This is a genomic window from Microbacterium oxydans (genome assembly GCF_000956405.1).
Classification (GTDB): Bacteria; Actinomycetota; Actinomycetes; order Actinomycetales; family Microbacteriaceae; genus Microbacterium; species Microbacterium oxydans_C.
This window is the reverse complement of the sequence record NZ_JYIV01000023.1, coordinates 1-161,843: the sequence shown is the minus strand read 5'-3', so window position 1 is coordinate 161,843 and position 161,843 is coordinate 1. Positions and strand designations below refer to the sequence as shown.

Annotated in this window: 159 protein-coding genes, 3 tRNA genes and 3 pseudogenes; 84 read left to right on the top strand and 81 right to left on the bottom strand. The window is 66.5% G+C overall.

The window, feature by feature from the left end; translation table 11 throughout:
• Positions 1-372: 372 nt before the first annotated feature.
• The gene (locus RN51_RS07820) at positions 373-1,314 is read left to right on the top strand and encodes a hypothetical protein (protein WP_045263478.1); all 942 of its coding nucleotides are present in this window, start codon (positions 373-375) and stop codon (positions 1,312-1,314) included.
• 87 nt (positions 1,315-1,401) lie between these two features.
• Here the strand turns inward: RN51_RS07820 and RN51_RS07815 are convergent, their stop codons facing one another.
• From RN51_RS07815 to RN51_RS07800, 4 genes are all read right to left on the bottom strand, one after another.
• A complete protein-coding gene (locus RN51_RS07815; protein ID WP_082066516.1) occupies positions 1,402-2,442 on the bottom strand; it encodes a PDDEXK nuclease domain-containing protein in 1,041 nt (346 codons plus the stop codon).
• Positions 2,443-2,545: 103 nt separating this feature from the next.
• Positions 2,546-2,863 carry a hypothetical protein gene (locus RN51_RS07810; RefSeq protein WP_045263477.1) on the bottom strand — a complete coding sequence of 106 codons (318 nt, stop codon included), beginning with the start codon at positions 2,861-2,863 and terminating at the stop codon, positions 2,546-2,548.
• A complete protein-coding gene (locus RN51_RS07805; protein ID WP_045263476.1) occupies positions 2,860-5,667 on the bottom strand; it encodes a DNA methyltransferase in 2,808 nt (935 codons plus the stop codon). Before RN51_RS07805 ends, RN51_RS07810 begins: the two co-directional genes overlap by 4 nt.
• Before the next feature lie 183 nt (positions 5,668-5,850).
• Positions 5,851-6,105, bottom strand: a complete 255-nt coding sequence (locus tag RN51_RS07800; protein WP_045263475.1) for a DUF3892 domain-containing protein — start codon at positions 6,103-6,105, stop codon at positions 5,851-5,853.
• 456 nt (positions 6,106-6,561) lie between these two features.
• Between RN51_RS07800 and RN51_RS07795 the strand changes: the two genes are divergently transcribed.
• Together RN51_RS07795 and RN51_RS07790 are read left to right on the top strand one after the other, a co-directional pair.
• Complete coding sequence (locus tag RN51_RS07795) at positions 6,562-6,927, top strand: helix-turn-helix domain-containing protein (protein WP_045263474.1); 366 nt, start codon at positions 6,562-6,564, stop codon at positions 6,925-6,927.
• A 5-nt stretch (positions 6,928-6,932) separates the two neighbouring features.
• Positions 6,933-7,841: an ImmA/IrrE family metallo-endopeptidase gene (locus RN51_RS07790; protein WP_045263473.1), complete on the top strand. Its 909-nt coding sequence runs from the start codon at positions 6,933-6,935 to the stop codon at positions 7,839-7,841.
• A gap of 42 nt (positions 7,842-7,883) precedes the next feature.
• Here RN51_RS07790 and RN51_RS07785 read toward each other — a convergent pair whose 3' ends face one another.
• Positions 7,884-8,441 carry a recombinase family protein gene (locus tag RN51_RS07785; RefSeq protein ID WP_045263472.1) on the bottom strand — a complete coding sequence of 186 codons (558 nt, stop codon included), beginning with the start codon at positions 8,439-8,441 and terminating at the stop codon, positions 7,884-7,886.
• A 365-nt stretch (positions 8,442-8,806) separates the two neighbouring features.
• Between RN51_RS07785 and RN51_RS07780 the strand changes: the two genes are divergently transcribed.
• The 4 genes from RN51_RS07780 (at position 8,807) to RN51_RS07765 (ending at position 12,499) form a co-directional block, all read left to right on the top strand.
• A complete protein-coding gene (locus tag RN51_RS07780; protein WP_045263471.1) occupies positions 8,807-9,352 on the top strand; it encodes a pyridoxamine 5'-phosphate oxidase family protein in 546 nt (181 codons plus the stop codon).
• Positions 9,353-10,352: 1,000 nt separating this feature from the next.
• Positions 10,353-10,682, top strand: a complete 330-nt coding sequence (locus tag RN51_RS07775; RefSeq protein WP_082066513.1) for a TraR/DksA family transcriptional regulator — start codon at positions 10,353-10,355, stop codon at positions 10,680-10,682.
• 258 nt (positions 10,683-10,940) lie between these two features.
• A complete protein-coding gene (locus tag RN51_RS07770; protein ID WP_045263470.1) occupies positions 10,941-11,429 on the top strand; it encodes a transporter substrate-binding domain-containing protein in 489 nt (162 codons plus the stop codon).
• The gene (locus RN51_RS07765; protein WP_082066512.1) at positions 11,426-12,499 is read left to right on the top strand and encodes a cation transporter; all 1,074 of its coding nucleotides are present in this window, start codon (positions 11,426-11,428) and stop codon (positions 12,497-12,499) included. The genes RN51_RS07770 and RN51_RS07765 overlap by 4 nt, the downstream gene beginning before the upstream one ends.
• A gap of 267 nt (positions 12,500-12,766) precedes the next feature.
• Here RN51_RS07765 and RN51_RS07760 read toward each other — a convergent pair whose 3' ends face one another.
• From RN51_RS07760 to mobF, 6 genes and pseudogenes are all read right to left on the bottom strand, one after another.
• Positions 12,767-13,045: a TetR-like C-terminal domain-containing protein gene (locus tag RN51_RS07760; protein ID WP_052674632.1), complete on the bottom strand. Its 279-nt coding sequence runs from the start codon at positions 13,043-13,045 to the stop codon at positions 12,767-12,769.
• A gap of 161 nt (positions 13,046-13,206) precedes the next feature.
• Positions 13,207-13,971: a Rieske (2Fe-2S) protein gene (locus RN51_RS18675; protein WP_231579251.1), complete on the bottom strand. Its 765-nt coding sequence runs from the start codon at positions 13,969-13,971 to the stop codon at positions 13,207-13,209.
• 363 nt (positions 13,972-14,334) lie between these two features.
• Positions 14,335-14,787: pseudogene (locus RN51_RS18865) on the bottom strand (DNA cytosine methyltransferase); the annotation flags it as partial.
• A 119-nt stretch (positions 14,788-14,906) separates the two neighbouring features.
• Positions 14,907-15,107 carry a helix-turn-helix domain-containing protein gene (locus RN51_RS07750; protein ID WP_045263469.1) on the bottom strand — a complete coding sequence of 67 codons (201 nt, stop codon included), beginning with the start codon at positions 15,105-15,107 and terminating at the stop codon, positions 14,907-14,909.
• 442 nt (positions 15,108-15,549) lie between these two features.
• Positions 15,550-17,754 carry a CHAT domain-containing protein gene (locus RN51_RS07745; RefSeq protein WP_045263468.1) on the bottom strand — a complete coding sequence of 735 codons (2,205 nt, stop codon included), beginning with the start codon at positions 17,752-17,754 and terminating at the stop codon, positions 15,550-15,552.
• 747 nt (positions 17,755-18,501) lie between these two features.
• Positions 18,502-22,053 carry a MobF family relaxase gene (gene mobF, locus RN51_RS07735; RefSeq protein WP_045263467.1) on the bottom strand — a complete coding sequence of 1,184 codons (3,552 nt, stop codon included), beginning with the start codon at positions 22,051-22,053 and terminating at the stop codon, positions 18,502-18,504.
• Between the two features lie 73 nt (positions 22,054-22,126).
• Here mobF and RN51_RS07730 point away from each other — a divergent pair, with 73 nt between their 5' ends.
• Positions 22,127-23,005 (top strand): hypothetical protein, encoded by an 879-nt coding sequence (locus tag RN51_RS07730; protein ID WP_045263466.1) that lies wholly within the window; start codon positions 22,127-22,129, stop codon positions 23,003-23,005.
• A 127-nt stretch (positions 23,006-23,132) separates the two neighbouring features.
• Here the strand turns inward: RN51_RS07730 and RN51_RS07725 are convergent, their stop codons facing one another.
• The 5 genes from RN51_RS07725 to RN51_RS07705 all read right to left on the bottom strand — a co-directional run bounded on the left by RN51_RS07725 (position 23,133) and on the right by RN51_RS07705 (position 27,304).
• The gene (locus RN51_RS07725) at positions 23,133-23,981 is read right to left on the bottom strand and encodes a hypothetical protein (protein WP_156149131.1); all 849 of its coding nucleotides are present in this window, start codon (positions 23,979-23,981) and stop codon (positions 23,133-23,135) included.
• A gap of 206 nt (positions 23,982-24,187) precedes the next feature.
• Positions 24,188-25,330 carry an alpha/beta hydrolase family protein gene (locus tag RN51_RS07720; RefSeq protein ID WP_156149130.1) on the bottom strand — a complete coding sequence of 381 codons (1,143 nt, stop codon included), beginning with the start codon at positions 25,328-25,330 and terminating at the stop codon, positions 24,188-24,190.
• The gene (locus tag RN51_RS07715) at positions 25,327-26,352 is read right to left on the bottom strand and encodes a DUF6545 domain-containing protein (protein ID WP_045263464.1); all 1,026 of its coding nucleotides are present in this window, start codon (positions 26,350-26,352) and stop codon (positions 25,327-25,329) included. The genes RN51_RS07720 and RN51_RS07715 overlap by 4 nt, the downstream gene beginning before the upstream one ends.
• Positions 26,349-26,876: a hypothetical protein gene (locus RN51_RS07710; RefSeq protein ID WP_231579249.1), complete on the bottom strand. Its 528-nt coding sequence runs from the start codon at positions 26,874-26,876 to the stop codon at positions 26,349-26,351. Before RN51_RS07710 ends, RN51_RS07715 begins: the two co-directional genes overlap by 4 nt.
• On the bottom strand, positions 26,876-27,304 hold the full coding sequence (locus RN51_RS07705) for a hypothetical protein (protein ID WP_045263463.1): 429 nt from the start codon (positions 27,302-27,304) through the stop codon (positions 26,876-26,878). The genes RN51_RS07710 and RN51_RS07705 overlap by 1 nt, the downstream gene beginning before the upstream one ends.
• Before the next feature lie 340 nt (positions 27,305-27,644).
• Here RN51_RS07705 and RN51_RS07700 point away from each other — a divergent pair, with 340 nt between their 5' ends.
• The 12 genes and pseudogenes from RN51_RS07700 to RN51_RS07645 all read left to right on the top strand — a co-directional run bounded on the left by RN51_RS07700 (position 27,645) and on the right by RN51_RS07645 (position 38,081).
• Positions 27,645-28,730: an ArdC-like ssDNA-binding domain-containing protein gene (locus RN51_RS07700; RefSeq protein WP_045263462.1), complete on the top strand. Its 1,086-nt coding sequence runs from the start codon at positions 27,645-27,647 to the stop codon at positions 28,728-28,730.
• Positions 28,727-29,644 carry a bifunctional DNA primase/polymerase gene (locus RN51_RS07695; protein WP_045263461.1) on the top strand — a complete coding sequence of 306 codons (918 nt, stop codon included), beginning with the start codon at positions 28,727-28,729 and terminating at the stop codon, positions 29,642-29,644. The genes RN51_RS07700 and RN51_RS07695 overlap by 4 nt, the downstream gene beginning before the upstream one ends.
• A gap of 29 nt (positions 29,645-29,673) precedes the next feature.
• Positions 29,674-30,249: a helix-turn-helix domain-containing protein gene (locus RN51_RS07690; RefSeq protein ID WP_156149129.1), complete on the top strand. Its 576-nt coding sequence runs from the start codon at positions 29,674-29,676 to the stop codon at positions 30,247-30,249.
• Positions 30,246-30,614, top strand: a complete 369-nt coding sequence (locus tag RN51_RS07685) for a hypothetical protein (protein ID WP_045263459.1) — start codon at positions 30,246-30,248, stop codon at positions 30,612-30,614. Before RN51_RS07690 ends, RN51_RS07685 begins: the two co-directional genes overlap by 4 nt.
• 101 nt (positions 30,615-30,715) lie before the next feature.
• A complete protein-coding gene (locus RN51_RS07680) occupies positions 30,716-31,567 on the top strand; it encodes a hypothetical protein (RefSeq protein WP_045263490.1) in 852 nt (283 codons plus the stop codon).
• Positions 31,564-32,571, top strand: a complete 1,008-nt coding sequence (locus tag RN51_RS07675; RefSeq protein WP_045263458.1) for a ParB N-terminal domain-containing protein — start codon at positions 31,564-31,566, stop codon at positions 32,569-32,571. Before RN51_RS07680 ends, RN51_RS07675 begins: the two co-directional genes overlap by 4 nt.
• Positions 32,572-32,601: 30 nt before the next feature.
• Positions 32,602-33,285, top strand: coding sequence for a hypothetical protein (locus tag RN51_RS07670; protein ID WP_045263457.1), 684 nt, complete (start codon positions 32,602-32,604; stop codon positions 33,283-33,285).
• Positions 33,286-33,297: 12 nt separating this feature from the next.
• A pseudogene (locus tag RN51_RS07665) lies at positions 33,298-34,470 on the top strand (M23 family metallopeptidase); the annotation flags it as partial.
• A gap of 8 nt (positions 34,471-34,478) precedes the next feature.
• Positions 34,479-34,745: a DUF6112 family protein gene (locus tag RN51_RS07660; RefSeq protein WP_045263455.1), complete on the top strand. Its 267-nt coding sequence runs from the start codon at positions 34,479-34,481 to the stop codon at positions 34,743-34,745.
• A 188-nt stretch (positions 34,746-34,933) separates the two neighbouring features.
• Positions 34,934-35,206: a DUF6112 family protein gene (locus tag RN51_RS07655; RefSeq protein ID WP_378821424.1), complete on the top strand. Its 273-nt coding sequence runs from the start codon at positions 34,934-34,936 to the stop codon at positions 35,204-35,206.
• Between the two features lie 34 nt (positions 35,207-35,240).
• The gene (locus RN51_RS07650; protein WP_045263453.1) at positions 35,241-36,608 is read left to right on the top strand and encodes a conjugal transfer protein TrbL; all 1,368 of its coding nucleotides are present in this window, start codon (positions 35,241-35,243) and stop codon (positions 36,606-36,608) included.
• A 6-nt stretch (positions 36,609-36,614) separates the two neighbouring features.
• Positions 36,615-38,081, top strand: coding sequence for an SCO6880 family protein (locus RN51_RS07645; protein ID WP_045263452.1), 1,467 nt, complete (start codon positions 36,615-36,617; stop codon positions 38,079-38,081).
• Here RN51_RS07645 and RN51_RS07640 read toward each other — a convergent pair.
• A complete protein-coding gene (locus RN51_RS07640; protein WP_156149128.1) occupies positions 38,044-39,804 on the bottom strand; it encodes a hypothetical protein in 1,761 nt (586 codons plus the stop codon). The genes RN51_RS07645 and RN51_RS07640 overlap by 38 nt on opposite strands.
• A gap of 142 nt (positions 39,805-39,946) precedes the next feature.
• Between RN51_RS07640 and RN51_RS07635 the strand changes: the two genes are divergently transcribed.
• Together RN51_RS07635 and RN51_RS07630 are read left to right on the top strand one after the other, a co-directional pair.
• Positions 39,947-40,717 carry a hypothetical protein gene (locus RN51_RS07635; protein WP_045263451.1) on the top strand — a complete coding sequence of 257 codons (771 nt, stop codon included), beginning with the start codon at positions 39,947-39,949 and terminating at the stop codon, positions 40,715-40,717.
• On the top strand, positions 40,714-42,198 hold the full coding sequence (locus RN51_RS07630) for an ATP-binding protein (protein WP_045263450.1): 1,485 nt from the start codon (positions 40,714-40,716) through the stop codon (positions 42,196-42,198). Before RN51_RS07635 ends, RN51_RS07630 begins: the two co-directional genes overlap by 4 nt.
• 200 nt (positions 42,199-42,398) lie before the next feature.
• Here RN51_RS07630 and RN51_RS18395 read toward each other — a convergent pair whose 3' ends face one another.
• The gene (locus RN51_RS18395) at positions 42,399-42,701 is read right to left on the bottom strand and encodes a hypothetical protein (protein ID WP_156149127.1); all 303 of its coding nucleotides are present in this window, start codon (positions 42,699-42,701) and stop codon (positions 42,399-42,401) included.
• A gap of 62 nt (positions 42,702-42,763) precedes the next feature.
• On the opposite strand from RN51_RS18395, the gene RN51_RS07620 reads away from it, so the two are divergent.
• From RN51_RS07620 to RN51_RS07610, 3 genes are read left to right on the top strand one after another with little or no spacing between them, the layout of a single operon-like run.
• Positions 42,764-44,623: a type IV secretory system conjugative DNA transfer family protein gene (locus RN51_RS07620; RefSeq protein WP_045263448.1), complete on the top strand. Its 1,860-nt coding sequence runs from the start codon at positions 42,764-42,766 to the stop codon at positions 44,621-44,623.
• A 2-nt stretch (positions 44,624-44,625) separates the two neighbouring features.
• The gene (locus RN51_RS07615) at positions 44,626-45,081 is read left to right on the top strand and encodes a single-stranded DNA-binding protein (RefSeq protein WP_045263447.1); all 456 of its coding nucleotides are present in this window, start codon (positions 44,626-44,628) and stop codon (positions 45,079-45,081) included.
• A gap of 57 nt (positions 45,082-45,138) precedes the next feature.
• Positions 45,139-45,666 carry a hypothetical protein gene (locus RN51_RS07610; protein WP_045263488.1) on the top strand — a complete coding sequence of 176 codons (528 nt, stop codon included), beginning with the start codon at positions 45,139-45,141 and terminating at the stop codon, positions 45,664-45,666.
• Between the two features lie 14 nt (positions 45,667-45,680).
• Here RN51_RS07610 and RN51_RS07605 read toward each other — a convergent pair whose 3' ends face one another.
• Positions 45,681-46,037, bottom strand: coding sequence for a hypothetical protein (locus RN51_RS07605; RefSeq protein WP_045263446.1), 357 nt, complete (start codon positions 46,035-46,037; stop codon positions 45,681-45,683).
• Between the two features lie 193 nt (positions 46,038-46,230).
• Here RN51_RS07605 and RN51_RS07600 point away from each other — a divergent pair, with 193 nt between their 5' ends.
• Positions 46,231-47,214, top strand: a complete 984-nt coding sequence (locus RN51_RS07600) for a DNA-processing protein DprA (protein ID WP_045263445.1) — start codon at positions 46,231-46,233, stop codon at positions 47,212-47,214.
• Positions 47,215-47,217: 3 nt separating this feature from the next.
• On the opposite strand, the gene RN51_RS07595 is transcribed toward RN51_RS07600, so the two are convergent.
• The 6 genes from RN51_RS07595 to nrdH all read right to left on the bottom strand — a co-directional run bounded on the left by RN51_RS07595 (position 47,218) and on the right by nrdH (position 52,955).
• Positions 47,218-47,424: an excisionase family DNA-binding protein gene (locus tag RN51_RS07595; protein WP_045263444.1), complete on the bottom strand. Its 207-nt coding sequence runs from the start codon at positions 47,422-47,424 to the stop codon at positions 47,218-47,220.
• A 58-nt stretch (positions 47,425-47,482) separates the two neighbouring features.
• Positions 47,483-48,748, bottom strand: coding sequence for a tyrosine-type recombinase/integrase (locus RN51_RS07590; RefSeq protein WP_045263443.1), 1,266 nt, complete (start codon positions 48,746-48,748; stop codon positions 47,483-47,485).
• 363 nt (positions 48,749-49,111) lie between these two features.
• On the bottom strand, positions 49,112-50,089 hold the full coding sequence (gene nrdF, locus RN51_RS07585) for a class 1b ribonucleoside-diphosphate reductase subunit beta (RefSeq protein ID WP_045263442.1): 978 nt from the start codon (positions 50,087-50,089) through the stop codon (positions 49,112-49,114).
• 50 nt (positions 50,090-50,139) lie between these two features.
• On the bottom strand, positions 50,140-52,284 hold the full coding sequence (gene nrdE, locus RN51_RS07580; protein ID WP_045263441.1) for a class 1b ribonucleoside-diphosphate reductase subunit alpha: 2,145 nt from the start codon (positions 52,282-52,284) through the stop codon (positions 50,140-50,142).
• A complete protein-coding gene (gene nrdI / locus RN51_RS07575; RefSeq protein ID WP_045263440.1) occupies positions 52,281-52,715 on the bottom strand; it encodes a class Ib ribonucleoside-diphosphate reductase assembly flavoprotein NrdI in 435 nt (144 codons plus the stop codon). The genes nrdE and nrdI overlap by 4 nt, the downstream gene beginning before the upstream one ends.
• Positions 52,716-52,721: 6 nt before the next feature.
• Complete coding sequence (nrdH, locus tag RN51_RS07570; protein WP_045263439.1) at positions 52,722-52,955, bottom strand: glutaredoxin-like protein NrdH; 234 nt, start codon at positions 52,953-52,955, stop codon at positions 52,722-52,724.
• Positions 52,956-53,346: 391 nt separating this feature from the next.
• Between nrdH and RN51_RS07565 the strand changes: the two genes are divergently transcribed.
• From RN51_RS07565 to RN51_RS07540, 6 genes are all read left to right on the top strand, one after another.
• Positions 53,347-54,555 (top strand): MFS transporter, encoded by a 1,209-nt coding sequence (locus RN51_RS07565; RefSeq protein WP_197073204.1) that lies wholly within the window; start codon positions 53,347-53,349, stop codon positions 54,553-54,555.
• A complete protein-coding gene (locus RN51_RS07560; protein WP_045263437.1) occupies positions 54,552-55,472 on the top strand; it encodes a sugar kinase in 921 nt (306 codons plus the stop codon). The genes RN51_RS07565 and RN51_RS07560 overlap by 4 nt, the downstream gene beginning before the upstream one ends.
• 58 nt (positions 55,473-55,530) lie before the next feature.
• The gene (locus RN51_RS07555; RefSeq protein ID WP_045263436.1) at positions 55,531-56,289 is read left to right on the top strand and encodes an alpha/beta fold hydrolase; all 759 of its coding nucleotides are present in this window, start codon (positions 55,531-55,533) and stop codon (positions 56,287-56,289) included.
• Positions 56,286-57,446, top strand: a complete 1,161-nt coding sequence (locus RN51_RS07550; protein ID WP_045263435.1) for an acyl-CoA dehydrogenase family protein — start codon at positions 56,286-56,288, stop codon at positions 57,444-57,446. The genes RN51_RS07555 and RN51_RS07550 overlap by 4 nt, the downstream gene beginning before the upstream one ends.
• Before the next feature lie 83 nt (positions 57,447-57,529).
• Positions 57,530-57,997: an Lrp/AsnC family transcriptional regulator gene (locus RN51_RS07545; RefSeq protein ID WP_045263434.1), complete on the top strand. Its 468-nt coding sequence runs from the start codon at positions 57,530-57,532 to the stop codon at positions 57,995-57,997.
• Positions 57,994-59,388 (top strand): aspartate aminotransferase family protein, encoded by a 1,395-nt coding sequence (locus tag RN51_RS07540; protein ID WP_045263433.1) that lies wholly within the window; start codon positions 57,994-57,996, stop codon positions 59,386-59,388. Before RN51_RS07545 ends, RN51_RS07540 begins: the two co-directional genes overlap by 4 nt.
• Positions 59,389-59,413: 25 nt before the next feature.
• On the opposite strand, the gene RN51_RS07535 is transcribed toward RN51_RS07540, so the two are convergent.
• Positions 59,414-61,006, bottom strand: a complete 1,593-nt coding sequence (locus RN51_RS07535; RefSeq protein WP_231579248.1) for a PucR family transcriptional regulator — start codon at positions 61,004-61,006, stop codon at positions 59,414-59,416.
• Positions 61,007-61,054: 48 nt separating this feature from the next.
• Here RN51_RS07535 and RN51_RS07530 point away from each other — a divergent pair, with 48 nt between their 5' ends.
• Positions 61,055-62,539 carry a CoA-acylating methylmalonate-semialdehyde dehydrogenase gene (locus tag RN51_RS07530; RefSeq protein WP_045263432.1) on the top strand — a complete coding sequence of 495 codons (1,485 nt, stop codon included), beginning with the start codon at positions 61,055-61,057 and terminating at the stop codon, positions 62,537-62,539.
• 16 nt (positions 62,540-62,555) lie between these two features.
• Positions 62,556-63,947, top strand: a complete 1,392-nt coding sequence (locus tag RN51_RS07525; RefSeq protein ID WP_045263431.1) for an aspartate aminotransferase family protein — start codon at positions 62,556-62,558, stop codon at positions 63,945-63,947.
• A 58-nt stretch (positions 63,948-64,005) separates the two neighbouring features.
• Here the strand turns inward: RN51_RS07525 and RN51_RS07520 are convergent, their stop codons facing one another.
• From RN51_RS07520 to RN51_RS07475, 10 genes are all read right to left on the bottom strand, one after another.
• Positions 64,006-65,664 carry an amidohydrolase gene (locus RN51_RS07520; RefSeq protein ID WP_231579252.1) on the bottom strand — a complete coding sequence of 553 codons (1,659 nt, stop codon included), beginning with the start codon at positions 65,662-65,664 and terminating at the stop codon, positions 64,006-64,008.
• Between the two features lie 5 nt (positions 65,665-65,669).
• Positions 65,670-66,551, bottom strand: coding sequence for an ABC transporter permease (locus RN51_RS07515; RefSeq protein ID WP_231579247.1), 882 nt, complete (start codon positions 66,549-66,551; stop codon positions 65,670-65,672).
• Positions 66,548-67,432 (bottom strand): ABC transporter permease, encoded by an 885-nt coding sequence (locus RN51_RS07510; RefSeq protein ID WP_045263429.1) that lies wholly within the window; start codon positions 67,430-67,432, stop codon positions 66,548-66,550. The genes RN51_RS07515 and RN51_RS07510 overlap by 4 nt, the downstream gene beginning before the upstream one ends.
• Complete coding sequence (locus RN51_RS07505; protein ID WP_045263428.1) at positions 67,425-68,603, bottom strand: polyamine ABC transporter substrate-binding protein; 1,179 nt, start codon at positions 68,601-68,603, stop codon at positions 67,425-67,427. The genes RN51_RS07510 and RN51_RS07505 overlap by 8 nt, the downstream gene beginning before the upstream one ends.
• Entirely contained in the window at positions 68,600-69,760 is a 1,161-nt protein-coding gene (locus tag RN51_RS07500) for an ABC transporter ATP-binding protein (protein ID WP_082066507.1), read from the bottom strand. The genes RN51_RS07505 and RN51_RS07500 overlap by 4 nt, the downstream gene beginning before the upstream one ends.
• Positions 69,761-69,897: 137 nt before the next feature.
• Positions 69,898-70,626: a FadR/GntR family transcriptional regulator gene (locus tag RN51_RS07495; RefSeq protein ID WP_045263427.1), complete on the bottom strand. Its 729-nt coding sequence runs from the start codon at positions 70,624-70,626 to the stop codon at positions 69,898-69,900.
• 33 nt (positions 70,627-70,659) lie between these two features.
• A complete protein-coding gene (locus RN51_RS07490; protein ID WP_045263426.1) occupies positions 70,660-71,439 on the bottom strand; it encodes a 3-oxoacyl-ACP reductase in 780 nt (259 codons plus the stop codon).
• A gap of 39 nt (positions 71,440-71,478) precedes the next feature.
• Entirely contained in the window at positions 71,479-72,840 is a 1,362-nt protein-coding gene (locus RN51_RS07485; protein ID WP_045263425.1) for an aldehyde dehydrogenase family protein, read from the bottom strand.
• Positions 72,837-73,589, bottom strand: coding sequence for a gamma-glutamyl-gamma-aminobutyrate hydrolase family protein (locus RN51_RS07480; RefSeq protein ID WP_045263424.1), 753 nt, complete (start codon positions 73,587-73,589; stop codon positions 72,837-72,839). The genes RN51_RS07485 and RN51_RS07480 overlap by 4 nt, the downstream gene beginning before the upstream one ends.
• On the bottom strand, positions 73,570-74,976 hold the full coding sequence (locus tag RN51_RS07475) for a glutamine synthetase family protein (protein WP_045263423.1): 1,407 nt from the start codon (positions 74,974-74,976) through the stop codon (positions 73,570-73,572). The genes RN51_RS07480 and RN51_RS07475 overlap by 20 nt, the downstream gene beginning before the upstream one ends.
• A gap of 107 nt (positions 74,977-75,083) precedes the next feature.
• On the opposite strand from RN51_RS07475, the gene RN51_RS07470 reads away from it, so the two are divergent.
• The gene (locus RN51_RS07470; RefSeq protein ID WP_045263422.1) at positions 75,084-76,634 is read left to right on the top strand and encodes an amino acid permease; all 1,551 of its coding nucleotides are present in this window, start codon (positions 75,084-75,086) and stop codon (positions 76,632-76,634) included.
• A 60-nt stretch (positions 76,635-76,694) separates the two neighbouring features.
• Here RN51_RS07470 and RN51_RS07465 read toward each other — a convergent pair whose 3' ends face one another.
• Entirely contained in the window at positions 76,695-76,967 is a 273-nt protein-coding gene (locus tag RN51_RS07465) for a metal-sensitive transcriptional regulator (RefSeq protein ID WP_045263421.1), read from the bottom strand.
• A 105-nt stretch (positions 76,968-77,072) separates the two neighbouring features.
• Here RN51_RS07465 and RN51_RS07460 point away from each other — a divergent pair, with 105 nt between their 5' ends.
• The 3 genes from RN51_RS07460 to RN51_RS07450 are packed head-to-tail and all read left to right on the top strand — an operon-like array spanning position 77,073 to position 79,815.
• On the top strand, positions 77,073-78,350 hold the full coding sequence (locus tag RN51_RS07460; RefSeq protein WP_045263420.1) for a DUF445 domain-containing protein: 1,278 nt from the start codon (positions 77,073-77,075) through the stop codon (positions 78,348-78,350).
• 2 nt (positions 78,351-78,352) lie between these two features.
• Entirely contained in the window at positions 78,353-79,285 is a 933-nt protein-coding gene (locus RN51_RS07455) for an arginase family protein (protein WP_045263419.1), read from the top strand.
• Positions 79,282-79,815 carry an AAA family ATPase gene (locus RN51_RS07450; protein WP_045263418.1) on the top strand — a complete coding sequence of 178 codons (534 nt, stop codon included), beginning with the start codon at positions 79,282-79,284 and terminating at the stop codon, positions 79,813-79,815. The genes RN51_RS07455 and RN51_RS07450 overlap by 4 nt, the downstream gene beginning before the upstream one ends.
• Before the next feature lie 30 nt (positions 79,816-79,845).
• Here RN51_RS07450 and RN51_RS07445 read toward each other — a convergent pair whose 3' ends face one another.
• From RN51_RS07445 to RN51_RS07435, 3 genes are all read right to left on the bottom strand, one after another.
• Positions 79,846-80,061: a hypothetical protein gene (locus RN51_RS07445; RefSeq protein WP_045263417.1), complete on the bottom strand. Its 216-nt coding sequence runs from the start codon at positions 80,059-80,061 to the stop codon at positions 79,846-79,848.
• Positions 80,040-80,570 (bottom strand): DUF4062 domain-containing protein, encoded by a 531-nt coding sequence (locus RN51_RS18190; protein WP_197073203.1) that lies wholly within the window; start codon positions 80,568-80,570, stop codon positions 80,040-80,042. Before RN51_RS18190 ends, RN51_RS07445 begins: the two co-directional genes overlap by 22 nt.
• A gap of 200 nt (positions 80,571-80,770) precedes the next feature.
• On the bottom strand, positions 80,771-83,365 hold the full coding sequence (locus tag RN51_RS07435; RefSeq protein ID WP_231579246.1) for an AAA family ATPase: 2,595 nt from the start codon (positions 83,363-83,365) through the stop codon (positions 80,771-80,773).
• Positions 83,366-83,689: 324 nt separating this feature from the next.
• On the opposite strand from RN51_RS07435, the gene RN51_RS07430 reads away from it, so the two are divergent.
• Positions 83,690-84,766 carry a hypothetical protein gene (locus tag RN51_RS07430; RefSeq protein WP_045263414.1) on the top strand — a complete coding sequence of 359 codons (1,077 nt, stop codon included), beginning with the start codon at positions 83,690-83,692 and terminating at the stop codon, positions 84,764-84,766.
• Positions 84,767-85,237: 471 nt separating this feature from the next.
• Here the strand turns inward: RN51_RS07430 and RN51_RS18390 are convergent, their stop codons facing one another.
• From RN51_RS18390 to galU, 5 genes are all read right to left on the bottom strand, one after another.
• Positions 85,238-85,402, bottom strand: coding sequence for a hypothetical protein (locus tag RN51_RS18390; protein WP_156149126.1), 165 nt, complete (start codon positions 85,400-85,402; stop codon positions 85,238-85,240).
• Positions 85,403-85,430: 28 nt separating this feature from the next.
• Positions 85,431-85,503: transfer RNA gene (locus tag RN51_RS07425), tRNA-Ala, on the bottom strand.
• Positions 85,504-85,555: 52 nt separating this feature from the next.
• The gene (locus tag RN51_RS07420; RefSeq protein WP_045263413.1) at positions 85,556-86,401 is read right to left on the bottom strand and encodes a hypothetical protein; all 846 of its coding nucleotides are present in this window, start codon (positions 86,399-86,401) and stop codon (positions 85,556-85,558) included.
• Between the two features lie 93 nt (positions 86,402-86,494).
• Positions 86,495-87,124, bottom strand: a complete 630-nt coding sequence (locus tag RN51_RS07415; protein WP_197073202.1) for a GNAT family N-acetyltransferase — start codon at positions 87,122-87,124, stop codon at positions 86,495-86,497.
• Positions 87,125-87,149: 25 nt separating this feature from the next.
• Positions 87,150-88,037, bottom strand: coding sequence for a UTP--glucose-1-phosphate uridylyltransferase GalU (gene galU / locus RN51_RS07410; RefSeq protein WP_045263411.1), 888 nt, complete (start codon positions 88,035-88,037; stop codon positions 87,150-87,152).
• A 41-nt stretch (positions 88,038-88,078) separates the two neighbouring features.
• On the opposite strand from galU, the gene RN51_RS07405 reads away from it, so the two are divergent.
• The 3 genes from RN51_RS07405 to mscL are packed head-to-tail and all read left to right on the top strand — an operon-like array spanning position 88,079 to position 89,409.
• The gene (locus RN51_RS07405; RefSeq protein WP_045263410.1) at positions 88,079-88,675 is read left to right on the top strand and encodes a 5-formyltetrahydrofolate cyclo-ligase; all 597 of its coding nucleotides are present in this window, start codon (positions 88,079-88,081) and stop codon (positions 88,673-88,675) included.
• 14 nt (positions 88,676-88,689) lie between these two features.
• Positions 88,690-88,962, top strand: coding sequence for an FmdB family zinc ribbon protein (locus tag RN51_RS07400; RefSeq protein ID WP_045263409.1), 273 nt, complete (start codon positions 88,690-88,692; stop codon positions 88,960-88,962).
• Between the two features lie 24 nt (positions 88,963-88,986).
• Positions 88,987-89,409, top strand: a complete 423-nt coding sequence (gene mscL / locus RN51_RS07395; protein WP_045263408.1) for a large conductance mechanosensitive channel protein MscL — start codon at positions 88,987-88,989, stop codon at positions 89,407-89,409.
• 302 nt (positions 89,410-89,711) lie between these two features.
• Here mscL and RN51_RS07390 read toward each other — a convergent pair whose 3' ends face one another.
• Entirely contained in the window at positions 89,712-93,392 is a 3,681-nt protein-coding gene (locus RN51_RS07390; RefSeq protein WP_231579245.1) for an AAA family ATPase, read from the bottom strand.
• A gap of 216 nt (positions 93,393-93,608) precedes the next feature.
• Between RN51_RS07390 and RN51_RS07385 the strand changes: the two genes are divergently transcribed.
• A complete protein-coding gene (locus RN51_RS07385; RefSeq protein WP_045263406.1) occupies positions 93,609-94,121 on the top strand; it encodes a methylated-DNA--[protein]-cysteine S-methyltransferase in 513 nt (170 codons plus the stop codon).
• Between the two features lie 66 nt (positions 94,122-94,187).
• Here RN51_RS07385 and RN51_RS07380 read toward each other — a convergent pair whose 3' ends face one another.
• Both RN51_RS07380 and RN51_RS07375 read right to left on the bottom strand, forming a co-directional pair.
• Complete coding sequence (locus tag RN51_RS07380) at positions 94,188-95,822, bottom strand: cation acetate symporter (RefSeq protein WP_045263405.1); 1,635 nt, start codon at positions 95,820-95,822, stop codon at positions 94,188-94,190.
• Positions 95,819-96,166: a DUF485 domain-containing protein gene (locus RN51_RS07375; RefSeq protein ID WP_045263404.1), complete on the bottom strand. Its 348-nt coding sequence runs from the start codon at positions 96,164-96,166 to the stop codon at positions 95,819-95,821. The genes RN51_RS07380 and RN51_RS07375 overlap by 4 nt, the downstream gene beginning before the upstream one ends.
• A 108-nt stretch (positions 96,167-96,274) precedes the next feature.
• On the opposite strand from RN51_RS07375, the gene RN51_RS07370 reads away from it, so the two are divergent.
• Together RN51_RS07370 and RN51_RS07365 are read left to right on the top strand one after the other, a co-directional pair.
• A complete protein-coding gene (locus tag RN51_RS07370; protein ID WP_045263403.1) occupies positions 96,275-97,132 on the top strand; it encodes a LuxR C-terminal-related transcriptional regulator in 858 nt (285 codons plus the stop codon).
• Between the two features lie 96 nt (positions 97,133-97,228).
• On the top strand, positions 97,229-97,576 hold the full coding sequence (locus RN51_RS07365; RefSeq protein WP_045263402.1) for a histone-like nucleoid-structuring protein Lsr2: 348 nt from the start codon (positions 97,229-97,231) through the stop codon (positions 97,574-97,576).
• Between the two features lie 48 nt (positions 97,577-97,624).
• Here RN51_RS07365 and RN51_RS07360 read toward each other — a convergent pair whose 3' ends face one another.
• Entirely contained in the window at positions 97,625-98,272 is a 648-nt protein-coding gene (locus RN51_RS07360; protein WP_082066499.1) for a MarR family winged helix-turn-helix transcriptional regulator, read from the bottom strand.
• A gap of 89 nt (positions 98,273-98,361) precedes the next feature.
• Between RN51_RS07360 and idi the strand changes: the two genes are divergently transcribed.
• The 9 genes from idi to RN51_RS07315 all read left to right on the top strand — a co-directional run bounded on the left by idi (position 98,362) and on the right by RN51_RS07315 (position 106,384).
• Positions 98,362-98,883 (top strand): isopentenyl-diphosphate Delta-isomerase, encoded by a 522-nt coding sequence (gene idi / locus RN51_RS07355; RefSeq protein WP_045263401.1) that lies wholly within the window; start codon positions 98,362-98,364, stop codon positions 98,881-98,883.
• Positions 98,884-98,886: 3 nt separating this feature from the next.
• Positions 98,887-99,969 (top strand): polyprenyl synthetase family protein, encoded by a 1,083-nt coding sequence (locus RN51_RS07350; RefSeq protein WP_045263400.1) that lies wholly within the window; start codon positions 98,887-98,889, stop codon positions 99,967-99,969.
• Complete coding sequence (locus tag RN51_RS07345; RefSeq protein ID WP_045263399.1) at positions 99,966-100,874, top strand: phytoene/squalene synthase family protein; 909 nt, start codon at positions 99,966-99,968, stop codon at positions 100,872-100,874. Before RN51_RS07350 ends, RN51_RS07345 begins: the two co-directional genes overlap by 4 nt.
• On the top strand, positions 100,871-102,472 hold the full coding sequence (gene crtI, locus RN51_RS07340) for a phytoene desaturase family protein (RefSeq protein WP_045263398.1): 1,602 nt from the start codon (positions 100,871-100,873) through the stop codon (positions 102,470-102,472). The genes RN51_RS07345 and crtI overlap by 4 nt, the downstream gene beginning before the upstream one ends.
• Complete coding sequence (locus RN51_RS07335; protein WP_045263397.1) at positions 102,472-102,819, top strand: lycopene cyclase domain-containing protein; 348 nt, start codon at positions 102,472-102,474, stop codon at positions 102,817-102,819. The genes crtI and RN51_RS07335 overlap by 1 nt, the downstream gene beginning before the upstream one ends.
• Positions 102,816-103,160 (top strand): lycopene cyclase domain-containing protein, encoded by a 345-nt coding sequence (locus RN51_RS07330; protein ID WP_045263396.1) that lies wholly within the window; start codon positions 102,816-102,818, stop codon positions 103,158-103,160. Before RN51_RS07335 ends, RN51_RS07330 begins: the two co-directional genes overlap by 4 nt.
• A complete protein-coding gene (locus tag RN51_RS07325) occupies positions 103,157-104,050 on the top strand; it encodes a prenyltransferase (protein WP_045263395.1) in 894 nt (297 codons plus the stop codon). Before RN51_RS07330 ends, RN51_RS07325 begins: the two co-directional genes overlap by 4 nt.
• Positions 104,051-104,084: 34 nt before the next feature.
• Positions 104,085-106,271 carry an MMPL family transporter gene (locus RN51_RS07320; RefSeq protein WP_045263394.1) on the top strand — a complete coding sequence of 729 codons (2,187 nt, stop codon included), beginning with the start codon at positions 104,085-104,087 and terminating at the stop codon, positions 106,269-106,271.
• A gap of 40 nt (positions 106,272-106,311) precedes the next feature.
• Positions 106,312-106,384, top strand: a tRNA-Arg gene (locus RN51_RS07315).
• Between the two features lie 61 nt (positions 106,385-106,445).
• On the opposite strand, the gene RN51_RS07310 is transcribed toward RN51_RS07315, so the two are convergent.
• The 3 genes from RN51_RS07310 to RN51_RS07300 all read right to left on the bottom strand — a co-directional run bounded on the left by RN51_RS07310 (position 106,446) and on the right by RN51_RS07300 (position 109,070).
• Positions 106,446-106,943: an HNH endonuclease gene (locus tag RN51_RS07310; RefSeq protein WP_045263393.1), complete on the bottom strand. Its 498-nt coding sequence runs from the start codon at positions 106,941-106,943 to the stop codon at positions 106,446-106,448.
• A gap of 309 nt (positions 106,944-107,252) precedes the next feature.
• Complete coding sequence (locus RN51_RS07305) at positions 107,253-108,008, bottom strand: M23 family metallopeptidase (RefSeq protein WP_045263483.1); 756 nt, start codon at positions 108,006-108,008, stop codon at positions 107,253-107,255.
• A gap of 360 nt (positions 108,009-108,368) precedes the next feature.
• Entirely contained in the window at positions 108,369-109,070 is a 702-nt protein-coding gene (locus RN51_RS07300; RefSeq protein ID WP_045263392.1) for a metal-dependent transcriptional regulator, read from the bottom strand.
• A gap of 101 nt (positions 109,071-109,171) precedes the next feature.
• On the opposite strand from RN51_RS07300, the gene serC reads away from it, so the two are divergent.
• On the top strand, positions 109,172-110,284 hold the full coding sequence (serC, locus tag RN51_RS07295) for a phosphoserine transaminase (protein ID WP_045263391.1): 1,113 nt from the start codon (positions 109,172-109,174) through the stop codon (positions 110,282-110,284).
• Between the two features lie 10 nt (positions 110,285-110,294).
• Here serC and RN51_RS07290 read toward each other — a convergent pair whose 3' ends face one another.
• Both RN51_RS07290 and RN51_RS07285 read right to left on the bottom strand, forming a co-directional pair.
• A complete protein-coding gene (locus RN51_RS07290; protein WP_045263390.1) occupies positions 110,295-110,906 on the bottom strand; it encodes a DUF3027 domain-containing protein in 612 nt (203 codons plus the stop codon).
• The gene (locus RN51_RS07285) at positions 110,890-111,270 is read right to left on the bottom strand and encodes a cold-shock protein (protein WP_045263389.1); all 381 of its coding nucleotides are present in this window, start codon (positions 111,268-111,270) and stop codon (positions 110,890-110,892) included. The genes RN51_RS07290 and RN51_RS07285 overlap by 17 nt, the downstream gene beginning before the upstream one ends.
• Positions 111,271-111,388: 118 nt before the next feature.
• On the opposite strand from RN51_RS07285, the gene RN51_RS07280 reads away from it, so the two are divergent.
• The 3 genes from RN51_RS07280 to RN51_RS07270 are packed head-to-tail and all read left to right on the top strand — an operon-like array spanning position 111,389 to position 115,062.
• Positions 111,389-111,664, top strand: a complete 276-nt coding sequence (locus tag RN51_RS07280; protein WP_045263388.1) for a hypothetical protein — start codon at positions 111,389-111,391, stop codon at positions 111,662-111,664.
• Between the two features lie 10 nt (positions 111,665-111,674).
• Positions 111,675-113,384 carry a helicase-associated domain-containing protein gene (locus RN51_RS07275; protein WP_045263387.1) on the top strand — a complete coding sequence of 570 codons (1,710 nt, stop codon included), beginning with the start codon at positions 111,675-111,677 and terminating at the stop codon, positions 113,382-113,384.
• Between the two features lie 37 nt (positions 113,385-113,421).
• Positions 113,422-115,062 carry a DNA repair helicase XPB gene (locus tag RN51_RS07270; protein WP_045263386.1) on the top strand — a complete coding sequence of 547 codons (1,641 nt, stop codon included), beginning with the start codon at positions 113,422-113,424 and terminating at the stop codon, positions 115,060-115,062.
• Between the two features lie 10 nt (positions 115,063-115,072).
• Here the strand turns inward: RN51_RS07270 and RN51_RS07265 are convergent, their stop codons facing one another.
• A complete protein-coding gene (locus RN51_RS07265; RefSeq protein WP_045263385.1) occupies positions 115,073-116,104 on the bottom strand; it encodes a CPBP family intramembrane glutamic endopeptidase in 1,032 nt (343 codons plus the stop codon).
• A gap of 164 nt (positions 116,105-116,268) precedes the next feature.
• Between RN51_RS07265 and RN51_RS07260 the strand changes: the two genes are divergently transcribed.
• The 3 genes from RN51_RS07260 to RN51_RS07250 all read left to right on the top strand — a co-directional run bounded on the left by RN51_RS07260 (position 116,269) and on the right by RN51_RS07250 (position 119,126).
• Positions 116,269-116,961 (top strand): response regulator transcription factor, encoded by a 693-nt coding sequence (locus RN51_RS07260; RefSeq protein WP_017828926.1) that lies wholly within the window; start codon positions 116,269-116,271, stop codon positions 116,959-116,961.
• Between the two features lie 61 nt (positions 116,962-117,022).
• Positions 117,023-118,717, top strand: a complete 1,695-nt coding sequence (locus tag RN51_RS07255; RefSeq protein WP_045263384.1) for a sensor histidine kinase — start codon at positions 117,023-117,025, stop codon at positions 118,715-118,717.
• A gap of 121 nt (positions 118,718-118,838) precedes the next feature.
• Positions 118,839-119,126 carry a WXG100 family type VII secretion target gene (locus tag RN51_RS07250; protein ID WP_045263383.1) on the top strand — a complete coding sequence of 96 codons (288 nt, stop codon included), beginning with the start codon at positions 118,839-118,841 and terminating at the stop codon, positions 119,124-119,126.
• A gap of 63 nt (positions 119,127-119,189) precedes the next feature.
• Here the strand turns inward: RN51_RS07250 and groL are convergent, their stop codons facing one another.
• From groL to RN51_RS07230, 4 genes are all read right to left on the bottom strand, one after another.
• On the bottom strand, positions 119,190-120,809 hold the full coding sequence (gene groL, locus RN51_RS07245) for a chaperonin GroEL (RefSeq protein ID WP_045263382.1): 1,620 nt from the start codon (positions 120,807-120,809) through the stop codon (positions 119,190-119,192).
• Between the two features lie 127 nt (positions 120,810-120,936).
• Complete coding sequence (locus RN51_RS07240) at positions 120,937-121,503, bottom strand: LytR C-terminal domain-containing protein (RefSeq protein ID WP_331454207.1); 567 nt, start codon at positions 121,501-121,503, stop codon at positions 120,937-120,939.
• Positions 121,504-121,584: 81 nt separating this feature from the next.
• Complete coding sequence (locus tag RN51_RS07235; protein WP_045263380.1) at positions 121,585-121,842, bottom strand: DUF3263 domain-containing protein; 258 nt, start codon at positions 121,840-121,842, stop codon at positions 121,585-121,587.
• A gap of 9 nt (positions 121,843-121,851) precedes the next feature.
• On the bottom strand, positions 121,852-122,844 hold the full coding sequence (locus RN51_RS07230) for a DUF2332 domain-containing protein (RefSeq protein ID WP_045263379.1): 993 nt from the start codon (positions 122,842-122,844) through the stop codon (positions 121,852-121,854).
• Between the two features lie 71 nt (positions 122,845-122,915).
• Between RN51_RS07230 and msrB the strand changes: the two genes are divergently transcribed.
• The gene (msrB, locus tag RN51_RS07225) at positions 122,916-123,320 is read left to right on the top strand and encodes a peptide-methionine (R)-S-oxide reductase MsrB (protein WP_045263378.1); all 405 of its coding nucleotides are present in this window, start codon (positions 122,916-122,918) and stop codon (positions 123,318-123,320) included.
• On the top strand, positions 123,317-123,880 hold the full coding sequence (locus tag RN51_RS07220) for a nitroreductase family protein (protein WP_045263377.1): 564 nt from the start codon (positions 123,317-123,319) through the stop codon (positions 123,878-123,880). The genes msrB and RN51_RS07220 overlap by 4 nt, the downstream gene beginning before the upstream one ends.
• Before the next feature lies 1 nt (position 123,881).
• Here the strand turns inward: RN51_RS07220 and RN51_RS07215 are convergent, their stop codons facing one another.
• Positions 123,882-124,823: a DMT family transporter gene (locus tag RN51_RS07215; protein WP_082066497.1), complete on the bottom strand. Its 942-nt coding sequence runs from the start codon at positions 124,821-124,823 to the stop codon at positions 123,882-123,884.
• 72 nt (positions 124,824-124,895) lie between these two features.
• Here RN51_RS07215 and RN51_RS07210 point away from each other — a divergent pair, with 72 nt between their 5' ends.
• The 5 genes from RN51_RS07210 to RN51_RS07190 all read left to right on the top strand — a co-directional run bounded on the left by RN51_RS07210 (position 124,896) and on the right by RN51_RS07190 (position 129,343).
• Entirely contained in the window at positions 124,896-125,522 is a 627-nt protein-coding gene (locus tag RN51_RS07210; RefSeq protein ID WP_045263375.1) for an SOS response-associated peptidase family protein, read from the top strand.
• 94 nt (positions 125,523-125,616) lie between these two features.
• Positions 125,617-126,528 carry an ABC transporter ATP-binding protein gene (locus tag RN51_RS07205; protein ID WP_045263374.1) on the top strand — a complete coding sequence of 304 codons (912 nt, stop codon included), beginning with the start codon at positions 125,617-125,619 and terminating at the stop codon, positions 126,526-126,528.
• Complete coding sequence (locus tag RN51_RS07200) at positions 126,525-127,340, top strand: transporter (protein WP_045263373.1); 816 nt, start codon at positions 126,525-126,527, stop codon at positions 127,338-127,340. Before RN51_RS07205 ends, RN51_RS07200 begins: the two co-directional genes overlap by 4 nt.
• 9 nt (positions 127,341-127,349) lie before the next feature.
• Complete coding sequence (locus tag RN51_RS07195; protein WP_052674630.1) at positions 127,350-128,624, top strand: sensor histidine kinase; 1,275 nt, start codon at positions 127,350-127,352, stop codon at positions 128,622-128,624.
• Complete coding sequence (locus tag RN51_RS07190) at positions 128,621-129,343, top strand: response regulator transcription factor (protein ID WP_045263372.1); 723 nt, start codon at positions 128,621-128,623, stop codon at positions 129,341-129,343. The genes RN51_RS07195 and RN51_RS07190 overlap by 4 nt, the downstream gene beginning before the upstream one ends.
• On the opposite strand, the gene RN51_RS07185 is transcribed toward RN51_RS07190, so the two are convergent.
• Positions 129,306-130,259 carry an aldo/keto reductase gene (locus RN51_RS07185; protein WP_045263481.1) on the bottom strand — a complete coding sequence of 318 codons (954 nt, stop codon included), beginning with the start codon at positions 130,257-130,259 and terminating at the stop codon, positions 129,306-129,308. The two genes, RN51_RS07190 and RN51_RS07185, sit on opposite strands and share 38 nt — an antisense overlap.
• 57 nt (positions 130,260-130,316) lie before the next feature.
• Positions 130,317-131,147, bottom strand: a complete 831-nt coding sequence (gene ppk2 / locus RN51_RS07180) for a polyphosphate kinase 2 (RefSeq protein WP_045263371.1) — start codon at positions 131,145-131,147, stop codon at positions 130,317-130,319.
• A gap of 222 nt (positions 131,148-131,369) precedes the next feature.
• On the opposite strand from ppk2, the gene RN51_RS07175 reads away from it, so the two are divergent.
• Positions 131,370-131,693: a hypothetical protein gene (locus RN51_RS07175; protein ID WP_045263370.1), complete on the top strand. Its 324-nt coding sequence runs from the start codon at positions 131,370-131,372 to the stop codon at positions 131,691-131,693.
• 31 nt (positions 131,694-131,724) lie between these two features.
• Here RN51_RS07175 and RN51_RS07170 read toward each other — a convergent pair whose 3' ends face one another.
• From RN51_RS07170 to RN51_RS07155, 4 genes are all read right to left on the bottom strand, one after another.
• On the bottom strand, positions 131,725-132,003 hold the full coding sequence (locus RN51_RS07170) for a hypothetical protein (protein ID WP_045263480.1): 279 nt from the start codon (positions 132,001-132,003) through the stop codon (positions 131,725-131,727).
• A 47-nt stretch (positions 132,004-132,050) separates the two neighbouring features.
• Positions 132,051-132,449 carry a VOC family protein gene (locus RN51_RS07165; RefSeq protein ID WP_045263369.1) on the bottom strand — a complete coding sequence of 133 codons (399 nt, stop codon included), beginning with the start codon at positions 132,447-132,449 and terminating at the stop codon, positions 132,051-132,053.
• 163 nt (positions 132,450-132,612) lie between these two features.
• Positions 132,613-132,685 (bottom strand) — tRNA-Thr (locus tag RN51_RS07160).
• 45 nt (positions 132,686-132,730) lie between these two features.
• The gene (locus RN51_RS07155; RefSeq protein WP_045263368.1) at positions 132,731-133,669 is read right to left on the bottom strand and encodes a DsbA family protein; all 939 of its coding nucleotides are present in this window, start codon (positions 133,667-133,669) and stop codon (positions 132,731-132,733) included.
• Between the two features lie 229 nt (positions 133,670-133,898).
• Here RN51_RS07155 and RN51_RS07150 point away from each other — a divergent pair, with 229 nt between their 5' ends.
• On the top strand, positions 133,899-135,002 hold the full coding sequence (locus tag RN51_RS07150; RefSeq protein WP_045263367.1) for an ABC transporter ATP-binding protein: 1,104 nt from the start codon (positions 133,899-133,901) through the stop codon (positions 135,000-135,002).
• A gap of 83 nt (positions 135,003-135,085) precedes the next feature.
• Positions 135,086-136,393, top strand: coding sequence for a DUF4032 domain-containing protein (locus RN51_RS07145; protein WP_045263366.1), 1,308 nt, complete (start codon positions 135,086-135,088; stop codon positions 136,391-136,393).
• Positions 136,394-136,419: 26 nt separating this feature from the next.
• Here RN51_RS07145 and RN51_RS07140 read toward each other — a convergent pair whose 3' ends face one another.
• From RN51_RS07140 to RN51_RS07115, 6 genes are all read right to left on the bottom strand, one after another.
• Complete coding sequence (locus RN51_RS07140; protein ID WP_045263365.1) at positions 136,420-137,061, bottom strand: NAD(P)-dependent oxidoreductase; 642 nt, start codon at positions 137,059-137,061, stop codon at positions 136,420-136,422.
• A gap of 37 nt (positions 137,062-137,098) precedes the next feature.
• Entirely contained in the window at positions 137,099-138,103 is a 1,005-nt protein-coding gene (gene rlmB / locus RN51_RS07135; RefSeq protein ID WP_045263364.1) for a 23S rRNA (guanosine(2251)-2'-O)-methyltransferase RlmB, read from the bottom strand.
• Positions 138,096-139,499 carry a cysteine--tRNA ligase gene (gene cysS, locus RN51_RS07130; protein WP_045263363.1) on the bottom strand — a complete coding sequence of 468 codons (1,404 nt, stop codon included), beginning with the start codon at positions 139,497-139,499 and terminating at the stop codon, positions 138,096-138,098. Before cysS ends, rlmB begins: the two co-directional genes overlap by 8 nt.
• A gap of 71 nt (positions 139,500-139,570) precedes the next feature.
• On the bottom strand, positions 139,571-140,161 hold the full coding sequence (locus RN51_RS07125) for a short chain dehydrogenase (protein ID WP_045263362.1): 591 nt from the start codon (positions 140,159-140,161) through the stop codon (positions 139,571-139,573).
• Positions 140,162-140,243: 82 nt separating this feature from the next.
• Positions 140,244-141,425 carry a 2-C-methyl-D-erythritol 4-phosphate cytidylyltransferase gene (gene ispD / locus RN51_RS07120; protein WP_045263361.1) on the bottom strand — a complete coding sequence of 394 codons (1,182 nt, stop codon included), beginning with the start codon at positions 141,423-141,425 and terminating at the stop codon, positions 140,244-140,246.
• Positions 141,426-141,494: 69 nt separating this feature from the next.
• Positions 141,495-141,977, bottom strand: a complete 483-nt coding sequence (locus tag RN51_RS07115; protein ID WP_017201416.1) for a CarD family transcriptional regulator — start codon at positions 141,975-141,977, stop codon at positions 141,495-141,497.
• Between the two features lie 137 nt (positions 141,978-142,114).
• On the opposite strand from RN51_RS07115, the gene RN51_RS07110 reads away from it, so the two are divergent.
• Positions 142,115-142,648 carry a restriction endonuclease subunit M gene (locus tag RN51_RS07110; RefSeq protein ID WP_045263360.1) on the top strand — a complete coding sequence of 178 codons (534 nt, stop codon included), beginning with the start codon at positions 142,115-142,117 and terminating at the stop codon, positions 142,646-142,648.
• A gap of 57 nt (positions 142,649-142,705) precedes the next feature.
• Here RN51_RS07110 and RN51_RS07105 read toward each other — a convergent pair whose 3' ends face one another.
• Both RN51_RS07105 and RN51_RS07100 read right to left on the bottom strand, forming a co-directional pair.
• A complete protein-coding gene (locus RN51_RS07105) occupies positions 142,706-143,389 on the bottom strand; it encodes a response regulator transcription factor (protein WP_045263359.1) in 684 nt (227 codons plus the stop codon).
• Positions 143,386-144,609 carry a sensor histidine kinase gene (locus RN51_RS07100; protein ID WP_045263358.1) on the bottom strand — a complete coding sequence of 408 codons (1,224 nt, stop codon included), beginning with the start codon at positions 144,607-144,609 and terminating at the stop codon, positions 143,386-143,388. The genes RN51_RS07105 and RN51_RS07100 overlap by 4 nt, the downstream gene beginning before the upstream one ends.
• A 216-nt stretch (positions 144,610-144,825) precedes the next feature.
• On the opposite strand from RN51_RS07100, the gene phoU reads away from it, so the two are divergent.
• On the top strand, positions 144,826-145,536 hold the full coding sequence (gene phoU, locus RN51_RS07095) for a phosphate signaling complex protein PhoU (protein WP_045263357.1): 711 nt from the start codon (positions 144,826-144,828) through the stop codon (positions 145,534-145,536).
• A gap of 22 nt (positions 145,537-145,558) precedes the next feature.
• Here phoU and RN51_RS07090 read toward each other — a convergent pair whose 3' ends face one another.
• Complete coding sequence (locus RN51_RS07090; protein ID WP_045263356.1) at positions 145,559-146,308, bottom strand: phosphoglyceromutase; 750 nt, start codon at positions 146,306-146,308, stop codon at positions 145,559-145,561.
• 59 nt (positions 146,309-146,367) lie between these two features.
• Between RN51_RS07090 and RN51_RS07085 the strand changes: the two genes are divergently transcribed.
• Positions 146,368-147,195 (top strand): class I SAM-dependent methyltransferase, encoded by an 828-nt coding sequence (locus tag RN51_RS07085; RefSeq protein WP_045263355.1) that lies wholly within the window; start codon positions 146,368-146,370, stop codon positions 147,193-147,195.
• 20 nt (positions 147,196-147,215) lie between these two features.
• Here RN51_RS07085 and RN51_RS07080 read toward each other — a convergent pair whose 3' ends face one another.
• From RN51_RS07080 to RN51_RS07065, 3 genes are all read right to left on the bottom strand, one after another.
• On the bottom strand, positions 147,216-148,346 hold the full coding sequence (locus tag RN51_RS07080) for a YgfZ/GcvT domain-containing protein (protein WP_156149125.1): 1,131 nt from the start codon (positions 148,344-148,346) through the stop codon (positions 147,216-147,218).
• A gap of 1 nt (position 148,347) precedes the next feature.
• On the bottom strand, positions 148,348-148,950 hold the full coding sequence (locus RN51_RS07075) for an FABP family protein (RefSeq protein ID WP_045263352.1): 603 nt from the start codon (positions 148,948-148,950) through the stop codon (positions 148,348-148,350).
• Between the two features lie 183 nt (positions 148,951-149,133).
• Positions 149,134-149,424 carry a hypothetical protein gene (locus tag RN51_RS07065; protein WP_045263351.1) on the bottom strand — a complete coding sequence of 97 codons (291 nt, stop codon included), beginning with the start codon at positions 149,422-149,424 and terminating at the stop codon, positions 149,134-149,136.
• Between the two features lie 71 nt (positions 149,425-149,495).
• Here RN51_RS07065 and RN51_RS07060 point away from each other — a divergent pair, with 71 nt between their 5' ends.
• Positions 149,496-150,179 (top strand): winged helix-turn-helix transcriptional regulator, encoded by a 684-nt coding sequence (locus tag RN51_RS07060; RefSeq protein WP_045263350.1) that lies wholly within the window; start codon positions 149,496-149,498, stop codon positions 150,177-150,179.
• A gap of 49 nt (positions 150,180-150,228) precedes the next feature.
• A pseudogene (locus tag RN51_RS07055) lies at positions 150,229-150,612 on the top strand (RNA degradosome polyphosphate kinase); the annotation flags it as partial.
• On the opposite strand, the gene RN51_RS07050 reads toward RN51_RS07055, so the two are convergent.
• The 3 genes from RN51_RS07050 to RN51_RS07035 all read right to left on the bottom strand — a co-directional run bounded on the left by RN51_RS07050 (position 150,585) and on the right by RN51_RS07035 (position 152,463).
• The gene (locus RN51_RS07050) at positions 150,585-151,415 is read right to left on the bottom strand and encodes a YgfZ/GcvT domain-containing protein (protein WP_269430489.1); all 831 of its coding nucleotides are present in this window, start codon (positions 151,413-151,415) and stop codon (positions 150,585-150,587) included. The pseudogene RN51_RS07055 and the gene RN51_RS07050 sit on opposite strands and share 28 nt — an antisense overlap.
• The gene (locus tag RN51_RS07045) at positions 151,387-151,989 is read right to left on the bottom strand and encodes an FABP family protein (RefSeq protein WP_045263352.1); all 603 of its coding nucleotides are present in this window, start codon (positions 151,987-151,989) and stop codon (positions 151,387-151,389) included. The genes RN51_RS07050 and RN51_RS07045 overlap by 29 nt, the downstream gene beginning before the upstream one ends.
• Before the next feature lie 183 nt (positions 151,990-152,172).
• Positions 152,173-152,463, bottom strand: a complete 291-nt coding sequence (locus RN51_RS07035; RefSeq protein WP_045263351.1) for a hypothetical protein — start codon at positions 152,461-152,463, stop codon at positions 152,173-152,175.
• Positions 152,464-152,534: 71 nt separating this feature from the next.
• Here RN51_RS07035 and RN51_RS07030 point away from each other — a divergent pair, with 71 nt between their 5' ends.
• The 8 genes from RN51_RS07030 (at position 152,535) to RN51_RS06995 (ending at position 161,747) form a co-directional block, all read left to right on the top strand.
• Positions 152,535-153,218 carry a winged helix-turn-helix transcriptional regulator gene (locus RN51_RS07030; RefSeq protein WP_045263350.1) on the top strand — a complete coding sequence of 228 codons (684 nt, stop codon included), beginning with the start codon at positions 152,535-152,537 and terminating at the stop codon, positions 153,216-153,218.
• Positions 153,219-153,267: 49 nt separating this feature from the next.
• Complete coding sequence (locus RN51_RS07025) at positions 153,268-155,433, top strand: RNA degradosome polyphosphate kinase (RefSeq protein WP_045263349.1); 2,166 nt, start codon at positions 153,268-153,270, stop codon at positions 155,431-155,433.
• Positions 155,430-156,419: an NUDIX hydrolase gene (locus RN51_RS07020; RefSeq protein ID WP_045263348.1), complete on the top strand. Its 990-nt coding sequence runs from the start codon at positions 155,430-155,432 to the stop codon at positions 156,417-156,419. The genes RN51_RS07025 and RN51_RS07020 overlap by 4 nt, the downstream gene beginning before the upstream one ends.
• A 170-nt stretch (positions 156,420-156,589) precedes the next feature.
• Positions 156,590-157,696 (top strand): phosphate ABC transporter substrate-binding protein PstS, encoded by a 1,107-nt coding sequence (pstS, locus tag RN51_RS07015; RefSeq protein WP_045263347.1) that lies wholly within the window; start codon positions 156,590-156,592, stop codon positions 157,694-157,696.
• Between the two features lie 92 nt (positions 157,697-157,788).
• Positions 157,789-158,739 (top strand): phosphate ABC transporter permease subunit PstC, encoded by a 951-nt coding sequence (pstC, locus tag RN51_RS07010; protein ID WP_045263346.1) that lies wholly within the window; start codon positions 157,789-157,791, stop codon positions 158,737-158,739.
• 1 nt (position 158,740) lies between these two features.
• A complete protein-coding gene (pstA, locus tag RN51_RS07005) occupies positions 158,741-159,844 on the top strand; it encodes a phosphate ABC transporter permease PstA (protein ID WP_045263345.1) in 1,104 nt (367 codons plus the stop codon).
• A gap of 28 nt (positions 159,845-159,872) precedes the next feature.
• Entirely contained in the window at positions 159,873-160,652 is a 780-nt protein-coding gene (gene pstB / locus RN51_RS07000) for a phosphate ABC transporter ATP-binding protein PstB (RefSeq protein WP_017828973.1), read from the top strand.
• Positions 160,653-161,258: 606 nt separating this feature from the next.
• Positions 161,259-161,747, top strand: coding sequence for an endonuclease domain-containing protein (locus RN51_RS06995; protein ID WP_197073200.1), 489 nt, complete (start codon positions 161,259-161,261; stop codon positions 161,745-161,747).
• Positions 161,748-161,843: the final 96 nt, after the last annotated feature.

The window sequence follows — 161,843 nt, the reverse complement described above, 5'->3', positions numbered from 1 at the left end:
CGATTCACAGCGACGCGCACAACGTCGTCACGAAACTCACGCGGATAGGGCTTGGGCATGATGACATCCTCTCAGCAGCACCTCACGGCACCACAGATCAGGTGTCACCTATCCGTGCAGCAGACCCTTGACCTTCCGCTGCACTTCCAGGCGCGCGGCGTGCACATGCTTCTTAAGGTCTTTGAGTGTGGCAGCGTAGGTGTCGGGCACCAGAACACTCATCATGTTGTCCACCGTAGGGGTGAGCGCCAAGAGTCCAACGGACCGTTGGACAATTGATCCGCACCGCTCCCCCGCCACCAGCCGACGCCGCCACTGATATTCGTAATTATGTCAGTATGACCGAGGATTGCCGAAGGATACGCTTCACTCATGACCCCCAGTGAGGCCCGATCCCGTCTGTTCGAGGATTCCTGGGACAGGCTGGCATGGGTCGAGCGACAGATCGAGGAAGTTCGTGTTCTATGCGAACCCTGGTTGCAGTTGCCCCGCAAGGCAACGATGACCGTGTACATCGATGAGGCTGCCGCTCTCGCCGACCACCTCGAGTTCATAGTTGATGTGAAGCGACCGCCGCCCTCTCCGCCAGAGGTGAATTTCCTCATCGGCAACATCGTCACGGATGCCCGCTCCTGCCTGGACATGGCGATCCAGGCAGTCTGGAACGCGTACGAGCTGGGACGCGGCGGCAGGAATCTAGTTCAGTTCCCTCTCGAGGATGACTTCGCTCAGAAGGCGCGAGGCAACAGGCAACTCAGCAGTTTCATGGAGCGGTTGGACAGCCGTTTCGCGGAGGTCATCGAACGAGCGCAACCCAACTACCACGGCGGCATGGTCGATATCCCGTCAAACCTGGCTGCGATCTTCATCAACAAGCTGTCGAACGCGAACAAGCACCGGAACATCACACCTGCTGTGGTGCAGCATGTCCTCTCATCGACAGGCACGAGTTTGGATGGGATTGCTCTGTCGCTCGTGGACGGCGATGAGCGACCGGGCATCCCGCCTTTGCGATTCGCGCTGGATTTCGACGGCGGGCAGCATTCGGAGCACGACGCACGGACCTACATCCAAGAGCTCGAGCATGGTCGCTCTCGAGCATTGAGTGTTCACATCAGTCAGCGTCTTGTAGTCGATCGGCAGGAGATTCCGCTTTACCCACCCCGCTTCGGCAACCAGCCAGTTCCGTGGCGCACGGAACTGGTAGAGCTGCTGCAGGGCGTCCCCCGCTACGTGCGAAGCACGCTGCGCAATCTGGATCTCGTGCACGCCGTCATCCAATCAGGCGAGGATGACTTCTATTTCCTCGAGTAGCGGTGTGACCGCATCGGGAGAGCGCGCTGTCGGGCCCTATACCCGGACCCGAGTTGAGACTACTAGAACTTATTAGCTCCAATAGGTCTAACTGTCGGGTGAGGTGTCAAGCGCGAGCTCTTCCTCGAACGCCCGGGCGATCGTCTCTTCGTCCGGTAGCGCCTTCTGTGCTTCCGCCGTGAGCTCGTACCTACTCACTGCGACCGGCTGGGCGGCACCAGCGAGCGCATAACGAACGACGGTGTCGTTCTTGTCGGCGACGAGCAGTATTCCGATGGTTGGCTGGTGCTTCTCGGTGATCCGGAGGCGGTCGTCAACGAGTGCAACGTAGAACCCGATCTGCCCGGCATCTCGTGGCTCGAACTTGGTGACCTTGAGCTCGATTACGACGTACCTCAGCTGCTCGACATGGAAGAACAGCAGGTCGACGAAGAAGTCGTCGCCGTCGACATCAAAATGCACCTGGCGGCCGACGAACGCCAGGCCCGGTCCGAGCTCGCGCATGGTGTCGAGGATTCGGTCGAGCATGCGTTGCTCGAGTTCCCGTTCGGACGCGCTGCTGTTGATCGCGAGGAACTGCAGTGCGTACGGGTCCTTGGTAATCTCCTGAGCCTGCTCAGAGTCGAGTTGGTCGAGCGCGCCGGCGAAATTGTTCGGGGCGGCTGCCTCCCGTTCATGTAAGCGAGTAGTGATCTGGTGCTGGAGTACAGGTCTGCTCCATCCGTGGTGAGCGTCTTTCGCGGCGTACCAGTCGCGTAACTCCTGGTCGTCCAGCTTGTCGAGCAGCTCGATCACGTGCCCCCACGGCAATTGTCCAACGGGCCGTTGGACGATTGAGTCTTCGTCGGACCAAGCCTCCGCGAAGCTGCGCATGTAGAAGAGGTTCGCCCGAGAGAACCCCTTCATCGACGGGAACTCGTTCCGCAGATCGGAGGCCAGGCGGGTGAGGACCTTCGACCCCCAGCCCTCCTCGGCCTGTCGTTCCAGGATTGTGCGTCCGATACGCCACCAGAGATGCAGAAGCTCGTTGTTGACCTTCCGCTGCACTTCAAGGCGTGCAGAGTGCACGTGCTTCTTGACGTCGTCGAGCGTGGCGGCGTATGAGTCGGGCACCAGATCACTCATCATGTTCTCCACCGTAGGGCTGAGCACCAAGAGTCCAACGAACCATTGGACAAATGATTCGCGCCGCTGCTCTGCACGAAGCTCGCGGCCTCTGAAGCGTCGAGGTCTACCGCGCGGCTGGAGAGCCCGCGTCGCTTGCCTGCTTTGCGATCCATTCAGCAACGTCGGCGGGGTCGGCGTTAGGACCGAAGGGCGAACTGAGCGTCTTGCGGCCTCCCTCGATGTCGAAGGTCCAGATTACGGGTTCGACTTCCCCGTCTATGGATGCGGTGTCCGGCGGATCGTCGGCTCCTCCCCTCCGGCCGAGGTTGATGAAAAGTGCGCCCGTATAACCCATGTCCGCGTCTAGCTCGACGGGAAACGGTAACCGCTCGGCGACGGCTCGCACCACATCGTCAAGATTGTGATCGCGCTCTGGCGTCATGATGCCGCTCGGCTCCGCGATCGGCGGGCGCTTGTGGACGGCTGAGAAAGTTGTCCAGCGCTCGTCAGTTCCCGGTAGCGGGAGAATAGCGCTCGGAGGCGGTCTGCGTCTGTCGTCGTTCGTGCACGCCCAGCAATCAGCTTGTCGACGACGCGGTCTAGTCGCCGATGTGCGTCAAGGAGGGGTGTTGGGATTCCGTGCCTCTCGTACAACCTCGCGAGTGAGGTGTTGGGGTACTGCGCCCTCGCCGCGAGTACGTCTTGGCCTGCGGCGATCAGGTCCGAGCGTTGCGTAGCGGTGAGAGCGGGTAGCGGGAAGGTGTTCCAGGTGAGCAGCTTGTTGAATCTCAAGCGGGATTCCAAGCGCCCTCCCACGACACGCTGCCAAGTGATGAACATGGAGGAGGAGATCACGGCGAACGCCACCCCTTGCGGGTCCGGGGCGATGAAGTTGGCATTCGAGGCAATCACTTCAGGGTCGAAATACCCCGAAGGGAAGTACTCGCGGTCCTCACTGACATGAATAGGAATACCGAGGTAGCGGGTCGTCGGTTGCGACAGCTGACGGAAGAGCGTCGGGCGGCCGTACTCGCGGGTAGCAGCGGCTCGGCTGTTCGAACGGAAGGTCTCGACCGCTTCTACCCGAGCCGTCAGAAGTGGACTGCGTCGGAGATCACCGGGCTCGAGGTCGGTCAGCCAGAGACACCAGCGGTCCTCATTGTGGATGAGTTCGCGGGCGCCGATATAGCGGCGTACGTACTTCGCCGCTATCGGGTCTGCGAGGAAGGCCGCAATGGCGTCGGGTTCTATGAGAAGGTTTCCGTCATCCGTGGGCTTGTTTCCGTAGGCAACGGGCGGAAGTTCAGGGGCAAGCGGTGCTGTGCGCCCGTGCACAGGCCCTGTCTCCACCTCAACAAGGTAAGGGTTGATGTTCGCAACTGTCCGTGAGACAGGTTCCCCGGCAACGGTCGCGTACTCGAACAGGGTGTGCGTTCGGGGTTGCTTAGCTATCCCGATCACAACGACGTGCACCTGTGCTGCGCCTCTGGCCTCCGACTGCCACGCAAACGTCTTGTGCGCGAACGCGATCTTGTAGCCAGCGGCGAGCACATAGTCCCAAAGCGGAGCGACCTGCTCTCCCTGGGTGATGGAGTTCGTTGACACGAGAGCGATCGGCACGTCATGCTCGACGCCGTAGTCGACAGCTTTGCGATACCAGCCTGAGACGTAGTCGAGAGTGCCGTGATAGCCCCTCCCCCAAACCGTCTGCAGCTCGGCAGTCTGTGTCGTAGTCCGCAGAGAGATGCCGATGAAAGGCGGGTTACCGAGAATGTAGCTGCACCGTTCGGGAGATAGCACACTCCCCCAGTCCATGGTCATCGCGTTGCCGACGGCGATCGTCGCAGTCGCGCCAATCGGGAGCCGGACGAAATAGCGGCCGAACGCTGCGCCCACTGCCACGTTGGCAATGTGGTCGACAAGGTGCATGGCGGTCTCACCGATTCGAGCCGGGAACTCCTCGATCTCAATGCCAAAGAACTGCCCCGGGGTGACCTTGATCATCGTCTCGATGTCGGTCACCTGCGCGGTGGGGTGCCAGCGCGGGTCGGCGTCTCGGAGCGCCAAAAGTGTTTCCAGCTCGAGGCGACGCAACTCTCTGAAAGTGAGAAGTAGGAAGTTGCCGACGCCGGCTGCCGGATCCAGAAACGTAAGCGAGGCGAGCTTGTCGTGAAACTCGCGCAGGCGGTTCATCCTGCCGACGCTGGCCGTTCGGGCTCGTTGGAGGTCCGCTTCCAGCTCATCGAGGAATAGTGGCCGGATGACGCGCATGATGTCGCGTTCGCTGGTAAAGTGCGCACCCAGCGACCGCCGCTCGGGCGCGGTCATGACGTTCTGGAACAACGAACCGAAGATAACAGGGCTGATGCGGGACCACTCAAACCCGCAAGCGTCCAGCAGAGCACGCCGGATCGCTGTGTTGCCAGACCATGAGCGAAGGCGCTCAGAGAAGAGGGAGCCGTTCACGTAGGGAAACTCGACAAGTGTGGCGTCGAGGTTGGCCAGCCGGCTGTGCTCGTTTGTGTCAAGCAGCTCGAAAAGCTGGTTGATGCGAAGGCCTAGGTCAGAACCGTCCTCGGCGGTCTTCACATCAATGAAGTCCTCGAAGAGGCGGTGTGCCCATACCCCGGTGTCGTCGGCAAAGAGGCAGTAGAGCAAACGCACAAGAAGGACACGCGTGTCGTGCGCCGGGTAACGAAACGTGAGGAGCTCGTCGTGGATCGTGGCAAGCAGCGCTGTGGCCCGAAGGTTCGCCTCTTCCTCCGCTTCGAATACCGTCGAACGGGTATGGCCGGCGAGGAACGCGAACATCTCGACGCGCGCCGGAAGCTCCTCGAGCGAGAACCGAGTTTCCGACCCAGTCTCCGTGTCCCGCACTACGAAATGTTCGAAGTCACACACCACGAGCAGGCGGGGCAAATCGAGGTCGCTGACCGACGGGAGATAGTCCACCAGCTGATCCATTGCCTCGTCGAGGTCGAGACCGGCTGACTTGTGCTCCACCCCGATGTGCCGAGGCCACAGCAGGTCCACGAAGCCATGATTACCGGTGCTGTACCGACGAGCAACGTACTCGAACACCGCCCCCACCCGCCGGCGGCTGATGCCGAAGATCTGAAAGAACTCGTTCCAGAACGTGTCCTTCTCCGCGCGCTCTCGCCGCTCCCCTGCCCAGTCCGTTGCAAAGGCCGCCGCGTTCGCTCGGATGTCCTGCAGGGTTGCCGTCAACGCCGCTTCACGAGTCATACCTAGATCATGGCTTACCTCGACGACCGCGCGTGGTCGCTGAGGTGTCCGCAGGATCGCTTGCGTACTGAAATTTGATCCTCGAGCTCAACGGTTTTGGCTGAGCAACGCGATCTCAACGACGAACGCTGCATCCGGCCTCGGACACAGCGTTCGCGCAGCGCCCGCAGCGCGGCGGCGGGCTTAGAGCGGCGGGAGGCTGTCCAGGTTGTTCTTCGTGGTTGTGTCAGCCGTCGTCTTGAGGAACTTGTACCCTCTCGCGGTCTTTGCGACGATGACGTTCGCCCGCCGCGGGCACATCACGTAGAACGTGTTGCTCCCGGCCTCGACCGATGACACGACCTGGGCCACGGTCCAGACCCAGCGCCCGGTCACGCCCACGTGGGTGATGTCGCCCTCTCGGTTCTTCCGAACGTTCTTGATCTCTGCATCTGCCATGTTGCTTCTCGCTTTCACTATTTCGAACCGGATCTGGTTCGCTGTTGACTCTCAAATCGCTGTGTAGCAGCTCGCTCCGTCAGCAGCGGCGGGGAATGGCCGGACGGCACACATCCCCGCCGCTGCTGCAGCGACTAGCCCCGCTCGGTGAGGCTCGTGTTTGGGTGTCGACGCGCAGCCGCCCGAGAAATGAACTGTCCCGAGACAGCGCTGCGGTAGTGCGTTCCGCTGGACCGGTTCGCTCCTCCTTCCGTCACGCTCGTGCGCGGGTGCCGCGCTGCCGCGGCGTTGGAGATGTACCGACCACTGATGGAGCTGCGATTTGCCATGATGTTGGCCCTTCGTGTTGAGACGTCTGCAGGTCTTTACCTGCATTGCTTAGCAGTCTAAGCAGACATGAGGCCCGGATGCAACTTGTTCAATGCAAAGCTTGGCGAACTGCGCAAGAATAGAACCATGACCCCTCGAGCCGCTCAGACCACGAATGACCTCGGCCCCTATCTCAAGAGCGCACGACGCTCCGTTGGACTCACGCTCCGAGACGTCGAGGCGAAGACCGACATCACGAACGGCTACCTCTCTCAGATAGAGAACCAGCTCATCGCGAAACCATCGCCAAACGTCCTCTTCCAACTTGCAGAGCTCTACGGAGTCGAGTACTCCGACTTGCTCGTAAGAGCCGGCCATCGGGTGCCCACCGCGGTGTCCGGTCAACGAGCGGAGCTACTCAATGGCATCCCGCTACGCGCCCTCGAGGACCTCACCGAGACAGAGAAGAACGACCTAATGGACTACTTGAAGTACCTCAAGAGCAAGAGGTAAGTGCGATGGTTGATGGCGCCGCTCCCAAGGCGAAGATCCGACAGTATGCGAAAGGCGCGCTCAACGCGGCCGGCATTGAGGATGTCTCGCGTGTTCCCGTGGATCAGGTCGCGGCCGCGGTCGGGCTGCATCGAAGAGACCTGTTCGAACTTGGCGAGGAGATGCCTCGACGTTTCCGGGATGTCATGAGCAAGCTGAAGGGTAAGGTTCTTGGCCTGCTCGCGATCGAGAAGAGAGAGTACTTCGTCGACAGGACCGTCCCGATCGCTCGGCAACGGTTCACAGAGGCCCATGAGATCGGCCACGACGCACTGCCGTGGCACGAGGCGGCATTCTGGGGCGACGACCACACCACGTTGGATCCTTCTACGAAGAATGTCTTGGAGAGCGAGGCGAACCAGTTCTCAGCAGAGCTGTTGTTTGGCGCAGGCCGCTTCACCAAGCAAGCCGATCAGTATGCGCCAGGTCTTGAGGTCGCCTTGTACCTAGCCGCGGAGTACGGTGTTTCCGCGCACGCAGCTATACGAAAGTATGTCGAGGACAGCGAGCACGCCATCGCAGTGCTCGCGCTTGGGCAGTACCCAAGTCAAGCGAGGGCTGTCAGACATATCGACGCCCAGAGCTTCGAGTCTCTCCGATTCGTCAAGCGTTACGGACGATTGAGCGCCATGCTCCGACCCTTTGTTGGGGCCGCCACGTATCCCGAGCTCGAAGCATTGCTCGCACTACCGACCGGAAGCGCACCGCCGTGCGAGATTGTCCTCGACACAGCGCGCGGGTCTACTCGATTTACCGCAGAGGGGTTCACCAACGGTCGCCTAAACTTCGTCGTTCTACACAAAAAGAGTCGACTGGACGGTCAGAAGCTACGTCTGATGTCAGTCGATGGATTCGAACTTCTGCCCGCCGGCTGAGTCCAGATTGCGTGAGGCACCGCGGCTGGCGCGTTGGCAGTGTCATTGGTTGAGTGCTCGGCGCACGCTCGACGCGCCGACACCCAGCACCCTCCCAATGCTGTCCCAGCTCTGCTGCTCGGCGCGCATGCGTTCGGCAGTCGCGATCCGTTCGGGCGTCATCACGCTCGGGCGGCCTCTGACGCGCCCCTGGCTGCGTGCGTAGTCGAGGCCGCGCTGCGTGTTCTCTCGAATGGTGTTGACGCGGAGTTGCGCGAAGACGGCGACGATGCCGTAGAGCGCTCGGCCCATCGGGGTGGTCGTGTCGATTAGGGGTTCGGTGAGGCTGACGATGTTGACCTGGCGGGCGTCGAGGTCCTGGAGCGTTTCGATCAGGATGCGCTCACTGCCGGCAAGGCGGTCGAGCCGACGGACTTTGAGGGTGTCCCCCGGTCGCAGGTAGTCGAGACAGGCGTGCCACTGGGGGCGGTCTGTGACGCGGCTGGATTCGCCATGGTCGACGAACACCCGATCGCAGCCGGCGGCGCGCAGCTCGGCTTCTTGCGCGTCGGGGTTCTGTTCCCGTTTCGAGACGCGGGCGTATCCGACTTCGTGTGCCATGCCGAAAACGGTACCGCCTAGGTTCCGGCGCGTTTAGGTTTCGGCAGGGGGTTTCGGCAGATGGTTCCTCGGCGTGTCGAGCGCCTGATTGTCGATGTTGCCTAGTCCACCGAAAACGATCGTTTGCGGCGGATGGGCACCGAGCAGGTCCTGTTCGTGAGGGATACTGCTCTCGAGCGAGGCGACGCCACTTAGAGAGTTGGTTTTTCCGCCTGTCCCGAAGAAGCGGGAGTCGGATTGCGCGTCCCAGAACTGGGATTTGCTCTCAGACGCGCGGGCCTCGAGCGCTCCTCGGCCTGGTGGGATCATCGGGATAGGGGCACTATCGAGATCGACACAGTGTTCCGGCTCATAGGAGGTTCGTGATGACTGCACGATCGGAAGACTCTCAGCCTGGTCTTCGCCCTGTTGAGCTTGGCGAGGCGGACTGCTGGGAGCTATTCCGGACGACGCAACTCTGCAGGCTCGCCTTCACCGGAGCGGACGGATTTCCCGACATCCGACCGGTGAATCATCTCGCCGTCGACCGAAGCATCTATATCCGGTCAGCGGTGGACTCGAAGTTCCTTGCGGTCGCTTCTCAGTCCCGAGTCGCGGTCGAAGTCGACGGTGTCAACGACGCGGATTTCTGGAGTGTGGTGGTCCGAGGAGTTGTGGAGCAGGTCACCAGCGAGACCGAGCTGCACCGTGTGGGAGTCGAGCACTTCAAGTCGTGGACAGCGATGCCGAAGCTGTTCGTGCTGAAAGTCACCGCCAGCGAGATCACCGGCCGCCGGTTCCCGAAGATCACGCGCCCCACTCCCCCGGTCTACGCCGTACCGGTCACGGAGACAGCGCGATCGCGACACCAAGAGCTCCGGGGTGAGCGGCCTGCCCCCATCCCTCACTTTCAGCCCCCGCCGCAATCGTGAGGGCATCGTCAAAAGTCACCCTGGCGCGTATGGACTTTTGGCCATAGTGCATTAGCTACAAGTCCATATCGGCGTGTTTGGCGCGTCTTTGTATCTGCACCCCAGAGGAGGTGCTGCGGCGATGCCGATCTGACAGAGTGATGACGTCTCCCGACGGTGGGTTGCGCTTTCTCGCACTACCTCTGGGGAGTCGGTGAGCCGGGATCTGGGGATACCGGAAGCAGTCAGCGCGTGCCCTCCGCTTCGCGGAGTGAGATGTCGGGTCCCCCTCATACGCCCCACGCATGAGGGGGATCGACTTTTCCGCAAACCCCTCCCGAAAGGGACCGGCGACCTCCGCGAGCGCTGTGGTCCGTGCAGGGTCTCCGGTAGTGCCCGAGGATGCTGGGACACCCCCAGTAGGCCGAGATAGTTCCGAGCGCAGAGCGCCGGAAGAGGGGTTGATCCCTCGCGGGGCATCCGCTATCGCCACCCAGGAGCGCACTCGTCGTCGCGGAGCTGGTTCTGACCATTAGCGCGCAGCCGCTATCCCGCGTGCTACTCGAATAGCTCCCCTGAAGACCCTGTCACATCTTCACCGCGCCACTCCTGGCCGAGAATGGTCTTGCGGGACCTCGGTGATGGTGGGAGCCTGGCTTCGCGTCTACGGCATCGATGGGTGGGGGCACCCTTCTGGGGACCGGAATCTTCGACGCGGTCGGGCGGTTGCTCTCTCCCCCCTAGAGTCTTCACAACCGCCCGATCACCCTACCGTGTCGCATCACGGCTTCTCTGGCCGCGAGACGCGTCTGCGCGCACTGGTTTCACGGCAAACCGGCGTGCGGCGTCGGTTTAATGTGCCGCTATGGTGAGCCTACGGCGACTCTGCACTATGGGCCCTCCGACGACCCGATTCACCTCGAGGACCGCGCTCTCGCGCATTTGAAGACCTGTTCTCGGGCTACCCGGTCACCTAGCGCGTCGCGGAAGCGGCGCTTTTTTTGTACCCAAAGGAGCAGTCATGACCAATGTCCCCCTCTCTGCCGCAGCGGTCGAGACCCCCCAAAGTCTCGATGTGAGGGCGCAGCTCGAGCAGCGCCTCCAGGAGCGTCAGACTCTTCTGGTCGAATTGGAGCCTCACGCGATTCCGACCATCGACCTTGTCGCGTACCAGACAGCAGCGGCGCATCGCGTCGCGATCAGGCAGATCAGCGCGGCTCTGGATCGGCTGGACGCGGGCACGTACGGTCAGTGCGTGCGGTGCGGGAGACAGATCGCGCCGGCACGCCTCGAAGTGGTCCCCCATGCATTTGCCTGTATCGAGTGTCAGAACCATGCCGAAGCCGCGTAGTTGTAAACCGATCGAGATCCCTTCGTGTCCGCCTGACCCGAGAGGAATCCGTGCGTTCGTCGTTCGTCGAGGATTCTGGCACTCGGGACCGTCGTCGGAACAAGGTGATGCCCGGTTCCGTGATCAGAAGCCGCCTGGAGGGGCTCAATCCCTTAGGCGGGATAACGACCTCAGCCGGGCGATCGCTGCCTGATTCGCCTGCAGGGTGGGCGTCGATCACGCCGCGCACATCTCTAGAGCAACCAGATGGGAAATCAGATGTCAATCAAGCGCCGGTGCAGCGCGGCCGCAATCGGCGGAGTTGTCGGGACCGCAATGATGCTCGTCGGGTGCGCGGGGATACCCGTGGACGTCGATGGCACTCTCCACGATGCTCAGGGTGGCGACCTGAGTGTAGGAATCACTCACAACCCACCGTGGACAGACACCACCGACCCCGACAAACCATCCGGGGAAGATGTGCGACTGGTCGAAAAGTTCGCCGAGTCGATTGACGCGACCGTTGTGTGGACAGAGGGAAGTGAAGCCATCCTCACCGATCAGCTCCACTCGGGTTCCCTCGATCTTGTTATCGGCGGGTTCACCGATGACACTCCGTGGACCGACAAGGCGGCGATCACTGCTCCCTATGACGACGAACACGTCGCCGGAGCAACGAAGAAGCATGTGATGTTGACCGTCCTCGGTGAGAACCAGTTCCTGACGACACTGGAAACCTTCCTTCTCGAACACGGAGACGACAAATGAACACGGCGCACCCAGCCCTGCCCCCCGCGCAACAGAAGACGCTGCGTCGCGCGATCCGGATCGAATGGTTCACAACCGGCTTCCTCGCCGTCGCCATCACTGGAGTGAACCTCGTCATGGGCAGCTCGCAAGCCATGAAGGCCGCATGGATCGAAGACCTGCTGTCTTTGGCACCCCCGATCGCTTTCCTCCTAGCGGTCCGCATCATCACCAAACCCCCGTCCGCCAAGTACCCCTACGGGTTCTTCCGCTCGGTCGGGGTCGCGCACCTCGTCGCCGGCGTGGCCCTCTGCGCTATGGGCGCCTTCTTGCTGTTCGATTCCGTGATCGGGCTGATCAGCGGCGACCGGCCACCGATCGGTTCCGTTCAGCTGTTCGGCACCGTGATCTGGTCCGGGTGGGTGATGATGGGCGTGATGGCACTGACCATCCCCCTGCCGATCTACTTCGGCCACGTCAAGATGCGCCTGGCGAAAGACCTCCACAACAAGGTCCTCTACGCCGACGCCGACATGAATAAAGCCGACTGGATGACCGCGGCCGGCTCCATCGTCGGCGTCGGAGGCATCGGCCTAGGGTACTGGTGGGCAGACTCGGCCGCAGCAACATTCATCGCCGGCAGCATCCTCTGGGATGGGCTACGCAACACCCGCGCGGCGATCACCGGCCTCATGGACACCCGCGCCACTACGTTCGATGATCACAAACCACACCCCGCATCCCACGCCGCTCGCGAGTACCTCGAGACACTGCCGTGGGTCCGGGAGGTGGCCGTGCGCGTGCGGGACCAGGGTCAGTTCTTCCACCTCGAAGCGTTCATCGTCCCCGTTGACGCCGCGATGCCCTCGTTGGTCGATCTGCGCGCGGCGCAGCAGCGATGCGAAGAGTTGGACTGGAAACTCATCGACGTCGTCCTTATCCTCACCACGGAACTGCCCCAGCACCTGAGCAGCACGAGCGCCGATGACCACGAACGGAAGACTGTTTCCGACGTCACGTCCGATGATACGGTTCGATCCTCGGGTAACGCACTCAAGGGCGCCGCGGCTCGCTGGCTAGCCCTCGGATAGCGGCGAAGCACTGCTTTCTCACGTCACACAGGTGCGAGCAATCGGAGTGCCAAGCTCCGCCGTCGGCGAGTTCTGACGAACGTTATCGGTGGGGTTCCCAGGTAGGTCTCAAGACCTGCCGATGACAATCGATCTCGGCCGGACGGGTCCTGGTGCACTAGGACGGTTTCCCGGGCGAGCACATTCCACAGACTGCGACCAGCACCTATCCTGTGCGTCGTTGTTCATGAGCAACATCCGAAAATGGCGAGCGGTTGTAGCAAGTTCTCACCCGACCGATGCCCACCCCTCTTTGGCGATGACGGGCCACAACGTGGCGACGATCCGTTCGGCGAAGTCGGCCTCCACGTCGCGACCGTACCGATTGAAGTCGGCGAAGTAGCTTCCGAAAGCCAGGCTCACGACCGTGTCTATGTCGGCATCCTCCCGCACGGCGCCCCGCCGTTGGAGCTCGATAAGCACGTCGGAGAGTTCCTGGCATCGCGGCTGGTTGCCCAGCTCCCTCATTTGCGCGATCAGCCCGGGTTCGCGCTCGGCCTCGGCCATGAAATTACCGCGTGTTGTGGTCCCGAGAGCTCGGGGAACCTTCGGGGACCGCCCCTGGTGTTGCTGGGGATTTCACCGGTCGTAGATACGCGGTGAGAGTCGCCCACTACAGTTGCGGGTTTCAGCCACCCGCACCTCGCGCGTCGATTGATGGATAGCGTCTAGATCTGGACGGGCCCTTGATTTACGGCGTACTCTGCTTCCGGAGCGGCGGTGTCGCTGAGCTGGGGAAGATCCGCGCCGCGTTCTGAGCCTTCCGCCGAGCGAGAACTGGGGCGAATCGCGGAGCGGAAGGCCCCAAACTCCTGCTGCACGGGGTCGGTGGCCTCGTCGATCTTCGTGGACCGGATCGGGTGACCGCTCGTCGACAGGCACCGGCCGGTCTTCAGGTCCCACTTCCAGTCGTGCATGCTGCAGGTGAGGACGCCGTCTTCGTCGACCTTGCCGGTCTTCGTGAGGTCGGCGCGCAGGTGCGGGCATCGGCGCTGCACGAGCCAGTCGCCGATCTCGGCATCCTCCGTCTGGTCCGTCTGCTCCTGGTACCAGTTCTCGACGTACTCGATGCGGTCGACCGACAGGCACTTCAGGAACGTGGTGAGGAACTCGTTGAACTTGCCGCTGCGGCCCACTTGGAACTGCATCGACAGGAAGATCGAGTTCGACCAGTCGATCTCGCGGTCGCGGATGTTCGTGGACACGAGATCAGCGGGGATCGTGTACCAGTAGATGCACTCCTCCCCCGCGTACTCGCGGACCTTCGCGCGCGGGAAGTCGACGACCATGTCGAGGTCGCCGATCTTGAAGCGCACGCAGCCGCCGACGCCGAGGCGGATCGTGCGCGACTTCTTGAGCAGCGGCTCCCACCAGGCCTTCAGCGTCTCCAGCATCTCGGCCGGCGGGATGACACGCGTTCGCAGCAAGAGCATGCACACGTCCGGCCTTGAGTTACATACCCCCAGGGGGTATGTTATAACTATGAACGGGCACACCGACGCAAGACGAATCTGCGCAAGCGGGTGATACTTCATGCGGCCATACGAATCTTGGTGTCCTTTGGACCTGCGGTGGCAATCAAGCCATAGCTCGTCTGGCCACTCAGACCTACTTCCTCCGTCTGAGAGAGCCATTATCCGGCGGAGATTCATCTCTCCCAAAGCGCCAGAACGATGAATCGGGTCTTCTGGATGAGTTTCCCCTGCTTGTATGTGAGGAAGATCGCCTATCCAGTCGCGCACGGTCGCGTACGGAAGACGATCAGGCCCGTGAGTTGCCTCCGGCAAGTCAATCTGTCCATGTCGAGATGCCAGCAGAACAAGCCTTTTGCGGCGTTGCGGAACACCATAGTCTCTGCAGTCAATCACTTCCCAGCGTGTCGAATACCCCGCTCGATCCAGGTAGCGCAAGAACCGGTTCCAGGTGGATCCGCCGGGTATCTTCTGCAGCCCAGGGACGTTCTCCACGATCAACACATCGGGTTTGAGTCGGTCTAGGAATGGAATGAGAGTGAGAAGTAGGGATCGTTCTTGAGGCCGGGCCTTAGAACCGGATGGACGCATCGAACTGTACGGCTGGCATGGAGCACAGGCTGAAAAAACAAGCGGGACACCCGGCTCGGGGAGATGGTCGAAAGCATTAGGAGCAAGCTTTCGAATATCAGTCTCGTGAAACTCCGCGTCCGGAAAGTTGGCGCGGTAGGTGGCTGCAGCAGCCGCGTCAAAATCGACCGCGGCGGCTATGCGCATCCCCGCGTCCGCAGGCCGGCACTTGTCCCACCGCACCCGGAGAAGAAGTCGATCACAGTGGGCGTCGCGACTAGATCTTCCATGGGATCAGGAATAGAGGAATGAATTGCTGTAGTCACTCAGTTGTCCTCTCTCCGCGCGCGAGTCGCTTCCGATCCGCGCACGTATCCGAGCACATCGCTTCGCAGGAACCGCCATGCTCGCCCGACTTTCTCGCCCGGCAGAGAACCAGCGTTCGCGAGTGACAAGACGGTCTTCGTGCTGACTCTGAGAAGAGCCGCCGCCTCCTCAGTCGTGAGCACCTCATGGTCTTCCGTCATCTTCCTGCACACTCTCCTTGATGGCCGCAAGTTCAGTTGCGTTGGCTACCAGAGTCTGGCTTCGTCCGAACACGCTGACCAGGTAGAACCAAGTCAAGCGGCCCAAGATCCGGGATATCGCCCTCGCACGCGAAACCTGCCTCGTTCCCGCCAGATGGAGCGCTAGCGCGTCAGGAGCGATACAAGAACCACAGACCAATCTAGATTTTCGTGGAGATGCCCCATGGGTCGGGAGGTCTTCGAACCTCCTCATCCGTCCATCCTGTTTGAATGCAAAGCGACGCGACGACGTGCGGCGTCGCGTGTGAGTGACAAGAACCCGACAATCGGCTCTTCAGAAGGCGCGGGCTCAGGAGTTTCGTCGACAAGGAGTCGCGACTACGCGGTTCAAAGCATGCCGGCCGCATGCTTGACTGTGGCCCCGCGATGAGTCACGCGTGAATCAGTGCTCGGCGCCCGTCCCCTGACGTTGCGCAGACGTGAGTTGGGACGCTTGGAATCGAACACTCGATGGGTCGCCGACGATGGTGTACATCATGGATTCGGGGACGTATCCCGGAGCCCGGAGCCACCCTTGGACCGCTTCCTTCTCTCCTCGTTCTGCCGCAATGTCGAGGAGGACTGCTTCTGCATCCTGGTATAGGTGCCAGGGGCGGAGTCGTCCGGCTGATCGACCGCTCATAAACTCCACTATCGGTGGCGTACCTTTGCTGTCCGAGTGGCCCCACTCCAGTAGTCGCGGGTTCCCGTAGAGGATGTCCATGATCACGGTGTTGGTCTGGACGCGGTGCCACAGATCCAACAGCGTTTTATGAGTCTCCGAGCCACCGATTGACTCGCTCATGTAGACGAGAAGTCGTGTCATGAACGTGGAGTTGTGGAGCACTCCGACGGGCACGAGAGTGCTGAGTACGGCGCGTGCTCCCGCTCGCAGGAGCAAGTCGGCGACGGCTACCGGGCCCGCTCCACGCGGTCCGGAGTGGCATGAACTGAGGAGCACGACCGGGGGCATCGGGCCAAGGTCGTCTCCCAGACTCACCTCGTCACCGATGGCCAGCCCGGCCATGTTGGCGTCGGCGTCGTACACGCCATGAGCGCTGAGTATCAGGACATCCGGTCGATTGGTTGCGAGAGCGTCCGCGACGCCTGCTTTGTCGGAGACCTCCACGATGTCGACGTACACGGCACGAGTGGGGTCAGTGAGCTCTTGAGAGGCAAACGTCCATGCTCCTCGAGAGATGACACCGACAGGGTCCGTGTCGGGGATGCATTCGATGACCAGCACGCGCATGCCGTTGCTGAAGTCGACGCTGTGATCGGGGGTGAACTCGAGCTGGAATGCTCGTGTGAGGGGGTTGATCGGGTGGTAGGCGATCGGGACGAGCGCAGCGAGCGGCGCCGTGTGTTCCGGTAGACGCAGGAGCCCGATTGGGAAGTTGGTGAACGCGTCGATCTGAGAGGCGGTGCGAATGACGGAGATCATCCGGTCTGACCAGAATGGCCGCATCGCCTCGTCGAGCCGGGCCCGTAATCGCGCTTCCGTGGCCGGCTTGATACCGGTGCGCGTCCGGGTGCTGTCTACCCAGTAGCGTTCGAGGTCGGCCAGCGCAACGAATGCCGCGTCGGGGACGGGGTCAGCAGACACGATCCCCACGGAGTTATCGCCCGCCGCGTTGTGGGCCACCATCAGGCGGAGTACGTCGGGCGGATCCCCCGGTTCGGTCGACGTCGGGTTCGATTGTGCCTGGGGTTGCTCGTCTGGGCTCGTCGCGGTTGCTTCTTGTGCGAGGCGTCCGACGAGTCGACGGTACCGTGGAGCGACACCCGGGAGCCCCAGTGTCAACGGCACCTTGAGTCGACGCCCCGCTTCGGATACCGCGGTGTCTGCCACAAGCTCCGCTTCTGCCATGGAGAGGCCTCGCTCCTCCATGCCGGACAGTGCGTCGAGATATGCACGCCATTGCAACAGGTCAACGGCTCCGGCGTACGGCTCTTGGTCATGGGTCCGCACGGTGGCGTCGAGCCGTCCGATGCTTTTCAGGAGGCGCCGGAGTGGCACGGCTGAACCATTCGAGGCGATAGTGGGCGACCATGACGGCGGCATCGGATCGAGCTCGACCCCTTCCGGCCAGTCGGCGCTCCAGCGATCGCTGATCATCTGCCAGTGCTGCCGAAGCGATCCCTTATTCAGGTCACTCACCCGCACCGGAGGCAGCACGAATCTGCCGTCGCGTGAAGCTGCTGTTGCGGCCTCGAAACCGTCATCGGCGCTGATGATCAGCATGGGTTCACCGTGTTGAGTGAGCGCTGCGAGCATGAGCGGGTGCTGGAGGGCACTTGCCGACACCGGAAGAATCAAATGCCGGCGCTTCTCCCGCAGTTGTTCTCGGATACCGACCATTACTGGAATATCGACGGCATCGGTGCGGGTCGACGGAAGGTGAAGTGCGTACCAGATGGCCGGCAGGATCGGCACAAGCTCCGAATCGAAGGTCGTTGCGGGATCATCCGTCCCAGGGGTGAACTCGTGAGAAATGGGCTCATAGTCATCATCGATGTCGCTGCTGACGGGACAAACGACCAAGTAGATAGGCCTGGGGAAGCTAAATCTCGCAGAGTTCTCCCCTGTCCGCGCGTCGCCGTTCACTGAGAACGCCCGACGATGTGCTCGAATGAAGACAGGGTGTACTCGGCGATGGACGGCGGCGCGAGCCTGCCTTCGATCCGGAGCCCCTCGACGGCTGATCTCATGTCGCCATCCCTACGTTCTTGGTCACATCGCGGTTGTCACAGTGCCCTTCGAGACTAACGGGCACTGCTCTCACGCCGTGGCTTGAGATGTTGAGCCACCTAATCGTCAACCGCAGTCCGACGAGACGTGGGCAGATTCACCCCGCTGCCTCTGGCGGTGTTCGCCAACCTGGGCTCTGGTCAGAAGCACGAGGCTGGTGGGACCAATCGCAAGGAACTTGAGAGCGTTCCAACAGAGCAAGAAAACCAGTAGGTTGAGCCAGCCAGGGCCGCCGTCCGCGAGCGAGTTGGTACAGATGCCCGCGAGAAGCAGGTACGGGCCCGCAAGGAGCATCGCGGGCACGCCCCACTTGAGTCCTCGCCTTGTGCGGATCGCATCGAGGAGGATGTTGGTGGGCATGTAGCGGCGGAGGAACCCCCGGGCATAGATGCTGGCGTTTCAGAGTGGACGGATCATGACAGCAGTCCTCTCCAAAGGATCTGACGACAAAGAACCTTGAAGGACTGCCCGAATTGGGCGATCATGCCGTCACGCTCGGGGAGACGGCGACACATATTTGAAAGCCGCCTTGCTTACACAGTCCACTGTAAATCGGACTCCGGACATTGGGAAGTGGCAGCCGGATCAGCATCTTGGACGAGTTCACAGCACGCGTCCGGTGCCCGTACGCCTCGGTGAGGGTGGCGTTGTCTCCTCTGTGGGCTGCGTATTGCTCTTGATCCTCACCAGCGCGGCGCTGGCTCGTGCGGCGTCGATCTTTTGCGCGTCGCTGTCCGGTGCCGCACCGAGTGGTTCGTTCCCGGTGATGTCGTAGCGGTCGCGGTACGCTGCGATGGTTCGCGCCTGCTGCCGCCAGCTCACTGCCACCTCCGCTACGCCAGGTTCCTTGCCGATCGCTACCACCCACTCCTCTCCCTCCCGGAGGGCTTGGTCCAGGACTGCATCGGCGCGCTGTCGGATCAGTTCTCGTCGCTCAGTGAGTGCCTTCTGCATCTCGGCTGTCATAGGACCGACGGCTTCGGGGATCAGGCCTGCGATCAAACGGGGAGCCCTACGACCACGACCTGATCCTGCAGGGCGGTCGGTGGCGCGCGCGAGGCGGTGGTGAAGTACGGCGGCAATGTCGTCCGCGTCTCCGAATCCTCTTGCTTTGGCGAGGCGCGGAAGTAGCGCGTCGACATCGTGGTGGTTGGCTTGCGCGCGGCGGAGTTCTGCGGTGAGTGCTCCGAATGTGTCGGAGCGGATCGTGTCTTCGGCTTCGTCCGGGGTGAGACCGGAGCTTCGGATCAGGGATGCCCAACGGTCGTGCTGGGCGGCTTGCGCGATGGTCTCGTACTCGGCCGCGAGCTGCGCCACCGATCCCCACGTTTCTTGCTCGGCGGTGATCGTCTCGTGCGCGGAGAGTTCGGCGCCGACGTGCTGCAGCACCCCGTAGAGCACACTCCGCGCTGTCGCGTCGGGGTTGTCAGCAGGGTGCGGCCCGTCGTGGGAACCATCAGGCAGGTCGGTAGCGACATAGACGAGGTTCGCTTGGCGTCCGCGGGTCATCGCGACATACAAGTTCTCCCTTATAGTGCTCGCATCGGCGAGTACGTGGGCGGTGTTGGTGGTGATGCCCTGTGCGCGGTGCGCGGTCACCGCGTATCCGAGATCGACATCGTCAGCCACATACCCGACCGGCAACACCACTGACCCACCAGGACGCATGCCTGCCCGGCGAACAGTGAGGGAGCCGTCATCGCGAACGCCGGTGACCACCCATCGGTCGCCGTTGCGCACCCAACCGCGGCCAGAGTTCAGGCGCCGATCGTTGCGACGGGTGATGATCGTGTCGCCGATGGAGGCTCGGGAGGTGTCGTGGAGTTCGACTTCGCGGAGTGCATTCACGGTGCCGTCGAGGATGAGGTCTGCGCGGGCGCGCTGGTTCAAGGCGTGCACGGATTCGTTGGAGTCGGCGATCAGGACGGTCGCGATCCCGGCGAGGGTGTCGGTGCGCCAGGCGGCGTAAGCGGCGTCAATCATCGCCTCAGTGTCACCCCCGGTGATGCGGTCGTGGTCGGCGTAGATGTCGATCGCTGCAGTGCGGCCGTGACGGAGATCAAGCGAGGCGGTCTTCTCCCACTCGTTCACGAACCGGTGCACGTCGACCAGTTCGGGAGCGTCGTCGCGGTCGTGGACGAGGAGGGAGAACGCGCCACCTGCGGTGACGGATTGGAGTTGCGCCGAATCCCCCACCAACAGCACCTTCGCTCCTGCCTGGTCGGCCAGAGCGGTGATCCGGTCGAGGGAGAGCGTGCCTGCCAGGGAGGCTTCGTCGATGATGACCAGCTGACCCTTCCGGAAAGTCGCGCCGGTGCGCTGATGGGTGTCCCACCATTTCGCGGTGTTCTCCGTCGTGATACCGAGGTCGTCCGCGAGGACCTGCGCTGCGACCGCCGACGGGGCGAGACCGACAACGCTGCCGCGGCCGTGCTCTCGCTCCCACGCGGTGCGAAGTGCACGCATGGCCGTTGTCTTCCCGGCCCCAGCGGGCCCGACCAGCACATCGACTACTCGCCCCGACACAGCCACCGCCGCAAGCGCCGCGGCCTGATCCTCACCAAGCATTCGCCCTTCACGGACGGGGCGGTCGGTCACCTTCTGCACGACATCAATGGGCACGGTCGGCGCGGTGGCACTTCGCGCGCGCTCGAGGAGCCGGTCTTCTGCGGCGAGGAGTTCTTCTGAGGTGTACACCGTGGATGCCTTCGGATGGAAGGCGCTCGTACCATCAGGCCGGCGGAACACCGCGGGACTGGTCGCAAGCTCAGGCGGGGTCAGTCGCAGCGAGGCGGCTTCGGCGGCATCCACGACCATCCCGACGATGGCTTCACGATCCCTCGTGGTGGCGAAACGGTAGGGCATGGTCTGGCGGGCGGCTTCGGCGGTGAGGTTCCACCGACGCCAGGTCGACCGTTTCTCCCCCACCGCCTCAACGACGCTGCGCCCGAGCTCCGCGACAACATCCAGCGGCACATCGTCGGCACGTAGCACTAGAGGCGCGTCGTTCGCAGTGACGGTGCGGGCCCAGGTGGTGGCGTCTTCACCGAGAAGGTGGGTCGCTCGTGCGCGCCACTCTGCGGTGAGATCGGCCAGCGAGCGGACTTGCTTCTCGGGACGAGTGGCGAGCGTTGCCTGTGCGCGTAGCTTGATCACGGTGGTCGGCGAGGGTTGCCGTCCGTGGCGCTCGACGTACTCGGCGATCAGCCGGTTCTTCTCTTGCTCGATCTGCCGCGAGCGCGACGAGAAATCGACCACGAGCTTCTCTGGCACCGCCGAGATCGCCCACGCAGGGTTTCGGTCACGCCCCATCTCGCGAGCCTCCCATCCGACGCCGAAGGCACGGGTGAGGTGGTCGGCGAACACAGCCTCATGCAGTTCCGACAGGGCAACCGTTGCAGCGTGCAGAGGACGGCCGTCGAGGGACCGCCACTTTCCGTCGTGAGCGGTCTGCACCTTGTTCGAGATCACGACATGTGTGTGAAGGTGGGGGTCGCCGGCTCTGCTGTCGTAGTGATCGAACGCGGTCGCGATCATTCCAGTCACGTCGACCTGCGCAACAGCCCCGTTGCGGCCGACCGCGCCGACACGGGTTGCGGCAACCTCCCGCTCCATGAACGCAACCATCTCCGCAACCGCTGCGTGGTGCGCGCCCGCAATCAGCGATTGCGTGCCCGAATCCGACACCGCCCACAACACCGACGCGGACTTCGGAATCGAGAACGTGAAGTCAAAGCCTGCAACCGCCTTCCGCGACCCCTTCGCCAGCTCCTCGGCCTCGATTGCAGCGACCGCTTCTGCTCGTTCGGTCACGCCGAGGTCTCCGTCGAGCTTGGCGGTACGCTTCTGGATACGCTCGATTGCTGTCGGATAGTTCCGGTACGCGGACCCGAGTGGGTCGCCGGTCACGGGGTCACGGCCCATGCCGACCAGGAGCTGGAGTTGAGTCTCGGTGACTTGATCGCCCACCGTGATCGCACCGCTACCAAGCGCGGTCACAGCCGAGCCGAGCCAGCGGCCGGGCGGGCTGCCCTTCTCCGCGTAGTAGCGAGTCAGAGGTGTTGAAAGGGAACGGTCCCCGTCACCGGAGGCGACGGTGCGTAGCAGGTACTTGTAACCGTCCCCCGCGCTCATCACGCGCATCGAAACCGTCATGCTCGTAGGTGTTCGAGGACTACCCCGCGAAGGTATCGCAAGGCCCGCATCACGCCGTCGATAAAGTTGGACTATGAAGACCCCGGCCGCGCGCATCGTCCTGACAGTTGCTGCTGTCGTGGTCGCGGCGTTCGGGCTGTTCTCTGCAAGCGTCGCCATCTGGGGATCGTGGTGGAGGTTCCCCGATATGCCGACCGCCGAAGAATGGCAGGCCGCATTTGGGGCATCGGCTCTCGTTGCATTGGGATTCGCGTGGTACCAGATTCGACAGGTCGATCAGTCGAACAAGGCATTGATCGCCTCGAACGAGTTGGCCCGCCAAGTCAACATTGAGGCCGTCAGGCCCAGGGTGCAGGTTGCCCTGGAAGCTAGTCGCTTCGTTCAGAAGGATCGTGGTGCAGCGGCGACGGGCACGCTCTACATCGCCGTGCGAAATATCGGAGTGAGTCCTGCAAGCGATGTTCGGCTAAACGTGAGTCCGCCATTCACGTCGCTAGAGTCGTTCTTCAAGCCCGGAATGATGAGCGAGCACTTCGCCGATGTAAACGAGACCTTCAACGGTGAGGTGCACTTCGCGACGCTCAACTCGGGCAACTCCTACATATGGTTTCTCGGACGCGTGCCGGAGCTGTTCCAAGACGACTCTGGAATCCCGCGTCGCTGGGAGGTCGAAACCGAGTACACGGGAACTGCATCTCCAGGACCGTTCCGCGAGACGTTCGTTCTTGACCTCGATGTCGAGAAGCGCATCGAGTTGCCCGTCGACCCACTCGTGCGAATCGGCAAAGACATCGAGGTCGTCGGAAGCCACCTCAAAGCGATCAAGGGCGTTGCACCAAGAGAACTCACACTGAGCGATGACTCCGTCAAGGCCCTTAGTCGCAATCTGCGGATACGGTCCTCGGCAGTTCGCGCTCGGCGAGCGCCTGCTTGGCTGCTAAGACGTCGTTGACACCCCAGTAGTGCGGCGAGCGCAACCCGTCAGCGATCTGCTCAGGTTGCAGACATGCGCTTTGTCTGTGTCGACATAGATCCCGGTTGCGGCTGCAATTCGCAGGTCGACACGATCACTCCCGGACTCAGCGACGAGCGTGTACTACGCGCCGGAGATCGTATAGCCGGAATGCTTCGCTCAAGGTCATGGTTGCGGCTGCGATGGCGGGGCCGACATCGTTGTCGAGGTCACCGCGGAGGCGCACGATCGAACCGCCCGATTCCTCGCGTACGAGCTCGTTTCGGTCAAGCCGCGTGATGCCGAAGTGGTACTGCGCGTGGGCAGCCGCACTGCCTGATCGCCAGATCGCCTGCGTTGCACCGACTAGGAGGTCGTCATCTACGCCGTGCATGTGCTGCGCCACCCAGTCGATCGCTCCAGTCTGATGGAATCGCATTTTCGTGACGTCCTCTTGCACTCCGAGTGCAGTAGCGACCTTCTGTAAGTCGGCTTGCCGCTCGCGCAGCTGCTCCAGAAGTCCGGTGCGAGCCTCCTCGGGTTTGCCCTCGGGGATCTGCATGTCGCGGAACGATGTGAGCTGAACACGGAGGTCGTCGGCACGAAGCCTCAGCGCCCTCCCGCGACGTTCTTGCCGTGTTGGCGGCGCGAGGACCCACACAGCGTTCACGGCCGCGACGAATGCGGTCCGCGCAACGGTCATGTAGGCGGTCGGGTACATCGTGCTCGTTGATCGCATGGCGTTGATCGCGAAATCCAGGTGCTCGGAGGAGATGCACATCGAGTACCAGACGGGGTTCTCGACACTTAATCCGTCGACTGAATCGGCTGCGAGCGAGCTTCCCGGCTCAGAGGACATTGGATCCTCCGCACGCCTACGCCAAGCAGCGACCGCTTCCGAGATGCGGTCCAGACGCCTGAGCCATTCGTTGCCTTCGGTCGGTTGAGGCTGCTGTGTGGGTCGCCGCTTCGTCATGGCCGCACTTTATCTCCGACGTCTGACGAGTCAGGCGGCGCGCCTCGCTTGCAAGACGCGTGACAGCTGATCAGTGCGCCAGCTCAAGGCGCCTGAAGATGCACGCGGGCTCATCTCATATGCTCCGCGCTGAGGGGGTGATGCTAGGTAACGCGCACGCGCTGAATGATCAAACGCCAAACTGCAGGCACGGAGATCGCTCTGCTTCAGTCAAAGACCGCTGTTGATAGCCAGGCGCTGACACTCGAACGCCAACGCTCAGGGTCAGAATTCCATGCCAGCGAATGGCCCGCCTCGAACGCAACTAGTTCGACGAAGCCAGGACGGCGATCCCGGAGGGCTTGAGACACCGCAGGGGGGACCGAATCGTCCCGATCGCCGTGCAGGATCAAAGTCGGCACGGTGAGTTCTCGGGCTCGCTCGATCCAGTCCATCTCCCGAAGCGAAACGGCCCCCGGCAGCCCGGCTATACGAGCGAGCGGATCAAGCGTCAACCAGGGCAACGAGAGACGGCCCGCCACAGCAGGCAGTCCGCTTCGTACACAATTGGCCTCGATCACCTCGATCCAACTGAGCACTGGAGAGTCCAGTACCAGCGCGGTTATCACCCCCGCAGACCGCATCCGATCGGCAACGCGCAGAGCAATGGCAGCGCCCAACGACCATCCAAAGAGAACGATCCGCTCAGCGCCCTGTTTGACGGCATAGTCGACAGCAGCCTCGACATCGTCGGCCTCCGAGTAGCCCAGCGTTGAGCGACCCTTCTCAACGCTCGGCCCCTCACCGTCATTGCGGAAGCTGACGACGAGCGACGTCCAGCCAAGCTCAGCAGTCACCTGCACACCGCGCAGCGTTCCTCGTCGGCGCCCGCCCATGCCATGGACGTGAATCGCCCATGTCGCCGCGCGGTGCTCGCCGTCGGCGAGCCATGCCGGGGCCGGACCCGCGGGCGTAGTGACGAAGACCTCCCGCACGCTGAGGCCCGCTGCCGCGGGGCTATCGAAGTAGATCCCGCTCCACGAAAAGGATGCCCCCAGAGATGGGAGTCGGTCGGACGCGGCGTGCGTCACAACCCGAGCGATCTGGCCAGGCCCTCGATCGATCACTTCGTCGGAGACTCGTACCCACTCCCCCGTTTCGAACCACAGGCTGAATATGCCTGGCGCGGCCGTGGAGCGAGTGCGGTCGAGAATCAGCAAACGCCGATCCCCGTCAGTCTCGATATCTCGAAGCCTCAAGTCGAAGGTTCGAGACCCGACCGCCGACGTTAACTTCCGAGCGAGGACCCAGCCGAGGCTCATCGCACCCGCACCGAGGAGCACCATGCTCGCTACAACGATGCGCCTCATGTTCGATCTCGTTCGTCGGGAGAGCGCGGCGCAACGACCGCGGGTTTTCCGTTGGCATCTGCGCCGCTGCTTCCGAGGAGGTGACGTTCCGCCTGCTCAAGTAGCGTCACTTCCGCTTTAGTGAGCTCGAACGCAGTACGCGGGTCGATCATCGCGTCTCTGATCTCGACGATCTCACGGTGGAGGCGGCTTTCTTCGTCTTCGATTTGCGATGTCGAAGACTGCGCCGTACTGAGACCTGGCCGCACTCGCACAGCCTGATGCCACAGTGAGTCGAGTCGCTGCAACATCTCGGCCGTTCGCGCGCGACGAGCCCGCTCCTGCAAGTTGCGGACCATCGGCTGCATGGCGAAGCCCGCACACAGGAAAAGAAAGGCGAGGAGAGACAGCGGCCCGTACGCGGCGCTGACGGAGCGCATGAATTGAAGATTACCGGTAACGTGCGCCAGATCCATGGTGATCACGGCGACGCTGAGCGCGATACCTGAGCTCGAGCCGATGAGAAGCAGCAAAGCGGGAATCAGCTGCGCCCCTTTACCGATGCGGAACTGCCTCATCGCCAGTGTGAGCATCGCACCCAAGATGATCCCGCAGTAGGTGAACATAATGATCGAGTACGCCGCGACCCACGGCTGCGCACCGAGGTCGCGCATGAAGGTCACAGTCGTCGCCCCGCGATCGATGAGGAAGAACGCCATTGTTGTGCCGACGAGTGCGGTGAACAATGCGGGGCGACCGACCGCTGCGCGCACCAGCCGCGGACGGTACTCGCCAGCCTTCATCGCCGCTCGTCCGAGGAAGAAGAGCCCGATGATCAGAAGGCCATCCGAAAACAGCATTCCGTAATTCGTCGATCCCAGCAAACCATCGACGGCGACGTAGACGGCGTCGACGTTGAGTGTCATGGCGACAGCGATCGTGAGGGCAGCGTGGGTAATACTGCGGTCCGTCCGCCGGCGGCGAAAAATGAGCAGGCTCGCCACGAGCACCCACAAGAGCGTCGCGATGAGCGTCTGGATCATCCGAAGATTTCCGAATAACGAGACTCCGCGAAGACAGACCCCCGAATACCCGCCGCGAGCCGGTCTGCCAGTGACTCGGCTGCAATCTCGGTGTCGGTGTCGAAATCCTGGCGTCTGAGTAGACGCGCTCTGGTGTGCGGTGGGATGTCTGGCAGCAGAGCGTCCACGACGGAACATTCGTCGCCGTCGCAGTGTCCGAGCAGTATGTGAGCGAACTCGTGGAGCACGAACTGTTGTTGATGCAGGACCGAGTCGCTGTGCGCATGAAGGATCACGTCCTCTGCTCCGGTCGTCAGCCAAATCGCGCAGACGCCATCATGGTCGCCCAACGCACTCAGCTCGACGACACGGAGCCGCCGTCGTCTGCGCCGTCTCACAGCGCTAAGCAAGTCATCAAACGTGAAGACGCTACCCAGGGCGAGATCCGTGATGGCCGTCGTCACGACCTCATCCATATTCACGGTGTGCTCACTCTCTTCGAGGGCATCTACCGGCGCCCACTCCGCTTCGCGGGACGTCGTCACTACTCGACTGCGTGCGCCATTTCCTCATCTAGGAACTTACTGATGGCTTGGAGTGCTCTCGGCGAGATATCTCCAAGGGTGCGAGCCGCGTAGGTCTTGACCTTCGCAGCGCGCATCGAGCGCACAAGGTCTAGCTGCGCGCTAACTTTTGCTGGGACCGCGGCCCCGTCCGCGCCCAACAGGAAGTCGGCGTCGACGTCAAAGAATGCCGCCAGCCCCTCAAACACCTCTGGGTCTTGCACGTACCGGTGGCCGTTCACCATGTAGGTCCAGCGCGATCTCGACAGGTTGGTGCCGCGGTCACCCAAGTAGGCGGCAATCTGCGAGTACGTCGGTTCAGCACCAGACTCCGCGATCGCGACGTCAAGCAGTAGCCGCAGGCGTTTCGCGAGATCCGCTGCCGCATCCTTGCTCTCGTCTTCGGCCATGCTCGCTGACCTCCTTTGTGCATGCTCAATCTACCCGTTGAGCATGACCAAATCAACAGTTGCGCATGCTCAACGTCGATGTTAGAACTAAGACCCCAGGCCGTTTGAGCATGCTCAACGCTCGTGACGTGGCGTGATCGCACTCCTGCTCAAAGGGAGGTGAACGATGCCCAGAATCAGGACGATGACGATTGCGCGCTCTGCCAAGCTCGCGCGCAACGAGCGTGCACGAGCCGTGCGGCCGCATCTCTCATCGTTCTCTCGCGGGCGCCCGCGCCCACCTCTCTGGTGTGTCGCCGCGCCCCTCCCGGTTGCGGCGTCCCAGAGAGGAGGCCATCCGATGGTCGCGACCGAAGATCGTCGCGCAGCGCGCGAAGCCAAGCTTGACGAGGTCCACGAGAAGCTGGCGGATGCCGTCGATCGGCTTGTGTCTGGGGACGATTGGGCGAAAGTCCTCACCTTCGCGGCCCGATTCCGCAGCCGCTCCTTCAACAACACCTTGCTGATCTGGATACAGCACTCCATGGCGTACGAGGCAGGACTCGTATCGGAGCCGATGCCGTCATGCGTCGCCGGGTACAAGCAGTGGCAGAAGCTGGGGCGCCAAGTAGAGAAGGGCCAGCCCGGCTATCAGATCCTCGCCCCCGTCACCGGTCGCTTTGCTTCATCAAGTCCATCTGATCCGGCGTCGTGGCGACGACTCAATCGGTTCGAGAAGCCGCGTCCCGGCGAGATTGTGCGCTCGAAGATAATCGGTGTTCGCCCCGCGTACGTGTGGGATGCCTCCCAGACTTCCGGCGACGCGTTTCCGACGCCGCCGACGCCGACTCTGCTGAAGGGCGAGGCTCCATCCCGACTCTGGGAAGGCCTCGCTCAGCAAATCACCTCTGCCGGGTTTGCTGTACTCGATGTGGAGCACGAGGACATGATCTTTGGCGCGAACGGCGTCACGGACTACACCGAGAAGACGGTCAAGGTCCGCAAGAACATGGATCCCGCAGCGCGTGTGAAGACGCTCGCCCACGAACTCGCTCACGTGCTCATGCACGGCCCGGATCAGGATGTGGTGAGACGGCATCGTGGTATCGGCGAGGTGGAGGCCGAGTCGGTCGCGCTCATGATCGGTGCCACCCACGGCATAGATACCAGTGACTACACGATTCCGTACGTGTCGACCTGGGCAGCGCAGGTGGACGGGCAGGAGCCAGCCGAGATCGTCCGCGCAACGGGCGAACGGGTCCGCGCCGCTGCCATGAGAATTCTGGACCAGCTCGACACCGAGATGCTCGGCGACGGTACCCCGCCAGGACTTGAACGTGCGTCGACGCGGACCGGTGCGCCCATCTCGAACCGCGCGAGCCATGCACCGGTGACCTCGACGGACGCGCAGCGTGCGGCTCTGACCGAATCGCGGACGCTGCGATGAACGCCGCCGCGTTCGCTCAGACACTCGATGGCTCGGGCCGCGGGCTCTCGACAGCTGAGAGCGCGCTCGCTTACGCGGCTCACGGCATCCCCGTGTTCCCGTGCGCTGCGCGCGGGAAGCGCCCCGCGGTGGCTGGAGGATTTCACGCCGCCAGCACGAACTCTGTGCTGGTGCGGCGATGGTGGACGGCGGTACCCAGCGCGAACATCGGAATCCCGACCGGCGCCGCATCGGGCCTCGTCGTGGTTGACGTTGATGTGCACGGCCCCGTCGATGGCTACGAAGCGTTGGATCGCGCGCGAGCCGAAGGTCTCGTGGACGGCTGGACTGCTGCGGTGCGAACCCCGTCTGACGGTTTGCATCTGTACTTCCCCGCGGCGAGCGGGTCGGAGCAGCGGTCCTGGCAATGCGCACGAGCGGGCATCGACTTCCGCGGCGACGGCGGTTACATCATCGTTCCGCCGTCAAGTCGAGTGATCGACGGGCGTCGGCGGTGGTATGAGGTCCTTCGGCTCGCCAGTGAAAACGTGCATGGGTTCAACGCGGAGCGACTTCGCGACTTCCTCGATCCTCCCCACAGGCTGGATCAGGCCCGTAGCGGCGAGTCGGCGATACGATCGGGCGATGTGCAGCGTCTCGCCGAGTGGGTTACTCGGAGGCAGGAAGGCGAACGTAACCACGGGGTCTTCTGGGCCGCTTGCCGGATGGCGGAGCAGAGTGTTCCCCCGTTCGAAGCGCTCGATGCGCTGACGGCGGCCGGTGCGCAGGCCGGGCTCACTGAGCGCGAGGTGACGACGACCGTCCGCTCTGCCTACCGAAGTGTTCAGGGCGCACCGGCCAGGCAGCTAGCTCCTGCGTCGTCGGCGACACCACACAGGCCATCAAGTGGCACAGAGTCACGGGCACTGGCATGAGGAATATCGGGGGGCGACGGGTGGCCGTCATGACAGCCGTCGCGGGCACGGTATTCATCGCCGCCGGAGCGTTCTGGCTGTCATTCACCTCGCTTGCGGACCTTGCCGCGCGCTCAGGAATCGGCGACGGGCAGGCGTGGGCATGGCCGCTCATCGTCGACGGGGTCATCGTCGTCTCGACTGTCGCCGTCGTCGCCCTCGCCGATGCACGAGCCGCCTGGTATCCATGGACGCTCCTCGCGGGCGCTGCGTCAGTATCCGTGACCGCGAACTCGCTTCATGCCGTCGTCGCCGCCGATTCAGACGTGCCCGGCTTCCTCGCCGCGGCCGTCGCAGCCGTGCCACCGGTGGTCTTGCTTGCGATCACTCATCTGACGGTGCTCCTGATCCGCGCGCCAGAAACCGTAGGTCCGAGCGAGTCGGTGACGTCGGTCTCGCCGCAGGAGCGCGCAGCGGCATTTCGGGCGGAGGGATGGTCGAACAAGCGGATCGCCCGCGAACTTGACGTTCACCCGTCGACGGTGGGCCGCTGGTTCGCCAGCGCACCTATCGAGCAGGAACGGATGGACGCCGCATCCGCCACATCCGAGGAGGGACCGCCATGAGCGAGATCGAGAACGAAACGACGCGCATCGCTGATCGAGATGGCGACAGCGTCGCGACCGTGCCCGAGACCGTCGAAGCAACAAGCGTCCGTCGTCACCATCGCGCCGCGACACTGGATCCTGCGTCATACCGCGGCCGCGGCGTCGAGTGGGTGCGCCCGACAGATCTGATCGCACACGGCGGTTCCCGCATGGCAGGAGCGGGCATCACCTTCCAAGCTGAGCTACATCGACGCACCCGTGCGGCGACGACGACCAGCATCCGCGGCATTGCGGAGCGGGCGCGCCGGCTCCCGCCCGTGTCCGCGTTCGGACACGGTTCCTCGCGACGCGGAGCAGAGCGCGGCGCGGTCGGCGCAGCCTGAACAACAAAGCGTGAAACGACCTGATGGGCACTTCACCGGCATCCAAGACCTCCGCAGCTGCGGAGCGCGTGCGCACCTGCGTGTCAGGAGGTGCCTTCGACATGACCCATCACAGCTCACCGGCGCGCGAGGATTACAGAACGAGCGAAGGGCTGCGCGCCCTGCTCAATCGCCTGCATCACGCGGGTGCTCGCGCCTGGGCGCACGACCGCGTTGCCGCTGATCTCGCCGTGTTCTCGGCCGAAAAGTACGGCGCCTTGGCACGTAAGCACGGCCTCGACCCCTGGGAGGCAGCGTCGGCAGCATTCGATGTCATGCGCACCCGCTCCGCACGAGAAGCAGACGATCCGTGGGCCGTCGTCACTCGCGGTGTTCAAATCACCTGCATCGCCGAGGAGCGCGGGCAAGGCTTGCTGTGCGCGACTCACCAAGCTCGCCGCCCGCACGTCTCCGCGTTTCACGACCCCGAACGGTTCGCCGATCGAGAGACTCCGCTGGCCGATTACCATCCGGCTTTCCACGTCCGAGACGACTATCCGAGCACTCAAGACGACGACGCCTCCGATGCACCCGAGGACGTGGACACTGCCCAGCGTGCGATCGAACTGTCGATCGTCCTGTTCACGACATTGGGATGGCCGGAGAGCACTGCGCGCGCAGCGATCGAGTACGTCTGCGCCGCGGTCGCGCGGGCCGGGTCTCGACAGAGCGCCTGCGAGCTGCTGCGCCGCGACAAGCACGCCCGAGCGCTGCTCGATCTGCCTGCCGACTCGTGGGCGGCACTGCTGCGTGTGCTGCTCGGGCATCCACATCCTGCATACCGGTCGACCAGCACCGGTCGCGGCATCCTGTTCCGTCTGATCGTCGGCGACTCGCTGCCCGCATTGCTCAGTGACGACGACTTGGTGATGACGATCGCGATGTCCACGCCCACGCACGGGGGCAGGCGATGAGCACGGACCACGGGCATATCGAACTGGAACGGTCGGTCGACTCCATTCGCGTCGGGCGACGCCACCGGACGGAACTCGGCGACCTCGCCTCGCTTGCCGCGTCAATCGAGCGGGACGGCCTGCTGCAACCGATAACCGTCACGCCAGAAGGGATCCTCGTCTGCGGTGCACGGCGACTGGCCGCGATCAAGCAACTCGGGTGGCTGCACGTCAAAGTGTGGGTGCGTTCGGGCATCTCGGGAGACCTTGGGTACCTGCTTGCCGAGCAAGACGACAATGTGCTCCACAAGCCGCTCACTCAATTGGAGAACGCGACTCTGTACCGAGAGATCAAGACGCTGATGGCAGAGGATGCCGCTCGCCGCCAGGAAGCGTCGCGCTTCAGCAGGGAGAACCAGCCCGGAGATGACGGTGCCGCAAATTTTGCTGCACCGTCAGAGGCTGTGGGCGACGCACGCGAACAGGCCGCTGCGATGATCCCAGATGGCCCCTCCCACACCACGCTCGAGAAGATCAATTACCTCCAGCGCCTCGTCGACGATGAGACCCAGCCCCAGTCCGTGCGCGAGGGCGTCGCAGCCGAGCTGGAGCTCATCGGATCCGGGTCAGCCGTGCACCCGAGCTACGAGCGGGCACGCCAACTCGTCGCTGCGGCGCAGCCCGGCGCGAGCGGGGCGAACGTGGCGAAACTCGCCGAGGAAGCCCTGGCTCGCATCAAAGGCAAGCGGATGCCCAAGCGACGCCCGTCGCCAAGCCCCGCTGCACGTACGGACGGTGATGATCCGTGGCCCGTGCGCGCGTTCGTCGTGACGTGGACGGAGCTCGACGGCTGGTGGCGGCACTTCACCGTCGACGACCTGGCTCAACAGCTCAGCGACGCCGAGGTCGACCTCTTCCTCCACGTCGTTGATGCCACGGTCGACGTCGCTGCGCAGCTCCGAGCATTTCGAAACGACGCCGGCTCAGACACCGAGACGACAGCGCGGAGCCTTCGCGCGATCTGACCAGGGGTCAGGGCTGCGCACCTACCCGGCATGAAGCACCTGAAGGCTCCCCGTTCACGCCGCACCCTGGTCGCACAGATCGCCGTCGCGGTGATGGCCGTTCTCGTCGTCGCTGTCGGCACCTACGGACTCATCACCGGATCACCCGAGCCGGAGGACTCGCCGGAGCCGACCTCGGCGAGCGCCGCGCCGACCACCGAGCAGTCTCGTCGACCTGCCACCACGGCACCGCGACTTCCGACGATCCTGCCCTCTCGAGATGCAGAGACGTTCGCAGGCAGCGTCGCGACGGCGCTGTTCACGTGGGACACCGGCATCGGTTTCGTTCCCCTCAACTACACTGACGTCATCCTCGACGTCGCCGATCCGACCGGTGCCGAGCAGCCGGGGCTCGCGGCCGACATCGCCACCTACCTGCCGACGCAGAACGCATGGGTGCAGCTGCGTCAGTACGCGACGACGCAACGTCTGGAGATCACGTCGATGTACGTGGCGGATGCCTGGCCTGAGGCGCGCTCGCAGGCACGGCCCGGACAACTCCCCGAAGGCGCGACTGCGTACACGATCGAGGGCATCCGTCACCGCGCTGGCACCTGGAACGGCGATCCGATCACAGCTCAGCAAGAGGTGGCGCTCACCGTTTTCATCGCTTGCCCGACCGATGACAATTGCTACGTTCTGCGGCTGTCCGAGCTGAACAACCCGCTCCGATAGGACGGCCGACTCATGCTGAAGAAGCTTGCGATCGCACTCATCGCACTCGTGTTCCTCGCGCCGACACTCGGACTCGTCGCGGTCGGTCTGGTCACAAACCCCGCCGTCATTGCGTGCCTCGCCTCGACGGGTCTCACCGTCGGCCCCATTCCGGATTCGCTTGTGGTGACGACGGCGAACGGAGGGACCTTCACACTCAATCGGCAGCAGCTCACTCACGCGGCTACGATAATCTCTGTTGGGTCGCGGATCGATGGCGTCACCCCCGATGGCGTCCAGATCGCGCTCATGGCTGCGCTCACCGAGTCAACGCTGCGGCAGCTGGCGAACACGAGCACCTACCCAGAGTCCGGCGACTATCCGAACGATGGAAACGGATCCGATCACGATTCGCTCGGTCTGTTCCAAATGCGCCCGCAATCCGGATGGGGATCGGTCGCCGAGTTGATGGATCCGGCGTATCAAGCTGCGGCGTTCTTCGGCGGACCGACGGGACCGAACTATCCCTCCCCGCGTGGCCTGCTCGATATCCCCGACTGGCAGAACTTGAGCAAGGGCGAAGCCGCGCAAGCGGTTGAGGTATCCGGATTCCCCGACCGGTACAACAACTACGAGCCGGTCGCCGAAAAGATCCTCGCGACTCTCACTAGCGTCACCTCGCAACTTGCCGGGAGCACTCCTGCGCCGACCGCGAGCGCTGCGGAGTCGGCCCGCGTCGTGTTTCCATTGCCGGAGGACACCTGGGTACTCACCGGCAACTTCGGCCCGCGAGTCGACCCGTTTACCGGAGAGAGCGCCTTCCACTCCGGCACCGACCTCGCTGCGCCGGATGGAACGCCGATCCTCGCGGCCGCGGACGGAGTCGTCACAGTCGCCGAGTTCTCCGGCGGGTACGGCGGGCTCATTGTGATCGAGCACCGCATCGACGGCGTCACCGTTGCGACCGCGTATGCGCACATGTGGCAGAGCGGCATCCATGTCACCGTCGGCGAGCACGTCATCGCCGGTCAACACATCGGCGACGTCGGCTCCTCCGGGCGCTCGACCGGCGCACACCTGCACTTCGAAGTCCGTCCAGGTGGCACGAACGCCGAAGCGGTCGACGCCGCAAAGTGGCTCAACGACCACGGCGCCGCAGACCTCCCAGAGCCCACCGCAGGCGCCGGGTGCTCGGCACTGGGAGGGGGCCAGTGATGAACGTGTTCCCCGACTTCGGGGGTCTCGGCGGTATCGATGACCTCAAAGTCGCCATCGGTGCTGCACTCACGATCATCCTGATCGTTGCCGTGCTCATGATCATCATCTCCGCGATCGTCTGGGCGATCGCTACTTGCACCGGCAACCCCGCTCTTGCGGCGAAAGCGCGCAGCGGGGTCTTCGTCGCGCTTGGTGCAGCGGTGCTCGTTGGCGGGTGCGTGTCCTGGATGAACTGGCTCATCAGCGTCGGCGAACAGCTCTGACCTCATCGCCCCGTGTGCGAATCGGCATGCGACTGGTTACGAGACCCAGGAGCGAAGCCTCAAGGATTCCGGTGGTGAGGCGCTGCACACCTGGCTCTCGACCATCTTTCGCCTACCGCCCGTGGCGGTGTTCATGCCAAGGAGCCACCGTGTTCGAACTCATCGCGACCGTCGCCACCGCCCTGCCGATGGACATCGACATCACTCCGAACGACTCCGGTCTACCCGGGATCGCGCAGCTACGCACGATCGTCGGCGCCGTCATGACGGTCGGGCTCGTCCTGTCCGTGCTCGCGCTGATCGTGGCCGCGATCGTCTGGGGATTCGGGTCGAACTCGTCGAACCCGCACCTTGCCTCACGAGGCAAGCTCGGCGTGCTCGTCTCCTGTGGTGCTGCGGTCATCTGTGGCGCGTCCGTGACGTTGATCAACTTCTTCTGGAACGTCGGACAGCAGGTCTGAGGCCACTGGGTCGTAACCCGTTGGGAACCCCGCGATGAGTGTCTGCGATATCCCCGTCATCTCCACCGTGTGCGATGCCGTCGGCGAAGGCGCGGCTTCGCTGGTGTCTGCCCCGTTCGATTGGCTCGCCGCCACAATGGGACAAGCTGCCGGATGGCTCATCGAAGCCATGTGGGCGGTCTTCGACAGCACCACTCTCGTCGACGTCCAATCCTCCGGATACCTCGACGTCTACAACCTGCTCTTCGGCATCGGCGTCTTCATCGTCCTGCTGTTCTTCTGCTTCCAGTTGGTCCTAGGACTCATCCGGCGCGAACCCGCTGTGCTTTCCCGCGCCGCGCTCGGAGCTGCCAAAGCAGTACTCGGTTCCTTCGTTGTCGTCACGCTCACCGCGACCGCGCTGGAGATCGTCGACCAACTCTGCGTCGGCATCGTCCAGGCCGCAGGGGAAACGACCGTGACCATGGGCGACAAGATCGCGCTCCTGACCGCAGGTCTCACCACCATCAACATCGCGGCCCCCGGCGTCGGCGCGATCATCACGATCTTCCTCGCAGGACTCATGATCTGCGCGGTCGCGATCGTGTGGTTCTCGCTCCTGATTCGCAAAGCCCTGCTGTTGGTGGCCATCGTGCTCGCGCCCATCGCGTTCGCGGGCGCGGCGTGGGATGTCACCCGCGGATGGATAGGGAAATGGGCGGCGTTCGTCCTCGCGCTGATCATCTCCAAGCTCGTACTCGTCGTCGTTTTCCTCATCGCGATCACCCAGATGTCCACCCCGATCGAGGCAGACCTCGCGTCCGTAACCGAGCCGATCGCGGGCATCGTGCTGCTGTTCATCGCAGCCTTCGCGCCATACATGGTCTACCGGTTCATCTCGTTCCTCGGCTTTGACCTCTACCACGCGATGGGAAGCGAGCAGGAAGCCAAGAACGCCATCAACCGGCCCGTCCCGGTGCCGTCGAAGCCGCAGGGCGATGGGGTGAAGAAGGTTCTCGACGGGTCCGGCGGCGGTCCGAGCACCATTCCCCCCGCGAGCACTGCACCGAGCACGACGGCGTCGGCTGGCGCCACTCCCAGCGGCACTGCGGCTGGCACGAGTGCGGGCACTGGAGCCGGAGCTGGCGCAGGTGCCGGAGCTGGTGCTGCTGCGGCGGCCGGGCCCGCTGCAGCTCTAGTCATTGGCGCCGAAGTCGTCAAAGGCGCCGCGACTACTGGACCGAAGATCGGCCAGTCCATCGGTGGCACCGCCGAGACAGCTGCGGTGAGCGCGGGAGACCCGGGGACTCCGGCACCTGAAGCATCCGCGACCCTGTCGCCTTCCACACCGCAGCCGTCGGCCCCGCGCGCAGATCCCGCTCCGCCCAGTCGGTCGCGACCGCAGCCTTCCGGGAAGGAATGACGCATCATGCCAAATGATCTCGAGGACCGACGAGCCGGAGACCTCGTCCCGGTGAAGTTCTCTCGATTGACGCGACGGGGTGTCCTCTTGGGCCTGTCGCTCTCGCAGCTGATCGCGCTCGGAATCGGCATCGGCACACTCGTGTGGGCGTTCTACGCAGGAGGTGGCATCCTCATTGCCTTCTCCGCTCCGGTCTGGGTCGCCGCTGCCTCGGTGGCATGGATCCGTATCGCTGGGCGCGCGATCGTCGAGTGGATCCCCGTCGTCTTCTGGTGGTTGTGGAAGACCACGGGCGGGCAGTTGCTCTATCGTCGACGCGTCGTGAAGCCGCGCCCTGCCGGATCGCTCACGCTTCCTGGCGACATGGCGCGGTTGCGTGAGTACGATGATCCCGCCACCGGTGCCGGGATGGTGCATGACCCGACCGCCGCAACGCTCACGGCGATCGTTTCGGTCTCGCATCCTGCTTTCGTGCTCCTCGACCCCGGTGAGCAGGAACGTCGAGTCAGTTCTTGGGGACGTGTGCTCGCGACGATGTGCCGGTCCGGTCGAATCGCGATGCTGCAGGTGCTGGAGCGCACCCTGCCCGACTCCGGGACGGGCCTCGCCGAATGGTGGGCCTCGCATGGCACAGCGGATGCATCGTGGGCCTCGACCGCGTATGCCGAGCTGATCGAACGGGCAGGGCCAGCCGGAGAACGCCACGCCACCACGCTGTCTCTGTCGCTCGACATGCAAGCGGCGTCGCGGCAGATCCGCACGGCCGGCGGCGGCATCCGCGGTGCCGCTGCCGTGCTTCGCCAAGAGATGTCCACGCTGGCGGCCGCGCTGCGCTCCGCCGACCTTTCGCCGTCTTCATGGCTCTCGTGCGGGGAGATCGCGGTGATCCTGCGCTCCGCATACGACCCCGCCGTCGCAGCGACACTCGAACGCCACGGTGAGCTCGGGCAATCGCTCGCGACCGCGGGACCGGTGGCGGTGAACGAGTCGTGGTCGAGGCTTCGCACTGACTCGGCGTTCCACGCGGTGTTGTGGATCTCGGAATGGCCGCGGTCGATGGTCTACCCGGGCTTCCTCGCGCCGCTGATGCTGTCGACGGGGATCCAACGGTCGTTCTCGCTGCTGTGCACGCCGATGCGCTCTGATCAGGCGGCACGCGACATCCGGAAGAAGAAGACCGAGTACATCTCGGACGCAGCCCAACGCCAGCGGATCGGCCAGATCGAGGATGCATCGCAAACGGCGGAGTTCCAGGACGTATTGCAACAGGAAGCCGATCTCACCGCCGGACACGGCGTGCTCCGCTACACGGGGCTCATCTCGGTCTCAGCGCGCACCGCGGACGACCTCGATGCCGCGGTTGCCGCGATCGAGCAGGCCGCGATTCAGTCTTCATGCGAGACGCGGCTCCTCGTCGGACAGCAGGCCCAGGCGTTCACCGCGGCGGCGCTGCCACTCTGCCGAGTCGTCTAGCTTCAACTTCAGGGCGGTTTGCCTCCGCCTCAAGGCTGGGGCCTTCTTCGCGCCCGTTCGGCGATGCAGCCTCAACCTGGAGAGGTTCGCCGGAGCCGAGCTTCAGCTTGACCCCGAGCGATGTTGATAGCTGATCAATGTGTGCCGAGTCCGCGGCTGCGGGAAACATCCACCGGATGTCGCTTTGCTCGGTCGCGACGTTGATTGCGGGCCGGACACTGTCCTTTTGGTTTTGGCGCGGACGCACGTACCGGATCTCACCCAAAGAGATCACGTCTCGAAGCTCGCCCTCCCTGAGCAGGGATCGAGGTGTCGCGGTCAGCACGCGCTGGTCCGTGACAGCTACGAACGTACTGGATGCGAAGACCTCTACGACAGCGCTCAACTTGCCCGTCCCGAGCGCATCCCAGGACGCGTCCACGCTCTTCGCGAGGATCGGTGGCATCGCGGCCGCGACGCCACGCGCCTCGTACGGAAACGCTATGCCGTGCAAGATCTCGTCGCGGTTCAAGTACCACCGCAGCACACGCAGATATGGCTCGAGGTCGAGATCTTCCGGCACGCAGAGAATCCCTGGTACGTCCGGCATATCGACGGGGATCTGGATGCTGTTCGCGAGCGGCTCGACGGCGCCCAGGAGCTTTTCGCAAGTCAGCCGCGCGGCCTTGGCGTCTTTACGCTTCTTCGTGAGCGGTACTGTCGCACGTCCTGGAAGCTCCGCGATGATCCGCAGTTCGCGCACGAGAGCCTCGGTGAGGTTACCGATCTCCTCACGTGCCTTATGGATCTCAATGGGCGTGCTTTGAGTAATCCGCTCGAAAAGCTGTGCTTCGCTTACATCGGTGGCGCTGCGAGCCCGCGCCCGCATGGCCTTGACCGCCTGGTACTCCCCATAAGCCTTCAACGATCCAAGCAGCGCGTACGTATCGAAGACCATCGCCTCGGCATTTGATTCGAGGTACTCGCGACGAGATCGCCCCTGGAGCACACCGAGCTCCTTGACGTAGCCCGACACGTTCCGCCGATAGAGCTTCATCTGCTTACGGAGAGCCGGGTAGCTCGCAGCGATCGACTCCCACACCGAGTCCGGGACCGACTCAATGCTTCGTACGTGATCGGCCGCTTCGTCGACCGCCTCGATCAGTGCTTCCAGCTCGGACCACTGCTCGTTCCGAATGGTCTTCAGAGTCTCCGTTGTCAGCGCGATGTTCGTACGCACCAAACCAGATATCTCGCCGAGCTGCATCTGAAGCGCGAGCATGGCGACCGCCGGGCCGATTGCCGCTATTGCGGTTGCCGCCGTCATCGACGCTGGAATGAAGCGCGCCTGAGCGACAACCTGTCCATTCTTGAAGATGGCGCCGAGCTTCGCGCCCTCCTTTGCCGCAAGCTGCCCCCCACTCTGGAGAATCGACAGCGTCGCTTCGTTCACACGGTACAGCCCTTGGGCGCCCGCGATGGCTTCACCAACGTTGCCGACGATGGTCCCGACGTTGCCCAGCGCTCCGAGCGCGGAGTTGAGCTGGGTCCTGTCGAAGGAGGGGATAAAGTCCATCTCGAGAAGTTCTAGACCTTCTGGAACGTCTCCGAACACGACGGCCATACCGGGGCTGATCTCGACAAGCGTTGTGGAGGTCGCGATGTCCAACTCGGTTCCGTCATCCGAAGACGACTCATCGACATCGCCAGAGGTGTCGTCCGGATCTTCTCGTGCCTCATCCATCGCTGGCTGCTTTCTCTCCATTGGACGGATCAGTGGTCACTATCGTCATCCGTTTCCGCAAGTATCGCAGGAGCGTACGACATCGCATGGCGAACGCAGCGCACCTTCTGGGCATCCACAGCGAGCGACTTGGAGGCCCCTGATGTCTACGTTCTACGATCCCGGCGCCGGCGCCGGCGAGGTATCCGAGGCGTTGCGCAGGCTCGCGCATGCGACGCGCACGTTCGAGAACCCGCAAGACATCTACGGCGTCCTCGGCGACCTCCTATCGGGCGTGCGGTCACTGCGGCAGGTTCTCGATCAACTAGCTGCCGTACATGGCGACAACCGCTTTCGCGCGTTCGATGACCACGGCGACCACGCGGCCGGGTCGAGGAACGCACTGGCGGCTGCTGATGAACTGCACCAGGCCGCGAGCTTCATCGACCAAGCCGAAGACCGACTAAACGTCGCAGTATCCGCGGCAAGTCGTGTCGCCTGGCTCGATTCTCCTGCGCCAGCCAACGCCCCAGCGCAGCGTTGGCTCAGTGTCGTCTTCCTGCAAGGCGAAGAAGCTGTCGAGGTGCTCGATATGATCGACGCCGACGGTGCCGCCGCGGGACTGAATCTATTGAAGAGCTGGGACTATGGCGACGAAACCACGAGCGCCGCGATGGAGAACGGCTACGTCTACGACGTACCCCCGAGCGGCCCGCTGGAGAACGAGGCCCGCGAGGGCGACTACCACCTTGCGTACAGTCACAGCTTCGAGCACGTCGCCCTCTATCGGCTCCACCACGTCGAGCCGATAGACGCGCTGCAGGACGATTCCCGCCGCCTCGGCGGACGTTCAGCGACCCAGCAGCAGCCAGCGTCGTGGTTCGAACCCGCGAACATCGCGGCTCTCAAGCAGCAGCGGAGTTTGGGACTGTGAATCGGGATGACGCCGAGCGACTCCATACCTCGGTGCTCGTCGCTCCGGAGTTTGAGACGCGTCGACTGCGCAAGCAGCGCCAACGAGCCGCCGTGAAACTGCGGACTGACCAGCAGCACTCTCAACGACACGAAGCCCACGCGAAGCACCTCGCAGAGCTGGCCGAACGCCGGGCCACCACGTACCTTCCTGCCGCCGGTGAGCCCGGCCCAGCGCAGCTCCGATCATCCGGGAAGTTCCGCTTGCGCCGGCATCAAGACACGTCAGCGACCCTCGCTCGTGCGTATCCATTTCTTGCTGAAGGTGGGCTCGGACCCGACGGAGTGTTCGTCGGCCAGGATGTGTACTCCGGTGGATCCTTCGTCTACGACCCGTGGGTGCTGTACGCCCGCGGCATCATCACCGCTCCGAACGTCGTGCTCGCGGGCATCGTCGGATCTGGCAAGTCCAGCCTGGCCAAAAGCCTCTACACGAGATCAATTCCGTTCGGGCGCCGCGTCTACGTGCCCGGCGATCCGAAGGGCGAACACACTGCTGTCGCCGAGGCCGTGGGCGGACAGGCCATCGTGCTCGGGCACGGGCTCACGACGCGGCTGAATCCACTTGACGAGGGATACCGGCCAGTCGGCATGAGCGACGTGAGCTGGGCGTCCACGGTTGCTTCCCGTCGCCGGGATTTGATCGGCGCGCTCGCGGAGACGGTGCTCGCCCGCCCACTCACGCCGCTGGAACACACCGCGATCGATACCGCGCTGACCGAGGTCGTGCGGAGTAACGACATCCCGATCCTGCCGATGGTCGTCGAACACATCCTCAGCCCGACCGCACGCACTGACCTTGACGGAAGGCTCGCCGAGGACGGGCGCCTCGTCGGTCATGCTCTCCGGCGCTTGGTGGCTGGAGACCTCGCCGGGCTGTTCGATGGCCCCTCGACAGTGGCCTTCGATCCGACCCTGCCAATGATCTCGCTCGATCTATCGCGAGTGACGGAAAATTCGACACTGGTCTCGGTCCTCATGACCTGCTCCTCGGCGTGGATGGAGTCTGCGCTGCTTGACCCCAACGGTGGCCAGCGCTGGTGCATCTACGACGAAGCATGGCGCCTCATGTCCCACCCGGCACTACTGCGACGAATGGACGCGCACTGGCGACTTGCACGCCACTACGGGATCGCGAACATGCTGATCTTCCACAAGCTGACCGACCTGGAAAACGTCGGCGATCAAGGCTCGGCGATGCGCGCCCTCGCGAACAGCTTGTTGGCCAATGCCGAGACGAGGATCATTTACCGGCAGGAATCCGACCAGCTCGGCAGCACTGCGAGAACACTCGGGCTCACGGGCACCGAGCAGAAGCTGCTTCCGGGCCTCGGGGTGGGCCAGGGGCTGTGGCGCATCAAGGACCGATCTTTCGTGTGCCAGCACCAGCTCCATCCAGCCGAGTTGGAACTCTTCGATACTACCGGGCGCATGACCGGCTGACCCGACGCGAGGAGCCGCTCGCGCACCTGCGTGGCATGAGCAAACGCAGCGCAGGAGGCTTCCCGTTCAACGCGTCCGTCAACTTCCCACTCGCCAGCATCCGCGTTGACGAGGGAGGCCTGATGCGCGTCACCCATAACGGACGCAACTTTCCGCCTCCGAGCGCAGGCACCGAATGGAGTCGGGCGCGGTTCGGTGAACTACTCGATGCGCTTTCTGACCATCGCACTCGCACCATCCGCGTCGAGGTAAGAGAGCACGACGGTTCCCTCTTCACCGACATCATCCACGCCACAAGACGCGAGCACACAGACGTCGATTCCCCGGCGCCTGGTGTAGCGCGGCGAGCGCGGCATCGGCCGACCCACCTGTTCTTCGACGTCCGAGGGCCCGGGTTTATCCCCGGTGAAGACATCACCGTTGCTCTCTCGATCTCCGGCGCGGAAGCCTCGGCCGAAGGGACCGCTCGTGCCGTCATCGATCTGAGCGAGCTGGGTGACCACCGGTCCGAGATCCTCCTCATCGGCCGCGTCTCGGGAGTCGTCATCTCGGAGTTCGTCCAGTCATGAGTACCTCGCATGCGCCGGGCCGGGGCCGCGGAGACGAACTCACCAGTGCACTGACAATCGGGCTCGTCGCGTTGTTCGGCGTCGCCGCGGTCCTTCGTGGCGCGGGGTCCGTGGCTGCTGCGCTCGCTGGAATCGAGCAACCGCGAGTCGAGATCAGTGGCGGTGTCCGTGTTTTGTTCGACCCTGCCGATCCCGCCGCGGCGCTCGAAGCGCCGGGGCTGACTGCGGTCCTCTACTGGACGGTAGCAGCGCTCATGCTCGGTCTACTCGGCGCAGTGATCGGGTGGGCCTGGGTGGTGCTACGACGCCACTCGATCGACATCAACGCTGACCCGCGTCGACTCCAGGGCACGGCCAGCGCGCACGAGATCGCGTCCCGCGCATCCATGAAGGCACTCCTCCGCCGCGCTGTCACGCTGCGCCCGTCCCTTGACCATCCCAGGCCCGAGGATGTCGGCTATCTGCTCGGGCGATCGCATGGCAAGCAGATCTGGGCGAGCGTTGAGGACTCTATCCTGCTGATCGGGCCGCCTCGATCTGGCAAGGGTCTGCACATCGTGATCCCGGCGATCCTCGATGCCCCCGGAGCGGTCGTCACGACTTCAACCAGACCCGACAACCTCACCGTGACTCTCAAGGCCCGCCAGCGGATCGGTCCTGTCGCGGTCTTCGACCCCCAGCACTTGGCCGCAGGCATCCCCGCAGGTCTGAGATGGTCACCTATCCGCGGGTGTGAGAATCCGCTCACCGCGATGATCCGTGCCACTGGTCTCGCTGCCGCCACCGAGCTGTCGTCTGGCGGCGTTGAGGGTGGAGGGTTTTGGGAGGGCAAGACCCGCATTGCGCTCCAGACCCTCCTGCACGCCGCGGCAATCGATCATCGAAGCCCGACGGAGCTGTTCCGGTGGACACTCGACCCCGCCGCAGCGGCCGAAGCTGTCGCGATCCTGACCGGCTCACCGCTGGCTGCGACCGGGTGGGCCGAATCACTGGAGGCCATGCTTGATGCCGACCCACGCACGCGTGACAGCATCTGGCAGGGCGTGTCCCTTGCGCTTGCCGCACTCGCCGATCCCCGAGTGCTGGATGCCGTCAGCCCATCCGAAGACGAACACTTCGACCCCGAGCAGTTCATTCTCCGCCGAGGCACGCTCTACTTGCTCGCGACCGGAGCTGGCGCCGGAAACAGCGCTGCGCTCGTCGCTGCATTCATCGAAGACATCGTCGAAACCGCACGTCGCATGGCTGCGCCATCACCCGGCGCACGGCTTGATCCACCCCTGTTTCTCGCACTCGACGAGATCGGGAACCTCGCACCCCTGCCGTCACTTCCCACGCTCATGGCTGAAGGCGGCGGCACGGGCAGCACAACGATGCCCGTGCTTCAGTCGCTCGCTCAAGCGAGAGACAAGTGGTCGGACAACCAAGCTGCCGCGATCTGGGACGCCAGTATCGCGAAGATCATCCTCGGTGGCGCGTCCAATTCACGCGACCTCCAGGACCTCTCCACGTTGATCGGCGAGCGGGACGAGTTCACCGACTCCGTGACCCTCGGCGACTACGGCTCACGCTCCAACCAGCGCTCCGTCCGCCGTGTCCCGATCTTGCCGCCCGACCGCGTCCGCGCCCTCCCGTTCGGCACCGGCGTCATCTTGCTCCGGTCGGCTCCACCGATCATCACAGACCTGCGTCCGTGGCCGAAGCGCGCTGACGGCGACAAGCTCCGACTCGATCGCGCGGCCGTGGAAGCACTCATGGAGAGCCCCACGACGAATCAGACCGCTCCGGGGAGGAACGCGCACCTACCTGATGCAGTGGCCGAACAAACCCGGCCACCTGACCAGATAGGGAGTTGATCATGTCGATCCACACGCAAGAGTCCGTCTCGGGCTTCGTCGCCTCAGAGCCGCAGCTGACGAACTCCACCAGCGGGAACCCGCGCCTCTACTTCCGCTTCGGACAGGAGCACTTTCGTCGCGAAGAGGACGGTACCTTCACACAGTTGGAGACGAGCTACCACCACCTCGTCATGTTCGGACGCTCGGCCGAACGCACATCCGCAAAGTTCGCGAAGGGCGACAACTTTCTCGCCGAGGGATACCAGCGGCCTGTGAGCTACGAGCGCGAAGGCCAGACAGTCGAAAGCGAAGAGTTCGTCGCGAAGCGCATTGGTCACGACACCGCACGCACCCGGTACGACGTCGACCGGTCACCTCGAGGTGCCGACCGGAACCGCGCGGCCAGCGAGCCTAGTCGTGCGTTTGACCCCCGAGCGCAGCCAGCCGTGAGCAACGCCCCGTCCCTCGGTCGCTAATCCAACGGGAACGTAACCATGGACGACGACAACGCCCTCAGCGAGGCCCCCGAGAGCATGCACGCTGAACCGCTTGAGCCCGATCTCGTTGCGGAGCCACCGCACCCGATCAACTGGAACTTGCTCACCTCGCACGACCTTGAGCAAGAACTCCTCGAGCTCAACCGCTGGGTGAACTGGCTCCGGCTGGAGTACGGCATCCCGGCGGCAGTGATTCCGCCGCTTTGGCACCGCCATCCAGAGCTGGTCTGGGAGCTGTCAGCGCTCCACCTGCACTGGCTCTGCGCATACGACGCCGAACAAGACGGATCGGCACCGCTGGGCTGGCATCGCGACTTCGCGGATGCTCGCCAGCGTTTGCGCGATTGGGTCGCGGTCAGTGGCACCCGCCTCGATCGGGACCGGCCGACGCGGCAGACTGTCTGGCCGGGGGAAGACCGCACCGTCGACATCGTCGAGCATGTCATCGCTGACCGAGACGCCGACTTCGTCGAGTTCGTCATCGAACAGGTCCAAGCGCGCCAGGCCGCAGAGGATGCGTTCTTCGCCACTATCGACGAACGCACCGGTGAGATCCCTGACTGAGATCGGTCGGGCGTTCAGGCCGCGACAAGCTCGACGGCTGCGTTCGCCCGCTCGGACACGCGCCTCGCGACAGCCTCGCGACGCCGAGCACGGAGCAGGAGCACCACGGCGACGGGTCCCGCCACGATGAACTTCATCGCGTTCCACAGGCACAGCAGGATGATGAGGTTCAGCCACCCCGGGGCGCCGTCACTGATCGCCGCGGAACACAGGCTGGCCGCGATCAAGTAAGGCACTGCGAGGAGCATCGCAGGAACGCCCCACTTCAGTCCGCGGCGACGTCGGATGCGGCGAAGAACGATGTTCGTAGGTGCGCACCGCTGCAGGACAGCATGGATGAAGATGCTGACCGTCCAGGTCGAACGAATCATGATGGGCCTCTCGTCACACGTCGTTCTCCGTCGAGGAAGCAGCATGTGTGTCGAGTGCCCGTGGAGGGCCGCCCCGAAGGGCCTGCAGAGTTGTGAACCTGCTTCACCTTCCAGGGTACGCCTGCTCTTCAGGAACCAAAAGGGCTGATCCTGCTCACCTTCTTATCGAGATCTCAACGCCCGGGAGGCTGTCATGCCCACGCTCTCGCACCTCGCCAAGGATGAGCGGAGTGCCCGGATGGTGCTCGCGCTGATCGGCGCTCCCAACGACACCGTGACCGGTGGTCTCCTCATGAGAGTCGGCGCGGTCGACCTGATCTCCCTCATCGAGCGTGACTCGTCGATCCCGGGTCTGGATCGTGTGGAAGCCGCGGTATGGCGACATCGCTTGCGATTGACTGCGAACCCTGATCACGTCGCATCGGGCATGGGCTCAGGAGGCGACTACCGGGTGCTGATCCCCGAGGATTCCGAATGGCCAACGGCCCTCAACGATCTCGGGGCACGGACCCCGTACGCGCTTTGGACGCGGGGACGTACTGAACTCCTCACCGCACCGCTCGCCCAGCGCATTACTGTGACGGGTGCACGGGCGGCAACTGGCTATGGTGTTCACGTCGCCGAGGAACTCTCCAGAGACCTCGCCGAGAGCGACAGAGTCCTCGTCGCCGGGGGTGCTTACGGAATCGAGGGATCCGCACACCGCGCGGCACTCATGCACGGAGACAACACAATCGCGGTTCTCGCTTCTGGCCTCGACCGCGCGTACCCCGTCGGTCACGCAGACCTGATCGAGAGCATCGCACACCGAGGGCTTGTGCTCACTGAGGCGCCACCTGCATCCGCTCCCACACGGCAGCGGTTTCTCGATCGTTCACGCACCCTCGCCGCGATGTCGGGAGCGACCGTCATCGTTGAAGCGGGATTCCGCTCGGGCACATTGCAGACGGCGAGAGAGGCTTCATTCCTCGGACGGTTCGTCGGCGCCGTTCCGGGACCGGTGACGAGCGCTGCCAGCGCCGGTACGAACCGTCTCCTTCAAAACGGTCGTGCCCGTGTCGTCACCTGCGGACCCGATGTCGTGCAAATGCTCGGGGACAACACGAGCGCCCCAGAGCGGAATGCGATCCGCCCGGGGGCACCTCATGTCGTCTCGCCGAACACTCGAGTGTTGTAGCGGTCACCCCGCCGTCGGGATCTCTACGACGAGACTCCGCCGCAGCTCGTCAATGTCGACGCGGATGAGTCGTCCGACCCGGTATCCCCGGACAGTGCCGTCGGAGATTCGACGTCGGATCGTCTTGACCGAGACGCCCAAGCTCTCAGCCGCGATCGCCAGGGAGACCAATCCGGTGTCGTGCTCCTCGGAGCGAGTTCGAACAGTCATGGCGCTACCTCCCCGTGAGTGGACTCGTGTCACTTCACAGGTGTCCGCGCCTGTCCGCTTAGGTCTCCTCATCCTCCTTCAGCGCGCGGGCGATGTTCTCGGCAACTCGGTCGCTCATTCGATTCGCCAGCTCGCGATCACGGTCCATCGTGGCGTGCTGGTACCGCAGCACGATTCGAATATCCGCGTGCCCGCCCCGACGCATCAGCTCAGCGAGCGTCGCACCTTCCTGAGCGAAGATTGTCAGGCCCGTGTGTCGCAGGTCGTGAAAGCGGAAGCGATGCGGCAAGCCGTCGACGCCGTCTCGCGCGTCGGCCCAGACGTACCCCCAGCGAGTGTTCGAGAGCGGCATACTGCCCCTGACGCTCGCCGGAACGACCGGCGCTTTGGCTTCGGCGTCGACGTTGTCGGCCAGGTGTTGCTTGAGTCGAACGGTCATGAGCTTCGGGATACTGAGCGACCGTTTGCCTGCATCGCTCTTGGTGTCGGTGTAGTCACCAGTGTTGGCGTTCAGCTGACGACGCACATGCAGGGTTGCGCTGCCGTCATCGTGCCACTCGATGTCGCGCCGTTGGAGTCCCAGGCACTCCCCGCGACGCAGCTGGCACCAGGCGGCAAGCGGCACCATGATCGCCCACTGCTCGGGAACCGCCGCGGATGCGCTCGGCCTCGGCTCCACGACATCCTCACCTTCGTCGTGGTCAGAATCGTGACGCACCGACTCCTGACGCGGAATGGAGATGCTCGGTGCCGCAGGGATGATCCCGTCGCGGGCCGCCTGGCGCAAGATCATCATGAGCACGATCAACACCGGCCGCGTGATCCCGTTGAACTTCGACTTCGGATTCAACGGCGCAGGGATCTGGTCGAGTCGCTGCGTCATCACTCGGATGCGGTCCACGTCGATCTCCCTCACCGGAGTGTCACCGAACTCCGGAATGAGGTAACCGCTGACCTTGCTCTGATACGAGCGGACGGTTGCGATTGCCCGAATCTTGCCGCTGCGATTGCGCTCTGTCTTGATCATCTGTACCCATCGCTCCGAGTACTCCTCGAACCCGATCGACCGCGCATTCTCCGCAGCGGCTTCGGCGCGGTTCTGTGCCGCTACGGCCGCTGGCGGTATCCACTGGCCGAGCGAGATCTTCGTGTGCACGGCGGCAAGCCATGTCCGCGCGTCCGTCTTCGTGAGGAACGTCAGCGCTTTGTCATCGTCGGTCCGGGCTGTGTGCGTCTCTCCATCTGGCCCCGAGTACCGAACTTGCCAACGCCCCGACGGAAGCTTGCGCAACCGTCCCCAGGCTTCGCGCTTTGCTGTGCTCATCGTGCTCTCCCGTGGACTCGAACGGACGGGCGTGGACCGTCGTGCCCCTCCGTGCCCCTCGATTCGCACGGACGCCGAGTTCCCGGGGATTCCGCGGGACTTGAGCCTTTCCATACGACACAAGGGGCACGATGGGGCACGACCTCTGAGGTACGTCGGACCCGGTTTCTGTCCGGTGGACACCTCCTCGTACAGCTCGAAGGTGCGCTTGTGCCCTCCGCGTGCCCCACCGAATGGGTATGCCTGGTCATCTCTGTCCTCCTTTGTCATTTCGAAGAGGGCACGAACAAGGCCCGGAACCGCGAGATCTCGCGGTTCCGGGCCTCTGACCAGCTGTTTCGCTGGGATGTCAGAGAGTAACTCTCAGAAGTCCCAGTCGTCGTCTTCCGTGGCCTCGGCCTTGCCGATGACGTACGACGAGCCCGACCCACTGAAGAAGTCATGGTTCTCGTCGGCGTTCGGCGAGAGCGCCGACAGGATGGCCGGGTTCACGTTCGTGACACTCGAGGGGAACATCGCCTCGTAGCCCAGGTTCATCAAGGCCTTGTTGGCGTTGTAGTGCAGGAACTTCTTGACGTCTTCGGTCAGACCGACACCGTCGTAGAGGTCCTGCGTGTACTGCACCTCGTTGTCGTAGAGCTCGTACATGAGCGAGAACGTGTAGTCCTTGAGCTCATCGCGACGCGCCTGGGTCTCGTTCTCGAGGCCCTTCTGGAACTTGTAGCCGATGTAGTACCCGTGCACGGCCTCGTCCCGGATGATGAGGCGGATCAGGTCGGCCGTGTTCGTCAGCTTCGCCTTCGACGACCAGTAGATCGGCAGGTAGAACCCCGAGTAGAACAGGAACGACTCCAGCAGGGTGGAGGCCACCTTGCGCTTGAGCGGGTCATCGCCCTGGTAGTAGTCCATGATGATCTGAGCCTTCTTCTGAAGGTTCGGGTTCTCCGTGGACCAGCGGAACGCCTCGTCGATCTCCTTCGTCGACGCGAGGGTCGAGAAGATCGAGGAGTAGCTCTTCGCGTGCACCGACTCCATGAACGCGATGTTCGTGTAGACGGCCTCTTCGTGAGGCGTGATCGCGTCGGGGATCAGCGACACCGCACCGACGGTGCCCTGGATCGTGTCGAGGAGCGTGAGCCCCGTGAACACCCGCATGGTGAGCAGCTGCTCGTCGGGGGTGAGCGTGTTCCACGACTGCACGTCGTTCGACAGCGGCACCTTCTCCGGCAGCCAGAAATTGTTCACCAGACGGTTCCAGACCTCGAGGTCCTTGTCGTCTTGGATGCGGTTCCAGTTGATCGCCTGCACGCTGGAGACCAGCTTGAGTCTTTCGGGAGTCATTTTCTTCGTCGTTCCTCGGGGTTCGGCCGCGTTCTCAGGTCAGCAACAGGTCAGAGCATGCACGAGACGCACTCGGCCATGTCGGTGCCCTCGAGCGCCAGCTGACGCAGACGGATGTAGTAGATCGTCTTGATGCCCTTGCGCCATGCGTAGATCTGCGCCTTGTTGATGTCACGCGTGGTGGCGGTGTCCTTGAAGAACAGCGTCAGCGACAGACCCTGGTCGACGTGCTGCGTGGCCGCGGCGTACGTGTCGATGACCTTCTCGTAGCCGATCTCGTACGCGTCCTGGTAGTACTCCAGGTTGTCGTTCGTCATGAACGCCGCCGGGTAGTAGACGCGGCCGAGCTTGCCTTCCTTGCGGATCTCGATCTTCGACGCGATCGGGTGGATCGACGACGTGGAGTTGTTGATGTACGAGATCGAGCCGGTCGGCGGCACCGCCTGCAGGTTCTGGTTGTAGATGCCGTGCTTCTGGATCGACGCCTTCAGCTCGGCCCAGTCGTCCTGCGTCGGGATGTGCTTGCCGGCGAAGAGCTCCTTGACCTTCTCGGTCTCGGGAACCCAGGCGCGGTCGATGTACTTGTCGAAGAACTCCCCCGACGCGTAGGTCGAGTCCGCGAACCCGTCGAACGCCGTCCCGCGCTCGATCGCGAGCTTGTTCGATGCGCGCAGAGCGTGGAACAGCACCGTGTAGAAGTAGATGTTCGTGAAGTCGATGCCCTCTTCGGAGCCGTAGTACACGTGCTCGCGAGCGAGGTAGCCATGCAGGTTCATCTGACCGAGGCCGATCGCGTGCGACCGGTCGTTGCCGTCCTCGATCGAACGCACCGAGCCGATGTGGCTCTGGTCGCTCACCGCGGTGAGCGCACGGATCGCGGTCTCGACCGTCTGGCCGAGGTCGTCGGCGTCCATCGACAGCGCGATGTTCATCGATCCGAGGTTGCAGGAGATGTCCTTGCCGATCTCCTTGTACGACAGGTCGTCGTTGTAGGTGGTCGGCGTGTTCACCTGCAGGATCTCGCTGCAGAGGTTGGACATGTTGATCCGACCCTTGATCGGGTTGGCCTTATTGACCGTGTCCTCGAACATGACGTACGGGTAGCCCGACTCGAACTGGATCTCGGCGACGGTCTGGAAGAACTCACGCGCGTTGATCTTGGTCTTCTTGATGCGCGGGTCGTCGACCATCTCGCGGTACTTCTCGGTGACCGAGATGTCGCCGAACGGGACGCCGTAGACCTTCTCGACGTCGTACGGCGAGAACAGGTACATGTCCTCGTCGTTCTTGGCGAGCTCGAACGTGATGTCCGGCACCACGACGCCGAGCGACAGCGTCTTGATGCGGATCTTCTCGTCGGCGTTCTCGCGCTTGGTGTCGAGGAAGCGCATGATGTCGGGGTGGTGGGCGTTGAGGTACACCGCACCGGCACCCTGACGTGCGCCGAGCTGGTTGGCGTAGCTGAAGCTGTCTTCGAGGAGCTTCATGACCGGGATGATGCCCGAGGACTGGTTCTCGATCTGCTTGATCGGCGCACCCGACTCGCGGATGTTCGACAGCAGCAGGGCCACGCCGCCGCCGCGCTTGGAGAGCTGCAGCGCGGAGTTGATGCCGCGGGCGATCGACTCCATGTTGTCCTCGATGCGCAGCAGGAAGCAGCTGACGAGTTCGCCGCGCTGCGCCTTGCCGGCGTTGAGGAAGGTCGGGGTGGCCGGCTGGAAGCGGCCGGAGATGATCTCCTCGACCAGGGCGACGGCGAGCTTCTCGTCGCCGTCGGCCAGACCGAGGGCGGTCATGACGACGCGGTCTTCGAAGCGCTCGAGGTAGCGCTTGCCGTCGAACGTCTTCAGCGTGTAGCTCGTGTAGTACTTGAACGCGCCGAGGAACGTCTCGAAGCGGAACTTCTTGCCGTAGGCGAGGTCGTTGAGCTTCTGGATGAACTCCATCGAGTACTTCTCGATGACGGCACCCTCGTAGTACTCCTTCTCCACGAGGTAGTCCAGGCGCTCCTTGAGCGAGTGGAAGAACACCGTGTTCTGGTTCACGTGCTGCAGGAAGTACTCCCGCGCGGCGCGCTTGTCGGCGTCGAACTGGATCTTGCCGTTCGCGTCGTACAGGTTGAGCATCGCGTTGAGGGCGTGATAGTCGAGACCCTCGTAGGAGGGGTTCGCCTTGAATGCCACTGTCTCGGTCACTGAAGCTGCCACCGTCGTTCCAATCCGTCGCTCACGCGATCCACATCGTCTTGTGTGCCGAAGATCTCGAGCCGATACAAGTGAGGCACGTGGCACTTGCGGCTGATGATGTCGCCGGCGAGGCAGAAGGCATCGCCGAAGTTGGTGTTCCCTGCGGAGATCACTCCGCGGATGTGGCGTCGGTTGCGCTCGTCGTTGAGAAACCGGATCACCTGTTTCGGAACGGCGCCCTTCTCGACGCCGCGCCCCGCTCCCCCTCCGTAGGTGGGGGTGACCAGCACGAAGGGCTCGTCGATGACGAGGTCTTCTTCGTTCCGGTGGAGGGGGATGCGTCGGGACGGGAACCCGAGCTTCTCGATGAACCGCGCGGTGTTACCCGAGACGCTCGAGAAGTAGACCAGGAGCGGCGCTGCGGTCGCGACGGCGCTCATGGTTCGTCACGCCAGACGGGACGCGAGCTCGTCGATCTTGTCGGGACGGAAGCCCGACCAGTGGCCCTCGTCGGTGACGACGACGGGTGCCTGCATGTAGCCGAGCGCCTTGACCTGCTCGAGCGCCGTCGGGTCTTCCGACAGGTCGAGGACCTCGTACTCGATTCCCTTGGCATCCAGGGCACGGTAGGTGGCGTTGCACTGAACGCAGGAAGGCTTGGTGTAGACCGTGATCGACATCTTTTTCGTAACCCCTCAAATCTCTGGCCTGCTTCTCATCAGGCTGTTTCCCGGTAGACCCCCTGCCGGGACTTCAATACTACATATGGGGACCGACATTGGGGGCGACCACAAGGGGTAGTAGTTACATCCGTGTAGTTATCCACCGTTCTCAACAGATACAACACAGGTTCTCCACCGTTTCTTCCACAGGCGGAGCCCCCTTCCGGAGGCACGCGAACCGCGTGAAATCGCGGCTGGGAAGCCCCTGTGAGCGATCCATCCACAGGGGGCACGCTACGACGCCCCACCGACATTCGGATTCCTGTGGAAATCGGCCTCCGGCGTGTCGCGGGCGTGTCGCGGACGACCCCCTTCCGCACACGTCCGTGCGTGCCGGTACCGTTGTCTGGTGGCGGGATATCGGGATCTTCTTCGCACGCCGGGAGTGGCGCGCATGATCGCTGCTCAGCTGACCGCGCGCTTCCCCAACGGGATGATGTCGCTGGCGATCCTGCTGCATGTCGAGCAGCAGACCGGATCCTACGGTTCCGCCGGCCTGGTCCTCGCCGCGACCAGCGTCGGCCAGGCGATCGCCGGCCCCATCACCAGCCGTTGGATGGGCGCGTGGGGCATGCGTCGCGTGCTCACCCTCACCCTGTCGGTGTGCGTGGTGGCCGTGCTGTGCCTGGCTCTGCTTCCGCTCCAGGTGCCGGGGTACATGGCGCTCGGGATGATCGCGGGGCTCTCGACGCCGCCGGTGCAGGCCGCGGTGCGCACGATCTACCCCAAGCTCGTGAACTCCTCGAACCTCACTCCGCTGTTCTCGCTCGACGCCTCGCTGCAGGAGATCATCTGGGTGCTCGCTCCCGTCGTGATCACCCTCGTCTCGACCCAGATCGGCACCGCCGAGGGTCTGCTGCTGGTCGCGGTCATCCTCGTCGGCGGCGGTGCGTGGTTCATCCTCTCCCCCGAGGTCGGGCGGGTGCGCATCCCGCGCAGCCGGAACGCCCTGGGAAAGGTCGTGCTCAAACCACCCGTGCTGCTGGCGACCGTGATCGGCTTCCTTCTGATCGGGGCCTGCTCCGCCGTCGAGGTCGGCGTCGTCGCGACGTTCGAGCACGGAAGCCTCGCCGCCGGCCTCGTACTCGCCGTGTTCTCGGCGGGAAGCCTCGCCGGCGGGCTCGCGTTCGGCCACATCCCCATCGGCCCGTGGGCCATGGCGCGCCGCCTGCTGATCGTCACGATCGGCCTCGGGCTGACGATGGTCATGCTCAACGTGTTCTGGCTCGGCGGCACCCTCATCCTCGCCGGCATCGGCATCGCGCCCGCCCTGGCGGTGCTCTTCGCGATCACCTCTGCCAGTGTGAAGTTCAGCGAGACCGCTGAGGCCTTCGGATGGGCCGGCACCGGACAGCTGATCGGCGCCGCCGCCGGTTCCGCCGTCGCCGGCTTCCTCGTGGATGTGGGCGACTGGCGCGGCGCCTACCTCGCCGCCACCCTCTTCGCCGCGGTCGGACTGATCGTGGCCGTCGTCTTCGTCCGTTCCTTCCCCGACCTGCGTCACCGCGACGCGAGCCCGCATCCCGACACCGAACCCCTGGCGGTCACCCCCTCATGAGCTCTCCCTCCTCCTCGACGCCCGTCCCCGAGATCGTCTGCATCGGCGAGACCATGGCGCTGATCACTCCGACGGATTCCCGGCTCGCCGATGCCGCCCAGGCGTCGGTCGGACTCGCCGGCGCGGAGTCCAACGTGGCCGCCGGTGTCGCCTCGACCGGGCACCGCGTCGCCTGGGCGTCGCGCCTCGGGGCAGATCCCCTCGGAGACCGCATCGCCACCGAGCTCGAACGCCGCGGAGTAGAGCTGTGGGTCGAGCGCGACGACGCCGCTCCGACCGGGGTCATGTTCAAGGACCCGGGGGCCGAGTCCTCCTCGGTCTACTACTACCGCAGCGGATCGGCGGCTTCGCGCATGGAGCAGGGGATCCTGGACCCCGCTCGCCTCGACGGCGTGCGCATCGTGCACACGACCGGGATCACGCCGGCACTGTCGGCCTCGTGCCGGCAGATGGTCGACCGGCTCTTCGCCGATGCGCGCACGGCCGGCGCCCTCGTGTCGTTCGACGTGAACGACCGTCGCCCGCTGTGGAGCAGAGAAGACGCCGCCGAGACCCTCGCCCGTCTCGCGGACGCCGCGGACATCACCTTCGTCGGCCGCGATGAGGCCGAGCGCATCTGGGGCACGGTCACCCCCGCAGAGATCCGCGCGTTCCTGCCGAACTGCGCCCTGCTCGTCGTCAAGGACGGCGATGTCGGCGCCACAGCGTTCGACGGCGACGCCGAACCGGTCTTCGTCCCTGCTCCCGTGGTCGACGTCGTCGAGCCGGTCGGCGCCGGAGATGCCTTCGCCTCCGGTTTCCTCGCGGCGACCCTCGACGGAGAAGACCTCGCCGCTCGCCTGTCCGCCGGCCACGCGGCCGCCGAGCGCGTGCTGACCATCGCCGCCGACCTCCCCCCGCTGGTGTCGCTGCGCTGACCGCGCGCGAGACCGGGCTCCGGAGACCCCGGTAGGTCCCCGGTCGTAGGCTGGTGGCATGGCCGCACCGCTCACTCTCCCCCGCCTCGCGTGGGGGTCGCCGTCGTCCTCGCGTCGCGCCCTTCTGGTCCACGGCCTCGGGTCCTCGGGTGCGCTGATGTGGCGTCTCGGCGACGCCCTCGCCGACGCGGGCTGGCACGCGACCGCCATCGACCTCCGCGGTCATGGCGACGCTCCGCGATCCCTCGATTACTCGGTCGCCGCCTATGGCGCCGACCTCGCCGAGACCCTCCCCGCGGGAACAGGCGCCTGGGATGCCGTCATCGGCCACTCGCTCGGCGGCGCGGCGAGCACGGTCGCCGCGGCTGCGAACCCGGAATGGACCCGGCGCCTCGTGCTCATCGACCCGGCGATACACGTGGACGGCCGGGACGCGGCGATCGTCCGCCGGAGCCAGGAGCGCGCGTTCGCCGACACCCGGCTCGAGGTCGTGCAGCAGGAGCACCCCCACTGGCACCCGCAGGATCAGGAGCTCAAGGTCGACGCGGTCCGGCGCGCGAGCGCCTGGGCGGTGGAGCAGACGAGCGCGCAGAACCAGCCGTGGGACGTGCGTGCCGACGCCGCGCGTCTGACCGTTCCCACGCATGTGATCGGCGCCGACCCCGCGGTCTACAGCATCTTCACGGGACCACTCGCCGAAGAGGTGCTCGCCGCGAACCCCCTCATCTCCGTCTCTGTGGTGGAGGGGGCAGGGCACTCCCTGCACCGCGACCGCCCCGAGGAATCCGTCCGTCAGCTTCTGGAGGCACTGGCATGAGCACGTTCGATCCCGCAGCGTTCCTTCCCCACGACCTTCTCGAGCGCATCCGCGAGCGGGCTCCGATCCACGACCGCGAGAACACCTTCCCCCAGGACGACCTCGACGAACTGCGGGCGGCGGGGTACCTGTCGATCCTGGTGCCGCGCGAGCGCGGGGGCGCGGGACTCGGGCTCCCCGAAGCCGCGATTCTGCAGCAGCGACTCGCGGGCGCGGCACCGGCCACAGCTCTGGCCATCAACATGCACCTCGTGTGGACGGGCGTCGCGAAGGTCTTCTCCGATCGCGGAGTCCCCGGCCTCGAGTTCGTGCAGGACGGAGCCGCCGCCGGCGAGGTCTTCGCGTTCGGCATCAGCGAGGGCGGCAACGACCTCGTGCTGTTCGGCAGCGACACCTCAGCCGTGCCCGACGGCGACGGCGGCTACTCCTTCACCGGGACGAAGATCTTCACCTCTCTCGCGCCGGTCTGGACGCGTCTGGGCCTGCACGGTCTCGACACCACCAGCTCCGATGCCCCGAAGCTCGTCTTCGCCTTCGTGGAGCGGACCGACGCGGTCACCACCTCCGACGACTGGGACACCCTCGGCATGCGAGGCACGCAGAGCAGGACGACGCGGTTGAACGGCGCGGTGGCCGACGCCGCCCACGTCGTGCGGCGCATCGACCCCGGCCCCAGCCCGGACCCGATCGTGTTCGGGATCTTCTCGGTGTTCGAGATCCTGCTCGCCTCCGTCTACACGGGCATCGCCCGCCGAGCGCTCGAGCTCGCGGTGACCACGGCGCAGAAGCGGCACTCGAAGAAGACCGGGCTCGCCTACAGCCAGGACCCCGACATCCGCTGGCGCATCGCGGACATGGCCATCGCCTACGACGCGCTGCCCCCGCAGATCGCCGCGCTCGCACGCGATGTGGATGAGCGCGTGGACCACGGTGCGCGCTGGTTCCCGCAGCTCTCCGGGGTCAAGCACCGGGCGATCACGATGGCGAAGAACGTCGTCGACGAGGCGATGCTCGTCGCCGGAGGTGGCTCGTACTTCTCAGCCAATGAGCTCTCGCGCCTCTACCGCGATGTCTTGGCCGGAGCGTTCCACCCATCCGACCCCGAATCCGCGCACTCGACGGCCGCGAGCGCCTGGCTGGGGCCGCTCGAGAACTGATTTTCTTGCCGATTCCGCTGGACGAATGGCCAGATTCCACGAAATCGGTTGCTCAGGGCATCGTGGGGTGCGAGGATCGCACCATGAGTCCGGCGAAGAAGCACCCTTCCCTCGACGCGGTCTCGAAGACGATCGTCGAGCTGCTCCAGGAGGACGGACGACGTTCGTACTCCGAGATCGGCCGCACCGTCGGGATGAGCGAAGCCGCCGTGCGCCAGCGCGTGCAGCGGCTCACCGAGTCCGGCGTGATGCAGATCGTCGCCGTCACCGACCCGATGCAGTTGGGCTTCCACCGCCAGGCCATGATCGGCGTGCGCGTGTCCGGTGACGCGCGCCGCGTCGCCGAGGCCATCGCCGCGATCGACGCCGTCGACTACGTGGTCATCACGGTCGGGTCCTTCGATGTCCTCGCCGAGGTGGTCTGCGAGGACGACGACGACCTGCTCGCGCTGATCAACGATGTCATCCGCCCGATCGACGGCGTCCTCTCCACCGAAACCTTCATCTACGCCAAGCTGCAGAAGCAGCTCTACAACTGGGGGACCAGATGAGCACCGCACGCACCATCCCTTCCGAGTCCGCACTGCAGACGATGGCCAAGGACCATCTCTGGATGCACTTCACCCGGCAGTCCACGATGGCCGAGTCGGGCGTGCCCATCATCGTCAAGGGCGACGGCCACCGCATCTGGGACGCCAAGGGCAAGGAGTACTTCGACGGACTGGCCGGCCTCTTCGTCGTGAACGCAGGGCACGGTCGACGTCGACTGGCCGAGGCTGCCGCGGCGCAGGCATCCGAACTCGCGTTCTTCCCCCTCTGGTCGTACGCGCACCCGGCCGCGATCGAGCTGGCGGATCGGCTCGCCGACGAGGCACCGGGCGACCTCAACAAGGTCTTCTTCTCGACGGGCGGCGGTGAGGCTGTCGAGACCGCGTTCAAGCTCGCCAAGCACTACTGGAAGCTGCAGGGCAAGCCCGCCAAGCACAAGGTCATCTCGCGGTCGGTGGCCTATCACGGCACGCCGCAGGGCGCCCTGGCGATCACCGGCATCCCCGCGATGAAGTCGATGTTCGAGCCGATCACCCCCGGTGGCTTCCGCGTGCCCAACACGAACTTCTACCGCGCGGCCGAGATGGGCGGGCCCGCCGACGACCTCGAGGCGTTCGGACGGTGGGCGGCCGACCGCATCGAGGAGATGATCCTCTTCGAAGGCGCCGACACGGTCGCCGCGGTCTTCCTGGAGCCGGTGCAGAACTCCGGCGGATGCTTCCCGCCCCCTCCCGGTTACTTCGCCAGGGTGCGCGAGATCTGCGACCGCCACGACGTGCTGCTCGTCTCGGACGAGGTCATCTGCGCCTTCGGCCGTCTCGGCCACACGTTCGCCTGCACGGGGCTCGGCTTTGTGCCCGACATGATCACGTGCGCCAAGGGTATGACCAGCGGCTACTCCCCCATCGGCGCGACGATCGTCAGCGACCGCATCTACGAGCCGTTCTCGAAGGGCGACCTGTCCTTCCCGCACGGCTACACGTTCGGTGGACACCCGGTATCGGCCGCGGTGGCGCTGGAGAACCTCGCGATCTTCGACGAAGAGGGACTGAACGCCCACGTGCGGGAGAACTCCCCGCTGTTCCGTGCAGAGCTCGAGAAGCTGCTCGACCTGCCGCTGGTCGGCGACGTGCGCGGCGACGGCTACTTCTTCGGCATCGAGCTCGTGAAGGACAAGGGCACGAAGGAGACGTTCGACGACGCCGAGTCGGAGCGGCTGCTGCGCGGCTTCCTCTCCCCCGCGCTGTTCGAGGCCGGGCTCTACTGCCGCGCCGACGACCGTGGCGACCCCGTGATCCAGCTCGCTCCGCCGCTCACGGTCGGGCCATCCGAGTTCCGCGAGATCGAGCAGATCCTGCGGGATGTGCTGACGCGCGCACAGTCTGTCCTCTGACCGTCGCGGCCACGACGGCGAGGACTCACACGGGCGTCGCGCTCCGTCTCGCCAGCAATGCGAGATGGAGCGAGGCGAGCGTCTCCCCGTCGTCGAGGTCGACGTCCAGCAGATCGCCGATCACCGTGAGGCGCTGATAGAAGACCGACCGCGAGAGGTGACTGGCGTTCGCCGCCGCTGATCGATTCCCGGGGTGCGCGACGAGCGCCGACAGCACATCGATCAGGTCTCCTCGGCGCTCCCGGTCGAACGCCACGACCGGTGCCAGCATCCGCTCGCTGTGCGCGAGAAGGCGATGGTCGTCGCGCAACGAGGCGACGAACCGCTCCAGCGGACGGTCGTCCACGCGCCGCACACGGGGACCGCTGTCCGAACGGTCGCTCGCCGCCAGATCGCGGGCGGCCCGAAGCGAGGCGAGCAGTGCCAGCACGTCGTCCGCAGATGGTCCGACGAACACCGTGCGGTCGGTGCCGACGAGGCTCGTGACGAGCGCATCCGTGAGCGGAGCCGATGCCGGCAGCGAGAGCAGTGCGACATCGTCGTCGCCCACCCGCGCAGCGACGACCGCGACCCCAGCCTTGGCCGCGCGGTGCGCGAGATGCACCGCAGGTTCCGTGCCGCGTGCCACGATGCCGTGGCAGTGCCGCCCCGCGAGCACGAAGCCGCTGGTCGCGAGTCGGGCCTGGATGTCATCCGGACTCGCGAAGCGGGCGCCGAGCAGGTCGTCGATGAGGCCGCGCTGCGCGAGCAGCGACCACTCGGAATCACCGCCGTCCGCGAGGCATCCGAAGGCGAGGGCCGTGGCCCCCTGCTCGAGCACGGTGAGCCGGCCGGCAGGATGCGCAGGTCCGGGGAGTGCGAGCAGCGTCCCCCACCGCACGCCGCGCGCCTGCACGGGCACACGGTCGGCCGAGCGCAGCTTCCCCAGCGCCTCCGCCACCGGCATCCGCAGGGTCTCGTGCGCGATCACCTCGCGCGCCAGGTTCTCCAGCACGACGGGTGCCCCGAGCGCCCTCGCCGTCTCCGCGACGACGACGTCGGCCGGAGCCCCCCGCAGGCTGAGCGCCGTGAAGAGCTCGTGCAGGTGCTGTCGCTCCCGCAGGGCCATGGTCTGCGCCGCGATCAACGCGCGGTGCACTGTCTCCGTGACCGCGACGAACTTGATCTCGCTGGTCAGTGCGATCAATGCGAGCCCACGCTCCGTGCACACCTCCACGACGGCCTCGGGGATGCGCGCCTGGCCAGAGCCGAGCTCGACGACGATACCCGCGACTCCGGCCTGGTGCAGTCCGACCGCGAAAGCACGCAGCTCTGCCGGAGCAGTCGGCCAACCGGCCCCGGTGCTGAGCAGGAGCTCTCCGCCGTCGAGCAGACGGGCGACACCGGCGCTGTCGGACACGTGCACCCAGCGCACGGCGGCATCGAGCGCCCCGCCGCCGACGATCACCTCCGGAGCGCCCGCCTGCAGCACGGGCTCCGCGAGGACGTCGGCGACCGTGAGGAGGGCGTCGCCACGAACCGGACGATCTGTCCGGATGGAGCGGAAGTCCTGACGTTCTGACATCACGACCAGCTCCTCTGCTCTGTGATCATTGAGGAGCACAAGCTTATCGGACACCGGTCAGAGTGTTCGAACGGCGCATTCTTCAGCCCTCGGAGGAACATCGTGGACATCGTCCGTCACGTCATCAACGGAGCGGAGACCGCCGACGCGGCCCGCACCGGCCAGGTCTTCGATCCCGCCACCGGCCAGGTGTCGAAGCAGGTGGCCTTCGCCTCCGCCGCCGAGGTGGACTCCGCGATCGCCGCCGCTGCGGCCGCACTTCCCGCCTGGCGCGAGACGAGCCTGATCAAGCGCGCCGATGTGTTCTTCCGCCTGCGCCAGCTGCTCAAGGAGCGCACGCCGGAGCTCGCCGCGATCGTGACGAGCGAGCACGGAAAGGTGCTCTCGGATGCGGCGGGCGAGGTGTCGCGCGGCATCGAGAACGTCGAGTTCGCCGCAGGCCTCGTGCACCTGCTCAAGGGCGAGCGCAGCGAGCAGGTGGCCCGCGGCGTCGATGTGCACTCGGTCAAGCAGCCGGTCGGCGTCGTCGCGGCGATCACCCCGTTCAACTTCCCGGTCATGGTGCCGCTGTGGATGGTAGCCTCGGCCATCGCCTGCGGCAACACGGTCGTCCTCAAGCCCAGCGAGAAGGACCCGTCCGCCTCCGTCTGGCTCGCGAAGCTCTTCAGCGAGGCGGGCCTGCCCGACGGCGTGCTCAACGTCGTCAACGGCGACAAGGAGGCCGTGGACGCGATCCTGGACTCCCCGCGCGTCAACGCGGTGAGCTTCGTCGGCTCCACTCCCATCGCCCGCTCGATCTACCAGCGCGCCTCGGCGGCCGGCAAGCGTGTGCAGGCCCTCGGCGGCGCGAAGAACCACATGGTCGTGATGCCCGACGCCGACATCGACGCGGCCGCCGACGCCGCGGTCTCCGCTGCCTACGGCTCCGCCGGCGAGCGCTGCATGGCCGTCTCCGTGCTCGTCGCGGTGGGCGACGTCGCCGACGACCTCGTCACCGCGATCGCCGACCGCATCGGTGGTCTCACGATCGGTGCGGGAACGGATGCCGCAAGCGAGATGGGTCCGCTCATCACCCGCGAGCACCGCGACAAGGTCGCCTCCTACGTGACGGGTGCTGAGGCCGAGGGCGCGAAGGTCGTGGTCGACGGCACGCAGAAGGAGTTCGACTCGGAGGGCTTCTTCCTCGGAGTCAGCCTGATCGATCAGGTCGCTCCCGGCATGAAGGTCTACGACGACGAGATCTTCGGCCCGGTGCTGTCGGTCGTGCGCGTCGACACCTACGCCGACGCGGTCGCGCTCGTGAACGCCAACGCCTACGGCAACGGCACCGCGATCTTCACGCGCGACGGTGGCACGGCCCGCCAGTACGAGTTCGACATCGAGGTCGGAATGGTCGGCGTCAACGTGCCGATCCCCGTTCCGATCGGTGCGTACTCCTTCGGCGGATGGAAGGACTCGCTGTTCGGCGACTCGCACATCTACGGCCCCGAGTCGGTGCACTTCTACACGCGCTCCAAGGTGGTCACCACCCGCTGGCCCGACCACACCCCCTCCCAGATCGACCTGGGCTTCCCGAGCAACCACTGATCCGAGGAGCGACGACATGACGAACTACACCGACCGACACGGGGTCGCGCACCCGCTGCCCGCCCCCGAAGCCGAAGCGCAGGTGCGTGCGGACGACCGCGGTCACGTGTTCCACTCCTGGAGCGCGCAGGGCCTGATCGACCCGCTGCCCGTCGCCGCGGGCGAGGGATCGACCTTCTGGGACTACCAGGGCAACGCCTACCTCGACTTCTCTAGCCAGCTCGTGAACCTCAACCTCGGGCACCAGCATCCCGACCTGGTCGCCGCGATCCAGCAGCAGGCCGGACGCCTCGCGACGATCCAGCCCGCCATCGCCAACGACGTGCGCGGCGAGCTCGCACGCCTGATCGCGGAGGTCGCGCCCGAGGGGCTCGAGAAGGTGTTCTTCACCAACGGCGGCGCCGAGGCCAACGAGTACGCGGTGCGCATGGCCCGACAGTTCACGGGGCGCCGCAAGGTGCTGTCGATGTACCGCAGCTACCACGGCTCCACGTCGACCGCGATCTCGCTCACCGGCGACCCGCGGCGCTGGGCGAACGACACGGTCGACTCCGGTGCCGTGCGCTTCTTCGGACCGTACCTCTACCGCTCGCCGTTCCACTCCGAGACCCCGGAGCAGGAGGCGGAGCGGGCGCTCGCGCACCTCGAGCAGACGATCCAGCTCGAGGGACCGCAGACCATCGCGGCGATCATCATCGAGACGGTCGTGGGCACCAACGGCGTGCTCGTCCCACCGCCGGGCTACCTGCAGGGTGTCCGGGAGCTGTGCGACCGATACGGCATCGTGTACATCGCCGACGAGGTCATGGTGGGCTTCGGCCGACTCGGCGAGTGGTTCGGCATCGACGCGTTCGACGCCAGCCCCGACCTGATCACCTTCGCGAAGGGCGTGAACTCGGGCTACGTGCCGCTGGGCGGGGTGGTGATCTCGGACCGCATCGCGAGCGCTTTCGACACGATGCCGTTCGCGGGCGGACTGACCTACTCGGGGCACCCCCTGGCCTGTGCGGCCGGTGTCGCGACGTTCGAGGTGTTCCGTCGGGACGGCATCCTGGAGCGCGTACGCGATCTCGGCACCCGTATCGTCGAGCCGACGGTGCGCGCCTGGGCCGAGAAGCACCCGAGCGTCGGTGACGTGCGCGGCCTCGGGCTGTTCTGGGCCATCGAGCTGGTGCGCGATCAGGAGACGCGCGAGCCCCTCGTGCCGTTCAACGCCTCGGGTGCGGATGCCGCGCCGATGGGCGCCTTCGCCGCGGCAGCCAAGAAGGGCGGGGTCTGGCCGTTCACGCACTTCAACCGCATGCACATCGCTCCGCCGCTGGTGATCAGCGAGGAGGATCTGGTGCGCGGACTCGGCGTGCTCGACGACGCGCTCTCCGTGGCCGACGAGGCCGCTGCCGGACGCTGACTCCGACGCAAGAGGGCCCGGTGACCGTATGGTCGCCGGGCCCTCTTCCGTCGACGACTCACTCCGCCGAGTCGTACACCCGCTCCCCCTCGACCCACGTGCCGCGCACCTCGGTCAGGCCGATCTCTTCGACCGGATGCTCGAACGGGTCGCGGTCGAGCAGCGCGAGGTCGGCGCGCATCCCCACCGCGATCGTGCCGGTGTCGTCGAGGTGGTTCACCCTGGCCGATCCCGCCGTGTACGCGACGAGCGCGGTCGCGAGATCGATCGCCTGCTCGGGCAGGAACGCGGGGTAGTCGCCCTCCCACTCGGTCGGAGCGGAGCGGCGGTTGACCGCGACGTGGATCGCCGCCATCGGATTCGGCGTGCTCACCGACCAGTCGCTTCCCGCGGCGAGCGCAGCCCCCGAGCGCAGCAGGTCACCGAACGGATACTGCCACGCCGATCTCTGTTCCCCGAGGAAGGGGATGGTGAGGTCGACCATCTGCGGCTCCAGCGTCGCCCACAGCATCTGCATGTTGGCGGTGACGTCGAGCGCCCGGAACCGCGGGATGTCGTCGGGGTGCACGACCTGGATGTGGGAGATGTGGTGCGTGTTCCCTCGCGGCCCGTTGCGCACGAGGGCAGCCTCGACCGCATCCAGGCACTCCCGCACCGCGCGGTCGCCGATCGCGTGGAAGTGCAGCGTGAAGCCGAGGGCATCGAGCCGGGTCGCCGCTTCCTTGATCAGCTCCGGTTCGACGAATGAGATCCCGGAGTCCTCGCGCGGATGCCCGTGGCCGTCGCAATACGGCTCCAGCATCGCGGCGGTGAAGTTCTCCGCGACGCCGTCCTGCATGATCTTGACGCTGCGTGCGCGGAAACGCCCGACCGTGCTGTCGTCGCGACGCCGCACGATGTCGTCGATCTGCTCCAGGCCGCGCGAGCGGTCCCACCAGAGCGAGCCCACGACGCGTCCGGTGAGCGCACCCGATGCGGCGGCGGTCAAGTAGGCCGGCAGGGGGTCGCCGGCATCTCCGTACTCGGTGCCGACGATCGCGTCCTGCCACGCCGTCACGCCGTAGGAGTGCAGATGACGTTGCCCCTGCAGGAGTGCCTCCACGAGGCGTTCGGGCGCCTCCGTCGGCAGCAGCCGGTTGACCAGCCCCATCGCGCCCTCGTGCAGCGTACCGCTCGGTGCGCCGCTCGCGTCGCGCTCGATCCGTCCGTCGGGCGGATCGGCCGTCTCCCGGGTGATGCCGGCGAGCTCGAGCGCACGGGAATTGACCCAGGCCCCGTGGCCGTCGCGGTTGGGCAGGAATGCCGGGCGATCGGGCACGACGGAGTCGAGGTCTTCCGCGGTCGGTACACCACCGGGGAACGCCGACATCTGCCAGCCGCCGCCCAGGATCCACTCGTCGTCCGGGTGCTCCTGCGCATATTCGGCGATCCGGGAGAGGTACTCCTCCCGCGTCGACAGCTCGGCGAGGTCGCAGCGGAGCATGTCCAACCCACCCCACACCGGGTGCACATGCGCATCCTGGAAGCCGGGGACCAGGAGCCCGCCATCGAGGTCGACGACCTGGGTGTGCGGGCCGACGAGCGCCGAGACGTCGTGTCCCACCGCGCTGATGCGGCCGTTCGTGACGGCGACGGCGTGTGCGGTCGATCGAGCAGCGTCCGCGAGGAACACCCGTCCTCCTCGCGTGCCGGCCCTGAACACCAGATCTGCGAACATCACGCTCATCCTCCGGCCATCGTGCGGGCGATCTCGGTCGCGGAGTCCCCGGCACGCTTGAGGACGACTGCGACCAGGGCGAGTGCCAGCAGCGTGAGCACCAGCATGATCGTCGACACCGCGGCGATCTCCGGGCGCAGACCACTGCGCAGGGCGCTGAGCACATAGACGGGCCACGGCGTCGTGCCGGAGACCTGCACGAACGCGGAGACGACCGTGTTGTCGAGGCTCAGCGTGAACGAGAGCAGGAACCCCGCGAGCACGGCAGGCATCGCCAGGGGCAGCGTGATCTTGAAGAACGTGCGGACGGGCGGCGCGTAGAGGTCGGCCGAGGCCTCTTCGAGCCGGGCGTCGAGCCCCACGAGCCGCGCCCGCACGATGTACGACACGATCGCGATCGAGAACAGCGACTGTCCCACCACGAGTCTCATGGTGCCGTCGTTGAAGATGCCGATCCCGGCGTCCTGCCCGAGGAAGACCAACCACGGCAGGAGCGCGACGGCATCCACGATCTCCGGCGTCACCGACACGAGCAGCAGGAGTCCGAGGAACCACCACACCCACTTGCCGGGGTTGCGGGCCATCGCGATACCGGCGAGGGTTCCCAGCGCGGTGGCGAGCAGAGCAGCCAGCAGGCCGGTACGCACCGAGACGAGCACCGCATCGCGGATCGCCGGCTTGTTCACGATCGCGAGGAACGAGTCGAAGCCGAAGTGATCCCACGACACCAGGAGCCGGCCGACGTTGAACGAGTACGCGATGATCACGAGGATCGGCAGGAACAGGAACAGGAACACCAGCGCCGCCCAGATCGGCAGCACGAAGCGACCGACCCCTCGGCGCACGCGTGGTGTGGTCTTCTGCGGTCCATCGGTCAAGGCGGTCATGATCCCTCCCCCAGGACGAGTCGGTTGCGTTGCCGGAGCGGCAGGGTCACGAGCCAGAGGATTCCGGCAGCGACGGCGATCGAGAGCATGATGACGATGATGAGCAGCACCGCCATCGCCGAGCCGAGCGCCCAGTTCTGCGCCGTCTGGAACTGGCTCGCCACGACCTGCCCGATCATGTTGCCCTTCGCCCCTCCCAGCACGGTCGCGGTGATGTAGTCGCCCATGAGCGGGATGTACACCAGCAGCACCCCCGCGATGATGCCGGGCCTGGCCAGGGGAACGGTCACCCGCAGGAAGGTCGTGACGCTGTTCGCCCCGAGGTCCTTGCTCGCCTCGCGCAGCGGTCCCGACACCCGGTCGAACGCCACGAACAGCGGCAGGATCATCAGCGGCAGGTAGTTGTAGACGACCCCGAGCAGCACGGCACCGCGTGAGTACAGCAGATCCAGCGGACCCGGGACGATGCCGATCCCCTGCAGCAGCTGCGACAACCACCCCTCGGGGGCGAGGATCACCTGCCAGCCGATCGTGCGCACCAGGAAGTTGGTCCAGAACGGCACCATCACGAGCGCGAGCAGGAGTCCGCGCTTCGAGGGCGGAGCCTTCACCGCGATCCAGTACGCGACCGGACCGCCGATCACCAGGCACAGCGCCGTGCCGAGGATGCCGATCCACAGCGTGTTCACGAACGTGCTGAAGAACGTCGGGGAGAGAGCTTCGACGTAGCGGTCGAACGAGAGGTGATCGAGCGCGTGCGTGGCGAAGATGCTCGGCTTGTAGCCGAAGCTGAACACCACGACCATGAAGATCGGGGCCACGAAGAAGACGAGCAGCCAGACCCAGGCGGGGATCGCGAGACCGAATCTGAGCTTAGGCACCGGCGGCCGCCTTCATCGAGTTCCAGATCGAGACGACACGGTCCTGCGCCTCGGTCAGCTTGCCCTCGTGCATCGTGGCCACCTGCTCCTCGTCGAAGAACACCATGTCGAGCCGCTCCAGACCCGCCGCCTCCGCTTCCTCTCGGATTCCGGAGATCCCGGTGTCGTAGCCGATGTAGTCGACCTGTGCGAGCTGCACGTCCGGTTGCAGCACGAAGTCGATGAACGCGTGCGCGGCCTCGGGGTGCGGGGCTCCGGCGGCGATGGCCCAGTTGTCCATCCACAGTTCCGTCGCAGGACTCCCGAGCACCCATTGCCAGCGGTCAGGGTCGTCCGACTCGAAGATGCCGAGCCGCGCGTCGCCGTTGTACGACTGCAGCAGCGCGTGCGACGCCTGCGGGATCGACGACCCACCGGGGTAGGAGTCGAACGCCGAGACGTGCGGAGCCAGATCTTTCACGAGGAACTTCTCCACCGCGTCGAGGTCGTCGGGATCGGTGGTGGTCCAGTCGATGCCGTTCGCCCAGAAGTAGATGCCCAGAAGCGGTGCCGGGTCGTCGAGCACCGAGGTCGAGCCGGATGCCTCGTTCTGCGCGGCGTCGATGAAGTCGTTCCAGGTGGTGAGCTCGCGCGAGATCACGCGCTTGTCGTACACGAACCCGGTCGTGCCCCAGGCCTTGCACACCGAGTATTCGTTGCCCGGATCCCACGAGCGTCCGCGGAACTCGGGCGCCACGTGCTTCATGTTCGGCAGCAGGTCGAGGTTGAACTTCTGCAGGAGCCCGTTCTCCGCCATGGGACCGACGAAGACCCCGGTCGGCACCACGATGTCGTAGCCGGACGTGCCGCGGGCGGCGACCAGCTTCGCGATCAGCTCCTCGTTCGAGTTGAAGGCATCGAGCACGATCCTCGGGCCGTTCTCCGCGGTGAACTGCTCGAGCACCTCCGGAGCGTCGTAGTCGCCCCAGCTGTAGATCGAGAGTCTGTCCTCGAGCGGGCCGCCCTTCGCGTGCACCGCCGCGGCGTTCTGTCCCGGGGCGCACGCGCTGAGCACGACTGCACCGCCGGCCATGATCGCGGTGGCGAGGAAGCCACGGCGGGTCAGCTCGGTGCGGATCACCCGCGCCGCGCTCCGGTGCGCCAGCACGCGCACCGGAGGTACGCCCGTCACAGCCCGCCGTCCTTGGGCAGCGTGATCACGTGCGTCGCGGTGGTGGGGATGCCTTCGGCCGCGAACAGTCGCGCATCCGCGGGGTCCCAGACGCAGCGGACCGCATCGTCCACTCCCACCCGCGGGGCGGTGGGTGCCGGCATGCGGGAGAGGAACGTGGCATCCTCACCCACCCGGACCGCGACCTGCAGGGTCTCCCCCAGGTGCGAGACGCCGAGCACGCGTCCGGGAACACCGCCGCCCTCGCCCTGTTCCAGACGGATGTACTCGGGCCGGATGGCGGCGACGGCCGGCTGCCCCGCCGTCACACGCTCCCCGCCCCAGCGACCCGCGATCACACCGATGGCTGTGTCGACCGCGTCCCCGGCCGCCCGCACCGTGCCGTGCACGAAGTTCTGCTGCCCGATGAACGACGCCACGTACGCAGAGGCCGGCTCCGCGTAGATGGCGTCCGGTGCGTCGAGCTGCTCGATCCGACCGGCGCGCATCACGGCGATCCGATCACTCATCGACAGCGCCTCGGCCTGATCGTGGGTGACGAACACGAAGGTCGTGCCCAGCCGCGCCTGCAGCAGCTTGAGCTCGAGCTGCATCTCCTCGCGCAGCTGACGGTCCAGCGCCGCCAAGGGCTCGTCGAGCAGGAGCACGCTCGGCCGGTTGATGAGCGCCCGCGAGAGGGCGATGCGCTGCTGCTGGCCGCCCGACAGCTGTGTGGGCTTGCGGTCGGCGAAGGCCCGCAGCTGCACCATGTCGAGGGCTTCACTCACCCGTTCGCGCTGCTCTGCCTTGGGCACGCGCCGCTGCTGCAGCCCGTAGGCGACGTTCTCGGCGACCGTGAGATGAGGGAAGAGGGCGTATGCCTGGAAGACGGTGTTCACCTCGCGCCGGTACGGAGGGAGGTTCAGCACGCTGCGGCCGGAGATGAGGATGTCTCCCCCGTCCGGGTACTCGAAGCCCGCGATCATGCGCAGGGTGGTCGTCTTTCCGCAGCCGGACGGGCCGAGCAGAGAGAGGAACTCCCCCGGCTGCACGTCGAGGCTCAGATCGTCGACCGCCGTGGCGGTGCCGTAGCGCTTGGTGACACGGTCGATGCGCACCGCGCCGGTGGCAGCAGGTGCGTCGAGTGTGGCCGTCGACATTCGGGTGTTGTCGGGCATGGAGCCTCCCCATTGAGATTCGCTTGTCGCGAGTCTGTCACAGGAAGGACGCCAGGTATAGCGAAATCGGAAGCCTCTTGATCAATCCGCAACGATATCCGTTGCAGATTCGAGAAATGGCGACCGATTAGCGCCGCTCAGAGAAGGAAGCCGCGCAGCAGGGATTCGGACCCGGCGAGATGGTCGCGCATCGCCGCCTCGGCGGCATCCGGACGTCCGGCGAGGATCGCGGAGACGATGCTCTCGTGCTGCTCCCCCGAGTGCTGGATGTTGCGCGGCATCAGCGGGAAGGTATCGAGCCAGGCGTTGACGTCGGCCCTGTTCTCGGCGACGAGCGCGACCAGCGAAGGGATTCCGGCGGCCTCGGCGATGGCCAGGTGCAACAGGGTGTCCAGGCGCCGATACTCGTCCGGACCCGCCGGCAGTGCAGCCTCGTGCCGCGCCCAGAGGTCGGCCCGGGTCGCGGCGTCCAAGGAGCGGCTCGCTGCCGCCCGTACGGCTCCCGTCTCGAGCACGCGGCGCAGTCCGAGCACGTCGTCGATCTCGTCCGGCGTCACCGCCCCCGGCACGGTCGGGTGGGGCAGCGGGTCGGCCACGAACGTCCCCCCGTAACGGCCACGCCGCGGCAGCAGGTAACCGGTGTCGGCCAGCTCGCGGATCGCCTCGCGCACGGTGTCGCGACTCACCCCGAACGACGCTGCGAGCTCTCGCTCCGGCGGCAGCGACTCACCGGGGGCGACCACACCGAGCCGGATCGTCTGCACGAGTCTGGCCACCGTGTCCTCGAGCGCATTGCCGCGCCGCAGCGGCCGGTAGACGGCCCTTCGCACTTCGACGAGGTCGCCGTCGTGGGAGTGCTCGCTCATGCCTTCACCCTGTCACAGCGAGGTGAGGGTGGCTCACAGCGGGGTGACGTAGGCGTTGGTGATCCCGCCGTCCACGACGAAGGCACTCGCGGTGATGAACGACGCATCGTCCGAGGCGAGGAAGGCCACTGCCGCCGCGAGCTCGGCGGGCTCGGCGAAGCGCCCCATCGGCACGTGCACGAGGCGTCGCTGTGCTCGCTCCGGGTCTTTCGCGAACAGCTCCTGCAGCAGCGGGGTGTTCACCGGCCCAGGGCACAGCGCGTTCACCCGCACCCCCTGTCGCGCGAACTGCACACCGAGCTCGCGGGACATGGCCAGCACGCCGCCCTTCGACGCGGTGTAGCTGATCTGCGAGGTGGCCGAGCCCAGCAGCGCCACGAAGGATGCGGTGTTGATGATCGATCCGCGGCCCGCCGGGACCATGTGCCGCAGTGCCGCACGGCTGCACAGGTACACGCTCTTCAGGTTCACATCCTGCACGCGGTCCCAGGCCGGGAGCTCCGTGGTCTCGATCGAGTCGTCGTCGGCCGGAGAGATGCCCGCGTTGTTGAAGGCGATGTCGATCCGCCCGAACTCCTCCGCGACGCCGTCGAACAGCGCGTTCACCTTCGCCTCGTCGGCGACGTCGACCGGGCGGAAAACACCGCCGACCTCGGCAGCCGCCGACTGTCCGGTCGCCGGGTCGACGTCGGCGATCACGACGAAGGCCCCCTCTGCGGCGAACCGCTGGGCGGTGGCGAAGCCGATGCCGCTCGCTCCGCCGGTGATGATGGCGACGCGGTCCTTGAGGCGCTGGGTCAGATCGATGCTCATGTGGATTCTCCGTTCCGGATGGGTGAGAGGACGACGCGATCAGGCTTCATCGGTCGCGAAGAAGACGTTCTTGGTCTCGGCGAAGTGCTCGGCGGCGTCGGGGCCGAGTTCGCGCCCCAGGCCTGACGCCTTCATGCCGCCGAACGGCGTGGAGTACCGCACCGAGGAGTGCGAGTTCACGGACAGCACCCCGCTGCGCACACCCCGCGCCACGCGCACGCCCCGTCCGAGGTTCTCGGTCCAGAGCGAGCCGGCGAGACCGTACGCGGTGTCGTTGGCCAGACGGATGGCGTCGGCCTCGTCCTCGAACGGCATCACCGCGACGACGGGCCCGAACACCTCCTGCTGGGCGATGCGGTCGGAGGGGTCGGCGAGCACGACTGCCGGGGCGAACCAGAACCCGTCCCCGTCGGGGGCGCTCCCCCGGAAGGCGATGTCCGCACCATCGAGGAACGATGCGACGGTCTCGCGGTGTCCCGCAGAGATGAGCGGTCCCATGTCGGTGTCCTCATGCGCGGGGTCGCCCACGCGCCACGCGGCGACGGCCGGTTCGAGCAGCTCGAGGAACCGGTCGTAGACCGAGCGCTGCACCAGCAGCCGGCTGCGGGCACAGCAGTCCTGTCCGGCGTTGTCGAACACGGATCCGGGAACTCCGGCTGCGGCACGTTCGAGATCGGCATCCTCGAACACGATGTTCGCGCTCTTGCCGCCGAGTTCGAGCGTGACCGGCTTCAACGCCCGTGCGCATCCCGCCGCGACCTCGACACCCACCTCGGTCGAGCCCGTGAAGACCACCTTGCGCACGTCCGGGTGCTCGACGAGCCGCTGCCCGACCACCGAGCCCGATCCCGTCACCACCTCGAACAGTCCCTCAGGGAGCCCGGCTTCGCGCGCGAGCTCGGCGAGGCGGAGCGCGGTGAGCGGTGTCAGCTCCGCCGGCTTCAACACGACGGCGTTACCTGCGGCGAGCGCCGGTGCGAAAGCCCACGACGCGATCGTCATCGGGAAGTTCCAGGGAACGATGACGCCGACCACGCCGTAGGGGTCGTGGAACGTGACGTCGAGGCCACCGGCCACCGGGATCTGCCTCCCCGACAGGCGCTCCGGGTCGGCGGAGTAGTAGTTGAGCACCTGGGCGACGTGACCCGCCTCCCAGCGGGCGGAGCCGATCGGATGCCCGGAGTTGAGCACTTCGAGCTGTGCGAGCTCCTCGGCCGCGCCTTCCACCGCGCGGGCGAAGGAACGAAGAGCATCGGCTCGTGCCACCGGGGCGAGGGCCGCCCATCGACGCTGCGCCGCGACGGCGCGGGCGATCGCCGCGTCGGTCTCGGCGACGTCGGCCCTGGCGACCTCCCGGATCGCGGCCCCGGTCGACGGGTTGATGACAGTGAACGCGCTCATCGGGCGTCCTCCTTCCGCTCCGCGGCGTACGCACGAGCCTGTGAGACGAGATCTTCGAAGAGACGTCGGTCTTCGGCGTTCTCCTCAGGATGCCATTGGATGCCGACGACGTGACCGGCCGAGGTGTCGACGAACGCCTGCACGAGCCCATCGTCCGAGTGGGCAGCGGCGACCAGTCCTTCTCCGAGCCGGTCGATGCCCTGATGGTGATAGCTGTGCACGCGCACGTCTCCGGCGCCGAGGACTCCGGCGAGCGCGGTGTCGTCCGCGACCTCGATGTCGTTCTCGGCGAACACGCCTCCGCCCAGGCGGTAGCGCTCGGTGCCGAGCGTCTCGGGCAGGTGCTGCTGCAGAGTGCCCCCTCGAGCCACGTTGACGAGTTGAAGCCCACGACAGATCGCGAGCACCGGGATCCGCCGTCGTTCGGCCGCCCGGAACAGCGCGAGCTCCCAGGCGTCGCGGTCGACCCGGGCGGGGTCGGTCAGCGGATGCCGCTCCTCCCCGTAGAGCTCGGGGGCCACGTCGGCACCTCCGGACAGGATCAGGCCGTCCAGCCCGGCGATGGCCGCGTCCGCCGAATCCGGGTCCTGCGGCGGCAGGAGCAGTGCGATTCCGCCCGACGCCGTCACCCCGGTCAGATACTGCTCGGGCAGGAACGCCGCCCGCACATCCCACACCCCCTGCTGCGCCCGCTCGAGGTAGGTGGTGACACCGATCAGCGGTGCCGATTCAGAGCCGCTCGAAACCACGGATCCGCTCCCAGTCGGTGACGGCGGCGTCGTAGGCCTCGACCTCGATGCGCGCCTGGTTCAGGTAGTGATCCACGACATCGTCACCGAACGCCTCGCGCGCGATGGTCGACTCGCTGAACAGCTGTGCTGCTTCGCGCAGTGTCGTCGGCAGGTGTTCGACCCCGGCCTCATAGGCGTTGCCGGTGAAGCGATCGGGCAGGGGCAGTTCGTTCTCGATGCCGTACAGGCCGCCCGCGATGATGGCCGAGATCCCGAGGTAGGGATTCACGTCTCCGCCCGGCACCCGGTTCTCGACCCGGAGCCCTGATCCCGCGCCGATCACACGCAGCGCGCACGTGCGGTTGTCGATGCCCCAGGCCACGCCCGTCGGGGCGAAGCTGCCCTTCGCGAAGCGCTTGTACGAGTTGATGTTGGGCGCATAGAGCAGCGTGAACTCCCGAAGCGTGGCGAGGATGCCGGCGATCCAGTGCTCCATGATCGGACTGAACCCGTGCTCGCCGTCACCGGCCATGACCGGAGTGCCGTCGTCGGCGCGCAACGAGAGGTGGATGTGGCAGCTGTTGCCCTCGCGCTCGTTGAACTTAGCCATGAAGGTGAGCGCCTGGCCGTGCTGCTCCGCGATCTCCTTCGCACCGTTCTTGTAGAGCGCGTGCTGGTCGGCGGTCTCGCGCACCTCCGCATAGCGGAAGGCGATCTCCTGCTGCCCGAGGTTGCACTCCCCCTTCACGCCCTCGCAGTAGAGGCCCGCGCCGTCCATGCTGTTGCGGATGTCGCGCAGCAGCGGCTCGAGCCGCGTGGAGGCGAGCAGGTTGTAGTCGACGTTGTAGTCGGTCGACGGCGTCAAGCCTTCGTATCTGCGGGCCCAGGCGTCGCGGTAGGTGTTGTCGAAGACGATGAACTCGAGCTCGGTGCCCGAGAACGCGGTCCAGCCGCGCTCGGCGAGTCGATCTCGCTGACGGTCGAGGATCGCCCGCGGCGACGGGCCGACCGGCTCGCCGTTCCCCCACACCAGATCGGCGATCACGAGGGCCGTGCCCTCCAACCAGGGGATCCGCCGCAGCGTGGCGACGTCGGGCCGCAGCACCATGTCTCCGTAGCCGCGATCCCACCCCGACATCGCGTAGCCGTCGACCGTGTTCATGTCGACATCGACCGACAGCAGGTAGTCGCAGGCCTCGGCACCGTGATGCAGGATGTCCTCCTGGAACAGCCGGGCGGACACCCGCTTGCCGACCAGGCGACCCTGCGCGTCGGCGAAGGCCACGATCACCGTGTCGATCTCGCCGGCGGCGATGCCGGCATCCAGTTGCTCGATGCTCAGGTTTCCCGCCATCGTCTCGCTCCCGTCGTCGTGGTGAAGCGATCGGCCGACCGGCTTCGCCATCAGAGTAGATCACCAAGACGTTTAAAGGTAGACGAAACCACCATTGACTGCCACAATCATCCGCAAGGTGCACCCGGCGCCTGTGTGTGCATGCGAACGGAGAGCGGATGTCTGAGCAGAGCAATGAATCCCGCAAGGTCGCTGGGGCGACCTATACACGTGCCGGGAACGAGTACTTCGAGAAACGCACCCTGAAGAGGTCGGCAGGCGTCTGGGGCCTGTGGGGCCTCGCGGTCGCCGCCGTCATCTCCGGAGACTTCTCGGGCTGGAACTTCGGCATCGACTTCGCGGGCTTCGGCGGGATGCTGATCGCCTTCGCGATCCTCGTTCTCATGTACTACGGCATGATCTTCGCGATCGGCGAGATGGCCGCGATGATGCCGCACACCGGGGGCGCCTACTCCTTCGCGCGATCGGCGATGGGCCCGTGGGGCGGCCTGGTCACGGGCGCCGCCGAGACGATCGAATACGTCGCGACCACGGCGGTGATCGTCTACTTCTCGGCGTCGTATGCGAACGGCATCACGAGCGAGCTGCTGGGGCTCCAGTTGCCGGGGTGGCTCTGGTACCTCATCCTCTACGTCGTGTTCATCGCTCTCAACTCCGCGGGGGCCGCGATCTCGTTCCGGTTCGCGATCGTCGTCTCGATCATCTCGATCGGCATCATCCTGGTGTTCTCCCTGATGGCGATCTTCTCCGGCGCCTTCAGCTGGGCCGCACTGTGGGACATCGCCCCCGACCCGGGCCAGACCGAGTTCCTGCCGCACGGCGTGCTGCCGATCCTCTTCGCGCTGCCGTTCGCGATGTGGTTCTTCCTCGGCATCGAAGAGCTGCCCCTGGCCGCCGAGGAGTCGCACAATCCGACGCGTGACATCCCCAAGGCCGGTTTCTGGGCGCGCGGAACGCTCATCGTCACGGGCCTGCTCGTCCTCTTCCTGAACACCGGCGTGATCGGTGCCGAGGCCACCGGCACTGCGGGCGAGCCGCTGCTCGACGGCTTCCGCGCGATCGTGGGCGATCAGCTCGCCGCTGTGCTCGCCCTCTTCGCCCTCATCGGGCTGCTGGCCTCACTGCAGGGCATCATGTTCGCCTACGGCCGCAACATGTACTCCCTGTCCCGCGCGGGCTACTACCCGCGCTTCCTCTCCCTCACCGGCAAGCAGCAGACACCCTGGGTGGCGCTCGTGGTGGGTGCGGCGATCGGCTTCATCGCCCTCATCGTGCTCGACGTGCTCGCGGCCGTCGATGCCAAGGGTGCAGGGTCGGTGGCCGGCGCGATCGTGCTGAACATCGCGGTCTGGGGCGCGGTGCTCGCCTACGGACTCCAGCTGGTGTCGTTCATGATCCTGCGCAAGAAGTACCCCGACGTCGCGCGCCCGTACCGGAGCCCGTGGGGGATCCCCGGTGCGGCTGTCGCGCTCGTGATCGCCGCGCTGATCTTCGTCGGCTTCCTGTTGAATCCGACGTTCGGTCCCGCCATCGTGGCGATCGCCATCGTCTACGTCGTGATCCTGCTCGGGTTCGGACTCTTCTTCCGGCACCGCCTGGTGCTGTCACCCGAAGAGGAGTACGCGATCTCGGGCGGCTCCCACGGCGACCCGCAGGCCGAGGGGTACGACGCCATGGAGGGCGAGGTGTTCGACGGCACCGGCAGGTGACCCACCGCACAGCGCCTCGACGACTTCGTCGGGGCGCTGTGTCGCGCGGACCTCGGGCCGCTACTTGCGGTCGAAGTCGAAAGCCTTGAGCAGCTCGACGACGGCCTTCTCGCGCTCTTCGCCGCCCTCTTCGAACATATGCGTGACGTGAGTCTGCAGGTGGTTCTCCAGAAGCAGGCGGTTGAGTGATTCGAGGGAGCGCTGGATGGCGCGTGACTGCGTGATGATGTCCATGCAGTAGTCCTCGTTCTCGATCATCCGCGCGACTCCGCGCATCTGTCCTTCGAGGATGCTGGTGCGGTGCAGAGCACGTTTCTTGATGTCTTCGATCACCCCTCGAGGGTACTCCCCCCAGGGGGTATTCGGCTGTCTGAGCGCCGAGACAGCCGCCGGCCGACAGGCGGGGCCGCCGGAGCACTGGCGTGAAAGGATGACGTCATGCCGCGAACACCGATGACGCAGCTCTCTCCTGCCGACCAGGAGCGCCTCCGCGCGCTCCGACGCATGAAGGCCGTCGCCCTCGGCGCGCTGGTGTTCATGGCCGTGGTGTTCGTGTTCGCCTTCGCGTTCCAGCAGCGCATCGAGGGGCTCGCCTACGTGCGTGCGGCGGCCGAAGGCGGCATGGTGGGTGCGCTCGCGGACTGGTTCGCGGTGACCGCGCTCTTCCGCCGCCCGCTCGGGCTCCCCATCCCGCACACCGCGATCATCCCCAACCGCAAGGACGAGATCGGCCGCTCCCTCGGCGAGTTCGTGGAGACGAACTTCCTCGAAGCCAGCGTGGTGCGCACCAAGCTGTCGACCACGAAGATCGCTCTGCGCGCCGGGGAGTGGCTGCGCGAGGCTCCGCATGCGGAGCGGGTCGGCGCCGAAGGAGCGACGATCGCCACGGCCGTGCTCAACGCGCTGAGCGACGACGATGTGCGAGACCTCATCACAGACCTCGCCCGCGAGCATCTGGTCGATCCAGAGTGGGGCCCGCCCGCCGGAGCGTGGCTCGAGAAGATCGTGGAGGCCGACGCCCACCACGGCGCCGTCGACCTCGCCGCCGACAGCATCTCACGCTGGCTCGACTCCAACGCCGAGTCGTTCAGCGGCCTGGTCTCCCGACGCTTGCCGGGGTGGGTGCCGAAGCTGGCCCATCGATTCGTGGACGACACGGTGTATCACGAGGCGGTCAAGTTCGTGCATGCCGTGCAGGCCGACCCCCGCCACCCGGCACGCCTCGCGGTCGACGGCTATCTGGCGCGGCTGGCGGACAGCCTGCAGAACGACCCGGCGACGCGGGCGAAGCTCGAGAACGCCAAGGCATCGCTGTTCGACAGCCCTCGGGTCGGTGCCCTGGCCGCCGAGGCATGGAACACCGCGAAGAACGGCCTGCTCGCTGCCCTCGCCGATCCCGAGAGCGGCCTCCGACGCCGCGCCGTGCAGGCCCTGCAGGAGGTCGGCGAGCGCCTCACGACCGACACCGCGCTGCAGAACCGCGTCGACACCTGGGTGTCGGACGCCGCCGTCTTCCTCGTCGATCGCTACCGGCACGACATCGCCTCGATCATCACCGACACCGTCGAACGCTGGGATCCGGCCGAGACGACGGAGAAGATCGAACTGATGGTCGGCCGCGACCTGCAGTACATCCGCCTGAACGGTACGTTCGTCGGCGCCTTGGCCGGCCTCGTGATCTTCTCGATCGCCCACGCCCTCATCCCCGGAGTGTGATCATGCCCTCGTCCTCTCGGCCACTGAGCCACGATCCCCTCTGGCCCCGGGCCGGTTCCTGGGCCGCGTTCAACGACACCGCCGATGCCGTGCTCGTCGGAGTGCCGACCTGGCGCACCTCGCTCTCCCCAACCGGTGCACACGCGACGCCCTCGGCGATCCGTGAGGCGCTCCCCCGCTATGGGACCGCGCTGATGGGACCGCCGGTGATCGAGCTCGACGAGGTGCTGCGCATCGCCGACGCCGGTGACATCGCCGACCCGGACGGCTCCGCGGGCGAGGCCAGGGTCATCTCCCGCGTGCGAGAGCTCAGCTCCACCGCGGGGCTCGTGATCGCTCTCGGCGGCGATAACTCGCTGACCTGTCCCGTCGCTCTGGGGGCGCAGGCCACAGGGCTGATCACGTTCGACGCCCATTTCGACCTGCGCGACGGCATCTCGAACGGCACCCCCGTGCGGCGGCTCGTCGAGGACGCCCCCGCCGCATCGCCGCTGGATACCACGCGCATCGACCCGACCAAGATCGTGCAGATCGGCATCGCCGACTTCGCGAACTCCGCCGCCTACGCTCGGCGCGCGGCGGAGTGGGGCATCCGGGTCATCACCCTCGATGAGCTCCGCCGCCGCGGCATCGACGACGTGGTCGCCGAGGCCGTCGACATCGCGGGCGCAGGAATCGATGCGCGCATCCATCTCGACATCGACGTCGACGTCTGCGACCGCTCGGTCGCCCCCGGCTGCCCTGCCAGTGTGCCCGGCGGTCTGCAGGCGTGGGAGCTGCGGGCCCTCACCCGCGGCGTCGCAGCGGATCCACGCGTCGTGAGCGCGGATCTGGCCGAAGTCGACGCGACCGCCGACGCGGACGACGCCCGCACCGTCCGCCTGGCGGCACTCTGCGTGCTGGAGCTGCTCGCCGGACTCGCCTCACGCGCATGAGGATCGTGGTGTCGGGGACGCACGCCAGCGGCAAGAGCACGCTGATCTCCGACTTCCATGCGGTCCGTCCCGAATACGTCGTACTCCCCGACCCCTTCGAGGACCTCGATCTCGACGATCCCGCGGGCGCGCACAGCTTCGCCGTGCAGCTGCGCGTCACCGCAGCGCGACTCCAGGAGTCGGCCGCCGCCTCCGCGGTGATCTGCGAGCGGGGGCCGCTCGACTTCCTCGCCTACCTGACCGCTCTGGAGGAGCTGGGCCGCAGTGACGGCGCACTCCTCGCCCGCGCCACAGAGATCGTGGAGGCGTCGATGGCCGCGATCGACCTCATCGCGATCGTGCCCCTGGACGAAAGCCGGCCGATCCCCGTCACCGGCGACGAGGAGCCGGCTCTGCGCGTCGCGATGGACGAAGCGCTGGTGGGACTCGTCGATGACCTCGAGCGCGCCGGCTCCGTCCCGCGCGTGGTCACGATCGTCGGCAGCCTCGAGGAGCGGCTCCGGCTGCTGGTCGAGGCGAGCCGGGGCTGACCAGCACCTGCCCCCGCGACGTGACGGCGCTCACTCGGATACCGGAACGAAGAACAGGCCTCCGAGCTTGCCGTCGGCGCTCCACGAGCTCCGACATGTCACAGCCCCGGCCTCGAACTCCAGTCGGGTCTCGGCGACGACGTACTCTCCGGCCACCACGGCGGTCTCAGCGCCGAAATCCTCCCACTGACCGAACGAGGTCGTGAGGTCCGCCCATGCCTTGGTCAGCTTCTCTTCGATGAGCAACGCTGCGGCTTCGTTCCCGAAGTACGCATCGATGATGGCCTGCGCACGAGGTTATCCGCGCCGCTGAACGTCTTATGCATCACCAGTCGCTCGGCCTCCACTCGCTCCTTGAAAGCGAGTACGGCCTCGAGTTGTGGCCCCTCGTCTCGCAGTCGTTCCGGATCGATGTCGCGAAAGTACATCCCAATCGCCGGAGTGGTGCCGCTTTCTTGCCTACGCTTCAGGGCGATATTGAACTCTTCAGAAAACCCGGAGGAGCCATTGTCAGTGGGTGTTCCCCAGCGCACGTTCAGAAGGCCAACGAACACATCGCAGCCATGCACCAAAGGGTTTACGAGCTCCTGCGGAGCCCCGGCGTCAGGCTGCACCTCTTCCCAGCCCTCAATCGAGATGCGGACTCCTCGCCCACGAAACAAGCGGCGTTCGAGGTTGCGAAGTGCCTCACGCTCGTCGGTCAGGTCACCCGGAGATGCCATGAAGACGCGCAACTCGCGCATATCCTTCTCCATCACCACTCCTGACGTCTGGCTCCCGCCCCTCATGTTCGCCTACGCCTCAGGATAGTGGTGCCCCGCGACCGAGACCGTCCTAGCTGGCGCACCTAGCCCCGTTCCAAACGCCAGACGCCACACGTCTTTCAGACGACGGACGCGCCGATCAAGCCGTCCTGGTACGAACTGGCCGATCGTGTCGATGTCGCGAGCAAGGCTCACGACGCTGCCTTACCCTCGTTGAGCTTCCTAAGGTCCTGAAGCTCCGCCCAGTGCTGTTCGAGTCCGGCAAGAGTCGGGCTGACACCTTGAGTTATGAGCGCCTGGGAGTGGCCGTCGATGTATCGGCAGGCTTCCTCGAACACCTCGCTGACCTTGGGGATGATCTCACCGAGCTTGTCGACGTTGATGTTGATGAGCGTCGTCATCTGGACGTTGGCCTGGTAGCGCCGGGTCACGCCCTTGAGTAGTTCGTCCTCGGTGAAGACTTCACACCAGGAGCGAAGGTGGCTATACCCAGTGTGCACCAGCGCGTCCCTCGCTTCGCCATCCAGCTGCTTAGCAGCCTGAATCGTGCTGTTGATCCGCCCCTTGATGGCGCTCAAGGAGTCGATCCGCGGTCCAGTGGCTCGGGACACCTTGCCCTTGCCGCTCTCGTCGGTGATCTGGAAGTACGCGCACCGCTTCGACTTCTCGAACAACGCGAGCAGTGTCGTGGCGAACAGGATGTCGTGGGTGAAGACAATGACCTGATTGTCGTCGGCGAGCCGAGCGATGCGCTGGGCGACCTCCTTGATCCGGCGGTGGTCGAGACTCGAGACCGGGTCGTCGAAGATGACTGGTGCTGTGATGCCCGCCAGTCGCGCCTCAGCGAGGAAGTCGGCAAGCGCCAGCACTTTCTGCTCGCCCTCGGACAGCACCTTGGACGGCTTGTGCTTGCCACTGAGCACCTTGCGACGCTGAGCCTTCCCTTCTCGCCCGACGAACTGCACCTTGAGCATGGGCGTGTGGAGCGCTTCGCACTCTTCAAGGAACAAGGCGTCAAAGCTCTGGTTGATCAGCTGGTCACTGGCAGTCTTGGCCAGCGCGGTCACCGAGCGACCCAACGCAGGCAACGGACGCTTGAGCGTCTTGAGCCGATCGGCCTCCTTGTCGCTCTTGACCTGCGTCTCGATCAGCGACCAGGACTTGCCCAGCTCGACCGCGTCCTTGAGCTCCAGCAACTGGGCCTGCTTCTCGGCCAGCGCCTCAGTCCTGCCCTTCTGCAGGGTTTCCAGCTCCGAGACGTTGGTGCCTACGGTTGTGAGCGCCGTGTCTGCATCGGTGCGGGGTTTGGTCACGACGTCGGATATCTGGATGTCGACCATGTGACCGGCGACGACGGCAGTGACGACGACGCTTCGTGCGCCTTCGATCGCTTCCACCTCAGCGAAGTACGCTGGCCGCTCGCTCCCCTCGGTGTCCTTGTGCTGCTCGATGAACGCGGCCATCTCGTTGCCTTGGAGCGCAGCGACCTGCCGCTTGTAGCCTCCGAGCGCAGTGTCGGTCGTGCGGATGTCGGCCGAAATCTTGTCTTCGAGATAGGTCGAGTAGCGCGTAAGCAGATCCCGCGCGGGGTCGAGCAAGGGCTGGCGGCAGTACAGACAGCGATCGGCATCGTGAGCTTCGACTTCAATAAGGTGCTGGCGGTATGTCTCGCCTGCTTCGATGAAGTCGTTCCATGTGTCGTCGGGGTCGGCAGGTAGGTCCGCGGCGGCGAAGATCTCGCGGCGGAAGGTCTCGTAGTCGGTCGTGAGTTGTGCGCGCTTGGTCAGTGCCTCGTTGTACTTCGCCAGCTCGAATGCGAGCAGCGCGTCAGCGACAGACACCGCCTGCGAGAGAACCCGTTGCTCGCTCTTGAGGCCAGCGATCTGCGCACCCATCGTGTTCGCGCGCAGCGCCGCGACGGCCTGGGTGAGCACGTCGACCTGCTGGTCGACGTCGTCTCCGCTCTTGACCTTCGATCTGAGGTCGGCGAGGTCAGTGGACGCCCCGAGAGTCTCAATCAACGGGTAGACGGTCGATCCGCGTTGGAACCTGGAGAGCAATCCCGAACCGCTCGAACCAAGCTCGGAAATGGCCGAGTCGATCTCGGCGGTCACCGCCTGGATCGCGGTCGTGACGTCGTTGAACAAGGCCAGCGAGGCCGGGGTGTAGACGTAGTCGAGATCCTCATCGACGTGGGTTCGCACGGCGGGGCTGTCGAAGATCGACATGCGAGTGAAGGGCGATACGCCCAGCTCACCCGTCCAGGTCAGAGCCTGATAGTCGTCGCCGAGCTTGAAGTCCAGCTTCGCCGTCTGCCCCTCAGAGCTGTCGACGTCGATGTTGCCGAGGATCGTATCGGCGGTGCGACTGTTGGCCAGCGCCTTGAAGATGCGCGAGTAGCCCGTCTTGCCAGTACCGTTCTCGCCGTAAAGGATCGTCAAGCCCTCGTGCGGCTCGATCACCGCGCCAGGTACCAGCGCATTGACACCCCAAACCTCGGAGAGCCGGATCAGTGACAGCGGTGGTGCCGACTCGTCCTGACGAGCCTCGATGTCTAGCAACGGGACGGCCGGAAGCTCGCGCTTGTCAAGCGCCTTCTCCTGGCGGAACAACTGGTAGGCCTTCTCAATCGTGGCCGGTCCAACCGGGCGTCCGGTAGCGACCACTTCGGCGACGAGCAGGCGCACCCACTCGTCGCTGGCATTCGCCCACTCGGCGAGCTGCGCCCGAGGATCTACCAGCTCGGTCGAGTCAGCAACTTCAGCTTCGGCTTTCGTGGCCATCATGCATCCACCCCCTGCGTCGCATCGGTGCTAATCCGCGATATCGGCCGGCGCCGATGGTGTGCCCTCATGACGTGCTCGCTGTCTCCTCTGCGCCGTTGCAGACGCTCATCCGTCGTCGTTGACCGACCTCCACTTCAAGCCTAGCCGTGAGGTCCGACACGACCGACGACGCCGAGCCAGAACTACAGAAGCGAAGCCAGGCGGATGGCGCTTGCCAGCGTTCGCGCTGAAGCTCGCCTTTGAGCCGTCACGCCTCTTGCAGATCGTGGCCTCGGAGCTCGGTTGTCTCCTCGGAACGCGTGCTCTGATCGATACGCTCGGACTATGCCCTTCGACCTAGACCTCGACGACATCGCGCTGATTCGTGCTCGTCTGGGGAGCCAGTCTGATGAGCTTCATGGCGTGATGCTCGACGTCGATGCTCATCCGGTGTTCTTGTTCCAGGACGACCGTCCCCGCCTGGTTGAGGCGCGCAAGCGAGCGGTCGAGTTACTTGACGAATGGGTAGGCACGGAGCCGACGACGACCGATGAGATCTACGCGCGGCTCCCCGACCTCGTCCAACATCGTTCAGTCTCCGACTCTCTCCTTGAAGCCGCGATGTGGCCGGACTTCGCTGATCCCCTGATCGATCTCTTCGACCACCCCGCAACCGATTCGCGCGTGCTCGCGGCAGCTCCTCACCTGGTTCCGCTCCTCGACGAGAGCGGCCTCGTCACCGTGGCGGAACTTGATGCACGTCCCTGGGGCCTGCACACCAGCAAGTACGCGTTCCACTACCACCAGCTCATGAGGAGGGGCTTCGACTCCAGCATTCACTACGGCCTCATCGGAACAATCCTGCGGCTCTCTGAGGAGCACGACCTCACGGCACGGCTTGCCCTCGACGAACGCCGCGTCCAGTTCAAGGACGAGTACCGCGAGATCTACGAGTACGACTACTGGTATGGCCCCTCGCTCGCGGATGCTGATCTCGACGACCTCACGGCCGTCGGTGAGACGTTCCACGGCGACCCCGAAGGCGGCACGTCCCTACTCAGCCCGTATGCAGGGCTTTCAGTTCGATGGACCGCCGATGGCAATCTCAAGACCGTTGAGATCGAAGAGTTCATGCCAGCACCAGAATCCAAAGCCGACTGGGTGTTCGCGCGCTACCTCCACGCCATCCGAGACACCACCAAGCACGCCTTCATCCACTGCGACGGAGCCGTGAAAGCATTCGCCGCCGACAGATACCCGCGAGCTCAGCACGATTTCAAGCACCGTGGCAAAGGCGATCGTTACAGAAAACTGTTCCGAATAGACGGAGAGTTCCCCACCGCTGCGTGGTCCGAAGTCGCCGCCTCGTGGTTCCGAGGAAACCGTCTCATCAACGAGTATCTCGGCGGCTCCAACGAGTGACCCTGACAAGCACACCGTCTCAGAAGTGAGCTCGACGATAGATCGTGTCCTGCCGACGAACAAAAGGGCATCCAATACGCCTACTACTCGTGCAGCGGAAGACGCACCCGCAAGACCAAGTGCACCCGCTGCACAATCCCCGTTGCGACCGCCGAACAGCTCGTCGCTGACTGCTACGCCCGCATCAGCATCAACGAGGCCCAATACCTCGACCTCGCTAAGAAGGTCTAGCAAGCCTTCGATGAGAGATTCGCAGCCCGCTCCGACGAACTCGCCGAACTGGCAGCGAACCGCAGACGCCTGGAAGACGAGTCCGACAAGCTCCTCGCCGCCCACTTCGCTGATGCCATCGACCTACCCACGCTGAAGCGCCACCAAGACCGCATCCGCGCAGGCCTCGCAGACATCGACCTCCGCATCGAGAACGAACACGACCAAGACCAAGGCCCGAGACGCCAGATCAACAAGGCCCTACGGCTCCTGATCGACTGCCAACGCCTCTACAAGACCACCGACGCCCACGGGAAACGCCTGGCCAAGCAGACCTTCACCAACGGGATCGACATCGACGAAGACGAGCAAGCCAGCCTCCGCCTCGCGGAACGCTTCGCCGTCACGACAGACGAAAACACCCATGTCAGGGGTTCGACTATGTCTGAAATTGTGGACCTAAGGGGATTCGAACCCCTGACCTCCTCGATGCGAACGAGGCGCGCTACCAACTGCGCCATAGGCCCGTGAACAGGTTCTACGCTATCACGACGAGAGGCGTGCTCGCGTCGCGGATCGTCACCCTGCGGCGCGACGGGAGAGCAGTTCGCGAACGTGGGCCTCGATCTCAGCGTCGTCGACGAATCCCATCCGCGCGTACGGCGACGACGCGGCAGGCAAGGCCACCGGCGGCTCGGGCGCCATCTGCTCCGCGCGCTCGCGCAACGCAGCCACACGCGCGGCCTTGCGTCGCGCCTCCTGGGCGTCGAGCTGTGCCTGTGCGGCCTGCGCGCGAGACCCTGCGACGGATGCCATCGGCTCGGGCAGCGGACGCGGAGTCCAGGTCGCTCGACCCTGGTCGTGCAGCTCGGGAGCCACACGCGGAGCGACCGGAGCAGCGACGACATGTGCGGCACGCGCGGCACGACCGGCGACGGCAGCCATGCGCTGCAGAGCGATACCGGCGACGACGACGAGCGTCCCTCCGGTCCAGAGCAGCAGCGAACCACCTGCGGCCAGCAACTGCCACACACCCAGACCGGAGATGACGAGTCCGACGACCAGCGTGCTTGTGGCGGCGATACGCACCCGTCGACGAGCGCGGGCCCGACGGATCACGGGGTCGGCTCTGGTCGCTGCCAGCTCTTGCCGAAGAGCCTCGAGCTCAGCGGCCTCCCGCTCCGACTGCACACGCTTGGCCAGCTTCTGCTGTGCGAGCGCGGTGCGTGCGTTCAACTCGAAGCGCACCTCACCCGGGGTCTCGCTCGTCTCGGCGAGCACCCGCAGGGCCTGGTTCAGCCTCACGGCGTTGCGTTCGGCGGCGTTGTACTGGAATCGCCCTCGCCATGACGGCAGCAGATACAGCATCCAGAGGAGCACGGCGACGAGCACGATCACTCCTCCGCTCAGCACCGGCCCGTCCATATCGACAACGCTAAGGGCTGGGGGCGGGCAGCGCCGTGCAGACGGGCGCGTGTCGCGGCGAGTTCGTCGGAATCCGCCCTCATGCGGGGAATCTCAGGACGAGATTCGATCGGCCGGCGGCACCGTCGCAGCCTCGGGAGGCACCTGTCCGCTGAGCCACCGTGCGAGCACACCCTGCGGCACGTCTTCTTTGGTGAGGGCGAAAGCGTAGTGGTCGCGCCAGTCCCCATCGATGTGGATGTAGCGACGCCGCAGCCCCTCGTACCGGAACCCGAGCTTCTGCACGATGCGCAGGCTCGCAGCGTTTTCCGGACGGATGCAGATCTCCATGCGGTGCAGTCCGTACTCCGTGAAGCACGCATCGGTGGCCAAGGCGACCGCGGTCGGCGTGATCCCCCGACCGGCGAACCGCTCGCTCACCCAGTAGCCGATCGTGGCAGAGCACAATGACCCCCGGGAGACACCCCACACATTGAGCTGACCGGCGATCTCGCCGTCGTACTCCATGACGAAGGGATAGCCGGAGCCGTCACGGTACTGCTGCAGCAGACGTCGGATGCCGAGCCTCATATCGAAGGACACCGATCCGTACGGAACGGTCGCCTCCCACGGCTGAAGCCACGACCTGTTGGCGAGGAGCTCATGCTGCAGCAGCCGCGCGTCCTTCGTCCGGACGAGCCGCAGTTCTATCGGGCCGTGTCGCATCCCCGCCGCCAGATCCATGCCGCACCGACGCCCGCAGAGCCGCCTAGAGGCGTCCCGCGAACTCCTTGAGCCAGGGACGCAGCTCGGGCCCGAGGTCGTCGCGGTCTGCAGCCAGCTGCACGATCGCCTTGATGTAATCGACGCGGTCGCCCGTATCGTAGCGGCGACCGCTGAAGATGACGCCGACGACGCCGGGTCCGTCGGAGTCGGTCGCGAGCACCTGCAGAGCGTCGGTGAGCTGGATCTCGCCGCCCTTGCCCGGCTCGGTGTGCTCGAGGATGTCGAACACCGAAGCCGGCAGCACGTAACGGCCGATGATGGCCAGGTTGGACGGCGCGTCCTCCTTGGCCGGCTTCTCGACGAGCCCGGTGACGCGCACGGCGTCGGACCCCTCGATCTGCTCGACCGCGGCCGCGCCGTACATGTGGATGCTGTCGGGGTCGACCTCCATGAGGGCGATCACCGCGGCGCCGGAGCGCTCATGCTCGGCGATCATCTCGGTGAGCAGCGGGTCGCGCTCGTCGATCAGGTCATCACCGAGCAGCACCGCGAACGAGCTGTCGCCGACGTGGGTGCGCGAACGCAGGACCGCGTGGCCGAGGCCCTTCGGCTCTCCCTGGCGGACGAAGTGGATGTCGGCGAGATCGCTCGACTTCATGACCCGCTCGAGTCGGCCGGTGTCGCCCTTCTCCATGAGCTTCACCTCGAGCTCGGGGACCGAGTCGAAGTGGTTGGAGATCGCGTTCTTGTTGCGTCCGATGATGACGAGGATGTCGTCGATACCGGCGTTCGCCGCCTCTTCGACGACGTACTGGATCGCCGGCTTGTCGACGACGGGGAGCATCTCTTTCGGCATCGCCTTCGTCGCGGGGAGGAACCGAGTTCCCAAGCCTGCTGCGGGAATGACGGCTTTGATCTTGTGGTCAGCCATCTTGCCAGCCTAGTGGTGAGCGCCGACGTAGACTCGGAGCCATGTCGAACGACGTCGAACACGCCAAGCGCGCACTCCGCGCCGAGCTCCGGGAACGACGCCAGCTCCTCTCCGACACGCAGCGGGAGACTGCGGCGACGGCCATCGGCGAGCGGCTGGATGCTCTCGTCGACGAACTCGGCGCCCGGTCCGTCTCCTGCTTCCTCTCCACCACGACCGAGCCGGGCACTCGAGACTTCGTGACGAGAGCCGTACGCCGAGGTATCCGCGTGCTCCTCCCCGTCACCCGCGCCGACGGGCTGCTGGACTGGGCTGTCGCCACCGACGACGATGAGGTCGCCGAGGGACTCTTCGGCCTCCCGGAGCCCACGGGCGAGGTGTTGGGCCCGATCGCCGTGAACGACGTCGATCTGATGATCGTCCCCGCCGCTGCGGTCGACCGCTCCGGCATGCGCATGGGTTGGGGCCGCGGTTACTTCGACAAGACGATCGGCTCGATGGAGAAGTGCCCTCCCGTCTATGCGGTCATCTATGATTCCGAGGTACTCGACGAACTTCCGCGAGAGGTCCACGACCAGCCGGTGAACGGCATCGTGACCCCGTCGCAGACCCTCATCCTGTCGCCGCGGCGACGCTGATCCCAAGGACCCCCATGCCCACCTACGCCTATGCCTGCACCGCGTGCGGTCACACCTTCGACGCCGTGCAGAGCTTCGCCGACGACGCCCTCACCGTGTGCCCCGAGTGCGGTGGCGCCCTGCGCAAGCAGTACGGGTCGATCGGTGTGACCTTCAACGGCTCCGGCTTCTATCGCACGGACTCGCGCGCCAAATCCGGTGGATCGAAGGATGGTTCGGCATCATCGAAGTCGGAATCGACGACGAGCGCCAAACCGGCGGCTGCGTCGACTCCAGCCTCTTCCTGAGGTATCGATCTGTTGGGGGATCCCATGCTCAAAGGTTTCAAGGACTTCCTGCTGCGCGGCAACGTCATCGATCTCGCGGTCGCCGTCGTCATCGGCACGGCGTTCACCGCGATCGTCACTGCCGTCGTCAACAGCATCATCAATCCCCTCATCGCCCTCTTCCTGAAGGCCGACGCGGCCGGACAGTTCGGGATCCCGGTGACCAACATCTACGGCGAGACGGTGACGTTCCCGATCGGGGAACTGATCTCGGCGATCATCAGCTTCCTCGCCGTCGCCGCCGTCGTGTACTTCGTCTTCGTGCTGCCGATGAACACCTTCAAGGCTCACGTCGAAGCTCGTAAGGGCACACCCGCCGAGGAGCCGGAGGAGGAGCCGGCCGCCGCGACGGAGGCGGAGCTGCTCGTCGAGATCCGCGACCTGCTCAAGACACAGCGCGGAGCCTGACAGCCCCCGTTCGCACTCGAGACGCACGGTCTTCCTCTTCGGAGGAGCCGTGCGTCTCTTTTTCTGCGGTGCCGTGGAGAAGCGCATCTCGGACGAGCGCACCTCAGTAATGGGGCGGGATGTCCTGGAGCAGCTGATCGTCGTTCGGCCCCTTGGCCCCTCTCGGACGGTTCCGGGCCGGGGGTGCCTCCGCGGGTCCTGACTCCGGTTCCGGATCGCTTCCAGGGACCGGAGTGAGACGCGCACGACGAGACCCGGCGACCCGCTCCACGTGCTGACGCGGAGTCGCGGGGTCGGACTCGTCAGTCATTCTGCGTGTCGACCGTGTCGATCGGCTGCGTGTCGTTCTCCGCGCGCGGGGCGGACTCCGAGATGCCGAGCACAGCCGCGATCCGGGTGGCGGCGGTCACGGGGTCGCTGTAGAGATCGAAGGCGTGCACGCGCACGTAGTGCCAGCCCAGGCGACGCAGCACGTGGGGGCGCAGACGCAGGGTCTCGCGCAGGGACTCGCCACGCGTCTCCGGGTCGGATTCGATCACGACGGCCTTGCCGCCGTGCTGCGCGACGAGAGGGAGCAGTCCGCGGTAGTCCACGTCCACCGAAGCGCCGAGGCGCCGCAGCTCCCGGGCGAGGGCGAGGGTCAGCGGGTCGGCCAGGTCTTCCAGCCGTGCATCCCGGCTCCGGGTGGCCAGGCCGCCGAGGATCGACATCAGGGTGGCCGCTCCGTGCTCCAGGCGTCCGTCGTCGAACGAGGAGGGACGGATCGAGGAGACGAGGACCATCGATCGGCGTGCTCTCGTCATGCCGACCGTGAGCAGTCGCTCGCCATCCGGGGTGGAGAGGTCGCCGAAGTCGCTCAGGACGCGGCCATGCTTGGTGAGACCGAAGCCGAGCGAGAAGATCACGCGATCGCGGCTCTCCGCGACCGACTCCTCGAGAGTCAGCACCGCGAAGGGCTCGACGGTGTCGCGACCGACGAAGTCCGCGACATCGGACCGCCCGGCGAACGCCGCGGTGACCGCGGCACGCACACGCTCGGCGTGGCGGGCGCTCGCGGTGACCACCATGAGGGACTCCGCCGGACGATGCACCGCGTGCTCGACCACGAGGGTCACGACCCTGGCGACCTCGGCGTCCGGACTCTCGACCGCGCCGGAGATGGGGTCCGGCGTGCCGGTTCCGCCCTCCACGTAGTCCACCGTGAGGCTGCCGCGGCCGAGGTACGAACCCGCCCAAGGCAGGGAGACGATCTCGCCACCGTAGAAGGCGTCGTTGATCAGTTCGGCGAGATCCTCCCCGCCCGCACGATAGCTGCGGGTCAGGGTCATCACGGGCAGGAGCTCGGACAAGCGCTCGAACGCCGAGACGTCGTCGAAGGGCACCTCGGGCTCCCACGACTCCTCCGGATCCACCGCGATCCGGAACGGGGTGGGACGCTGCGTGACCGGATCACCGAACGCGACGATCTGGCGTGCGCGACGGATCGCCGGTGCCGCCTCTGCGAGGTTGATCGCCGCGGCGTCGACCAGGATCACGGTGTCGAACTCGACGGAGTCCGGGATCTCGGGCACCAGGTACGGAGACGAGATCCAGGCCGGCGCGAGCACGTCGACGAGAGTGGGTGCGGCACTCACGACCTGGGCGGTCGTGGTGCTGGACTGCGTCAGCGCGCGACGCAGGTGCTGCGACTGCTGGGGCTCGTCGACGATCGCGATCCGCCATTGGTTCGCCAGCTGCCAGGCGAGCAACGGCCCGGCCATGGCGGCATGCGCCTCGTCGACCAGACGGAAGTCGCGCTCGAGCCGATCGACGACCGCCGTGTTCGCGCCGAGAAGGGCACGATTGTCCTGCAGGGCGCGCTCGAGGAGGGACTGCCACCAGGCGAACTCGAGCTCCTCCCCCACCTGGGACTCCGAGACATGGCGGACGGAGAGCTCGGTGAGAAGCGGCTCCAGGCCGAGGAGTGCGAGCCGGTCACGCAGCTGGGCACGCTCGACGAGGTTCTCGAAGACATCGGACTTGGCTGCCAGCCCGGCAAGCGTGCGAACGAGCCGCGCGACGGGAAGCGAGGCCAGCGGCTCGCGGCGCCCGAGAGCGGCGTCGAGCTCGGCGAGCTCGGCCTCCACCCGCTGCCAGGCCGCGTGCACGTCGGCGAGGCCGAGCGGGATCTCCGGCGCGACGCCGGCATCGACGAAGCGCTGCCACTGTGTGCGCTGCGCCTGGATGCGCAGGAGAGCTTCGTGCATCTCGGTGACGTGCACACCGGGGCGGACGTACTCCTTGGCGAGGCGACGGAGCCTCCGCCTGTTCGCCCCGGAGAGGCCGGGTGCGTCACGGCGTGAACCGTGAGCCTGGATGAGTTCGCCCAGAGGTCGCTCGAACACCGTGGGGCTGAACCGATCGAGAGAATCACGGATCCCCTGCAGCAGCCGCAGGTACTCGCCGAGCTCGTCGATGGTCGCGAACGGGCGCATATGCGTCTGCGCGATCAGCTCGTAGCCGTGCTCGAGAAGGGCAGGCACGCTCTGCGAGTGCAGTCGTCCGGCCAGTTCGTGGGCCGCACGCGCCGCTTCGGTGCTGGAGAAAGTGACTCCGTACCAGGGGGAGTCATTCGGACCGAAGCGGAACTCGCCGAGGCGGGCGGCCTGTGCGAGAGCCTCTGCCGCCTCGCTGCGGTCGGCCGCCAACCGGCGCAGTGCATCGGGTCCGAGCCGTGCGGTCGTCGACGGCGGAACAGGGAGCGAGGCCAGGCGCGTCAGCTGGCGAGTGGCGTCGAGGACCGAAGCCCCCAGCCCGGACACCGGCGCACTGAGCGCCTGGCGGTAGTCACGCAGGACCGTTCGCAGACGCACGAGAGCGTCGTCGACCTCACCGACCTTCGGAGCCGTGGCCTTCTCGTTCCGCCCGATGGCCCTGACCAGATCGCGCCGCACGTCCGCCGGCGAGATCGCGAGACTGTCCAGTCCGATCCCGGCGAGGCGATGACGGACGCCGTCGAGGGTGGAACGACGCGCGGACACGACGAGGACGCGCTTGCCCCCACGCACCAGCTCGCCGAGCGCGTTGATCACCGTCTGCGTCCCCCCGGTACCGGGGAGCGTGGCGACGGTCAGCGAGTGTCCGGCGGCGATGCGGGCGAGCACCGCCTCCTGCTCGGCATCGGCGTCGAGGAGGAGGTTGTCGGATGCGGGGGCGCGGTCGTCGGGACCGATGTGATGAGGGATCGCCCGAGGAGCGGTCACACGCTCGCGGTCACCCACGTGGCCGGCGAGAGCGTTCAGCACCTGGTGGTCGAGGCTGCCGCCATCACGGGACATCGCCCCTGAGATGTCGGCGAACGTCGAGACGACGAGGCGCGGTTCGACCGAGAAGGTGTCGATCGACCGCGTGATCGCGCGCAGACTGTCGATCACGGGCTGCGGCTTGAAGATCCCGCCGTCATAGGCCAAGGCGGCGAGAGCTGCGGCATCGATCGTGAGACCGAAATGATCGCGGGCGATCCGCTCGAGCTCCGGGTTCACCTCGAAGGTGCCCTGCAGCTTCAGCTCGAAGTCGGAATGGTGGCGCCGGATCGCCAGGGGACGCAACAGCACGGGAGCGGCGAACCCCGCTCCCCCGATGCGCCACCGAGCGACGCCGACGGCGAGGTGCACGGCCTCGATGCCACGCACAGTGCGCAACTCGGTGTTCTTCGCGGTGATGCGCTCCGCAGCGAGTCGCGCCGTGCGCAGGCCGACCTCATCGCGGAAGAGGTTCGAGAGCAGCGTCGACTTGCCGGTGATGAACTGCGGCAGACTGCCGGGGTGGGCCTTGGAGATGTCGATGCCCGACTCGGGGCTGTCGCGGAAACTCACCAACGGGGAGGGCCCACCGAGATCCGCGGCCTCCGCCCTGAGTCGCGTGCGCTCCGACTCCGCTGCGTGCGCGATCTCGAAGCCGGTCACGGCCCCGTGCAGGTCACCGATCGACACAGCAGGGTTCACCGCTGTGTCGTCCGTAGACTTTCCTTCACGTCGCCACACAATGACACCCTAGGCGCGTGACATGCCGAGGCGGGGTATCCCGGGCGGGTTTCCGCCGAATTTCCGCCATACGAAGAGGCCTTCACTCTTCCTACCCGACTTCCGGGCCGTCGGTGTTCTCCACTCAGTGCGGTGTCCGCGACTCCCCTCGTGCGTCGGGACAGTCAGGATGGGCTCATGACCTTCCGCTACGACTTCGCACCGACTCCCTTCGGCGATGCTCTCGCGGTGTTCTCCGACGAGGGCATCGTGCGGTTCGACCTGTCCGAATCCGAAGACCCGCGCGTGCCCTGGCTGCTCGAAGGCGTGTCGCGCCAGCTGAGAGCCGTGCCGGAGCCCGACCCCGGCGCCGCCGACGAGCTCGCCCATCTGCTCGCCGACTACTTCGACGGCGAGCAGGTGCGCTTCGACGAGCACATCCGCCTCGACTGGGGACTCGTCGACGGGTTCGCTCTGACCGCTCTGCGGACGATCTGCGAGATCGAGTGGGGCGAGACGATGAGCTACGGAGAGGTCGCAGTCCTCGCCGGCCATCCCGGCGCCGCGCGCGCCGTCGGCACAGCGTGCCGCATCACCCCGTTCTCGATCATCGTGCCGGTGCACCGCGTCGTGCGATCGGACGGAAGCGCCGGCCAATACGGAGCGCACCCGGAGCGCAAGACGTTCCTGCTCGACCTCGAAGCGAGCTGAGCCGTCGGCAGGCGATGTCGTGGACTCGGCGAGTAGGCCGCCGGGTCCACGATCTCGGGTGCGGGCTCAGTGCTCCGTGGCCTTCTCCGCACCGAACCCGGTGAGCGATCGCACCTCCATCTCGGCGGCCAGCTGAGGAGACTCCTTGCGGCTGCTGGAGATCGTGCCCAGCCAGCCGAGCAGGAAGCCCAACGGGATCGAGACGATGCCCGGGTTGTTCAGCGGCCACACGGCGATGTCGATCCCCGGGATCATCGACGTGGGAGTTCCCGAGAACACCGGCGAGAGGACGATGAGGAGGATCGCCGAGCCCAGTCCGCCGTACATGCTCCACACGGCACCGCGGGTGGTGAATCGGCGCCAGAACAGCGAGTAGAGGATGGTGGGCAGGTTCGCCGACGCCGCCACGGCGAAAGCCAGGGCCACCAGGAACGCGATGTTCTGTCCCTGCGCACCGATCCCGCCGACGATGGCCAGGATGCCGATCACGATGACGGTGCGGCGGGCGACGCGCACCTCTCCGTTGGGGTCGGCGTCGATGGGCTTGCCCTCGGAGTCCTTGCGGCCCTTCTGGATGACGTTCGCGTAGATGTCATGCGCGAACGACGCGGCCGCGGTGATCGTGAGACCTGCGACCACGGCGAGGATCGTCGCGAACGCCACCGCCGAGATGAAGCCGAGCAGCACCGGGCCGCCGAGCTGGAGCGCCAGCAACGGGGCAGCGGAGTTCACGCCCCCTGGGGCCGCCGCGATGACATCCGCTCCGACCAGTGCTCCTGCGCCGTACCCGAGCACGAGCGTGAGCAGGTAGAACCCGCCGATGAGCCAGATCGCCCAGACGACCGAGCGACGGGCCTCCTTCGCCGTCGGAACCGTGTAGAAGCGCATCAGCACATGCGGCAGCCCTGCCGTGCCCAGCACGAGCGCCATGCCGAGGGAGAGGAAGTCCCACGGGTTGGCGCCGTACTGCAGGCCCGGCGCCAGGATCGCGTCGCCCTTGTCGGAGTTGGCCACCGCTGCCTCGAGCAGGGTGTTCAGGCTGAACCCGTTGATGGCGAGCACCCACACGGTCATCCCGAGCGCACCACCGATGAGGAGGAACGCCTTGACGATCTGCACCCAGGTCGTCCCCTTCATGCCGCCGATCAGCACGTACACGATCATCAGGATGCCGACGACCGCGATCACGACCGACTGACCGACCCGACCGTCGATGCCGAGTAGCAGCGACACGAGACCTCCGGCACCCGCCATCTGCGCGAGCAGGTAGAAGAAGCACACGGCGAGTGTCGTGATGGCGGCCGCCATCCGCACAGGTCGCTGCTGCAGGCGGAACGAGAGCACGTCCGCCATGGTGAACTTGCCGGTGTTCCGCATCAGCTCCGCGACCAGGAGCAGGGCAACGAGCCACGCCACGAGGAAGCCGATTGAGTAGAGGAAGCCGTCGTATCCGTTGATCGCGATCGCACCGCAGATCCCGAGGAAAGATGCCGCAGACAGGTAGTCACCGGCGATCGCGAATCCGTTCTGAGGACCGGTGAACGAGCGACCGGCGGCGTAGTAGTCGGCAGCCGTCTTGTTGTTGCGACTCGCTCTGATCACGATGAACAGCGTCACTGCCACGAAGGCGAGGAAGATCGAGATGTTGAAGACCGGGTTGATCTCGAGGGCCGCGGGGGCTGCCGCGCGCACGCCGCTCATGCCGCGCCCTGCGCTTCCTCGAGTTCCTCGCGGATCTGCGCCGCGAGGGGATCGAGCTTGCGGTTCGCGAAGGAGACGTACGTCATCGTGATGGCGAAGGTCGTCACGAACTGGCCGAGGCCGAGGAGGAGCCCGATCGTGATGTCGCCCCACACCCGCTGTCCCATGAAGTCCGGGGCGAAAGCCGCGAGGAGCACGTAGCCGAAATACCAGAGGAGGAAGAAGGCCGCCATCGGGAAGATGAACGATCTCTGCGTGCGTTTCAAGGTGAGGAATCTCGGAGATCGTTCGACCGCGGTGTAGTCGATCTCGCCGTTCGGATCCGCGTGCGTCTGGTCGCTCATGGGGCCTCCTTGCCACATGTCCGGTGCTCGCACGAGCCGCTCGTGCGAATGGTAGGGTCGACGCTACGAAACGGGGCATTGCGTCGTCACCCCCGAAAGTAGGTAGTCGTGAACTCACCCGTCATCCGCGAATCCGAGGCGGATCTCGTCGCGAATGCGGTGCGGGAGCTCGCGCGGCGCACACGATTCCCCGTGGCCTTCGGAGGCCTCATCGAAGAGGGCGTGGTGAGCGTCACCAGCATCGTCGGAGCTCGCACGCGGTCACTCGACGGTCTCCGTGTGCGTCCGGAACGCGGCCTCGGCGGTCGGGCGATGATGGAACTCCGCCCGCGCATGACGAGCGACTACGGATCGTCCCAGCAGATCACCCACGACTACGACGTCTTCGTGCTCGGCGAGGGGCTGCGCACGCTCCTCGCTCTCCCGATCGTCGTCCAAGGACGATCGCGTGGCGTGCTCTACGCCGGTGGATGGGATGAGGAGCGGGTCGGCGGAGTGACCACGGCGCCCGCCATGCAGGTCGCCCAGTCGGTCGCGGATGAGCTGCGCATCCGCGACGAGGTGCAGAAACGGCTTCAGGAGAGCGCGCCCGGCGACGATGTGGTGGCCCCGGCGCAACGCGAGGAGCTGCGTCAGAGCTTCGCCGAGCTCCGCAGCATCGCAGCCTCCGTCGAGGACGAGGAGATCCGCACCAGGATCGCGCATGTCGAGCGGCGGCTCCTGACCCTGGCGGGTGATGTGGCGGCACCGCCCACCGGACCGATCCCCGCGGTCCACCTCTCCCCCCGGGAGACCGACGTGCTCGCCTGTGCCGCACTCGGCGCGACCAACGCCGAGATCGCGTCTCAGCTCGGGTTGCGGGAGGGGACGATCAAGGCGTACCTCGGAACGGCGATGTCGAAATTGGATGCGTCCACACGTCACGCCGCTGTCGCGAGAGCGCGTCGAATCGGACTCCTCCCGTGACTAAAGGGAATGGAGTAATTGCGCCGCGTTTGCGGGCCGAATACGGTTGACGACTTCGAGTTGTCGCATTTCCCGCGGCGGAGTAAAGTCGCCTCCATGGCGAGACGAATTGTGCATCAGCTGGTCGACGACATCGATGGCAGCGTCCTGGAGGTGGGCGAAGGCGAGACTGTGCATTTCTCGCTGAACGGCACCGCATACGAGATCGATTTGAATTCCGCGCATGCCGATGAATTGCGTAAGGCGCTCGAGCCCTACGTGGCGGCCGGACGCAAAGCAGGGTCGTCCTCGAGCGCCTCGCGCTCATCGTCCTCCCGCAAGCGTCCTGCGCGGAACCCCGAGGTCGCGGCGATCCGCGCGTGGGCGAATGACAATGGCCACAAGCTCTCCGAGCGTGGCCGCATTCCCGCGCAGGTCGTGGACGCATACAACGCCGCGCACTGACCTTTCGCAAGAACTGCGTAGTGAACACCCCTCACCGAGGGGCGTTCACTACGCGCCTTCCTGCAACCAGGGCTCGTCGCGCAGAGTGATCTCTTCGGTCATATCCGTGAGGAACCGGATAACGACCTCCCTCTCTGCCGGCGTCAGGCGCGCCGCGGAATAGAACCGTTTCGCCTGTTGCCGCCCCACCGTCTCCATCGCGGCATGCCGGGTCTCCGCGGTGATGGATATCTGCAATGCCCTGCGGTCGGTCGGGTGCGGGGCGCGGGTGATGTGCCCTCCCTGCTCGAGCCGGTCGAGGAGCTTCGTCGTCGCCGCAGTCGACACCCCGAGGTGATGGGCGATGCCGCCCGGAGTCGCCACGAGACTGCGGTTCGCGCACACGATCAGGTAGTGCAGAGCGCGCATGTCGGTCTCATTGAGACGCATGTATCGACGTGACGCCTGAGAGAGGGTCTGCTCCGCTTCGCGAAGACCGGCCAGCGACTCCATGACTCGAGCGATCTGCTTCAGCTCCTCCGGCGGCACACCCGTGCGATCGATCAGGACGCTGCGCGGGTCGCTCGCTTCGACGTCGTAGATCGCGGTGTGGATGAGACCGTCCGGGGCCTCTCCCGTCGGCCTCGATACCGCTTCCGCCACGGGGAGCGAATCCTGCGCGCCCGCGTTCGGGGTGGTGCCGGGCTCCGAGTCCATGCGATCATGTTACACACCAACAGTTTCATGCTAAGTTGACTACTCACCAAGTTAGCTAAATCGGAAACGCTCGAGGCCAAGGAGATGCCGTGGACGACGTGACCCTCCTCGCCGAAGACGGAACAGCCGTCGGAACGCTCCCCAAGAGCGAAGTCCACACGAGCGACACTCCCCTGCATCTGGCCTTCTCCTGCTACGTCTTCGACCGCGACGGGCGTCTGCTCCTCACCCGCCGGGCGCTGACGAAGAAGACGTGGCCAGGTGTCTGGACCAACAGCTTCTGCGGCCACCCCCGCCCGGACGAGGCCATGGAGGATGCGGTGCGTCGCCACGGCCGCGGCGAGCTCGGCATCCAGGTGTCCGAACTCCGTACAGCTCTCCCCGACTACCGCTACCGCGCGGTGGACGCGAGTGGGATCGTCGAGAACGAGATCTGCCCCGTGCACATCGCCGTACTCGATGGTGACCCCGTAGCCAACCCCGACGAAGTGTCCGAGTGGACGTGGGTCGAGGTGCACCCGCTGATCGAGGCCGTCGCGCACGCGCCCTTCGCGTTCAGCCCCTGGCTGGTCGAGCAGCTGCCCCTGTTGCGTCAACGCGGCGAGGTGTGACCGATGAGCGCGACGACGACCGAGGAATCACTCGGCACACGGATCGAGGACGCGCTGCGACAACGGTTCTCCGAGAGAAGGACCGCGGCCGAGGGCTACGGCAGCGAGTTCGTCGCACTGTGGCACGCGGCGGAGGAACACGCTCTCGGGGGCAAGCTGATCCGCCCCCGTCTGCTCCTCGACCTCACACACGCGTTGGCGCCGGCACCCCTGACGGTGGAAGAGACGCACTGCGCGATCGACGTCGCCGCACACGTCGAGCTCCTCCACTTCGCCTTTCTCCTGCACGACGATGTGATCGACGGAGATCTCATGCGGCGCAGAAGACCGAATCTGATCGGGGCGCTCGTGGCGGCGCGCCCCGCAGGACCGACCGAACCCGCGCTGCACTGGGCGCGTTCGAGCGCGATCCTCCTCGGAGACCTGCTCCTGTCGTCGGCCGTGCTGGGATTCGCGCGAGCCGAGGTCTCGGCAGAGGCCCGCGAGCGTCTGCTCGGCCTGCTGGAGCAGACGATCTTCGAAACCGTGGCGGGAGAGCACGCCGATGTCGCACTCAGCGACGGCATCATCGCTCCCGATCTGCGGACGATCCTCTCCACGAGCGCGTACAAGACCTCGACATACTCCTTCGTCCTGCCCCTGCGCGCCGCTGCCGTGCTCGCCGGCGCATCGGCCGCTGCCGAGGAGCATCTCACCGCGATCGGGTGGAACCTCGGACTGGCCTATCAGCTGCAGGACGATCTGCTGTCGGTGTTCGGCGATCCCGAGGAGCACGGCAAGGACCCCTTCTCCGATCTGAGAGAAGGCAAGGAGACGGCGATCATCGCGTACGCGCGCATGACGAGCCAGTGGGAAGGGATCGAGCTGCACTTCGGACGTCCCGACCTCAACTCGACGGACGGCGCGGATGCTCGCGACCGACTGCGCGCCTGCGGCTCGGAGGCCTTCGTCCGAGGCCTCGTGCAAGAGCATCTGGATGCCGCGGACAGCGCGCTCCTCGAAGCGGAGTCCGCCGGCCTTCTCCCCGCGTCCGCGGTGGAGACCGTCCGGGCGCTCGCCACCCGCGTCGGGAGCCGCCGCCGATGACGACGAACCCCTCCGGCCACGGCGACAGCACAGCGCTGCGGCGTTTCAACCGCACGGCGGAGATCGCCACGACCGACGTCATCCGCACCTACTCGACCTCGTTCGGACTGGCCACCCGCCTGCTCGGGAAACGTCATCGCCAGCACGTGCGCAACATCTACGCGATGGTGCGCATCGCAGATGAGATCGTCGACGGCGTCGCCGCGGAAGCCGGCCTGGACGTCACGGCACAATCCGCCGCGCTCGACTCCTACATCGCGGAGACCCATCGATCCATGCGCAGCGGCTACAGCAGCGATCTGATCCTGCACGCGTTCGCACGCACAGCACGCGAGTGCAGCATCGGAGAGGACCTGACCCAGCCGTTCTTCGACTCGATGCGTGCGGACATCGATGCGGACTCCGGCTTCGCCGCGTACGACGTCGACGCGCATGCGGCCTACGTCTACGGCTCCGCCGAGGTCGTCGGACTCATGTGCCTGCAGGTGTTCCTGCGAGATGCCGAACGCACGCCGGAGGAACTGGATATCCTGCGGCACGGCGCACGCCAGCTCGGCGCCGCCTTCCAGAACGTGAACTTCCTGCGCGATCTCGCGGACGATACCGACCGTCTGCACCGCGGCTACCTCGGAGGGACAGCGCGTCTCACCGATGCCGATCGCGACGCGTGGGTCGAGACCGTGTTCCGTCAGCTGGCCGACGCACGTGACGCGATCCCGCTGCTGCCGAAGGACGCTCGCGCGGCAGTGCGCAGCGCTCTGGCACTGTTCGCCGCGCTCACCCGACGGGTCTCCGCGACTCCCGCCGACGTCCTCTACCAGCGCAGGGTTCGGGTGCCCGATCCGGTCAAGGCCGCTCTCGCCGCGCGATGCGTGCTCGTCACCGCGATGGAGCGCGACCGATGAGCCGGGTGGTGGTCATCGGCGCCGGCGTGGCGGGTCTCGCCACAGCAGGATTGCTCGCACGGGACGGCCACGAGGTCGTGGTGCTCGAGAAGAACGACCGAGTCGGGGGCCGAGCAGGGACCATCGAACGCGATGGCTTCCGCTTCGACTCCGGCCCATCGTGGTATCTGATGCCCGAGGTGTTCGATCACTTCTTCGAGATGATGGGCACCACCACGGCGGAGCAGCTCGACCTGGTCAGGCTCGACCCCGGCTACCGCGTGTTCCGGCCCCCTGTCACGGCTGATGCCTCCCCGACGTCGGTGACCGTGCCCGCAGGGCGGGAGGAGGTCACGCGGCTGTTCGAGGAGCTCGAGCCCGGCTCCACGGCGACGCTCGACTCGTACCTCGACTCCGCACAGGACGCCGGAGAGATGGCGCGGAAGTACTTCCTCTACAACCCGTTCACACGCATGCGTTCACTCCTCGCCCCCGAGGTGGTCCGCGCTCTGCCCCGCTTGGGCGCGCTGCTCGGGACGCGACTGCAGTCCTTCGCAGCCCGACGCTTCGATCACCCGGTCGTACGCCAGATCCTCGGCTACCCCGCGGTGTTCCTCGGGACCGATCCGCGCAGCGCTCCGGCGATGTACCACCTCATGAGCGCGCTCGACCTCGATCAAGGCGTCAGCTACCCGCAGGGCGGATTCTGGCGTGTGGTCGAGCGGATCGAAGTGCTGGCACGAGACGCGGGAGCACGGATCGTCACCGGGGCGCAGGTCACCGGGATCCGCACGCAGGACGGCGTCGACAGCACCCGCGTGACCGGAGTCGGCTGGGTCGACGACTCGGGGTCCTCACACGTCGAGAGCGCCGACGTGGTGGTGTCCGCAGCCGACCTGCACCACACCGAGACCGCGCTGCTTCCCCCCTCGCTGCAGACCTATCCGGAGTCGTGGTGGGCTCGACGCACCAGTGGTCCGGGCGGGATCCTCGTGATGCTCGGTGTGCGCGGCGCTCTGCCCGAGCTTCCGCACCACTCGCTGTTCTTCACCGACGACTGGGATGCGAACTTCGACGCGATCTTCGGCTCCACGCCCACGGTGCCCGACCCTGCGTCGATCTACGTATGCCGGCCGAGCGCGACCGACCCCGACGTCGCCCCCGTCGACCACGAGAACCTCTTCGTCCTGATCCCGGTACCCGCCGACGTCGACCTCGGCCACGGCGGAGCGGACGGACACGGATCTCCCGCCATCGAGCGCGCAGCCGATGCCGCGATCGATCAGGTGGCGACCTGGGCGGGGATCCCCGACCTGCGCGAACGCATCGTCGTGCGCGAGACGACCGGCCCCGCGGACTTCCGCGATGACTACCACTCCTGGCGTGGGGGGATGCTGGGCCCGGCCCACATCCTCTCGCAGAGCGCGATGTTCCGTGCGCAGAACGCGTCCAAGCGCGTGCAGGGCCTGTTCTACGCCGGCGCCACCACAGCGCCGGGCGTCGGTGTCCCGATGTGCCTGATCAGCGCGGAGGTCGTCCTCAAGCGCATCCGCGGCGACCACTCGCCGGGACCTCTTCCCGTTCCCGCCCCCTCCCCCGTCGGGACGGAGGCGCCCTGATGGGTGTGGTGTATCTGGCGGCCCTCCTGGTGTCGCTGGGCTGCATGCTGCTGCTGGACTGGCGGTTCCGGCTCTTCTTCTGGCGCGACGCGGTCTCCGCTGCCGTCGTGACGATCCTCGGCTTCGTGTTCTTCCTCGTCTGGGACGTGGCCGGGATCGCGAACGGGATCTTCTTCCGCGGGGACGGAGCGATAGCGACGGGGCTGGTGATCGCTCCCGAACTGCCCATCGAGGAACCTGTCTTCCTGCTGTTCCTCGTCGTCTGCACCATGATCATCTACACCGGGGCGACACGCGTGCTCTCCCGGTTCCGCGCACGGACACGGACGAAGAGGGAGGGAGCATGACGTACCTCCAGCTCTCCGCCTGGTTCGTCGCCGGCGCTGCCGCGGCCGGGGTGGGGCTCGCACTCGCGTCACGCGGTCGCGGACCACGCCCCGCATCCGTGCTGCTGACCGTCCTCGTGCTGTTCCTGCTCACTGCGGCATTCGACACGGCGATGATCGCGAGCGGACTGTTCCACTACGCGCAGGATCCGCTGCTCGGCGTGCACATCGGACTCGCACCGATCGAGGACTTCGCCTACCCGTTCGCCGGCGCGCTTCTCCTTCCCGCGGCGTGGACGGCGATGCGTGCACTTCGGCGATCCCGCGGACGGACGCCGATCGACGAGGAGGAACGACGATGAGCGGAGCCACCGCGCCGTCGAACGGCATCGCGCGGGACATCGCCCAGATCGTGCTGTCGTCGCGCCCGATCAGCTGGATCAACACCGCGTTCCCGTTCGCGGCCGCCTACCTCCTCAGCACACGGGAGATCGACCTCACACTCGTGTTGGGCACGCTGTACTTCCTCATCCCCTACAACCTCGCGATGTACGGGATCAACGATGTGTTCGACTACGCCTCCGATCTGGCGAATCCTCGAAAGGGCGGCATCGAAGGAGCACTGCTCGCGCCCCGCATCCATCGGGCGACCCTCTGGGCGGCTGCGGCGACCAACCTCCCCTTCCTCGTCTACCTCGCGATCGTCGGGACCCCGGCCTCGACTGCGTGGCTCGCGGTGAGCGTGTTCGCGGTGATCGCCTACTCCGCCCCCGTGCTCCGGTTCAAGGAGCGTCCGTTCCTCGACTCCGTCACCTCCAGCACGCATTTCGTGAGTCCGGCTGTCGTCGGCCTCACCCTGGCCGGAGCGTCGGCGACGACCGGAACCGTGATCACGCTCGGCGCATTCTTCCTCTGGGGCATGGCAGCGCACGCGTTCGGCGCGGTGCAGGACATCGGTCCCGACCGGGAGGGCGGCATCTCGTCGATCGCCACAGTGATCGGTGCACGGGCGACCGTACGGCTGTCGCTCGCGCTGTGGGTGATCGCGGGCGCCGCCATGCTGTGGACGCCGTGGCCCGGTCCACTCGCCGCGGTCCTCGCTCTGCCCTACGTCGTGAACGCAGCGCCGTGGTGGAACGTGACGGACGAGAGCTCCGCCTCCACGAACCGAGCCTGGCGACGGTTCATCGCCCTCAACTACTTCGCCGGCTTCCTCACGACGATGATCCTCATCCTTGCCTGGATCTCCTGACCGCCCGTTCCGAAGCACCCCGAAAGGACCCCCGATGTCCCGCCCCGACACCGCGCTGACCCCGCCGCCGAGAGAGCGCACTCGACGGCACTCCTGGGTGCGCGTCTTCCTCCCCGTCGCCCTGATCCTCGTGTGGCTGGTGGGCGCGTCACTGGGCGGACCGCTGTTCGGCAAGGTCGACGAGGTGTCTTCCAACGAGCAGACGACGTATCTCCCGGAATCGGCGGATGCGACGCAGGTGCAGAAGCTTCTCGGAGAGTTCAGCGACAGCGACTCGATTCCGGCGATCGCGGTTTTCACGGCCGACGACGAGCTCACCCCTTCCGAGTTCGATGCCATCTCCGCCGCCGTCGCGGATGCGCCGACGGTCGAGGGCGTCGGCGACGAGGTCTCCCCCGCTCTCCCCTCGGACGATGGGCGCGCGGTGCAGGCTTTCATCCCGATCGAGGCCGATGCTGAGCTCGCCGACGCCACTGCAGCGCTGGGCGACGAACTGCGTGCCGCCGTCCCCGAGGGGATCACGGTCTACATCACCGGCCCCGCCGGGTTCAGCGCCGACCTCGTCGCAGGGTTCGCCGGCATCGACGGGCTCCTGCTCGGGGTCGCACTCCTCGCCGTTCTCGTGATCCTGGTGCTGGTCTATCGATCGTTCCTCCTCCCTCTCGTCGTGCTCTCGACCAGCCTCTTCGCCCTCTGCGTCGCGCTGCTGGTGGTCTGGTGGCTCGCGAAGTTCGAGATCCTGCTCCTCAGCGGCCAGACCCAGGGCATCCTGTTCATCCTCGTGATCGGTGCCGCCACCGACTACGCCCTGTTGTTCGTGGCGCGCTTCCGAGAAGAGCTGCGCGTCGCCCAGGACAAGGGCACGGCGGTCATGGCGGCGTGGAAGGGCTCGGTCGAGCCGATCGTCGCCTCAGGCGGCACCGTGATCGCCGGCCTCCTGTGCCTGCTGCTCAGCGACCTCAAATCCAACAGCACCCTGGGGCCGGTCGCGGCGATCGGCATCGTGTTCGCGATGCTCTCGGCACTGACGCTGCTCCCCTCGCTGCTGCTGCTCTTCGGACGCGCCGTGTTCTGGCCGCGGCGTCCTCGCTTCGAACCCGAGGTGGTCGCCGCCGAGCACGGCATGCGCACGACGGGCCTGTGGGCGCGACTGGCGGGACTCATCAAGCGTCGCCCGCGGGTGATCTGGATCGTGACGACTCTCGTGCTGCTCGCGGGGGCGGCGGGAATCACCCAGCTCGACGCCGACGGGGTGCCGCAATCGGATCTGGTGCTCGGCGCCTCCGAGGCACGCGACGGCCAGGTGGCGCTGGGCGAGCACTTCCCCGGCGGATCCGGCAGCCCGGTGTATGTCGTCGTGCCGGAAGGCCGGCTTCAGGACGCCGCGGACGTGCTGCTCGCGAACGACGGAGTGGATGGCGTCACGGTGTCCGCGGCCGATTCCCCGAGTGGTTCGGCGCCGGTGACGGAAGACGGCATCACCGCGGTCGGCGCTCCCGGCACGCCCGCCCCGGAACCGACAACCGTGAAGGGCGACGTCCTCCTGCAGGGCACCCTGACCGATGCGGCGGATTCCGAAGCCGCGGCTGCCACCGTGCGCGAGCTCCGCAGCGACCTCGATGACATGGGTGCGCTGGTCGGCGGCGTCACGGCCACCTCGATCGACACCAACGACGCATCGATCCACGACAGGAACCTCATCATTCCGGTCATCCTCGTCGTGATCATGCTGATCCTGATGCTGCTGCTGCGATCCATCGTCGCCCCGGTGCTGCTGATCCTCACCACGGTGCTGTCCTTCGGCACGGCGATGGGCGTCTCAGCACTCGTCTTCAACGGGATCTTCCAGTTCCCCGGCGCCGATCCCGCCGTCCCGCTGTTCGGATTCGTCTTCCTGGTGGCGCTCGGCATCGACTACAACATCTTCCTGATGACGCGAGTGCGTGAGGAGTCGAAGGCCCATGGGACGCGGGAGGGCATCCTGCGCGGACTCTCGATCACGGGTGGCGTGATCACCTCGGCCGGCCTGGTGCTCGCCGCGACCTTCGCCGCGCTGTCTGTGATTCCGATCCTGTTCCTCGTACAGCTCGCCTTCATCGTGGCGTTCGGCGTGCTCCTCGACACGTTCGTGGTGCGTTCCCTGCTGGTCCCAGCGCTGACCTACGACATCGGCAAGGCGATCTGGTGGCCGTCCAAGCTGTGGCGGCGCGGAGAAGACTGAGACGCGGCGGCGTGCATCCGGTCGCTTAGACTGGATGCACGCCCTCGTAGCTCAGGGGATAGAGCAGCCCTCTCCTAAAGGGCAGGTCGCAGGTTCGAATCCTGTCGCGGGCACGCTATGCAGAAGGGGAGCCGTCCTGGAGACGGCTCCCCTTCTGCGCAGCGTGGGGCCCGGTCAGGCGGCCAGTGCGAGGTACGGCTCCCATCGCGGGTCGCTGCGCTCCGTTCCGCGCACCGTCCATGCGGTGCCGTGCGGGGGCCGCGGGGTGAATCGCAGCTGCCAGCGCATCTCCTGGGGCGTACGGTCGCTCTTCACGTTGTTGCACCGCAGGCAGCACGCGACGAGGTTCTCCCAGGAATCCGCTCCTCCGCGCGAACGCGGCAGGATGTGGTCGATCGTGGAGGCGGACTTCCCGCAGTAACCGCACCGGTGATCGTCACGACGGAGGACACCGCGCCGGGTCACGGGCACCCGTCTGCTGGTGGGGACGCGCACGTAGCGCGCCAGGATGATGACCGCGGGGCGGTCGTAGACGCCGTGCGAGCCCCAGACGGGGTCTTCCTCGACGCGTTCGATCACGGTGGCTTTGTCGTTCATCACGAGCACCAGGGCTCTCTTGAACGACACGATCGCCAGCGGCTCGTATCCGGCATTCAGGACCAGTGTGCGCATTCGTCATCCTCTCGATCCGCCGGGACGGCTTCCCGGCACTCTCGACTCACACGAGGTCGTGCAGGAGACAGATCGATCGCGGGGACGAAAAAAGGCGCCGTCTAGAGACAGCGCCTTTCGCGCACGGCAACGCCGTGGCATCCCTGCGGGCTATGCAGAAGGACGTGACGACCGAGGGCATCCATGGTTCGGATGCTCGGTATTCGCTCCATCAGCCTCTCCCACCTGTACGACAACGGGATCAGGCTAACCCATCTCCCTGAGTGCAGGGCGAAACGGGAGGTGAATGGAGGGAAGCGTGTCTGGAAATCAGCCGGCGTTGACCGACAGCCAGGACATCGGCTCGACGAGCCCGCCGTTGATCCAGACCTCGAAGTGGAGGTGGTTCGCGGTGGAACGGCCCGTGCTGCCGACATAGCCGATCAGCTGTCCCGCCGACACAGACTGCCCGACCTGAACCTGACGCGAGCCGTAGAGCATGTGCCCGTAGGTGGTCTGCAGACGCTGTCCACCGACGACGCTGTCGAGCATGACCGCGACACCGTAGCCGCCGATGCTCTCCGCCGATGCGCGGACGACCCCGGCAGCGGCGGCGTAGATCGGCGTGCCGGCCGGAGCGAGCATGTCCGCGCCGTTGTGGCCGCCACCGACCGTGCGGCTGACGTTCCAGGAGCCCATCGGGAGCGGGTACCGCACCTCACCCGAGCCGGGCGAGGTGAGCGCGTAGCCCGCGGTGTTGAAACGCGAGGAGGAGGTGCCGGCCGTGGAGGCGGTCGCGGCAGCAGCGGCCGCACGGGCGGCTGCTGCCTCCTCGGCCTTCTTCTTCTCGATCTCCTCCGGCGTGGTCGCGCTGAATGTGCCGCGCGCCAGCGGAGCAGCAGTCGCCTGCGAGGCGACGACGAGCGACTGCGCGTCGACGGCGGCGAGCTGCTGGAGAGTGGTGGGCGCTGCCTCACTCGGCTTCGACGAGGCGAAGGCGGGCAGAGCGATTCCGGTGACCAGTGCACCGACCGCACCGAAGATGGCGATGGATCGGAGTGGCTTCACAGCCTTTCGAGCACTCATCCGCGCACCGGTGCGGCGGGCGGGTACTCGGTCTTCAGATGTCTTCTTCGCGGGCGATTCGATGTCTGCGGCCAAAACTTGGTCCTCCTGGGCCCTCACGCTGTTCGGGTCAGCGCTGGCTCGTCGGCACTCTGCTCTCGTGGCACGAATGTAGCTCGGGTACTTTGTGCGTTCTTACCGTGAAGACGACGAGCCTGGAAGGCGATCTTCGCGGGTTCATCTCCAGCGGGCTTCTTCGCTGGCGACCTGACTGAGGTTACCGGAAGATAACGATCATGTCACCCTGGGAAACTGGCAATTCTCGGAGAGGGCGGTGAGGCTCTCGTTCCACGCCGCTTCCTGCCGCGAATTCTCGCGGGATCAGGCCGGTTCCCCGACCAGGAAGATGTGCGATGCCAACTCGACGGGGAGCTCGAGTCCATCGTCCTTGCCGTCCATCTGGATGAGGACGTATCCCTCACTGAACCGGAAGTCGCCGTGAGCGCCCGGGACGACTCCGGCGTCGCGCAGCTGCTCGAGCAGTTCGGGGTCGACCTGAGCAGGCTCGGCGAGACGACGAACCGTGCCCTCGACGGGTTCGCCCGCAGCGTTCAGACGCTGCACGAGTCCGATGACTCCTTCGTCGAACGTGCGCGCCGGGAGGTCACCGAGCTGATCGAGTCCGGGGATCGGGTTGCCGTACGGCGACTCCGTCGGATGCCCGAGCAGCTCGACGAGCCGACGCTCGACCTGCTCGCTCATCACGTGCTCCCAGCGGCACGCCTCTTCGTGCACGAAGGCCCAGTCGAGCCCGATCACATCCGAGAGCAGACGCTCGGCGAGACGGTGCTTGCGCATCACGTCGACGGCCTTGCGCCGACCCGCGTCGGTGAGCTCGAGCGTGCGGTCCTCCGACACGATGACGAGGCCATCGCGTTCCATGCGACCGACCGTCTGCGAGACCGTCGGGCCGGAGTGGCCGAGACGCTCGGAGATGCGCGCGCGCAGCGGAACGATGTTCTCCTCCTCAAGTTCGAGGATGGTGCGGAGATACATCTCCGTGGTGTCGATCAGATCGGTCATGTGCGGGCCCTCCGGGGTTCTTAGGCAAGCCTACATTCCCGCGGCGACATCGGACTCGCGAGCAGTCCAGTGGCACGTCGCACGCCCCCTAGAATCGACGCATGGCGATCGAGATTCCCCGTGACCTCCTGCCCGTCGACGGCCGCTTCGGCTGCGGTCCCTCCAAGGTGCGCCCCGCGCAGCTCGAGGCGCTGTTCTCGTCGGGAGCCTCGATCCTGGGGACGTCCCACCGTCAGGCGCCGGTGAAGAACCTCGTCGGCAGCGTCCGCGAGCAGCTCGCGGCTCTGTTCCGCCTGCCGGAGGGATACGAGATCATCCTGGGCAACGGCGGCTCGACGGCGTTCTGGGATGCAGCCGCCTTCGGACTCATCGAGAAGCGCAGCCAGAACCTCGTCTTCGGCGAGTTCGGCGGAAAGTTCGCCGCCTCCGCCGGAGCACCGTGGCTCGACGCACCCGATGTGCGCAAGGCCGAGCCCGGTTCGCTGACGGTCGCCGAGGCCGTGGAGGGTGTCGACGTCTACGCCTGGCCCCACAACGAGACCTCGACCGGCGTCGCGGCTCCGATCCGGCGCGTCGTCGCTGACGGCGCACTGACCGTGATCGACGCCACGAGCGCCGCCGGTGGCATCGACTTCGACGCCGCTCAGGCCGACGTCTACTACTTCGCGCCGCAGAAGAACCTCGGCTCCGACGGCGGCCTGTGGTTCGCCGCGGTCTCGCCCGCTGCCGTCGAGCGCATCGAGCGCATCGCCGCTTCGGGACGCTACATCCCCGAGTTCCTGAGCCTGAAGAACGCGGTCGACAACTCGCGCCTGAACCAGACACTGAACACTCCGGCGCTCACGACCCTGCACCTGCTCGACAGCCAGCTCCGCTGGATCCTCGACAACGGGGGCCTCGCATGGGCTGCGGCGCGCACATCCGAGTCTTCGTCCGTGCTGTACGACTGGGCCGAGGCCTCTTCCGTCGCGACGCCCTTCGTCGCGGAGGTCGCGCACCGCTCCCCCGTGGTCGCGACCATCGACTTCGACGACAGCATCGACGCGGCAGCCATCGCGAAGACCCTGCGGGCCAACGGCATCGTCGACACGGAGCCGTACCGCAAGCTCGGGCGCAACCAGCTGCGCGTGGCGACCTTCGTCTCGATCGAGCCCGACGACGTGCGTCAGCTGACCCGATCGATCGAGTTCGTGCTGGAGAACCTGGGCGACTGAGCGCCCGGGGTCACTCCTCCTCGTCGACCTCGCCGGCGTCCTCATCGAGGGCGTCGGCGTCGTCGTCTTCCGACTCCTCGTCGTCCGAGTCGTCGTCCTCGTCCGTGCCCTCACCGGCGAGGCTCTCATCGAGCTCGTCGATGTCGACGCCGTCCACATCTCCGGCATGAAGAATGTCCGCTTCGACGTCGTCGTCGTCGAGCTCGTCGTCCTCGTCGATGACGTCGTCATCGACGTCTTCGAGCTCATCGTCGTCGGCGACCGTCTCGTCCCCCGCAGCCGTGGCGGCTTCGGCGAGTTCGGCCTGGTGCGCGCGGTACTCGGCGAGACGCTCGGCCCACGGCACCCACTCCGGCGCCAGCAGCGCACCGTCACCGGGAAGGAGTTCGACCTCCAGCACCGTCGGCTCCTCGTCGTCGACACGGGCGACGGTCACCGTCCAGTACCACCCGGGGTAACCGGCGAGCCTGTTCTCGAAGCGCAGCGAGACCGACCCGTCCTCCTCGGCGATGTACCCGGCGGCAGGGCCGACCGTGGACGCCGGGGTGATCTCGGCGAGCGCGGCGAGCGCGAGATCGTGGGCGTCCAGGAGACGCGAGTCGGCGTCAGGCTTCGAGGTCATCAGCGACCTTGCGCAGGACGGCCGCGATCTTGCGGCCCTGACCGGAGGAGGGGTAACGGCCGCGGCGAAGGTCTCCGCCGATGCCGTCGAGGAGCTTCACGAGGTCTTCGACGATGATCGCCATGTCGTCGGCCGGCTTGCGCTTGGCCTTGGAGAGGCTCGGGGGCGCCTCGAGCACACGCACCGACAGGGCTTGCAGTCCGCGCTTGCCGTCGGCGACGCCGAACTCCACGCGTGCACCGGCCTTCACGGCGGTGCCGGCTGGCATCGCGGAGGCGTGCAGGAAGACGTCCTGGCCGTCATCGCTGGCGATGAAGCCGAAACCCTTGTCTTCGTCGTAGAACCTGACCTTGCCGGTGGGCATGGGAGAACCTCGCTGAGATCGTCGTGCAGAACAGTGGGCGCGCTCGTGCGCGTGACCCCAGCCTACCGGTCGCGACGCGCGCGGAGCCGAAGCGCTCCGTGCGAGTAGGCTGGTGCGGATGAGCACGAAGAATTCCGAACCGGAGGTTCCCATCCGGCGGCTGGATCGCATCCTGGCGTTCACCGCGCTCGGAATCGCGGCCGCATCGGTGGTCTGCTTCTTCGCGATCATCATCGGCACCGCCGTCGGCATGGACCAGGCCGCCTTCGGCGAGGGCGTCTGGCCCGTCGTCGCAGCGATCCCGTATTGGGGGCTGCCCGTGGCTTTCCTCATGATCATCGTGCTCCTCACGATGAGCTTCATCCGGAAGGGCCGCGCGTCTTCGCGTTCATGAGGCATCGGCCATGAGCACTCACGCACGACCGCTGGCGGATTGGCTGGCAGCGGCGAGCGACGATGAGCTCTGCAGACTCCTCGCCGCGCGCGGCGTGCGCCCGGATGCAGCATGGCAGGACTTCTTCGATGCGGCGGAGGCACTCCTCGATCCCGCATCGATCTCGCGCGTCCTCCCCACGCTGACGGCCGCCGAGGCCGACGCACTCCTCACGGCAGCCTCTGGCGGAGACGCCGGCACCGAGCGGGACCAGCTCACCGCGCTCGCGCTGCTGCGTCCCGAAGGCACGCCGTACCCACCGGTCGTCACCGCCCTCACCGGCCGGTCCGCCCCGCGCGCGGCCGCAACCCCGACTGTCCCTCCTGCATCGGACGCTGCAGCAGCGCATGCCGCCGAGCGTGCCTTCACGACGGTGGCGGTGCTGGCCGACATGCTTCTGATCGCGCGCGAGAGCCCCTTCGCACTCCTCACCGGTGGCGGGGTCAGCGCCGGTGAGAAACGCCAGCTCGCCGAGGCAGGAGTGCCCGCGGAGATCGTGGACGCACTCGCCGTGATCGCGCTCCAGTCCGGGCTCGCGGTGTCGGCTGATCGACGGCTGCGGACGAGTCAGGACGCCGAGAGCTGGCTGCGATCATCCGCGGCGGACCGCTGGATCGTTCTCGCCACAGCGTTCCGCGACGCTCTCCCGCGTGGCGTCCGGTCCGCGACGGGCGGATGGGTCCCTCCCCAGCTGTGGCCCCTCGCCCACCCCTGGGACCCCGCATGGCCCGATCGTTCTCGACGCCTGCAGGATGCCGCCGTGCTCCTCGGACTGATCGCGGAGGACGGGACCGAGCCGGAATGGTCGGTCGGCCTGCGCGGCGGGGGTTCCGCCGACGCTGACGCGCTCGTGGCCCTGCTGCCCACCGAGGTCGATCGCATCTTCCTGCAGAACGACCTGACGGCGATCGCGCCGGGCCCGCTGGAGCCTGCCCTCGACGTACGACTGCGCACCATCGCCGTCCGGGAATCGGCCGCGCAGGCATCGTCGTACCGTTTCACCTCCGAGTCCGTGGCGCACGCGTTCGTCGCGGGAGAGACCGAGGAATCGATCCTCGAGTTCCTGTCCTCCGTCTCGCTCACGGGCATCCCGCAGCCTCTCGGCTACCTCCTCGCACAGACCGCGCAACGGCACGGCCTGGTCCGCGTCTCGACCGACGAGGAGACGGGCCGCACGCGCATCGAGAGCGCCGACCCCCATCTCATCCAGGCGATGGCCGTCGATCAGACGCTGCGCCCGCTCGGCCTCGTCGCGCACCTCGATTCGTTGACGACCCGGGTCGGCCGCGACACGGTGTACTGGGCACTCACCGACGCGCGCTACCCGGCGACGCTCGTCGGCTCCGACGGCGCCCTGCTCGTCAGAGAGCGGCACCCCGCACCCCCCGCGCCGGCATCGACCGACGACTCCACGGACCTGGCTCCCCTCATCGCGCGTCTGCGCTCGCACCAGGGACCCGACGCGGATGCCGCGTGGCTCGACCGCGAACTCGAAGCGGCGGTTCGAGCGAAGTCCGTGCTCCAGGTGACCGTCGGGATGCCGGACGGCTCGACGAGGGAGCTCCTGCTGGAAGCGACCGGCCTCGGCGGGGGCAGACTCCGCGGACGTGACCGAGCAGCCGACGTCGAACGCACGCTGCCGGTGTCGAGCATCCTCACAGCGACGATCGTCGGTCCGTGAGGCCCCGCACATCGGGCGACCGCTAAACTGGTCAGCTATGTCTGATGGCCCCTTGATCGTCCAGAGCGATCGCACCGTGCTGCTCGAAGTCGCCCACGCCGATGCCGAGAGCGCCCGCCATGAGCTGGCGATCTTCGCCGAGCTGGAACGCGCCCCGGAGCACATCCACACCTACCGCATCACCCGCCTCGGTCTGTGGAACGCCCGCGCGGCCGGGCACACCGCCGAGGACATGCTCGAGACTCTCGACCGCTGGTCCCGCTTCCCGGTCCCGCCGTCCGTCGCAGTCGACCTGCGGGAGACCGTGAACCGCTACGGCCGCCTCGTGATCGAACGCGACGACGAGGGCACCCTGATCCTCCGCTCCTCCGACCCCGCGGTGCTGGCACAGGTCGCGAACAACAAGCGCATCCAGCCCCTGCTCGTCGGGCACCCGACGCCGGAGACCTTCGTCGTCGATGCGTGGGCGCGCGGTCAGATCAAGCAGGAGCTGCTGAAGATCGGCTGGCCGGCGGAAGACCTGGCGGGATACACCCCGGGAACCCCCCACGAGATCGACCTCGCGGAAGACGGCTGGACGATCCGCCCGTACCAGCAGGATGCCGTCGACGCGTTCTCGAAGGACGGTTCCGGCGTGGTCGTGCTCCCGTGCGGTGCCGGCAAGACGATCGTGGGCGCCGGCGCGATGGCGGCGACCAAGACGACAACCCTCATCCTCGTGACGAACACCGTGTCGGCGCGGCAGTGGCGGGACGAGCTGCTCAAGCGCACCAGCCTCACCCCCGAGGAGATCGGCGAGTACTCCGGGCAGGCCAAGGAGGTCAAGCCCGTCACGATCGCCACCTATCAGATCCTCACGGCGAAGCGGAAGGGCGAGTACGCGCACCTGGCGCTGCTCGACGCTCTCGACTGGGGCCTCATCGTGTACGACGAGGTCCACCTGCTTCCCGCGCCCGTGTTCAAGCTCACCGCCGACCTGCAGGCGCGGCGACGGATCGGCCTCACCGCCACCCTCGTGCGTGAAGACGGTCGGGAGGGCGACGTGTTCAGCCTGATCGGCCCCAAGCGCTTCGACGCCCCCTGGAAGCAGATCGAGGCGCAGGGCTTCATCTCCCCCGCCGCCTGCTACGAGGTACGGGTCGACCTGCCGCCGAGCGACCGCCTGGAGTACGCCGCCGCGACCGACGACGAGCGCTATCGTCTCGCCGCGTCCGCACCGGCGAAGGTCGACGCCGTGCGTGAGCTGATCGCGAAGCACGAGGGTGAGCGCATCCTGGTGATCGGACAGTACCTCGACCAGCTCGAATCGCTGTCCGAGGCGCTGAACGCTCCGCAGATCACCGGTGCGACCCCGGTCGACGAGCGCGAAGAGCTGTACCGCGCGTTCCGGGAGGGCGACATCTCGCTGCTCGTGGTCTCCAAGGTCGCGAACTTCTCGATCGACCTCCCCGAGGCGTCCGTCGCCATCCAGGTGTCGGGATCGTTCGGGTCGCGCCAGGAGGAGGCCCAGCGCCTGGGCCGCTTGCTGCGGCCGAAGCAGTCGGGACACACCGCGAGCTTCTACACCCTCGTCGCCCGCGACACGATCGACCAGGACTACGCCCAGAACCGTCAGCGCTTCCTCGCCGAGCAGGGGTACAGCTACACGATCATGGACTCGGACGCGATCGCCGCCTGAGCCTGCGCAGTCACCCTTGTGCTGCGCGCCCGTGCAGCACCGTACCCAGGTGATGGGTCCCGGTCGCGGGCACCGGGTCCAGAGTGCCCCGCGCCGTACGTGCGATCTTGAGACGAGCAGCCCACCGGTCCGCGAGCAGGGCGTAGACCACCATCGCGAGCGCCGAGGCGAGCAGATCGACGGCTGTCCCTGAAGTGGCGTTGGCATCGACGAGCGTGACGGAGCCGAGCAGGAAGATGAGCACGTTGTTCACGATGTGCAGCGAGATCGCCGCTTCGAGTCCACCCGTGCGCCAGGTCAGCCATGCGGCGACGATCGCGAACATCCCGACGCTGGCCGCACCCCACACGTCGTATCCGTGGCCCAGCACGAAGATCGGGACGGGCAGGAGGATGGCGAACACGGGGTTCCGCAGCCAGCCGCCGACCAGCTGCATCAGATAGCCGCGGAAGACGTACTCCTCCGCGGCGGCCTGGAGCGGGATCAGCAGCAGCACCAACAGCACCATGGTCCACAGTCCGGGGTGGGAGAAGTCGGCGGTCACCGCTTCGCCGCTCAGCGCTGACCAGCCCAAGACCACCGCGAAGTAGACGAGGAACACCGCCAGCGCCAGCACCAGGGTCTTTCCGAGCCATGCCATCCGCAGTCGACCGGTCACGGAGGACAGCAGGCCCACTCCGCGACCCTCGATCAGGCGGGAAGCCAGCAGCAGCGCCGGGATCATCAGGATCAGCGGAAGGACCAGCGCGACGAGCAGCCAGGGCCGATCCAGATCGAAGAACTGCGAGGTGTCGAGCAGCACCTGCGATTCGATGCGCCATCCGGGGACGAACATCGACATGATCGCGAGAGGCACGATCACGAGCAGCAGGATCACGACGTAGAGAGCGATGCCGACGAGCCCCGTGAGCGGCATGCGCCACCACCGGTACCGCGGCCGCAGGCGCGCCAGCCGATGGTAGGCGAGCTGCTCCGCTTCCGGGCGATCGGCTCGTGCGGCGGGGGTTCCGGGGGCGGCGACGGCGTCCTCGTGAATGCTCATACCTCGATCCTCCCCGGTGCGGCTATGCGGCGCATCCGACCGCGGGACGATCCCGTCCGACGGCCCCGGTGCACGGCCGGCGACGGCACTCCGGGAAGGCGCGAGTCCACGCCGTTCCGCACAATAGTCAGCATCCACATGGTCGGAGTCACCATAATGGGGTCATGACTGCTCCGCGCATCCTGGTCGTCGACGACGAACCCAACATCCGCGACCTGCTCTCCACAGGTCTCAGCTTCGCCGGATTCCAGGTGAAGACGGTCGCCAACGGCGCCGCGACGATCTCGGCCGTCCTCGAAGAGGAGCCGGACCTGATCATCCTGGACGTCATGCTGCCGGACATGAACGGCTTCAGCGTGACCAAGCGTCTTCGGGGGGCCGGTTTCACCGCGCCGATCCTGTTCCTGACCGCCAAGGACGGCACCGACGACAAGATCGAGGGACTCAACGCCGGCGGCGACGACTACGTCACGAAGCCCTTCAGCCTCGACGAGATCGTGGCCAGGGCACAGGCGATCCTCCGCCGCACGATGCAGGCCGACGAGGAGTCGATCATCCGGGCGGGCGAGCTGTCCATGGACCAGGACACGCACGACGTCCACGTCGGCAAGGAGCCGATCGAGTTGAGCCCGACCGAGTTCAAGCTGCTCCGCTACCTCATGCTCAACCCGAACCGCGTGCTGTCGAAGGCCCAGATCCTCGACCACGTGTGGGAGTACGACTTCAACGGCGATGCCGGCATCGTGGAGAGCTACATCTCGTACCTCCGCCGCAAGATCGATCCGCACACCGAAGAGTCGCTGATCCAGACCAAGCGCGGCTTCGGGTACATGCTCAAGGTCGGCAAGACGGTCTGACGACCACCGCACCATCATCGCCACCATCCCACGGTGGTGTCGCCGCACCGAGGAGGACCGCATGGCGCACAAGCCCGATGCGGTCACCACCTGGTGGCGGCGCATCAGTCTTCGCGCGAAGGTCACGGGCGTCACGGTTGCGGTGCTCGCGCTCGGACTGCTCATCGCGGGGATCGGAACCGTGCCGATCCTGCGCAACGCTCTGGTCGCGAACATCGATGCGCAACTGCCTGCTCTGGTGTCGAGCGACCTGGTCGAGCGCTACTTCGACTCGGTCACGGTCGACGGCGTCACGACCTACAGTCCGCGAGACGAGCAACCTCGCGACTTCTCCTTCGCGATCTACGACGCGACGGGCGAGTTGCGCGCGACAGCCCGTGGAACCTCGGGGCAGGCACCCCTCTTCCCTTCCGAGTACTCGCTCGCGAAGGCGACGGCCAACACCGACCAGATCCCACTCGAGATGACCGGAGCCGACGGAGAGCTGTTCCACGCGGCGGTCGCCGTCGTCCCCTCGGAGGGCGGGGTCCTGCGCATCCAGCTGGTGGCCCTTCCCCTCGCGCCCGCCGATCGCATCATCAGCCAGTACTTCGGCATCTACATCACGATCGCCCTGATCACCATCCTGATCGCCGCCCTCCTCACGCGCGGACTCGTCACGCTCACGTTCCGCAGGCTCGGTCAGGTCGAGGCCACGGCCATGTCGATCGCCGCGGGTGACTTCCGTCAACGGCTGACCGATCTCGAGCCGACGACGGAGGTCGGTCGCCTCAACACCGCCATCAACACGATGCTCGATCGGGTCGATGCCTCCCTCGCGCAACGGGACCGCACCGTCCAGCACATGCGGAGATTCATCGGCGATGCGAGCCACGAGCTGCGCACACCGCTCGTGAGCGTGCGGGGTTACGCGGAGCTCTACCGGATGGGCGCCATCAAGGGCGAGGAAGACACCGCCCGCGCCATGGAGCGCATCGAGAAGGAAGCCATCAGGATGGGCGTCCTGGTGGAAGACCTCCTTGCCCTCGCGCGCCTGGACGAGGAGCGCGAGCCCGAGATCGTGCCGCTCGACCTCCGACCGATCGCCCGAGATGCGGCACTCGACCTGCGAGCCGCGGCCCCCGGCCGGACGGTCACCGTGATCGACCGCACTGCCGACAGCAAGACCACGATCCCTCTGCACGAGATCCCGCCCCTTCAGCCTCCGCAGCAGCCGACGCCCCGAGGGCTCTCGCGTGCCACGCTCTCCCGCCTTCGCCGACGGCCTCGGCCGCAGGAGAAGGCTCCCGTGATCGACTTCACCGAGGTCCCCGACCTCCCGGTGCGCACCCCTCCGATCGTGCTCGGCGAGGAGAACAAGGTCCGTCAGGTGGTGACGAACCTGTTGGGCAACGCACGCCGCTTCTCCCCCGAGGACGGCCCCATCGAGATCGTGGTCGACTCCGACCGCGCCGCTGGTGCCGCCAGCATCGCGATCGTGGATCACGGCGAGGGCATTCCTCCGCAGATCCGGGAGCAGATCTTCGAACGCTTCTGGCGGGCCGACACGTCACGGGCACGCGAGACGGGCGGCTCCGGCCTCGGACTCGCGATCGTCGCATCCATCCTGAAGGCACTCCACGGCGATGTCTCCGTGTCGGAGACGCCGGGCGGCGGCGCGACGTTCACCGTCAGGCTTCCACTCGCTCCGGCACAGGCGACGCCTGCGCACCTCCTCGAGGACACTCAGCCGCTCGATCGGGTCGATCTCCCCTGACGTCTCTGCACGGAAGGTCGCTTCCCCCGGTTGCGCACAGGATGCGGGGCCCTGCCCCCGGGTGGATCTTGATCAGGCCGACGCCCGCCTAGCCTCGGAACCCCTACGAGAAGGAGTGCCCATGTCTGTCTTCACCGTCGACACCGAAGCCGTCCACGCCGCCCACAGCGCGACGCGCGCCACCATCGAGCGCCTTCAGAGCGAATCCGCCACTCTGATGTCCCAGCTCCGACAGCTGCAGTCGACCTGGTCTGGCACCGCGTCCAACGCCTTCCAGAACTGCGCTGAGCAATGGCAGGGTGCACAGGTGCACGTGGAACAGGTGCTCGAATCGATCGGCACGTCGCTCGGATCCGTCGCCACCCAGTACGCAGACGCGGATCAGTACTCCGCCAGCCTGTTCCGCTGACATCCGCCGCAAACGCAGAACGCCCCCGGCCGAAGCCGGGGGCGTTCTGTCATGAGTGCAGGATCAGAAGTCCATGCCACCCGACGGGTCACCCATCGGAGCAGGAGTCTTCTCCGGCTTGTCGGCGACGACGGCCTCGGTGGTGAGGAACAGAGCCGCGATGGACGCTGCGTTCTGCAGCGCCGAGCGGGTCACCTTGGCCGGGTCGATGATGCCGGCACCGAACATGTCGACGTACTCGCCCGAAGCGGCGTTGAGGCCCTGGCCCGCGGGGAGCTCGGACACCTTGTTCGCGACGACGCCCGGCTCGAGACCGGCGTTCGTGGCGATCTGCTTCAGCGGAGCCTCGATCGCGACGCGGACGATGTTCGCACCCGTCGCCTCGTCGCCCGAGAGCGAGAGAGCGTCGAGGGCCTTCGTGCCCGACTGGATGAGCGCGACGCCACCACCGGGGACGATGCCCTCCTCGACGGCTGCCTTCGCGTTGCGGACGGCGTCCTCGATGCGGTGCTTGCGCTCCTTGAGCTCGACCTCGGTCGCAGCACCGGCCTTGATGACCGCCACGCCACCGGCGAGCTTCGCCAGGCGCTCCTGGAGCTTCTCGCGGTCGTAGTCGCTGTCGGTGTTCTCGATCTCACGACGGATCTGCGTGACGCGACCCTCGATCTGCTCGGCCTCGCCTGCACCCTCGACGATCGTGGTCTCGTCCTTGGTGACGATGACCTTGCGTGCACGACCCAGCAGGTCGAGCGTGGCGTTCTCCAGCTTGAGGCCCACCTCTTCGGTGATGACCTGGCCGCCCGTGAGGATCGCGATGTCCTGCAGCTGCGCCTTGCGGCGGTCGCCGAAGCCGGGAGCCTTGACGGCGACCGACTTGAAGATGCCCTTGAGCTTGTTCAGCACGAGCGTCGCGAGAGCCTCGCCCTCGACGTCCTCGGCGATGATGACGAGCTCCTTGCCGTCCTGGATCACCTTGTCGACGATCGGCAGCAGGTCCTTGATGTTGGAGACCTTCTGGTTCGCGATGAGGATGTACGGGTCCTCGAAGACCGCTTCCTGGCGCTCCGGGTCCGTGACGAAGTAGGGGTTCAGGTAGCCCTTGTCGAAGCGCATGCCCTCGGTGAGCTCGAGCTCGGTGCCGAACGTCTGCGACTCCTCGACGGTGACGACGCCCTCCTTGCCGACCTTGTCGATCGCCTCGGCGATCAGCTCGCCGATGGCGGGGTCAGCAGCGGAGATCGAAGCCGTGGCAGCGATCTGCTCCTTCGAGTCGATCTCCTTGGCGCTGGCGAGCAGCTCCTCGGTGATCGCGGCGACGGCCTTCTCGATGCCGCGCTTGAGCGAGATGGGGTCGGCGCCGGCTGCGACGTTGCGCAGGCCTTCGCGGACCAGCGCCTGGGCGAGGACCGTTGCGGTCGTGGTGCCGTCACCAGCGACGTCGTCGGTCTTCTTGGCGACCTCCTTGACGAGCTCCGCACCGATCTTCTCGTACGGGTCGTCCAGCTCGATCTCCTTGGCGATGGAGACGCCGTCGTTCGTGATGGTGGGGGCGCCCCACTTCTTCTCGAGAACGACGTTGCGGCCGCGCGGGCCGAGGGTGACCTTGACCGCGTCGGCGAGGATGTTCAGGCCGCGCTCGAGGCCACGGCGGGCCTCCTCATCGAAAGCAATGATCTTTGCCATGAGTTTTTTCGTCCCTCCTGGACGTAGACGTTGGGTTTAGCACTCAGAGTGAGAGAGTGCTAACGCCATTCTGGCACTCGACACCTTCGAGTGCAAGCCGCCGAACGGGGCGAGGCGGTCCCCGAGATCAGGGGGCCGGCGTCTCGGGCGGGGAGCTCGAACGGTCGAGACCGATCACGACCGTGAACTGCTTCAGACCGTCCTCGGTCTGACCCGAGTAGTAGTCGCTCTGCTGCACGGCTGCCCCACCGAGGAGGTTCGCCAGTCCGATCGCGGCGAGTTCGTCTTCGTCGTTGACGTAGAAGACGGTCGTGGTCGCGAAGTCCTGACTGGAGCTGTCGCCGGCGAAGACGATGTCCGACGCCCACCCGTTGTTGATGAGCAGGTCGCGCGTCTGCGTGTCGAGCCCCTCCTCCGGCGTGCCGTTGAGCACCATCACCGAGATCGACGTGTCCACGATGCCGGTCTCCTCCGGAGTCGGCACGACGGTCGGAACGGCCTCGGGAAAGAGCGAGATGCGCCCCATCACCACGAGCGAGCCGAAGATCCCGGCGATGATGAGCACGAGGGCGGCGACGAAGGACCACAGCAGGACGATCCAGCCGTTCATCCCCGGAGCTTCGGCGCGATGCGCTCCTACGCGTCCGGAGGAACGGGGGACGTCATCGAAGCGATCGCGGGAGGGCTTGGACACCCCTCGATGCTAGCGGCACCTTCCTGGCAATCCGTTCCACCGCTCGGCACAGTCCGCTCGGCGGGCCTTCGTCGGCTCGGTTCAGCCGACGAAACCCGGCGTTCTGGCGGACCGCTGCCTGGCGCGGGAGTCCCGGATCCGGCGCAGCCTTCGCACCAGCATGGGGTCATACTCGACCGCGGCGTCCGACTCGATCAGGCGTCCGAGGAGCTGGTAGTAGCGGGCGGCGCTCATGCCGAGCTGAGCGCGGATGACCTCTTCCTTGGCCGATCCATGGCGCGGCCACGCGACCTCCAAGGCGAGGATCGCGCGGTCGCGCTCCGTGAGATCTCCGAGCATGGCTCCAGGTTAGGACGCATCCCCGGGTCGGGCCGTTCGCCACTCCCACCAGCCGCCGAGTGGATCCGCCGCCGCGCGCACCCGCCCATCGATCGCGACCACGAAACCCGGCCACTCGTGGGTATCGACCGCCGGCTCCCAGACGTCGAGCGCCCCCGGCGGATCTATCGTGATCCACCGTGCGTCCAGTGCGGATATCCGGGAGACCAGCGCTTCCCTCCGTGCACGCGGGATGTGCACCAGCACGCCGGGCGTGGTGACGACGAGCGTCGCATCGGTGGGCGCCAGTGCGGCGACTTCATCGATCTTCGCGAGGGCGTCGCCCGCGACGAGGATCGCGGGATCCGACGCCGCGACGTCGAGCGCGGCATCGATCCGCTCCTCTCGCCCCTCCTCGCCCGGCCACACGAGTCCGCGCAGCCAACGCCGGTCCCGCTCGTCCGTCGGCTCGAGGGGATCGAGGTCGATGCCCGCCCGCCAGACGATGTCCGGCATCCGCATCGGAGGCAGCGGGCCCGAGACCCTGCTCTCCAGCACGACCGTCGACGGCCCGTCGGCAGGATCGAGGGCGAACCGGATCGCCCCGTCCTCCGCGAGTAAGCGATACGAGTAGCGGTCGGGATAGAGGCACAGCCCCGCAGATGCTCCGACCTCGAGCAGCGCGATCGGGCCCGATACCTCGGACAGCACAGGCAGCAATGCGGCGAGTCGCAGCGGTTCGTTGGTCTGCAGGCTGCGCGTCGTGCACTCCTCGACCACGAGGTCGGCATTGCGGATCAGGAATCCGCGCCACTGCGCATACCCGGCGAGCTCCGCGCCGAGCAGACGGGTCACCGCGAACACGAGAGGCGGCTGTCGACGGGTCTCCGGGATCCGCTGCAGGATGCGCCGAACCTCGTCGTCGGAGGCGATGCCCTCGGCCCACTCGGCATACAGCGCGCTGCGTCCGGGCGCCTCGTCGCGGGCGAAACGCGCGTAACGCTCCTGCACAGCATCGGTCATCCTTCCATTCTGACCCGGAGCACCCGAGAGCCCGTCCTACGAGGGAGAATGGAACGGACTCAGGAGGACACATGTCGTACAGCGTGGACAAGACCGAAGACGAATGGCGCCAGGAGCTCGGCGAGGAGCAGTACGCGGTGCTGCGTCAGGCCGCGACCGAGCGGGCCTGGACCGGCGAGCTGCTCGACGAGGAGCGCGCGGGCCTCTACACCTGCGGCGCCTGCAACGCCGAGCTCTTCAAGAGCGGAACGAAGTTCGATTCCGGATGCGGGTGGCCGAGCTTCTATGAGTCGATCCGCCCCGACGCGGTCGAACTCATCGAGGACGACAGCCTCGGAATGGTGCGCACCGAGGTGCGCTGCGCCAACTGCGGATCGCACCTCGGTCACGTCTTCCCCGACGGATTCGGCACGCCGACCGGCGACCGCTACTGCATGAACTCCATCGCGCTGAACTTCACCCCCGACGCGTCGTGAGTGCGCTCGACGCGGTCCGCGCACGGCAGTCCTGGTCGAAGGTCGACGACACCGCGCCCTCCCGCGACGAGCTGCTCACACTGGTCGCGGCCGCCGGTCGCGTCGCCGATCATTCGTCGTTGCGCCCGTGGCGGTTGATCGAGCTGCGCGGTGCGGATCGGGAAGCCCTCGGTGCGGCGATCGCGAAGGCACAGGGCGATTCCTCCCCCTCGTCGAAGCCGCTGCGCGCCCCACTGCTCATCGCCGTCGTGGCGAGCTACCAGAAGAGCGAGAAGGTGCCGCGGTGGGAGCAGGAGGCCGTCGCGTCGGGGGTCGCCCACACGTTGAGCCTGCTCCTCGACGAGGCCGGTTGGGGCGTGATCTGGCGCACGGGCCATTACACCCGGGCAAAGGCGGTGGCCAAGGCCCACGGTCTCGGGAAGAACGAAGAGCTTCTGGGCTGGCTGTATGTCGGCGGCAAGCCGGAACACAAGAAGCCGGGACGACGCAAGGCCGTCGACGCTCGCAAGCTCGTCACGCGCATGCCGAAGCCGTCAGCCGAGAAGGTGAAGAAGAAGTAGTTCAGCGACGGCGGGGCCACGGCACGGCGACCACGACCGACGCGACGGCGACCACGACCATCGCGAGCACCTGCCAGAGCGCCGGGCCCGCTGCGGGCGGCCACACCAGGTCGATCACCACCGACGTGGTCAGCTGACCGAGCACCGAACCCAGGCCCATCAGCAGCACGCCCGTCTGCGCCACGATGAACGTGCCGAGGAGGATGTAGGCGGCGCCGAGGAAGCCCCCGAGGTACAGCCACGGCTCGGCGGGGAGGACGGCCGGTGCGCCGCGGAAAGCGATGCTCACGCCGGACGCCAGCGCGAGGACCACGGTTCCGGCGACGAAGCTCATCAGGGTCGCGGCCAGGGGTGAGCGCGCGCGCTGAGCCAGACGTCCGTTGGTCGCTGCCTGCCACGCGATGCCGACCCCGGCGGCGAACGGCAGGAGCAGCATCCACAGCGGCGCGGACGCCAGCACGTCCCCGGAGAGGGAGATGCCGACGGCGGCGAGTGCGAGCGCACCGCCGAGGACTCTTCCCGGCGTGACCGCGACGACGCCGGCCGGCCCGAACCCGATGCGGTCGAGCACTAGCCCGTGCACTGTCTGTCCCGCGACGACGCCGACGGTGAACAGCGAGACCCCGAGCACTCCGGCCGTGAGCCCTTGAGTGGAGACCGTGAGCGCACCGCACGCGCCTCCGAGGAGCATCCAGAAGGGGATCGTGCGCTGCCGGACACCGCTCCAGAGCCGCCCCACTCCCCTTCGAGCCGACGGGAGACAGGAGATCACGACCGCGAGCGCGAGTAGACCGACGGAGAAGGAGAGGAACCCGGCGACGATGCCATCCTCGACACGCACTCCCAGCACGCCGTTGATCCGCGCCTGGATCGCCGTCATCACCCCGATGGCGACCGCCCCTCCGAGTGCTACCGGGGCGGGAAGACGACGGGGCTCTGGCACCTGTCGACCCTACCCGAGCTCGTGCGCTCACCCCACCGTGCGGATGTCGGAGCCCCCGGCTACGCTGGCGGCATGTGCGCGAGCTACGGTCTCGATCCCCGGTTCACCGATGCAGAGCTCCTCGCCGCGGCCGATGACGCGGTGCTCGAGGGCCTGCGCGTCTGGGCGCGCGAGAACGCGGGAGAGACCGTCCGCCCGACGGGCAAGAACCTGCGCAACCTCAATCCGCTGATCACGCAGCTCGACGCCGCGCCGACGCTGGAACCCGCATGGTGGGGCTACCTCGTGAACGGCGAGCCGGCCAAGTTCCCCTCCATCAACACCCGCTCCGAGCGGCTGCAGGAGCGCCCGGGCGGCGCGAAGTCCCGGGGCCTCGTCCCGGCGACGAGCTGGTACGAGATGCAGAAGCCATCGCGGCAGTGGAACGAGTTCATCGTCGACGACGGCACGCTCTTCGGCATGGCGGCCGTCACTCAACGCGGCCGCACCGCCGATGACCAGTGGTACACGTGCTATTCGATCGTGATGCGCCCTGCACCCCCGCACCTCATTCATCTGCACGATCGGATGCCGCTGCTCATCCCCGCGTGGTTGAGCCACGACTGGCTGACCGCTCCGGTCACGAGAGAGATCATCGACGAGGCGATCGCCGCGTCCGACGAGATGGTCGATCGGGTGCAGGCCCGTCCGCGCAGCTGACGGACGGATGTCCGTCGTCGGTCGGAGGCCCCTGCACCAGATGTGTACCTGAGGGGGACGCGCGCTCACGGAGTCGCTCCGTAACGTGGTCTGCATGATCACAGCAGAAGGCCTCACCAAGAGGTTCGGAGACAAGACCGCCGTCGACGATGTGTCGTTCACCGTCCAGCCGGGCAGCGTCACCGGCTTCCTGGGTCCGAACGGTGCCGGCAAGTCCACCACCATGCGGATGATCGTCGGACTCGACCGCCCCACGTCAGGGCGCGCCGCCGTGGCAGGCCGCGAGTACCGCAAGCTCCGCGCCCCGCTGACGGAGGTGGGCGTGCTGCTCGACGCGAAGGCCGTGCACACCGGTCGCACAGCCCGCAACCACCTCCGCGCGATGGCAGCGACCCATGGCATCCCCTCTTCGCGCGTCGACGAGGTCATCGACCTCGCGGGCATCGGCTCCGTGGCCCGCAAGCGCGCCGGCGGGTTCTCGCTCGGTATGGGCCAGCGGCTGGGCATCGCGTCTGCGCTGCTCGGCGATCCGCACACGCTCATCCTCGACGAGCCGGTCAACGGGCTCGACCCGGAGGGCGTCCGCTGGGTTCGTCAGTTCGTCCGCCATGCCGCGTCCGAGGGGCGCACCGTGCTCCTCTCGAGCCATCTGATGAGCGAGATGGCACAGACCGCAGATCATGTCATCGTCATGGGACGCGGCCGGGTCCTCGCGGATGCTCCCCTCTCCGAGCTGGTGCGGGCCTGGACCAGGAACACGGTGCGGGTGCGTACACCGCGACCCGCCGACCTGGTGGCAGCCGTCGGCGGACCCGATGTGGAGATCGCGAGCTCTGCCCCCGATCTCCTCGACATCGTGGGACTGCCCGCTGCGCGGATCGGTGACCTCGCCGCCGACCGCGGCATTCCGCTGCACGAGCTCACCCCGACCACCGGTTCGCTGGAAGACGCCTACCTCGCCCTCACCGGCGACTCCGTCGAGTACCGCACCAAGGAGATCTCATGACCACGACACAAGCCCCCGCGCCCACGCGGCCGCGCGTCGACACCGGTCGGAAGCTGACGTTCGTGCGCGCACTGCGCGGCGAGTGGATCAAGCTCGCCACACTGCGTTCGACCTGGTGGTCCATCGGCATCGCCGCGGCCTTGACCGTAGGGATCGCGGTGCTCATCGCCCAGGCCCTCGACATGCCCGACTTCGAACCGATCCAGGCCGTCGTGATGCCGATCCAGTTCACCATGCTGCTCGCCGGCATCATCGGTGCGATCTCCGTGACCGGCGAGTACTCGACGGGCATGATCCGCTCCACGCTCACGGCGAATCCGGTCCGTGGCTCGGTGCTGGCGGCGAAGTCGACGGTGCTGGCCGCGTTCATGTTCGTCTCATCGCTGGTGATCTTCGCCGTCGCAGCGCTCGCCGTGACGCTCATCGTCGCACCGCGCAATCAGAGCATCGAATGGTCGGACCCGTCGGCTTCGCTCCTGCCGATCGTCGTCGCCTCCCTCGCGATGGCCGTCTTCGCGCTGATCGGGGTCTCGTTCGGCTTCATCCTGCGCTCGGGTGCCGGAGCCATCGCAGCGACCGTCGGCGTGCTGTTCGTGCTGCCGATCGTGGCGAACTTCTTCTCCTTCGCCGGCGAGGCCTGGGCATGGGTCATCGAGGCTTCGGCGTATCTGCCGGTGGCAGCGGCACAGTCCGCGATCATGCCCGGTGAGTCGGCAGCTCTCGACGCTCCGGTCGCGTTCCTGACGCTGGGCTGCTGGGTCGTTGGTGGCGCCCTGGTCGCGTGGGGCGTGCTGCGCACGCGCGACGCGTAAAGTCGGCCTGTGAGCAGAACGCGAAGCCGCAGCGACTCGGTCCGTGAGGACGAGGAGCTGCGGCTTCCGCGTGCCCCTGGGCTGTTCAGACGGTTCTGGGCTCGCCACCCGCTCTTCGCCGATATCCTGCTCGCGCTGATCTGCCTGTTCCTGACGCTCGCCCCGGCTGCGCCCTACCCGCGAAGCGCGCTTCCCGAGGCCACGTATGTCGCGGTGAACATCGCCACGCTGATCATGGTCGCGATCGGATGCAGCACCCTGCTCTGGCGCCGCCGAGCACCGCTGGGTCCCTTCATCGCCGCGGTGATCCTGGGGACCGTCGGGCTCTTCACCGGGATGTCGGGCGGCATCGTGCTCCTGCTCGTCGCCTGCTACGGCCTCGCGGTCTACAGCTCGGCTCGCCTCGCCTGGATCTGTTACGGGATCGGCGCCGCGTGGTTCCTCGTGCTGACCACGGTGCTCATGCTGAGCGGGGCCACCGTGCTCCAGGTCGGGATCGACACCGCCCTCGGCTATGCGGCGCTCGGCCTCATCGGCACGCTGGTCGGCGTCAACGTGGGCGGACGCAAGCGCTATCTGCTCGCCATCATCGATCGCTCACGCCAGCTGCTGATCGAGCGCGATCAACAGGCGCAGCTCGCGGCAGCATCGGAACGGGCCCGCATCGCACGGGAGATGCACGACATCGTCTCCCACTCGCTCACCGTCATCGTCGCGCTGTCCGAGGGAGCGGCGGCGACCCCCGACCGCGAACAGGCGCAGAAGGCCGCAGCGCACGTCGCGGATACCGCCAGGGGCGCGCTGACCGAGATGCGGGCGATGCTCGGGGTGCTACGCGACGACGAGTCGCCGCTGCCGTTGGCCCCGATGCAGCCCGTGCCCGCGCGGGACACCGTGGAGGCGGCTCAGCGCGCAGGCTACCCGGCGACGCTGACCGTGGTCGGCCAGACGGAAGTATCCCCCGCTGTCGCGCATGCGATCGGCAGGATCGTCCAGGAGGGCGTGACGAATGCCATGCGTCACGCCCCGACAGCGGAGAGCATCTCCGTACGACTGGAGTACGCGAGCGACACCGTGACGATCGAGATCGTCAACGACGGCGTCGCCGGTGAGGTCGGGTCGGATGGGTTCGGCATCCGTGGGCTCTCCGAGCGTGCCGCGCACGTGCACGGCACCGTGCAGTCCGCGCCGGCGGGTGGAGGACGATGGGTTCTGCGGGCGGTCCTGCCCGCAGCGGGAGGCGCGTCGGTCGCACGGCCTCAGACGAGGGAGGAAGAGGGATGACGCAGGCGATCAGGGTGCTGCTGGTGGATGACCAGGAGCTCATCCGTGTCGGCTTCCGGATGGTGCTCGAATCGGAAGACGACATCGTCGTGGTCGGCGAAGCAGGAGACGGCAGGGCCGCCATCACGCAGAGCGCGATCCTCGCTCCCGACCTGGTGCTGATGGACGTCCGGATGCCGGAGCTCGACGGCATCGCCGCCACGGAGGCGATCATCCGTGACCGCCCGCAGACCAAGGTGCTCGTGCTGACGACGTTCGATCTGGACGAGTACGCCTTCGGGGCGATCCGGGCAGGTGCGAGCGGATTCCTGCTGAAGGACGCACAGCGTCACGAGATGATCTCCGCCGTTCGCGCCGTTCATCGCGGGGATGCGGCGCTGTCCCCTCGCATCACGAGAACGCTGCTGGAACACGTCACGCCGCAGCTCGGGGCCGGCTCCACAGCTCCGGCGCCCGCCGAGAGCGCCGCTCTCGAATCCCTCACCGAGCGTGAGCGCGATGTCTTCGTCGCCATGGGCCGCGGCCTCACCAACGCGGAGATCGCGCAGACGCTCTATGTCGGAGAATCCACCGTGAAGACCCACGTCGGTCGGGTGCTCGCGAAGCTGGGTGCCCGCGACAGGATCCACGCGGTGATCCTGGCGCACCGGCTCGGACTCGTCGGCGACGAGAACTCCCGGATCACGCGTTCGTCGGAGTCCACTCCGAGACCCGATTGAGTCGCTCGACCTCATCGGCCGAGAGTTCCAGGCGCGCTCCCTTGAGCAGATCGGGAACCTGCTCCACGCTCCGTGCACTCGCGATCGGAGCGACCACCGTCGGCTGCGCGCGAAGCCAGGCGAGGGAGGTCGCCGCGATGGAGGCGTCGTGCGCGTCGCCGATCTCCTCGAGGGCGTCGATGATCAGCAGTCCCGCCTCGGTCGCGTACTTCGCCGCGCCCTGCGCTCGCGGAGAGTCCTGTCCAGCGATCTCCGTCGACCGGTACTTGCCTGTGAGGAAACCGCTCGCCAGGGAGTAGTAGGGCACGAGTCCCAGGTCGAACTCCTCGGCGACCGGGATGATCGAATCCTCGACCTCGTTGCGGTGCACGAGGTTGTAATGCGGCTGCACCGCGACGGGGACCGCCACCCCGGTGCGGCGCGCGATATCGATCCACGCGCGGATGCGATCAGCGGAGTAGTTCGACACCGCCACATGACGCACCAGACCGTCCTCGACGAGTTGACCGAACGCCGCGACGGTCTCCTCCAGCGGAACAGACGCGTCGTCGAAGTGGGCGTAGTACAGGTCGATCTCATCGACGCCCAGACGTCGCAGCGAAGCCTCGGCGGCTCGACGGACGTTCGAGGCGGCCAGACCGCGGAAGTCCGGGTGCTGGCTCACCTTGGTGGCGACGACCACGCCTGAGGGCTTGCGAGACGTCAGCCATTCGCCGATGATCGTCTCGCTCTCGCCGCCCTCGTTGCCCGGAACCCAGGCGCTGTAGGAGTCGGCGGTGTCGATGAAGTCGCCCCCTCCGTCCACGAAAGCGTCGAGGACGGCGAAAGAGGTGTCGCGGTCGGCTGTCCAGCCGAACACGTTGCCGCCGAGCGAGAGCGGGAGGACGTCGAGATCACTGGTTCCGATGCGGGTCATGACGATGACAACAGCCGGGCCCGACGCGCGCATTCCCGGATGACGCCGTGTTGCGTGTCATGCCGGTGACGACGGCGCCCTCTCGTCGTCGTCCACCTGGGACGGGCGACCAGCGAGGCGCGGGTCAGGGGCGTGCGCGATGAGCGGATCCTTGCCGGGATACTCGAACCTGGCGAGGACACATCGCATCGCTTCCAGCCGGGCACGTCTCTTGTCGTCCGACCTGATGACGAGCCAGGGAAGCGCGGGAGTGTCCGTATGGAGGAACATCGCCTCCTCCGCCGCCGTGTAGTCGGCCCATCGATCGATGCTGGCGACGTCGGTCGAGCTCAGCTTCCACTGCTTCACCGCGTCGTCGCCTCGGCGGGCGAAGCGTCGACGCTGCTCTTCCTCGCTGACCGAGAACCACAGCTTGATGAGCCGCATGCCCGACCCGACGAGCATGCGCTCGAACTGCGGCACCGTCTGGATGAACTCCTCGTACTCGGCCGACGAGCAGTAGCCCATGACCCGTTCGACGCCCGCGCGGTTGTACCAGGAGCGATCCATCAGGACGATCTCGCCACCCGACGGAAGGTGCGCCACATAGCGCTGGAAGTACCACTGCGTACGCTCGATGTCGCTGGGCTTGTCGAGGGCGACCACACGCGCACCTCGTGGATTGAGATGCTCCATGAAGCGCGTGATCGCACCTCCCTTTCCTGCGGCGTCTCGGCCTTCGAAGAGGACGAGCACACGTTCGGAGGAGCGCTTGATGTGCGCCTGGAGTTTGAGCAGCTCGACCTGCAGCAGCCGCTTCTCACGCTCGTACACGGCACGTGCGAGCTTCTCGTCCGGGCGGTCGTCGTGTTCTGGTGCCGTCGCTTCCGGTGTCGTCGCTTCCCGCATGAGCGCTCCATGGCTCCCGCCTCCGGGAGGCAAGCGCAGGTGGCCGCGGCGGGGAGTCGGCCACCTGCGCCGTCTTCGACCTGATGCATCTGCAGGAGCATCAGGAAACTCGACAGTCAGTAACATATCACTGTCTAGTGCGATACTCCGGAATGGGCTCCGCCACCTTCCGTGACGTCGACCGGCGAAAGGCGCGACGCCTCGACGGATAGGGTTTCACCCATGGGAACGATCCAGTACGGCAATGGCGATGCCGTCCACATCGACGACCGCGCACTCGCACACCTGAAGGTGGTCATCGCGACGAAACTGCGCCGCAACGAGAGCTTCACCCTGTCGTGGCGTCATCCCGATGGCGACTCCCCCGGGCGCTCGACGATCTGGTTGCACCCCTCGATCCCGCTCCGATTCACCTTCGACGAGCCGGAAGCACCGCAGCTGAACCCGAAGTGGATTCAGGACCTCATGCAGTCGGCGAGCTCGACGGGCGGGATCAGTCTGATCGAAGAAGTCGTCGATGCCCCGCCCATCGACGAAGCGAACTGAACCGTCCAGCACCCGACCTCGAGCGAAAGTGTCAGTCCGTCTTCCACACGGAGAGCAGCTGCCACCCCTCCGGAACCTGGGCCTCGAGTGCGGCCATGTCGTCGGCCTCGACCTCACGGATCCCGTCCCTGCGAAGGAACTTGCCCTCGACGGAACGCATCGATCCGGCCTTCTCCATCGTCGCCATCGCCGACACCAGGTCCCACCCTTCGGGAGCCTGAGCCGTGAGCTGCGCCCGGACTTCGGCGAGGTCCTCCCCCTTGAGGGTCACGCTGTGGGCTTCGACGGGGCGGATCAGTCCTTTGAGCACCACACCAGCCTAGGACGATCTCATCCGACTCCCCTGCTGAGGAGCCGCTAGTCGTCAGTCTCCAAGGCGAGGGTGTTTCCGTCGGGATCCTCCACCCAGGCGATGCGACCACCGCCGGCACGGAGACCGATCCCTCGCTCGTCCTGATCGAAACCCTCGTAGTGGACGAATTCAGCGCCAGCCGCCGTCAACTCCGCGACGACCGCGTCGAGTTCGTCGACGTACCACGTGGCGACCGTCGAGCGCGTCGATCCCGCCGTAGGGGTCTCGAAGACGTTGAGCACGGTGCCCCGGCCGCACGCGTAGAAGCGGGCACCCCCTTCGATGTCGGCACTCGGGCCGATGCTCGCGGGCACGAGCCGCAGTATGCCCTCGTAGAAAGCCGCGGACCGTTGGATGTCCGTCACGCCGATCGAAGCCCTCACCGGGTAGTCGCCTAGAGTCATGCGCCCATCCTGCGCTCAAGGAGGGGCGCTCGTCCACGCCCTCGTCGCCATGCGCCCCGTGGTGTGCGCCACGGGGGCACACCGGGGACGGCGCGTCCTTGCCAATATGCGACGAAGGCCCGCATCCCAGTGTTTCCATGGGGATGCGGGCCTTCTTTTGCGGAGCCGACTACGGGACTCGAACCCGTAACCCCCGTATTACAAGTACGGTGCGCTACCAATTGCGCCAAGTCGGCGGATGCCATCCATCAGCTTAGCGATGGCATCGACCACACCTCGACCTAGGGGGCGGGCGTGGTAGTCGGAGTCGGCGTCGGTGTCGCGCGCGAGGCGTCGCTGGCCACGCTGAGCACGAACTGCGAGAACTCGGCGGGGTCATCGAACGCCCCGACGTATGCCTCGCCGTTCGCGACGATCATGGGCGACGCGTTCAGCTTCAGGTCCTTGGACCCCGCGAGCGGCCCATCGAGTGCACGGGTCGTCGCGTCCTTCGCCCAGCTGACGAAGTCGCCGTTCTCGATGCACGACCGCACAGCCTTGGTGTTGTCGGTGCCGACAGCGGCTGCGAGGTTGGCCAGATCCTCATCGGACATGCCGTCGCTGCCCACCTCGGGCTGCTTGTCGAGGAGGTCGTGATTGAACGCGTAGAACTGTGCGGGCGAGTGGCTGGCCACGCATGCCGCAGCTGCGGCCGACCGCAGCGAGTACTTCGTGCCGTTCGAACTCGCGGTGAGCAGGGCAACCGGGTGGTAGCTGACCGTGACCGCTCCCTCGCTGATCCATCCGGCGAGCTGGCGGGCGTTGGCCCGCTCGAACTTGCCGGCGTCCGGGGAGAGGTAGTCGACGTAGACGTGGATGTCGACCTTCTCGGAGGCGGTCGCCTCGGGCGTCGGCTCTGCGGGGGCGGCGGCGTCTGACGGATCTTCCGAGGGCGATACCGGCACCTCGTCGGCCCCGGCCACGGCGGTGATGTCGGTGACGACCACGCCGTCCGACTCCATGCCCGTGGGGGTGAGCTTCGGCTTCGACACCTGTGCTGACACCGCAAGGGTCACCGCAGTGCCGATCGCCCCTACGGCGACGACCGCGACGGCACCGATGATGATCCGTCGCATGAGGCGCGCCCTCGACTGCTGGGCATGCACTTTCTGAGCCTTCTCCCGCACGACCTCGCGAGAATTGCGAGGGGTGGGGACGTTCGGCGTTTCGTCGCTCGACATCGTTCCTCTTGTGAGTCTGAGGGGGTCCGGGTTGGCCCCGACCGCCGCTCGGCGACGATCGCCGCTGGGCGCGGCCGAGTTCGATGCTAGCCATTCAGGCTGAGAAATACCCAGGTACCGCTGTCCATGTCATACTGACTTCGACCCAAAGACGGGTCACGGTGGCTCACCCACCGCTTCATCACTACGGATCGTCCGGCACGTACCTGCCGGTGAAGGAGAAATGACAATGGCATCTGTGACTTTCGACGAGGCCACCCGCCTGTACCCCGGCGGAACCCGTCCGGCCGTCGACAAGCTGAACCTCGAGGTCGGTGACGGCGAGTTCCTCGTCCTCGTCGGTCCTTCCGGTTGCGGTAAGTCCACGTCCCTGCGCATGCTCGCCGGCCTGGAAGAGGTCAACGCCGGCCGTATCCTCATCGGCGACCGCGACGTGACCGACGTGCCGCCGAAGGACCGTGACATCGCCATGGTCTTCCAGAACTACGCGCTGTACCCGCACATGACCGTCGCCGAGAACATGGGCTTCGCGCTCAAGATCGCCGGCGTCGGCAAGGAAGAGCGTGCGTCGCGTGTGCTCGAGGCCGCCAAGCTCCTCGACCTCGAGCAGTACCTCACCCGCAAGCCGAAGGCCCTCTCGGGTGGTCAGCGTCAGCGTGTCGCCATGGGTCGCGCGATCGTCCGTCAGCCCCAGGTCTTCCTCATGGACGAGCCGCTGTCGAACCTCGACGCCAAGCTCCGTGTCCAGACCCGCACGCAGATCGCGTCGCTGCAGCGTCGCCTCGGCGTCACCACGGTCTACGTCACCCACGACCAGACCGAGGCGCTCACCATGGGCGACCGCATCGCCGTGCTCAAGGACGGCCTGCTCCAGCAGGTCGGCTCGCCGCGCGACCTGTACGAGAAGCCGGAGAATGTCTTCGTCGCCGGCTTCATCGGCTCGCCCGCGATGAACCTGTTCTCGGCCGACCTGGCCGACGGCGGTGTGCGCTTCGGCACCGAGGTCGTGCCGCTCGACCGCGACACCGTGGGTCGTGCGAACGGCTCGCAGGTCACCGTCGGCGTCCGCCCCGAGGACATCACCGTCGGCCCGGCAGACGGCAAGGGCCTCTCGGTCGTCGTCGACCTGGTCGAGGAGCTCGGCGCAGACGGCTACCTCTACGGCCACACGGAGATCAACGGCAAGCGCACCGACCTGGTCGCCCGTGTCGACGGTCGCAACCACCCGAACGCCGGCGAGACCGTCACTCTGGCCGCCAACGCGGGCCACGTGCACGCGTTCGACAGCGAGTCGGGTGTGCGCCTGAACGACAAGCCGGTCGTCTCCGCCTGATCGGATCCACAGACGCGGCGCGGGCTGACTTCGGTCGCCCGCGCCGCGTCTCTTTTCCGCACCACCCCCCATCAGGGAGCATCATGCAGGACTCGCTGCGGATCACCGCCAGCAAGATCGATCCGGGGCTGCTCGCCCTTCCGTGGTCGACCACCCTCGCCAAGTGGCCCTCCGAGCACATCGTCTCGCTCCCCAAGGGTCTCTCCCGGCACCTGGTCCGTTTCGCGGATCTCTCCGGTCGCGTCGTCGCCGTCAAGGAGACCACCGCCGAGATGGCCCAGCGCGAATACGACATGCTCGGCAACCTGGCGCGCCTGGACGTCCCCTGCGTCGACAGGGTCGCCGTGATCGCCGGCCGCACCGATGCGCACGGTGACCCGCTCCCCGCCGCCCTCGTCACGTCGCACCTGCGCTTCTCCATGCCGTATCGCGCGCTGTTCACCCGGGTGCTGCGCCCGGACACAGCGAACCGTCTGGTCGACGCACTCGCGCTGCTTCTGGTGCGCCTGCACAACGTCGGCTTCTACTGGGGCGACGTCTCCCTGTCGAACACCTTGTTCCGTCGGGATGCCGGCGCGTTCGCGGCCTACCTCGTCGACGCGGAGACCGGCGAACTCCACGAAGAGGGTCTCACCGACGGTCAACGCGCGTACGACCTCGACCTCGCCCGCACCAACATCGCCGGGGAGATCATGGACCTTGCCGCCGGTGGACGTCTGGAGCACGGAGTGGATGCCGTGGCGATCGCGGACGGCATCGTGTCGTCGTACCGGTCGCTGTGGGCCGAGCTCACCGCTCAGGAGTCGTTCTCCGCCGCGGAGACCTGGCGCATCACGGAACGGGTCGAGCGCCTCAACGCGCTCGGCTTCGACATCGACGAGATGTCCATGTCCACGACAGCCGACGGCACGGTCGTGGAGATCCAGCCCAAGGTCGTCGACGCAGGACACCACCAGCGGCGTCTGATCCGCCTCACGGGACTCGACGTCGAGGAGAACCAGGCTCGCCGCCTGCTCAACGACCTCGACGAGTTCCGCGCCCGCTCGACCAAGCAGTGGGCGGACGAGGAGATGTACGCCCACGAGTGGCTCACCCGCGTGTTCGAGCCCGTCGTCCGCGCGATTCCGTACGAGCTGCGCGCGAAGCTCGAGCCGGCCGAGGTCTTCCACCAGGTGCTGGAGCACCGCTGGTACCTGTCTCAGGCGGAGGGTCGCTCCATCCCCCTCGCCGAGGTTCTCACGAGCTACATCAACGAGGTGCTGCGCCACCGCCGTGACGAGGCGACGATCATGGGCCCGCCGACCGAGACCATGAGCCTTCCCGTCATCACCGGCATGACGCCGACCGCCGACGACGATGATGACGAGGTCGATTGGCGCGATCTGGTCTGACCGCTCCGAGGCGTCGGGGCCGCGACTCAGTAGCCGACGGTGAACCGCTCGCGATGGTGGTTGCCCTGCTCGATCTCGTCGACCACCGCGACTGCGAAGTCGGCGCCCGAGATGAAGGACTTGCCCTCGTCATCCCGCACGATCACATCGCCGCCGTCTCGATAGTGTCCGGTGCGCTCGCCCTCCGCCCACGGACCGAACACCTCTGCGGGGTGCACGAAGAACCAGTCCAGACTCGGATCGGTGGCCTCGAGCAGTGCGAGTGAGTCGATGCCGACCTGCGCCTCGTGCTTGTACTCCTCGGGGAAGTCCAGATCGAACAGACGCGGCCCGCCCGGAGAGACGAGACTGCCTCCGGCACCGCCGATCACGCCCAGACGCGTCTCCGTCCCGGTGAGTCGATCGGCGAGCCCGCTCAACGCCTCCAAGACCCTGTTCTCCATGTCACCGCGAGGGGACAGAGCGGACACGACCGCATCCGCTCCATCGAGGGCAGGAGCCAACGAGTCGAGGTCGAGTGCCGTGCCCTGCAGATACGCAGCGCCGGCGACGGGATCCGTCGGTTCTGAGCGCGACAGGGCGATGACCGCATGACCGCGCGACACCGCCTCGGCGACGATGTGACGGCCGGCGTAACCGGTTCCTCCGAGGACGACGATACGAGCCATGCGGTTCTCCCCTACTCAGACATGTGTGGCGATGAAGTCACTTCGCGGCGCGGAGCGACGCGACCTGGTACAGCGCGACGGAGGTCGCGATACCGGCGTTCAGCGACTCGGTGGCCGCAGAGATCGGTATCGAGACGATCTGGTCGCAGGTCTCGGAGACCAGACGAGAGAGGCCCTTGCCCTCAGAGCCGACCACGATGACCACAGGGCGGTCGGCCAGCTGCAGTTCCGGAAGGGAGACGTCGCCGTCGCCGTCGAGCCCGAGCACGAAGACGCCCTGCTTCTTGAACTCCTTGAGCTGCGTGGTGAGGTTGCTCGCGAGCGCCACAGGGGTGCGGGCGACCGCTCCTGCGCTGGTCTTCCAGGCCGCGGAGTTGACGCTCGCCGAGCGCCGCTGGGGCAGGATGACTCCGTGTCCGCCGAATGCCGCCGTGGAACGGATGATGGCACCGAGGTTGCGAGGGTCGGTGATGCCGTCGAGCGCCACGAACAGCGGCACCTCGCCGCGGTCGATGACCTGCTCGAGCAGGTCCTGCGGGTGCGCGTACTCGTACGGGGGCACCTTGATGGCGACCCCCTGGTGCACGCCGTCGAAGCCGGCCATCCGGTCGAGCTCGGGACGCGTGACCTCGAGCACGGGGATGCCACGGTGGGTCGCGATCGAGAGCATCTCCTTCACGCGGTCGTCCATCTCCACGCGCTGCGCGATGTAGAAGGCCGTCGCCGGGATCTTCGCCCTCAGTGCCTCGAGGACGGAGTTACGACCCGTGACGTTCTCGGTGTCGTCTCCCGCCTTGGCCTTGGGCGCGCGGTTCCCGCCGCCGGACCCCGGACGTCCTCCGCCGGGTCGACCCTTGCCGCCCGTCGCCGCCGCGTAACGCTCGGCAGCGGCTTTGCGCTTGCCCGCCGGGTGCCACGCACGGTCCTCCGCCTTCGGCGTCGGTCCGCGACCCTCGAGCGCCTTGCGCCCGAGTCCGCCGGTGCCCTTGGTCGGGCCCTTCTTGTTTCCCTTGCTCGCGCCGGGGCGCCCTGGCTTAGCCATCGATACTCCAATGAGTTCCGGCCGGAGTGTCCTCCAGCGTGATTCCTGCGGCGGCGATCGCATCTCGGATGCGATCCGCCGCCGCCCAGTCCTTGTCAGCGCGCGCCTGGGCGCGCTGGGTGATCATCGTCTGGACGAGGGCGTCCAGAGTCCGGTGCTCAGCGAGGTCTCCTCCGCTGGACATGATCTCGTCGAAACCGAGGAGACGGGTCATGGCATCGACCTGGACGAACGCGTCCCACCCCTCGTCGTGTCGTCCCGCATCGATCGCGACGTTGCCGCGGCGAACGGTGTCGTGCAGCACGGCGACGGCCTGCGGGACCCCGAGGTCATCGTCCATGGCCGCCGCGAACGCATCGGGGATCTCACCGATCCGCGTCTCATCGGGGGCGCCGGGGAGCGATCGGCGGACGCGTGCGATGAACGTCGCGATGCGACCGAGCGCTGCCTCCGCCTCGGTCCACGACGACTCGGTGAGGTCGAGGCTGGATCGATAGTGCGCCGACGCGAGCGCGTAGCGCACCACGAGCGGATCGTGCGTGGCGAGAACGTCTGCGGCCAATGTGAAGTTGCCGAGCGACTTCGACATCTTCTGCCCATCGACGGTCACGAGGCCGTTGTGCACCCAGTAGCGGGCGAAGCCGTCTCCCGCCGCGGTCGATTGCGCGAGCTCGTTCTCGTGATGGGGGAATCGCAGGTCGAGCCCGCCGCCGTGGATGTCGAACTCCGCGCCGAGATAGCGCTTCGACATCGCGGAGCACTCGATGTGCCATCCCGGGCGCCCGGTGCCCCAAGGCGATGCCCAGGTCGCATCGGCCGGCTCGTCGGGCTTGCCGCCCTTCCACAGCGCGAAGTCCTGCGGATTCCGCTTGCCTCGGGGATCCGCGTCCTCCGCCGCCTCCATGGCGTCGAGGGACTGATGCGTGAGCGAGCCGTAGTCGGACCAGGAGCGCACGTCGAAGTACACGTCTCCCGAGCCGTCGGGTGCGGCATACGCGTGACCGCGCTCGATGAGCAGCGCGATGAGTTCCTGCATCTGCGGCACCGACGCCGTGGCCCGGGGCTCGTAGGTCGGCGGGAGGATCCCCACACCCGCGTAGGCAGCCGTGAACTCGCGCTCCATCCGGTATGCAAGCGCCCACCACGGCTCGGAGTCCGTCGCGTTCGCCAGCACCTTGTCGTCGATGTCCGTGACGTTGCGGACGAACGTCACGCGACCATGCCGGTACTCGAGCCAGCGCCGCAGCAGATCGAAGCTGAGGGCAGCCCTGACATGCCCGATGTGCGGGCCGGACTGCACGGTGGGTCCACACACGTACATCGTGATGTTCTCGGGATCGAGAGGCACGAAGTCGCGCAACTGCTGCGCGCGGGTGTCGTAGAGGCGGACTGTCACCGCTCAAGCCTACCGGGAGCGCCGTTCCGGAGCCTGGGCGCGCGCGAATGCGTCCCCCGAACCGGGCGAACTCAGTCCACGGGGAAGGTCTGCCCTGTCTGCACTCCGAGGACGCTCTTCGCGTACGCCATGCCCACCCGGTAGGAAGACACCGGAACGAATCCGGGGAACGACGAGTGGTACGAGGGGGCGTCCTCGAGCACCGAGGGGCTGACGGCGTTGATGCGGATCCCACGGGGCAGCTCGGCAGCGGCGCCGAGGACGAAGGCCTCGATCGCTCCGTTCACGAGCGAGGCCGCCGCGCCCGTGGCGATCGGCTCTCGGGCCAGGATGCCGGAGGTGAGGGTGAAGGAGCCTCCGTCTCGCACGAACCGTGTGCCGATGCGCACGATGTCGAGCTGGGACAGCACCTTGCCTCGGAGCGCAGACTCGAAGTCGTCGCGCCCGAGCTCGGCCAGCGGGGCGAACGGGACGCTGCCGACCGCGGCGATGACCGCATCCACCTGGCCCACCTCTTCGAAGAGGCGCTCCACGGAGGCCGGATCCGTCACGTCGACGGACGGATGACCGTTCCGCGAGGCTGACACGATGTCGTGTCCTTCGAGAGCTCCAGCCGCCGCTCGTCCGACGTGTCCACTCGCTCCGATGATGAGGATCTTCACTGCAGCTCCTTCTGTCGTGTCCCACTCTGTCGCGGCCCCGCTCAACGGAACGATCCGCACGGAGCACGCATTCCCGTCCGGATCAGAGCGGGAAGACGGTTGCGATCGCGGTGACCGAGATGCCCTCCGCGCGTCCGGTGAACCCCAGCCCATCCGTAGTGGTGGCGGTGACGGACACCGGAGCGCCGAGGATGTCGCCGAGGCGTTCCTGTGCTTCCGACCGCCGGGGGCTGAACTTCGGACGGTTCCCCTGGAACTGCACCGAGACGTTCCCGATCGCGAACCCGGCTTCGTGGAGCAGTTCGCGTGTCCGAGCCAGGAAGACCTCGGCATGGGCGCCCGCATACTCGGGATGGGAGGTGCCGAAGTGCTCGCCAATGTCACCGAGCCCCGCAGCCCCCAGGAGCGCATCGACGATCGCATGGGCGACCGCGTCTCCATCCGAATGCCCGGACAGCGGCTGCTCCCCCGGCCACTCGAGACCGGCGAGCCAGAGATTCCCCTCGCCGCCGAAGGCGTGGACGTCTGTGCCGATGCCCACCCGCGGGTTGCCTGCCCCTGGGACGCGCGAGCCCAGAAGGTGTCTCGCGCGCTCGAGGTCGGCCGGCGTGGTGATCTTGAAGGCGCGTTCCGATCCAGCGATGTGCCGCACCGGGTGGCCTGCAGCTGCGAACAGCGCCGCATCGTCGGTGTACTCGACCCCGCTCTGTCGGGCGGCGTCGTAGGCGGCCTCCAGAGCTGCCCGCGGAAACCCCTGCGGCGTCTGCGCCGCGGCGAGCTCGGAACGATCGACCGCCGCGGCCACCGTCCCGTCGACAACCCTCTTGAGCGTGTCGACCACGGGCAGCGCCGGGATCACGCCGACCCCTGCTGTGACAGCCGCCGCGACGGCATCGATCTGCGCCTGAGGGGTGAGCGCGCGGGCGGCGTCGTGCACCAGCACCGTCTCGACGTCGCCCCAGAGCGCGGCAAGGCCGGCTGCCACGGACTGCTGTCTGGTCTCTCCACCGGTGACCACGCGCCCGAAGTCGGTGCGCTCCCCCGCCGCTTCGCGCAGCTCGGTCTCCGCATCGCCTTCCCAGCCGGCGGGCGCGACCACGATGACCTGGGCCGGCGCAGCGGCGAACACTCCGTCGAGCGCGTGGCGAAGCATGGACCGGGAGTCGATGCCGACGAAGGCTTTCGGAGCGTTCGCGCCCAGACGGGTGCCGGAGCCTGCGGCCACGACGATGATCGCTATGCGTGGGACGGGAAGGATGGTCACGGTTTCACGTTACCCGCCGAGACGACGAAAGGCGGGTGCCGCAGCACCCGCCTTTCGTCGTCGAAGAGCTCAGGAAGCGAGGACCTCGTCGAGCAGTGCGCCCGCCTTGTCCTCGTCGGTCTTCTCGGCGAGCGCCAGCTCGGAGATGAGGATCTGGCGAGCCTTCGCCAGCATCCGCTTCTCCCCCGCGGACAGGCCACGGTCCTGGTCACGGCGCCACAGGTCGCGGACGACCTCGCTGACCTTGATCACATCGCCGGACGCGAGCTTCTCAAGGTTCGCCTTGTACCGCCGAGACCAGTTGGTGGGCTCTTCTGTGAAGGGTGCTCGCAGCACCTCGAAAACATGATCGAGGCCTTCCTTGCCGATCACGTCGCGAACGCCGACCAGGTCGACATTCTCCGCAGGGACCTCAATGATGAGATCGCCCTGGGTGACGTTGAGCTTCAGGTATTTCTTCGCCTCACCCTTGATGATGCGCTCCTTGACCTCGATGATGGTCGCAGCGCCATGGTGGGGATAGACGACGGTCTCGCCAACCTCAAAAAGCATAAAAACGTGTCCTTTCGGCAACCTCAAGGATACCACAGGGGACATGCGCTAAGGTTCGCGCTCCCCACGCCGCAGGAGCCCTCTCGACTTACGCATAGAATGGTCTCGGATATCCCCGCCGGACCTCAGGAGGACCCGTGAAATCGCGCCTTGTTGCGTCAGCAGCCCTCAGCGCCCTCGTTCTGCTCGGTGCGACCGGGTGCACGTTCATCACCCCGCAGTCCACCAAGATCGAGTATGCCGCCTCCGACGGCGTCAACATCTCCGACGAGGACGGGCCCATCGACGTGCGCAACGCCCTCGTGATCGCCACGGAAGACGGTTCGGTCGGCAACTTCATCGCCGCGATCGTGAACCCCACCGACGAGAAGGCCACTCTCACGGTCACCGTCGAGGGCCTCAAGCCCTTCGAGATCACGGTTCCCGCGAACGACACCGTGAGCCTCGGCTCCGACGCCGACCCCATCCGTATCGCCGGCCTCGACACCAAGCCGGGCGCCACCGTCGAGATCCACTTCCAGTCGGGTGACTCCACCGGGGTCAAGACCCAGGTGCCGGTGCTCGACGGCACGCTCCCGTACTACTCGGACCTGGTTCCCAGCGAGAAGGAACCCACCTCGACGCCGACTCCGCTGCCGACCGACACGGCAGCTCCGGCGCCCTCGAACTGACACCGCTCGCGGTGAGAGGAGGCCGGTACCCCGCGGGGTACCGGCCTCTTCTGCGTCTCACCCCTCGAAGCGATAGCCCAGACCACGCACGGTAACGAGCATGACGGGCTCGCTCGGGTTCTCCTCGATGCGCGAGCGGATGCGCTTGATGTGCACGTCCAGCGTCTTGGTGTCACCGAAGTAGTCGCTCCCCCACACGCGGTCGATGAGCTGGCCTCTGGTCAGGACGCGTCCCGAGTTGCGCATGAGCACCTCGAGCAGCTCGAACTCCTTCAGCGGCATGTTGATCTGGGCGCCGGCCACGGAGACGGTGTGCCGGTCGATGTCGAGCGAGACCCGTCCACCGTCCAGTACGCGCTCGTCGAGCTCACCATCCGCCTGGACGACCCGGCGCAGCACAGCGCGCATACGGGCGAGCAGCTCCCTGGACGAGTAGGGCTTCGTGATGTAGTCGTCCGCCCCGAGCTCGAGGCCCACGACGATGTCGACTTCGGAGTCCTTGGCCGTGAGCATGATGATCGGCACGGCGGACGTCGACCGGATCTGCCGGCACACCTCGGTGCCCGGCATCCCCGGCAGCATCAGGTCGAGCAGCACGATGTCGGCACCGCGCTCCCGGAAGGCTGCGAGTGCGCCGGGGCCGTCCTCCGCGATCTCGACCTCGTAGCCCTCGCGTCGGAGCAGGTAGGCGAGCGGGTCGGCGAGGTCGGGCTCGTCTTCGACGAGAAGGATTCGGGTCATGCTCTCTCTCCGTTTCGCACGCGGGCGGACGCGGCGTTCTTGGCCGCTTTGCGCGCACGCTTCTTCTTGCTCTTCTTGCCCGCATCACGATTGTCGGGGGCATCGATCCGGGGAAGACGGATCGTGAACGTCGATCCACGGCCCGGTCGCGACCACAGCCGTACCTCACCGCCGTGACGCTGGGTGGCGTGCTTGACGATGGAGAGGCCGAGCCCCGTGCCACCGGTTCGCCGCGATCGGGCTTCGTCGGCCCGGTAGAACCGCTCGAAGATACGCTCACGGTCTGCTTCCGCGATGCCGATGCCCTGATCGGACACCGCGATCTCGACCACGCCGTCTTCCGCCCGCACCCCGACACCCACACGGGAGCCACGCGGCGAGTAGACGATGGCGTTGGCGATCAAGTTGCCGACCGCCTCGATCAGGATCTGTGCGTCTCCGCGCACCCAGACACCACGGTCCCCGCCCCTGGCGAGTTCCACGCCGGCGGAATCGGCCTGCACGACGTGGGCCTCGATGGAAGACGCGATCACCTCGTCGATCGCGACCGGCCCCACCGCGGACAGCCCGTCCTCCGCCTGCAGCCGGGACAGACTCATGATGCGACCGGTGAGCTGGCCGAGACGACCGGCCTCTGCCGAGATGCGTGCGGCGAAGATGCGCACCTGTGCGGGATCGTCGGCCGCCGACTCGATCGCCTCGGCGAGCAGGCTCACCGCCCCGACCGGCGTCTTCAGCTCGTGGCTCGTGTTCGCGACGAAGTCGCGACGCATCTGGTCCAGTCTTTCCTGCTCGGTGACGTCGCGGATGATCAGCAGGACCAGGCGGGTGCCGATCACACTGGCACGAGCGGAGACCAGGCGAGGATCGAGGCTGAGTCCCCCGCGGGTGATGCGCATCGACTCCGTGACGGAGCCACCGGACTCTCTGACGCCGCGCACGAGCTGCCGGAGCTCCGGGTTGTCGAGAGTCGAGCCCACTTCGATCCCGAAGCGGGTCGCGGCCTGCGACGCAGCCAGCACCAACCCGGAGGTGTCCACGATCGCCGCTGCGTCGTCCATGCTGTGCAGAACATCCGTGATGCCCGCGGGGATGGCCAGGGACGTCTCCTCCTGCACCCGCGCCCGTGCCCGGTACGCCCACACCACGAGAAGCGACAGGCCGACGCCGATCACGAGCCCGATGGCGAGCGAAGACAGCGCGAGCTGCGGCAGGGTCATGACTCCAGCGTAGAGTGCGTTCACCGTCCGTCCGGCGGGTTTCCGCGCCCTGGCGGGAACAGGAGAAGTACTATTCACGTGCTGGGCACCGTTCGTTAACCTTCGAAGCAGACAATCTCTTCGGGCTTGTGCGGGAGCACAGACCTGCTCTCGTGCGGACGACCCGCCGCCTCGCGCTGTCCCAGCCGAGATCCGAATGAAAGGTTGCGCCCCAACATGCGCGAAGTCTTCCACCAGTCCCTCGAGGACCTGCAGAACCGCCTCGTCGAGATCGCCGACCTGGTCACGGTCTCCATCGACAAGGCCACCAGGGCGTTCGCGACGAGCGACGTGGCCCTGGCCGAAGAGGTCATCGCCGACGACGCCAAGATCGACGAGCTGGCCGTCGCCCTCGACGAGCAGGCCATCGAGATCCTCGCCCGCCAGCAGCCGGTCGCCCGCGACCTCCGTATCGTCGTGACCGCGCTGCGCGTGAGTGCTTCGCTCGAGCGCATGGGCGACATGTCGGAGCACATCGCTCAGCTCGCACGCCTCCGCTTCCCCGAGCGCGCCATCCCGAAGGGCCTCAAGGGCACTTTCGTGAAGATGGGCGAGCTCGACGTCGAAGTGGCCCGCACCCTGTCCGAGCTGCTGCGCACGCAGGACCTGCGGTTCGCCGATGCGATCCGCAACGCGGACGACGATGTCGATGAGCTGCACGCCACCGTGTTCGAGAAGGTGCTCAGCGACAACTGGAAGGGTGAGGCCACGGCGACCGTCGACGCCACGCTCGCCAGCCGTTACCACGAACGGTTCGCCGACCACGCGGTGGCCGTCGCGAAGAAGGTCGTCTACCTCGCCACGGGCGACTGGGCGGTCGAGGAACAGGACATCCCCCTCGCGGTCGAGCAGCAGGAGCTCGGCCAGCAGGAGTTCGGTCACGCCTGACGCGCCGAGCCGAGACGGAGAACTACTTCTTACCCTGCGCCGCGACGGCAGCGGCACCGGCGGCAGCGGCCTCGGGGTCGAGGTAGCGGCCGGGGCCGGTGGGGACGTTGTTCTCGTCCAGCTCGTACACCAGCGGGATGCCGGTCGGGATGTTCAGCTCGGCGATGTCGTCGTCGCTGATGCCCTCGAGGTGCTTGACGAGACCGCGCAGCGAGTTGCCGTGCGCCGTCACGAGCACGGTCTTGTCGGCTTCGAGGTCGGGGACGATCGCGCTCTCCCAGTACGGCAGCAGACGGTCGATGACGAGCTTGAGCGACTCGGTGCGCGGCACCTCGCCGTCGATGTGCGCGTAACGGACGTCGTTCACCTGGCTGAACTCGCTCTCGTCGTCGAGCACGGGCGGCGGCACGTCGAACGAACGACGCCACAGCTGGAACTGCTCCGGGCCGAACTCTTCCAGCGTCTGTGCCTTGTCCTTGCCCTGCAGCGCGCCGTAGTGACGCTCGTTCAGGCGCCAGGAGCGGGTCACCGGGATCCACAGACGGTCAGCGGCATCCAGGGCGATGTTCGCCGTCTGGATGGCGCGGCTCAGCAGCGAGGTGTGCAGCACGTCGGGGAGGATGCCCGATTCCGCCAGCAGCTCTCCGCCGCGGCGCGCCTCCTTCTCGCCCTGCTCGTTGAGACGGACGTCCACCCAACCGGTGAACAGGTTCAGTTCGTTCCACTCGCTTCGGCCGTGGCGGAGCAGGATGAGGGTGCGCGTCGCAGTCATGCCGCCAGTTTATCCGTCCGGGGGCGGAGCGCCCGAGTCGATGCTGGGAGGATGGAGACATGGCGTCATCTCCCCTCGGTCGGCCGACCCGCGGCACCACGGGGACGAACCGACTGCGTCGGAACGACCGCTGGATCGCCGCGAGCGAGGCTCTGCGCCGAGCATCCGACCCGCTGGTCGTGGACCTGGGCTACGGCGCCAGCGGGGTCACGGCCTTCGAACTCGCCGCACGCCTGGTCCGGGTGCGCGCCGACGTGGAGGTGCGCGGCCTGGAGATCGACCCGGCCCGCGTCGCGACGGCCGATGCGCAGCTGGCCGAGGTCCGCGCGGGACGGACGCCCTTCGCTTCCGGCCTCCCCGTGTCGTTCGCGCGCGGCGGTTTCGAGGTTCCGCTTCCGGATGGACGGAGAGCCGCCGTCATCCGTGCGATGAACGTGCTGCGCCAGTACGACGAGCAGGATGTCCTCGACGCGTGGTCCCGGATGGCCGCGCGCCTTGCTCCCGACGGACTGCTGTTCGAGGGCACCTGCGACGAGATCGGTCGCGTCTCGAGCTGGATCGATGTCGATGCGACCGCGACCCCGCGACGGTTCACGATCTCGCTCCGGCTCGCCGACCTCGAGCATCCGAGCATCGTCGCCGAGCGCCTGCCCAAGGCGCTGATCCATCGCAACGTCGCCGGCGAGCGCATCCATGCGCTCCTGGTCGACCTCGATCGCGAGTGGGACCGTGCGGCGCCCTTGTCGACGTTCGGAGCCACGCAACGATTCCTCGCCGCGGTCGGTGCCCTCCGCGACCAGGGGTGGCCCGTGGTCGGCGGCCGCACGCGCTGGCGTCTGGGCGAGCTCACGCTGCCCTGGTCGGCTGTCGCTCCCCGCTCGGACTGACTCCGACCGGGGATGCCGGCTCAGTCGGCGGCGTGCGCGTCGCGCGGATCCGGCGCCGTGGGTCGACGCGACAGCCGTGTGAGGCGCGGGATGTCAGCGACGGCACCGGCATCCGCCGGGACGATCACCTGCTGGGACGCGGCGATATCGATGCCGTCCGCACGGACCACGAGGTCTCCGACCGGTGCGCGCCGGGACAGGATCGCGAGCGCGATCGGACCGTCTTCGTGGTGCCGCGCCACCGAGGTCAGGTGTCCGACCTCGTCATCGCCCGCGAAGACCGGTGCACCGGGCTCGGGCAGCACGGCATCGCTGCCGTCGAGGTGGAGTGCGGCCAGCCGGCGCGGCGGATGACCGAGGTTGTGCACCTTCGCGACGGTCTCCTGCCCGCGGTAGCACCCCTTGTTCAAGTGGACCGCGCTGCGGATCCAGTCGGACTCATGGGGCAGCGAGCGCTCGTCGACCTCGGTCGTCCAGCGCGGGCGCCATGCCGCGACCCGCAGCGCCTCGGCCGCGAGGTTGCCGGCGAGGGCGTCCCGATCGAGCGAACCGGCGAGAGCATCAGCGGATTCCTCCGTGAGGATGGCCACCCGCCAGGCGAAGGCGGCGGCGGGATGGTCTGCGACCTCCGCGTACTGGTGTCCTCCGGCACTGATGCGCTGCCACGGGTCGGCCCAGACGAGGGCGACGCCGTGCGGGGCGCACGCGGCAGCGGCCACGACCGATCCGACGGTTCCGCCGTCGATGTATCCGACCAGCTCCAGGTCTGAGCGGACCTCGACCGTCGCCTGTGTGCGGAACTTCATGCGCGTCAGCCAGGCGGCGAGCGCTTCAGCGTCGCCACTGTCGGCGATCAACCACGCCGACGCGCCGTCGTCGAGGATTCCGGCCGCGTGCTCGACGCGACCTTGCGGGTCGAGGATCAGCAGTTCCGTGCTGTCTCCGGGCGCGAGACGGCCGACCGACTGCGACGTGATCGAGTCGAGCCAGGTGAGGCGCTCGGGGCCGGCCACCTCGATGACCGTGCGATCCCCGAGGGGCGCGATGGCTGCACCACCGGCGAGACGTCGCTGCTCGCGGAAGGCGTCACCGAAATGAGCGATGACCTCGCCGTCGGAGACAGCGCCGTCGACCTGGTGGAAGGCGGACACGTCAGACCTTGGCCAGCCGCGCCGACGCATGCGAGCGCAGGGGCGTGCCGAGGGCGGCGATGTCCCACGCCCACAGCAGGTGGCCGTCGACGAGACCGTACATGCGGGAGGAAGCGGTGTGGACCTTCGCACCGGCGCTGCGCACGACGGCATCGGAGCCGATGTCGATGCGCGGACCGTTGATCTCGCCGATGTAGAGCTCGAGGGCCCCGTCGGCGTGTGCTAGCGAGACCTCGATCGGGAATCCGCCGCTCGGAGCGCGCAGCTCCTCCACGTCGTCGACCGTGCGGGTGACGGCAGGAGCGGTCGGAGGCAGCAGTGCGGGACCAGGATCCGATGCCGATGCCGGGCGGGCGAGCCGCCAGAACCCGGTCTCCGCGAGCAGTGCCGCCGCCGGAGCGCCCTCCTCGGTCAGGAACGTGGCTGTTCCCGAGTAGTTCAGGAAGGGACCGCCGTCATGACTGAAGCTGACCCGGTGCGTGAACTCTCCCTGCAGACGCTCGTCGCCGACCGGATAGTCGATCACGCCGGTGCCTTCCCAGACGCCGATGAGCCACGCGAAGGGGACGAGATCGGCCGGAAGGTCGACGGGCAGTTCGAGCATCGTCGCGTCAGCGCTGGCCGCGGAAGAGGTTGCGCAGCACCACCGCCGAGACGAAGACGATAGCGAGGCTCGCAAGGCCCAGCAGGCCGATGAAGAAGATTTCGAGCGCCATGAGGTCCATGTGCTCCACCTTACCGCGCCGCGCCGACGTCCGGCGGGGATCAGGCAGCGATCAGGCAGCGATCAGGCAGGGATCAGCGCGGCGAGGCCGAACCCGACCGAGATGATCCCCATCAGCAGCAGGGCGCCGATCACGCTGCCGGCCACCCGGAAGATGAAGCCCTGGGTGCGTCCGTACCAGAGCTGGACGGCGAACGACAGGAGCACGACGCCGCCGAAGCCGACGAGCAGCCACGGAACACGCCACTCCTCCGGCACGAAGATGCCGATCGCCACGGTCGCGAGGAAGGCCGTGGCCCAGACGACGAGCACACCGACGAACGCGTTGCGCGGTGCGAGTGCGGGATCCGTCATGTCTCCATTGTGACCTATCGCTCCCGGTATCATGGCGGCACGACGTCGATCCGCGTCTGTGAGGAGTGCGTGTGGCCCAGGTCCTGGTTCTGACCAACGCTCCGCTCTCCGAGCAGGTGCTCCCCGCGCTCGAGCTGTTGAGTCACCGCGCACGCCAGATCCCCGCAGAGCCCTCGCAACTAGTCAGTGCCCCCGACCACGATGTCGTGATCGTCGATGGCCGGCACGACCTCGTCGGGGCGAAGTCGCTGTGCCGTCTGCTTCGGACCGCAGGACAGGACTCCCCTCTGCTGCTCGTCGTCACGGAGGGCGGGATGAGCGCCCTCTCCGGCGACTGGGGCATCGACGACGTGCTCCTCTCCACCGCGGGTCCGGCCGAGATCGACGCCAGGCTGCGTCTCGTGCTGGCACGACGCGACGAGGTCGCCGAACCCGCACGCGTGCAGGCATCCGGCGTGACCATCGACGAGCAGTCCTACTCGGCGAAGCTGCGCGGCAGACCTCTGGATCTGACCTACAAGGAGTTCCAGCTGCTGCATTTCCTGGCGACCCACCCCGCTCGCGTGTTCACCAGGGAGCAGCTGCTGAGCGAGGTCTGGGGATACGACTACTTCGGGGGCACCCGCACGGTCGACGTGCACGTGCGACGACTCAGGGCGAAACTCGGCGACCAGGAGCAGATCATCGGCACGGTGCGCAACGTCGGCTATCGCTTCAACGTCAACGAGGACGAGGGCCTGGCCAGCGCGGGCTGAGCCGACTCCGTTCACACGCGCGTCACCTCTCGGTGCTTAGATGTACCCCATGATCGATCCCGCACTCGCCGACGCCGGGCTCGGTGACGCCGAAGACGACGACTTCGACGCCATCGAGTCGTACGACTCCCAGCTCCCCGACCACCGCTACCTGGATCGCGAGCTGAGCTGGCTCGCCTTCAACCAGCGCGTGCTCGAGCTCGCCGAGGATCCGTCACTCCCCGAACTCGAGCGGGCCAACTTCCTGGCGATCTTCGCGAGCAACCTCGACGAGTTCTTCATGGTGCGCGTCGCGGGCCTCAAGCGACGCATCATGACGGGTCTGGCCGTGCCCACCAACATCGGCCGCTCCCCCGTGGACGCCCTCGCCGACATCTCCCGCGAGGCGCACGCTCTGCAGCTGCGTCATGCCGACGCGTGGACGTCGCTGGTGGTCTCCTGCCCGCGGTAGCACCCCTTGTTCAAGTGGACCGCGCTGCGGATCCAGTCGGACTCATGGGGCAGCGAGCGCTCGTCGACCTCGGTCGTCCAGCGCGGGCGCCATGCCGCGACCCGCAGCGCCTCGGCCGCGAGGTTGCCGGCGAGGGCGTCCCGATCGAGCGAACCGGCGAGAGCATCAGCGGATTCCTCCGTGAGGATGGCCACCCGCCAGGCGAAGGCGGCGGCGGGATGGTCTGCGACCTCCGCGTACTGGTGTCCTCCGGCACTGATGCGCTGCCACGGGTCGGCCCAGACGAGGGCGACGCCGTGCGGGGCGCACGCGGCAGCGGCCACGACCGATCCGACGGTTCCGCCGTCGATGTATCCGACCAGCTCCAGGTCTGAGCGGACCTCGACCGTCGCCTGTGTGCGGAACTTCATGCGCGTCAGCCAGGCGGCGAGCGCTTCAGCGTCGCCACTGTCGGCGATCAACCACGCCGACGCGCCGTCGTCGAGGATTCCGGCCGCGTGCTCGACGCGACCTTGCGGGTCGAGGATCAGCAGTTCCGTGCTGTCTCCGGGCGCGAGACGGCCGACCGACTGCGACGTGATCGAGTCGAGCCAGGTGAGGCGCTCGGGGCCGGCCACCTCGATGACCGTGCGATCCCCGAGGGGCGCGATGGCTGCACCACCGGCGAGACGTCGCTGCTCGCGGAAGGCGTCACCGAAATGAGCGATGACCTCGCCGTCGGAGACAGCGCCGTCGACCTGGTGGAAGGCGGACACGTCAGACCTTGGCCAGCCGCGCCGACGCATGCGAGCGCAGGGGCGTGCCGAGGGCGGCGATGTCCCACGCCCACAGCAGGTGGCCGTCGACGAGACCGTACATGCGGGAGGAAGCGGTGTGGACCTTCGCACCGGCGCTGCGCACGACGGCATCGGAGCCGATGTCGATGCGCGGACCGTTGATCTCGCCGATGTAGAGCTCGAGGGCCCCGTCGGCGTGTGCTAGCGAGACCTCGATCGGGAATCCGCCGCTCGGAGCGCGCAGCTCCTCCACGTCGTCGACCGTGCGGGTGACGGCAGGAGCGGTCGGAGGCAGCAGTGCGGGACCAGGATCCGATGCCGATGCCGGGCGGGCGAGCCGCCAGAACCCGGTCTCCGCGAGCAGTGCCGCCGCCGGAGCGCCCTCCTCGGTCAGGAACGTGGCTGTTCCCGAGTAGTTCAGGAAGGGACCGCCGTCATGACTGAAGCTGACCCGGTGCGTGAACTCTCCCTGCAGACGCTCGTCGCCGACCGGATAGTCGATCACGCCGGTGCCTTCCCAGACGCCGATGAGCCACGCGAAGGGGACGAGATCGGCCGGAAGGTCGACGGGCAGTTCGAGCATCGTCGCGTCAGCGCTGGCCGCGGAAGAGGTTGCGCAGCACCACCGCCGAGACGAAGACGATAGCGAGGCTCGCAAGGCCCAGCAGGCCGATGAAGAAGATTTCGAGCGCCATGAGGTCCATGTGCTCCACCTTACCGCGCCGCGCCGACGTCCGGCGGGGATCAGGCAGCGATCAGGCAGCGATCAGGCAGGGATCAGCGCGGCGAGGCCGAACCCGACCGAGATGATCCCCATCAGCAGCAGGGCGCCGATCACGCTGCCGGCCACCCGGAAGATGAAGCCCTGGGTGCGTCCGTACCAGAGCTGGACGGCGAACGACAGGAGCACGACGCCGCCGAAGCCGACGAGCAGCCACGGAACACGCCACTCCTCCGGCACGAAGATGCCGATCGCCACGGTCGCGAGGAAGGCCGTGGCCCAGACGACGAGCACACCGACGAACGCGTTGCGCGGTGCGAGTGCGGGATCCGTCATGTCTCCATTGTGACCTATCGCTCCCGGTATCATGGCGGCACGACGTCGATCCGCGTCTGTGAGGAGTGCGTGTGGCCCAGGTCCTGGTTCTGACCAACGCTCCGCTCTCCGAGCAGGTGCTCCCCGCGCTCGAGCTGTTGAGTCACCGCGCACGCCAGATCCCCGCAGAGCCCTCGCAACTAGTCAGTGCCCCCGACCACGATGTCGTGATCGTCGATGGCCGGCACGACCTCGTCGGGGCGAAGTCGCTGTGCCGTCTGCTTCGGACCGCAGGACAGGACTCCCCTCTGCTGCTCGTCGTCACGGAGGGCGGGATGAGCGCCCTCTCCGGCGACTGGGGCATCGACGACGTGCTCCTCTCCACCGCGGGTCCGGCCGAGATCGACGCCAGGCTGCGTCTCGTGCTGGCACGACGCGACGAGGTCGCCGAACCCGCACGCGTGCAGGCATCCGGCGTGACCATCGACGAGCAGTCCTACTCGGCGAAGCTGCGCGGCAGACCTCTGGATCTGACCTACAAGGAGTTCCAGCTGCTGCATTTCCTGGCGACCCACCCCGCTCGCGTGTTCACCAGGGAGCAGCTGCTGAGCGAGGTCTGGGGATACGACTACTTCGGGGGCACCCGCACGGTCGACGTGCACGTGCGACGACTCAGGGCGAAACTCGGCGACCAGGAGCAGATCATCGGCACGGTGCGCAACGTCGGCTATCGCTTCAACGTCAACGAGGACGAGGGCCTGGCCAGCGCGGGCTGAGCCGACTCCGTTCACACGCGCGTCACCTCTCGGTGCTTAGATGTACCCCATGATCGATCCCGCACTCGCCGACGCCGGGCTCGGTGACGCCGAAGACGACGACTTCGACGCCATCGAGTCGTACGACTCCCAGCTCCCCGACCACCGCTACCTGGATCGCGAGCTGAGCTGGCTCGCCTTCAACCAGCGCGTGCTCGAGCTCGCCGAGGATCCGTCACTCCCCGAACTCGAGCGGGCCAACTTCCTGGCGATCTTCGCGAGCAACCTCGACGAGTTCTTCATGGTGCGCGTCGCGGGCCTCAAGCGACGCATCATGACGGGTCTGGCCGTGCCCACCAACATCGGCCGCTCCCCCGTGGACGCCCTCGCCGACATCTCCCGCGAGGCGCACGCTCTGCAGCTGCGTCATGCCGACGCGTGGACGTCGCTGGTTCGACCCGCCCTCGCGGAGTCCGGGATCGAGATCGCCGATTGGTCTGAGCTGACCGACGACGAGCGCACCGCGCTCTCCGAGTACTTCTCCGCCCAGGTCTTCCCGGTGCTGATGCCGCTCGCCGTGGATCCCGCCCACCCGTTCCCGTACATCTCGGGCCTGTCGCTCAACCTCGCGATCCGGATCCGCAACGCCCGCACCGGGCGCCAGGAGTTCGCGCGTCTCAAGGTGCCGCCGATGCTCCCCCGCTTCGTCGAGGTGCCGGGCGGCGGCGAGATCAAGCGCTTCCTGCGACTGGAGGAGCTCATCGCCAACCACCTCGGCGACCTCTTCCCCGGCATGGAGGTGCTGGATCACCACGCGTTCCGCCTCACCCGCAACGAGGACGTGGAGATCGAGGAGGACGAGAGCGAGAACCTCATCCAGGCGCTCGAGGCCGAGCTGCTGCGTCGCCGGTTCGGGCCGCCCATCCGGCTCGAGATCACCGACGACATGGACGACGTCACGATGGACCTGCTGGTCCGCGAACTCGACATCACCGATCTCGAGGTCTACCGCCTGCCTGGGCCGCTCGACCTGCGCGGGCTCTTCGACCTGTCGCGGATCGACCGTCCCGACCTGCGCTACCCGCCGCATCTGCCCACGACCGCCGTCGCCTTCCAGCCCGCGGGGTCGAGCAACCGTGCCGACATCTTCAAGGCGATCCGCAAGTCCGATGTGCTCGTGCACCACCCGTACGAGTCGTTCACCACGAGCGTGCAGGCGTTCCTCGAGCAGGCCGCCCGCGACCCGCACGTGCTCGCCATCAAGCAGACCCTGTACCGCACGTCCGGCGACAGCCCCGTGGTGCAGGCCCTCATCGACGCGGCAGAGGCCGGCAAGCAGGTGCTCGCGCTCGTCGAGGTGAAGGCGCGATTCGACGAGGCGAACAACATCGTCTGGGCACGCAAGCTGGAGAAGGCCGGCGTGCACGTGGTGTACGGCCTCGTCGGGCTCAAGACCCACTGCAAGCTCGCCCTCGTCATCCGCGAGGAAGACGGCAAGCTCCAGCACTACTCGCACGTCGGCACCGGCAACTACAACCCGAAGACCAGCCGTATCTACGAGGACTTCGGACTGTTCACCGCGGACGCGCAGGTCGGAAAGGACCTGACGCGTCTGTTCAACGAACTCAGCGGATACGCCATCGAGAAGAAGTTCAAGCGCCTGCTGGTCGCCCCTCTGCACCTGCGCAAGGGGCTGGTCCGTCAGATCGATGCGGAGCGCAAGAATGCCGAGGCCGGGATTCCCGCGCACATCCGCATCAAGGTGAACTCGATGGTCGACGAGGAGATCATCGACGCGCTCTATCGAGCGAGCGCGGCTGGGGTGAAGGTCGACGTCTGGGTGCGCGGCATCTGCAGCCTCCGCACCGACCTCGACGGCATCAGCGAGAACATCACGGTGCGCAGCATTCTCGGGCGTTACCTGGAGCACTCGCGCATCTTCGCGTTCGAGAACGGCGGCGACCCGCAGGTGTACATCGGCAGCGCCGACATGATGCACCGCAACCTCGATCGTCGTGTCGAGGCCCTGGTGCGCGTGACCGATCCCGCCCACCTCAAGGAGCTCAGCACGTTCTTCGACCTGGCGATGGACGACGGCACCTCGTCGTGGCACCTCGGCCCTGAGGGAGTCTGGACTCGCCACGCGACGGATGCGGACGGCAAGCCCCTGATCGACCTGCAGGATAAGACCATGGGGTTGATCCAGCGGCGCCGTCGCGCGCGGGCGGTTCGATGAGCGGCCGGCAGCTGCAGCTTCCGGCCGACACGACGACGAGCGCGAAGTGGACGGACAAGGCCGTGTACGCGGCGGGTGCGGTCGTGTGGCGCCTGGTGGACGGCAAGCTGCGCATCCTCCTGATCCACCGCACCAAGTACCGTGACGTCACGCTGCCCAAGGGGAAGGTCGACCCCGGCGAGATGCTCGCCGAGACCGCCGTCCGAGAGGTGCACGAGGAGACCGGCATCCGCGTCTCCCTGGGCGTCTCGGTCGGCGTGAGCCGCTACCTGCTCGCCTCGCAGAAGCAGAAGGTCGTGCACTACTGGGCGGCGGAAGCGACGGACGCGGCCATCCGGGCGTCGACATTCGTGCCCAACCGGGAGATCGCTGCGCTCGAATGGGTCAGCGTGAAGAAGGCCCGCGCACGCCTGAGCTACCCGGTCGATCTCGAGATCCTGGACTTCTTCGCCAAGCTCGTCGACGACGGGGTGCTGCGCACGTTCCCGGTGATCGCGCTGCGCCATGCGAAGGCCACCCCCCGCTCGGAGTGGGACGGCCCCGATGCCTCCCGCCCGCTGACCGACCGCGGACGGAAGCAGGCGAAGTCGATCGTCGGACCGCTTCGTGCCTTCGGTGTACGCCGAATCGTGTCGAGCGATGCGGTGCGGTGCGTCGAGACGGTCACTCCCCTCGCACGCGCGCTCGACCGCAAGATCGTGAAGACCGAGAAGATCAGCCAGGACGCCTGGGAGGACGGAGGCTCCGATCTGCGCTCCGTCGTCGGCCGCCGGATCCGCGCCGGCAAACCGGCTGTGCTGTGCAGTCACGGTCCCGTGCTGCCTGGCCTGCTGTCGGAGATCGCGCTGGCGACCGGCACCATCCAAGGGTCGTACCTGAGCAGTGCCGCCGACCTCGAGCCTGCGGCGTTCTCGGTCGTCCACCTCTCGGCGACGAACCCGGGGTCGGGCATCATCGCGATCGAGACGCACGTCCCCAAGGTCTGACCCTGACGGGGATCCGCAGCCCAGGCCCGGAATCCTGCGGGTGCACCCCAGAGAGTCGCCCGCCGTTCACCTGCCGTTCACCTGCTCGGGAGAGTCTCGTTAACCGTCGCCCATAGCGTCACTGTGTGCCCTGCACCGGGCCCCACCCATTCCAGATCGAAGGATCCACAGTGAAGATCTCCCGAATCGCACGAATCGGCGCCATCGGCGCCGTCGCCGCTCTCGCACTCGCCGGCTGTGCCGCGAACGAAGCAGGCTCCGGTTCCACCGACACCCCCACCTCCGACAGCGCAGCGGTCAGCGGCTCGCTCGTCGGCGCGGGCGCCTCCTCGCAGCAGGTCGCCATCCAGGCCTGGACCGCGGAGTTCCAGAAGACCAACCCCGACGCCCAGGTCGAGTACGACCCGCAGGGCTCCGGCGGCGGACGCGAGTCCTTCCAGCAGGGCGCGGTCAACTTCGCCGGTTCCGACCGTGCGTTCAAGACCGACGAGATCTCGGCCGGCGGCTTCGGCGCCTGCGTCGACGGCTCCGACCTCATCGAGATCCCCGCCTACGTCTCGCCCATCGCCATCGTGTTCTCGCTCGACGGCGTCGACGAGCTGAACCTCGACCCGACGACCATCGCGTCGATCTTCGCCGGCAAGATCACCAACTGGAACGACCCGGCGATCGCCAAGGACAACCCCGACGCGAAGCTCCCCGACCTCGCCATCACCCCGGTGCACCGCTCCGACAAGTCGGGCACCACGGGCAACTTCACCGACTACCTCGCGCAGACCGCGGGCGACGTGTGGACCGCAGGCAGCGTCGAGGAGTGGCCGGCCGACCTCGCCGGTGAGTCCGCCGAGAAGACCTCGGGTGTCGCCAACGCCGTCAAGGGCGGCCAGGGCCTCATCGGCTACATCGACTCCTCGCAGGCGGCGGACTTCGCGTCCGTCAACGTCAAGGTCGGCGACGCATTCGTGCCGCACTCGGCCGAGGGGGCAGCCGCCACGCTCGACGCCTCCAAGATCGAGGAGGGCCGCACCGATGGCGACCTCGCCTTCGCGATCGACCGCACCACGACCGCCAAGGGCGCGTACCCGGTTCTGCTCGTGAGCTACCTCATCGGCTGCGCCGAGTACGAGGACGCGAACGTCGCCGCGCTGACCAAGGCGTTCTTCACCACGGCGATCAGCGCCGAGGGCCAGGACGCGGCGGCGACCAACGCCGGCAGCGCCCCGATCTCGGACGACCTGCGCACGCAGGCCCAGGCTGCGATCGACCTCATCAAGTGAGTCGATGACGGTCTCCGGGATGCCGCAGGGCATCCCGGAGACCGTCTGCTCGCGTCAGACACCCGATCTCCACTGAGCAGGAAGCAGCTCCCATGACAGCCACGACCTCGCCGGCGTCGACGCGCATCGTCGCGAAGAAACGCGCCGGTGACCTCTGGTTCTCCGGAACGGCGGTCGCCGCCGGATCCATGATCATGATCACGCTGGCCGCGGTCGCGATCTTCCTCGTCGTTCAGTCGATCCCCGCCTTCACGGCGACGGCCGAAGACGCCTCGCTCCTCAAGACCAACTTCTGGGACTACGTCGGCCCGCTCCTCTTCGGAACCATGTGGGCGGCGTTCCTCGCGCTTCTGCTCGCGGTCCCCCTGTCACTCGGGGTCGCACTCTTCATCACCCACTACGCGCCCCGCCGGCTCGCTCAGGGTCTCGGCTACGTGGTCGACCTGCTGGCAGCGGTCCCCTCGGTCGTGTTCGGCCTCTGGGGCATCCTGGTCCTCGCGCCGGCGGTTCAGCCCATCTACGTCTGGTTGAACACCAACGCCTCCTGGATCCCCCTCTTCGACGGTGTGGTCTCCCCCACCGGTCGCACGATCCTCACCGCCGCCATGGTGCTCGCGGTCATGGTCGTCCCGATCATCACGGCCATCTGCCGCGAGATCTTCCTGCAGACCCCCCGGCTCCACGAGGAGGCCGCCCTCGCCCTGGGAGCCACCCGCTGGGAGATGGTGCGGATGGCGGTCCTCCCCTTCGGCCGCTCCGGAATCGTCTCCGCGTCGATGCTCGGTCTCGGCCGTGCGCTCGGTGAGACCATGGCCGTCGCGATGGTCCTCTCGGTCAGCAAGGCCGTGACGTTCGAACTCCTCACGTCCACCAACCCCTCCACGATCGCCGCCAACATCGCGCTGACGTTTCCGGAGGCGTACCAGGTCAACATCAACATCCTCATCGCGACCGGTCTGATCCTGTTCGTCGTGACGTTCGCGGTGAACGCCATCGCCCGCTGGTTCGTGAACCGCCGCAAGGAATTCTCGGGAGCGAACTGACATGACCGTGACCGCCCCCGAAACGACTCGCGCTTCCAGCGCGGCTCCGTCCTCACTCTCGCTCAGCTCGGGACACCTCCCCCGCTGGGCGCCCTGGGCGCTTCTCGCCCTCTCGCTCCTGATCGGATTCACGCCGTTCGCCCTCGAAGCGGTCGCCAGCGGATCCGACCTCAACATCGCCGGCTCGGTCGTGCTCGGCGCCGTGATCTACCTCGTGCTCATCTACGTGATGTCGCGCATCATCGAGGGCTCCAGGAAGGCGCTCGACCGCCTGATCACCGGCATCGTCACCTCGGCGTTCGCGATCGCGATGGTGCCGCTGGTCTCGGTGGCGATCACCGTGGTCGCCAACGGCGTCGCCCGCTTCGACGGACTCTTCTTCTCCTCGTCGATGCGCGGTGTGCTCGGCGAGGGAGGCGGCGCGCTCCACGCCGTGATCGGCACGCTGCTGGTCACGCTGGCCGCCGCGATCATCTCGATCCCGATCGGGCTCATGACCGCCGTCTACCTCGTCGAGTACGGCAAGGGCGGACGGATGGCCCGCACCATCACGTTCCTCGTGGACGTCATGACGGGTATCCCGTCCATCGTCGCGGGTCTCTTCGCCTACGCGGTCTTCGCGTTGATCTTCGGACCCGGTGTGCGCATGGGCATCGCGGGCTCGGTCGCCCTGGCTGTGCTGATGATCCCGGTCGTCGTGCGCTCCACCGAGGAGATGCTGCGCCTGGTACCGAACGAGCTGCGCGAGACATCGTACGCGCTCGGTGTGCCGAAGTGGCTCACGATCGTCAAGGTGGTCCTGCCGACCTCTATCGCCGGGATCACGACGGGCGTGATGCTCGCCATCTCCCGCGTGATCGGCGAGACCGCGCCACTGCTGCTCACCGCCGGATTCACCGACGCCATGAACTACAACCTGTTCAGCGGTCGCATGCAGACCCTCCCGGTGTTCACGTACTCCCAGTACGCGTACCAGGGCATTCCCGCTGAGGCATACGTGGAGCGAGCGTGGGCCGCCGCGCTCACGCTCATCATCATCGTCATGCTGCTCAACCTGATCGCGCGGCTGGTCGCGAAGATCTTCGCACCCAAGACCGGCCGCTGAGCCTCGACCCGACAAGCAAGGAACTGCAGTGTCCAAGAGCATCGAAGTCAACGACCTGAACGTGTACTACGGCGACTTCCTCGCCGTGGAGGGCGTCTCCCTCGACATCCAGCCGCGCAGCGTGACCGCCTTCATCGGCCCCTCCGGCTGCGGCAAGTCCACCTTCCTGCGCACACTCAACCGCATGCACGAGGTCATCCCCGGCGCCCGCGTCGAGGGAGAGGTGCTGCTCGACGGCAAGGACCTCTACGGCCCCGGCATCGACCCGGTGCTGGTGCGTCGACAGGTCGGCATGGTCTTCCAGCGCCCCAACCCCTTCCCCACGATGTCCATCAAGGAGAACGTCCTCGCGGGCGTGAAGCTCAACAACAGCCGCATGTCGAAGAGCGACCAGGACGCGCTCGTCGAGAAGTCGCTCACAGGTGCGAACCTGTGGAACGAGGTCAAGGACCGCCTCGACAAGCCCGGCTCCGGCCTGTCCGGTGGTCAGCAGCAGCGTCTGTGCATCGCCCGCGCGATCGCCGTGTCGCCGCAGGTGCTCCTGATGGATGAGCCGTGCTCCGCGCTCGACCCCATCTCGACGTACGCCATCGAGGAGCTGATCGGCGAGCTCAAGAACGAGTTCACCATCGTCATCGTGACGCACAACATGCAGCAGGCCAGCCGCGTCTCCGACAAGACGGCTTTCTTCAACATCGCCGGCACCGGCAAGCCTGGAAAGCTCATCGAGTACGACGACACCACGAGCATCTTCACCACCCCGTCCGTGCAGGCCACCGAGGACTACGTCTCGGGTCGCTTCGGCTGAGCCTGCGCCTCTCGCACTTCTCGCACTTCTCGCACTTCTCGCACTTCTCGCCGAAACCCAGACCACCTGAGGCGTTGGCGGCGTGTCCCTCGCTGACACGCCGCCGCGTCGACAGATGGTCTGGGTTTCGGCGTATCCGGGCGAGGTGCAGTTCGCCTGCACCGTCGTGGAATGCAGGTGGTTGTCCGCACCTCGGGCGATCTCGGCCTCCCGCCGCAGAGTGCGCGGGGCAGTATCGAGCGATGTCCTTCGTGCGCGCCGCTTCAGTGCTGAGCGTGCTCGGGCGGATGGCGCGGACATCTGAGCTTCGGCGACGGGGCGTGAGCCGCGCTGAGCTCTCGCGTGCGGTGCGCTCCGGCGAAAGTGCTGCGACCTCGTCAGGGCGTCTATGCGCTCCCCGACACCCCGGCGTCCTGGATCCATGCGGCATCTCACGGAGGAACGATCGGATGCGCACAGGCGGCTGCGTCGCATGGACTCTGGGTGCTGCGTCTTCCTCCGGCGAATCACATCTGGATGGGAGCTGCGGGCACTCCCCGATCGGTGTGCGACGTCTGCGTGATGCACTGGGACGAGGGGCTGGTGCGCGTCGGAGAGGCTGCGCCCGTGCCGAATACACTCCTCCAAGTCGCGACCTGTTGCGGAGAGGACATGTTCTTCGCCGCGCTCGAGTCGGCTCTGCGACAATCACTGCTGTCCCCCGCTGGGCTGATCTGGCTTCGCCGACATCTTCCGACCTCGATGCGGTGGCTCGTCGCGTTCGCTCGTGCGGATGCCGACAGTGGACTCGAGTCGCTCATCCGGCTTCGACTGCACCGGATCGGGATCACGGTCAGGACCCAGGTGCGGGTGCCCGGCGTCGGTGAGGTCGACTTCGTCATCGACGACTTCCTCATCGTCGAGGCCGACGGCCGGGAGGGCCATGCCAGGGAGAAGGAGCGGAGCAAGGACCTGCGACGCGACGCTGCGGCCGCCGCTGCGGGGTACACGACGCTGCGCTTCACCTATGAGCTGATCATCGACGACTGGCATCTCGTCGAGGCCGCGATCCGGGGTGCTCTCGCACGCGGCTCTCACCTCGCGCCCGTGGTCTGACCTGTCGGGCACCCCCTCCTCCCCCCTCCTGGCCCGCACTGCGGGCCCGGAGGGGGGAGGCGGGGGTGCCCGACAGGTCAGACCACGAGCGCGAGG

Coding starts and splice junctions, on each gene's coding strand:
- RN51_RS07820 (WP_045263478.1), top strand. CDS start 373: ATGACCCCCAGTGAGGCCCGATCCCGTCTGTTCGAGGATTCCTGGGAC.
- RN51_RS07815 (WP_082066516.1), bottom strand. CDS start 2,442: ATGATGAGTGATCTGGTGCCCGACTCATACGCCGCCACGCTCGACGAC.
- RN51_RS07810 (WP_045263477.1), bottom strand. CDS start 2,863: ATGACGCCAGAGCGCGATCACAATCTTGACGATGTGGTGCGAGCCGTC.
- RN51_RS07805 (WP_045263476.1), bottom strand. CDS start 5,667: ATGACTCGTGAAGCGGCGTTGACGGCAACCCTGCAGGACATCCGAGCG.
- RN51_RS07800 (WP_045263475.1), bottom strand. CDS start 6,105: ATGGCAGATGCAGAGATCAAGAACGTTCGGAAGAACCGAGAGGGCGAC.
- RN51_RS07795 (WP_045263474.1), top strand. CDS start 6,562: ATGACCCCTCGAGCCGCTCAGACCACGAATGACCTCGGCCCCTATCTC.
- RN51_RS07790 (WP_045263473.1), top strand. CDS start 6,933: ATGGTTGATGGCGCCGCTCCCAAGGCGAAGATCCGACAGTATGCGAAA.
- RN51_RS07785 (WP_045263472.1), bottom strand. CDS start 8,441: ATGGCACACGAAGTCGGATACGCCCGCGTCTCGAAACGGGAACAGAAC.
- RN51_RS07780 (WP_045263471.1), top strand. CDS start 8,807: ATGACTGCACGATCGGAAGACTCTCAGCCTGGTCTTCGCCCTGTTGAG.
- RN51_RS07775 (WP_082066513.1), top strand. CDS start 10,353: ATGACCAATGTCCCCCTCTCTGCCGCAGCGGTCGAGACCCCCCAAAGT.
- RN51_RS07770 (WP_045263470.1), top strand. CDS start 10,941: ATGTCAATCAAGCGCCGGTGCAGCGCGGCCGCAATCGGCGGAGTTGTC.
- RN51_RS07765 (WP_082066512.1), top strand. CDS start 11,426: ATGAACACGGCGCACCCAGCCCTGCCCCCCGCGCAACAGAAGACGCTG.
- RN51_RS07760 (WP_052674632.1), bottom strand. CDS start 13,045: ATGGCCGAGGCCGAGCGCGAACCCGGGCTGATCGCGCAAATGAGGGAG.
- RN51_RS18675 (WP_231579251.1), bottom strand. CDS start 13,971: ATGCTCTTGCTGCGAACGCGTGTCATCCCGCCGGCCGAGATGCTGGAG.
- RN51_RS07750 (WP_045263469.1), bottom strand. CDS start 15,107: ATGACGGAAGACCATGAGGTGCTCACGACTGAGGAGGCGGCGGCTCTT.
- mobF (WP_045263467.1), bottom strand. CDS start 22,053: ATGACGGTTTCGATGCGCGTGATGAGCGCGGGGGACGGTTACAAGTAC.
- RN51_RS07730 (WP_045263466.1), top strand. CDS start 22,127: ATGAAGACCCCGGCCGCGCGCATCGTCCTGACAGTTGCTGCTGTCGTG.
- RN51_RS07725 (WP_156149131.1), bottom strand. CDS start 23,981: ATGACGAAGCGGCGACCCACACAGCAGCCTCAACCGACCGAAGGCAAC.
- RN51_RS07720 (WP_156149130.1), bottom strand. CDS start 25,330: ATGAGGCGCATCGTTGTAGCGAGCATGGTGCTCCTCGGTGCGGGTGCG.
- RN51_RS07715 (WP_045263464.1), bottom strand. CDS start 26,352: ATGATCCAGACGCTCATCGCGACGCTCTTGTGGGTGCTCGTGGCGAGC.
- RN51_RS07705 (WP_045263463.1), bottom strand. CDS start 27,304: ATGGCCGAAGACGAGAGCAAGGATGCGGCAGCGGATCTCGCGAAACGC.
- RN51_RS07700 (WP_045263462.1), top strand. CDS start 27,645: ATGGTCGCGACCGAAGATCGTCGCGCAGCGCGCGAAGCCAAGCTTGAC.
- RN51_RS07695 (WP_045263461.1), top strand. CDS start 28,727: ATGAACGCCGCCGCGTTCGCTCAGACACTCGATGGCTCGGGCCGCGGG.
- RN51_RS07690 (WP_156149129.1), top strand. CDS start 29,674: ATGACAGCCGTCGCGGGCACGGTATTCATCGCCGCCGGAGCGTTCTGG.
- RN51_RS07685 (WP_045263459.1), top strand. CDS start 30,246: ATGAGCGAGATCGAGAACGAAACGACGCGCATCGCTGATCGAGATGGC.
- RN51_RS07680 (WP_045263490.1), top strand. CDS start 30,716: ATGACCCATCACAGCTCACCGGCGCGCGAGGATTACAGAACGAGCGAA.
- RN51_RS07675 (WP_045263458.1), top strand. CDS start 31,564: ATGAGCACGGACCACGGGCATATCGAACTGGAACGGTCGGTCGACTCC.
- RN51_RS07670 (WP_045263457.1), top strand. CDS start 32,602: ATGAAGCACCTGAAGGCTCCCCGTTCACGCCGCACCCTGGTCGCACAG.
- RN51_RS07660 (WP_045263455.1), top strand. CDS start 34,479: ATGAACGTGTTCCCCGACTTCGGGGGTCTCGGCGGTATCGATGACCTC.
- RN51_RS07655 (WP_378821424.1), top strand. CDS start 34,934: ATGGACATCGACATCACTCCGAACGACTCCGGTCTACCCGGGATCGCG.
- RN51_RS07650 (WP_045263453.1), top strand. CDS start 35,241: ATGAGTGTCTGCGATATCCCCGTCATCTCCACCGTGTGCGATGCCGTC.
- RN51_RS07645 (WP_045263452.1), top strand. CDS start 36,615: ATGCCAAATGATCTCGAGGACCGACGAGCCGGAGACCTCGTCCCGGTG.
- RN51_RS07640 (WP_156149128.1), bottom strand. CDS start 39,804: ATGGATGAGGCACGAGAAGATCCGGACGACACCTCTGGCGATGTCGAT.
- RN51_RS07635 (WP_045263451.1), top strand. CDS start 39,947: ATGTCTACGTTCTACGATCCCGGCGCCGGCGCCGGCGAGGTATCCGAG.
- RN51_RS07620 (WP_045263448.1), top strand. CDS start 42,764: ATGAGTACCTCGCATGCGCCGGGCCGGGGCCGCGGAGACGAACTCACC.
- RN51_RS07615 (WP_045263447.1), top strand. CDS start 44,626: ATGTCGATCCACACGCAAGAGTCCGTCTCGGGCTTCGTCGCCTCAGAG.
- RN51_RS07610 (WP_045263488.1), top strand. CDS start 45,139: ATGCACGCTGAACCGCTTGAGCCCGATCTCGTTGCGGAGCCACCGCAC.
- RN51_RS07605 (WP_045263446.1), bottom strand. CDS start 46,037: ATGATTCGTTCGACCTGGACGGTCAGCATCTTCATCCATGCTGTCCTG.
- RN51_RS07600 (WP_045263445.1), top strand. CDS start 46,231: ATGCCCACGCTCTCGCACCTCGCCAAGGATGAGCGGAGTGCCCGGATG.
- RN51_RS07595 (WP_045263444.1), bottom strand. CDS start 47,424: ATGACTGTTCGAACTCGCTCCGAGGAGCACGACACCGGATTGGTCTCC.
- RN51_RS07590 (WP_045263443.1), bottom strand. CDS start 48,748: ATGAGCACAGCAAAGCGCGAAGCCTGGGGACGGTTGCGCAAGCTTCCG.
- nrdF (WP_045263442.1), bottom strand. CDS start 50,089: ATGACTCCCGAAAGACTCAAGCTGGTCTCCAGCGTGCAGGCGATCAAC.
- nrdI (WP_045263440.1), bottom strand. CDS start 52,715: ATGAGCGCCGTCGCGACCGCAGCGCCGCTCCTGGTCTACTTCTCGAGC.
- nrdH (WP_045263439.1), bottom strand. CDS start 52,955: ATGTCGATCACGGTCTACACCAAGCCTTCCTGCGTTCAGTGCAACGCC.
- RN51_RS07560 (WP_045263437.1), top strand. CDS start 54,552: ATGAGCTCTCCCTCCTCCTCGACGCCCGTCCCCGAGATCGTCTGCATC.
- RN51_RS07555 (WP_045263436.1), top strand. CDS start 55,531: ATGGCCGCACCGCTCACTCTCCCCCGCCTCGCGTGGGGGTCGCCGTCG.
- RN51_RS07550 (WP_045263435.1), top strand. CDS start 56,286: ATGAGCACGTTCGATCCCGCAGCGTTCCTTCCCCACGACCTTCTCGAG.
- RN51_RS07545 (WP_045263434.1), top strand. CDS start 57,530: ATGAGTCCGGCGAAGAAGCACCCTTCCCTCGACGCGGTCTCGAAGACG.
- RN51_RS07540 (WP_045263433.1), top strand. CDS start 57,994: ATGAGCACCGCACGCACCATCCCTTCCGAGTCCGCACTGCAGACGATG.
- RN51_RS07525 (WP_045263431.1), top strand. CDS start 62,556: ATGACGAACTACACCGACCGACACGGGGTCGCGCACCCGCTGCCCGCC.
- RN51_RS07520 (WP_231579252.1), bottom strand. CDS start 65,664: ATGTTCGCAGATCTGGTGTTCAGGGCCGGCACGCGAGGAGGACGGGTG.
- RN51_RS07515 (WP_231579247.1), bottom strand. CDS start 66,551: ATGACCGCCTTGACCGATGGACCGCAGAAGACCACACCACGCGTGCGC.
- RN51_RS07500 (WP_082066507.1), bottom strand. CDS start 69,760: ATGCCCGACAACACCCGAATGTCGACGGCCACACTCGACGCACCTGCT.
- RN51_RS07495 (WP_045263427.1), bottom strand. CDS start 70,626: ATGAGCGAGCACTCCCACGACGGCGACCTCGTCGAAGTGCGAAGGGCC.
- RN51_RS07490 (WP_045263426.1), bottom strand. CDS start 71,439: ATGAGCATCGATCTGACCCAGCGCCTCAAGGACCGCGTCGCCATCATC.
- RN51_RS07485 (WP_045263425.1), bottom strand. CDS start 72,840: ATGAGCGCGTTCACTGTCATCAACCCGTCGACCGGGGCCGCGATCCGG.
- RN51_RS07475 (WP_045263423.1), bottom strand. CDS start 74,976: ATGGCGAAGCCGGTCGGCCGATCGCTTCACCACGACGACGGGAGCGAG.
- RN51_RS07470 (WP_045263422.1), top strand. CDS start 75,084: ATGTCTGAGCAGAGCAATGAATCCCGCAAGGTCGCTGGGGCGACCTAT.
- RN51_RS07460 (WP_045263420.1), top strand. CDS start 77,073: ATGCCGCGAACACCGATGACGCAGCTCTCTCCTGCCGACCAGGAGCGC.
- RN51_RS07455 (WP_045263419.1), top strand. CDS start 78,353: ATGCCCTCGTCCTCTCGGCCACTGAGCCACGATCCCCTCTGGCCCCGG.
- RN51_RS07450 (WP_045263418.1), top strand. CDS start 79,282: ATGAGGATCGTGGTGTCGGGGACGCACGCCAGCGGCAAGAGCACGCTG.
- RN51_RS18190 (WP_197073203.1), bottom strand. CDS start 80,570: ATGGAGAAGGATATGCGCGAGTTGCGCGTCTTCATGGCATCTCCGGGT.
- RN51_RS07435 (WP_231579246.1), bottom strand. CDS start 83,365: ATGATGGCCACGAAAGCCGAAGCTGAAGTTGCTGACTCGACCGAGCTG.
- RN51_RS07430 (WP_045263414.1), top strand. CDS start 83,690: ATGCCCTTCGACCTAGACCTCGACGACATCGCGCTGATTCGTGCTCGT.
- RN51_RS18390 (WP_156149126.1), bottom strand. CDS start 85,402: ATGGGTGTTTTCGTCTGTCGTGACGGCGAAGCGTTCCGCGAGGCGGAG.
- RN51_RS07420 (WP_045263413.1), bottom strand. CDS start 86,401: ATGGACGGGCCGGTGCTGAGCGGAGGAGTGATCGTGCTCGTCGCCGTG.
- RN51_RS07415 (WP_197073202.1), bottom strand. CDS start 87,124: ATGGATCTGGCGGCGGGGATGCGACACGGCCCGATAGAACTGCGGCTC.
- galU (WP_045263411.1), bottom strand. CDS start 88,037: ATGGCTGACCACAAGATCAAAGCCGTCATTCCCGCAGCAGGCTTGGGA.
- RN51_RS07405 (WP_045263410.1), top strand. CDS start 88,079: ATGTCGAACGACGTCGAACACGCCAAGCGCGCACTCCGCGCCGAGCTC.
- RN51_RS07400 (WP_045263409.1), top strand. CDS start 88,690: ATGCCCACCTACGCCTATGCCTGCACCGCGTGCGGTCACACCTTCGAC.
- mscL (WP_045263408.1), top strand. CDS start 88,987: ATGCTCAAAGGTTTCAAGGACTTCCTGCTGCGCGGCAACGTCATCGAT.
- RN51_RS07385 (WP_045263406.1), top strand. CDS start 93,609: ATGACCTTCCGCTACGACTTCGCACCGACTCCCTTCGGCGATGCTCTC.
- RN51_RS07380 (WP_045263405.1), bottom strand. CDS start 95,822: ATGAGCGGCGTGCGCGCGGCAGCCCCCGCGGCCCTCGAGATCAACCCG.
- RN51_RS07375 (WP_045263404.1), bottom strand. CDS start 96,166: ATGAGCGACCAGACGCACGCGGATCCGAACGGCGAGATCGACTACACC.
- RN51_RS07365 (WP_045263402.1), top strand. CDS start 97,229: ATGGCGAGACGAATTGTGCATCAGCTGGTCGACGACATCGATGGCAGC.
- RN51_RS07360 (WP_082066499.1), bottom strand. CDS start 98,272: ATGGACTCGGAGCCCGGCACCACCCCGAACGCGGGCGCGCAGGATTCG.
- RN51_RS07350 (WP_045263400.1), top strand. CDS start 98,887: ATGAGCGCGACGACGACCGAGGAATCACTCGGCACACGGATCGAGGAC.
- RN51_RS07345 (WP_045263399.1), top strand. CDS start 99,966: ATGACGACGAACCCCTCCGGCCACGGCGACAGCACAGCGCTGCGGCGT.
- crtI (WP_045263398.1), top strand. CDS start 100,871: ATGAGCCGGGTGGTGGTCATCGGCGCCGGCGTGGCGGGTCTCGCCACA.
- RN51_RS07335 (WP_045263397.1), top strand. CDS start 102,472: ATGGGTGTGGTGTATCTGGCGGCCCTCCTGGTGTCGCTGGGCTGCATG.
- RN51_RS07330 (WP_045263396.1), top strand. CDS start 102,816: ATGACGTACCTCCAGCTCTCCGCCTGGTTCGTCGCCGGCGCTGCCGCG.
- RN51_RS07325 (WP_045263395.1), top strand. CDS start 103,157: ATGAGCGGAGCCACCGCGCCGTCGAACGGCATCGCGCGGGACATCGCC.
- RN51_RS07320 (WP_045263394.1), top strand. CDS start 104,085: ATGTCCCGCCCCGACACCGCGCTGACCCCGCCGCCGAGAGAGCGCACT.
- RN51_RS07310 (WP_045263393.1), bottom strand. CDS start 106,943: ATGCGCACACTGGTCCTGAATGCCGGATACGAGCCGCTGGCGATCGTG.
- RN51_RS07305 (WP_045263483.1), bottom strand. CDS start 108,008: ATGAGTGCTCGAAAGGCTGTGAAGCCACTCCGATCCATCGCCATCTTC.
- RN51_RS07300 (WP_045263392.1), bottom strand. CDS start 109,070: ATGACCGATCTGATCGACACCACGGAGATGTATCTCCGCACCATCCTC.
- serC (WP_045263391.1), top strand. CDS start 109,172: ATGGCGATCGAGATTCCCCGTGACCTCCTGCCCGTCGACGGCCGCTTC.
- RN51_RS07290 (WP_045263390.1), bottom strand. CDS start 110,906: ATGACCTCGAAGCCTGACGCCGACTCGCGTCTCCTGGACGCCCACGAT.
- RN51_RS07285 (WP_045263389.1), bottom strand. CDS start 111,270: ATGCCCACCGGCAAGGTCAGGTTCTACGACGAAGACAAGGGTTTCGGC.
- RN51_RS07280 (WP_045263388.1), top strand. CDS start 111,389: ATGAGCACGAAGAATTCCGAACCGGAGGTTCCCATCCGGCGGCTGGAT.
- RN51_RS07275 (WP_045263387.1), top strand. CDS start 111,675: ATGAGCACTCACGCACGACCGCTGGCGGATTGGCTGGCAGCGGCGAGC.
- RN51_RS07270 (WP_045263386.1), top strand. CDS start 113,422: ATGTCTGATGGCCCCTTGATCGTCCAGAGCGATCGCACCGTGCTGCTC.
- RN51_RS07265 (WP_045263385.1), bottom strand. CDS start 116,104: ATGAGCATTCACGAGGACGCCGTCGCCGCCCCCGGAACCCCCGCCGCA.
- RN51_RS07260 (WP_017828926.1), top strand. CDS start 116,269: ATGACTGCTCCGCGCATCCTGGTCGTCGACGACGAACCCAACATCCGC.
- RN51_RS07255 (WP_045263384.1), top strand. CDS start 117,023: ATGGCGCACAAGCCCGATGCGGTCACCACCTGGTGGCGGCGCATCAGT.
- RN51_RS07250 (WP_045263383.1), top strand. CDS start 118,839: ATGTCTGTCTTCACCGTCGACACCGAAGCCGTCCACGCCGCCCACAGC.
- groL (WP_045263382.1), bottom strand. CDS start 120,809: ATGGCAAAGATCATTGCTTTCGATGAGGAGGCCCGCCGTGGCCTCGAG.
- RN51_RS07235 (WP_045263380.1), bottom strand. CDS start 121,842: ATGCTCGGAGATCTCACGGAGCGCGACCGCGCGATCCTCGCCTTGGAG.
- RN51_RS07230 (WP_045263379.1), bottom strand. CDS start 122,844: ATGACCGATGCTGTGCAGGAGCGTTACGCGCGTTTCGCCCGCGACGAG.
- msrB (WP_045263378.1), top strand. CDS start 122,916: ATGTCGTACAGCGTGGACAAGACCGAAGACGAATGGCGCCAGGAGCTC.
- RN51_RS07210 (WP_045263375.1), top strand. CDS start 124,896: ATGTGCGCGAGCTACGGTCTCGATCCCCGGTTCACCGATGCAGAGCTC.
- RN51_RS07205 (WP_045263374.1), top strand. CDS start 125,617: ATGATCACAGCAGAAGGCCTCACCAAGAGGTTCGGAGACAAGACCGCC.
- RN51_RS07200 (WP_045263373.1), top strand. CDS start 126,525: ATGACCACGACACAAGCCCCCGCGCCCACGCGGCCGCGCGTCGACACC.
- RN51_RS07190 (WP_045263372.1), top strand. CDS start 128,621: ATGACGCAGGCGATCAGGGTGCTGCTGGTGGATGACCAGGAGCTCATC.
- RN51_RS07185 (WP_045263481.1), bottom strand. CDS start 130,259: ATGACCCGCATCGGAACCAGTGATCTCGACGTCCTCCCGCTCTCGCTC.
- ppk2 (WP_045263371.1), bottom strand. CDS start 131,147: ATGCGGGAAGCGACGACACCGGAAGCGACGGCACCAGAACACGACGAC.
- RN51_RS07175 (WP_045263370.1), top strand. CDS start 131,370: ATGGGAACGATCCAGTACGGCAATGGCGATGCCGTCCACATCGACGAC.
- RN51_RS07165 (WP_045263369.1), bottom strand. CDS start 132,449: ATGACTCTAGGCGACTACCCGGTGAGGGCTTCGATCGGCGTGACGGAC.
- RN51_RS07155 (WP_045263368.1), bottom strand. CDS start 133,669: ATGTCGAGCGACGAAACGCCGAACGTCCCCACCCCTCGCAATTCTCGC.
- RN51_RS07150 (WP_045263367.1), top strand. CDS start 133,899: ATGGCATCTGTGACTTTCGACGAGGCCACCCGCCTGTACCCCGGCGGA.
- RN51_RS07145 (WP_045263366.1), top strand. CDS start 135,086: ATGCAGGACTCGCTGCGGATCACCGCCAGCAAGATCGATCCGGGGCTG.
- RN51_RS07140 (WP_045263365.1), bottom strand. CDS start 137,061: ATGGCTCGTATCGTCGTCCTCGGAGGAACCGGTTACGCCGGCCGTCAC.
- rlmB (WP_045263364.1), bottom strand. CDS start 138,103: ATGGCTAAGCCAGGGCGCCCCGGCGCGAGCAAGGGAAACAAGAAGGGC.
- RN51_RS07115 (WP_017201416.1), bottom strand. CDS start 141,977: ATGCTTTTTGAGGTTGGCGAGACCGTCGTCTATCCCCACCATGGCGCT.
- RN51_RS07105 (WP_045263359.1), bottom strand. CDS start 143,389: ATGACCCGAATCCTTCTCGTCGAAGACGAGCCCGACCTCGCCGACCCG.
- RN51_RS07100 (WP_045263358.1), bottom strand. CDS start 144,609: ATGACCCTGCCGCAGCTCGCGCTGTCTTCGCTCGCCATCGGGCTCGTG.
- phoU (WP_045263357.1), top strand. CDS start 144,826: ATGCGCGAAGTCTTCCACCAGTCCCTCGAGGACCTGCAGAACCGCCTC.
- RN51_RS07090 (WP_045263356.1), bottom strand. CDS start 146,308: ATGACTGCGACGCGCACCCTCATCCTGCTCCGCCACGGCCGAAGCGAG.
- RN51_RS07085 (WP_045263355.1), top strand. CDS start 146,368: ATGGCGTCATCTCCCCTCGGTCGGCCGACCCGCGGCACCACGGGGACG.
- RN51_RS07075 (WP_045263352.1), bottom strand. CDS start 148,950: ATGCTCGAACTGCCCGTCGACCTTCCGGCCGATCTCGTCCCCTTCGCG.
- RN51_RS07065 (WP_045263351.1), bottom strand. CDS start 149,424: ATGACGGATCCCGCACTCGCACCGCGCAACGCGTTCGTCGGTGTGCTC.
- RN51_RS07050 (WP_269430489.1), bottom strand. CDS start 151,415: ATGCGTCGGCGCGGCTGGCCAAGGTCTGACGTGTCCGCCTTCCACCAG.
- RN51_RS07045 (WP_045263352.1), bottom strand. CDS start 151,989: ATGCTCGAACTGCCCGTCGACCTTCCGGCCGATCTCGTCCCCTTCGCG.
- RN51_RS07035 (WP_045263351.1), bottom strand. CDS start 152,463: ATGACGGATCCCGCACTCGCACCGCGCAACGCGTTCGTCGGTGTGCTC.
- RN51_RS07025 (WP_045263349.1), top strand. CDS start 153,268: ATGATCGATCCCGCACTCGCCGACGCCGGGCTCGGTGACGCCGAAGAC.
- RN51_RS07020 (WP_045263348.1), top strand. CDS start 155,430: ATGAGCGGCCGGCAGCTGCAGCTTCCGGCCGACACGACGACGAGCGCG.
- pstC (WP_045263346.1), top strand. CDS start 157,789: ATGACAGCCACGACCTCGCCGGCGTCGACGCGCATCGTCGCGAAGAAA.
- pstA (WP_045263345.1), top strand. CDS start 158,741: ATGACCGTGACCGCCCCCGAAACGACTCGCGCTTCCAGCGCGGCTCCG.